Source organism: Streptomyces marianii (assembly GCF_005795905.1).
Taxonomy (GTDB): domain Bacteria; phylum Actinomycetota; class Actinomycetes; order Streptomycetales; family Streptomycetaceae; genus Streptomyces; species Streptomyces marianii.
Window position 1 is genome coordinate 8233700 of the sequence record NZ_VAWE01000001.1, and the last position, 162207, is coordinate 8395906.

The following is a 162207-nucleotide window of genomic DNA, read 5'->3' on the forward strand; positions in this document are numbered from 1 at the left end:
GGGCTGTGGCCCGCCGTGCCGGGAGGCCGATCCCCGGCTGCCGGGGATGCTCGCGGACCTGTGCGAAACGTGGGGCGACGGCCTGGCTCCGCCGGTCATGACGGGCGCGCTGGAGCGAAGCCGACAGGACGACGTGGCCGTCTCCCCGCCCCACCATGGTGAGGACCCGCATGCCGGGCGGGACTCTGCACGGGGTCACTCTCGGTGACCGGCAACGGCCAGGAGTACATGTCCCTGCTTCCGCCCCGTACCGCGTCGACGACGGCTCGGCCCCGTCGGCGGCCGAGCGGGCCGGGGAGACCGCCTGCCGGTGTGGACCACGGTCCGGGGGCGGCAGGACAATGAGTCCAGGCCCGTGGTTCCGAGCGGGCCACAGGCGGACAGGACGGTGTGCCGCATGCGTACACAGGAGACCCGCGTACGTGTCGTCGTCGCCGACGACCACCCGATATACCGCGAGGGCATCATCCGAGCACTCGGCCAGAGCGGACTCATCGAGGTCGTGGCCGAGGCCGGGGACGGTGCGGAGGCCCTGGAACACATCCGCACGCACCGGCCCGACGTCGCGCTCGTGGACTACAAGCTGCCGAAGTTGGACGGCCTCGCCGTCGTCCATGCCGTTGCACGGGACAACCTGCCGGTGCGTGTGATCGTCCTCTCCGCCTACACGGAGGACTCCGTGGTGTTCCGGGCCGTCGAGGAGGGCGCCGCAGGCTATCTCGCCAAGGACGCCACGCGACGCGAGATCGTCGACGCCGTGCTGAAGGTCGCCCGGGGCGGGACGGCGCTTCCGCCGGACCTCACCAGTGGCCTGATGGAGCAGGTCCGGCTCCGGGCCGCCGCCGGCGAGGACCGGGTGCTCCTCAGCGAACGCGAGCAGCAGGTGCTGCGGGCCTTCGCCGAGGGCAAGAGCGTCCCCCAGATCGCCGAGGAACTGTTCCTGGCCCCCAGTACGGTCAAGACCCACACCCAGCGGCTCTACGAGAAGCTGGACGTCGGTGACAGGGCCGCCGCAGTGGCCGAGGCGATGCGCCGTGGCCTCCTGGAATGACCGTGGCCCTCTGGTGGGCCGCGGAGACAGGTTCGTTCCGGCAGGTGCCGCGTCCCGTCGGCTGCACGGGCGCACGGCTTCCACGGCCCGGGCCGTGGAAGCCGCGCAGGATCTCAACGCGGCACGGTTCCAGAGTCTCGTGCGTCTGCTGATCGTGGCTCTGCTGGTCGTGCAACTCGTACTGTTCCCCCCACTCGAGAACGAGGGCGCATGCAGAGCGCTGGTCGCGGGTTACACGCTGTGGGCGGTGTTCCTGACGTGGGCGGCCTGGAGCGGCAGCCGTCCGTTGCCGCAGCCCTGGCGCCTTCTGCCGTTCGACCTGGTCGTCCTCGGCGCGATGCTGGCGATGGCGGGAGGCTTCGCCACCCCACCCGGCATCAGGCCCCTGGTCGACGACGCCTTCTTCCTCATCCCCGTACTCGCCGCCTTTCAGACTTCGCCACGGGTGACGGCCGCGATGACCGGCGCTTCCGGTCTGGCCTACCTGCTCGCCGCGCAAGGGGCCGGGACGGGCGCCGGATGGGGCCGGACCGCCCTGCTCGTCCTGAGTCTGCTGCTGCTCGGAGCCGTCTGCACCGCGCTCACCCGGATCCAGCGGGACCGGGTGAGAAGCGTGGGGGTGCTTCTGGAGAGGAGCCGCGAGCTGCTGGGGCAGGCCATGGACGCCGAGGAACGCGAGCGCCGCAACCTGGCCGAGGCACTGCACGACGAAGCGCTGCAGGACGTGCTCGCCGCACGCCAGGACCTGGACGAAGCACGTGGGCCCGACCACCGGGAAGCGCTGGACCGCGCCGACCGGGCACTCAGGGAGGCGGCGCGCAGGATGCGTTCGGTCGTCGGGGAACTGCACCCGGCAGTCCTCGAGCATCGGGGCCTGGCCGAAGCGGTGCAGAACCTCGCCGAGGAGGCCGCGCAGCGCGGCGGGTTCGACGTCCGGGTCCACCTCACCCCCGTGCCGCCCTCCCCTTACGAGTCCATCGCGTTTGCCGCGGCACGGGAACTCCTCCACAACGTCGTGAAGCACGCGGAGGCAACGGAGGTGGAGGTCCGCCTGGAAGCCCGGGAGGGACTCCTGCGCCTGCGGGTGGCCGACGACGGGCGGGGGCTGCCACCGCGGGCGCCGGACGAGAGCGTGCGCAGCGGCCATATCGGCCTCGCCTCGCTGCGTGTCCGGGTGGAGACGGTGGGGGGACGCTTCCGGCTGGAACCGCGTGATCCGAGCGGTACCGCGGCGACCGTGGAGATTCCGCTCGAGCCGTCCGCCGCTGCCGACATGACTGACCCTGCCGAGGGCGACTGACGGCATTGCCTCCCGGCCGGCCGGGCCGGACGCCACCACGCGCTTCCGCATGGGCCGACCCCGCCGGTGTTCGGGGAGGGCCCGCAGCCTCCCGGCGCCGCCGGACGTGGGACCGCGGGGAACAAGCCTTATGAGGACGGGTCCCGCACGGACGGGTGCGGGGGAGACCGCCGGGTGGGCCACGGCGCCGGGCGCAGCCCCTATGGACGGCAGCACTCCCGTGACGTGGTGGCGCGGATTTCGAACCAGATCCTCTTGCCGTGTTCCTGCGGGTCCGTTCCCCATGCGCTGGCCAGCGCCGCGACGAGAAAGAGGCCACGTCCGCTCTCCGCGTCGAGGGGAGGTGTCCCGGGCTGCACTCGGATGCCCGAGTCCGCGGTGTCCGTGATCTCCACGCGCAGGCCCCCGCCGGTTCGACGCACGCAGACCTCGCACGGCTCGTGCGTGTGCTCGACGGCATTCGCGACGAGCTCACCGGTGAGCAACTCGATCGTGGACAGCGAGCCGTCACCCAGTGACAGGCAGAGCGTATGGGCGAGCTCGCGGACCAGGCGACGGGCCGCCGGGACCGCATCCAGGGCGGGCCGGACATCGAACTCGTGCCGCGGAGGGGAGAGTGTGGTGGAGGACATGATGTGGGCCTTCGAGCGGTCCGGGTGCCTGCGGTGGAGTGCGGTGTCGGCCTCGTCGGGTGTCCGGTGAGGGCACCGCGTTCGTATGCGGACGTCCGGTTCGGGTTTGTGGGGGAGCGGGAACCCGGCCGGGTCCGACCCCGCCTCGCGGGTGGAGGCGGGTCGTGCCCTGAAGGCCGGCTTGTTCGCGCGAACCGCCGTCGCAGTGAGGGTGGTGGCCGCATCTTGCGAGTGGTGGTATCGCTTCCGCAGTGATGACGCTATCGACTGCCGCGGGCTGCCCCTGTCGGCCGATCGACCCCCTCGGCGGCTGATGGACGGTGTCCGTTCATCGAGGTGGCTGGATCCCACCCGTCCGTGGCCGGTCCGGCTCACCACGGGCGTCCAGGACCTTCGTCGCATAGCCCGCCCAGGCGAGGCTTGCGGCGCCGCCTCGGCGCTGAACGGCTCCCGTGCCGGGCCCTGTCGCCTTCGCACCGTGCCCGTCGCGCTGCGGTCGTCACCGCGGCCCGGGGTCTTCGACGGTCGACCGCGACGCCGGCGCCCCGCCGGCGGCCTCGGCCCCTCCCACCGGGCGGCTCCGGGGCCTGTCAGCGGTGGCAGGAGGCTTCGGACGGCCCGCGGACCGCGGTACGGACCACGCCGACCGCCGGGCTGACGGGGACGCACGGGCACGCGTCTCCGCTGGGCACCTCCCAGCAACCACATCCACCGGTCGGCGGACACCGTACTCCACCCGTGCTTGCGTCCCTTGGGGGAGCACACCCTCCTCGTTCGCACGGCAACGTGGACACCAGGGCGGAGGGACGTCCTCCCGCTCACCGCACACACAGAAAGGACGAGCGCATGAACCACGACGAGGTCTTCGCCATGTTCGACGAGCTGGATGCGGCCGTTGCCAAGGCACTCGGTTCCGGCACCTTCGTCGCCTGTTCCGCAGAGTGAGAGCTGACGGTGCTGCGGGACGGGCTGAGGACCGTCCCGCAGCACCGTCGCCATCCAGGCACCCCGAGGAGGGAGACCATGACCGCTGTGCTCGACTTCGCCGCCCCGCCGCACCGCTGGAGTGCGGTGTGGCAAGGCACCCATCGGACCGTCCCGCCGGAGGAGACCTGGCAGCGCCTGCAGCCGTTGCTGGGCACGGTCGGGATCACCAGGGTCGCGGATGTCACGCTCCTGGACGACATCGGCCTCCCGGTCTGGCAGGCGATTCGGCCGAACGCCAAGAGCCTGTCGGTCTCGCAGGGCAAGGGCGTCACGCATGAGCTGGCCCGGGTCTCCGCGGCCATGGAATCCTTCGAGCTGTACTGCGCGGAGGAACCCGCCCTGGAGACCGCCGTGGCCAGCCCGGCCCGGCTGGCCACCGAACTCACCTACGACTGGGCCGAACTGCCGCTGCTCGGAGGGCATGCGCTGCACTCCGGCACGCGGATCCGCTGGTGCCCCGTCGAGGACCTGACGGCGCGCACCGGTACCTGGGCTCCGCTGGAGTCGGTCGTGGTCGACCTCCGCATGCGCGCGTCCTGGGCACCGCCGGCCGTTCGGACCAGCAGTAACGGGCTGGCCGGCGGCAACAACCTCGCCGAGGCGACACTTCACGGGCTGCTGGAGGTCGTGGAGCGGCACTCCCTGGCCGTCACCGCACGTTCCGGTGGCCCCTGGAAGTCAGCCGTACGGGCCGAGCCGGACGGTTCGGGGACGGCGTCCGCGGTGCTGGAACGACTCCTCCAGGCCGGAGCGGTCGTCGAGATCGCCGATGTCACCTGCGATCTGCGGGTGCCCACCTTCGCGGCCCGCGTGTGGTCCCCGTCGGTGCCCTGGTGGTTCTCCGGCTCCGGTACCCACCCCGACGCCGACGTGGCACTGTCCCGGGCTCTCACCGAGGCCGCGCAGTCGCGACTGACCGCGGTGGCGGGGGCCCGGGACGACATCGGCGTGTTCCACTACGACTTCGCCGACACGGCCGGAACCCCGGCTCCGCAGCCGGGGAACGGTGGCGCGGCGACCCCTCGGGTAGCCGAACTGACAGGGGCTCACGGCACGGCGCCGACCGGTCCGCGCGACATCGACGCCGACCTGGAAAACCTCCTGGACGTCGCGGCGCGCCACGGCACCACCGTGCTCCGGGCCGATCTCACCGTACCCGCGTACGGCATCCCCGTGGTCCATGTCGTCGCGCCGGGGCTCACCTTCGACACTGGAGCATGGGCATGACGCACACATCGAGGCTCGTCGTCACCGCCGGGCCGACCATCAGCGCAGACGACGTGCGCCGCGTACTGCCCGAGGCAGAGGTCCGCGGTCCGGTCGCAGCGGACCAGGTGCTGCGGTGGGAGTGGGACGCCGGGGACACCCTGGTCGTGATCGACGGCGTCTTCCTGCAGTCACGCGCGGTCCGTCACAAGGAACTGCTCGCTCTCCTCGACCGGGGAGTGACGGTGTACGGCGCCTCCAGCATGGGAGCGCTACGCGCGGCGGAACTCGAGGCGTTCGGCATGCGGGGCGTGGGGGAGGTGTTCCGCGGCTACCGCGACGGCGTCCTGGTCGGCGACGACGAGGTGGCGCTGACCCATGCCGACGCCGAGTCCGCGTACCGGCCGACGAGCTGGGCCCTGGTGGACCTGCGGGACACGGCCGGCAGAGCGGCCCGGGAGGGAGCCATCGACCAGTTGACCGCCCGCACCATCGTCGAGGCGGCCAAGAGCCTTCCCTTCACCGCTCGCGACGACTTCACCATTCTCGAAGCCGCCCGGCAGCGGGGCTGCCGGGCGGCCGCACTGGATTCCTTCCGTGCGTACTGCCTGGCACAGGGCCCGGGCGTCAAGCATCGCGACGCCCTCAGCGCGCTCGCCGCCGCAACGCCCACGTCCGACACGGGTGCGGCCCACTGCTCCCCGTCACCCGCCGGCCTGCGATACCGGGGAGCCCCGGTACGGCTCGCGACGACCACCCATCTCCGTCGCTGGACCCCGACCTCGACGCCGTCCGCGGCTCCGGAGGGGGAACGCGAGGCCGCAGGGCCGGAACAGGGGCGGCCGCGTGACGACGAGGTCCTGACCCAGCTTGCGCTCGACTGGCCCGAGTACCCCGCCTTCCAGCGCAGCGTGGCGGCCGAGTGCCTGCTGCTACAGACCCTGCCGCAGCCGAACAACGGCGCAGTGGCCGAGCAACGGCGCACGCTGAGCAGCATCGTGGACATCTCCGAGCACGACCCGACCCACCTGGCCTGGGAGCCCCTGGCCCGGGCTCTGGGCCCCCGCCTCCCGGACCTCGGACTGCCGTCGTCCCCGAGCGAGGCCGGAGACGCCCTCACCCTGCTCCGGGACACCGAGCGCGACCAGCCGTGGGACACGGCGGGCCCCCTCCTCGCCGTCCGGCTCTGGCTCGGTGACCCCAGGGTCGACTGGAGAACGCCACTCGTCGAACGGCTGCAGACGTGCCCCGCCTACCACCGGGCGCTCGCGGCACTCGCCGACGCACGAGCCGAAGCCGGACCTCCGGTCAACGATCCCACGGTCCTGCGTGACGTGTGCCGCTCGGTGCTCGTCCGCTGGGGCGTCCAGCAGCCGAGTGACATTCCGGCGGTGCTGCGCGACCACGGCTTCACCGACATCGACGCCATGGTCAGCGCCCTCCGCACACACCCGCGGAGCGCCGCGAAGGCATCCGGAACGAGGAAGGCGGAGGCGACGCAGGCCATCCCGCACGTCGACCACAGGGCCGCCCGAGCCGATTGGGAGCGGAACGGCCGGGTCCTGCTGCCCGCCGTCCTGGACGCCGAGCGGGTGAAGGCCATGGCCACCGAGGCGCACGAGCAGATCGGCGAGGCCAGCCTGTACGAACGGGACGACGTCGTATGCCACCGGGACGGCTCGTTCGCGTCCCCGGCGCACTACAGCCTTCTGCCGGCCGGGCCGCTGCTCCGACAACTCGCCTTCGACGAGGAGTTGCTGACAGCACTGCGGGAGGCGACTGGAACACCCCGGCTGGTACCGCAGGGCGGCTCGGTGGTCGTCTACCACCACGGCGACTTCCAGGGTCTGCACACCGACACGGCCGGGGCGACCGTCACCGTGGGCATCGCCCTGAGCGAACGCCTGCCGCCGATGTGGTGGGCCCCGTCGCTGCGCGGCGCGGCGCCCGACGACCTGGCCAAGGTGGTCGCCGACAAGGGCTTCTGGCCCGAGTGCGCCGGGTTCGAGCGGCTGAGGCACCCGCCCGCCGACGGCAGCGTGTGCGCGTTCGCCGGGAGCACCATCCCACACTGGCGCACCCCCTACTCCGGTGAGGAGGCGGGCCTGCTCGCCACCCTCTCCTACACGGACCCACGAGGCGGCCCACGGTAACGCCGCCGCAGACGGGGCCGGCTCCGCGCACGTCCTGTGGCCGCGCCCGCAGCGCGACGGTTGGTGGTCTCCCTGCTCGGACCGTTGCCGGGTGCGGGCGTGGCGTCAGCGGTGCGCGTCGCGCAACGGGCGGCGGAAACGTCGGAGTCGAACACCTCCCGAGCGCTGAAGTCGTCCGGGTGAGGGCGAGTAGTCCTGCTCCGGCCCCGGTCACGGGAAGGTGACCGGGGCCGGAACCTGAACGGTGGCTTCGGTCGTGGCTCGTGGGCCGTTCAGCTCTGGGGCATTCAGCGGCCGATGCCGTCCAGCTCGGTCAAGTCCTCATGGACGAGGGAGAGCCCTGCGCCGGCGATGTTCTCGCGCAGGTGCGCTGTCGATGACGTGCCGGGGATGAGCAGGATGTTCGGTGATCGCTGCAGCAGCCAGGCCAGTGCGACGGACATCGGTGTCGCCTTCAGTCGAGCGGCGACCGCCGAGAGCGCCGAGGACTGAAGCGGGGTGAAGCCCCCGAGGGGGAAGAAGGGCACGTACGCGACGCCGTCGGCGGCGAGCCGGTCGATGAGCTTGTCGTCGTGGCGGTGGGCGAGGTTGTACATGTTCTGCACGCACACGATCGGCGCGATGCTCTGTGCCTCGGTGACCTGCTCCTCGGTGGCGTTGCTGACCCCGAGATGGCGGATCAGGCCCTGCTGCCGGAGTTCTGCGAGCGTCTCGAACGCCTCGGCGAGCGAGCCGGGCTGGGGGCCTTCGGCGTTGCCGAGTCGGAGGTTGACCAGGTCGAGTACGTCGAGCTGGAGAGACGTGAGGTTGTCGTGGACCTGGCGGCGCAGATCTTCGGGTCGCCGGGTCGTGGGCCAGCCGCCCTGTTCGTCGCGGGTCGCGCCCACCTTGGTCACGATGTGCAGCGACTCGGGATAGGGGTGCAGTGCCTCGCGGATCAACTCGTTGGTGACGCGCGGCCCGTAGGCGTCGCTGGTGTCGATGTGGGTGATGCCGAGGTCGGCCGCTTCACGCAGAACGGCCAGGGCACCCTCGCGGTCGGCGGGCGGCCCCATGACCCACGGGCCGGCCAGTTGCATGGCGCCGTAGCCGAACCGGGTGACGGTGAGGTCACCCAGAGTCCAGGTGCCGCCGGGAGGGGAGAGGGAGGGTGTGCTCATCTTGCTGCCTTTCGTCGTGCACTTGGGGTGGCATCTGCTGCTTCCCTGCATCAGCATTGGAGAGAAACTTCCTGTCGGGAAGTAGGCACTTTGGAGTGCGTAACCACCCATCGGTGAGAGGTGCGATCAGTGACGACGACGAAGGCGGCCCGGAAGAGGGCTCAGGCCAAGGTGGAGTACAACGCCTTCCTGGCAGGGTGCCCCAGTCGGCAGCTGCTCGACCGAATCTCGGACAAGTGGGTCGTCCTGATTCTGTGTGCGCTGGGCAGCGGCGACAGCCCTGACCGGCCCGGTGCAGCACACGCAGACGCTCCGAAGGCGATGCGTTACTCCGAGATCTCCCGGATTCTGGCCGGGGTCAGCCAGAAGATGCTGACCCAGACGCTGCGGTCACTGGAGCGCGATGGTCTCCTCACCCGCACCGCGACGCCAACCGTCCCCGTCACCGTCTCCTACGAGCTGACCGACCTCGGCCTCTCGCTCCACCGCATGACGCGCGGGCTCAGGGACTGGGCGCAGACACACATGGCCGAGGTCCTCGAAAACCGCGACAACCACGACGCTCGCACCTTCTGACGACTCACATCCAACCGTCCAACAAGTCTGCATTCTCGGCGCTGCACTCTCGACTGCGAAGAGCCTCTGTGCAGGACAGCTCTTGGGAAACGCGACGGAGGACGGCAAACAGCGCGTCAGGGACGTGGCCCGTCCCTGACGCGCAATCACCTGCGGCTGCGCGGTGTCTGATGGAGGCGACCTCTTGCCGCCTAATACTGCAACCGCATGTGGCGTGACGGAGTGTCGTGTTGGTCGTTGGGCTGACTGTGTGATGAATCGCTGACGGTCGCGCAGATCGAGGACTGGTCCGACGGGATAGCTGGTCTCCATGCCCGGTTCGCAGGACGTTTTGGCAGGTCGGAGCCGCGTGAGCGGGCGCTGGACTACCTGTCCACCTTGCTCTCGCCGCTGGAGAAGAAGAACGGGTGGACGCTGGCCGAGCAGGCCGGCCAGCGTCGGCCGGACGGTTTCCAGAGACTGCTGAACTTCGCCGACTGGGACGAGCACGCGGTCCGTGACGACATCCGTGACTTCGTCGTCGAGACGATCGGAGCGAAGGATGCGGTCCTGATCGGGGACGACACCGGGTTTTTGAAGAAGGGCGTCAAGTCAGCCGGAGTCCAGCGGCAGTACTCCGGCACGGCCGGACGCACGGAGAACTGCCAGATCGGCACGTTCCTGGCCTATGCCTCCGCCGCGGGCCGGGCCTTGATCGACCGCGAGCTGTACATCCCGGTCTCCTGGACGGACGACCGCGAGCGGTGCCGGGCGGCCGGGATCGGTGACGAGGTCCCGTTCGCCACGAAGATCGAGCACTTCAAGTGGATGCTGCAACGCGCGATCGACGCACGCGTCCCCTTCGCCTGGGTCACCGCAGATGAGGCATACGGCCAGGTCAAGCACCTGCGGGCCTGGCTGGAGGAACGGCACGTCGCCTACGTGCTGGCCACCAAAGTCAATGACACAGTGACCACCGCCGACGGCACCGACGCCGAGGTCCGTGCGCTGATCACCCGCCTGCCCCGGCAGGCATGGAAGCGGATCTCCGCCGGTGCGGGCGCGCACGGCCAGCGATTCCACGACTGGGCCCGGATCGCGATCCGGGCCCAGTGGGTGGACGGTTTCGGGCACTGGGTCCTGGCCCGCCGCAACACCAGCGACCCCACCGAGATCGCCTACTACGTCTGCTACGGGCCCGTCACCTCGCGGCTGAAAGACCTGGTCAGGACCGCCGGAGCGCGATGGCAGGTAGAGGAATGCTTCCAGACCGCCAAGGGAGAATGCGGCCTGGACCACTACCAGGTCCGTCTCTACCGGGCCTGGTACCGGCACATCACCCTCGCGATGGCCGCCCTCGCCTACCTGACCGCCATCCGCGCCACAGAAGCCGCAAAAGGGGCAGCCCAGACGACGAGCGAGACCTCATACCCCTCAGCGTCCCGGAGATCCGCCGGATGATCGGGCACGTCGTCATCACACCCCAACGCCACACCAACGAGCATCGTCTGCGCTGGTCACACTTCCGACGCCGTAGCCAAGCCCGAGCCCGCCGCTGCCACTACCAACGCCGAGGCCACGACCCACACATGCGGTTGCAGTACTAAGGGCTGTCCCGTCATCACCGGTGGATCAGCGCGCGGCGTCGGATGCGGTGCATCGCAAGGCGGAGGGTCGTCCTCGTACTGGGCGCATTCGGGCGATCCGGCAACGCGGCGAGGTGCCGCAGCCGTCGTCGTGCGCCCGCTGGGGATTACGGGACAGCCCTTACCGGTGGCAAAGCAGGCCGAGCCCTTCCCCGGCACCTCCTGACCCCCGCCTCATCTGAGACCGCAAAGGGTCGGGGTGGCCCGCTCATCGGTCTCGGGTGTGCGCGCAATGACGATCATGCGACGCTTCGTCCAGTCGAACGATCCTCCCTGCTCGCCGCGGAAGTCGACGTCGACGAATCCCGCGTCGGCCAGCCACTGGCGGTACTCGCCCGGTACCAGGATGCGCAGGGACCAGCTGAAGTCGCGGACCTCACCGTCCCGGACGACGGTGCGCTGCGCGAGAACCCGTTCGGCGTCGTGCTCGATGGTGAACCGGTCCAGCATCAGATCGCTGCCGACACGCGGCCACACGATGAACTGAGGGCTCTGCGCGTGAGCGCGCGCGTACTGGTACATGGGGTTGAAGGTGTCGATGACGAGCCTGCCTCCCGGCCGGAGCGCGCCGCGCAGGTTGCGAAGCATCGCGCGGCTGTCTTCGTCACTTCCGTATCCGAAGGACGTGAACCACATGACGGCGGCATCGAAGCCCTCGGCACTGCGGAAGGACCTCAGATCCGCCACCTCGGCAGAGACGCTCAGCCCGGCCCGATCGGCATCGGCGAGAGCGGATTCCACCAGTGGCGGCCTGCGGTCGACTCCGTGGACCCGCAGACCGCGCCGGGCGAGCTCGAGGGAGATGCGCCCGTACCCGCAGGGCGCGTCAAGGACGCGCATCCCAGGAGTGAGTTCGGCGACCTCCGCGATGAGTTGCGCTTCGTTCCTGTTGAACGCGTCGTCGTGAGCGACGCGCATGAAGTGCTCGTAGTCGGAGTCGAACGCCATGTCCAGGTCTGCATCACTCATGGCGCAGGCGTCCGGACGGGAGTTGCTCGCCGAGTGCATGCCACTCTCCGCCGTATCCGGGGCACATGCCGCGCCGTCCGTCCGCCGGGCACCCCGAGCCCCTGCAGCTGACGGACTCCGGCCTCCGGGCTTCTCGGCCACGTCGCCGTCACGCTGGACACCGTGCCGATCGGCGACCGCGGCAGAGGAGGGAGCAAGGGTCGAGGAGTGAGGGTTGCCGGCGCGAGTTCGCAGCATCGGTCCGTCCCTTCGTGAGGTCTGGGCGAGGTGCCGGAACCGGATTGCCGTTCGCCTCGTCCCCAGGGCTTTCGGATGGGTGCCACTCCAGGCTCGCGCTTCGCGACCGCTCCACGTACCGTCGATCGGCCACCTCGCCGGTGGAAACGGCCTTCCCCCGGCCGCAGGACACCGGGCGCGCGAGAGCGGGGTACGTCGGCGACGTCGTCGAGCTCGGCCGGGACGACCGGCCGATCGCCGACCACATGCGGGCCGAGTCGGTCATCGATGCCCTCGCGGCGGCCGAACGTTCCCGCGGCTGCCTCGCGGACGTCCGCCGGCCACACCGCCACAACACCCGGCGCCACCCCATCCGACTCGCGCGACGCAGTCCGACCGCACGTGGTCCGAAACAGCACCGGCCACGCTGTCGTCAGCCGCCCGACCCGTGTCCAGGTTCGGGCCAGGACTCGTGATGGGGCCTTCAGGAAAGGATCTTCCCCGCGGCGAACAGCGGGGTGACTCGGCACCCCCGGCGGCGCTTGGCGTCGCGTGCGCTGGGGCCGTAGAGGATCGTTCTGATGCCGAGCGAGGGAGCCAGCGCTGCGGGCCGGTAGAAAAGGTTGGCGAAGTAGCCCAGTCCTTCCTGCCCTGACTGGTAGTCGGCCCCGGTGAGGAACGCCACCCATTCGTCCCCGTCCCGTACGAAGAGGCCGAAGTTGAGAAGACGCCCGTCCTTGGTCGCGGTGAAGATGGTGATGTCGTCGGCTGCCACGAGTTCCCTCAGCTGCTCGAACGTGCTGCGTTCGTGTGCCGGATCGCAGCTGCCTCGGTACTTCTCCACCAACTGGCAGCGCAGGGCGACGAGGTCGGACTCGTCACCGGAGGGGTGCCGGGAGGACAGCGTTATCCCTCGGCTCTCGAGCAGCCGCAGTTCGCGGCGGACCTCGCCGCGCCGTCTCTTCGGGAGGCTTTCAAGGTAGCCGTCGAAGTCCTTCCAGGTGACATCGAGGTCACAGCGCTCGACCAGGGGAACGACGGCGAAGCCGGCTGAACTCAGCTCGGTCATCAGGTGTGATGCCACGGGATGCAGAAACAGCAGCGCTATGGACCGGGCGCCCTCGACCTGCGCCCAGGCGGTGACCTCGGTGAGGAACCGACGCAGGGACGCCGGGTCCTCGCGGCGGTTTCCGACCGGGAAACTCGCGAAGTGCGGATACACCAGGAGCAGACACGGGTAGGCGGAGGCGGCCTGCCTCCGGGTCCAGGCGTAGGGCTGCCCAGCGGCGAGCCCGTCCCGCGTCACCCCTCCGGACAGGACGAGCGGCGGGTTGAACCAGTCCAATCCCGCCGAAGGAGAGGAGACGATCGTGCCGCCGAGTGCTACGGCGCAACGCCCGTCCTCCTCTCTCAGCATGAAGATCTTGTACTCGTCCTGGAATCTTTCGGCCGTCAATCGGATCCAGCGTGAGCGAGCCGCCGCCGGGCCGGTTACGACAGTGTCCCAGTCTGCGGGAATTTCCTTTTCGACTGTGAAGTGAGACATTCGATCAGTTCGCCGCCTTGCTTTGGAGTGCAACTTTTACGATGGTACCCGGGTTGCGCTGTTGCTCCATATCTGTGGCGGTTGATTCTTCATCCCCCGTTCGGTCCATTCGCCGTTCCGGAAATCCGGCGCCCAGGGGAGACGCTTCCGCTTGCTCGACCGACTGCACCGCATGCCGGGAAACCGTCTGCGTGTTCGCCGTCTGCGCGGGCGCAGCGCGATCACCTGCCGGTGGGCCCCGTCGGGCCACGGCGATCCAGGGGCTGATCGGTGGACAGGGCATGGTTCGTCGGACGGTCCGACCGGAGGACCGCGGTGACACGCGGCAATTACTACGGTGGACATCTCGAACCAGGTAGAGAGGTTCAGCGGCGAAAGCCGAGCTTCGGGTACCGGAATCCGTCTCCGGCGGATGAAGACGGAATTGCCGGAGGCCGACCGGCCAGGCTTTCCGCTCGACAGCGGCGACCGTGCCGTGAAACGGGCGCGGTGCAGCCGGCGCGTCCTTTGTTCGGCAGTTTTCCAAAATTCGCCCAGGAGGAATTCGCCATGCCACCTCCGTGCCCAACGGGTCGGCGGAAATCACGGCCCGGTTGCCAGGCTCGCCTCCCTCGTGGAACCCGGAGCCGACGCGCCTTTCCGGACCGGCGCGATCCGGCGCCCGGGCGGGTGGGGCCGCTCGACGAACCCAGGCCATCGCCCACGACGCGAAGGCCATCGCCCACGACGTGACCGATGTGGTGGCGGCCGGCGACAGGACCGGCACCGGGACGTCCACGTCGTGGCCTTCCCGTGATGGAGCCGGAATTGGCGGCGACGAGCACCGTTTCCGGCCGCGCTGACAAGCAACGAGGAACAGGACTGACAGTGATACACACCGACCGACGTGCGAACGGCAACGCCCGCTGCGCCCCCGGCGGGCTCCTCAGGGACCTGCGGCGACTTGACCGATGCTCCCCGCAGGAGTTGTCCCAGGTCACCCGGGACTACACCTTCCGTGCCGGACTGGCCGAGGAGTGCAGGTCGTTGACGGCCCGCGGCTACGAGGACGGGGACCACGAGGCACTGGCCGAGGTGCACGCCGCGCTCGCGTTCATCCGCGACCACGACTTCTCCCCAGTCACCGTGGACGAGGCCGACCTGGAGCGCCAACCCATCCTTCGGGACGTCGCCGCCCTGCTCGAAGGGGCCGTACTCGACCACGAACTGTCCCGGATACCCGAGAGCGCTGTCACCGGCTACCCCGGCTCGGGCCCGGAGTACGTGCGCTGGCTCAAGGCGATGGTCAGCGACCACCCGGCCGGTTGGCACCCGCTGTACCACGAGTACCTCCCCGAGTCGGGCGAGTGGGAGGACCTGCGTCTGCTGCTGGCGCAGGAGACCAGTCTCGACCCGCGATTCGACGACATCCTGGCCCTCATGCAGGTGGGCAGGCAGGGCGGGGAGAAGCTGGAGATCGCCGCCAACTACTGGGACGAGATGGGCAACGGCGACCCGTCCATGGTGCACACCTCCCTGTTCGGCCGGGCCCTGGAGGCCGTCGGGGCCGATGCCGCCTACGTGCGCGAGACCCTGATGCCGGAAGCGGTCGTCGCCGGAAACGTCTCCGCATGCCTGGCGCTCTCCCGCCGGCACTACTACAAGGCCGTCGGCTACTTCGGCGTCACCGAGTACCTCGCCCCGCGGCGCTTCCGGCGCGTCGTCGACACCTGGCGGCGCCACGACCTGGACGAGGTCGGCATCGTCTACCACGACCTCCACATCGGCGTGGACGCAGGCCACGCGGCGGGCTGGTTCAGGAACGTGGTCGGCCCGCTGGTCTCCGGTGACCCGCGGACCGGGCGCGAGATCGCGCTCGGCGCGATGATCCGGCTCAACACCTCGCGGGACTACCTCGACGCGCTCCTGGACCGCATGCGGTCCCGCCCGCGCCGGGAGGCGGCCGCCGTCGCCGCGACCTGAGGAGCGGCGGCGACACTCCGGGACACGGCCACGGCGGACCGCCTCGCCGCCGCCGACTTCACCACGAAGGGACTGCCGAGGCCCTCCGGCTCCACCCCGTACGGGCGAGCGCCGTGGCGGCGGCGACGACCTGCCGCACGTCGCGCCGGAGCGAGCCGGGCGAACGCCGGTGCCCTCGGCGGTGAGGAACGTGCCGCGCTTGTCGGGGGAGAGGCCGCCGTGCCCTCCCACCCGGGCGGCACCGTGGAACCGCAACCAGATTCGGGAAGAGCGCGGTCCGGCCGATCTGCGACCGTACCGGCCGTGCCGCACACCGCGACCACCCGTACCGGGGCGCATCGGGGTACCCGCGCGCGCCCACGGCCGGTCGGCGGACACAATGGCCGGGTGCAATACCGCGTACTCGGCCCGACTCGGGCATTCCACGACGACGGTACGCCCGTCGCGCTCGGCGGCGCCCGGCTGCGGGCCCTGCTGACGGCGCTGGCGCTGCGGACCGGGCGCACGGTCCCGGTGGGCGTCCTGATCGGCGACATCTGGGACGGCGACCCGCCCGCAGACGCGGTCGGCGCGGTGCAGGCGCTGGTCGGACGGCTCCGCAGGGCCCTGGGGCCGGCCGCAGTGGCTACGGCAGACGGCCGCGGGTACCAGCTGCGCGCGCGGCGCGACGAGGTCGATCTGCACAGGTTCGACCGGCTCGCGGGGGAGGGGACGCGGGCCATGGCCGACGGCGACGCCCTCAGCGCGGCGGCGCTCCTCGACGAGGCACTGGCGCTGTGGCGCGGCCCGGTACTGGCGGACCTGCCGGGGCGGCTCGCGGAGGCCGCCCGCTGGGAGACGCGACGGCTCGATGCCCAACGCACCCGGCTGGCCGCAGTGCTCGCGATCGGCGGCAGGGCGGAGGAGGCTCTCGCGGAGCTGGCGGAGTCGTGTGCCGCGCATCCGCTCGACGAGCGCCTCCACGAGCTGCGGATCGCGGCGCTGCGGGACACCGGCCGCACCGCGCAGGCGCTCGCCGCGTACGAGGAGGTCCGCCGTGTACTCGCCGACCGCTTGGGCACCGACCCCGGGCCCGGCCTGCGCGCGCTGCACAAGGAGCTGCTGCGCCCGTACCCGTACGAGACGGGCGGCGCTTCCCCGGCGGCCTCCCCTGCGGCCGATGCCTCGCCCGGCACTCCGCCGCCCGGGAACCTGCGCGCCAGGCTCAACAGCTTCGTGGGGCGCGAGCCCGATCTCCGGGCCATCCGTGAGGATCTGGCCGGGGCCCGGCTCGTCACGCTCGTGGGAGCGGGCGGCTCCGGTAAGACGCGGCTGTCGCAAGAGGCGGCCGAGCGGGCCGCGGCGGACCCCGACCGGCCCTGGCCCGACGGCGTCTGGCTCGCCGAACTCGCACCCGTGGAGGACCCGGAGTCCGTCCCGGAGACGGTGCTCAGCGCCCTCGGAGGACGCGAGACCGTACTGCGGGGTGCAGGCGCGGAGGAGCTCCGGGCAGGCGGCGAGCGGCAGAGCGGCGACGCCTTCGTGAGGCTCGTCGAGTACTGCGCGCGGCGGCGCATGCTGCTGCTTCTGGACAACTGCGAGCACGTCGTGGAGGCTGCGGCCGCACTCGCCGAGCGGCTGCTGGAGCGCTGCCCCGGGCTCACGGTTCTGGCGACCAGCCGGGAACCACTCGGCGTGCCGGGGGAGTTGGTGCGGCCCGTGGGGCCGCTGCCCATCCCGGTGGCACTGCGCCTGCTCGCCGACCGCGGCGCGGCCGCGCGTCCCGACTTCCGCATCGACGCGGACGAGGCGACCGCGTCGGCGTGCGCCGAGATCTGCCGCCGTCTCGACGGGCTTCCGCTCGCCGTCGAACTCGCGGCCGCGCGGCTGCGGATGCTCACCGCGCCCCAGATCGCCGACCGCCTCGACGACCGGTTCCGTCTGCTCAACACCGGCGCGCGGACCGTGCTGCCGCGCCAGCAGACCCTCCGCGCGGTCGTCGACTGGTCCTGGGACCTCCTCGACCTCCCCGAACGCGCCGTCCTGCGCCGCCTCTCGGTCTTCGCCGGCGAGTGCGACCTCACCGCGGCCGAATCGGTCTGCGCCGACCCGGCCGACCGTACCCGCGAACGTCCCGCGGAACCGGATGCCGCCACTCTTCTGGGGGCGCTGGTGGACAAGTCGCTGGTCGTCGCCGTGCCAGGTGCGGACGGCGGGATGCGGTACCGGCTGCTGGAGACCGTCGCCGAGTACGCGGGAGAGCGGCTCGACGAGGCCGCGGAGCGGAAAGCCGCCGAGCGCCGGCATCTGGTGCACTACCGGGAGCTGGCCCGGAACCTCGAGCCCCGGCTGCGCGGGGCCGGGCAGCGTGCCGCGCTCGCCCGGCTGCAGCTGGAACACGAGAACCTGCGGACCGCGCTGCGGCACGCGGTCGCCGCGCGCGACGAGCACGAGGGGCTCAGCCTGGTGCTCTCACTCGCCTGGTACTGGCAGCTGAGAGATCTGCGCGGCGAAGCCCGCCACTGGACGGACGCCGTCTCCGCCCTGGGGCCCGACCCGTTCGCGCATCCCGTCGTCCCCGCCCCGCCGCTGACGGAGCGCTGCACGGACACCCCTCCGCCGCTGCGGGGGGAGTTGCTGACGGAGGCGCGCCGACAGGTCCGGCTGGTGCGGATGGTCAACATGGACCATGCGATCGAGGAGTGGATGACCCCGGAGCGCCGACGCTGGCTGGACCGCGTGACCGAGGCCTACCACCCCGGTCTGCCGCAGGCATGCCGCTTCCCCGCCTCACTGTGGTTCTTCGCCGTCCTCATCGCCGGTGACGGCGAACGCGTGCTGGAGGTCCTCGACACGACCGTCCGCACCGCGGAGGAGGCGGGCTGCGACTGGGAGTTGGCGGCGGCGCTCCAGGTGCGGGCCAACGCGTTGGCCAACCGCACCCTGTGGGCGGGCGACGCACGCCGCGACGCAGACCGCAGTCTGAAGATCTTCGAACGGCTCGGCGACGCCTGGGGTGCGGCCGAGGCGCTGTCCGCGCGCGGCGAGGCCCATGAGCGCAGCGGGGCCTACGAGGAGGCAGCGGAGGACTTCCGCCGGGCAATCGACCGCGCGGCCGTCCTCGGTGCGCAGAGCCAGGTCTCGCTGCTGCGGGCGCGGCTCGCGGCCGTGCTCGACGAGACGGGCCGCGGCGCCGAAGCCGAGAAGATCCTGCGCGAGGTGCTCGCCGCGGGTCCCGAGAGCGGTTACGAGGGTGTGATCGCCGCCCGCCTGATCCTGGCGCTCCGGCTGGCCAGGACCGGTCGCACCGCCGAGGCACGCAGCCATCTCACGGCGCTGCTGGACGACTTCCGCACCGAGACGCTCGCCGTGTTCGAGGGGCTGGCCCACGGTGTCCTGGGCTGTGTGGACGTACTCGACGGCGAGTTCGAGGCCGCTCTGGCCCGCTGCCGTCGCGCGCTGCAGCTCGGCTGCACCCCACTGTCCATGATGGTCAGCCCGCAGCTCTCGGCCTCCCAGCTGCTCACCGCGGCGCGGGCGCTGATCGGGCTCGGCGGCGAGGACCGGGCGCTGCGCGCGGCCCGGCTCGTCGGCGCGCACGAGGGACTGCTGCCGCCCGGCCACTTCCTCAGTTCCTTCGAGCGGGAGAACCGACGGCTGGCGGAGGAGTCCGCACGCGCCGTGCTCGGGGACACGGCGTTCGAGGCGGCGCGCGTCGAGGGCGGCGGTCTGGGTCTCGAGGAGGCCGCCGCCCTGCTCTGAGCCGCGGTGCGATCGGTGCTTCCCACGGAACCGGGCCGCCACGAGCGGAGCCGTGACCACCGTGATGGCGGAGGCCCGGCCCGGCGTCGTCCACATGAGTGGGCCACCGGCCTCCGCAGATCAGGCTCCGGACGGTGTCCGCGACGTCGGACAGCGTGTTGTGCACGGACGGCCTCGACAGCCGGCGGGCCCGACCTGACACGGGGGAACCGGGGTGGTGGGAAGGCCGATGTGGCCGCAGGCTCACATCAGGAGCAGGCCGATCCCGATCAGCAGACCTGTGCAGGCCAGCGCCGTGATCAAGATGGCGGTGCGCCTGCTCGCGCCGCGGAGGCGCAGAGCGAGGGCCAGCGGGCCGATCGGAGCGAGTCTGTTGTTCATGTCCATCTCCTGGATAGGTGGGTGATCTCGGACCGGATGTGCTTCAGGATGCGCCTCGTCGGAGGGCATCCCGCAGTCGCAGCAGCTCGCGGCGGCGCGACCGTGCCCGTACCAGGACGAGTACTGCGGCGGCGGTGAGGACGACCCCGCCCACGGCGGTGGCCAGCACGTCGGCGGCAGTACCGCGGACGGCGGCCAGCACCGTACCGGCGACGGCCGTCACCGCGGTCGCCCCGAGTGCGAGGCGCGCGCCCAGCACCCGGTCCCGGGCGAACAGCGGTCGCCGCCTGCTGAGCACCCATCCGGCGAAGCCGGTCCAGGCCAGCCCGATGACGATTAGCCCGGCGAAGGCCAGCTGAGTGCGGGCGGGAAGCGGATCCGGCTCGGTCGCCCACAGCACGGCGACCAGTGCCGCCCCGCCCCCTCCCGCCAGCCCCACCGCCACGTGGCGCATCCGGGAGCGCAGCGACACCTCCGCGGCCAGTGCGCGCTCCAGCTGCTCGGGTACGTCCCCCTGGGCTGTGGGCTTCTGCTCGCTCATGCCTCGTATCCCCTCTCGGCAAGGATGGTCCGCAGCATGCGCCGTGCGCGGTGCAGTCGGCTCTTGACCGTGCCGGGCGCCACGCCGAGCACCTCCGCGCAGGCGGCCAGCGGCAGATCCTCCAGGTGGAACAGGATCAGCACCTCTCGCTCCGGGGGCGGCAGTTCGGAGAGACCGGCTTCGATCTGCATGGTGGTCAGGACGCCACTGAGCTCGTCCCCTTCGGCGACGACGGCGGCCGCCTCCTCCAGGGGTGTCGCCGGAGCCCTGTACGCCTGGCGCAGGTGGTCGGTGACGGTGCGCCGGGCGATGGTGAACAGCCACGGGGTGAACCGCTCCGGCTGCCGCAGACGCGGCAGGCCGCGCACCACTGCGATCCACACCTCCTGAGCAAGATCGTCCGCGAGGTGGGGCGACCCGGCCATGCCTTGCAGATAGCGACGCAGCGGGGCATGCCAGACGCCCACCAGTTCGCGGAACGCCTCCCGCTCCCCGAGCTGGCAGCGGACCACGAGCAGCCCGTCGCGCACGTCACCGCTCACCGCGCCTCCTCGTCCCACATCATCCGTCACACAGACAGTCGGCATCCCGGCCGGAAAGGTTCACGGAACCTCCGGCCAACCGCCTGCTCGCTGGGCCATCGAAGCGCGGCGTGCTGTTCGTCGAGCCCGAACGCCTGGATGCCCGCGGCCTACACCGATACGCCTCTGGTCCCCCGGCTCACTGACGCCGTACGGACGTCATCGGCGTCGATGCCATCCCGTGAGCTGCTGCGGCCTTGCGGCACGCTGGTGGTGGTGGTGGTCGGTCTGGCCCGCGAGGCGAGCGCGACGGAACCGGGCGGCGTTGATCGCGGCTGTTCCCCGGCTTCGTCGACCGGAGACTGCGGCGGGTCACCTGGTCCGACAAACGACGAACACCGCGCCTACATCGCGGCACCAGACACTCTGAAGGAGTTCCAGGCCACGGCCCTGTCCCGTCGCAGCCCGGCACGATGACATCACCACCCTTCGACGACAGCTTGACGCCACCCCAGCGGCGTCAGTCCGCACACTTCCTCGATAGCGTGGAGTTGAGACCAAGTGATGAGGAGGGCGCGTGCGATTCGCGCTGGACGCACTGCTCGCTGACGTGCCCGCGGAGCAGGTCGATGAAGCTCGTGACTTCTACAAGTCAAGGCCGGCAGGCCGTGGCCCCAGCACACCGGGGGAGCTGAAGGAGGCCCGAGCGAAGAGGTCTGCTCCTCCTGCCGCCGATCCGCCTGCCGTCGAAGAGACGATCGAAGCCGCGGGAGCGCGCGTCCCTGTCAGGATCTTCACTCCCCTCGACGGTCCTCCGCAGGGCGTCTACCTGGACATACACGGCGGCGGCTTCTACATGGACTCCGCAGCGCGAGGAGACAGACGCAACCGCGACCTCGCAGACGCCCTGCACCTCGCCGTTGTCAGCGTCGACTACCGGCTGGCCCCTGAGCACCCCTGGCCGGCGGCACCCGACGACTGTGAAGCAGCGGCGCTCTGGCTCGTCGAAGAAGCCGATACCCGCTTCGGTACGTCCCGGCTTGCGATCGGCGGGAGCTCCGCGGGAGCCACACTCGCCCTGGCGACCCTGCTCAGGCTGAGAGACAAAGGTGCCGTTGGCCGATTCACCAGCGCTGCACTTCAGTTCGGCACCTACGACTTGAGCGCACGAACCCCGGCCGGTCGCCGCATCGCGGAAGAATACTTCATCCAGGCGTACATCGGTCATGTGGAAGACCGCACTGTTCCCGACATCTCTCCCGCCTACGGCGTTCTTGGCGGGCTTCCCCCCACGCTGCTGATCGTCGGAAGCGCAGACGTGTTGCTGGAAGACAACCTGGCGCTGGCAGGTCGGTTGTCAGCGGCCGGCAATGACGTCGAACTCCGGATCTACCCCGAGTCACCCCACGGCTTCACGGGCCACCCCACGGCCATGGCCAGGACGGCCCTCAGCGGCGTCGAGTCCTGGCTGCGCGACCGGATTACCCAATGTAGGAACTGACCGCGATCCTCGAAGGATCCCAGTCCTGGCCAGTGCCGCATCAGGCAGGGTTCGCCCCGTCGCGACGCCCGGAGGAGGCGCCGTACTCGGTAACGTCGCCGTTGGTGCCCTCGATCGGCGTCATGCCACGGGCTGGGTCTCGTACTGGACGACGTCCACGGCCTGCGGGCGGGGCGTCGCCGCGGCCCCCGTCGGTGCTTGCCGCATGGAGTGCGAAAGGGGCGCTTCCCGGTATTCCGACGTCGGTGCTCAGCGACATCGCGGCGGGCAAGGCGTCCAGCGAGAAGACCTGCGTCCGGAACGCCGTCATCGGCTGCCTGGGCGGTGAGATCGGCGGTGTCGTCCGGACGTTCCTGCCGGGCTGGGCCAAGGACAGGCCGTCAACATGACGATCGCCTTCATCATCAAGTACATCCGCCAAGGGCTGTCCCCCAGGGATTGCGGGACAGCGCCCAGGCCGCGACGAATGGGGTGGGCATGGCCTACATCTTCACCTTCGGTTGTTTTCTCCTGCTGGGCGTGGTCAGTCTGCTGGCGGCCGGTGTCGGCTATCGCGGCAGGGTCTGCGACAGGGCAGACGGGTACGAGGTCCCGGCAGTGGTGAAGTCCGATCCGGCCCTGCGGAGAAGGGCTGACGGCTTGGTGGCGTTCTGGTGCACCGGGGCCGCCGCGCTGAGCTTTGCCGCGCTGGTGCCGATCGGCAGCGTCATCCTGAGCGGGGGTGGCAAGTCGGTCTCCACCTGGGGACTCGTGGCCTTCGCGTTCTACGGCCTGGTCGTGGTGAGCGTGGGGGCCTACCCGTTCGAGAGGATCAAGCGCCTCGGCGGTTCCGCCGGGCGCTGAGCAACGGTGTTCCAGGGCCGGCAACGGGCGGTGCCCGAGCGTCCGTCGTCCCGCGGGGCCCGTGCTGTCCGGTTCACCGGCCGCTCCGCTGCCTGTGTCGGGCCCAGGCGATGCCGGCCGGGGAGGGAGGTTCGTGTTGCTCGGTGGTGAGGCCGGAGCGGCGGCACGCGGGCGCTCGATGGTCCGGCGAGCTGTCCTTCGCTGTCCGTCGGCGAGCCGGAGCCGGTCCTGGCGTCGTGCGGTGAGCCGGCGGCCGACGTCCGTGGCGTTGGAGCATGGCTGCCCGGCTCCGGTTCCGTGAGGACGCTGCCGGCCGTTCCGAGGGGCTGAGGCGACGGGCCGTGATGGATCGGCACCGCGACCACACCGGGGAGAGCCGGCTTGAACTTGAGCCGGATCGTCTGCCCCGGTTCAGCCACGACCCGAACCGTACTGTGGCGAGCGTGCCCAGGGCCGAACGACGTACCGGATCCCGTCCGCCGCCGGGCCACCCCACCCGCCCAGGACGATCCACGAACCGGTCGCGGGCGGGCCCCGCAGGCGATACCTGGCACATCACCCGGCTGCCCGGCCCGGCCAAGGGCTTCTGGTTCCACGCCTGGGCGATCATCAACATCCTCAGCCGCTACACCGTCCAGCACACCGTCGTACCCGCCGAAACGGCCGGACGGGCCGAGGAACCGGTCCGTGCAGCCGTTTCACGCAACGGCGTCGTGCCCCGTACCGTCCGTATGCTGGTGCTCCCGCTCCACATAGGGACACCGATCGCCCCCTCATTGTCCAACCGCTGCCCCGGAGCGCCTGGATGGGTGAAGACGCCACAGTCCCTGTCACGATCAGCTCGCTGGTCATTGTGGCCAATGGCTATGTGGACGCCTATCTGTACATGGCCCACGGTGGCGTGTTCGCGGGAGCGCAGACGGGGAATCTGGTCCTGTTCTGCGTCGACCTGGCCCAGCCTCAATACCACGGATCCCTTGCGCACCTGTGGCCCATGATGGCGTTCGTCGCAGGCGTCGTGGTGGCCGAGTCCTTCCGTGGCGCCTCGACAAAGGGCGATCGAGCCACCCGCTCTCCGCTGCTGTACGCCCTCGCCCTCGAAACCGCGGTGCTGGCCGTGATCGGAATGGCGCCCGGGGCCATTCCACAAACCGCGATCACCACATCCGTCGGATTCGTCGTCGCACTCCAGGTCGTCTTCTTCCAGATGGTCAGACCAGCCACCTTCCTCACGGTCGCCATGACCGGGAACCTGACCAGGGTCACCGGCGCGGCGCTGACCGCACGCCGTACCCGGAGCCGGTCCGACCTGCGTCTCGCGGTCTTGTACGCGTCAGTCATCTTGTCTTTCGGCGTGGGTGCCGCGATCGGCGCGCTGATCACCGCCGCCATGGGAACACGGTCGTCGCTGGTGGTCGCGGGGCTCTTTGCGGTGTCCTGGGCGTCGCTCCGCGTGACGGTCCCCGGCAAACCGAGATCCTCGGACGGCACCGGCACATGACGAAGCAAACGAGGGGGCGCTGGACAACTCGCGGTGAGCCCGGGCCCTGCTAACCGGGTCTTCGGAGTTGGGCGCTACGGAGGCGTCCGCGCCCTCGGCGGATGGTGACGCAGGGTGCGCGTGGGTCTTGGCTGTCTGCGTTGAGGAACCCGAAGGCGGCGCGGGCGGCGAGACCTCCCCTCGGCCGGCAGCGGGTTCCACGTCTTCGCGAACCGCTCGTCGGTGAGGTCCTCGCGGTTGCGCAGCAGGCGCCGCCTCGCCCTCCATTCCGGGTCACTGGCGCGTCCACGCGGCCGCGGATCCCGGCGGTGGTGCGGCACCTCACCGTGGAGCGCATCCTGTCGGCGATCCGGACGACGTGGAAGTGGTCGACCACGACGGTGGCGTCGGGCGGGCCGGTGCGGATCGCGGCACGGTGGGTGGCCGAGATGTCGATGGCGTGGTGGATGCTCTTGCGCCGGGTCAGCGGTGTGCCGCCGAGCCGGGCCGTGCCGCCGCCTTGGAGCGCGTGGTCGGTATCGGCCGGGGACACGGCGGTGCAGAGGGAAGGCCCGGTTCGGCAGCCCAGCGGGTCCCCAGGGCCCCGGCAGCGGCCGTGACCGGCCGTGCTCCGGTCCCGACTTCCCGCGCGTCTCGCTTCCGGGAGTGACCTCGGTGGAGAATGAGGGAGTGGCTGGCGAAGACATGTCCGGTCATCGCGACCGGTCGGAGCGTTTGTCGGGCAGCGCCTCCCGTGGGCGGCTGTTCGGCACTCCACGTATGCGCACCGTAGCCAGCCAGGTGTTCGTTCTGCAGGTGGCCGTCGTGGTGCTGCTCGTCGTCGCGGCCGTCGTGGCGTTGTTGCTGCAGTCACGGAGCGATGCGGAAGCGGCGGCACGTGACAGGTCCCTGGCCGTTGCTGAAACGTTTGCGCAGTCGCCCGGCACTCGACAGGCCCTGAAGAGCCCCGATCCGACCGAGTTGCTGCAGCCGCGCGCGGAGGCCGTGCGCAAGGCCACCGGTGTCGACTTCGTCGTCGTGACGAACACGGACGCGATCCGCTACACCCATCCCCTTCCCGACCGCATCGGCAACCGCTTCGTCGGCAACATCCAGCCCGCTCTCGACGGGGCCGTGGTCGTCGAGTGGATCACCGGCACCATCGGGCCCCTGGTGCAGGCGATCGTCCCGGTCGTCGACACCGACGGCACCGTCATCGGTACCGTCACCTCCGGGGTCACCGTCGAGAACGTCAGCGGCACGGCGAACCAGCAGCTGCCCGTGGTGCTCGGCGCGGCCGGATCCGCCCTCATCCTCGCCACCGGCGGCACGGCCCTGATCAGCAGGCGGCTGCGGCGGCAGACGCACGGCCTGGGACCGACCGAGCTGTCCCGGATGTACGACCACCACGACGCCGTTCTGCACGCCGTGCGCGAAGGGGTGATCGTCGTCGACGGCAACCGCCGGCTGGTGCTCGCCAACGACGAGGCGCGCCGGCTGCTCGGCCTGCCCCCGGACGCCGAGGGGCGGCCGGTGTCCGACCTCGGCATCACCCTCAGCATGGACGAACTGCTGGAGTCGGGGCGGACGGCCACCGACGAGGTGCACCTGGCCGGCGACCGGATGCTGGCGGTCAACCAGCGCTCGACGAGCCGGAACGGCGGGACGCCCGGCAGCGTGGCGACGCTTCGCGACACCACCGAGCTGCGGGAAGTCACCGGAAGGGCCGACGTCGCGCACTCGCGTCTCCGGCTCCTCTACGACGCAGGCCTGAGGATCGGCAGCACCCTCGACGTGGTACGGACCGCCGAGGAGCTGACGGACTTCGCGGTCCCGCGGTTCGCCGACTTCGCGACAGTGGACCTGCTGGACCAGGTCCTGCGCGGCGAGGAGCCGGTCAGCGCCGGTGCGGACGGTTATCCGATGCGCCGCATCGCCGTCTCCGGCGTCCGGAGCAATCCCCCGATCTACCCGCTGGACTCCTTGATCGACTTCGTTCCCGCCACTCCCCAGGCCACGGGCTTCCGCAGCGGCCGGGCGATCCTCGAGGCCGACATGACGACCTTCGCGGGCTGGCAGGAGCAGGATCCGGCGCGAGCCCGCAAGATGGTGCACTACGGACTGCATTCCATGATCAGCGTCCCGCTCCAGGCCAGGGGAGAGGTCCTCGGCGTGGCCACGTTCTGGAGGTCCGGGAAGCCCAAGCCGTTCGAGGACGGAGACGTGACCCTCGCCGAGGAGCTCGTCGCCCGCGCCGCACTGGCCATCGACAACGCCAGGCGCTACACGCGCGAGCACACCATGGCCGTCACGCTCCAGCGCAGTCTGCTGCCCAGCGTGCTGCCCGGACACTCGGCCGTCGAGGTCGCCCACCGCTATCTGCCCGCCCACGCGGGCATGGGCGGCGTCGGCGGTGACTGGTTCGACGTCATCCAGCTCTCGGGCGCCCGGGTCGCCATGATCGTCGGCGATGTCGTCGGACACGGTCTGCACGCGGCGGCGACGATGGGCCGGCTGCGCACCGCGGTCCACAACTTCGCCACCCTCGACCTGTCACCGGACGAGCTGCTGTGGCATCTGGACGAGCTGGTCACCCGGATCGACCACGAGGAGTCCGGCAGCAGCGGGCGACCGGCGATCACGGGTGCCACCTGCCTCTACATGATCTACGACCCCATCTCCCGGGGATGTGTGATGGCACGAGCCGGGCACCTCGAGCCCGCCCTCGTCCACCCTGACGGCAGCATCGATTTTCCCGAGCTGCCCGCGGCACCACCGCTCGGGCTCGGAGGGCTGCCCTTCGAGACCGCGGAGCGGCTGCTGCCCGAGGGCAGCCGGCTGGTGCTGTTCACCGACGGCCTCATCGAGAACCGCGAACGGGACATCGACGAGGGGCTGAGGATGCTGCGCGACGCGCTGGCCGCCGCCCCGCCCACCCCGGAGGGGACCTGCGGTGCGGTACTGGACGCGCTGCTTCCCGACCGCCCGAGCGACGACATAGCCCTGCTCGTCGCCCGCACCAGAGTGCTGGACAGGGAACGGGTCGCCGACTGGGACGTACCCGGAGATCCCTCGGCCGTCTCCGAGATGCGGGAGGCCGTGACGGAGAAACTGGGGGCGTGGGGATTGGACGACCTGGTCTTCACCACCGAGCTGATCCTCAGCGAGCTCATCACCAACGCCATCCGCTACACCGCCGGGCCCATCAGAATGCGGCTCGTTCGGGACCGCACGCTGATCTGCGAGGTGGCCGACTCCAGCAGCACCGCACCGCACCTGCGTCACGCGGCGACCATGGACGAGGGCGGCCGCGGGCTGTTCCTGGTGGCCCAGTTCGCGGAGCGCTGGGGAACCCGTTACACCACCGAGGGCAAGGTCATCTGGGCCGAACAACCACTGCCCGGCGAAGCGTGACGGCGGCACGGCACCGAGCCCGATCAGGGCTCCCCAGGGCGACCTCCACACGCGGTACCCGTCCGGGTCCGCCCGCCACCCGACCGGGGCGGGCGTCCGGACAGCCCGGTGCGGCGGACAGCGGGCACCGCGGTGCGCAGTTGCCTCCGCGCGACCGGCGCACGCTGTACGGCGGAAGTCTCCGCCCCAGCGCACCCTCCCGGAGTGACGGCGGGCATCGTGACCCGTTCGGCCAGGTCATGCCGCAGGGCGAGCGTGGTCGTGGTGCGACAGGGCACCAGCCGGGCCGTTCTGCCGACGGGTTGAGACCGCGAACCTCCTTCAACAGCACGGAAGTCCCGTGCGTTGCGGCCGCCCACCCGCATGAGCCGCCCACCCGCATGACCTGAGGCGCCCGATCCGCGCCGCGCGGAAAGTGCCCAACGATCAGCGGTGCCAACGCAACGGACGAGATCCTCAAATTTTCCTCAGATGTGCGATGTGCTGTGCCTCACGTCAGTATCGTGCGGCTACCACCGCGGGGGTGCAGGGACACCGATTCCCTGACCAAGCGAGTGTGCTGCGCACATGAGGCCGCATCAACGAGTCGAAGGGAGCAGCCGGCCGGTGCCGCATGGCCCAGCGGGATCCGAAGAGGGGCGGTGCGGGTACTGCCCCTGCGAGCGCCGTGCCACAGCCGGTACCGGGAGCGCCGATGAGGCGGTCTCGGTTGCCACGTTCCCGTCCAGCAATCGGTCGAAGGGTTTACGCATGCGGTATCGCAAATCAGTTGCTGTGGGAATTCTTTGCATCTTGCCGACTACCTCTTCGTGTGGTTCCGATGACGACACCGGCGGCCGAGCGTCGGGGCTGCCCGCATATCCGGTCACTCCGGAAGTGATGGTTGACTCTCCCGTGTTCAAACGCGCCAAGAGGGAGGGCAAGATCGTTATCGGCTCCAAGGACGACCAGCCATTCCTCGCCTCTGTGGATGCGAACGGAGATCGGTCCGGCTTCGATATCGAGGTGGCCAGGATGGTGGCGGCCGACCTTGGTTTCTCTGCCGACCAGATCGAGTTCAGGACGGTCCGCTCCGACTCCCGCGAAGAGGCCATCGCCCGAGGCGACGTCGACCTCTACGTCGGCACGTACACCATGAACGCAGAACGCATGAAGAAGGTGGACTTCGCGGGTCCGTACCACTTGGCAGGCGCGGATCTGCTGGTCCGGATGACCGAGATGCAGATCGATGGCCCCCAGGCTCTCAAGGGCAAGAAAGTCTGCTCGGTGAGCGGGTCCACTCCCCTGCAGGAGATCAGGAAGCCGAACTATGGTGCCATAGCGGTCGAACTTCAGAGTTACCCCGAGTGTGTGCGTCAACTGCTCGACGAGAAGGTCGATGCGGTCACTACTGACGATGCGATTCTCATGGGTTACGCCGCTCAGCATCTGCTGAAGATACGGGTCGTGGGTGCGCCGTTCACGAAGGAGCCCTACGGGATCGGCATGAAGAAGGGTGACCGGGCCCTGAGAGACGCAGTCAACGATGCACTCGAAGTCCATCGCGACAACGGAGACATCGAGGAGGCCTTTCTCGCGACCCTGGGCCGGTCGGGGTCCTCGTACGGGACCCCTCCGCCGCTTCAGCGCTACCCCTGACCGCGACGAGTCGCACACGACCGTCGATCTGTGGTGACGCCGCGCGGATGACACCACGGACCTGAGCGGCATTTGAGGATCGTCAGCCGATCCATCGGCATCAACCCGGCCGGGCCCAAGAACTACCCTTCGGTAGGTCAGAACGGAACTGTTGGTCAGTCAGTCGAAAGTGTCCGCGATGCGGATGACGTCTTGACGCGGCATGCGAAGTCGGAGTGAATTCGCCCCACTGCATCGCCGAACGACTGACAAATGCCAGGGAGCCGGGATGAGACTTCTACTCGTCGAGGACGACCACCATGTCGCTGCCGCGGTGTCCGCGATCCTCACCCATCACGGATTCGAGGTGGTCCACGCCGGTAGCGGCAAAGCGGCCATGCAGACACTGCTGACGAACGATGTCGCCCCCTTCGACGTCATCCTGCTCGACCTGGGTTTGCCCGACCAGGACGGCTACGAGGTGTGCGGCAGAATCCGAAGATGGACCAGCACTCCGGTGATCATGGTCACGGCACGCTCCGACATCGGGTCCCGGATACACGGCCTCAACCGTGGAGCCGACGACTACGTCGTGAAGCCGTACAACACCAGGGAACTCATCGCACGTATCCACGCCGTCAGTCGGAGGACCGCCCCATCGAGTGACGGTGAGGTGCCGCATGGGAGTGATCTGCGCTTCGGCACCGTACGAATCGAGCTGACATCCCGCCGGGTGAGTGTGGCCGGTACGGCGGTGCATCTGACCCGCAAGGAATTCGACCTCCTGGCGTTGCTGGCACAGCGGCCCGGCGTCGTCTTCCGGAGGGAGCAGATCATCAGCGAGGTGTGGGAGAGCCGTTGGGAGGGCGCGGAGCGCACCCTCGAGGTGCATGTGGCGTCCCTGCGTTCCAAACTGCGGACGTCTACCCTCATCGAGGTGGTCCGCGGGGTCGGATACCGTCTCGCTGCCCCGTCTGCATAGGGCCCCGCACTCTCCAGGTGGATCCATGACGTGCGTGCCGCCGCCCTGTCCTACCGCATGCTTGCGCCAACGGTCTCGCTCGACGTGAGGCCGTCGACGCCGGCCCACCTTCCCGCACCACAACGTCGGAAGCAGAGACCGCGCCGCTGTTCGGCTTCCGCTCGTGGCTGACGACATCCGACCGGATGCCGGCACTCCCGGGGCCGGAGGCCGCAGGGGTGAAGGCCGCAGAGGTGAAGGCGAACTGGAACGGATCACCGCGGGCGGACCGGACGAACTCGAAGAACAGCTGGCCGAGCAGCCGGCGAAGGTGTGCGCCGAGCGGGACGAACTCGCCGTCGCCGAACGTGTCCTCGAGCCGGTGAGCCGGCAGCTCGCCAACGAGCGCGCCTCGGTCGGGCCGTCGCCGGGGCAGTTGGGCGGCCGGGCGGTGATGCTGATCCCGCACCGCGAGCCGGGCGTAGGGGAGACCATGCTTCCGCCGGACGATCAGCGAATCCTCGCTGCCGTGCGGCAGGCTGCTGGACCGGTCATGGCCGGGAGGTCGGCGAGGTGCTGGGGGTGGACACCAGTGTGCGGAGCAGGCTGGAGCCGCTTCGGGGTAAACCGGTCAGGCTGAGCGATCGCGGCCGGCCCGCGGAAGGCGCCCGACGGTCGGTTCACCACCCGTCCGTGAACGGGCCCAGCGCGACCGTAACCGGGTTGCCCCGGCGGCCGTTGCAACGGGCACCCACGACAACACCGCACCGCCGCCCGCCACGGCTACATCCCGACCGTGAGATCGCATGGCGGAGGATCATCCTCGTACCGGACCTGCTCGGATGACTCCGACGTCGCAGCGTGGGGGGCCTCCCGTGCCCGAAGGGCCACGGGGGGAGTGGGTGCCAGGCGCCGCGGGCCGGGACGGACTTCCGCAGCACGCTCTAGCGGGCCGCCGCGGGCGTCTGTGCCGTACGGCGACGCGCACGCACGTCACGGGCCCATACGCAGAGGGCCCCGGCGAGCCAGCACAGCATGACGGCCCGCCCCGAGGGCGCCTCGGTGAACGCGCCGGTGACGGCGCCCACGGCAGGACCGGCGACGAGCGCCGCGGCGGCCAAGCGGTCCCTCCCGCGCCACCACACGAGCAGGAGCCGGACGAACGCGGCCCATTCCGCGTAGGCCTCGATCAGCCGTGCTCGAGCGCTCCAGTCCGGGGCGAACCCCAGCGAAACGGTCACGCACACCAGGGCGACGACGCCCACGACGCGCGTTCGAACTCGGGAATCCGAGAACACGGGGCTCTCCAAGGATGTCGGTGGCGGAGGGGATCCTGCAGTGCGGACCCGTCTCCTCTCGCGCCGTTGCGGTTGCGTGCCAGTCAGGACGCGAGCCTACGCGGCCGAATCTGATCCTTGCCCGGCGCCCCGGCACCGGAGCCATGGAGTGCTCCAAGGGCGTCCGGCGGAGAGTGGCCGACGCGGCAGGTCCGGGTGGCGCAGTGCAGCTCGCGCCGGATGCGGTGCCGCCGCAGCGACAGGAGCATCGCGCGTTTGCGTTGCACGCCACCCCGCCTCTGTGCGGCAGGACCGCGACGGCGGGGTCACGATCCGGTCTCGTCCTTCAGCACCCTCTTGCCGACCCCTTGTGTAATCGATTCCAATCGTCCCTGCGCAGATCATGTAATCGATTCCACGCGTCATTCCACAAGAGAGGTGGACCAGCGATGGCGAGTATCAAGGACGTCGCCGCCGAGGCGGGCGTCTCCGTCGCCACGGTCTCGCGTGTCCTGAACGACCATCCGTCGGTCAGTGCGGAAGCACGTTCGCGCGTGCTGGCCGCCGTCGAGACGCTGGGCTACCGCCCGAACGCCGTCGCCCGTTCCTTGCGTACCGACCAGACCCACACCCTCGGCCTGGTCATCAGTGATGTGCTCAACCCGTACTTCACCGAGCTGGCCCGCTCCGTCGAGGAAGAGGCCCGCGCGCTCGGCTACAGCGTGATCATCGGGAACGCCGACGAGCGGCCCGACCTCCAGGACCACCATGTCCGGAACCTGCTGGACCGCCGTATCGACGGCCTCCTCGTCTCCCCCACCGACGGTGGCTCTCCGCTGATGCTGGACGCCGCTCGCGCGGGGACGCCGATGGTGTTCGTGGACCGGTGGATCCCGGGTGTGGACGTGCCCGTGGTGCGTGCGGACGGCCGGGCGGCCGTACGGGACCTGGTCGCACATCTGCACAGCCTCGGGCACCGGCGCCTCGCGATCATCGCGGGACCCGCCGCGACCACGACCGGACGGGAGCGCGTGGAGGCCTTCAGGGAGGCGCTCTGCGCGTACGGTCTCGACCTACCCGACGCCTACATAGGGCAGGGTGACTTCCAGGCCGAGAGCGGGCGCCGGGTCACCGAGGGCCTCCTCGACCTGCCCGAGCCCCCCGAGGTCGTCTTCGCGGCCGACAACCTGATGGCTCTCGGCGCCCTGGACGCCGTGCGCGCGCGTGGGATGCGTGTTCCCGACGACCTCGCGCTCGCCGCCTTCGACGACATCCGGTGGTTCGTGCACACCGATCCGCCGATCACCGCCATCGCCCAGCCCACCGGCGAACTGGGGCGCGCCGCGGTGCGCGCGCTGGTCGCCCGGATCGAGGGGCGGCCGGGCGAGTCCGTAACCCTCTCCGCCCGTCTCGTCGTGCGCCGTTCGTGCGGCGCGCCCCCTTCAGCCGTACCGCCCCCGTCCCCCGTACGAAGGAGTATGTCGTGAGCGACCCGGACGAGTTGCTGCGTATCGAGGGCATCCGCAAGACCTTTCCCGGCGTGGTCGCGCTCGACGGCGTCGACTTCGATCTGCGCCGGGGTGAGGTGCATGTGCTGCTCGGCGAGAACGGGGCCGGCAAGAGCACGCTCATCAAGATGCTCTCCGGTGCCTACACGCCCGACGCCGGGCGGATCCTGGTGGATGGTGAGGAGGCGCACATCAATGGTGCGCACGACTCCGAGCGGCTCGGGATCGCCACCATCTACCAGGAGTTCAATCTCGTTCCCGATCTGTCCGTCGCCGAGAACATCTATCTCGGGCGGCAGCCCCGGCGGCTCGGGATGGTCGACCGGAAGCGGATGGAGGCCGACGCCGGGGAACTGCTCGCGCGCGTCGGCGTGAACGTGTCCCCACGCGCGCCCGTGCGTGAACTCGGAATCGCCCGGCTTCAGATGGTCGAGATCGCCAAAGCGCTCAGTCTCGACGCGCGCGTGCTCATCATGGACGAGCCGACCGCCGTACTGACCACTGAGGAGGTCGAGAAGCTGTTCGCCATCGTGCGGCAGTTGCGGGCGGACGGTGTCGGGGTCGTGTTCATCACGCATCACCTGGAGGAGATCGCCGCCCTCGGGGATCGCGTGACCGTCATCCGCGACGGGAGGACCGTCGGCCAGGTGCCTGCCTCCACCGGCGAGGACGAACTCGTACGGCTCATGGTGGGGCGGTCGATCGAGCAGCAGTACCCGCGGGAACGCGGTGATGCCGGGGCCGCGCTGCTGACCGTCGAGGGGCTCACGCGGGACGGGGTCTTCCATGACGTGAGCTTCGAGGTGCGGGCCGGTGAGGTGGTGGGGATCGCAGGGCTCGTCGGGGCCGGTCGTACGGAGGTCGTACGGGCCGTCTTCGGAGCCGACCCGTACGACAAGGGGGCCGTGACGGCCGGTGGTGCCGCGGTGAAGCGCCATGACGTCAACGCCGCCATGGCCGCCGGGATCGGACTCGTGCCCGAGGACCGCAAGGGGCAGGGGCTGGTGCTCGACGCCTCCGTCGAGGAGAACCTCGGGCTGGTCACCTTGCGGAAGGCCACCCGCGCGGGGCTCGTGGACCTGAAGGGCCGGCGGGAGACCGCCCAGCGGATCGCGGAGCAGCTCGGAGTGCGGATGGCCGGGCTCGGCCAGCATGTGCGGACCCTGTCCGGTGGCAACCAGCAGAAGGTCGTCATCGGCAAGTGGCTGCTCGCCGACGCCAGGGTGCTGATCCTCGACGAGCCGACGCGCGGGATCGACGTCGGCGCCAAGGTCGAGATCTACCAGCTCATCAACGAACTGACCGCCGCCGGCGCCGCCGTCCTGATGATCTCCAGCGATCTGCCCGAGGTGCTCGGCATGAGCGACCGGGTGCTGGTGATGGCACACGGGCGGATCGCGGGCGAGCTACCCGCCGACGAGGCGACCCAGGACGCAGTGATGGCGCTCGCCGTCAGCAACCCCACAACGGAAGCCGTCAGCAACCCCACTACGGAAACGGAGGCCACCCGTGGCCACTGACACCATCAAGAGCTCCGCGGGCGCGGGCGGCGCCGCCGGCCCCGGAGGGTTGCGTCGGCTGCTGCTCGACAACGGGGCGCTCACCGCGCTCATCGTCCTCGTCGTCGCGCTGTCGGCGCTGTCCGGCGACTTCCTGACCACGGACAACCTGCTCAACATCGGCGTCCAGGCGGCCGTCACCGCGATCCTCGCCTTCGGTGTCACCTTCGTCATCGTCGCGGCGGGAATCGACCTGTCGGTCGGCTCGGTCGCCGCGCTGTCCGCGACCGTCCTCGCCTGGAGCGCGACCAGCGAAGGCGTTCCGGTCGCCCTGGCGGTGATCCTGGCCGTCGCGACCGGCATAGCCTGCGGCCTGGTCAACGGCTTCCTCGTCTCCTACGGCAAACTCCCGCCGTTCATCGCGACACTCGCCATGCTGTCCGTGGCGCGCGGGCTGTCGCTGGTCATCTCGCAGGGCACGCCGATCGCCTTTCCGGAATCGGTCTCGCACCTCGGCGACACACTCGGCGGTTGGCTGCCGGTGCCCGTGCTGGTGATGGTCGTCATGGGTCTGATCACGGCGTTCGTGCTGGGGCGGACGTACATCGGGCGGTCCATGTACGCGATCGGCGGCAACGAGGAGGCGTCCCGGCTGTCCGGGCTGCGGGTGAAGAAGCAGAAGCTCGCCATCTACGCGCTGTCCGGGCTGTTCGCCGCCGCCGCGGGCATCGTGCTCGCCTCCCGGCTGTCCTCCGCGCAGCCGCAGGCCGCCCAGGGCTACGAGCTGGACGCCATCGCGGCCGTCGTCATCGGCGGTGCCTCGCTCGCGGGCGGTACCGGCAAGGCGTCCGGGACACTGATCGGTGCGCTGATCCTGGCGGTGCTGCGCAACGGCCTCAACCTCCTCTCGGTGTCCGCCTTCTGGCAGCAGGTGGTCATCGGTGTGGTCATCGCGCTGGCCGTGCTGCTCGACACCGTGCGGCGCAAGGCGGGGGCGACTCCGGTGGGTGCCGGTGGGGGCGGCAGCAAGGGCAGGCAAGCGGTCACGTACCTCCTGGCCGCCGTGGTCGCGGCGGCGGTAGTGGGGGCGACCTCGCTGCTGCACGGCGGCTCGTCGACGGCGGCGCAGCAGAAGATCGGGCTGTCGCTGTCCACGCTCAACAACCCCTTCTTCGTGCAGATCCGGGCGGGCGCGGAGGAAGAGGCGAAGAAGCTCGGCGTCGACCTCACCGTCACCGACGCGCAGAACGACGCCTCGCAGCAGGCCAACCAGCTGCAGAACTTCACCAGCGAGGGCCTGGCGTCGATCGTCGTCAACCCGGTGGACTCGGACGCGGCCGGCCCGGCGGTACGGGCCGCCAACCGTGCCGGCATTCCCGTCGTCGGCGTCGACCGGGGCGTCACCAAGGCGAAGACGGCCGCGCTGGTCGCCTCAGACAATGTCGAGGGCGGCGAGCTGGGCGCCCGGGCGCTCGCCGAGAAGCTCGGCGGCAAGGGCACGATCGTCATCCTGCAGGGCCAGGCCGGTACCTCCGCCAGCCGGGAGCGCGGCGCGGGCTTCGCCGAGGGGCTGAAGGCGTACCCGGGCATCAAGGTGGTCGCCAAGCAGCCCGCCGACTTCGACCGCACCAAGGGCCTCGACGTGATGTCGAACCTCCTCCAGGCGCACCCCGGCATCGACGGCGTCTTCGCCGAGAACGACGAGATGGCGCTCGGTGCGATCAAGGCACTGGGCTCGAAGGCCGGTACGTCGGTCCAGGTGGTCGGCTTCGACGGTACGCCGGACGGGCTGCGGGCGGTCGGGGACGGGACCCTGTACGCGTCGGTGGCCCAGCAGCCGAGGGAACTCGGCCGGATCGCCGTGGACAACGCCCTGCGGGCCGCCGAGGGCGAGAAGGTGAGTGCGACGGTGAAGGTGCCGGTGAAGGTGGTCACCAAGGAGAACGTGGCCGACTTCGGCGGCTGACGTCCCACGTCCGTCGCCGGCTGACGCTTCGGCTCCAGCCACCTACCAGGTATGGGTATCAGGGGAGACCTTTCATGTACGACTACGACCTCCTGGTCATCGGGTCGGCCAACGCCGACCTGGTGATCGGGGTCGAGCGGCGGCCGGGGCCGGGGGAGACGGTGCTCGGCTCCGACCTGGCCGTCCATCCGGGCGGCAAGGGCGCCAACCAGGCCGTCGCGGCCGCCAGGCTGGGAGCCCGTACGGCTCTGCTGGCCCGGGTCGGTGACGACGCGTACGGCCGGCTGCTGCTCGACGCGCAGCGGGCGGCCGGGGTCGACACGGGGGGCGTGCTGGTCGGCGGCGCTCCGACCGGCGTCGCGCTGATCACCGTGGACCCGGACGGCGACAACAGCATCGTCGTGTCGCCGGGTGCGAACGGGAAGCTCACGCCCGGGGACGTGAGGGCGGCGCGGAATCTCTTCCACGCCTCCCGGGTGGTGTCGGCGCAGTTGGAGATCCCGCTGGAGACGGTGGCGGAAGCGGTGCGGAGCCTTGCGCCGGGCACCCGCTTCGTACTGAATCCGTCGCCGCCGCGCCCCCTGCCGCCGGAGGTGCTGGCGGCGTGCGATCCGCTGATCGTGAACGAGCACGAGGCGAGGGTGATCATCGGTGACGAGCCGGTCGGCGACGAGCCCGCCGACTGGGCGCGGATCCTGCTCGCGCGCGGGCCGCGTTCGGTGGTCGTGACGCTGGGTGCGCGGGGTGCGTTGGTGGCGTCGACGCAGGGGGCGGCCCTGGTTCCCGCGGTGAAGGTGGACCCAGTCGACACCACCGGCGCGGGCGACGCCTTCACGGCGGCGCTGGCCTGGCGGCTGGGGCAGGGCGACGCGCTCGCGGACGCGGCGGCGTACGCGGCGCGGGTCGGGGCGGCGTCGGTGACGAAGGCGGGAGCGCAGGGGTCGTACCCGACGCCGGAAGAGGTCGCCGCGCTGTGAAGAAGGCCGGGATCCTCAACCGTCATCTCGCCGGTGCCCTGGCGGAGCTGGGACACGGGGACGGGGTGCTGGTGTGTGACGCCGGGATGCCGATCCCGGGCGGGCCGCGCGTCGTCGACCTGGCCTTCCGGGCCGGGGTGCCGTCATTCGCCGAGGTGCTGGACGGGCTGCTCGCCGAACTGGTCGTGGAGGGCGCGACCGCGGCGACGGAGATACGGCGGGCCAATCCGGAGGCGGCCGCCTTGCTGGACGGGCGCTTCCCCGAACTCGGCCTCGTACCGCACGAGCGGCTCAAGGGGCTGTCGGGGGGCGCGCGGCTCGTCGTACGCACCGGGGAGGCGTCGCCGTACGCGAACGTGCTACTGCGCTGCGGCGTCTTCTTCTCGTAGTACTCGGTCAGGCCGGTGGCGACCGGCAGGCCACCCCCGCCGCAGAGGGCTTCCGGGCCCTGCCCGTTGAAGAGGTCGGCACCCGCACCTGGCCCGGCCGGACCAGGTGCGGGTGCCGACCTCTTCAACGAGATCTCCTGCCTCTTCAACGGGATCTCCTGCAACCGCCGCCTGCGCAAGCACAAGACCCTCGGCTCTCTCAGCCGGCCGAGACCAGGCAGCGGCATCAGCACGCCCTCGCGGCACAACGATCACATGTCCGAGACCACGGGGAGACTTCACCAGGGGGTTCACCCCGAATCCGGAACCCTGGACCCCGAATCCGGAACCCTGGACCCTGGACCGAAACCGCAGCCGGCTCGTGCTCCACCGCCGCTCGGCCCGCGACCACGAAACTCCGCCGGCCCGCTCCGAAGCCGTGATCCGTCTCCAGGCTCTGCCTTGGCGCGGTCGAGACGCAGGGGCTCGCCTCTCGGCCGTGGCCACCTGAGCTGGGGAGAAGGCGAGCAGTAGGCGCGCGTCCGCCGCGCCGATGCGCACTGCCCGGCTGTCGTTGGCGCACGTCGCCCGGCTCGCCGCGGTGGTGTCGACTTGGCGGCCCGAGGGTCTCCGTGGGAACGGCGGCGGTCCCATCCGGTGGTGGGGCCGCCGCCGTGTGAGGGCCGTCTGGTGGCCCGGTGCATGTGCTAGCCGAGGAGCCAGCCGAGACCGAGGAGTCCGCCGCCCATGCGGTTGCTCATGCTGCCGTCGGCGACGCTGTGGGTGCTGGAGCTCATCGCTCCATCGGGGCCGGCCATGCTGTTGCGCTCGATGTAGTAGGTGCCGCCGTTGGCGGTGGTGCCGCTCATGACGTGGCTGGAGATCGCGCCGTTGGGGCCGGCGGCCGCGGTGTGCTGCCCGTAGCCGTCCGCGCTGGCTGCTCCTACGGAAGCGATCGCGGCGGGTACGAGTACGGCGGTGACGACGGCAGCACGCAGGACCTTACGCATCACAGATGCTCACCTTCTCTGTTGTGTGCGCCCGTTATGGGCTTGACGCATGTCATTCGGATCCCGTAGTGATGCGGATTGCCCCGAAAAGTGCTCTCAGGGAAGTCGTTCGATGCGATCTCGCAGGTGAAGGGCAAGGTGGCTCGAAACGAGGTCCACCCATTCGGTGGAGGCGGAGCTCCCCGACGGCGGGAGTCCGGGAGTTGCCTCCCGATCCCATGAGGACAGCCGCGCCGGGAACCACCGCGACGGTGGAGGGCCGTGTCGCCTGCCGACGTGGCCTGTCACCTGCGCGAGTGGCGCTCTGGTGTCGTTGACCAGGAGCGAGGGCACGGCGTGGTGCTCCAGGTGACCCCGCTTCGTGAGCTGTGGCGCTACCTCGGAGACCTTGCCCCGGCCGTTCTCGACGAGTTCGAGTGCGATGGTATGCAGATCGGAGGTTCTGCGGGCTTTGTGATTCAGGTTCGGACGTCTTCGCGTCGGCTTCGGTCGGTAGCGGTCCTGCGGCCCCTCCCGGCTTGTCGCGCTATAGCGTCGCTGTCCTTATCACTGCTGTGGTGGCTCTTCATTGAGCTGGTGACGCCGGTGGGCGGAGGGAGGTGGCCGTGGCCGTTCCAGTGGACGCTCGCACTCTGGCGGTGGAGCAGATGCGGCTGGGGGATCATGCTTTTGCGCACTACGCGGACGATGAGGCGCGCTGGGGTGTGCTGGGAGTATTCGCGCAGCTCGGATTGGCGCGTGGTGAGAAGGTCGTCGTCCTGGCTGATCCCGCCGTCTCGGACGACGAGGTGTTCCAGCGGTTGTTTCCGCATGCGGGGTCGTCCGAGGCGGCGCGGGAACACGGTCAGCTGGAGTTCACCAGCATGCGCGAGCTGATCCATCCCCAGCGGCACTTCACGGCGGAGCGGCAGATGGGGCGCCTGAGGGAGGAGACCGAACAGGCCCTCGCCGACGGGTATGCCGGGCTGCGGTCGGTCATCGACATGGCCTGGGTTCAGGACCTGGAGATGGACATCGAGGGCGTCATGCACCGCGAACTCCACGCTGAAGCCCTCTTCACAGACCGCCGTTACGCGGAGATCTGCACGTACGACCGCCGTCGCTTCGCTCCCGAGACGGTGGAGGCCATGCGCCTGGGGCACCCCGTCGCCCTGCTGGAGCAGCCGGGGCAGCTGGGAGCTTCCCATTCCGAGCAAGGGCTGCGACTGGTCGGCGAAGCGGACTGGTCAACCCGAGAGCAGTGGAGCGCCGCCTTCCGGGCCGCGCTTGCCGGCTCAGGCTGTGACGAGCCGCTGACGGTCGACCTCACCCCGCTGACCTTCCTGTCGGTGACCTGCGCGGCGGAAGTACTACGGCAGGTCAACCGGTCCGGCTCGCGTGAGCGGTTGGAGGTTCACTGCACCCCGTTCCACGCAGATCTGTTCCGCCGCCTCGGAGCTCGCCAGATCGAAGCTCTGGTCCTGGTCGAGAGCGAGGGAGCCACGCGATGACCGCCCAGACCATCGCGACCCGGGACGAAGGAGAGCTGCTTCTGCAGTCGCGGTTCCACGCCGCCGTCCTGGCGAGGGTACGCATCGAGGTCGACCTCCACGCGTCCATGACCACCCTCACCGAGCAGCGCCGCGCCCACTTCGTTCTCGCTGCGCACGAGGTGATGTGCAACGCCGTACGACACGGGGGAGGCGAGGGAACCCTCAGGCTCTACCGGAGTGCAGACGGTGTGTGCTGCCAGGTGACCGACGAAGGGCCCGGCCTCAGCGAAGACATGATTCCGCGCACGCTGCCTTCTCCGGACGTCTCGAACGGCCGGGGCCTCTGGCTGGTCCGCGAGCTGACCGACCGTTTGGAAATCGCACGGCACGCCGCCGGCACCAGCATCACCTTCGCGATGGGCCTCGACGCCGCCTGAGGGCTGTCCCGCAGTCCCTGGGGGCCGGCGCGCGGCGTCGGATGCGGTGCATCGCAAGGCGGAGAGTCGTCCTCATACTCGGTGTACTCGGATGATTCGACAACGCGGCGAGGCGCCGTAGCGGTGAGGCAGAGAACGCGTCCCGCACGTCTCCGGTGCGCTCCGCGCGACGAAGGCCCGCGCGACGAAGGCCCGCTCGACGTCGGAGCCCTTCTCGGCGTACCAGGTGCCCACCGGCTGTATGTCAGGGTTCCCGTCGGTCGTGGCCGCAGGTCCCGTGACGGTGCGGGGCCGGGGTGTGCCCGCTGCGGCGAACCCGTCCCGGCGACGCGGAGGCGGCACTGCGTGGTCACCCCGGAGGCAGGTCGTCCTGGCGGGTCAGCGCCTTGTCGAGCCGCTCCAGGAGGGCCTCGACGGTGGCATGTTCCTCCGCAGCCCAGGTGCCGACGACGTCGTGCAGTATGCGTCGGCGCGAGACCGTCAGGTGCGTGGCGACCTCACGTCCCTCTCCGGTGAGGACCAGGGTGGGGCCCGAGGCCCTGGCCAGGCCGCGGGCTTCGAGCGCCTCCACGGCGTTGCCGATGATGCTCGCGTCGACGACGCTGTGCTGCTTGAGCCTTCGCAGGTCCAGGGGCGATTCGCGGAGCGCCGTGATGAGCAGCCAGCAGGCCTGGGGCGGCAGCCGGACGTCGGCGGTCTCGGCGATCCGGGAGAAGAGGCTGCGCAGTGCCTGCCGGTTGCCGGCCGCTGAGAGGATGCGCTCCACCTCCTCGATGGATGTGCGGGGGACCGGTGCGGTGCGGAGCGGGTCCGCGGTCTCCGGGGGAGTGGCACCGGGCTGGAGCGGGATCTCCCGCAGGAACCACGACAGTGCGAAGGCGATGAGCGCCAGGCCGACGGATCCCAGGTACGTCTCCCTGATGGACAGCGTGTACGCGTCCAGCAGGGTCGGATCGGCGCGCAGGCCGGCGATGTCGAGGTCGCGTATGGCCTCTTCCTCCGCGAGGTTGTGTCCCAGCCGGACGGCGAACACTGTGCCGACGACGGCGACGCCGAGGGTCCTGCCCAGGGACCGGAAGTAGCCGATGCCGGACACGGACACGCCCAGGTCCTCGTACCCCACCGCGTTCTGCACCGCCAGGGTGAGGATCGGAGCCGTGAGCCCGAAGCCGGCACCGAAGACGAGGAGCGTGCCGACGACCGTCCAACTGCTGCTCCGCGCGTCCAGCAGGTGGGTCAGTACGAGACCGACGGAGGTCAGGCCGGTGCCGGCGATCAGGCACGGCTTGTAGCGTCCGGTCCGGCTGACCAGTTCTCCGCTCGCCAGCGATCCCGCGGTGATCCCGACGACCAGCGACACCATGATCAGGCCCGTGCCGAAGGGACTGGAGCCCATGGCGATCTGGAGGAACAGCGGGAGGTAGACGGACGCCGCGGCCTTTGCGGCACCCATGAGGAACGCGACCGCGGCCAGGAGTGCGAAGACGGTGCTGCCGAACAGCCTGGGAGGCAGCAAGGGATATGGCGCCCTGCGCTCGCGGGCCAGGAACAGCCCACCGAGCATGACGGCGAGCACGATGTACGCGATCACCTGCCAGGCCTTCCAGGACGGACCCCCCAGGGAGACGCTCAGCAGAAGGCAGGTACTGAGGGCGGCGAGGAGCCCAAGGCCGATGTAGTCGAAGCCGCGGCGCGGCACCCCGTGCGGTGCGGGGACGCGCAGGGCAACGCTGCTGCCGATGAACGCGAGGGCGCTGAGGGCGGCGGTGCCGTAGAAGATCCAGCGCCAGGAGGCGTACTGTGCGAGAAGGCCTCCCGCCAGTGGTGCGAGCCCCGTGCCGATGGCGAACATCGCGTTCAGGGCACCCTGTCGGCGCCCCCGGTCCTCCGGCGGCACCAGATCGCTGACCATGGCCAGCGAGAGCACCACCAGTCCGCCGCTGCCGAGGCCCTGGACGACCCGGAAGACGATGAGTTGCGTCATGCTCTGGGCGGCGCCTGCCAGGACGCAGCCCACCAGCAGAATGAGGAGGTCGGCCTGGAGGGCCCGCCGCCTGCCGTACATGTCGCCGAACTTGCCCCAGAGCGGGGCGGAGACCGTGGCGGCCAGCAGGTTGACCCCCACCACCCATACCAGGTCGTGCACGCCTCCGAGGTCGGCCACGAGGTTGGGCAGGGCGACACCGAGAGCCGTCTGGTCGAAGGCGGCCACGAGCATCCCGAGCTGGAGCACCCCCATGGTTGTCCGCAGCGGACGCGGCCGCCGCGTGCGCCGTTTCCCGGATTCGAACACTCCCAATGCCCCACCACATTCGTCACTCTCGAGATGTCGAACCGATTGTGGCGGGCGGACTGCGGGCGATCTGTGACGACACGCTGCTCGACTTGCCCCGGCGGCGGCCCGGGCCGCTGGTCAGAACGGGTGGCTACCGACGCCACGTGGCCGTACCGTACCCATGCGAGAACAGGGTCCAGACCGTGGACGACACGGTGCCCGAGCCCCACCTCACCGATCGCCCAGGACGCCGCACGACCAGCGCCTGCGTGTTCAACCCGAGCCGAGACCACGGCCGGTCGTCGCTGGAGGGGGGACCGCCTTCCCCGGGGCGCCAGCCCGCACGCGTTCAGGACGGTGCGGCACGAAGCCGAGATGGGCGAAGCCCCTCGCCCGCGTTTGGCGCCCGGGTCCAGGACCGGGTGGTGAAGGTGCGGCCTTCCGTGGGTCAGCGTGAACCGGGGCTGCGAGAGCCCGAGTTCGCAGTGCAGGCCCTCCAGCACACGTAGTCTGTCGTCGTCAGCCTGTGCGACCAGCGCGGTGAACACCCCTCCCAGGTGCCGTCGATGGGCCACTGCCGTAGCCGGTTGTGGACGCCTTGCCCGTTGCCGTACTTCTCCGGGAGGTGGATCCACTGCGATCCCGTTTGGAACGTCCAGGCGATCGCGTCGATCACCTCTCGGTGGTCCGCCACCGGCCACCCCGCCGCGGCGTCCGGTCTGGGAGCAACGGCTCGATTCACCCCCATTGCGCGTCAGTCGACGGCACGGACGAAGAACGACCGGCGGGGCTGGTTGGAACGGTGCAGCTGTCAGGCGGTCGGAGTGCGGAGCCGCCGCACGTCCCGCACGAGCGTGTACGAAGCGCTGAGGAAGATCACGGATCCAGCCACGAGCCAGAGGACCGACGCCCCAGAACGGTACTCACGAACGGCAGGAACGAGCAGCATCAGGCTGGCAAGGACGCCGAAGGCCGAGGTCAGAGCGTTGATGCGGTGAGTCACACGAACATCGTCAACGACAACCTCGGCCAGCGGAAGTGATCCAAACGAATCGGCCTAGGCGACGGGAGCGATGGTACCTCCGGTGAATCGTGCCCCGTGGCTGGGGGCGACGCGCCCAGCACACCGCGCCGGCCGGTCCCACAGGTGGAGCAATTGTCAATAGCTGTGGATCGGTTGAGTGCCATCGGCTCAGTCAGGCCGGTTCCTTGGTCGTCCGGCTCTCCGCCAGATCACTGGCATCCCGAGAGCCAGGATGCCCAGGGCTACGGCCACGATGGCCGCTTTGATCGCGCGGTCCATCAATACGTGGTGGAGGATGTCGGACGACTGCGCCGCGAGGCCGGTCATCGCCGGCCGTCCCGTCCCCGAGACCAGGATGCTGTGCTCTTCCCGCCCTCCAGCCGCCGGGCAGCGGCGCGCAGCCCGGCCCTCACCACGGGGCCCGCATACCGGCGCGCCTCGTCGAGCCTGCCCCTGCGTTTGAGGACGAGGGCTGCGGCGAAGACCAGCAGCGCCAGTACCACGACAGCGCCCACTATCAGGCCGAATCTGATGAGCATGAGATTGAGGTACGTCTCCACGAAAGCCTCCGCCCGTTTTTCTATCACGCTTGTGATACATCTGTTGTATCACAAGCGTGATAGGAAGGCGTCATGCCCAAGCACGTGGACCCGGACGTTCGCCGCCGCGTCGTCGTCGACGCGTTGTTCCGAGTCGTCGTCCGCGAAGGTCTGCAACGCACCTCGTTGCGTGCCGTCGCTGCCGAGGCCGAACTCAACATCGGCTCCCTGCGCCACTATTTCGCCAGCCAGCAGGAGCTGATGAACTTCGCGATGCAGTCGATGCTCGACCGGGTAAGCAGTCGACTGCTCGAACGCATCGAGCGGATCGGAGACCCGAGCCGCCACGCCCGACCGGAACAACTCCGGCTCGCAGCCGGACTCCTGGCCGAGCTACTGCCCCTCGACGAACGCCGCCGCGCCGAGGTCACTGTCTTCCTGGACTTCAACGCGGCTGCCCGCACCAACCCGGCCTTCGGCGACCTGTCGCGCCAGTCCGCCGAAGGTACGAGAAAGCTGGTGTGCCGCGTGCTCACCCGGCTCGACGCCTCAGGCGCCCTGCGCCCCGGCCTCGACATCGGCATAGAGACTCAGCGGTTGACAGCGCTCTTGGACGGGCTCAGCAACAGCGCCGTCCTGCACCCTGAGATCTTGAACCCGCGGACATGTGTCGATGTGCTCATCGCGCACCTGGGTGACCTCTCGCTGCCCGTGGAGACTCCGGGCTCGGCGCACTGATCCCGGAGCCATCCGCTTTCCCGTCTGGGGCGGCCTTGTCCAGCGGCCCGCTGCGAACAGGTCGCGTGATGGTCAAGTGAGGTGGCTCAGGCCGCGCTGCGCTCGGGTCGTTCGACGAGGTGGCCGCGTTCGAAGCGGGCTCCGGCGCGGACGAGTGCGACGAGGTGGGGTGCGTTCACTGCCCGCCACCACTGCTGGGCGGACTCGACGAGCTTGAAGACCATCGCCGGGGCAGCAGCCGCGCTGCCGGCGCCCCGGGTGACCTTCGTGCGCAGGCGGACGGTGGCGAAGGTCGACTCGATGGGATTCGTGGTCCGCAGTGGATCCAGTGCTCGGCGGGCAAGTCGTAGAACGCCAGGAGCTCGTCCACGTCATCGCTGATCTTCTTGACGGCCTTGGGGAACTTCGCCCCGTAGATCTTCTCGAACGCCGTGACGGCCGTGAGGGCGTGGTCGCGGTCCTCGGCGTTGTAGATCTCCTGCAGGGCCTTCTTCGCGCCGGGCTGGGCGGACTTGGGCAGGGCGTTGGCAACATTGGCGATCTTGTGAACCCAGCACCTTTGATGCCGGGTTTCGGGGAATATCTCCGCCAGGGCCTTCCAGAAGCCGAGCGCGCCGTCGCCGACCGCGAGGACAGGAGCGCGCATGCCTCGACGTTGGCAGTCGCGCAGCAGGGTCGGCCCAAGGAGTCGGCGGATTCGCGGTTGCCGTCGCTCATGGCGATCAGTTCTTTGGTGCCGTCCGCGCGCACGCCCATCAGCACGAGCACGCATGACTTCGCCTTGTGCAGGCGTATACGCAGGTGGATGCCGTCGGCCCATACGTAGACGTAGTCGCTGCTCGACAGATCGCGCTCGCCGAACGCGGTGTGATCGGCCTGCCACTGATGGGTGAGGCCGGTGACCGTCGCCGCCGACAGGCCGGCCGTCGAGCCGAGGAACTGCTCCAGGGCGGGCACGAAGTCGCCGGAGGACAGACCGTACAGATAGAGCAGGGGCAGCACCTCGCTGATCTTCGGGGACTTGCGGCACCACGGGCGGAAGGATCGCTGAGGAGAACCGCTTGCGCTCGCCGGTGGCCTCATCGATCCGCTTGTCGTTGACCCGCGGGGCCTTCACCTCGACCACCCCGGCCGCGGTGGTGACCTCCCTCGGCTGGTGGTGACCGTTGCGGACCACCAGGCGACGCCCGCGCACGTCACGCTCATCGTCCAACTCGGCTATTTACGCGTCGACTTCAGCCTCCAGGGCAGCCGCCAGCATCCGCCGTGCGCCTTCGCGGACGATGTCGTCGATCAGGGAGCCGCTCTCGGTCGTCCCATCGGCATTCACTACGCTCAGCACGGGCGTGCCTTCCCGACCGACGGTGCAACCTCGGCCTACTCGATGACCAGAAGTCGATCACTCGGGAAGGTACGCCCTTCGCGCTCAACCCGAGGCCGAGCTGATCGCCGCGCTGCCCAAGCAGGCGTGGAAGCGGATCTCCGCCGGAGCCGGCGCCCACGGCCAACGGATCTACCACTGGGCACGCGTCGCCATCCGGCCCGTCTGGGATGGCGGCTTGGGGCACTGGGTTCTCGCCCGCCGAAGTCTGACTTATCCCAGCGAGATCTCCTACCACGTCTGCTACGGCCCCGTCACTTCCTGGCTGAAAGACCTGGTCAAGACCGCCGTGCCCGCTGGCAGTTGGAGGAGTGCTTCCAGACCGCGAAGGGCGAGTGCGGGCTCGACCACTACCAGGTGCGGCTCCACCGGGCCTGGTACCGGCACATCACCCTGGCCATGGCCGCCCTCGCCTACCTCACCGCCATCCGTACCCAAGAAACCGCAAAAGGGGCAGCGGAGAGGACGAAGCAGACCTCATACCTCTCAGCGCCCCCGAGAGCCGCCGGATGATCGGGCACCTCGTCACGACACCCCGCTGCCCTACCAGCGAGCACCGTCTGCACTGGTCACACTTCCGACGCCGCAGCCAAGCCCGCGCCCGCCGCTGCCACTACCAACACCGAGGCCACGACCCCCACATGCGGTTGCAGTATTAGGGGTCGGCCCGGTCCGGTGCGAGCAAGGCCACGGCTCGGGCCGCTACGGTCTCGACGAGGGAGATCCCGGCCGCTCGGCTGGGCTGGTCGTCGCTGAGTACGGCCACGAGGAACCGGTTGCCGTCCTTCTCCACCACACCGATGCTGTTGATCACCCAGAGCCCGGTCTCGCTCCTGGACAGCCAGCCGTTCTTCAGGCGGGCTGAGGCGGTGTCGTCGGCAGCGGCCGATATGCCCCAGTTCTGGTCTGCGGCGATGCCGCCCATGAGCTGCTGCACATAGTCACGGGAGGCCGAGGAGAGCGGTGAGTCGTCGGTGAAGACGGCCCTCAGCAGTCGGAGCTGATCGGCCGCGGTGGTCTGGGTCAGGCCCCACAGTCCGTCGGCACCGGGTGTCGTCTCCGACAGCCCCAGCCGCCGGTTCGCCTGCGCCAGGCCGTCCTCCCCTCCGACGGCGTCCCAGAGGGCCGTTGCCGCCGCGTTGTCGCTCACCTGGATCATCGCCGCGGCCTGCTGGCGCTCCTGGCCGGTGAGCATGCGCTCCCCGTCCTGGGCTGTCAGGAGGAGTGCCGCGAGGATGTCGACCTTGACGATGCTGGCCGTGGCGAATGCGTGGTCGTCGCCGGCCGCGGCACTCCGTCCCGTCGTGAGGTCCATGACTGCCGCGGCGGCGCGGCCCGCGGTGCCGGCAGTCGCTGCGTCCGTCGCCTCCGCCAGGTCGGCTATGAGCTGCTCCTGCGCGGACGGTTCGCCCTTCGCCCCACCGTCCCGGTCCTGGCCGTCGGCTTGCCGCGGGATCGCGGCGGTCGGGACGGTACTGCCCGCCGGGCCGGACCCGGCCTGGTGGGCGACGGCAGCCGCCGCGCTCACGGAGAGCAGTGCCGAGGCCAGTGCGAGGTACGGACGCGACCGGCGAGGGGTTCGATGACGTGCCATGGCAGCGGAGGCTAGGTGTCGTGTCTGGGAGTTCCCTGTGAGTACGCTGCTTCCTCCCCCCGCGCTGCCGACAGCGGCCGTCCTCTGGTGCACGATGGTCGCCGCGGGAGGCGGAGGACAGGGCCCAAGGGGTCCGGAGGCAGGAGGCACAGATGTCCGGTCCCGGGGACGCGGAGCAAGGGCTCGTCCTGGTGGTGGACGACGACGCGGCGATCCGCCGATCGCTGGCCCGCGGGCTGCGGCTGAACGGCTTCTCCGTGGAACTCGTGGAAGACGGCCCGAGGGCCCTGCGCAGGATCGGCGACGGCCCGCTCGATGCGATCGTGCTGGACATATCCATGCCCGGCCTCAGCGGCATCGAGGTGTGCAGCACACTGCGCGCGGAAGGCAACGACGTGCCGGTGCTGATGCTGTCAGCCCTGGACGAGACCGCGGACCGGATCGCGGGGCTCCAGGTCGGTGCCGACGACTACCTCGTCAAGCCCTTCGCACTCCAGGAACTGCTGCTACGGCTGCGGGCCCTGCTGCGCCGGCGGCCACCGGAGAGATCCGGTCGGCTGCGGGCCGGACCCCTGACCATCGACCTCACAGCCCGCGAGGCTCAACTGGACGGCGCCCTGCTGCCGTTGACCCGGCGGGAGTTCGAGTTGCTGAGCACACTTGCCCGCAACGCCGGCCTGGTCCTCACCCGGGACCAGTTGCTGGATCGGGTGTGGGGGTACGACTTCGACGTCCGGACGGGCGTGGTGGACACCTTCGTCAGCTACCTGCGCCGCAAGTTGGAGGCCGACGGCCGGCCCCGGCTCATCCACACCGTCCGGGGAGTCGGTTTCGTCCTGCGCGACGACGGAGGCACCACCCGTGGCGCGGGCCCCGGGGCGGCAGGCCGGTGAGGCTCCCTGCCCGCCTGCGGCCGTCCACGCACATGAAGCTCTCCACACGGATCGCCCTCGCGGTGGGGATCACCGTCCCCCTTCTGGTCCTGGGCGCCGGTTGGCTGCTCGTCCAACTGGTGGCGGCCGATCTGCACACCCAGCAGGACGCACACCTGCGCGAACGGGCCGCCATGGTCGCCAGGAACGCCCGCGGACTGCTCCGAGCGGTGGCGACGGACCGCGCTCCGGCTGTGGAGCGCGCGCGGGAGCGCGGTTTGTACAACTCCGCACTCGATGTGGGCATTCGGCTGCTCGGACCCGACGGGACCGCCTCGGGCGGACCGCAGCCCGACGCGTCCGTACCGCTGCCCGACGACGCTCCCGAGCCGATCACGGTGCGGGACGGGGACACCAGCTGGCGCGCCCTGTCGGTGCGGATCACCGGACGGCGCAACGGCGTGGACGGCACGCTGTGGCTGTTCTCTCCCGATACGACGAGCGACGAACAACTCGGGGTCGTCCGCACCCGTGTCCTCACCGTCGCCGGGGTGACCGCGCCCCTGGCGGGCCTCCTCGCAGGAGCCGTGGCCACCCGGGCCACCCGGCCGCTGCGGCACCTGCAGCAGCGCACCAGCGGGCTCGACCCGCGCTCCACTTCGACCCGCCTGGAGCATGCCCCGACCGGGATCGCCGAGGTGGACGACCTGGCCCGCACCCTCCAGACGGTGTTGGCCCGATACGACGAGCAGGCCGCCCGTACCGCCGAAGGACTCGCCACGGCCCGCTCCTTCTCCGCCGCGGCCTCACACGAACTGCGCACCCCGCTGATGAGCATGCGGACCAATCTGGACATCCTCGCCGACCATCCCGACATAGCCGTGGATGACCGGGCTGAGGTGCTGGACGACCTGCGCAAGGAGCACGAGCGGCTGCTGGGGCTGCTGATGATGCTGCGCGAGTTGGGGCGCGGTGACCTGGTGGAGACGGACACCTTCGGGCCCGTGGACCTGACGGAGATCGCCGAGGCGTCGATTGCGGCCCTGAGGCGCAGGCACCCGGAGACCTCGTTCGCGCTGGACTGCGAGCCCGTGCCGGCCCTCCACGGCTGGGAACCGGGACTGCGCACCATCGTCGACAACCTGCTGGTCAACGCCGTCCTGCACGGCCGCGACGAGGCGCGGCCCGCACAGGTGGCCGTGGCCCTGCGCGCCGGCGCGGAGCGGGACGGACGGTGTGCGGCGGTCCTCACCGTGGACGACCAGGGCCCCGGTATTCCGGATGCCGCACGCGAGAGCGTGTTCGAGCGGTTTCACCGCGGACCCTGCAGTCCGGGTTCCGGACTCGGGCTGACCCTGGTCGCTCAGCAAGTCGCCCTGCACCGGGGGCGGATCCGGGTCCTGGACGGGCCGGACGGCACCGGCACCCGCTTCGAGGTCCGGCTGCCGGTTCGCGACGCCGGATCCGGCGGCGGGCCCGACGGCCAGGGCGGTCCCGGCGATGGCGGTGACGGCGGCGTGGGTGTGGGTCCACCGCCCCCGCGCCGCGACTGGATGATCGAGACCGCCGCGCACCCGAGGTCGCTCGAGCGGCCGGCGGACAGCAGGCGCCCACAAGGTTTCCACAAAGAGCGCTCCTAACGTCCGTTGCCGACGGGAACCCGCCCGTCCGCAACCGTTCGAGGAGGAACTGTCATGTTGACGTTCAAGAAGGCCGCCGTGTCCTTCCTCGCCCTTGGTTCCCTGCTCGTCGGCGCCGGCGCTGCCGTGGCCGACGGCGGCACGCCGTCAGGGCAAGCCGCCCGCTCCGGCGACGGCGCGCAAACCCTGTGCAAGCGCGTCCCCAAGATCGAGAAGCGCATCGAGCGCGCTCTGGAGCGCATCAACGGCGACGCCGACGAGCGCGGTTCACTGGCCCGGCTGGAGCAGCGCGTGGCTGCTGCCGAGGACGCCGGCCACACGGAGGTCCACACCTTCCTCAAGAACCGGCTCACCGCCCGCACGACGCTGAAGACGACTCTTGGGCAGCGTCAGAAGGACGTGGCCGCGGTCAAGACGTGGTGCCAGGCCCAGGGGAACGGGAGCGACGACTGATGCAGCCGCTCCCGCGCCGCCGGACCGCCGCGCTCATGGTGGCGGCTCTGGCCGCCCTGCTCCTCGGAGGTTGCGCCGACGGGAGTGGGGAGACCGCTGGGAATCCGCCGGCCACGGGCAGCACCCGAGCTCCGGGGAACACGTCCACGGCGGTCCCCGAGGAGGACGCCGGGAACGGCGACGCACCGGCCGCCGAGGGCGGTGGTGCAACGCAGAGCGTGGATGCCGAGGAGCTGGCCCGGATGCAACGGCTCCTGGACGGCGCCGAATCCGTCGCGGACGACGCCGACGCGGACAGCACGTCCGACGGCTGAGCACGAGGGGGACCGACCCGCCGGGCCGGGCCTGGCGGGTCGAACGCCGGCCCCGGACACGGGGACATCGGTGGGCGGGCGCCGCGAGGTGAGCGGCGCCCGCTCCAGACCCGCAGGCTGCCCGGAACGGCGCTCGACGGCCTCACCCGCGTCCGGGGCCCGCAGGCAGGGACCCGGCTGACGCCACAGCCGCCGTACCGCACCCACCCACGTCCGGTGCCACTGACAGGCCGGCTTCCGGCTCACCCGCAGACGCCGTGCCACCTGCACAGGCTGATTTCTGTCCGAAGCTCAGCCGCCTGGATCCGTACCGTCTCCCGGCGCTGACGCCCCGCAGGGTCAGCCGGCCCCCATCCGCATGCCTCACACACCACGGGGCGGACGCGCACCCCCGCCCTTGCCGGCCAGTGCTATCACGGCGTCAGCCGAGGAAGCCGGGTTCTGCCCGGTGACCAGCAGACCGTCCTGCACGACACGCTCGATGCGGTCAACGGTCTCGCCGTGCCCTCCTTCAGGGCCAGACACACCGACTCGGACAAGTCCGCCGCGACCGCGGCGCCGAGTTTCACGGCAGGCGGTTGCTCCGGCACTCCTCGATGCCCGGCGCTCTGCGCTACCGCGTGCCACTGGGCCATCCCCCACCCGGCAGCTGAGAGAGTCGTGCTGCCGTGTCCACGGAGAGCACGATCTTGCCGGTGGTGCGGCCTGTCTCGCCCAGGGCGTGCGCCCTCGCCGCCTCGGCGAGGGGGAAGGCGGCTTCGATGTGGGCGCGCAGGGTGCCGGATTCGGCGAGGCCCGCGATGGTGCTCATGCCGGTGTGGTCGGCCTCGACCAGTAGGGTCTCCACACGGATCTTGCGGGCTGCGGCCTTCGCCTCCTCGTCGGCGTCCGTGCCGGGCAGGAGGGAGACGAGAACGCCGCCGGGGCGCAGCACGTCGAGCGAGCGGCTGCGGGTGTCGCCGGAGAGGGGGTCGAGGACCATGTCGACGTCCCGGACGGCGTCGCGGAAATCGGTGGTGCGGTAGTCGATCACTTCGTCCGCGCCGAGCGAGCGTACGAAGGCGTGCTTGGGGGCGCTGGCGGTGCCGATGACGTAGGCGCCGCGGGCCTTGGCGATCTGGACGGCGAGGTGGCCGACGCCCCCGGCGGCCGCGTGGATGAGGACCCGATCTCCGGTGCGGACCCCGGCGGTGTCGACGATCGCCTGGTACGCGGTGAGTGCGGCGAGCGGCAGGGCGGCGGCCTGGACGTGGTCGAGGCCGGCCGGCTTGTGAGCGAAGGCGCGGGCAGGGCCGGTCACGTATTCGGCGTGGGAGCCGACGCCATGCGGGTAGGGCAGCATCCCGAAGACCTCGTCGCCCGGCTTGAACAGGGTCACACCGTAGCCGACGGCCTCCACGACGCCGGAGACGTCCCAGCCGAGGACGAGCGGCAGGCGGTTGAGGAACAGGCCGCCGGAGCGGTGCTTCCAGTCGGTCGGGTTGACGCCGGCCGCGCGCACGGCGACGAGGATCTGGCTCGGGCCGGGTTCGGGGCGCGGCAGCACGACCTCCTGGAGCACGTCGGGGGTGCCGTGGGTGTCCTGGCTGATGGCGCGCATGGTGGGGTGGTTCGTCATGGCTCCAGCGTCGCCGCTCACGCCGGCCCGTACCATGGCATGAATGCCAACTTTCGACGGGATCCTGCCATGGGAAAGCTCCATCGTGTCGTCATCCTCGCCCTGGACGGGGTGTACCCCTTCGAGCTCGGCATCCCCAGCCGCGTCTTCGGCGCGGCCGAGGGCCGGTACGAGGTCCTGACCTGCTCGGTCGACGGCAGGCCGGTGGCCACGAACTCCGACTTCTCCGTCACCGTGGAACACGGCCCGGAGCTACTGGAGTCGGCGGACACGGTGCTGCTGCCACCGTTCGACACCTCTCTGCTCACCCGCGAGCTGTCCCCGGGGGTTGGCCGGGCGCTCACCCACGTGCCGCACGGAACGCGGATCGTGTCCATCTGCACCGCGGCCTTCGTCCTTGCCGCCGCCGGCCTGCTCGACGGCAGGCCCGCCACCACCCACTGGGCACTCGCGGACACATTCCGGTCCTGGTACCCGCAGGTGGCGCTCGACCCGGACGTCCTGTTCATCGACGACCGCGACGTGCTCACCTCGGCCGGTGCCGCATCCGGCGTCGACGTCTGCCTCCACCTCGTACGTCGTGACCACGGTGCCGCCGTCGCCAATCACGTGGCCCGGGCCTGTGTCGTACCCCCGTGGCGGGACGGTGGCCAGGCCCAGTACATCGAGCATCCGGTGCCCGCACCATCTGAGAACGGCACCTCGGCCACCCGCCAGTGGGCGCTGGAGAACCTGCACGAGCCGCTCCCGTTGAGCGAACTCGCCGGTCATGCCCGGATGAGCTTGCGCACCTTCGCCCGCCGGTTCAACGAGGAGGTGGGTATGAGTCCCGGCCGCTGGCTGATCCAACAGCGCGTGACCCAGGCTCGGCACCTGCTGGAGACCACGGACCTGGCGGTGGACGACATCGCCCACCAGGTCGGCTTCGCCACCGGGAACTCCCTCCGAGAGCACCTGCACGCCTCGATCGGCGTCACTCCCGTCGCCTACCGGCGCACCTTCCGAGGTAGTCGACTCTGACGAAACCGATTCTGATCCGAAGGGCTGGTGATTCCGGGGCGTTGAGCTGGGTGTGAGCGATGTGGTTGGGGGTGCGCGGCATCTGCCGCCGTCGGTGCAGGAGGCCCCGTGGCTGTCGGCGCGTCCTCCTTGGCCAGGAGTTACCCCGAGCGTCTTAGAGCACCGGTTCACTTTTGAGCTTTGATTCAGGATTCGGCATGTGGTTCGATATATGATACTAAGTGCCATGGAGTCGATGCCGAACGCGAGGTGGGGAGGCCCGGTGAGTGGAGCGCCGCGTACGAACACGAGGGACATCGCCCGGGCGGCCGTTCGTGCCGAGTTGGCCGAGGTGGCCTTCGGCCTGTTCCGGCGGAAGGGCTTCGACAACGTCACGGTGAACGACCTGGCCGCTGCCGCGGGCGTGTCCCGCAGTACGTTCCTGCGCTACTTCGGCACCAAGGAGGACGCGGTCCTCAGCGCTTTCGACACGCATGGCGAGCGGATCGCGGAGGCCCTGCGGGTCCGCCCGGCAGCCGAGGGCGACTTGAGGGCGCTGAGGGCCGCGATGGATGTCGTCGTCGGGCCCTACCGGCAGGATCCGGAGGGAGCGCTGGCGCTGGCCCGCCTCGTACGGGAGACTCCCGCCCTGTGCGCACGCCAGCTGGAGAGGCAGCGCACCTGGCACCCGCTGCTGGAGCAGGCCCTCGCCGAGCGGGCGGGCCCCTCCGGGGCCTCGGCCCTCGCGCGGTCGGTGAAAGCCGCCGCGGCGCTGGACTGCCTGAACATCGCTGTCGACCACTGGACCGCCTCGGACGGCGTTCTCGACCTCATCGCACTGCTGGACGGAGCCTTCGCGGCCCTCTCACCGTGAACGGCGTCGCTCGGCCCGGACGCGCACGGACGAACGGGGTCCACACGCGAGCCGTCGGCGCACCGGCTTGCTCACTCGTTCGCCCTGCCGGGCCACGCCGCACGTCTGGTCGGTGAGAACCACTCCGCCGTCGACTGCGACAACCCTTTGGGGTCGTCGGTCTAGCGGCCCCGGCCGTCCGCTTCTGAGGCGGGATCCTCCATGGGCGGGCCGAGCAGTTCGGTGATCAGTGGCGATCGGCCCCTAGCGATCGGAGTGGCAGCGCGCCGAAGGCGAGCGTGGGACAACACCGAGGTGCCGACAAGCCTTCCGGCCTGGTGTCCTCGGAACGCCAGGCCGGGCTTGGGCGAGTCGTGCTGGCCTCGGGCCGTGTCTCGTCACCCGGGAGTGGTGGCCGGGAGGCCGGTCAGTTCCGCCGAGCGTTCCCACAGGTGCCGGGCGAGTTCGGTGTCGACGGCCTGTGCGTTGCGGGGCTCCTCGCGTTCGAGGCGGTCGAAGTAGGCGCCGTTGACGGCGGTGGTGTTCGGTGTGCCGGCCAGGTGGAGCAGCGGCTCGGCGCCCTGTTCGGGTGTGGCCATCATGGCTTTGACCAGGCGCGTCCCCATGATCGCGCGCATCATGGCGCTGTCCCGGGCGACGTCGCTGGCGATGGAGCCGGGGTGGAAGGACGAGGCGGTCACACCCGTGCCCTGGGATCGGCGGGCGAGTTCCCGGGTGAAGACGACGGTGGCGAGCTTGGCGGCCGCGTACGCCTCCCGCCAGCGGTAGCGGCTGCGCGTGCGGTCCAGGTCGTCCAGCTCCAGGTGCCCCTTGCGGTACTCGACGCTGGCGGTGTTCACCACTCGGGAGCCGTTCGGTGCCTCCGTGAGGCGGTCCAGCAGCAGGTTCGTCAGCAGGAACGGCGCCAGGTGGTTGACCTGGAACGTCAGCTCGTGGCCGTCGGAGCTCTCCTGGCGGCTCGTGAAGAATCCCCCCGCGTTGTTGGCCAGGACGTCGATCCGGGGGTAGCGGGCCAGGAGTTCCCCGGCCAGGCGGCGCACGTCGTCCAGCCGTCCGTAGTCCACCAGGTGGGCCTCGGCGCCGATCTCCGCCGCGACGGCGCTGGTCTTCTGGTGCGATCGACCGACGACGGCGACCGTCGCCCCGAGTGCGGCGAAGCGCCGTGCCGCCGCGGCGCCGATCCCCGAACTCGCGCCGGTGACCACCACCGTGCGGCCGGTGAAGTCGGTCGTCCTGCTGTCGCTCATCGCGCACTCCTCTGGATCTTCTCCGTGTACTGCACCTCAAGCAGGTGCAACCACGACTTGATATTGAATTCACATCTCATTGGTGAAACTCAGTGTCACTCTAGATATGATGACTCATGGATGCAAGCGACGGTCGGCCGTGAGCCCGCGCGGACTCCCGGACCGGCCGTGTGCCGGACCGGCCCGTGCACACCCCGCATCCGACGACGTATACGCACCATCGACGAAAGGGACGACGGCATGGCGACTCTGGGAACGCTTCTGAAGAACAAGCGCGCAGGTGAAACGCATCTGGCCTGGCACCACCCCAACCTGTCCGGCCCGGACGCACTCGACCTGCGAAGTGCCGACTTCCGGCACGGCGAGCCGATGCCCGCGGTCCACGCCGGCCGGCGCGGGGGAGGGCGGAACCTCTCCCCGGCCCTCACCTGGACCGGCACCCCCCAGGAGTCCGCACAACTGCTCCTGGTCGTCGAGGACGCCGACGCCCCCACCAGCAGGCCGTTCGTCCACTGCCTGGCCCTGATCTCCCCCGAACGGCAGGAACTGCTTCCAGGGGCCCTGGGGGCGGACACCTCAGCCGAGGGCGTCCACGTGCTGCGCTCCGGCATGGGCCGGGGCTACCTGGGGCCGCAGCCACTCAAGGGACACGGCGAACACCGGTACGCCTTCCAGCTCTTCGCACTGCGTACCGCCATCACCTCGGTTCCGCGCCGGCCGAACCTGGAAGCCGCCCGGCTCCGGGACGTACTCGACGCGGTGGGCGGCCCCGCTCTCGCACGCGGCCGCCTCGACGGCATCTACGCCCGCTGACCCCTCCGGAGCGCCACCCGAGAGGGGGCGTGTTCGTCGTGCGGCCGGGACATGGGCCCGGTGCCGGCAGGCAAGGATGTCTACCGGCGGAAGAGGGCGGCCCGTGTCCGGTGTGAGTGGGCGCGGCGTGAGCTGGAGGCCGAGCGCCGGCGGCGCAGGAGCGTACGGGGATCATGGCCCGGCGGCGGGCCCGCGCCGCTGATTGGCAGCGGCATCGTCGGACACGGTGATGGTCCCCACCGGGTGCGGTGTCGGGCCGCCGGCGCGTCGCGCGGGGCAGTGGACTGCAAGGACGGAAAACAGCAGACCCTTGGGTCCTCATCCGGCCATCCGGATGAGGGCTTCGACGGTGCGCTGGTCCTCTACTCCGTAGATCTTGCAGAGGTCGCGAACGTCGCGTGGGCTGATGCGCCGCCGACCGGTCTCCATGCTGGAGATCTTCGGTTGGGAGACCAGCAGTGAGGCCGCTGCCTGGGTTGCTGTCATGCCTTTGGCCTGCCGTAGTGCGCGGAGCGCGGCCCCCAGTTGGAGGCGCTGGTCGGGGGGCCTGGTCGCATGCACCACAGAAGTACCTCCGGCTCTGTCCTGCCCGCTAAACGAACTTCACGAGCAGTTGGTTCTGAGCCAGACAGGGGAAGCGGTACGAGCGGGGATGGCGGCGTCCGTTGCGGACCGTGAGCCGCATGGCGGGGCCTCTGGACCGGCATATAACGGAAGTTTTCGGCCACTTGCCGCCGCAGTCCGTGCCATCGGATTAAAGACCTTCAAGTCGTGACCTGGGGCCTGGGGCGACGGCATGTCTGGGGGCGGTGACGGTCGTGCCGAACGACGGCCGTACCCGGGCGTCCCCTGCGCGGGGCTCACTGGATGCCCGCCTGGCTTCGTCCACGAGATTGGGTTCTGGCTCAGAGGTCGTCTTCATCCGATGTTTCATCCCGGGATGAGTCGATTGGCGGTCATTTCTGGGTCGCGCCAGGAGATGGTGTTCTCGCCGGTGAGGCGGCGGGCCATGAGGTCGGTCATGGCGAGGTGGATCAAGGCTTCGGAGCGGGTGGGCAGGGTCTCGTAATCGCGGGCCAGGCGCCGGTGGAGCGTGAGCCATTCGTAGGTCCGCTCTACTGCCCACCGTTTCGGGATGGGTGTGAATCCCCTGGTCCCGGGGTGCGGGCGGTGATCTCCATGTCGATGCCGAGGGTGGCGGCGTGCTCGACGAGGTGCTGGCGGTAGCCGCCGTCGACCCAGACCTTGCGGATGCCGGAGTGCTGCGCGGCAACCTGGTCCAGGAGCCGGGTTCCGGCGGTGGAGTCCTGCACACTGGCTGCGGTGACCAGCACGGCGAGGAGGAGCCCGAGCGTGTCGGTGACGATGCTCCGCTTCCTGCCGACGATCTTCTTGCCGGCGTCGATGCCCTGCCCGGCGGCGTGAACGCTGGTGGAGGTCTTGACGCTCTGCGCGTCGATCACACAGGCGGCTCGGCGTTCCGCCCTTCCTTCTCCCGTAACAGTTGTCTGAGCAGGCTGTTGAGCTGGGCGAACACGCTCTCATCGGCCCATTTGGCGAAGTAGCCGTAGACCGTGTTCCGGTGCGGGAAGTCGTGCGGGAGGTAGCGCCACTCAACTCCGGTCCGGTCCACATACAAGATCGCGTCCATGATGTCGCGCAGATCATGCTGGGGCGGGCGGCCGAAGTCCAGGGCCCTGCCGCGGCGCTCGAAACGCCAGGCAGAGAGCACCGGCCCGAGCAACTCCCAGCGGGCATCGGACAGATCACTCGGATACGGGGCGTCGTGTCGGCATGCTTCCGGCGTACCGCTCCGGGCCGAGTGCGCCCAGGTGCACGGCAGCGACGACGACAGCACTTGGTCGCGAAAGCCGCCTGTTTTGGAACCGGTAGGTGGGCGCATCTGCCTCTGGCAAGATCAGCTTATGGCTCGACATTCGGTGACCTTGAGCAGAATTGAGCTCGCAGACTGGCGAGCTGTCCACTCCTGGGCTTCCCTCGCCCAGGTCTGCCGCTTCCAGACCTGGGGACCGAATACCGAAGAGCAGACGTGCGCGTTCGTGGCGGCTGCGGTCGAGGCCTGGTCGCACACACCTCAGCAGCGGTTCGCCTATATAGCCCGTTTCGATGGCGACGTCGTCGGCATCGGGGAGCTCCATGTCCGGAGCCGAGGACAACGTCAAGGCGAGATCACCTATGCGGTGCATCCTGGGGTCTGGGGACAGGGCGTCGGAACGGCGATCGGCAAGGAACTACTGGCGCGAGGCTTCGAGGACCTCGAGCTCCACCGCATCTATGCCACCTGTGACCCTCGGAACCTCGGGTCGGCACGGGTACTCAGCAAGCTCGGCATGACACGAGAAGGACGTCATCGTCACACCGCGCTGATCCGGGACGGTTGGCGGGACTCCGAGATGTTCAGCATCCTCGAAGACGAGTGGTGCGCAGTCACCCCGTCTTCTCGACCACCGCACGGATGACTCGTTCAACCTGGTTCACGTTCCCGTCTTCTTCGACCAGCGAAGCCTCAATCGACATCCTGCAGGGCATGCATGACCTGCGCGTTGTCGGGACCTGTCCCCGAGGAGTGGACACCTCTGAGCCCGGTCCCGCCAGGGGCCGGGGAGGAGGGATCTTTTGTGGTGATGGAGGTCTACTCGCCTGAGTTCAAGGCGGACGTTGGTCGTGCTCGAGCGCCACTGCGCCACCAGCTGACGATTCGATGTGTTGCAGTGCCAGCTCGAAGGCGCGCCGAAGCTGATCAAGCGGGATCCGCAGAGGTTCGCTGTCCATGGGCTCATTTTGTCGATCAGGCGCCGCTGGATCGAGCATCGCGCTGGCCAGGACCCGGCCTGGAGAGAGAACGACCACTGGACCGGCATAGTCCGCCACCAACTCGTCAAGGGCGGAGCGTCCCGGACGACCCCGCGCTGATCGAGTACTGGCGGGACCGCCGCCGCAGGAAAGCGCCACCGCCGCAGCAGGACGAGTCTTCTCCTGGCGGTCCGGCAGCAGAGGCTCTGTCCTCTCTGCGAGCAAGCGCTGATCGTCGGAGCCGAGTTCGAACCGGACAGCCCACGCGAGTGGATCAACTGGTTTGCGGCCGGCCCGGTTAATCGGTTGTGGACCTTCGGGATGGAGTGTCTGATCTCGGCTATGACGATTGTGCTGGGTACGCCGACTGTCGACGGGGTACGCGAGGCCATGGCCGCGTTGCGGGAGTGGCAGTACGACGAAGCGCCGATGCAGTTGCATTCCGGGGACATCGGCTGGAACTACCGGTTCGGAACGGCCGAGACGGCCACGGTGGTCCGGACCTGGAGTCGGGACGGGCGGATTCTCGCGGTCGGGATGCTCGACTCGCCGACGCTGGTGCGGATGACGGTCGCTCCGGACGCTTTCCAGGACGAGGACTTGGCGCGGCGGCTCGTCGAGGACTTCTCGCTACCTGAGCGCGGCGTGCTGCCGGAAGGGGCGGTGTCCATCGAGGGGCCGCTGGGCCTGCTGCTCCACGACCTGCTGAGCAAGGAGGGCTGGGGCGTCGACGAGCCGTGGACGCCGCTTTTCCGGGACCTCACCGAGCCGGTGGAGGACCCCGGCGTGCGGATCAAGTCGATCGGCCCGGAGCAGGCGCAGGACTTCGCCGACGTCCTGCGGTCGGCGTTCAACACCTCGCGGCCTACGCGCGAGTACTGGCACGCGATGTCGGCGGGACCGTTCTACGCCGACGCCCGCTGCCTGGGCGCCTATGACGACCAGGGCAGCGTGGCGGCGGTGGTGACGGTGTGGTCGGCCGGCCCGGGGAAGCCGGGGCTGGTCGAGCCGATGGGCGTCCACGAGGACCACCGTGGTCGCGGCTACGGCCGGGCGATCACTGTGGCCGGGGCGGCTGTGCTGCGGAAGATGGGCTCGTCGAGCGTACGTGTGTGCACGCCGAGTTCCAACGTCGGCGGCGTCGCCACGTACAAGGCGGCCGGGTTCGAGGTGCGGCCGGAGGTGCGAGACCGGATCCGGACGGCCTGACGCTGGGGCTGCTCGGTAAGGCGGCAGCCTGGGGCGCAGCTCGTCTGGCAGGTGCGGGTTTCCGGTTTCTCATTCGCCGTCGCGGGTTGCGCTCGTACGCTCCGGCGCATGGCGGACCCCGAGGTGCATGAGCGGATCACCGCGCGCCGCGCGGAGCTGGATGAACTCGAAGAGCAACTGGGCAAGCAGCTGTCCGAGGTGCGGGCCGAGCGGGCCGAGCGGGACGAGCTGGCTGTGGCGGTGGGGGTGTGGCAGCGGATGAGCGAGCAGCTCGCCGATGAGCGGGCAACGGCCGGGTCGCCGGTGGTGCAGGTGGCGGGCCGGGCGGTGTGGCTGGTCCCGGACCGGGCGTCAAGCGGGACGAGCTGGCTGTGGCGGTGGGGGTGTGGCAGCGGATGAGCGAGCAGCTCGCCGATGAGCGGGCAACGGCCGGGTCGCCGGTGGTGCAGGTGGCGGGCCGGGCGGTGTGGCTGGTCCCGGACCGGGCGTCAGGGGTGGACGAGTCCGCGCTGCCGGCGGACTACCAGCGCATCCTGTCCGCCGTGCGGCAGGCCGGCGGGCCGGTCGAATGCCACGCCTGCTCGTGATCGCACTCACCGACGATCGCGGCCGGCTGCTCTGGGTCTCCGCCGCCCGACCCGGACGCACCTCGGAGATCACCGCCTGCCGGCACGACCACCTCACCGCCCACCTGCGCGGGGCCGGCCTCGGCGCCATCGCCGACCTGGGCTGCATCGGCCCGGACGACAACGACGACCCGGACGACGACCCGGCAGTGATCACCGGCTACAAGGCCGCCCGCAACCGACCCCTGACCCCCGGCCAGAAACTGTCGAACACGGTACTGGCCGCCGTCCGTGCCCCGGTCGAGCACGGGTTCGCCCACCTCAAGAACTGGCGCGTCCTCACCAAGCTCCGCACCGACCCGAAGTCGGCGACCGCCCTGTCAGGGCCCTGGTGGTGCTGACCAACCGCGAAATCGCCCGCTGACCGATGATCTTCGCGAGAGGCATCCGCCCACGATCAGCCCGAGAATCCCGAAGACGACTCACGCCAGACCCTGACCTGCGACTTCACGATGCACACTGCTCAGTGATGGCTGCGCGCAACAACTTGGCCATCGATCGGCCGGCCACCCGCAGCGGTTCCGGATCACGGGCAGCCCGGCTGAGCATGAAAGCCCCCTCCAGCATCATGACCATCGAGTAGGCGAGGGACTGCGCCGTCTTCGGTTCGGTCACCCAGCAACCGAACCACCGCGTCGCCGTGCCGACCCACTCCTCGAAAACCTCCGCCGTCGCGACCCGCAACACCTCATTGCTGCTCGCCACTTCCAAGGCCACCGTCCCGATCGGGCACGCGTCGGCATAGCCGGCCGCTGCAAGGTCCTCCGCGGCCGCTTCGAATGCGCGTACGAGGGACTCCACCGGGTCCGGCACGCTGTCCAGCAGAGCCAGGACCATTCGGCCGTACTCGGTTCCGGACCTGCGGATCATGTCCTCGGCCAGTTGCTGCTTGCCACCGGGGAAGAAGTGGTAGATCGAGCCGAACGGTGCGTCCGCCTCTGCCGCGATCCGTTTCAGGCCGGTGGCCGAGTAGCCGTGTCGGCGGAACAGCACCGTGGCGGCACCCTGGATCCTGGCTCGCGTGTCCGACTGCCCCATTGCCTTCCACCCCTTTCCCCTCCAAGATTACAGTAGAACGATCTATCAAGTAGGGGGTTGGGATGCCGAGAATCGAGTTGTCGTCCGGACCGATCGACTACCAGGACACCGGTGGTGAGGGGCCTGTACTGGTGTTCGGCCACGGTCTACCGATGAACGAGACCCAGTGGCGCAAGGTGGTCCCGCTGCTGGGCGGATACCGCTGCGTCCTGCCCACGCTGCCTCTGGGTGGTCACCGTCAGCCGATGAACCGGGATGCCGACCTGTCCCAGCGCGGTGTTGCCCGGCTCCTGGGCGAGTTCATCGAGGGGCTCGGTCTGGGTCAGGTGACCCTCGTACTCAATGACTGGGGCGGGGGCCAGTTCCTGGTGTCGGAAGGGCAGTACCGGCAAATTGCGCGCCTGGTACTGGTGGCCTGTGAGGCCTTCGACAACTTTCCCCCAGGGCCGGCCAAGGCCATGGCGCAGGTGTGCAGGGTTCCCGGCGGCGTCTGGCTCCTGACGCGCCTCATGCGCGTTCCCGCCTTCCGCCACAGCCGGGGCGGATACGGCGGGATGAGCCTGCGTGGGGTCCCCGACGAGATCATGGACGACTGGTTCGCTCCCGCCACCCGCAGCAGGGCCATCCGCCGGGACTTCGCCAAATTCGCCACCGGGGCACCCGGACGGAAGACCTTGCTCGCCTGGAGCGAGCGACTGCGCGACTTCGACCGCCCGGTACTGGTCGTCTGGGCGACCGAGGACCGGTTGATGCCGCGTGAGCACGGCCCCCGGCTGGCCGAGCTGTACCCGCAGGGCCGACTGATCGAGATCGCCGACTCGTCCACCCTCATCCCCGAGGACCAACCCGAACGACTCGTCCAAGTACTCACCGACTTCCTGGTCCAAACCGGAGCAGAGCCAGTCCGACACGACTCCTGAGCGCGGGAGCGGCAGTCGGATCCGACCGCCACCACCGCCCTCCCGCCAGGGTCGAAGCTGCAAGTCGGGCCGGTGCCGCTTGGCGCCCGGGGAAGTGACGCATTGGATCACCCGACAGCGCCGGCTCGTGCACCTGCACCGGGCCGGATGTCTCGTCCCCATCAGCCTCACCAGACCGCCCGTCCCCCATCGCCCCAGAGAGCTCGCGGCTTGCGATCTTCGCTCCTGGTGACAGAGAGGCTGCCGAATGAGCATTTGTGACAAGCCGCGTGCCTCACTGGTGACAATCAGCCTGCTTCCCCCCGGTCCCGTTCACCAGCTCAACCAGCTCTGCTGGTGACAACTACCGCGCTTCGGCTCACTGGGGTCGGGTGGCTGTCCTACTCCGGAGGTGGCGTCACGAGCTTCGTAGCGCGGGGTCGACGTCCGCTGGGTCAGGGCGGCAGGTCGCGGTCGAGCAGGCCGCTCATTTCGATGGCCGCCCGGCTGAGGAACGGCAACACCCCGGCCGTCGTCGTTGCCCCGGACTGCACGATCACGTGGCGGCGATGAAGCGGTTCACGATTTCCGCGAGCTCGGCCCCCCGGTCCTCCTGGAGAAAGTGCCCGCCTCCCTCGACCGTCGCGTGGTCCTGGCCCTGACAGCCGGGGACGAGCTTGAGGAAGACTTGATCAGCGCCGCGGGTGATCGGGTCGTGGTCGCTGAAAGCACACAGGACGGGCTTGTCGAACTCCTGAAGGGCCCGCCACGCGCGGCGATTGGACTCCGAGGCCGGATCATCGGCGGACACCGGCACCAACACGGGGAACTGGCGCACTCCTTCCTTGAACGTCTCGTCGGGAAACGGAGCGTTGTAGGCAGCGATGACCTCAGGAGGAAGATCGGTACGGCACCCGCCGTCCACGATCTCCCCCACCCTCAATTCCGGGGTGTTCTGGCTGAAGTCACGCCATGCGAGGAACGCCTCTCCCGGATCGCGGTCTCCGGTCGGCAGGAAGGTGTTGGCCACGACTAGACGGCTGAAGCGGTCCGGGTGCTCCGCCACCAGGCGCAGGCCGATGAGCCCGCCCCAGTCCTGACACACCAGCGTGATTCGGCGCAGGTCAAGCCGGTCGAGTACGGTCTCGCGCACCCAGTCCACATGACGCTGGTAGGTGTACTCCGAGCGCGGTGTCGGCTTGTCCGACTTGCCGAAGCCGACTAGGTCGGGCGCGATGCACCGGTGACCTGCCCCGGCGAGGACAGGGATCATGTGCCGGTACAGGTACGACCACGACGGCTCGCCGTGCAGCAGCAGCACGGTCTCGCCGGAGGCGCTGGTCCCTTCGTCCACGTAGTGGACCCGCAGCGTGTCACCGCTGCCGTCGCCAGCCGCCACTTCGGTGTAGGAGGGGGCGAAGGGGTAGTCCGGCAGGTCGCTGAATCGATCGTCAGGTGTCCGCAGGATTCGCATGACGCAACTCTATCCTCGCGCTTTCACGAGGCGGCGTCGCCCTTGACGGCCCGAACGAGGCGGACGGCAGCTGCTGCCATGTGCCGCTCGACGTGGCCGCGAACACGATCGCGGCCAGCGCTCCCCGCGGACCTGCGCGGTGGTCCTCGTCCTGCATGGTTCGGCCGGTCCGTGCCCTCGAAGCTGACCTCGGCGTCGGTCTCCTCCAGGCGCTCGGCCATCTGTTCCCAGGGGGGCGAGCGCGGCGACCGGTGCCGAAGATCCTGCTGGTCGTCGCGGTCGGGGCCGTCGCCAACATCTTCGGCAGCAAGAACGCCGGCTGGGCCATCATGGCCGCAGGGTTGATCGGGCCGACAGCGGCTCTGATCTGGCACATGGTCCCCAGGGAGCGGCCCGATTCCTTCATCATCGTCCCGCTCGGGGGCCCTGGTGCTGTTCACGCTCCTGTTCGTCCTCAATGAGGGGTTCCCCGGAACCTGACATGGCACGACAGGACACATGCCGGATGGACTGGGGCAACACACAATGACGACAGGCGAGTTCTCGCCGAGGCACGAGGCCTGCGGCGCTCGTTCGCAAACAGAACCGTCCTTCAGGACGTGTCCCTGACCCTGCGCGCGGGTGAGGTGACCGGCTTCGTCGGCGCGAACGGCGCGGGCAAGACCACGACCATCAGACTGATGCTGCAACTCGCCCGCGGTGAAGGAAGCACGCTCTTCCTCGGATGCCCGTTGCACGCGTGGGGATCGCCGGCGAAGGTCGTCGGGGCCGTCCTCGGTGGCGTCGCCGGCCAACCCCAGGCACCGGGTGCGCTCACATCTGAGGATGGTGGCCGCCGGCTGCGGAGCGCCGGACAGCCGCGTCGACGAACTGCTCGAGAAGGTGGACTCACCGTCGCGGCCGAACTGAGGCTCGCCCAGCTCTCCTTGGGCATGGCACAGCGCGTAGGAATCGCGCAGGCGTTGCTCGGTGGCCCGCGTGTACTCACCTGGACGAGCCGGCGAACGGGCTCGACCCGCACTCCATCCGCTGACTGCGACAGTTCCTGCGGGCTCAGGCGGACGAAGGACGCGCCGTGCTCGTCTCCAGCCACCTCCTGGGAGAGATGAAGCAGCTGGCCGACAGCGTAGTGGTGCTCTCGCGGCCGTGTCGTCGCGGCCTCACCTCTCACGGAGCTGCTGACACGGGCAAGCACCCGAAGCGTCGTCCTCGTACAGACTCCCGATACGGCCGCACTGGCCCGCCTGGTCGAGGACAGCGGAGGCCGACCGGAACCTGCCGGGGGTACGAGCGCACGCATCACGGGGATGGAACGGACCACGGTCGGCTCCCTGGCGGCGAAGGAACATCTGGAGCTGCACCGGCTCTCCGAGGAGACCCCATCACTGGAGGACTTCTACCTGTCCATCGCGGACCGGTCGCCACCGACCTGGTGCGCGGCGCAGCACGCACGACATGGCTGACGGTCAACGGACCACGTATGGCCTACACGGCGAAGTGCGCCGTCGGGTTCGCGGGTCGCTTCGGCGGTCCGGGTGGCGCAGTCAGCCCGTACCGGTCTCCACGGCGTTCGCGGTGGAGTTGAGGCCCTTGTGGATCGCGCGGGCCACCGCTTCGGTGGTGGCGACTCCGGCGGCCATGGTCTTGTTGTCGTGGGTGAGCACGGTGATGGTGTAGTCGTGGCCCCGGCCGGTGAAGGCGCCCAGGCCGTGTACCCGCCAGCCGTGCGTGGCGCGCGACAGCCAGCCGTTCTTGACATGAAACACCGCGGAGCTCGGCGCGCCTGCCGGTGTACCCCAGCGCTGTGAGGCGACGACCTTGTTCATCAGCTTGAGAGCGTAGGCGCGCGCCCTGTCGCTGAGCACGCTGTTCCTGCCCGTGATCAGATCCATCAGCTTCTGCTCGTCACCGGCCGTGATCTGGGTCAGGCCCCAGTGGCCGTTGCTTCCCGGCACCGTCCGGGTCATGTCCGCCGCCGACAGGAAGTTCTTGACCTTCGGCACTCCGAGCTGCCGCCACAGCGCGGTCGTCGCGTCGTTGTCCGACTTCGTGATCATCGCGGTCGCGAGTTCGGTCTCACGCGTGGTGAGGTGGCGGTTTTGCCTGTTCACGTCCCACAGCAGCGTCGCCAGGACGGTGACCTTGACGGTGCTGGCGGAGTCGAACTTCTGTTCCGCCCGCAGCGTGCACACCGTGTTCGTCGTGCGATCGTGCAGTGATACGGCAGTGACGGCCGTCCTGCCTCTGAGTGCGGTCGTGATGTCCCGCTGCAGCTTCGCGGCCAGCCCGGCCTTGTCCGAGCTGCACCTCACCCTCGGTGCCGCCGCGATGGCGTCCGCCGCCCCGGCCCCCACGACCACGGGAACGGCCGTTCCGGCGACGACTGCGGCAGCCAGGACGCGGCGGGATGCTCGTATATGCCCCAAACCGTTCCACGCCTTCCTGATGTCGACCGTTTTGCCTGACCAGTGTTGGCGAAGGGGGCATGAGATGGGATGTGATCTCTGCCACGGAGGAGCTGGGCGGCCAAGGGCACGTCCCTCGTGTCGTGTGCGGCGGACCGCGCTGCGCGGTCCGGTACAGGGCCACGCATTCCCGACTCAGCGGTCGCGGCACAGCCTGGCTGTGACGAAGGACTCATCATGCTCGCGGCCGGGTATGACCGCTCCGGGTCTCCGTGTCGTCGCGGAGTGTCAGCCGCACGACGGGCGAGGCACGAGATACGGAAAGAAAGAGTGCTTGCCGCTGCTCGCCGGAGTCGGCGTCTCCGCGCTGCCCCGCTGTCCGGTCGCCCCGCCCTGGCCGCTGGCTCGCTGGAACCGCCGCATCACGCGCAGGCCCAACCGCTCGACACTCCCTATCTCGTGTCTCGTCGTGCGCTCGGGGCCCTGTCGGCGCCCGTGGCCCTGGTGCGGCGTCAACTGCACCGACAGGCCGACTGCGCCGACGATGATCGAGACGACGCCGATGGTGAGCTCCGGGCACCGGGGGCCCTGTGGCATGGCCCTCTGCACGCGGCGTCGGCCCGGTTCGACAAGGGTTGCGGTGCGGTACCCGGCATGCGGTGCCCGAAGGCCGTTGGGCGACGGGGCGCGGGGCTGCCGGAGGGGGTCGCTCACCGGGTCAGGTGGCGCAGTTCGCTCTCGTACAGCTCGGCCGGGTCCAGGCCCATGCCGGTGAAGTGGCCGGCGAGTTCGAGGGAGAGGACGCCGTGCAGGCGTGTCCAGAAGAGCAGGGCGCGGCGTAGGGCGGCCGGTGCTGCGGGGTGGTCGGCGGCCCACTGGCGGTGTCCGGCGAGGTGGGCTTCCAGGTGTGCGTCGGGGTGGTCGTCGTCCGGGCTTCGCACGGCTGTGCCGGTCGGGTGGGCGGCGTCGAGGAGGGCGTCCATGATCTCTGAGGCGATCGTGGTGACGTCGTCGGGCGCGTGGTAGCCGGGGACCGGTGTGCCGTAGACGAGGAAGTAGCGCTGCGGGTCCTCCAGTGCCCAGGTGCGCAGTGCGCGTCCCAGTGAGGCCAGGTCGGCATCCGTCGCGGCGGCGGCGCGGATGGTGTCGGCGAGGCTGCGGTAGGCGGTGCGGATCAGTTCGGTGATCAGCTCGTCCCGGCTGGCGAAGTAGCGGTAGAGGGCGGGTCCGCTCATGCCCATCTGCTTGGCGATGGCGTTGAGGGACAGCCCCGGTGCCCCGGCGGCAGCGATCTGTTCCCAGGCGCGTTCCTTGATCTCGGCGCGTAGCTGGGCCCGGTAGCGCTCGCGTGGTGTCTCGTTGCCCGCGACGGTCATGTGGACGTCCCTTCCCCTGTTGGGTCACCGGCTGCTGGAGGCCGGACGAGCCGCTCGGCGCGAGCCCTTCGTTAGACCCTATTACGAACGCTCTTGACCGTCACTCCGATCAAGTTATAACCTCTAACTAAAGCGTCACCGGCTAACGGGGCTGGTGGGGGCGAAAGGGGTCGTCATGAACGCCGGAGAAATGATGGAGATCGTGCTGCCGGGCAAGGTCGAGCCGGAGGGGCTTCAGATACGCCAGGGTGCCGTTCCGGCCGCCGGGCCGGGACAGGTCCTCGTCCGCATGGAGGCGACCGGTGTCTCGTTCGCCGAGCAGCAGATGCGCCGCGGCCGCTACTACGACCAGCCACCCTTCCCCTTCGTGCCCGGTTACGACCTGGTCGGCACCGTCGTGGCGACCGGGGGCGGTGTCAGCGCCGACCTCGTCGGCACCCGGGTGGCCGCGCTGCTGAAGGTCGGCGGCTGGGCCAGCCACGTGGTCGTCGACGCCACCGACGTGGTGCCGGTCCCCGACGGGATCGGCGCGGCCGAGGCGGAGACCTTGGTGATCAACGGCGTCACGGCCTGGCAGATGCTGCACCGCAGGGCCCACGTCCATGCCGGGCAAACCGTCCTGGTTCACGGCGCCAACGGGGGAGTCGGGTCGGTCCTGGTCCAACTCGCGCAGGCCACGGGCGCGAAGGTGATCGGCACCGCGTCCGCCCGTCACCACGCCGCCCTGCGCGCTCAGGGGGTGACCCCGATCGACTACCGCACCGAGAACATCCCCGCCCGCGTCCGCGAACTCGCCCCCGGCGGCGTCGACGCCGTCTTCGACCACGTCGGTGGCCGCAGCGTCGTCACCTCCTGGCAACTGCTCGCCCCCGGCGGCACGCTCGTCTCCTACGGCAGCGCCTCCACCCGCGACGACGAGGGCTCCAAGCAGTGGCCCGTGCTCAAGCTGCTCGGCCGGGTATGGCTGTGGAACACCCTGCCCAACCGCCGCCACGCCTACTTCTTCAACGTCTGGGCCGGCCGGGCCCTCAGCCGCAGCCGCTTCCAGGCCAGGCTGCGCGCCGACCTCACCAAGGTCTTCGACGCGCTGCGGCGCGGCGAGATCACCGCCCAGATCGCCGCCGAACTGCCCCTCACCCAGGTCGCCGAGGCGATGCGGCTGGCCGAGTCCGGCACCGTCGCCGGAAAGGTCGTCCTGCACGCCTGACGCCGACCGCGAAAGCGGCACACCCACGCGCCCCCGTCCCCGCACGGTCCCCTCACCCCCGCGCTGTCGGCGCGAAGACTCTCAGGAGACAGCCCCGTGATCAGACTCCGCACCTACATCCGGAGTACCCTCTCCGCCGCCCTCGCCACGGCCGCCCTCGCCACCCCGGCGGTCGCCGCCCCCGCCCAAGGCCAGCCGGCTGCTCCCGCCGGCCGGATCAGCTGGAGCGCCTGTACCGACGAAGAGTTCGCGGGAATGCAGTGCGGCACGCTGCGGGTGCCGGTCGACCACGCCCGCCCCCGCGCCGGCAGCCTCACCCTCGCCCTGGTCCGCCGCCCCGCCGACGACCGGGCCCATCGCCGGGGCACCCTCCTGCTCAACGACGGAGCCGGCGGATCATCGATCGAACAACTCCGCCTGGCCATGCGCATCGGTTTCCCCTCGTTCGCCGGCGCCATGAGCCGCGACTTCGACCTGGTCGCCGTCGACCCGCGCGGAGTGGGCCACAGCACCCCGATCCGCTGCACCACACCTCTCAAGCCGGCCGGCGTCACCCACTTCCCGCAGAACCAGGAGCAGTTCGACACACTCGTCGCCCACAACCGCGCCTTCGCCGCCGACTGCCTGCGCAGCAACGGCCCCCTGGTCGCCCACACCGACCTCGCCGGCACCGCACGGGACTTCGAAGCCGTACGCGTCGGCCTGGGTGAGAAGCAGCTCAACTGGTACGGCATCCACTACAGCACGCTCCTCGGACGCACCTACGCCGACCTGTACCCCGGCCGGCTGCGCACCATGGTCCTCGACACCGCGCTGGACGACACCCTCCCGCCCACCGAACGCATCCGCCGCGAAGCAGCCACGGCCGAAGAAGCCTTCGACCGCTTCACCGCCTGGTGCGCCGCCTCGACGGACTGCGCCCTCAACGGCAAGGACGCCGCGGCCGAGTACGACGCCCTCGTCGCCCGCGCCGACCGCACCCCGATCCCCACCACCGACGGCAGCCGGCCACTGACCGGCGAGGACATCCGCGCCGCCACCCAGGACTACCTGACCCTCTCCGGCGTCACCTGGCCCGCCCTCGCCCAGGCCGTCGTCGAGGCACAGGCCGGGGACGCGACCGACTTCACCTACGAACCCGACGACACCCTCGACCCTGTCCAGGTCCACATCCCCGCCTGCCTGGACACCGCACGCCCGGTGACCACCTTCGATCAGCTCACCCGCCTGCGCAACGACCTGGCACGCATCTCCCCGCACCTCGGCGGCGCTGTACGCTCCTGGACCGCCCTCACCGGCTGCCTCGGCTGGCCCGTCCCTGCCCGCCCCGTCGCGGCCGGCGCCCCAGTGCACGGCGCACCGCCCGCGCTGATCCTGCAGTCGACCCACCAGGCTCTCGCCCCGCACAGCGCAGGCTTCGCCATGGCGGCCCAACTGCCCGGGAGCGTCGTCCTCAGCCGCGAAGGCGACGACTACAGCATGTTCCTGCTCTCCCAGTGCGTGCGCGAAGCCACCAACCGCTACCTGACCACCCGAGCCCTGCCCGCACCCGGCACCACCTGCACCGACTGAAACCTGCATCGCGTCGACACCGTTGCCCGCGTTGCCATCGAGCCGAACCCCCTCGCCGTGGCTGCGGACTGGTGGGGCGGGGCTGGTCCGCTGACCGGTACTCGTCGGGGAGTACCGGTCAGCAGCGTGTCACCGGCCGGGGGTCACTCGGCCGTGGCCAGGAATTCGAGCGGCTGTCGCACCGAGTCCGGACCGCGGACCCGGGTGCCGAAGACAACCAGCTCGCAGGCCCCCTCGGCACGGCAATCAACGGTGCGGCCATCGATGCTGGTGAACGTCACCGACAACGTGACCGTCTCGTCGACATGGCCGCTGTCGCTGGTCGCCGGCGGCCTGCCGCGCGGACGGCAGCCGAGGGTGTCGGTCGCGCCGCTGGCGCACTCCATGACCGCCACGTGGTAGCGCGGTTCATAGCCTTCGCCGGTCGCGTGCACCGACTGGCCGCCCACCAGGCCCTCGTGAGGGTTCACCAGCAGGGTGGGGGGCGCCTCAGGGTCGCCGTCGGGCTGGAAGTGCAACGGGAGGGTGGCCAGCAGGGCCCCGGTGTTGTCCGTGAGGGCCAGGGAACACGGCTGGTCCGGCGCCACGGTGCGGCAGTCGATGCTGCCGGCGCCGGTGCCGAGTTGGGCGTACAGCTTCTTCGGCGCGGGTGCGTAGGTACCGTCCGGGTACACGCGGAACTGACGGCCCGTGGCATCGTCACAGGTCGTCGCGGATGGCGAGGGCCCGCACTGCTTGACCCACACATAGGCCTTCGGCGGCCCGCCTGCGATGGTGAACGTGACGATGTCCCCGTCCAGCAGCGACGTCGCGCGGTTCGCTTCCAGCCGGGCGCCACCGGTGGTCGGTGACGTCTGTACGCGCTTCGCGGAGGCGTAGGCCCGCGCCGGCTGGGTGCTCGGCGGGGACTGCGGCTGCCAGGGGCCCCAGTCCCCGCCGGGTGCCGTCTGGACGATCTCCCAGATGCGGTCCCTGTTCCACTCTCGCGCCGTCACATGGAGGCGCCCGTCCTGAAGCTGTTCCACGGTGCTCGGCCGGCCGAGGCCCACGTTCGGTTCCGGCACCTGGCCCATGGACTGGACGGGCCCCCAGCCGGTACCTGCGTCCTGCTGGTGCCGCAGTTCCATCGCGCGGCCGGACCGCGACCCTGATGCCAGGGCGTCGATGCTGCCGTCCCGCTCCTTGAACAGCACGACTCCGCCTTGATACGGCGCCGGCGACAGCCCGAAGGGGGCGGGCACGCTCCAACCGCCCGTGCTGCCGTCCTCCTGCACGTGGCAGTACGAGCCGTAGCTGGGGAACAGCAGCTCGAGTCCGCCCGCCGAGTTCTCGACGGCAGAGATCGCGTGGCTCTTCGGCCCTACGGTTGCCGCGCCGACCCGCTGCCATGGCCCGAACGGGCCTGCCGGCTCGCCTTGTTCGCGCTGCCAGACAAAGGGCAAGTCCACGGTCGCGGTGGCGTCGTGGAAGAGCTGGAACTGAGCGATTCGGCCGTCTGCACGGTCCACGGACACCAGACTGTCGGAAACCGGCGTGCCCGCCCGGCCCTCGGCGGTGGGGTCGGTGGAGCATGCGGCAGCAGCGGATGCGGCGACCGCGGAGGCCGCCTGTGGTGATGCCGGGGCCGCCAGACCACCGGCGCAGGCGAGCACCAGCACGACCGCGCTGCGTCTCAACGCTCCCATGCGCGAGCCAACCCGTGTTCTTCGTCGTAAACCCATGTACTCCCGTCCTTCTTCGTCGACCTCCTTGGCCACGGACATCCTTGTGGTCTGCTTGGGACACTGCCAGCGGCAGCCGGCGTCACCGGCGCGAACAAGCCGACGTGCGGTATCCCGATCGCAGATCCGGGCGGAGGGCCCCGTCGGCCGGGATGCCGCGACTGCCAAGGCCGTGCCGTGGGATGCCCCGGGTGACGATCCGAGGCGAGTGCGGCCTGCCCCTCGGACGGGACGAAGGCGTGAGGCGCAGGCCTGGTCGGCCCCGGAGTCCTCGTGCCGCATCAGGCGACGTGCGCCGCGTCGCGGCGCCCGGCACGGCGACTCGCGGCGTTGCCGAATCAACCGAGCAGGCCCACTGCGAGGTCGATCCGGCGCCTTGCCATCCTTCCCCTCGGCCCGGGAGGGCCGGGGGAGACCCCGTGCACATTGATCTTCTGCACCAGGGCAACCAGCAGATCCACCAGGGCAACATGTACCTCTCGGATTTCCGGGACACCGCCGAGGACGTACGGATCACGCTGCTCGCGGCGGCGGCCTCCCCGGGCCCGGCCCTCGACAGCGACGCCACCCTGGTCAGCTGCCACTCGGGAGAAGGAGCAGACAGCGCCCACCTACAAGCGCGGCTTGATCAGGCGGTGGCCGCACCCGTTCCCGGAGCCGGGGTCCGACCGAGATCGCGAAACCAGAAACCAGACCGGTGTATTAGCCGGGCTTGGTCCCGGTTGAACTGTTGAACCGAACAGCATGCAGCTCGGAGAGATCAATACTCGCGTGTTTGGCCGGAGGGGGCCTTACCAGCCGTTTCACAGAGAGGCAGGGCGAGTGGCAGGGCTGTCGACGGAGGTGAGGCGAGCGAGAGCCCGCTGTGGCGAATGGCGGAGATCCAGCGGTTCCGGGGAGCGGGTGTGGTTCGTTCGGTTCCGAACTGCCGCGTGCAGACAGCGGCTTCCGTACCTGGGCCACCACCTCTCTACGGGACTCTTCGTCCCGGTCAGCAGCGCCGTTATCGAACACTTCCCGGGATTCCCGACGTCACTGCGGCCAGTCTCGCCGCAGACCATTTGCCAGGGACAAGGACAATGCCGTCGCTCCGCATCCGGAGCTGGGCGAGCTCGCGGCGGTGACCGAATACTGCCCTATGTGGCGGCGTGGCCGAATGTGAAGCCGTTGTGTTGTACGGGAGTTGGCACCGAGACATGATCTGTTCTCGTACAACCTGACTATTCATGCGGGAGTCGAGGTGTGATGTACCAACCCCTCCACAGGGTGGACCGGACAGCCTGCGAGTTGGCTTCCGGTCCCTGTGTCCCCGGAGCCCCAGTGCGGGGGGCCGGTCCCTGGACCGTCGGACACCTTCGCGCAGAGGAAGCCAAGGACGGTCCTTAGCCTGGGCCCAACGCAGGCCATCGCAGTTTCCTCCGCGCTACGGACACCGTGCACGCGCATGTTCACCCTGGTCGGGTGGGCCTGACGGCGTCAGCTTCATGGGCTTCGCCTCGCGCGCCGGAGTCCGCTACTGCAGCCCAGGCCACCCGGTCCGGGACGCTTCGTAGTCTCGGGGGCCCTGATCGGGGTGGCCTCCGGTCGGCTACGGCGACGTGGCCATCTGGCCGGCGACTCACCAGCACCACCGTCTCGCGCACCCTCTACGTCCCCTTCCGCCGGTGCCTTACCGCTTCGGGTGCTGCGACACAGGGGTGCGCTGTCAGGCCCCACACTGCGTTGTCCCTCTCGCATGCCATCGCTTCATGACGTCTCAATGCAAAGGAGTTCGTGATTCTCATGTACAAACGCTCGAGATTTCTGGCCTTCACCACCGTGGGCGTAGTGATGTGCGCCGCTGGTTTCATCCCGTCGGCCAGTCAGGCCGCCAACAGGGTCGAGGGGGAGAAGAGGGAGTCCTTTGCCGAAGAGCACGGCCTGACGGCAGATGATGTCAGGCACATCAACGCACTGAACGAAAGGGCTCTGAGTCTGGGTCAGCCCGACAAGCCCTCAGGGGCGTCGCTGCCGAGTGCCGTCGAATCCCCCAGGGCCTCCGCGGCGGCAAGCGGCAGGGTGACGCCTCCCGCCGAGCCGCTTGACCGCATGCCTGACGCGTACCGGACGTACGGGGGCAGGGCGACTACGGGCGTCAGTAACTACATACGCAAGTGGCAGCAGGTATACAGCCACCGCGATGGCCAGGCACGGCAGATGACCGAAGAGCAGAGAGAACAGCTGTCCTACGGTTGCGTGGGCGTCACCTGGGTCAACTCAGGCCCCTACCCGACGAACAAACTGGCGTTCGCCTCCTTCGATGAGAACAAATACAAGAATGCCCTGGAGAACACCACTCCCCGGCCAGGCGAGACCCAGGCCGAACTTGAAGGGCGCATCGCCAAGGAGAGCTTCGACGAGGGAAAGGGATTCAAGCGGGCTCGTGATGTGGCATCCATCATGAACAAGGCCCTGGAGAACGCACACGACGAGGGGACCTATCTCAGTAACCTCAAGGCAGAACTCACAAGAAACAACGACGCTCTGCGCAACGAAGACGCTCGCTCGAACTTCTACTCGGCTCTAAGGAACACCCCTTCCTTCAAGGACGGAGAGGGGGGCGACTACGACCCGTCCAGGATGAAGGCGGTCATCTACTCCAAGCACTTCTGGAGCGGACAGGATCCGCGGAGCTCCGCCAACAAGAGGAAGTACGGCGACCCGGAGGCTTTCCGCCCCAACCCGAGCACAGGCCTGGTCGACATGTCGAAGGACAGGAACACCTCGCGCAGCCCCGGCAACTCAGGCGAAAGTTATGTCAATTTCGACTACGGATGGTTCGGTGACCAGAAGGAAGAAGACCACGACCAGACTGTGTGGACCCACGCCAACCACTATCACTCACCCAACGGTGGCATGGGCCCGATGAAGGTATACGAGAGCAAGTTCCGGAACTGGTCCGCTGGATACGCAGACTTCGACCGCGGGACCTATATGATTACGTTCATACCGAAAAGTTGGAACACGGCCCCCGCCAAGGTGACGCAAGGCTGGCCGTAACGCCTGCCCCTCACAGGGACACGGCCTGGCGCAGCGGCCCTCGCGTTCAGGGCTTGTTCGCCGCGATGGCCGGCGACGGACGCACCGTCACCCAGCTGCCCGTACCCGCCTCCCCGGTTCTCGGGGGCACCTCAGGTCCGGAGCGGTGGTTACCCATCCGCTATGCCTGATAACCGGGACTTCAAAGTCGAGTGCTGCGGGCCTCGGTGACCTCGCGTGCGACGGCGCGGAAGGTGTCCATCGCGGTCGGCCAGGACAGACGCAGATCCCGGGCGGCCTGGATGACGGTGGAGGCGGCGTCGCGCCGTCCCCGCCCGGCAGCATCGAGCAGTCCCATGGTGATCCGTGCGCCGGCCGGCAGCTGCGGTATCTGCTCGGTGGACGACCCGCGCGGGCAGCCGGCCTCCCGGCACCACCGGCGGCGCTTGTGCCGGCGCAACTCCAACCCGCTCTCGCCGTACGGAAGATCGCGGGGCCGGGTCACCGGCGAGCCCCTCACCCTGGTGGCGAACACCCCGCAGGCCTTGCACGCCCGGGTCCTGTCCTCGGCCGTGGCCAGGTGGACCCGGGCGTGCCCCGTCCGCCAGCCTCTCGACCCGGACGACGGACACCCCGCCGAGGTCGAGCAGATACGTCGTATCGTCGAGCAAGCCCGTGGCTCCTGCGTGATCGTTCTGCTAGAGAACAGAAATGATCACGCAGTCCACGGGCACCTCGCGTCCAAGGCCAAGCAGCCCAATCCAACACGAAGCGTGAACGCCGCGTCAGCAAGCCGAACCAGCGCGCCGCTCAACTTCGAAGGCCCGGATACGTGCAGCCCGGCGCCTGCTCAACACGGTCCGAGGTGCTGCCGTGGAACGGTGTGGGGTCGCGGGGCGGGCGCGGCTGACGGGGTGCGGGCAGTGTGTAGCGCACCCCGTCAGCTGAGGGTTAGTTGTAGCGGTTGGCGAGCTTGGTGGAGGTGTAGACCCAGGCGCCGGGGTTGGATGCCCAGCCGGCTTGGCCGCCGTTGAACATGGCGTCGGGGCGGGCGGTCCAGGTCCACATCTTTACGACGTCGTCGGTCTGGTGGTTCATGATGGCGAGGTCGTCGCGGCCGTCGCCGTTGAAGTCACCGGTTGCCATCTGCAGGCGGGTGACGTCCAGGCCGCCAGCGCTGTTGAGGGTGACCTTGGCGGAGCCGAACTTGCTCTGGCCGTCGACCTTCTGGAACAGCATGGTGCTGGTCTTGTCGCTGCCGTCGTCGTAGGCGTACCAGACCAGGGTGTCGTCGTGGCCGTCGCCGTTGAAGTCACCGGCCTGCGGGAAGGCCTGGTCCCACTTGAGGGTGGTCTCCCACCACGTTGTGGGGTTGGCGAAGGTCCCGTTGGGCTGGGTGGTGAAGACGTAGGTCTTCATCCCGTTGCCGCCCTGGTTGTAGTAGACGCCGAGCTCTTCGCGGCCGTCGCCGTTGAAGTCGCCGGTGACGAACTTCGTGCTGGTGCGCAGCCAGGTGCCGGCGGGTGCGGACCAGGAGGCGACGGGGGTGTTGAAGGTGCCGTCGGTCTTGGTGGTGAAGGTGTGCAGCTTGGTGGTGCCGTCGGCTCCGGCGTACCAGACGGCCATGTCGTCGCGGCCGTCGCCGTTGAAGTCGCCAGCCTGCGGGGTCATGTAGCTGTAGTGGAAGGGGCCGCCCGCGGGGGAGCTCCAGGCCTGGACGGGGGTGGCGAAGCCTCCGTCGGTCTTGCCGAGGGCGACGAAGGCCTTCACGCTGGCGTCGCTGTAGCCGCGCAGCAGCGCCATGTCGCTGCGGCCGTCGCCGTTGAAGTCACCGGAGACGAACTTCATGTACCTGGCGTCCCACTCGCCCACCGGCGCGGCGTAGGACTTGAACGGCGCACCGATCGCGCCGTTGTCGCCCTGGCCGAAGAAGGTGTACGTGGCGTCCGAGCCGGCGGCGAAGTCGTACCAGGCTCCGATGTCGCTGCGGCCGTCACCGTTGATGTCGTTGCGGACGACGGTGTTGCTGGACCACTGGGACTGTTTCTGGGTGTTGTGGACGACGAGGTTGCCGCGGTCGGTGAGCGTGGCCGTACCCCCGGCGGCGATGGTCTTGGACTCCCAGAGGGTGGTGGTGTCCGCGGCGTTGCGGACGACCAGGTTGCCGCTGGCGTCGAATCGCGCGGTGGCGCCGGCGTTGCCGGCGGTGCCGGTGGACCACAAGGTCTTGCCGGCCTTAGGGGGCGTATTGCGTCGTGATCAATGAGCAGTGTGCATCGTGAAACTTGCACGTCAGGTGGGCTGGTGTGCACGGGGTTCGGGGTGCTCGGGCTGGTCGCTGGCGGGTGTCCATGGTGAAGATCGTCTGACCGGTCGGCGGGGAGGGTTCTCTGGCTCTGCTGCGCCTGCGTGAGCGGGCCGCCTACGATCCGCCCCCGTGTCGATACGTCAGGGATCGTGGGGAGGGTGTGGGGATGTCCGATCTGGAGCGGATCACGGCTCGTCGTAGCGAACTGGACGCGCTAGCTGAGGAGTTGGCCAAGCGGCTTCAGGAGGTCGAGGCCGAGCGGGAGGAGCTGGGGATCGCTGAGCGGGTCCTGCGCCGTCTGGCCGAACAGGACCGGGCTGACACGGAGGCCGCAGGGGCGGCTCCGAGGAAAGCGCAGGTGGCCGGGCGTGCGGTGCTGCTGATCCCGCACCGGGGTGAGAGTGGCGACGAGGCCGCGCTGCCCGCCGACTACCACCGGATCCTGGCGATCGTGCGGGCCGACGGCGGCCCAGTGCAGGTCAGGGCGGTGGGTGAGGAACTGGGACTCGAGGTGGGGGTGCGCGGGAAGCTGGAGCCGCTGCGGGCGAAGATGACCAAGCTCGCCGATCGTGGCTGGCTGCACAAGCGGCCTGACGGGAAGTTCACCGCACGTCTTTAGCATCTGCGGACCGGGGCGACGAGAGGGCGTAACCGGCGGGCTCCCGGCGGCAGTTGAATTTGGTGTGAAGAAAAACAACCCTCCCGTCGAGGGCCCTGACGGCCTTGTCTACACCGCCCGCCTGCCGCTGCCGAGTGCCACCTTGAACTGGCTCGCCGACCTGTTACGCGGCCACTTCAAGAAGATCGGCTCCAGGTGGCGGGCCCTGCCCGCGGGGAAGATCGCCGGCATCGTGCTGGCGGTGCTGCGCTGTGACCAGCGGCCCGGCGACCTGGCGGGCGGCAACGGGATACACCGCACCACTGTCACCCGCTGGGTGCGCGAGGTCGTGGGCCTGCTGGCCGCCCGCGCCCCGCGCCTGGACCGCGCCCTGAAGAAGATCGCCCGAAAGGGTGGCGGAGTCGTACTGCTGGACGGCTCGGTGATACGTACCCGGCGGCGTACCGGGGCCGAGAACCGCAAGAACTACTCGGGCAAGAACAAATGCCACGGCCTGCTCGTGACCGCGCTCACCGACGACCGGGGCCGACTGCTGTGGGTCTCCGCGGCCCGGCCCGGGCGGACCTCGGAGATCACCGCCTGCCGCCACGACAAACTCACCGCCCACCTGCGGGCCGCCGGGCTCGGGGCCATCGCCGACCTGGGCTTCGTCGGCCTCGACGACAGCGGCCCGGACGCCGACCCGGCGGTAATCACCGGCTACAAGGCCGCCCGGAACCGGCCGCTGACCCGTGGCCAGAAGCTCTCCAACAAAGCGCTGGCCGCAGTGCGCGCTCCGGTCGAGCACGGCTTCGCGCACCTGAAGAACTGGCGCGTGCTGGGCAAGGTCCGCACGGATCCGAGGTGGGCGACCGCGCTGGTGCGGGCCCTGCTGGTACTGACCCACCAGGAAGTCGCCCGCTGATGACCGATGATCTTGCCGCTGGACTACCGCCCCGGAATCGAGCAGGCGTGGATTTTTGGTCCGCTGGTCCATCCGATGGAACGCCGCAGGTCAGCCATGCGCGCGGAGCGCCACGACAGCTCCTGCAGGCTCGGCAGGGCGTCGCCGCCGACCCCCGCCCCCCGATCGGTGGACGCAAACCTCCCCCCGTCCGTGGACCGGCTGGTGGACCCACCCAGCACGTGAGGCATGTCACAATGGACATCAAATCTCAAGAGGTACCGCGAAACCGCTGACACGCGAAAACTCGCAGGACCTGGTCACAGTACCGACAGAGGCGGCCATGCGGACGGCACGCGCGACTGCCTGCGGGCCCTCGCCCGCGCGGGCGTGCGGCACGAGGCCCTGGCTGGACGCGGGTCCCGACGGCTACGACGGCCGTGACCACATCGGCGTGCTGCGCCGCGCGGGGGCACCCTGGTTCGCGCGCCCCGGCCCGGAGGACCGGGCGCACACTTAGACGTCCCGCTCCGAACGGAGAGGGGTCCCGGTCGGCCGCCGGCGTCGACGGCACCGGGACAGGCATCACATCGGCGCACCTGAGAGAGGAGGACACGATGCAGAAGGACGTCATCAACAATGACCCGCTGGTGGGTGAGGTGGGGAGCCTCTATGGCACGCCCCAGATCACGGTGGGTGAGGCCCGGAGCCTCTATGGCACGCCCCAGATCACGGTGGGTGAGGCCCGGAGCCTCTATGGCACGCCCCAGATCGGGAAGTTCCGCGAGGTCGAGGTTTCCGAAGAGGACTGACCCGGCCCGGCCGGCCCGGCGCACGCCCCGGGCCGGCCGGCACCGACGAAGCCCCGCGTCCGCCCGGCGTGACGACCGACCGCCGGGCGGACCGGCCCGGACCCGCCGCCCCAGCACCCAACGTCCCACCGTTCGAGGACCGTCAAGGAGCCGAAGTGCGCGTACTGCTGGTCAACATGCCCTGGTCCCCCATCGACCTGCCCTCACTCGCCCTCGGCATCCTCAAGCGCAGCATCGACGAGCGGGTCCCGGGAGCCACGGCCGAGGTCCTGCACGCCAACCTGGACTTCACCGACTGGATCACCGCCCGCCGGGAGTTCGCCGCCGACGACTACGGGTACTACTCCCTGTCGTCCTACTTCATGGGATGCGGCGACTGGGTTTTCTCCTCGGCGCTGTACGGCGACCCTTCGTGGCGGGAGGACGAGTTCGCGTCGGTGATGAAGGGCAAGCTGCGCGGGTCGCGGATGCGGATGACCCGGGAGCTGCACCGTGAAGTGCCCGCGTTCGTGGAGGAGATCGCCCGGCGCATCGTCGAGCACGCCCCCGACGTCGTCGGCTTCACCTCCACCTTCCAGCAGAACACCGCGGCCCTCGCGGCCGCCCGCCACGTCAAGCGGCTCGCACCGCACGTCGTCACCGTCATGGGCGGGGCCAACTGCGATGCCGAACAGGGCGCCGCGGTCCACCGGAACTTCCCGTTCGTGGACCACGTCGTGCGCGGCGAGGGCGAGACCGCGTTCCCGGAACTGGTGAGGGCACTGGCCGAGGGGCGTACCGATCTCGGCGGCATCCCGGGCCTGTGCCACCGGGCCGCGGACGGCGGCAGCGTCGTCAACCCGATGGCCACCGCGCCACTGCCGCCCGCCCACATCCTCCCGCCCGACTACAGCGGCTACTTCGAGTGCCTGGCCGCCTCCGTGGCGCGCAACTGGGTGGAGCCGAAACTGGTCGTCGAAGGCGCCCGCGGCTGCTGGTGGGGCGAGAAGCACCACTGCACGTTCTGCGGTCTCAACGGTTCCTTCATGCAGTTCCGCAGCAAGAGCCCGGAGGTCTTCTACGAGGAGATCATGGAACTGGCCCGGCGCCACCGGGTCCTGGACATGTACGTCGTCGACAACATCCTCGACATGGGCTACCTGAGCACCGTACTTCCGCGGATCATCGACAGCGGCTACGACCTGCGGCTGCACATCGAGATCAAGGCCAATATGCGTCGGACCCAGCTGCGCACCCTGTCCGACGCGGGTCTGATCTACGTCCAGCCCGGTATCGAGAGCCTCAACAACCGGGTGCTCGACCTGATGGACAAGGGCGTCAGCGGGTGCCAGAACGTGCGCATGCTCCGCGACGGGGCCGAGACGGGCCTGGCGGTCTCCTGGAACTACCTGCACGGCTTCCCCGGTGAGACCGCGGAGGACTACGAGCCGGTCATCGCGCAGATTCCCGCCCTGGAGCACCTCGACCCGCCGGTCGACCTGTCCGCCCGGATCGCGATCGAGCGGTTCAGCCCGTACTTCAACCGCCCCGAACTCGGCTTCACGGGGCTGCGCCCCGAGGCGCACTACCGCTTCACCTACGACCTGCCCGAGGAGGAGCTGTACGACCTCGCCTACGTCTTCGAGGCCCCGGCGCGCGGCATCGGCGAGCCGACCGTCTCCGCCCTCAACGAGGCGCTGGCCGGCTGGAAGAAGCACCACACCGACGCCAGGCTGACGCACACCGACCTCGGTGACCGGATCGTGCTCGTCAGCCGGCGCCGCGCGTTCCCGTGGCGCGCGTGGGAACTGGCCGATCCGTTCGAGGTCGCGCTGTTCCGGCTGCTGGACCAGCCGCACGCACCGGCCGCGCTCGCCCGCAAGGCGGCGGCCCGTGTCCCGGGCGACCCGCGCGGCCAGGAGGAGGTGGAGCGGATCCTGGACGAGTGGGTCGCCCGGGGCATCGTCTTCACCGACGGCGGCCAGTACGTGCACATCGCCCCGGCCGCGGTGAACGAGGACCTGCTGCGGCTGGACTTCATGCGGCACCTGCACACCGCGGGTGCCGCCGCGCCGAAGCCTGCCGGCGGGGGCGGGTCCGAAGGGGACGCCTGGGCGGGCGGCGGTGACCGCGGCAGTGCGGACGCGCCCCGCGACACCGTCCAGCCACCCGTCTCGGTGTGACCCACAGCCCGGTACCCGCGCTCCCAGGAGGCCCCATGACCAGCGCAGTCCACCCCCCGAGCACCACCGCCGACGACGTCCCGCTGACGGTCACCGCCTGGCGCGACTACGACCCGGACGCCTGTGCCCTGCCCGGTATGGCGCTCGGCAGCCACCGTCTCTCGGGCCCGATGAACGAGGAGACCGACCGACTGTGGGGCCTCGGGGCCCGGCGGGTCGTGGTGCCCCGCACCATCGACCTGACCCCCGCGGCCAACGCCGCGGCCAACGCCGCACGCCGCACGGTGCGGTCGCTGTGCCTGGTCCGGGACCTGACCGCACGCGCCGTGCTCGTCGAATGGCGGCTGCGGGCCGGGCCCGGCGACGAGGAGACGTGGAAGCTGCTCAGCCATCTCCAGCCGCCGCAGCGGCTGGAGGGCCCGGACCGGGCGGAGGAACAGCTGCTCGCCTGGCGGAGCAGCCACTACCTGTGCAAGTGCCTGTGGCGGCAGGGCCCCGGTTTCCTCCAGATCCGCGACCGCCGCTGGGGCGACCTGCGCCGCTTCACCTGCGACGAACAGCACTACCACGACGCCATCGCCCGGCTGGACCACGGCGCCCCGGCGGCCGACGTGCCCCCGGACGCGCTGGCCGACTTCACCGAGGAGCATCTCGTGCTGCGCGTCGGCGAGCTGGCCTGGTGGCTGCCGTACCGGGTGAAACGCTGGATCCAGGAAGCGACGATGGCAATCTGAGCCGATGGGTGACTGCATCCCCTGCGTGATCACCTTCTAGGTGCGGTCGTGTACCTCGGGCAGTGCCAGCGACCGAGGGTTCAGCCGGGTTCGGCAGTGAACCGCACGCGGTACATGTAGGGCCATTGCTTTCCGGTGAGCAGGAAGTGGCCGGGTTCGGGTAGCGCGGCGATGCCGTTCAGGCAAGTAAGGGGACCCCGGACATGGTCGCAGGTCAGGCGGGTGACATCGACGACATCGGTGACCTGGCCGGTGCGTGGGTGGACAGCCGCAATGAAGGGGGTGCGAAAGAGATTGGTCCACAGGCGTCCGCGAGCGTAGGTGAGGTCATTGAGCCTGCCGATTGGATCGCTCCCGCAGGCCGCGGCGGTGGCGCGAAGCGTACGCACCGGGCACAGGGCGTGGGCGTTGCGCACGACCAGTTCATCGGTCCCGTCAGTGGTGACCAGGACTCCTCCCATCCGACAGGCTCCCCAGCCATGCCGGTCCAGCGCAACGGTCTGCTGCAGTGTGCGGGTACGAGGGCACCAGCGTAGCGCCAGATGCTCTTTCCAAGTGAGCTGCCACAGCGAGCAGCCGATACGGCAGATGCCTTCGCCGAACAACTCGTCACCAAGGGCACCGACCCATTGCAGAACAGCGTCGCCCAGCCGATAGCAGCGCAACGTGGATTGCCCGTACAGGCCGGTGCTCTCCCACACCAAATCGCCCTCGACGACCAGGCCTTGCGTAAAACCCTGTCCTGGGTGCGGGTAGCGCTCAATAACCTCGACCCCAAGGGTCGGGACCATCCACCTCGAAACGCGCGGACCCTCCACAGCACCTGGCACCATGGCGTTAGTCGTGGTCCTGGCCGTAACGCCCACGCGGTCGCGACGCAGAAACGGGATCCAACGTACCGCACCTCCATCCAGGGCCAGTGGCCGACACCTAGGATCCATCTTGGGGGGTTCCGGTGAGAATGTCTAATACTGCAACCGCATGTGGGGGTCGTGGCCTCGGCGTTGGTAATGGCAGTGGCGGGCGCGGGATTGGCTGCGGCGTCGGAAGTGTGACCAGTGCAGGTGGTACTCGTTGGTATGGCAGCGGGGCGTGATGGCGACGTGTCCGATCAGTCGGCGGATCTCCGGGACGCTGAGGGGCATGAGGTCTTGCTCGTCGTCCCCTTCGCCCCTTTTATGGCTTCTTGGGTGCGGATGGCGGTGAGGTAGGCGAGGGCGGCCATGGCCAGGGTGATGTGCCGGTACCAGGCCCGGTAGAGACGGGCCTGGTAGTGAGCGGTGTGCATCGTGAAGTTGCAGGTCGCGGGTCTGGTGTGCGTCGGTGTCGGCGTGCTCGTGCTGGTCATGGGCGCATGACTCCCGCGAAGATCATCGGTCAGCGGGCGACTTCACGGTTCGTCAGGACCAGCAGGGCCCGCACCATCGCGGTCGCCCCCTTCGGGTCGGTGCGGACCTTGCCGAGTACGCGCCAGTTCTTCAAGTGGGCGAAGCCGTGTTCGACCGGCGCCCGGACGGCAGCCAGCGCCTTGTTGGACAGTTTCTGTCCTCGGGTAAGGGGCCGGTTGCGGGCGGCCTTGTAGCCGGTGATCACTGCCGGGTCGGCGTCCGGACCGCTGTCGTCGAGGCCGACGAAGCCCAGGTCGGCGATAGCACCGAGGCCGGCCGCGCGGAGATGGGCGGTGAGCCTGTCGTGGCGGCAGGCGGTGATCTCCGATGTGCGTCCCGGGCGGGTGGCGGAGACCCAGATCAGCCGTCCCTTCTCGTCGGTGAGCGCGATCACGAGCAGGCCGTGGCATTTGCTCTTGCCGGAGTAGTTCTTCCGGTTGTCCGCGCCGGTGCGGCGGCGGGTGCGTATCAAGGTGCCGTCCAGCAGTACCACCCCGCCACCCTTCCGGGCGATCTTCTTCAGCGCGCGGTCCAGGCGCGGTGCGCGGGCGGCCAGCAGGCCGATGACTTCCCGCACCCACCGGGTGACGGTGGTGCGGTGCACTCCGTTCCCGCCCGCCAGGTCGCCGGGCCGCTGGTCACAGCGCAGGACCGCCAGCACGATGGTGGCGACCTTTCCTGCGGGCAGGGCCCGCCACCGTGAGCCGATCTTCTTCAGGTGGCCGCGTATCAGGTCGGCGAGGTAGTTCAGAGTGGCACTCGACAGCGGCAGACGGGCGGTGTAGACAAGGCCATCAGGGCCCTCGACGGTGCGGTTGGCTTTCTTCACACCAAACTCAACTGCCGCCGGGGGCCCGCCGGTTACGATCCTCCGGCACCCGCTGACGGCACGGCTACGAGCGTGCGGTGAACTTCCCATCGGGGCGTTTGTGCAGCCAGCCGCGATCGGCCAGCTTGGTCAACTTCGCCCGCAGCGGCTCCAGTTTGCCGCGCACCTCCACCTCAAGCCCTAGCTCCTGGCCCACCGTCCTCACCTGCACCGGGCCGTCGGCCGCCCGCACGATCGCCAGAATCCTGCGATAGTCACCGGGCAGCGCCATCTCGTCCGGGCTGTCTCCACGGTGCGGGATCAGCAGCACCGCACGCCCCGCCACCTGCACCTTCACCGGAGCTTGTGCCACGGCGGCCTCTGCCTCGGCCCGACCCCGCTCGGCCAGTCGGTGCAGGACCCGCTCGGCGATCACCAACTCCTCCCGCTCCGCCTGAACTTCCTGAAGCCGCTTGCCCAGCTCCTCGGCGAGGGCGTCCAGCTCGCTCCGGCGAGCCGTAATCCGCTCCAGCTCATACATCCCCGCACCCTCCGCAACCCGGCGGCGTATCCGCACGGCGACGGATCGTAGACGGAACCCCACGGCAGGCGCAGCAGAATCCGACTCAGCAATCGAACACCGACCAGCAGATGTCGTTGCGCAGCCGCTGGTCATCAAGTACGAGCTCACGGATCGCCTCCGGGAGCTGATCGCGCTGCCACTGGCACTCGAGTCGTCCAGCGGTCTCGCTCTCGCCTTCCGGCGCCGCTGCACGTGCGGCCTTGATGGCGTAGGCGGCCGCGCCGAGCTCGTGCGCGGCGACGTGGGCGACGACACCGGCCTGGCCGGCGGCGTACGCGGCATGTCGTGCTGCCCCACGCAGATCTCTGGCTGCCCCCATCGCATGGCCGCCCGCCGCGCGAGCCTGCATCATCTTGACCTCGCCACGCACCCAGGCCCGGGCATGCTCGATCGCCTGGCGTGGCCGCGGGTCACCGGGCTGGGCCGACTCGAAGAGGCCAAGGACGTGCTCTGCACACGAGGCCGCCCATAGAGCGAGGAGATGGTGATCCGCATCAGTGAGAGTCCCACCACGGCGGATCGTCACGAAGCGAGGATCCCGGACCTTCGGGAGGATCATGACGTGCACTCCCTCCTGCGCACATCGGCGCCACTCGCTGCGGTGCGCCCTGGCGGCCGGTCAGCCGCCTGGCACGGGGAACGATCCAGAGTGCTCGCCAGACCCTACGGCAAGTACAGCAGAACCCGAGAACCACCCCAGCTGACCTGTCAGACGATCTTCGCCGTGGACACCGGCCACTGACCAGCGTGAGCACGCTGAAAACCACGCACACCAGATCCGTGACCTGCCACTTCACGATGCACACTGCTCAATGCTCTTTCTCCAGGTCAGCGGGGTGGTGGCGAGCCAGGCGAGCACATCGGCGACGGTGCGGCCCTCGACCTGGCCGAGCAGGCCGCCGGTGCCGAGCGCGTCGACGAACCCCGTGTGCCACCGATCGCGCGTCAGTATCCACTTGCCTGTGGCGGGGTCCCGTTCCCAGCGCGGCCGTCCGCGCCGGGTCTCGTCGATGCCCAGCACCTTCACCTCGGGCGGCGGGGCCTCGGTGACCTCGTGTGCGACGGCGCGGAAGGCGTCCATCACGGTGGGCCAGGACAGGTGCAGGTCACGGGCGGCCTGGATGACTGTGGAGGCGGCGTCGCGTATCCGCCGTCCGGCAGCACCACGCAGTCGCATGGCGATCCGTGCGCCGGCCGGTAGCTGCGGGATCTGCTCGGTGAAGGACCGGCGGGGGCAGCCGGCCTCCCGGCACCACCAGCGGCGCTTGTGCCGGCGGAACTCCAGCCCGCTCTCGCCGTACGGCAGATCGCGGGGCCGGGTCACCGCCGAGCCTTTCACCCTGGTGGCGAACACCCCGCAGGCCGGGCATGCCCGGGCCCTGTCATCGGCCGTGGCCAGATGGACCCGGCGTGTCCCGTCCGCTAGCCGCTCGACCCGGACGACGGACACCCCGTCGAGGTCGAGCAGCAACGTCGTATCGTTGAGCAAGCCCGTGGCTCCTGCATGATCGTTCTGCGTAGAGAACAGAAATGATCACGCAGGCCACGGGCACCCTGCGTCCAGGGCCAAGCAGCCCGACTCAACACGGATCGTGACGCCGTGTCAGCAAACCGAACAGGCGCAGTTGAGTAGGCCCGGGGCGCGGTTCCGGGATTGCTCCCGGTCCGTTTCCCCGAGCCCCTCGCCGAACCCGCCGTACGGATCTCTCCGTAACGGGCTCTCCACGGTCTCTGCCGTCAGGCGTGGTTGGGGATCCAGGGGTTGGGGATCGTGCTACTGCGGTAGCGATACCGGGTGATGGGGATCGCGGCGATCTTCCGCAGTTCGACCTGTCCGCCGGTGACTGGCTTCCAGCGCCCGGTGGGCGTGGTGAGCCGTCGGCGGACGTCCTTCCATCTCCAGTGGTGCCGCTCCATCAGCATGCGGATGATTCGCCACCAGGCGAAGTTGTCCAGCATACTGAAGGTGCTTTTCGCGACAGCGTGCCTGAAGTAGTTGGCCCAGCCGTGCATGACCTGGTTGATTCTGGTCAGCACGTGTTCCAGATCCTGCTGCGACGTCCTGTGTGTCAGGGCACGGATCTTGGCCTTCAGCGACCGGATGGGCCGGTCGGCGATGAAGGTGTAGACGTGCCACTTGTTCGTTCCCCGCTTGCGGCGCCACTGGATGTGGAACCCCAGGAAGTCGAACCCGTCGCTCATGTGCACCACCTGGGTCTTGGCCTGCGAGAGGCGAAGGCCCATGGGGGCGAGCACAGCGGCGACGTCTTCGCGCAGCGCCAGCACGTCGTTGCGGTCGCCGTGGACGACAACGACGAAGTCATCGCAGTAGCGGACCAGCCGCCACGTCGGTGACCCCTTGCGGCGCCGGTAGGCGCGTCGGCTCTCGGTCGACATGCTCCCGCCGTCCTTCCACGGTCCGTGCAGGTGCTCATCGAGCACCGACATCACCACGTTGAAGATCAGCGGGGAGAGGATGCCGCCTTGCGGCGTGCCGGTGTGGGTGTCCTCGAAGTCGCCGAGTTCGGTGAGGATCCCGGCCTTGAGGAACGCCTTGACCAGCGCCAGCACGCGTTTGTCCTTCACCCGCAGCCGCACCCGGCCCATCAGGGCCGCATGCGAGACGTTGTCGAAGGCCGCCTCGATGTCCGCATCCAGCACCCAGCGGTAGCCGCGGGTGCCGAAGTAGTGGATCTCAGCGATCGCGTCCTGGGCCCGCCGCTTGGGCCGAAACCCATAGGAGACCGGCTCGAAGTCGGCCTCGAAGATGGGTTCCAGCACCAGCTTCAGCGCCGCCTGGACGATCCGGTCAGCCACGGTGGGAATGCCGAGGCTGCGGATCTTTCCCGACCCGCCCGGCTTGGGGATCTTGCGTTCCCGCACCGGCAGCGGCCGGAACGTCCCCTCCTTCAGGGACGTCCGCAGGTCGTCCAGGAACCTCGGGACGCCAACACTGTCCTCGACGTCGGTGACCGTGAGGCCGTCGACGCCGGGAGTGCGCGCCCCCTTGTTTCCCGCGACCCGGTCGAACGCCACCAGCAGCGTCGCCGGGTCGTGCACGAAGTTGAACAGGTCGTCGAACCTGCGGCCGGGATCGGCCGCCGCCCAACGGTGAAGCTTGGCCTGCATCCCCGATACCCGCGACCAGTCCCCCTGCGGGATCTGGTCGGGAGCGCCGCTGTTCAGCGGCGCATCTTCCGGCATTGCAGTCTCCTTCCCTTCTCGCCTGCGTTCCGCGTAATTCGGGGGTTCTGGAGTCCCTACCGGGCTGAAGGTGCAGGTCAGCGGGCTGGAGGCTGGTGACGCGGGCAGATTCGCCTAGAGACGCGATTCTGCGGATTCGCCTGCGCTGACCTCGAGTTGCTCCGTAGGGTCTGGAGTCGTGTATGTGAAGACGACGAAGCGGGAGAACAAGTCCGGCACGGTCCGGTACCTGCACCTGGCCCACAACGAGTGGGATCCGGTAAAGGGCCGGGCGGTCCCGAAGGTGCTGTTCACGTTCGGCCGTGAGGACGACCTCGACCGGGACGCAGTGAGGCGCCTGGTCGCGTCTCTATCGAGGCTGCTGGAGCCGGGTGAGGCACTGGCGTCGACGGCGGCGGGTGACCTGGAGTTCGTCTCGTCGGTCCCGTTCGGCGGCACCTATGTCCTCGATCATCTCTGGCGTCGGCTGAGGATCGACAGGATCGTCGGGCAGGTCGGGCAGCCCAAACGGGGCCGGCGCCGGGACATGTCGATGACCGAGCGGGTGCTGTTCTCCCTGGTCGCGAACCGGGCCCTGGCTCCGTCGTCCAAGCTGGCCGCCGCGGACTGGGTCACGCACGACGTGCATGTCGAGGGCCTGCCGGCCATCGACGACGACGCCTGCTACCGGGCGATGGACTGGCTCCACGAGGTGACCGACGACCTGGAGAAGCGGGTGTTCGACGAGGTCGCGAACCTCCTCAACCTCGAGGTCGACCTGCTGTTCTTCGACACCACCAGCACCTACTTCGAACTGGAGGAGGCCGACGGACCCGTCGCCCGCGACGACAAGGGCCGCCTCCTGACGGACGACCGCCCACCCGCTGAAGAGGACGGCGAGAGCGCGGATCAGGCCGGGTTCCGTGCCTTCGGCAAGTCGAAGGACTCCCGCGACGACCTGCCGCAGATCGTGATCGGGATGGCCGTCACGAGGGACGGGATCCCGGTCCGCGTCTGGTCCTGGCCCGGCAACACCGGTGACAGCAAGCTGATCCGGCAGGTCAAGGACGACATGCGGGACTGGACCCTCAGCAAGATCGTGTGGGTCACCGACCGGGGATTCTCCAGCGAACGCAACCGCCGCTACCTCCGCCAGGGCGACAACGCCTACATCGTCGGCGAGAAACTCCGCTCAGGCAGCCCGGAGGTGAAGGCCGCCCTGTCCCGCCAGGGCCGCTACGGCGAGATCGCCCAGAACATGCGGGTCAAGGAGGTGCGGATCTCCGACACCGAACGGTTCGTGATCTGCCACAACCCCGAAGCCGCCACCCGTGACCAGCACATACGCGAACAACTCGTCTCCCAGCTCACGACCCTGATCGAAGACACCGACAAGCTCAGCGACTTCAAGCGTGGCGAACTCCGCGGCAAGATCGCCGACAAGCCCGGCCTCAACCGCTACCTCCGCACCACCCCGTCCGGCAAGCTCCGCATCGACACCGCGAAGATCAAGACCGAGGAGAACCTCGACGGCAAGTACCTGCTGCGATGCTCCGACCCGGGCCTGTCCGCCGAGGACATCGCACTCGGATACAAGCAGCTCCTCGAAGTCGAGCGGGGCTGGCGGGACATGAAGCAGATCATCGACCTGCGGCCCGTCTATCACCGGCTCGAGGAACGCATACGCGCACACGTCGTCCTCTGCTGGCTCGCCCTCCTGTTGATCCGCATCATCGAGACCAGCGCCGACGCGACCTGGACGACCGTCCGCCGCGAGCTCGACCGGCTCCACCTCGGTACGTTCACCGGCCCTACCGGCCTGTTCCGCCAGGTCACCGCCCTCACCAAGCCCCAGAGGGACCTGCTGGCCAAGCTCAACATCCCCGCACCGAAGCAGATCATCGCGCTCGAACCCGCACCCCGCTGACCAGCACGAACACCAGCGCCTAGAGAAACGCCTCTCAGGCGCCCTCACCCATGTCCGCGCAGGTCAGACCCCAGATTCGTGACTCTAGGACGCTGAATTACGCGGAACGCAGGTCTCGAAACCGCTGCCGCCCTTCCCCATGCGCACGGGCTCTCCCCGGCTCGGAGTACTACGGCGGCTCCGCCCCACCCCACCCGTTCGGCAGTCGGTGTGCCTATCCCGGCCAGCGGGCCGGATGCCCGCCACCGGGAACCAGGACAGGGTGGTTCCCACGTTCCCTGTGTTTCGCTCGGCGGAGGAGGAGCCCGACTTTGTCCCAGCGGCATCGCCACGGGTACGCCGCAGTCCTTCCCCGTGGCCTTCCAGGCAGCAAGCAGAAACCACCCCAGAAGTTCCCCGCCGCTACCGCGACGGGTACGCACCGCGCCCGGCCCAGATCCACCAGGTTCGAGCCGGTCCAAAGGCTGAAGGACGTATCAACGCCGGTTCCTCGCGTACTCCTTTCCGCCACGCTCGCCGGACCCGCACCATCTGGCAGTACTGGCACGTCCCGACTTTGTCAGGGCTGCTCCCGCCCTCCCCGGCACCACCCGGATCAGGCTGCCCCCAGCTTCAACGCCCTGCTGCGACAGGACGAAGGCGAAGGTCTCTCACCTCCACTCGAAACAACAGCGCCTCGTGGCGCACCCGCTCAACTTCGAAGACCCGTCAACGTCGGCTCGATCAAGGCCATCGGGCGTCGGGCAGGTCACTGGGGTACGGCTTGCGCTCGCTCACGACACAGCGTGAGCATGAACATGCCGGAAGATGTCGTTCCGCTGGCCACTGGGAGGTTCTGCAGCATCTCTACGTCAGACGGGTTTCCAGACAAAGAAGCGGATAGACGGACGGGACGGCTCTCGCTCCGCCGGGTGGCATTCTTCCCCTACAGAGTGAACCGCATCAAAACCAGACAGTCACATAAGCCGCATGCTGCCCTTGACCTGGGTAAACGCCCTCTCAGTGCGGCCAGTGATGTTCCATCACCTCGAGCATCGCCTTCGGCTTCTGCCATACGTCCCGCTCTTTGTGCGCCCAGGCGGAAGCCGCACGGCCCAGCGCTCGCGCCTCGTCGCGGTGGGAGGCGACCCACCGGAGGTGCTGTGCCGTTTTCGCCACGTCGGGGACACCGCGGACACCGCAATGGCCCAGATGAGGCTCGTACACGTCCTCCCAGTGGGACGGAGCCACGGCCAGGAGGAGATCACCCGCGTCCGCGCAGACGTCGCCCTGGCCTTCGGACGACAGGGCGATGACGGGCAGGCCGGTCGCCATGCCCTCGACGAGGGGGAGGCCGAACCCTTCGCTGCCCAGGGCGAGGAGGACGTCGGCCTGTTCGTACCAGTGCAGGATGCCGCGGGTCGGTTCGCTCTCGTCGACGATCGTGATGCGCGGATCATGTGCGGTCAGCCCGCCGCGGCCCTCCGCGCCGAACCGCGCCTTGACCACCAGCCGTGCCGTGGGGTTGTCGGCGAAGGCCAGCTGCCACGCCTGAACAGCCTGGTCGACGTGCTTGCGGGGCACCACCGTGCCGACCACCAACGTGGTGACGCCCTCACGCTCTGGGCGTGAGACACAGGGGTACACGTCGGCGTCGACACCGTCGGGGGTGACCTCGATAGGGGCGGTGACCCCACTGTCGCGGAACATGCGGGCGACGAATCGGGTCGGCACCATCACAACGCGCGCCCGGTTGAGCGGTCCGACCCAGCTCGCCGGCAGTCGGCTGGACTCCCACATGGTGTGGATCATGAGGGGGTGTTTGGAGTATCGGTCGAGCTCCGGACGTACCCACGAGTTGAACAGCAGCGGGCCTGCTCCGATGGGGCCGGCTGCCGCCACGATGTCGAGCATCTCGTCAGAAAGGCCGTCCGTCTCCAGTTTGAAGGGGAGCAGGTTCACCTGGACCCCGAGCCTGCTGAGCCCCAGGACGATGTACTCGGACATCCCGGCGTAGCCGTCGTAGGTGTAGAACTCGCCGGCCATGTCCAAGTTCCTGATCATCGCTGGGCCGTCACGAGTTCGGCTTCGCGCACCCAGGCGATGACCTCGTCCAGCATGGCTTCCAACGGTGTCTCGGCAACGAAGCCCAGTGCCTCCTCGGCCTTGCTGGTGTCGGGCTTGCGCACGCGGACATCGTCGGGAAAGGGCTCCTCGTGCCGGAGCCTGAGCGGCACCCCGGGGTTGATCCGGCCCCAGACGAGTCGAGCCAGTTCGGTAATCGTGCAGCCGTACCGACCGGACAGGTTGAAGTCCTCGTTGTAGGCCGCGTCCGACTCCATGGCAAGGACGACGCCGCGAGCCATGTCGCGGGCGTACGTGAAGGTGCGGAACTGGTTCCCGTCTCCCAGGATGCGGAACGGGTTCTCACGGCGCAGCGCCCGCTCGACGAAGTCGGGGATCACATGTCCGCGCACCATGCGCTGCCGGTCGCCGGAGGACGTGCTGGTGTGCGGGGCGTGCCGCTCGCCGGCGCCCACGCAGTTGAACGGCCGGACGATGGTGTACGGCAGGTTGTACTGTGACCAGGCGGCTCTCGCGTAGTACTCGACGCCCAGCTTCTGGAAGCCGTACGCGGTGGACGGCGGAGCGATCTCGCGTTCGTCGCCCTCGCGGAACCCGATGCCGGTGTGGTGTTCGTAGACCATGGAGGAGCTGAGGTAGGTCACCTTGCGTAGCTTCTCGCCTCGCCGCCTGATCCCGACCTCGGCCGCCGCGCCGACCAACTGGTTGTTGGTGGTCAGGATGTCGTACGCGAGGTCCTTCATGTATCGCACGCCGCCGATGAGAGCGGCGTTGGCGATGAAGTGGTCACAGCCCGCCGACAACTCGTACAGGAGATCCTTGTCCGTCGCGTCACCAGCCACATGCGTGTAGCGCGCGTGGTCGGGCAGCGTACGTGCCGGCCGTCCGTACTTGGCGAGGTTGTCGAGGCCGACGACCGTGTACCCGCGTGTCAGCAGCTCTTCGACGACGTACCCGCCCAAGAAGCCGGCTGCCCCCGTCACCAGCACCTTCATGTTGTCCCCCTTCACGTGGGCCGAAATGTGTGAGCCCGCGGCTCCTGCGGAGGCCGATCCGCCTCACGCGGGCCGGACCAACTGGCCTTCGCCGAAGGCCAGATACCGCACCCTTCCGCGCAGCTCCGCTGCCGCCCGGGAGTGCAGGGCCCATGCGTCGTAGACGAGGCCGGGGCTCGCCATCCGCTCGGTGAGCCAATGCAGGGAAAGTTGGGTGTATACCCTGTGGTTGGTGCCGATAATGACCAGATTGGCGCCCTCGACGGCCTCTTTGGCTTCCGCGTATGGCTCGTAGCCGAGAACTCTTTGCCTGTGCTCCGGCACCGACGGGTCGTGCGAGCGGACCGTCAGGTCGGCGTGCCGTGCTCGGAGGTGCGCCACGATCTCGACCGCCGGAGAGGATCGCTCGTCATCGGTCTCGGGGTGCCCCTTGAACGCGACGCCGAGGAGCGCGACGGCCAGCGGGCCGAACCCGGCGGTGCACCTCACGTGCTCCGTCAGCTCGTCGGCGACCTGCTCCGGAGTCCGGCGATGGGCCGTGCGGACGCCGCTGAGCAGCTCGGAGGCCGGTGCCCCGTGATCCAGGAAGGCTTGGGAGAGGATGGCCGTGTCCTTGGGGAGGCAGGATCCGCCGACCGGACCGGCGAAGGGCATGGCCGCCCGCTCGTATCCTGTCGCTGCGGCGTCCCGAACCTCCCGGGCGCTGACCCCCACGCTCTGGCAGAGCCGGGCGAGTTCGTTGGCGAAGGCGAAAAGGGAGTAGCGATAGGCGTTGCAGGCGAGCTTGACGAGTTCCGCCGTCTCCAGGTCGGACACCTCGACGATGCTGGGTGTCAGAACACGGAACAGGGCCGCGGCCCGCTCGACCGCTCGGGGGGAACTTGCGGAGACGATCTGAGGGAGGCTGAGCAGCTCCTGCACGGCTATACCCTGGACGGTCCGCTCCGGGCAGACGGCCAGCTCGACGTCCGCGTGTGTGCGTAGTTCGGCCAGGAGGCGCCGGGACGTCCCGACCGGCACGGTAGAGCGGAGGATCACCAGGTTCCCGTCGACCGCCATATCGGCCACCGACCTTGTCGCACCCTCCACTTGGCGAAGGTCGGGCGTGCCGTCGTCGTCCACGGGGGTGCCCACGCACACGATGTACACTTCCACGTCCCGGCCCGGAGGGACGGTGTCCGTCACCGTGAACAGGCCGCCGTCGATCGCCCCGGCCAGGTCCAGACCTGCCTCCCGTACATGGGGCTCCTTCCGCGCCAACTGCTTGCGCACCGCCTGGTTTCGCTCGACACCGATGACCCGGCGACCCTGCGCGGCGAGAGTGACGGCGAGGGTGAGCCCCACGTAGCCGAGACCGATCACACAGACTGCACTGGTCTCTTCGTGCGCTCTCACCTCGGCTCGCTCCCTTCCGAACGGAGAGGCACCGGTGGTCGCAGCATGCGCTGCGGGCGCATGTGGGTTTCCATGGCGTCGAGCAACGACGGCCCCTTGTTCCACAAGTTGCGGTGTTTGTGCACCCACTCAGAGGCGGCCGCACCCATGGCCGTCGCCTCCTGTCGGTGGTGGGCCACCCAGCGCAGTCGCTGTGCGACCTCCCTGACGTCGGGGACGCCGCGTACTCCGCACCGTCCGTAGCCCGGCTCGTCCGCGACTTCCCACGTTCCGGGGCGCACTGGCAGGAGGAGATCACCCGCGTCCGCGCAGATGTCGCCTTGCCCCTCGGAGGACAGGGCGATGACGGGCAGGCCGGTCGCCATGCCCTCGACGAGGGGAAGGCCGAACCCTTCGCTGCCCAGGGCGAGCAGGACGTCGGCCTGTTCGTACCAGTGCAGGATGCCGCGGATCATCTCCTGATCGTCGACCAGCTTGATCCGAGGGTCGCTGACGGTCAGGCCGTACGCCTGGGCGGTCTGGAAGCGGGACTTGATGACAAGTCGCGCGTCCGGGTCGCCCTCGAAGGCCAGTTGCCAGGCGGCGATCGCCTCGGAGACGTGCTTGCGCGGCAGCACCGTGCCCACGATCAAGGTCGTCACGCCCTCGCGGACCGGGCGGTCGGTCCACGGGTACAGCTCGGGGTCGACACCCTCGGGGATCACTTCGACGGGAACGGTCACACCGCTGGAGCGGCACACGTCGGCGACGAAGCGGGTCGGTACGACGACCGCGCGGGCGCGGTTCAGCTTGCGTGGCCAGTCGGCGGGCAGCTCGCTCGACTCCCACATGGTGTGCACGAAGTGCTCGGTCCCCGCGTACAGCTCGAGCTCAGGCTCCAGAGCAGCGGAGAAGAGAACGGGCCCTTCCTCGTACGGTCTGGAGTTCATGAGCAGGTCGTGCATCTCCGGAGACAGGCCCTCGGGGAATACCTTGATGGGGATGATGTTGACCCGGGCGCCTTCTCGAGCCATTCCTCGGGCGGCGTACTCCGCCAGGCTCCCATAGCCATCCGCTACGAGGAAATGTGCCACCAGGTTTACTGGCACAGGGGCTTTCTCATTCACGATGCGATGGTCCCGCTTTCCGCTTGTGGCTGTCGGACGCACTGCCGCGACCACCCCCTGGGCATAGGAAAGAGCAAGCCCCGGGAGGAGTGCATCTGACCCATGCTCGGCAACATCATGCCTCTGACCAGTAACTTCTTGGCGAAGGTGCAAGGTCGTTCGAGGTGACCCTTCGGGACGCTAAGCAACTAATGCGAATTAGTCAACAGCCCAGTACCTGCCGCTTGCCAGGGGCCTTCTCCCGTTACGCCCACCGTCAGGTCCGATGCTTGACCGTGCGTCAGAAGGTGCTCTAGCGTGACGGTCGTTTCATTCGGAACGGAGTTCGACGCCGCCGGGATGTCTTCTATTTCTCCGTCGTCGACGGCGAGCAAGGAGCCGCTGCGGACATCTGAATGACGTGCGAATCCAGGACTGTCACGGGAGGAACGGTGGAGCGTTGGTGGACGAGCGAATAGCCGTGGTGACGGGGGCCGCCGGCGGAATCGGGTCGGCCACGGCCCGGTACCTGGCGCGTGCGGGCGCTGCGGTCGCCCTCATCGACGTCAAGGCCGAGAGCATCACCGGCCTCGCCGCGGAGATCACCGCCGCGGGAGGCCGTGCGCTGCCCGTCCGGTGCGACGTCACCGACCCGACACAGGTCACGGCGATGGTGCGAACTGTCGCCCGGGAGTTCGGCGCTCCGCACATCCTGGTCAACAACGCGGGCGTCCTCAGGGACGGTGCCCTGCACCTCATGTCCGAGACCGACTGGGACGCGGTCCACTCCGTGAACCTGCGCGGGGCTTTCCTGTGCGCCAGAGCCGTGTACAAGCATATGGCCAGGGCCCGCTGGGGACGCGTGCTCAACCTGTCGAGCGTCTTCGCGCTCGGCTCCGTGGGTCAGGTCAACTACGCGACGGCGCAAGCGGGGTTGGAGGGAATGACCCGTGCGCTGGCCGTGGAACTCGGCCCGTTCGGCATCACGGTCAACGCCGTGGCCCCGGGACTCATCGAGACCCCGCCGGCCGAAGGCGCCGACGGCCTTATGGGAGCAGACGGCGTCCGGTCGGCGTTGGTCGCCGACACGGCACCCCTGCGGCGGACCGGACGCCCGGAGGACGTGGCGGCGACGCTCGCCTTCCTCGCCGGGGACGGTGCTTCGTACATCACGGGTCAGACGATCCACGTCGACGGTGGGCTGCCCCTGGGGCGACTGCCCCTCAACGTGTGCGGGGTGGGAAATTGATGCACCGGCATGTGGAACGGCATGCGGCCGGTCGGCCCGAAGCACCCGCCGTGCACGTCTTCAGCGCGGGCCGATGGGTGGGCACCGACTGGCTACGGCTGCGCGACATGGCGGCAGGGGTGAGCGAACACGCCCGCCGCGCGTATCGGACCGGTGCGCCCGTGCTTCTGGCCCTCGACAACTCCGCCGAGAGCATCGCGGTGTTCCTCGGCCTCACGTCGGCCTCGGTCGATGTCCTGTGCCTGGAGGCGGACCCGTCGCGGGGCGAGATGCAGCAGGCGCTGGCGCGGCGCATCGGCGCCGGGGCCTCCATCGGTCCGGCTGGTGGCGACAGCGTCCTGGCGTACACGGACGTGATGGACACGGCCAAGGGGCCGCTGGAGGCGCCGGACCGGAACCCCGAGATCCTCGGCATGACCTCGGGTTCCACCGGCGAGCCGCGGATCGTGCGTCAGAACCTCGCCAACGTCGAGCGCGGCGGCTGCATCTACCGCGACACGTACGGCTACACGGCGCGCGACAGCCTGCTCGGTCCGATTCCGATCGCTCACTCCTTCGCCATGATGGGTCTGCTCGCCGGCGCCCTGGTGTCCGGCGCCCGCATGTTCACCATGCCCCGCTTCAGTGTCAGCGCGGTGCACACGGCCATCGACGAAGGCGCCACCGTGCTACTGGGCACTCCCATGATCTACCGCATCCTCGGCATGGCGTCGCGACCGATGGGGCACACGTCTTCCCTGCGCGCCCTGCTGTCGTCGGGCGGACCGCTTCCGACGGACACGCGGGCACGGGCGGAGCACGTGTTCGCCCTGCCGGTGCGCGAGATCTACGGAAGTACGGAGGCGGGCGTGATCGCCTGCCAGTACGACCGCGAAGAACCGTGGCCGGCCGGGGGCGCGGGCCGGATCCACCCTTCGACGAGATGGCGGCTGCGGCCCGCGGGGATTGCGGGTGTGCCGGCGGAGGCCGGGTGGCTGCACGTGCGCACAGCCACCCTGTTCGCCGGATACCTCGGCGGTGACGACGGGCTGGACGCGAACGGCCTCTACGACACCGGAGACTTGGTCAGCGTCGACCCCCGCGGCGACCTGACGGTCCTGGCCCGCAAGTCCAGCTTCATCAATGTCGGAGGGCGCAAGGTCGAGCCCGCCCGGGTGAGCGGCGTCCTGGAGGCGTGTACCGCCGTCGCGGAAGCACACGTCTTCGGCCACGAGGAGGACGGTGAGGAGTCGGTGCACGCGGCCGTCGTGCTGCGAGCCCCGCACGCCTCGGTTGCCGATGTGCTGGCCTTCTGCCGCGAGCGGCTTGCCGCCTATGAAGTGCCGCACCACGTCCACGTCCTGTCGGCCCTGCCACGGACCACGTTGGGGAAGGCGGATCTCATCGCGATCAAGCAGGCGTGCGCCCTGTCCTCAGCGGCTGGCGCGGGCGACGGGAGTGGGCGGTGATCCTCCGGTCCTGTCGCGATCAGGTTGCCGGGGGCCGGGACTCGGCAACCACAACGGCCGCGAGATGGCCCGGAGTCGCCTGGTCGAACACGGCGGTCACCAGGGCCGCCCGCAAGCGCTCGGCGGCATCTCCCTCGACCGGGTGCCAGCGGTCGACGAGCCTATTGATCAGATCCACCGCTCGCAGCGAGTCGCCCCCGCTCGCTGCGAAGTCCTCATCGGGCGTCAGCGGCACACGACTGAGAATGTCGCCCATCTCCGCACCGATGACCCGGGATATGCCGTCGACATCGCTGAACGCCTCGTTGGCTGCTCCATTGAACATGGCCGCAATGGTAGACGGATTCCCGGGAAACGAACACCCCGTCCATTGTGCGAAGTCGGGGAGGGGAGCGTCTTGACAGTGCTCCGAGAAATTTGCGGATACTGGCCCGAGAACTCCCTCCCGGCCCGGGAGTTCCTGCAGCGCAGCGGCTTCCCCGAATCGCGTATCAAGCTCTATGAGCGGTACTTCGGATTCTCACGGATCCGAGTCTCCGAGGAAGACGACACGACACGACAACTCTTGGCCGCGGCGCGTGGCCTGGCAGGACTGCGAGGAAACGGGCACCGCGTTCGCTACGTCCTCCAGGGCCGCACGATGCCCGTGGGCGCTCCCTATCCGCACAGCACCGTGCACCAGGTGCGCGACGCCCTCGGACTGCACGGTGCACACGCCTTCTGCGTGACCCAGCACGCCTGCGCATCGGGCTTGCTCGCCGTCGAACTCGCCGGGCGGCTGCTGGCGGCCGACGGCGATCCTCAGGCGCTCGCCCTCGTCCTGACGGGGGAGAAGGTGTTCACTGAAGGTGCCCGTGTGATCCCCGACACCGGGGTGATGGGGGAATCCGCAGCGGCCGTTCTCGTAGGACTGAGCGGTCCGGGCGACCGCCTGCTGGGCTATGCGACGCAGACCTGCGGCGCCTTCGAGGACGGCATGGACATGACCCAGGAGGCGGCCGAAGCGTTCCAGGAGGTATATCCGAAGGTGCTGGCGGACGTCATCAGGTCCGCCCTGGCGGGCGCCGGCCTGGCCATCGGGGACATCGACCTCATCCTGCCGCACAACGTCAATCGGCTGTCCTGGATTCCGGTCCTCAGGGAGCTCGGAATGCGCGGCGCCGACCGCCTCTTCACGGAGAACATCGCGGAAATCGGGCACTGCTTCGGCGCGGACCCCTTCCTCAATCACGTGTCTGCCCGGGAAGCAGGACGATTGATTCCGGGGAGCCGGTACGTGATGACCGCTGTCGGGCTCGGTGCGACGTTCTCCGCCATGGCATTCGAACACGGGAAGTGAGTCAGGAAAGTGAGTGCCGAGAAGATTTCTGTCAGCACGAATGCCGCAGAATGCTGGCCCACCCGGATACGTGACGTGCTCGCCGGATCCGCGGACACGCCCATGGTGCTCCTCGGTAACTTCGGGGTCGAGGACCAATGGGCCGCGGACGAACCGGGGCTGCCTCGGATCGCGGTGAGCGCGACCCGCGAGATCGCCCACCGCATGGACGAGTTCTGTCTGCTGTTGGCAGGAGCCCAGGATCATGTGCTCCTCAAGTCGACGCCCGACGACGGCCACCTGGCGCACCTCGCGGCACTGGGATTCGAGCTGCCGCGCGTACTGACCCCTGCTCTCCAGGACCCGGACCGGACAGTCACCGAGGACGTGCTTGCCGACCCTGCCCTCCTCAAGGAGATCGGATCGCTCCCCGGCAGCCCTTTGCTGTGGCCCCACGGGGTGTCCGAGCGGGAGGAGCTTCTCGCCGAGAGCGCCGGTCTGCCCCTCGCCTGCCCGTCCGCGCGGATCTGCAAAACGGTCAACGGCAAGGCCTACAGCAGAAGGATCGCCGACGAGCTGGGCTTGCGTCAGGCGCAGGGCTGGATATGCCGGACCGTGAGCGAACTGCACAGCGCCGCCGCCGGGGCCGGGCATCTCCTGGACCGCGGAGGCACGGTCGTGATGAAGGACTCCTACGGAGTGTCGGGCAAAGGGCTGCTCGTCCTCTCCGACCGGTCAGCTCTGGAACGTGTCGTACGGAAGATCGCTCGACGGGGGGAGCGGACGGGCGACGACCGCGTGAACATGGTCGTCGAGACGTGGGTGGCCAAGAAGACCGACCTGAACTACCAGTTCACCATCGACAGGGCCGGCAACTGCACGTTCGACTTCGTGCGGGAGGCCGTCACGGAGGGCGGCGTCCACAAGGGCCACCGCATTCCGGCCCGCCTCGACAGCGACCAGGGTGCGGAGCTCGCGGAGGCGTCGCGCAGGATCGGGGCCCGGCTCCACGCCGATGGCTATGTCGGCGCGGTCGGCGTCGACGCCATGGTGGACCCGGACGGCGGGCTGTACCCCATCGTGGAGATCAACGCCCGCAACAACATGTCGACGTATCAGGAACGCGTTCGCGAGCGCCTCATTCCCGGTGGCCGAGTAGCACTCGCCACCCAGTACCCCCTCACTCTCAGCGTCCATCTGCCGTTCGACTGCCTGGCCGACCGGCTCCGGGACACGCTGATGACGCCCGAGTCACCCGAGGGTCTCCTCGTCAGCAACTTCGCCACCGTCAACGCGGCTGAGCACCGGCTCTTGGCCGATGGCCGGGAGGCCTTCGACGGTCGCCTGTACGGAATCGTCGTGGCAGACAGCGACGACCGTCTCACCGCCCTCGACCAGCAGATCGCCGCACACATCACGGCCATAACGGAGGAGAACGGGCATGGTCACTGACACCTCGCGCGCCGCTGAAGCCCATGTCCAGGGCCTTTCCGTGAAGGATCTGGCGGCCGAGTTCGGCACTCCGCTCTACGTCTACGACGCGGAGGCGATAACCCGCCAGTACCAGGAACTGAGAGACCTGCTCCATGCCCGCCTGGAGATCTTCTACTCGTTCAAGGCCAACCCCAACGCCGCGATCTGCGCCCTGCTCGGTTCCCTGGGTGCATGCGCGGAGGTCTCCTCGCTGGCCGAACTGACCACGGCACGACGGGCCGGATTCAGTCCCGACAACATCGTGTTCCCCGGCCCCGGCAAGAGCACCGACGAGCTCATCGCCTGTCTGGACGCGGGGATCGCGGCACTCGTCTGCGAGTCCCTGGACGAGCTGGCCCTCATCGACCGACTCGCCTCCGAACGGGGTGTCACCGCGCGGGTGGCGCTCCGCGTCAACCCGAACTTCTCCGTCAAGGGCGCCAAGCTCGTGATGAGCGGCACCAGCAGGCAGTTCGGCATCGACCAAGAAACACTACTCGCCCAGCGGGACCTGGCAGCGCGCTTCCCCTCGGTGCGCCTGATCGGCGTCCACATCTACATGGGGACGCGGGTCCTGGAAGAGCGTGTCGTTGCCGAGCACACCGGGCGGATCCTGGATGCGGCCGAGCAACTCGCCGCCGCGCTCGACTTCCCTCTTGAACTCGTCGACATCGGGGGCGGTCTGGGCGTGCCGTACTTCGACGGCGAGCGTGCCCTGGATCCAGCGGCTCTCACGGCACTGCTGAACCCGCTTGTCGAGAAGTTCATCGCCGGCCACCCCCGGACGCGGATCATCATGGAACTCGGTCGCTACCTCACGGCGCCCGCGGGTACCTACCTCACCCGAGTGCGCTATCTCAAAGAATCGCGAGGCGAGCGGTTCGCGATCGTCGACGGCGGCACGCACCACCACATGGCGGCGGTCGGCATCGGATCCTTCGTCAAGCGCAACTTCCCGATGCGGCTGCTGAACCGCACGGCTACCGAAGAGGACCAGGCCTGGAACATCGCCGGTCCCCTCTGCACGCCCAACGACACGCTGGGAAGGAAAGTGGCCCTGCCGCCCCTGCGAGTCGGTGACCTCATCGGTGTACTGCAATCCGGCGCCTACGGGCCGAGCGCGTCGCCCGTTCTCTTCCTCAGCCACGGCCACCCCGCCGAGGTCCTCGTCCATGAAGGCCGGGCCCTGTTGGTGCGGGCCCGCGACGGAATCGACGACCTGCTCGGCAAGCAGTACAGCTACGACTTCACCAGCGCCGACGGCCGGGCAAGCGCGGGCTGACGGCACAACCGAGACCGCCTGGACGAAGAAGGAGAGAGAAGACCACGATGCACGCGTCTGCCCAGTCCTCCGCCGGACTGCACCGCATCACCGAGACCACGATTGCCGCGCTCGCCGCGATGCGCGACCGCGACCGCGACTCGATCACCGAGAAGACCCGGCTCTTCGACGACCTCGGGTTCGACTCGACGAGCATCCTCGAACTGCTCATGACACTCGAGGACGAGTTGGACTTCGAGTTCGACCCCGAAACGCTGGAGCCGGACGACTTCGGGACAGTCGGGTCGCTCGCGGCGTATGCGGCGAGGCAGCTCGACGAGACCGAGCGGTGATGCACACATCCGTCCCCCCGCCGGCGGTCGGCGCACCGGCACCACTGCGCCTCGCGCACGCACACGGGCAGGCGTTCACCCCCGGAGAAGCTGCCCGTGTACCGTTCGCAGAAGGAGACCGGGAGTTCTTCTCGGATCTGGTGTCCACCGCCGGCCTCCCGGTGGACGACGACGCCTTCACCCGAGGGCGCACGGCGTACGCGGCGATGGTCTCGGCGATACTGCCCCAGCTCACCCCCCGTGACGACTTCGACCTGGCGCTGCTCGCCCACGCAACGCCGGACGCGACCCCCGGCTGGCCGCTCAGCCGCCTCGAGCGGTCTACCGCCCGGACCGGCCTGGCCTTCGCGATCTCCGATCAGGGGACCACATCCCCCTTCGCCGCACTGCGCATTGCTGTCCGCGGCATCGCCGTGCAGGGCGCCCGCCGCGCCCTGGTCCTGATCACGGAACAGAGCGCTGTCTACCACCGGGGACCGATCCCTGAGGAGTTGCGTGCGCGGCACGACACCGGTGTCGCCCTGGTCCTGGACGCCTCGGGCGAACTCGGCGCGCTGGAATGCGACCAGCACTCAGGGGTCGCACCTGGCGACGTACCGGCCCGGCTCGCCGCGCTGGCCCCACCGGCCGAGGGCAGCACCGGCCGGCCGGTGCTGATCGCCGGAGCCGGGCTGACCCGCCACTGGGCCGGAGTTCCCGAGGGATACACCTTGCACACCGCCCCCGCCGGCATGCCTGCGGCCGGGATCTGGTCGGTGCTCGCAGAACGACTGCCGGACCTTCGCCGGACCGGCCGTCCCGTCGTCCTCGCCGACTACGACGCACGCTTCGGATACCTGGGGTGGTGCCGACTGGACGTAGCGGCGGACGGCGGAGCGGGCCGGAGCGGACCAGGCAGGAATGAGAGCCCATGACGAGCGAGAGCGAGCACCAGCCCACCGGCTCGGGTCACCTTGCTTCCCACCGGAGGATCGACGAGGTGGCGCGGACGTACGGAGCGAGACAGGCCTTCGAGGAGCTGTACCGGGCCTACCCCGAGGGGACCTTGCTGCGGAACCCCGCGGGCCACGCCGTGGTGCCGTCCGGGCGCCTGCCCGGAGCTGACGACCTGCTTCCGGAGCCGCTGCGGGGCTGCGGCCTGGTCATCGTCCGTGACCCGTCGGCCCCGCAGCCGGCCTGGCCGGCCGACACGCTCGTACGGCTGCGACTCGGACTGTCCCGTGCTCTGCTCGACGCTTGCCTCACCTACCTGGGGCAGCGAACCGTCCACGGCGCGCCCCTGCTCCACCAGCAACTGATCGGTGGAGCGCTGGCCGACGCGGTCACCGAGCAGACAGAGATCGAGAGCGTCCTGATGGCACCCTCGAACGGACCCGACGCACTCGGCGACCTGCACCGCCAGATCAGCACCGTCGATCGGGGACTGCTTCGCCTTCTCGGCGCCTTCGGCTTCACCGCCGAGGGGCCCGGCCGAACGGCCCTGCTCTCCGAACTGATCGCCGACGTGTACGGCTGTCACCACCAGGCGGAACAAGAGGGCGTCCAGTGAGCGAACCCGACCGGCACCTCAGCCTGCTCCAGGGGCAGGCCCGTGAGTGGTGGGCCCAGGTGCGCCCCCACGCACTCGACGTGGACCGCGACCCGACACTCCCCACCCGTCTGCTGCACCTCAAGGGGCTCGGACGGCTCGCCACCCTGCAGATACCGCCCGCATACAACCCGGATCCACTCGTCATCGCCGGCCGGCGCTTTCACTTGATGACGGCCGCGGAGCGTGTCGCGTACTACGAGGAGGCCGCGTGGGGCGATCTCGCCACGGCCCTCGCGGCACCTGGCGCACCCATGTCCGGGGTCCTGGTGGACGCCCTGGGGGACCGGGAGCAGAAGGACTGGTTCTACGGACGGCTCCTCACCGAGCCGACGTGGACCTTCTTCGCGCTGACCGAGCCGGAGCACGGTTCCGACGCGGCTGCCATGGCCACTTCACTCACCCGCGCCGACCGGGACGGGCCCTGGTACCTCAACGGGACCAAGAAGTACGTGGGGAACGCGGTACGCGGTCGGCTCGGTGTGGTGTTCGCGCGGACGGGCAAGGGGCCCCTCGGCGTCAACGCGGCACTCGTCGAGGCCGGTCAGCACGGCTTCGAAGCACGCCCGGTTCCCACACTGGGTCTGCGGGGAGCCCAACTCGGCACCCTCACCATGGAGTCGGTGGAGATCGCCCCCGAGCGGGTTCTCGGCAGACACCTTTCGCCCACCCGGCGGGGCATGGCCGGCTGGCTGCGTACCTTCAATCTGCTGCGACCCGTCGTGGCAAGCATGGGCGTCGGCCTGGCCAGGGCGGCACACGAGTACGTGCAGAGCCAACGACGCAGCCTGACCCGCGACGAACAGCATCGACTGGACGCCCTGGCCCGTCGCATCGAGGGGGTACGCCGATTGACCGGACGGGCCGCAGCAGCTGTCGACGCGGACATCACGGCCGGTCAACTGGCATGCATGGCCAAGCTCCGTGCGGCCCGGCTCGCCGAGGACGCGACCGTGGCGGCCCTCGCGTTCTTCGGCCCCGGTGCCCGGCTGGACCACCCATTCCTTGAGAAGCTGGCGCGCGACGCACGCGGCATCGAGTACATGGAGGGCACCGAGAACATCCAGCGCATGAGCGTGTTCAAGGACCTCTCCCGAGGCGGCCATGGCTGACGAACCGACAAGCCCCCTGGCAAGGAACACCGAAGGCCCCCCTATGGACCGGCTCGTGGACACGTCCGCCCCCCGGCCCCCCGCCAAAGCGGAATCGGCCCGGCAGTCGCTGCAGATCGGCCGCCTCGCCGTCCCCATGATCTTGGGGGAGATCGTCGGCTACCTGACCATGCTGACCCTGGTGGCGATGATCGGACACATGGGCGGCAACGCGCTGTACGTGCGCTCACTCTTCCTGCCCCTCGGCATGGTGTTCAGTGCCATCAACGCCGCCCTCGCAGTCAGTACCCAGGTCGCTTGCGCGATGAGCAAGGGCAGGGACGCCCCCGAGGAAGCCTTCCCGCTCACCGTGAGCATGGCGAAGGTTTGGATGGTGGTCGGAACCTCACTGACCCTGCTGCTCTCCCTCGGCGCACCCGCTTTCGCCTCGTTCTTCCACGTGCCGGACTCCGCACAACACGAGTTCATCTGGTTCCTGAGGTGGATGTCCGTGGTCAGCCTGCTGGGCTTCGGACCCGCCCTCTGCGCGTCTGCCCTGCGCGGCTTTGGATTCGCCAGGCAAGGCCTCGTACTCACGCTGGTGAGCTCTGTCGTCGAGATAGCGCTCGTGGCCTGGCTCGGCTTCGGCACCGGCCTCGGAATGAACAGCCTGCCGATCGCCGCCGCCGTCTGCGCCGTGGCCGGCACGGCCGCGGGCCTGTGGCTGCTGCGCCGTGCGGGACTGTGGTGGCGCGGGCAGCGTGCCCCATGGCAGCCCGCGACGCTCGGCCACATCAGGTCCGTCGGCCTGCCTGTGGGCGCCACTCTCGGTATCATCTCCCTCTACAGCCTGGCCCTGGTCTGGGTGCTCGGCCCCTTCGGCGAGGCGACGGTGGCAGGCTTCTCCACCGCCTCTTCGGTGCAGAGCCTGATCATCATGCCCGCGCTCGTGATCGGTTCGGCCACGGCGATCGTCATCAACCAGCAGCGGGGCGCCGGTGACCATGGGAGCGTGGCGCCGACCTACCGCAGCGGTGTCCTGCTGTCCTTCGCCGTCTTCGCAGTCATCGCCCTGGTGACCTTCTTCAGCGGGGACCTGATCGCCCAGATGATGACCGGTGACGACGAAGCGGCCGCGGCGGCCGCCCGGTACCTGGGCATTGTGAGCCTCACCTATGTGGTCGAGGGGCCCGTCCTGGTCGCCCTGACGCTGCTCGAGCACATCGGAGGCGGCGGCCGCGCCGTGGTCCTGAACATCGTCTACTTCGGCGGGAACATCGCGGTCGGCCGCTGGGCGGTCGCCGCGGCCGACAGCCCCGACGGCCTCTACTGGACCGTGGCCGTCTCCAATCTGGTCAGCGCGGTGGCCCTCGTCGCGGCGGCCATCTATGTACGCAAGCTCGTCGCCGAGGCCAAGAGATCCGAGGCGGGGGCATGCTAGAGATCCGAGGCGAACGCATGCCGGAGAATCACGGGCGCACGCCGAGGTCGGACAGGGTCGGCGTTTGGCAGATCGACCTCGACGACGTCATGCAGCGGTCCGCCGCCCCGATCCGCGCGGCCCTCAGCCCCGAGGAGCGGCTCCGCTCCGCCCTCATGCCGGACCCCGTGTTGCGCAGCCGGTTCGAGGCCGCGCGCGGTGCGGCCCGCCACATTCTCGGCCAGTGCCTGGGCAGGCCGCCCGCACGGCTCACCTGGCACACCGGGCGCTGGGGCAAGCCGCGGATCGCAGGTCACGAGGACACCATGCGTTTCAATCTGTCCCACTCCGGCGGGCACGCCCTACTGGCTGTGACCGGACCGCGGGACATCGGGGTGGACCTGGAGCGCTCACAGCCCAGTCGGGACGTCGTCGCGCTGAGCCACCGCTACTTCCCGGCCGAGGAGAGCGCACTGGTGGCGGAGACCGCCGAAGACCGTCGACCCGGCGTGTTCCTGACCTTGTGGACGAGAAAGGAAGCGTGCACGAAGGCAGCGGGGACGAGCATGCTGGGACACGGCCTGCGCCTGGTCGTCACAGCGGCCCCCGTCGCCGAAGGCGCCGTCCTCGCACACGATCCGACGCAGCGGCTGCCCGGCCGGTGGCTGGTCCACGACATCTCCGCACCGGCCGGCCACGGTGCGGCGGTCGCCCTCGAAGGTGACGCGCCCGCGCACCTGACGATCCGACAGTGGGAGCCGCAGTGAACGACACCCGATGGGCCCCCATGCTCTGGGGCCAGGAGCACTACTGGTTCCTGTACTTCGATGTGCCGGCCTACGGAGCCGACCGGGACTGTGTGAAGATCACCCGCACCTGGCGTCTCGACAAGGACCTTGCCGACGACACCGTCCTCGCGGCCCTCAGCGCTCTGGTGCGCCAGTACGAGTCGCTGCGGACCAACTTCCTCCAGGACGAGAGCGGCAGGCCGGTCCAGGCGGTGCGGCCGCCGTGGGAGGTCGCCTTCGAGGCGTACGCCGAGGGCGACGCGTCGGACATTCCCGCGGTCACCGAGCGTCTCGCCGCCCGCGCCTTCGATCCGGCGCAGGACAGGCCCGTCCGGTTCGCCCTGATCAGAGAACCCGGCAAAGGCGCGTGGGTGGTGGTGACGGCCATTCACAGCGCTGTCGACGGACAGAGTTGGACGGTCCTGGAACGCGCCTTCCTCGCCCTGCTGGACGACGAGCGTGACGCCCCGCCGTTCCTTCCCGCACGAGAGCCTCGGGAGCAGGCCGAGTTGGACCACTCAGCCGAGAAGGCCCGCTACCGCGAGCGTGTGCGCGCCTACTGGCGCGACCGCTACCTGACGATCCCGCAGGGCATGTTCCCCGACTACCGACCCGCGCCTGTGGGGCACTTCAACGGCTACACCCCACCGAGTCCCTACGAGCGGGTAGCCTTGAGGTCCCGCGCGCTGTCGTTCGCCGCCGAACGGGTCGCCGCTCAACGCAAAGTGCCTCCGGGCGTCGTGTACCTCGCAGCCTTCGGCGCCGCCCTGTCGTCCCTGTCCGGAAATGAGCGCTGCGTCGTGTCCATGGACACGGCCAACAGGGCCGACCCATTGCTGTCCGCCGCCGTAGGCTGCTTCTTCCAGCCCGCTCTCGTCGTCTTCGACGTCACGGCGAAGGATACGTCGGAGGCGCTGCTGTCCAAGGTCTTCCGCGCTGTCGTGGCGGCCCAGCGGTATGCCCGCTACTCCAGTCTCGAGATGACCGAGGAACGCGCCCGCGCCGGACATGCCCGCGGGATGAACCTGCGGATCGGCGTCACATACAACTACTTTGTCCAGGCGCAACCGGAGCACGACGCCGCACCGTCCGGCCCGCCCGACGGCGCTGGGGCCACCGACGACTTCGTCATCGACAAGGCGCCCATCGACTGGCAGGACAACAGCGCCGACCTGTATCTCGCGGTGGAAACCGGAAAGGACGGGGTGGTCCTGTCAATGCACGGCCACACCTCCGTGACCAACGCGGACCGCATCGCCCGCACCTTGCGCGCCATGGGCGCGCTGATCGTCGGCTGGGCCGACAGCACCCTGCCGCTGGACGCGGCGATGCGCAGCGTGCAGGACCAACTCGGCTTTCCCCGGCGTGAATTCGGCCCGCACTGGGTCCTGGTGGACCACACATGGGTGGACACCGGGGAATGCGCAGCACGCCTTGCCGAACTCGGCGGGGTGACGGCAGCCGGGGTTTTCCCCGACGAGACCCCGGACGGCGGAACCCGACTCGTAGCGTACGCGGTGGGGCCCACCACACCCGACGAACTGCGCGAACACATGGCAGCCGTCCAAGTCGACCAGCCCTCCCTGGTCCTGCCCCATTGGTACGTGGTGTGTGCGGAGGCGCCGGACACGCCGAGCTTCGAGGGCTGGGCCGAAGCCGCGGTGGTGGCCGAGGGCGACGGACTTCCGCACCACCCGGTGCCGCCCCGCACCCCGCAGGAGCGGGCACTGGCCGCCGCCATCCGCGACCACTGCCCCGGTCACCCGTCCGACATGGCGACCCCCTACCTGCCGGCAGGCGGCAGGACGGCGCTCGCGCCCCGAGTGACCGACCATCTCCATGCGGCCGGCTTCACCGGGATCGTCCCGGCCGATCTGCTGGGTCCCCTCCCTCTCAGGGCGGTCGCCGCGAAGCTCACCCCCACCGGCACTGCCAGGAAGCAATGATGGACAGCACTGAAGTGAACACCGTCCAGGACACGCCCGCCGACCCCGGCACCACACCCCCCGGCCTCCCTCTGACCCGAATCTGCCCCTACCACCCTCCCCGGGAATACGAAGACCTGCGTGCGGGCGGTCCGGTGAGAAGGATCCGACTCTACGACGGGCGGGAGATCTGGGCGGTCACCGGCCACGCTGCGACCCGCTCCCTGCTGGCGGACGAAAGGCTCACGGTAGACCGGGACAAGGCCGAATTTCCCAAGCTCGCCCGGCTCCTGGTCCTGGGACGCCCGGACCGCCACCCCGCGATGCGGGCCCTCCTGCGCTCCGACCCGCCACTGCACACCGAGCAGCGGCGTGCCCTGCAGCCCGGCCTCGCCCTCAAACGGATGCAGGGCTGGCGGCCCGCGATCGAGGCGGACGCCCAGGCACGGCTGGACTCACTGACCACTGCGTGGCAGGGCGAGCCCGTCGAGTTGATGAGCACCTACATCCGGCCCCTGGTCACGACGAGCATGCACGAGATGCTCGGCATCCCGGACGAGGACCGCGCGCACTTCCACGATCTGCTGCATCGGAACTTCGACCCGGTGCCCGGCCTCGTGGACTATCTGACATCACTCTGTGCGGCCAAGCAGCGCCTCCTCACCGACGGCGAGGAGGGCAGCGGGCTCCTCGACGACCTGGCCGGGCAGGTGAGAGAGGGAAAGCTGACGGCCGAGCAGTTCGCGCACTACGGCACCGTACTGATCGTCGCCGGTCAAGACGTCACCGTCGCCACCATAGGTGTCGCCGTCCTGACCCTGCTCGAGCACCGGGACGAACTCGCCCGCCTGCGCCGCGACGCGGCACTCTGGCCGAACGCGGTCGAGGAACTGCTGAGATTCCTGTCCCTCACCGGTGGGCTGGTCCGCGTCGCCACCGCGGACATCGAAACGTACGGCGTGGTCATCCGGGCCGGAGACGGCGTAGTCCTCCTCAACCCGGCAGCCAACCGTGATCCGCATGTCTTCACCCGGCCCCACGAACTCGACCTGCGTCGCAACCCGCGCAACCATCTCTCCTTCGGTTTCGGCGCCCACCAGTGCATCGGTCAGAACCTCGCACGCCTCGACATCGAGATTGCGCTGAGAAGGTTGTTCGACAGCCTTCCGACGCTGCGGCTCGCCGTCCCGTTGGACGACGTACCTGTGCGCCAGGGCCTGGTCTTCAGTATCAACGCGTTGCCCGTCCGGTGGTGAGCGCAACCGGGCCGGTCAAGGTGAACCGGGAACGCTGCGTCGGCGCGGGAAACTGCGTGCGCGTCGCGCCGGAGCTCTTCGACCAGGACGACGACGGCGTGGTCCGCCTCGTACCCGGCGAAGACGCGAGGGGCTACGCACCGGAAGCCGTCGAGGCTGCCGACCTCTGTCCCGCGGCAGCCATCGAATATCTGGGGGAGTGATCAAGTGACAGCAGTGACCACGGCCGCAGCTGCGCGGACGGTCTGGGTGGGGGCCGGACCGTTGGACGCCGACGACGTCGTCTCCGTCGCCCGCGAGGGCACCCGCATCGCCCTCGCGCCCGAAGCCGCCAAGGAGATCAGGCGCGGCCGCGAAGTGGTCGAACTTCTCGCCGGCGACTCCTCGCCGCACTACGGTGTCTCGACCGGATTCGGAGCCCTGGCCGGCCGGCGCATCCCGCCCAGCGCCCGCGCACGCCTGCAGCGTAACCTGGTCCGCTCGCATGCTGCGGGAACGGGTCCCGAGGTGGAACGCGAAGTGATCCGTGCCCTGATGCTGCTACGCCTCTCCACCCTGGTCACCGGGCGCACGGGAGTGCGCGTGCGGACTGCCCGTGCCTACGCCGACATGCTCAACGCCGGCATCACCCCCGTCGTCCACGAATACGGGTCACTGGGCTGCTCCGGAGACCTCGCCCCGCTCGCACACTGCGCCCTCGCAGTGATGGGCGAAGGCACGGCCCGCGACGCGAACGGGACCTTGATGCCTGCGGCACAGGCACTGGACGCGGCCGGAATCGCCCCGCTCGACCTCGGGGAGAAGGAAGGCCTCAGCCTGATCAACGGCACCGACGGAATGCTCGGCATGCTGATCCTCGCCCTCAACGACCTACGGCTCCTGCTGCGCACCGCCGACATCGCAGCCGCGATGAGTGTCGAGGCTCTGCTCGGCACGGACGCCGCCTTCGCGGACGATCTGCAGACGTTGCGCCCTCACCCGGGCCAGTCCAGCAGCGCGGGCAACTTGCGTGTCCTGCTGACCGGTTCACAGGTACTTGCAGAACACCAGCGCGCTGACTGCGGTTGCGTGCAGGACGCCTATTCGCTGCGCTGCACCCCTCAGGTGCACGGCGCGGCCCGCGACACACTGGGTCACGCCGAACGCGTAGCCTCCAGGGAACTGGCGAGCGCCGTCGACAACCCTGTGGTGACCGCCGACGGGCGCCTGGCGAGCAACGGCAACTTCCACGGCGCACCCATCTCCTGCGTCCTGGACTTCCTGGCCATCTCCGTCGCCGATGTCGCCTCGATCGCCGAACGCCGTACCGACCGCGTCCTCGACCCGACTCGCAACCACGGGCTGCCGGCCTTCCTGGCGGCCGACCCCGGTGTCGACTCCGGGCACATGATCGCCCAGTACACGCAGGCGGCCGTCGTCTCCGAACTGAAGCGCCTCGCTACCCCGGCATCGGTCGATTCCATCCCGTCCAGCGCGATGCAGGAGGACCACGTCTCCATGGGCTGGTCGGCGGCCCGGAAACTCCGGCGCGCCCTTGACGGCCTCGCCCGGGTGCTGGCGGTGGAGCTGTACACGTCCGCGCGCGCCCTGGACCTGCGCGCTCCCCTCAACCCCGCACCCGCCACCGGGGCGGTGCGTGACGGCCTGCGAAGGACGGTGCCCGGCCCGGGCCCGGACAGATTCCTCGCTCCGGAGATCGAGGCGACCTTGCGGTATGTCGTCTCCGGCCGGGCCATGGCGGAGGCGGAGGCGGAGACAGGACGAACGCTGGCTTGATGTTGCGACGGGGGCGTCCCCGCAGACCCCGGATCGGCGGGACAGCATCCAGCAGCGGCAGGGGGGAGGTCATGACGGTTCGTGCTTCTGTGGCCGAGGTCGTGGCGAGCCGTACGAGGTAGTCGTGCAGAGTCCGCGCACGGTACTCGGCACTCGGTCACAGCAGCGAGAACTCGGAGAGTCCACTCGGCGCTTCCGAACAAGTCGGGCGCCAACCACACCGATGGGAGAACGATCAACGATGTTCATTCTGGTACGAAACAGGGTGCGGACGGCCGCGCTCGCGCTCTCGGCCGTCACGGCCCTCGCCTTCGGCGCGACCGGAGCAGCGGCGGCTCCCGCTCCCGCTCCCGCCAAGCAGGGTCCGACCTCGGTGGCCTACATCGAGGTGAACAGCAACAGCCTGCTCAACGTGGGCAAGTACACGCTCGCCGACGGCGGCGGCAACGCCTTCGACGTCGCCGTGATCTTCGCGGCGAACATCAACTACGACACGAGCACGAAGGCCGCCTATCTGCACTTCAACGAGAACGTGCAGCGCGTCCTCGACAACGCAGCCACGGAGATACGGCCGTTGCAGCAGCAGGGCATCAAGGTCGTGCTCTCGGTGCTGGGTAACCACCAGGGCGCCGGGTTCGCCAACTTCACGTCCCAGCAGGCGGCTTCGGCCTTCGCGAAAGAGATGTCGGACGCCGTGGCCACGTACGGTCTCGACGGCATCGACTTCGACGACGAATACGCCGAGTACGGCAACAACGGCACGGCCCAGCCCAACGACAGCTCGTTCGTGCACCTGGTGACAGCATTGCGGGCGAACATGCCGGACAAGATCATCAGCCTCTACAACATCGGCCCGGCAGCGTCACGTCTGTCCTACGGCGGCGTCGACATCTCCTCCAAGTTCGACTACGCCTGGAACCCGTACTACGGCACCTGGCAGGTCCCCGGCATCGCACTGCCCAAGTCCCGGCTGTCACCGGCGGCGGTTGAGATCGGCCGCACCTCACAGAGCACCGTAGCCAACCTCGCCCGCCGCACCGTCAGCGAGGAATACGGCGTCTATCTGACGTACAACCTCGACGGCACCGATCGAAGCGCCGACGTCTCGGCGTTCACCAGGGAGTTGTACGGCAGTGACGCCGTTTACACTCCGTAGGGCGCCGGCACGCCCCGGCAGGCGCCGCTCCCCTCGGCGAGCCTGCCTCGTCCCATAGCGGCGCGTCCCGTACGGACCGCGCGGGCACAACGATGTCAGGAACGCGGATCGAACGCCCGCCTGCTGCCCCGCGACGGGGCGGCAGGCGGGCCCATCCGGTTGGGTCCGGCCGACGGCGGTCAGGAATGCCAGGGCGAGCATGGCGAGCGTGATGTGCCGGTGCCATGAGGTCCAGTGCCTGACCTGGTAGTGGTCGAGTCCGACCTGGCCCTTGGCGGCCTGGAAGCACTCCTCACCGCTCCAGCGGAGTGGCTCGCTCTTCCCAGCGCGGCGGGCCGGGACCGTCGACATGCCGGAGCAGCCGGAGGACTTGCGCTGTGCGCCTTCCTCAGCCGCGGGCTGCTTGCGGGAGTTGGCGGTCACCGTTTCGGCCGGTGGCGAGTCCGTGCGTAGGCCCGGCACTCGGGCCGTTTCTCGGTTCAGGCCAGACCGAACTTCTCGGCGTGCACCTGCCACTCCGGGACCTGCAGGTCTCGCAGTCCGGCGAGTACGGCCCTGGTCATGACGGGCGGGCCGCAGACGTACACGTCGCGTTCGGCGATGTCGGGGACAAGCCGGTGCAGGTTGCCCGAACCGAGCGGCGAAACACCGTCCTCGCCGGTCCTGCCGGTGAGCAGATGCAACCGTCCGCCCCGGAGCCCGACCAGGTGGCGCACCTCGTTCAGCAGCACGGCGTCGGCCTCGCTGCGCACCCGGTACAGCACGACGACGTCACCGGTCGCCTCCTCCTCCAGCATGGCCCGCACGGGTGTGATCCCCACACCGCCGGCGATCAGCAGTGTGCCGGCCCGGGTCCGGTGCAGCGAGGTGAACGCCCCGTATGGCCCCTCGACGAAGGCGCGGCTACCGACGGGGACGTTCCGCAGGCCGGCGCTGGTGCTGCCCGCCGCCTTCGCCGTGAGGCGCAGCCCTTGTCCGTTGGGCGCCGCCGACAGGGAGAAGGGGTTGGCCACCCACCAGCCGTTGTGCCCGGGGAACCGCCAGATGCAGAACTGACCCGCACGGGCCGGGAGCTTGTCGAGGTGTCGGCCGGTGACGTACACGGAGACCACGTTGTCCGACTCCGGTACCACGGCCGCGACACGGAACCGGTGGTGGATGTTGCGCCACAGCGGCACGGCGACACGGCCGGTCAGCAGGGCACCGAAGGCGAACAGCCACAGCACCCACCAGTAGGCCGTGGCGAACGCGGAGGACGTGAACGTCGTGGTCTCCTGCAACTGGTGGACGAAGGACAGGCCCACGGCCACGTAGAGCAGCAGGTGTAGACCGTGCCAGACCTCGTACCGCAGCCGCCGTCGTACGGGCCGGGTGGAGATCACGGCGATCACGACGATGACGGCCGTGGCGAGCATGCCCAGCAGGGAGGCCGGCACCCCGCTCAGTGCGAGGAACGTCTTCCCCGTGGACGCGCCGTCGAGTTTCGCATAGCCGAGTACCACCAGCGTGGCATGGGTGAGGAGCGTCCACAGCAGCAGGAACCCGACCCAGCGGTGCCACACAGTGAGCCGGTCCATCCCGATGCGGCGGTCCAGCCAGGGCAGCCGGGCCACCAGCAGCAGTTGGAACAGCATCAGCAGCGCCGCGTGCAATCCGAAGAACCTGGCGATCGTGAGCACCTCGTTCTTGCCCGAACCGGCGCTGAGGAACAGCGTCTCGACGATCACCACATTGACGATGGCGAACGCCCGCATCGCCCAGCGCGCCGCGTCCACCGGAAGCACGGTGCCCGTCCGCCCCGTGTTGTTCACCGCCGCCATGGTCGCCTCACATCCCCCCGTGGCCGCGTCACTCGCGGCCCGTATGCACAAACCCGATGAAGATCGAGCAATTCGTCCGGATACGCATCTCGATCGGATAAGCATACGAAGCGCGGGCCCGATCCGTTCACGCCAGAAGCGTCCAATCCGGTTCGAGTTCGGTGCGTCCTGCGGACCAGGGGTGCGCCTCGGTGCTTGTCGCTGAGCGGTGCGGCCGTCCGGGGCCGTGTTGCGCACCCGGCCCGTTCCCGATGGCTTTGCCCCCTTTCCCTCTTACATGCCTGTCGGGGGTTGGGAGGCTGGTCGGGTCGCGTACGGCCGGGTGCAGGCACCACTGGTCAACCGACGTTGCCGGGCGGCTGGTGATCAGCCCGCTGGCGGTACCCGTGGCCGCCGCTGCATTGCCGCCCTGCGTCATAACAGTGGCTCTCTCTGCACCTCACCGATGCCGGAGAGACCGCCAGACTGCGGCTGCGGGAGCTGGCGACCGAGCTGCGCGCTGTGGTCCACAAGGCATCAGCGACGAGGAGTACGTTGCCGCGCTCAAGGGTACTGCGCAAGATGGTGGCCAATGTCGAGGGCGACGGGGACTCCTCGTGATCCGTTCTCATCTCGTGGTCTCAGGCCGGGCCAGGCCTGGAACGGTGGCGTGCGTCTGCACATGGCCTCAGCGCTCTTGAAATCTCAGCAGTCTTCCGTGGATCGTCCGCCAGAATGTGATTCGCGAGTCGCCGCACCTGCTCTTCCACGGACTGGTCGCGGGTAACGAACAACTCGTACCCGTAGGAATCTGCACGCTCGCCCGGTCCCCGGGCCTGGTGGAATTCGACATCAACGCCCTCGGCATTTGCGAGCTCCTCGGGGAGGCCCGGCTCCTCACGTCGTGGCGAGACACTCTGAGCTCCGCGAGCACGCGATCCGCGAGGTCCGCGCCACTGGCCGGCCGATCGCCCACGTCGCGAAGGACCTGGGCATCCACAAGGAGGCCCTGCGTGGCGGGGTTCGCCAGGCCGAGGCCGACCGCGGCGAGCGCGACGACCGGGTGACCACCGCCGAGCAGGACGAGCTCAAACAACTCCGCAAGGAAGTAGCGGAGTTGAGGCGGGTGAACGAGATCCTCAAAGCCGCCAGCGTGTTTTTGCCCAGGAGATCGACCGCCCTGCGGACGAGGCCGGGCAGGTGATGGACCACCTGCGTGAGAGGGGTCTCGGGGTCGGTCCCGTCTGGCGGGTGCTGGAGCTGTCGCCGTCGACGTACTTCGCCCGCAAGTAGCGGCCGCAGTCGGCCCGCCGGCTCCGGGACGAGCAGCTGATGCCGCTGATCGAGCAGGTCCACGCGGAGTCGGGCGTGACCATCCCCTCGTAGCGTGGAGCCCGTGATTGCAGGGGAAGTTGGGGTTCATGGGGTCCAAGAAGAAGCCGCCGTACGACGCTGAGTTCCGTGAGGGTGCGGTGCGCATCGTGGTTGAGACCGGGAGGCCGGCCGGCGAGGTCGCCGAGGAGCTCGGCATCAACCCGGGCACGCTGCACAGCTGGGTGTCGAGGTGGCGGCGCAACGGGACGACGTCCTCGGACCGGCCCGTACAACCGACAGCCGCCAGTGGGGGTGGGGGTCGGGTGCGGGAGGCCGAGCGGGCCGAGCTGGAGCGGCTGCGTCGGGAGATCGGGGAGAAGAGCAAGCGGATCCGGGAGCTGGAGATGGAGCGTGATGTCTTCAAGCGATGTATGGCCCTCTGGGTGAAGTGATCGAGAACGCTCCGGAGGCGGTGGTCGCCTTCATCGGTAGCCAGAGGGTCGGGCATCAGGGCTTGATCAAGTTCCGTGAGTGTCGGGGTTGTTGGTGATGCCCAGGATGGCGAGTGCTCGTTCGGGTTCGTGGCGGATGGCGCGGGTGGTCTTGGCGATGTTGTCGGCTCCGAGGATCTTCAGGGTGCCAATGGCGAGGTTGCGGAAGGTAGCCATGGCGCGGGGCGCGTTGCCGGTGTGGACGGTCGAGGCGTCCTCGGCGAAGGTGACATCTCGGATGTAGTGGGAGGAATTCTCGATTCCCCAGTGCCCGCGGATGGCGGTGGCGAGGCCGGCGGGGCTGGTCTGGTGGATATCCAGGCTGGTGACGGCGTAGACGCTCTCGCGACTCTCGGGCTTGCCGGTGGGCTTGCGGCGGCGGTGGACGCGGATGGCGAGGCGGGCGTGGGGGAAGGCGATCCCGCCGAGGCTGTCGGCGATGGAACAGGTCTTGATCGACCGGGACTCGCGCCGTCCGTGGGCGGTGGCGGAGGCGGTGTGCTGGACGGTGATCGATGTCCAGGGCAGAGCGGCGAGCTGGGCGTACGCGGTGGGCTGGTTGGTCTTGATGACCGCGATGTAGTGTGCCTTCTTCGTCTCGACCAGCCAGGTGATGTTGGCCTTCACCGAGTGCAGGGCGTCGAAGGTGACCACGGCGTCAGCGAGGTGGAGTGGTGCCAGCAGGGGCTTGAAGTGCCGCGTCTCGTTGGTCTTCGCGCCGACCTCGACCTGTGCGAGCGTGGCGACGGGGTGATGCGTGACCGCCGCGAGCAGGTGCCGGCGCGGCGCGGCCAGGTGGGCCGAGCCCTTCAGCGCCTTGCCGTCCACGGCGATGACCCGCCGCGGTCGGGCCGCTGACGCATCCGCGCACGCGGACTTGCGGTGCTGGTCAGCGAGGTAGGCGCCCACGGCCTGGTCCAAAGCATCGCCGTCGACCGCCATGAGGACGCGTCCGATGGTGACCGGCTTGGGGCTGCGCCGCCAGCCGAGCAGGTGACGGCGGATCCTCAGGGTCGCCAGCAGGGTGTTCGTGGCCCGCTCGGCGAACTCGGCGATCTCGTCCAGGCTCTTCGCACCTGACACGGCCGCGCAGGCACACACCAGCAGGATCGACACCAGGGAGTACCAGCGGCCCCGGCGAGAACGCGGATCGGGCACCGATGCGAGGTAGGGGCACAGGTCAGCGATCCGGTCCGCATCCAGCGGACCCAGCTTCTCCAGCACGGCAGGTATAGGGGAAGATGCAACGGCAGGCACGGGACATCCTCATGATCATCTGGCTTAGTCACCACAATGATCACGAACCCTCGTGCCTGCACTGCTATCCGCTCCTACCGGCCCTGATCGTCAACCACCCGCTCATCCGCGGAACTTGACGGAGCCCTGGCCATCCATGGCTTTCTCGACACCATCCGCGAGGGCCACCCCACAACTCCGTTGCTCCTGGTCTCCCCTGTCCTGTGTCCGACCCACGAGAACACGCCCGGACCTCTCGTGCCGGACCTCTCCAGTGGAACCCTGAAGTTCAAGGCCACCGGTGATCCGGCCGAGACCGGGGCCGGACGGCTGACGCTCACGATCGTCCGCGACGTCCTGGCCGACATCGTCAGGCAGCGGTCCGTCGAGGACCCCAACCTCCACTACCTCGACGGACTCGATCTCTACGGCGAGAGCGACCACGACGAGTTCCCCCTGCCGGACGCGATCCACCCCAGCCCCGAAGGGCACCGCCGCATCGGCGAGAACTTCGCCAAGCTCGTCTTCGCAAACAACTGCCCCTTCGCCCTCTGAACGAGCGGCAGCGGCGGCTGGCTTTGGCTACCGAGGCCCGACCGATCGGGCCCGGCGGCGTACGGGCGGTGGCGAGGATCGCGCATGTCAGCGGCACCGCCCGTGCGGCGTGGAGTGTCGGAGCTGGAAGCGGGGGCGGGCCGCTGCCGGAGGGTCGAACGCGTGCACCGCGCGGAGGCCGCAAGCGGGCCGGAGCCAACGATCGGGACCTGCTCAAACCTCTGTAGAGCCTGGTCGAGCCGGACGAACGCGGTGACCCGATGCCGCTGCTGCGTTGGACCACGAAGTCGCTGCGGAACCTGGCCGGGGAGCTGACCCGGCAGGGGCACTCAGCGCGCCCCGGCGGCCCGTATCGGTTCCCGGACCGTGAGGTGAAGGGGTGCGTAGGCGAAGTAGTAGTAGGTCTTCTCATCGGGCTTGCTGATGCTGCGCCGGGCCAGCGCCGACCGCATCCGGTGGGGGAGCTCGCCCTGGTAGTCGAACTCGGCGACGGCCGGCAGCCGCACCGCTGCTCAGTGGTGGACATGGGCCCCTTCGCGCCGCTTCCGGGCTTCGTCTGGGGCTTGCGCGGACAGGCTCTCGTTCCGTGAACAAACCCACCGTGAACTGTGACTTGGGGACAGCTAGTACTACAGCCGGACTTCGCCGCGGCTGTCAGCGAAGACCCGGGCGGCGAGGGGCGGATGCCAGCATCCTGCCAGGTGAGCGCTGTGCGAGAGCCCCGAAAACTTACACTCCATCAGCTCTGTCGTATTCCCAGGACGGTCCTGACCTGCGGAAACATGGAAGTCCGGCTGTGTAGTACTAGGGTGCGTGTCAACACCGTTGCGTTTGGTCTTTGAGTTGTAAGTCAAGCCCTGCTGAACAGCGCGACGGGACCACCTGATAGATCAACGATCGGCGAAGAGAGTCGATCAAGGTCAGGGGTCCCGTTGCAGGAGAAGTCTGTCATCACGTCCACGATCGAGACAGCCCGGGGTGTGTTCGCGCCGGGTCATCTGGGGGAGTTGACCCAGGTCGTGGACTTCGCGCTGGTGGACGCGGTGCTGGAGGAGACCGGCCGGCGCGAGAAGCGCCTGCGGCTGCTGCCTTCTCGGGTGGTGGTGTACTTCGTGCTCGCTCTCGCGCTGTTCGAACACCGCTCGTACCGCACGGTGTGGTCCCAACTGACTGCCGCCCTGACCCCGCTGGCCCTGGTGCGTCCTGCGGTCTCCTCGCTGACGCGGGCCAGGCGCAGGGTGGGGGCCGCACCTCTGCGGCGTCTGTTCGAGACGCTTGCCGGGCCCGTCGCCCGCCCCGGGCAGGAGGGGTCCTTCTACCGGGGCCTGCGCACGGTGGCCGTCGACGGGACCCTGCTGCACACCCCCGACGACGAGACGCTCACCTGGCACTACCCCAAACGGGCCGGGGAGGGTCTGGAGTTCGGCTATCCGCTCCTGCGGCTGCTGACCCTGGTCGAGTGCGGCACCCGCGCGCTCATAGCCGCCGCCTTCGGACCGGAGTCCCAGGGCGAACTCCCCTACGCCAAGCGGCTTCTGACCTCCCTGGACCAGACAATGCTCCTACTCGCCGACACGGCCTTCGACGGCAACGAGTTCCTTGATGCCGTCCATCAGAGCGGGGCCCGGTTCCTGGTGCGCTCCGGGGCCCGCCGCGTCCCCACCCCCGCCGAGCACCTGGGCGACGGCTCCTACATCGCCCGCATCGGCTACGGCGTCCTGCCGGTGCTGCTGCCGGTGCGCATAATCGAGGCGGCCCTCACCGTCACCCTGGCCGATGGCACCGTCCGCACCGAGCAATGGCGGCTGATCACCAACCTGCTGGACCCCGTCCGTTATCCGTCCGCCGAGCTCGTTGAGCTCTATCACCGCAGGTGGCAGGCGGAAACCACGTATTTTTCGATCAAGGCCACGATGCTCGACGGCCGTGTCCTGCGCTCCCGCAGCACCGACGGCCTCGACCAGGAGGTCTACGCCCTGCTCACCGCCTACCAGGCTCTGATCCGCGCCGGCGACGACGCCCTGACCAGGCGGCCGGAAGTACCCAGGGAACGGATCAGTTTCACCGTCCTGCTGGCCGCCGCAACCGACACCGTCACCGCCGGCCATGGAATCTTCCCCGGCACCCCCATCGACCTGGTCGGCACGATCGGCCACGCCGCCCTGAGCGACCTCCTGCCCGCCCACCGACGGCAACGAGTGAAGGCCCGCACCCGCAAGAACCCCACCAGCAAGTACGGACCGAACGCCGGACAGCACCCCCAGAAGGCCCAGAACTACACCGTCCACACCACCGTCGCGTTCTTCGCCCACGGCCTCAACAGCCGCTCACAGCGCTAACGCAACGGTGTTGGGGTGCGTGTCGAGTCGTGATCTAGTGGTGCAGCAGCCAACGCCAGCGAGGTTGTTCGAGCATGACCGACGTCGCGGCCAGCGCTGTCGCGACAACTGCCGCCCACGTGGGCCATGCGAACCACGGTGCCACGGCTGCGGCGGTCACTTCGAGGAGCACGAGCAGGAGCATCGCCGCACCGGGAATCGCCACCGGCGGGTCGAACGGGCGGTCGCCGGGTGTCCCGACGACCGCCGGCAGTCCGATCAGCAGGACCAACGCGGCGATCGCGACTGCCCAGCCGACTTGGTGCAACGCCCACGGGGTGGCCGTCCAGCCGATCAGTTCGGTCAGGAACCGCAGCCCGGAGGCGGCGTTGGTGCGGTTCGGGGAGTCGGCGGCCTGGGTCATGATCCCTCCCCGGCATGGAGCGGCGCGGTGCCGGGCCCGCCGACGGCGGCCTCGGCCTGCATGCCGCTGATGAGCGAGTCGACGACGAACCGGTAGCTGTCGGCGTTGTCGCGCTCCATCCGGAAGGCATCGTCGTTTTCGAGGCCGACGAAGCCGTGGATCACGGTGCGCAGGGCTCGGACCGCGTCGATGGCGCGTTCATCTGTCAGCCCGAAGCCGGCGACCGCGTCGACCAGGATCTGCACCGCTTCGTAGGCCACGGCCTGGTATTCCTCGTCTTCGGGGCGCGGGGCGCGGACGCTGGCGGCGTATCGGCCGGGGTGGTCGAGGGCCCACTTCCGGTACGTCTCGGCGATCGCGCGGACCGCGTCCGGACCGGACCGGCCGACCGCGGCCCGGGTCAGGACGGCGCCGATGTCACGGACGGCTTGGAGGCCGACGCCCCGCTGGAGGGCGTCCAGCGAATCGACGTGCTTGTACAGGGACGGTGTCCGCACGCCGACCCGCTCGGCCAGCAGGCCCATGGTCAGGCCGGGGAAGCCGACCTCGTCGGCGAGTTCCGACGCGGCCGCGATGACCGTGGCCTGGTCGAGTCCGGCCCTAGGCACGGGCCGTCTCCAGGAACGAGCGCACCAGGCCGACCACCGCCGTCGGGAATTGGACCTGCGGGTAGTGGCCCGCCCCCGGGAGCATCTCGAGCCGGCCGACGCCCTCCGGCAGCGCGGCCACGATGGCCTCGCCCTCGGCCTTCGGGTCACCCCAGTCGGGGTCGAGGGTGCCCATGACGACCAGGACCGGGCAGTGCACGTTGCAGAGTTGGGCACCGGCGTCGGCGGCGCTGTTCATCTGCTTCCGCAGGGCCTTCATCCGGCCCGGCTCGTGCAGCATCGCGTCGGTGAGCTCAAGACTCGCGGCCCAGTCCGCCGGGCGCGGCTCCGGGGTCGCGATCTCCAGGTACTTCCGCCATCGCTTGTGGCTGCCGAGCATCGCGACGGCCGAGATCGCCGTCGCGGCCTTGCGGTAGCGGGACACGCCCAGGGCGCTCAGCGAGTACTCCACCTTGCGGGTGAACGGCGCCAGTTCGACGACGGCGCTCACGAGCGCCGGCGCCTTGGCAGCGGCGATCGTCGCGGCACCGCCGGAGATGGAGTGGCCGACCAGCGCCGCGGGACCGCCGAGGTGCTCGATCAGTGCGATCAGGTCGGCGGCGATGTCGGTGCGGGTGTAGGACGGCCACGTCGCGGTCGACTCGCCGCTGCCTCGCAGGTCCACGGCCGCGACCCGATAACCGGCGGCCACCAGCTCCGGGACCATGAACCGATAGGCGTCGCGGCTCTGGCCGATCCCGTGCGCAAGCACGATCAGCGGCCCGGAGCCGGTCACCTCGTAGGCGAGGGTGCCGCCTTCCACGTTCAGTAGCTCAGTCATGACGACTTCCTTAGCTAATTTAGATAGCCCAAAAGCTACGCCGATTAGCCGTGGCGGTCAAGGTCAGTGCGTGAGGATCCATGGCAAGCCCGGTGAGAAGCCGCTGTGCTACCGATGTGATCACCGAGTTTGCCCTGGTCGTGTGTCACGAACGCTGAAGGAGGCGTCGATGTAGGAGCTTCTGGAAGCGGTGCTGTGCAGGAGATGGAGGTAGGTCCTCCGGGGTCGCTCTGCAGGGGGAGGCTCCAAACCACCGCAGGCTGCGTCGGTTAGAAGCCGTTGTCTTTCCGAATGTGATCGCTGCGTTTTCGCTGCTCAGGCATGATGTCGACGGTTCTGCGGCAGGGACGACACGTCGTGTTGTTTCGTCGGGGAGGTATGCAGGTGCCGTCGGTGATGGGGATGTTGGAGGCTCGCGAGTCGGTTGCCCGGGTGCGGGTGGAGGAACTGCGCGTCGAGGCGGACCGGGTTCGGGCCGAGCTGGCTGAGGCGGAAGCCGTGCTGGAACGGCGGGTCGTCGCGCTCGCGGAACTGGCCGAGGCCCTGGCCGCAGGTGCTGTGCCGCAGGAGCCGGTCCGACCGGCACCGGTTCCGGTCGAGGTGAAGGAGCCCGTGGCCGGTTCGGTGGTGCCCGAGTGGCGCGAGGGTGTCACGGCTGGGGTGCTTGCTCCCGAGTACCGCAGGCTGCTGGCCGTGGTGGAGGCCGACAGCGGCGGGGAGGGGCTGCGGGCGAAGGACCTGGCTGCTCGGTTGGGCCTGGAGTTGGTGCCGGCGAAGGTCGAGGGTGTGCGGGTCAAGGCAAAGCGGCTGGTCGCGCGAGGCTGGCTGGCCGAGGGCGGGCCGGGCCTGTTCATCGTCCGAGGCCGGGCGGAGTGAGTGATCAGGGGCGGCGGCGGGCGAGGCGGCGTCCCATGAGCATGGCCATCGACCAGCGCATTACGGCTTCGCTGGTGGCGGGCCGGGTCTCGTAGTCGCGGGCCAGGCGACGGGAGCGCATCAGCCAGCCCAGGGTGCGCTCGACGCACCAGCGTCGGGGCAGTACGACGAAGCCGTGCATGTCGTCGCTTCGCTTGACGATCTCCAGGGTGAGGCGGAGTTTGTTCCTGGCCCAGTCGACGAGGCGGCCTGCGTAGCCGCCATCGGCCCACACGAGCCGGATCTTGCGGTGGCGGGCCAGCAGGCGGGGCAGTATGCCGCAGGCGGCGTCCCGGTCAGTGACATCGGCCGGGGTGACCAGCACCATCAGCAGCAGACCAAGGCAGTCCACGATCACGTGCCGCTTGCGGCCGTTGATGTTCTTGGCCCCGTCGAAGCCCCGTGACGGCGCCGGGACGGACGCGGCTGCCTTGACCGACTGCGAGTCGACGATCGCGGCCGTCGGTTCCGTATCCCGGCCCTCGCTCTCGCGAACCCGGCCGCGCAGTCGGTCGTGGAACTCGGTGATCAGGCGATGGTCGCGCCAGCGGCGGAAGAACGCGTAGACGCGGTCCCAGGCGGGAAAGTCCGCGGGCATCGCCCGCCACTTGATCCCGTTGTCCACGAGATACCGGATCGCGTCGATCATCTGGCGGTGGCAGTAGCCCTCCGGCTGGCCGCCCTTGCCGTTCATCCATGCCGGCACCGGTAGCACGCTGCGGACCACCGTCCACTCCGCGTCGGTCATGTCCGACGGGTAGCGTCGCCCACGCTCGGCACGATCGACCGCGTTGCCGTACACGTGCGCGAGGCAATCACACGGCCGGGAGAGCGAGTTGGACACGGCAGGCAAGGACACGGAAGACTGCGGCACCAGGGCCTCCTGTTGCTCATGGACTTCGACACCCACGAGCTGTGCAGGAGGCCCTGCCTTCATGCCCGGCAAACCGGAAATCACCCGCCCGAGTCGCCGCACTCGAACCCACGCTCACCATGATCGGTACGACAACGACTTCTTAAGTGCCGGTCGTGGTGAGCGCTGCGGGAAAAGGCGCGGCGATGATCGCGTCAGGTGTGGGTCAGGAAGGCGAGCGTGAGCGAACCGCTGATGACGTGTCGTAATAAATTCCAGTGGCGTCGAAACCAGGGCGAGACCAGGGCTCTGGGACAGGTCCGGGGGGAGCCTGCTGACTGCCCGGGTGGCGTCCGGCATGTAGGCGGCGCGAGCCTGACCTGGGCTCTTGCGCGGAACGTGAGAACCTGTCGCCCCGATACTGCTGCCGGTCCGTGGGGCCGGCGGCGAGAGGGAGAGCCCCAAGCGGCCACCACCGCAAGGGGCGGAGTACTGATGCGGGGCACGGGGGCAGACCGTCTCGTAGTAGCGAGGAAGCCCGGTAACGCGGGTGGAGCGAAGGGGACGGATCATCCAGGTCTGCTTGGCGGTCAACCGGAGTTCCCGGGATGAGCCGGATGAGCGGGCCAAAGCCGTTCGAGATCTCGAAGCACGTGATCTGGGAGGCGTATCTCAGGGTCAAGGCGAACCGGGGAGCGGCCGGAGTCGACGGCGAGTCAGTCGAGCAGTTCGAGGCTGACCTGCAAGGCAACCTCTACAAACTGTGGAACCGCATGTCGTCGGGCAGCTACTTCCCGCCGCCGGTGTGGATGGTGGAGATCCCCAAGCCCGGGGGAGCGGGCAAGGTCAGAGTTCTCGGAGTGCCGACGGTGGCGGACAGAATCGCGCAGACGGCGGCGGCCATGGTCCTGGAGCCGGAGGTGGAACCGCTGTTCCATCCCGATTCCTACGGCTATCGGCCCCGCAGAAGCGCGCTGGACGCGGTCGCGGCCTGCCGGGAGCGGTGCTGGAGGACCGACTGGACGGTCGACATCGACATCCAGGGGTTCTTCGACAACCTCGACCATGATCTGGTCCTCAAGGCGGTGGCCCACCATACCGACCAGCGGTGGATCCTGCTGTATGTGGAGCGCTGGCTGAAGGCCCCGCTGCAGCACCGAAGCGGCGAACTGGCCGCGCGAGATCGCGGGAGCCCACAAGGCTCGGCGATCTCACCCTTGCTGGCGAACCTGTTCATGCACTACGCGTTCGATACTTGGATGGACCGGACCTTCCCGGGCGTCCGGTTCGAGCGCTACTGCGACGACATGGTGGTTCACTGCCGTACCGAGGCCGAGGCGACGGTGGCCGTCGACCAGCGGGCCAGGGTGAACGGAGTGGGCGGCAGCGGCAGCAGGGCGGCCGCCTCGAGGGCGCCGAACACGGCCATCGGCGATGCCCCGCCCAGCGGCCGGCACTGCCGTTGCCCGGCGACCTGCTGGCCCAGGTGACGGCCTCGGTCTGCATGTGCTCGATCGAGGTGAACTCCCGCCCGCGCCAGAACGAGTCGCGGACGTAGGGCATGGGCCGCTCCACCCTGGGCTTGTCTTTGGGCTTCGATGCCCTTGCGGGGTCCACCAACGCGCCGTAGTGGGTGGCGAGTTCGGCATACGCCTTGTTGATTTTCGGGTCGTAGAGGTCGGGCTTGTCGACGCCGGTCTTCAGGTTGTCCGGCGCGAGACGGCGTGGGACGCCGTCGAAGTAGCGGAAGGCCGCGACGTGTGCTTCGGTCCATGCGTGCTGGTCCAGGTGCAGGACCGGCCGTACGAACATGTGCCGTGAGCAGGGCAGCACCATCACGAACGCCCAGACGCGGTGTCGTTTGCTGGTGCGGGGGTTGGTCCACTGGCCCAGGAAGCCGTAGTCGATCTGGGCTTCCTCGCCCGGTTCGATCTCGTCGCGCAGGACGGTGACCTGTGAGCGGCTCACCTCGTCGGGCAGCGTGGCGTGCACCAGCGGCGGAACGAGGAGATCGACACCTTCAGTTTGTGCTCGTCCCGCAGCCGCTGGTGGATCGTGGAGACCGTCACCGTTCCCAGCAAGTCCGCTATGCAGTAACGGTGTTGGTCGATGTCGGACCAGGTGACTGCCGCAGCCTCCTGTCGACGAGCCCGGGGGAAACACCCCCCGATCAGCCCGGCCCAGTCGGCCTCGCTCATCGGCGGGCCGCCCGGGATGATCCCGGACGCCTCCGCCGGCGCCAGGTACTTCCTGACCGTCTTGCGGTCCACCCCCAGTGACGCGGCCAGCGCGCTCTTCGAGCGGCCCGCGTACCAGTGGACGTAGATCTCGGTGATGTCGACCACGACGAACGTTCTCCTTGCCATCCGGGCTGCCCATCGGCCTGCCGAACCACGGGGCGAGGAACACGGGCAGCTCCGCGACGACCAGGTCCCTCGGTCCCGGACTCCGCGCTACCCATGGAGAATCAGGAGGAACCGCCACAGAGAATCACACGACGCTCAAACCGCCCCAGATGATGAAAACGGCCATCGATGCCGGATCAGCGAGCGGGTTTCTCCCAGGTCAGCGAGTACCGGCGCAGCACATGCCGGCGGTAGCGCACGCCGGGCAGCAGCCGTCGGGCAGCAGCCCGCACCTGCCCATAGCTCATCTGCGGGTCGGCGACCGGCATGCCCTGCGGACCACGCGCGCGACGCAGCACCTTCGCGATCCGCACGATCGGGGCAGCCGCGATCAACGCCGCCCACTCCGTCACGCTCGCGTCGCGGGCCAGACCGACCACCACCAGCGTGCCGCCGGGCCGCAGCAGCTCACGCATGCGGACGAGGGCCGCCTCGAAGTCCATGTGATGGATCGTGGTCACCGAGCAGACGAAGTCGTAGCCCGCAGCGGGGAGGTCGGCGGTGAGGAAGTCGCCCTCGACGAAGGTGAGCTGCGGGTGGCCAGCAGCGGACTCGCGTGAGCAGGCGATCATGTCCGACGACTTGTCGATCCCGGTGACGCGTGTCGCCCGCTCGGCGAGCTTCCGTGCCAGCAGCCCGTCCCCGCAGCCAACGTCCAGGGCATCGCCGCAACCCTCGGGAACAGCCCGGAGGATGCCCGGGTGCCGGGCAACGTTGGTGTTCCAGTACGGCTCTGCGACGGGCTGGCGCATCGGGTCATCGTAGAGGCCGGTCATGGCCTGCCGAGTGCGCACCGACGGATTCGCCGTCCCCCTGGGGAGGCATGATCGCAGGGATGGGGAATTACATGAAGCTGATCATGCAGATCGTGGGGAATTTCCTGACCGTCGACAGGGGAGGTGAGCGCCTGTATTCGCCACGCGTGGATGTGCTCCATGCCGCGGGCGAGCTTGTCGGCCAGGTCCCGGCCGGACAGGCGGATGTACTGGAGCGTGGAATCGGTGTTGCGGTGGCCAGCGAAGGTAGCGATCGCGTGCAGTTCCCAGCCCATCCGGGCCAGATCGGTCAGACACAGGTGACGGGTGGTGTGGGTCGAGAATCGCGGGACCCCGGCCTCCAGGGCGATCCGGCGGACCACCTTCGACCAGGTCCAGGGTCAGCGGCTGCCCGTGATTGCGCCGGGACTCCGACAGGAACAGCGGCCCCCTGGCCCGGCTGACCGTGACCCGGTGGGCGAGGTAGGCCGACATCAGCACGCCGGTCGACGCCGAATACGGCACCACCCGCTCCAGGCGGTTCTTCGTCGTCTCCGCCCGCACCCTCAGCGTCCGGTGGGCCGGATCGAGGTCGTCGGTCCGCAGCGAGCACAGCTCCTCTCGCCGCAGCGCGGCATCGTAGGCCAGGGCCAGCATCACCCGGTTGCGGACCGGCTCCTCCAGCGCGACCTGCAGGATCCCCAGCCACTGCTGTTCACTGGGGATCCACGGCAGCTTCGTCAGCCGCGGCACCAGCCCGCGCTGGTACCCGCTCCTCTGGCGCCCCGGGGTGTATCGCCCCCGGCCGACCGGGTCCGAGTCGCGTAGGCCTTCCTCCATGAGGAAGTCGTAGAACAGGCGGACCGGCACCAGGCGCAGCTGGATGGTGGCGTTGGCCAGTCCTGCCCCCGAGTCGAACGAGACCACATTGACCCCCGACGGTGCGGCCGTGAGGTCAATTCCCTTACGTAGACGGCTATATGTGCGCGGTTCGCCGTGACCGGGTCGACGGTCTCCCGTTCGCACATCAGCAGGTACTCGGCCAGCCCGCGGGCGTAGGCATCAATCGTGCGGGGCGCACGGCCGAGATCCGTCCAGATCGTCAGCCAGGCCGCCGCCTGCTCGTGCCGGCCGAGCACCGGCCACTTCTCCATCAGCAGCGTCGTACCGCTCAACACATCTCCCGAGTCCGTGGTTGCACCGGAGAGACATGATCACCCCGGGCAGATTCCACGTAACTTGTAAGATGATCAAACGTCAGATGTTCGGACGAGCCAAGCTCCCCCTGCTCCGCAAACGCGTCCTTTTCACAGCGGCAGCAACCAGGTGACCCGGGAGCCAGGTCTGTCAGACCCCTGCGGCATGCTCACCCGCATGAACGAAGACGCCTTCTGGCAGCTCATCGAGGACTGCAGGCCCACAGAACCTGACCCAGACGCCGAGGTCCTTGCAGCCACGCTGACCGAGCGGCTTGCCCACTCCCCGTTGTCGCTGGTCATCGGCTTTGCCGAACAACTGTCATGGGCGCTCTACCGGCTGGACCGCAAGGAATACGGAAACGACCTGTCCGGTGACGCCTTCCTCTACACCCGTGCTGCGGTCGTTGCCGCCGGCCGCACCGCATTCGACGGCGTCCTCCAGGACCCGGCGGCCTTCACTCCTTATGCCATCGACCTCATCTGGGCCGAGCCCCTGCTCTACACACCGTACCGGGCATACGAACGCATCACCGGGGAGGAATGGGGTCGCGGGAGTGTCTAATCAACGGGTCTGGCCCGTAGTCGGTGGTGACGGCCAGTAGCCATCAGCGCAGGAGGATGCGGTGGCGGAGGAGGTCGAATCCGGCGCGGCCGTGCATCTGTCTCATGATCCGTTTCGTTCTGGTGTTGACGCCTTCGGTGCGGCCGTTGTGGTAGGGCAGGGTGAGGCCGGCGTCGATGGCTGAGCGGTCGAGTTCGAGTCCGTTGGCGAAGCTGTGCAGGTGGGGCAGCGCCGCGGCGCGGGTGGCGGTGATCCACCCCGTGAGCTTCACATCGTTGTCCAGGAGCGGCGTGAGCAGGGCCGCGAAGTCGCGTACGAGGTTGGCGAGTTCGGTCATCTCAGGGCAGGCTGCGGTGATCTTCTCCAGCAGGGCGGTCTGTTTCGGGCGCAGGTGGTCTGGGTCGGTGAGGAGGAGCCGCGCGGCGTGGGGTGGGGTGGTGACGGGCCGGTCGCCGTCGGCGCGGCCCTGGTTGAGGTATTTGTGCAGGCCGTTGAGGCTGCCGGTGTATCCGAGTTCCTTGATCTCGTGGAAGAGGTGGAGGACCGGGACGCCCGGCTCCTCGGTGCGGCGTCGGCGCAGGTGCTCGCGGTAGGCGTCAACGAGAGTGGGCCGGTAGGCCGGTGCGATGCGCAGGCCCGTGGGCTCGGGCATGCGGGCGTAGCGCTTGACGGTATTCAGCGCCAGGCCGAGGCGGCGGGAACAGTCCAGCAGCCCGACGCCCTGGCCGAGCAGGGTGTGGATCTTGTTCCAGCGTTCACGGGTGGTCTGCTCGCGTACTCCGCCGGGCAGCGGCGGGTTGAGGGCCGCGGCCCAGCAGTCGGCGTGGGCGCGGATTTCGAGCTGGACCTTGTCGCACAGGTTGCGCCAGATGTGCCAGCGGTCGCTGACCTGCACCGCGTCGGGCAGGGCGCGGCGGATGGCTTCGGCGTAGGTGGCTGAGCCGTCCCGGCAAACCGTCGTGATGCCGGGGTGTTTGCGTAGCCAGGCTTCCAGGGGACCGGCGTCCCGGCCGGGCAGGACCTCGATGCGCCGGCCGGTGATGGCATCGGTGATGATCGTGGCGTATCGGTGACGGCGCCGCAGCGCGAAGTCGTCCACTCCGATCACCGCGGGGACCGGCGCTTCGGGCGTCGGCAGGCGCCACAGCCACCTGAGCATGGTGGTACGGGAGGCCGGCACGGTGAGCCGGCCGGCCAGACGTGCGGCCGCCCGGCCGCATAACTCCCGTGCCACTTCGGCAATCTGCCTGGTCAGCCGCACCGTCCGACGCTGGTGGCGCTCCAGCAGCCCGGGAACCTGCTCACGGAAGGTCTGCCGTGCACAGCCCAGAACCGGACAGACCAGCCGCCGCGCCCGCAAGCGGACGACGACCTGCCGACCGTCGACCGGCACGTCCGCCACCGTCCGGCGGTGATACCCGTGCACCCTCGCAGTCAGCGCCCCGCACGCTGGACACGGCACCGCCGCGTCCAGCGTGCGAGCTGTGACCACGACTGCGTCCCCGCCGTCCGCCACGTCCTCGACGAGCAATGCCGACAATCCCGAAAACACTGTGCTCACAAGCGAGTTGACATCAACACCGTTGCGTTTGGTCTTTGAGTTGTAAGTCAAGCCCTGCTGAACAGCGCGACGGGACCACCTGATAGATCAACGATCGGCGAAGAGAGTCGATCAAGGTCAGGGGTCCCGTTGCAGGAGAAGTCTGTCATCACGTCCACGATCGAGACAGCCCGGGGTGTGTTCGCGCCGGGTCATCTGGGGGAGTTGACCCAGGTCGTGGACTTCGCGCTGGTGGACGCGGTGCTGGAGGAGACCGGCCGGCGCGAGAAGCGCCTGCGGCTGCTGCCTTCTCGGGTGGTGGTGTACTTCGTGCTCGCTCTCGCGCTGTTCGAACACCGCTCGTACCGCACGGTGTGGTCCCAACTGACTGCCGCCCTGACCCCGCTGGCCCTGGTGCGTCCTGCGGTCTCCTCGCTGACGCGGGCCAGGCGCAGGGTGGGGGCCGCACCTCTGCGGCGTCTGTTCGAGACGCTTGCCGGGCCCGTCGCCCGCCCCGGGCAGGAGGGGTCCTTCTACCGGGGCCTGCGCACGGTGGCCGTCGACGGGACCCTGCTGCACACCCCCGACGACGAGACGCTCACCTGGCACTACCCCAAACGGGCCGGGGAGGGTCTGGAGTTCGGCTATCCGCTCCTGCGGCTGCTGACCCTGGTCGAGTGCGGCACCCGCGCGCTCATAGCCGCCGCCTTCGGACCGGAGTCCCAGGGCGAACTCCCCTACGCCAAGCGGCTTCTGACCTCCCTGGACCAGACAATGCTCCTACTCGCCGACACGGCCTTCGACGGCAACGAGTTCCTTGATGCCGTCCATCAGAGCGGGGCCCGGTTCCTGGTGCGCTCCGGGGCCCGCCGCGTCCCCACCCCCGCCGAGCACCTGGGCGACGGCTCCTACATCGCCCGCATCGGCTACGGCGTCCTGCCGGTGCTGCTGCCGGTGCGCATAATCGAGGCGGCCCTCACCGTCACCCTGGCCGATGGCACCGTCCGCACCGAGCAATGGCGGCTGATCACCAACCTGCTGGACCCCGTCCGTTATCCGTCCGCCGAGCTCGTTGAGCTCTATCACCGCAGGTGGCAGGCGGAAACCACGTATTTTTCGATCAAGGCCACGATGCTCGACGGCCGTGTCCTGCGCTCCCGCAGCACCGACGGCCTCGACCAGGAGGTCTACGCCCTGCTCACCGCCTACCAGGCTCTGATCCGCGCCGGCGACGACGCCCTGACCAGGCGGCCGGAAGTACCCAGGGAACGGATCAGTTTCACCGTCCTGCTGGCCGCCGCAACCGACACCGTCACCGCCGGCCATGGAATCTTCCCCGGCACCCCCATCGACCTGGTCGGCACGATCGGCCACGCCGCCCTGAGCGACCTCCTGCCCGCCCACCGACGGCAACGAGTGAAGGCCCGCACCCGCAAGAACCCCACCAGCAAGTACGGACCGAACGCCGGACAGCACCCCCAGAAGGCCCAGAACTACACCGTCCACACCACCGTCGCGTTCTTCGCCCACGGCCTCAACAGCCGCTCACAGCGCTAACGCAACGGTGTTGGAGTTGACATCCACCACAAGATCATGATCGCTGATGGCTACTGGCCGTCACCACCGACTACGGGCCAGACCCGTTAATTTGACACACCCCTCGTACCTGCGACTCTGTTGCTGAATCCTTCAGCCGGCGAGTTGGTGGCTGAGGCGCTGCAGTCGGCTGGTGCGGGGCTTGCGTAGTGGGTTGGTGGTCCACCAGGCGTCGAGGCGGACGATGTTGAGGGCGGTGGCGGAGAAGGCGTGTTGGAGGGTGACTTTCGGTAGCCCGCGGTAGCGGGCCTGGCGGATGCCGGTGACGTCGAGGGCCTGGTTGACGGTGCTCTCGATGCCGGCGCGGAGGGCGTACTTGGCCCTCCAGGACTCGGTGTCCTGTTCGGTTCTGGCTGTGGTGGTGCGTTCGTGGAGTTCACGGGGACGCAGGGTGAGCATGCGGGTACCGCGGACCGAGCTGGTGCAGTTGGTCCGGGAGGGACAGGGACGGCAGTCGGCTCGGGCGAATTCGATCACGATGGCGTCTCGTCGGTGCTGGGTGACCGGGTACCAGCCGGCGCTGGTGGCCCCCTGGGGACAGTGGACCTGGCGGGCCTTCCAGTCGACGCGGAAGGCGCTCTTGGCGAAGCCCTCGGCGGCCTTGGCCTGCGGGGAGTGGTCGGCCAGGAGCGGGGTGACCATGCCGATGCCCCGGCCCGCCGCTTCCACGACCAGGTCGACGGAGGGGTATCCGGAGTCGAGGTAGTGCTCGCCCGGTGCGACCTGCCGCTCGGCCAGGTTCTGCTGGATGGGCGCGGTGGCCTTGACGTCCGGAACGGTCGCCTCGGTGGTGTGGACATCCGTGATCAGCCGTAATGGAAGCCTCACGGCTTCGGCTTCGGCTTCGGCTTCGGCTTCGGCTTCGGCTTCGGCTTCGGCTTCGGCTTCGGCTTCGGCTTCGGGGAGGGTGTCGCAGGTCTCGGTGAGGTGGACCTTGTATCCGAGCCAGAACAGGTCGTCGCCCTTGGCCGACCAGCGGGCGTCGGGGTCGTACGGGGAGGCCAGGCGGATATGGCCGGGCGGGACCCCGCTGTCGTCGGCGTCCCGCTTCTTGATCACCTCCCGTCCCCGGCCATCGGTACGGATGATGTAGGTCTGCACCATGACCTGCCGCAGGAGGGCCACCGCCTCGATCTCGCGGACCCACACCGGCGCGGTATCGGACCAGGCCGCCCGGCACAGGACCAGCGCGTCCTGGCCGAAGACCTGGGCAAGCCGGTCCCGCTTGGTCTTCGAGCCCGGCATCGTCCAGCCATCCACGCGCGGCCCGTAGCGTTCGGCGAACTCGGCGACGTCGATCACGCCGGCCAGCCAGGACGGCGCCGCCACCGCCAGCGCCTCCAGAGCGGCCCGCACACTCTCCCCGGCCAGCTCGGTCCGGTTCAGGTCACGGACCGCGCTGATCACATGGGTGGAGTCCGTGCGCTGCTTGCCACCGGCCTTGATCAGCCCGGCCTCGCGGCAGTGCTCGACGAGCCTGTCGAAGAGTGTCCGCTCCAGGCCGTGCCCGACCAGCCGGGCACGGAACTTCGACAGCGCGGAGAAGTCGAAGCCGGCATCGGAGAGCTCCGCGCCCAGCGCGTACTTCCACGACAGGCGATCCCGCGACGCGTCCGCCGCCTGCCGGTCGGTCAGGTTCTCCGTGAACTGCAGCACCGTCACCAGCGCGAGCAGGGCCGGAGACTGGGCGGGAGCCCCACGATCGGGAAACGCATCGGTGAACAACGCGTCGTCGAAAACCTCGGCAAGGTGGTCACGCACGCGCATGGGCAGGCTCCCACCAGGGAAGGCCGCACGGGCCGTTCTGGCCGTCTGTTCAGGAATGGACGGCAATCCCCCCGGCCGCATGGACACCGCGCCAACCCCCTGCGGCCGGAGCAGACAGAACGACCGCACCAACGATCATGCCGACCTGCCCGTGCCTCTGCAGGCAATTCAGCAACAGAGTCACCTGCGGAGGCAAAGTGCTCCAACGACGGGACGGAAACGAGCGACGAAACTGGCGCAGAGGCTCATGGCTGTCGGATCCCTGACCGCGGCAGCGGTTCTCGGCGGCGCAGGCGGTGCCCAGGCCCAGGGCGACGACGGCCTTCCTTCGTTGCTCGACGCGTCGGCACTCACTCAGACGTGCCCGGCTGGTCAGGTGGGTACCTTCGAGGGACACAGGACGTCGGTTGCAGTCCGAGCGCCCTCCTGAGCACCAAGCCCCCTCGGGAGGCCTCACCGGCTACGAGATCGTGACCGAGTCGGAGGAATGCGGCCCCAGCAGCCTGTGTAGCGTCGTAGCGACCTGCCCGCCGGGCAAGATGGTCACAGGAGGAGGGGTCGGCTTCTCCATCACCTCTACGGACGTTACGGTCCACAGGACCCAGCCCCTCGCCGATGGGACGGGTTGGTTCGGGGCTATCTTCAACCCGTTCACGGACGCTTCGGGTGTAGTCACCACGTACGCGGTTTACGCTGACGTCGGCCGCGGGCACCACGATCCCCACATCTGAGGAGTCGGCCCCCTGCATGCGCCGAGCAGCCGGGGGCCGCCCGTACGGGTCCGGAAACGCAACGCCATCAACGAGTGGCTGTGACCCGCATCCCCCTATAGCGGGAGGACCGTCAGCGGTGGCCCAGCACGTTGACCACCCGGCCGTTGGGGTCACGGACGAAGAACCGCCGCACCCCCCACTCCTCGTCCTGCAGGGGGTGAACGATCTCCGCGCCGCTCTCACGCATGGCCGCGTAGGCCGCGTCCACGTCATCTACTTCGACGCTCATGTCGGGAGTGACTGGTGCGGTTTTGTCACTGGCCATGAGGCTGATCTGCGCCGTCGGGCTGGACGGGGACGCAAGCGTCATGATCCAGCCGTGGTTCATGACCTCCTCGAATCCGAGCAGGCCGTAGAACTCCCGGCTCTCCTGCGCAGCCTCCGACTGGACATTGGGTACGACACGGCGAACGGCCATCGATAACTCCAAGGTGACAACAGACCGGCGTTTGAGGCTCCCCAGAAGTACTACGCCACACCGGCCGACACGCGCACTTTCGATACAGGCCGCAGACCTGGTGACCGCCTGCCACTCGTTCGTCGCCGCCCCCGCCGTTCGTGGCCTGCGCGACCGCGCCCAGTGAAACGAGCACACCGAAGCCCGCACCGCCTTACGCAACGGCCACCGGGCCTGGTCGCGATCCTTGGGGGTGGCAGTGGCGGCCTTCTCGGCCAGCCGGATGCCGAGTTACTCCAGGCGCTCGCGCTGCCTCTGAGCGAGCCGGTGCCAGTCCTGGCGTTGTGTGGCGAGCCAGTGGCCGAGGTCCATGCCGTGCCCTGGTCGCGGGTCGGCGGTCCCCAACCGGTGCCCGGACCGACGCCCCCGATCGGTCCGGGGGCGTCGGCGCGTCAGATCGTTCTCAGCTTTGTGAGTACGGCGGCGCGGTCTGCTCTCACCAGTCGTCGTGTGCGCTGCCCACCCACGCGATCGGCTGGCCCTCGCTGTTGCGGCCCCAGTGCGGTTCCTCCATTGAGGTCTCGTGCCCGTCGGGCAACACGCAGATCCGCCCCCATCGGCCGTGTTTGCCGGGACAGAGCCCGGCGAGCTGGTCCGCTTCGCCATCGCGCACGGCCTGGTCGTAGCGGTCCTGGAACGGCTGGAGACAGGCGCACAGCTCCATGCCGAGCTGCGTTTCCGCCGCCTCCACCCGGGCCCGCGCTTCGGACAGCACGAACGAGGCGACGTCCTCCGCCTCCGTGAAGGCCCTGGTGCGGGCGTGCCGCCGCACGGCTTCCTGCACGCGCCGTTCTTCCTCGGGTGCGGTCATCACGCCGCTCCTTCCGCTGCCGCCCACTCCAGCCCGAGGCCGGCCAGCGCGGCGAGCTTGTCCGCCGTGAGCTTCGCGCGCCTGGTCTTGCTATTGCTCATCAACTGCGCCCGAAGCGTGTCCTTCTCACACGCCACATAGAGTGCCGTGGTCTGGCCGTCTGAGGTACGCCGCGCGCACGCAGGAGGGCATCGAGCGCCGCCGAATCCTGGCGACCCTCGCGCAGGCGCACCACCTGGCCCAGCTCCATCTGTCGTTCCAGCCCGCGCCCGAGCTGGTCATGCTGACCGGTGACCGGTCGATGACGGCCGCGCAGGACGCTGACTACCCCGACCGTGGGCCCGACGACATCGCCCTCGGCGGGCTGCTGCACCTGGCTGCCGCTCTCTCCTACGCCAAGGTCGGGCAGAAGGGCAGCGCCGAAAATGTCCGCTTCATCAGCTGTTGCGGTAGCCCCCGAAGGCTTGGATGCGTGCAGGTCAGGCGTAGCCGCCGTGGATGCTCAAGTTAACCTCAGAATTCTTGATCACCTGTTGCCGTGCTGGTGGTGACGGTGTGAAGGTTCTGTCACGGCCGTGGGAGACCAACTGCGGTCTACGCGGGGGGCGTCGGCGGATTTCTTGCCGTGCATGGAGGAGCTTGGTGCTCCTCGTCCTTGCGTTTCACTGATTGCTTGAATGCATTGGGGGAAGTGGAATGCGTAATACCACTCGCAGAGGATTTGTCGGAATTCTTGCCGCGACGATGGGGGCCATGACCCTGGCAGGGCTGCCGGGTCAGGCCGTGGCGGCGGAGAGTCAGATTCCCTCCACGCCGCAGGCGTACGTCGCGTGGCTCGAGGCCAAGTCGGATCCGGGCGCTGCTGAGACGATCGCACAGTTCAAGGCGCTTCCTGCGGAGAAGCAGCAGAAGTTCATCGGCTATCTGAACGCGCCGGATCACTTCAAGGCGTTCATGGACGCGGTGGAGAGCCCGACCGCCAAGCGAAGTGTGCTTGCCGACGGCGACATCGTCATCGACAAGGAGGAGCAGAGCGGGGAGATGTCCACGCGGGGGACTGCGGGCGACAAGAACGTCTGGCACAGCGTTTCCGACAAGATCTTCGGCATCAAGGTCACGACCGTGAAGCTCGGTGTCAACTACCGCACCACCGCCACCAGGACCACGAAGGTCTACGGAGGCTGGGCGAGCCACACGAACTGGGTGCCGGCTCTGAAGTTCGAGCACCAACCGATCAAGAACTGGATCTCCGCCGACCCGGGCAACAACGCGCACTCGGAGACCGTCTGGAAGGGCGAGTTCGCCGTGTACGGCGTCTGGTCGTGCCGTCACCGCGTCTGGGCCGACCAGGACGGCTTCAAGGGCGGATACCTCAAGCGCGTGTGACCCGCTCCGGCATGACGTGGGGCGTGCCCGCCTGATCACCTGTCAACAGCCCGCCGGCTGATGCCGGCAACTCCGGCGGCCGTGGTCCCTCTGCGTTCTCTCGCACGGCATGAGTGCCGGCGCGGGGACAGCGAGGGCCACGGCCGCCGAAGTGCGCACCGGTGTGTGCGACGCGCCGGCCCCGCGGGGGGCCGGGAGAACGGTGCGGGGTGCTGGCAGGGCTTCCCTCACCCTCGATCACCGTGTATCGTTTCTCGATAACATCGAGAAACGATACACGGGGGTCGTGATGGCTGAGGACCACAAGCTCCTCGAACCCTTCTCCAAAACGGTCTCGGGCCTTCTACGGCTGCTTGTAGGCCTGCTTCTGATCGCCTTCGCCTTCAGCCTGTTCAACCAGGGCGTCCCGTTCTGGAGTGTCGCGGAGAACTGCGTCACCGCCCACTGGATGGGAGGCAGTTCGAGTGCCGCCGACGCCCTCTTCGGCACCCGTCCGGGAGCTCAGGTCACCGCGATCCCGCAATACTGCGCCGAGAACCCCAGCGGCTACCAGCGGTTCCTCGGACTCCTCACCGACGTCCCGTCGCTGATTCTCCTGATCTGCGGGCTCCTGGTACTCAACCGGCTCCTGCGATCGGCCGCGCAAGACGGCGTCTACACCCAGCAGACCGCCGCCAGGCTGCGGCTGCTCGGGTGGCTGCTGCTGGTCGGCAGCCTGGTCGCCGAGCTCGCCCAGGCGGTCGCCCAGGCGGCTCTGCTGGCGACACTCACCAAGGACGTCGCGTTCTCCCCCGACACGGTGGTGAACACCATGACAGCCCCCTACCTGGCGATGCTGACGGGTCTCGGGCTGCTGACCTTCGCGCGCATCATGAACGTCGGCGTAGCCATGCGTGAGGACCTCGAAGGGACAGTCTGATGCCGGCAGAGGCGAACGAGAACCGCGCCATCCATGTGCATCTCGACCGTCTCCTCGCAGAACGAGGCATGACGCTCACGGAACTCGCGGCCGCGGTCGGGGTCACCAACGTCAACCTTTCGATCCTCAAGAACGGCCGCGCAAAAGCGATCCGCTTCACCACCCTGACCAGCATCTGCCACGTGCTGGACTGCCAGCCGGGAGACCTCCTCAGCTACCGCGAAGCCGACGACAGCACCATCGAACCCGCATGAACCAGCACCAAACCACCCGCATACGAAAAGGAAGTCACCGATGATCGCAATGATGGACACCTGGATGAAGATCACCGCGGTGGCCGTCACCGTAGCGGCGATCGCCCTCGCGGTCGCCGCCACCAGGTGGCTCAAGCGACGCTAACGCAGCCCCGGAGCAGAAACGGGGCTGGTGCTTACCTGCGCGCTCCGACTGTTCCAGGCGCCTGCGAGAAGCGGTGCCGGGCGGAACCGGACCGTCGGCACCTGTCCCCGAGCCTGATGCGGGCAGCCCGCCGGCCCGCGCCCCCCGTCGCGGGTCGGCGGTCCCCAGCCGGTGCCCCGGACCGATGCCCCCGATCGGTCCGGGGCACCGCCGTGTCAGATCGCTCCCAGCTCTGTGAGCACGTGGGCGCGGTCGGTGGGGAGTTTCGCGCGGCGGTTGCGTTGGTTGGCGAGCCAGACGCCGAGTTTGACCGCGCGGTCCTGGCCGTCGTGGACGACGTGTTCGACGTGCCCTCGCGAGACGCCCGTCAGGGTGCCTTCGCGGGCGTGGTAGGCGCGGGCTGCGGCGAGGCCGCGTTCCCATGCCGCGGCACGGCCGCCGGCCTTTGGGGCCGCCGCGGCGGGCTCGGGCGCGGTGACTCCCAGTACGGCCAGTCGCTCGCGCTGCGCCGCCGATAGTTCGGCCCATGTCTCGCGCTGCCTGGCCAGCCATCGGCCGACGTCTGCGCCGTGCACGGTCACCCCGGGGGTGATCTCGTCTACCGCCGCGCCGCCGTCCACCACCAAGGCCCGCACTCCGGAGTAGTGGCGTTGCCAGTCGATCGGCCATGCCGGGTTCCAGTCGCGGTCGATCTCGGCGAGCTGCGCGGCCCGCTCGGGCGTGAGGGCTCCGGGTCGGCGGCAGTTGGACAGCCACTGCCCGACAGGCCGCCCCCGTAGCCCCTGACGGCCCCTGAAGCGCCCGTGCGGCCTGGCCGCCGGGCTCGGCGACCACCGGCGCCGCGTGGAGCGGCCAACGTGCCGTAGCGGCCCATGTAGAGCCGTGCTGCGGCAAGGTTGTCCTGCCACTCGGCCTCGGCCGGGTCCCATACCATGCCCAGCCGTTCAAGCCGCGCCGCCCGTGTCGCCGCCCAGTTTTTCTGCGCTGCGGCTGTGCCTGCGGGCTGAGGGTCTTCAGATTTTCTGGGTGATTTTGGCGGTGCCTGGAGCGCTTGGAGTATGGCTCTGAGCGGGGTGGTGGTTGTCTGACCTGCGTGTATGTCGTCTGCGCGGGATGGCCGGGTGTTGTGCAGTTCCAGTGAGCTGCTACTTGGTGGGGCCGGTCAGGGGGTGTCGGGGTTCGTGAGGTCCTCTTTGGTGAGGGGGACGTGGGTGGCTTTGCCGGCTTTGCTGGCGGTGGTGACTCTGTTGCTGAATTGCCTGCAGAGGCACGGGCAGGTCGGCATGATCGTTGGTGCGGTCGTTCTGTCTGCTCCGGCCGCAGGGGGTTGGCGCGGTGTCCATGCGGCCGGGGGGATTGCCGTCCATTCCTGAACAGACGGCCAGAACGGCCCGTGCGGCCTTCCCTGGTGGGAGCCTGCCCATGCGCGTGCGTGACCACCTTGCCGAGGTTTTCGACGACGCGTTGTTCACCGATGCGTTTCCCGATCGTGGGGCTCCCGCCCAGTCTCCGGCCCTGCTCGCGCTGGTGACGGTGCTGCAGTTCACGGAGAACCTGACCGACCGGCAGGCGGCGGACGCGTCGCGGGATCGCCTGTCGTGGAAGTACGCGCTGGGCGCGGAGCTCTCCGATGCCGGCTTCGACTTCTCCGCGCTGTCGAAGTTCCGTGCCCGGCTGGTCGGGCACGGCCTGGAGCGGACACTCTTCGACAGGCTCGTCGAGCACTGCCGCGAGGCCGGGCTGATCAAGGCCGGTGGCAAGCAGCGCACGGACTCCACCCATGTGATCAGCGCGGTCCGTGACCTGAACCGGACCGAGCTGGCCGGGGAGAGTGTGCGGGCCGCTCTGGAGGCGCTGGCGGTGGCGGCGCCGTCCTGGCTGGCCGGCGTGATCGACGTCGCCGAGTTCGCCGAACGCTACGGGCCGCGCGTGGATGGCTGGACGATGCCGGGCTCGAAGACCAAGCGGGACCGGCTTGCCCAGGTCTTCGGCCAGGACGCGCTGGTCCTGTGCCGGGCGGCCTGGTCCGATACCGCGCCGGTGTGGGTCCGCGAGATCGAGGCGGTGGCCCTCCTGCGGCAGGTCATGGTGCAGACCTACATCATCCGTACCGATGGCCGGGGACGGGAGGTGATCAAGAAGCGGGACGCCGACGACAGCGGGGTCCCGCCCGGCCATATCCGCCTGGCCTCCCCGTACGACCCCGACGCCCGCTGGTCGGCCAAGGGCGACGACCTGTTCTGGCTCGGATACAAGGTCCACCTCACCGAGACCTGCGACACCCTCCCCGAAGCCGAAGCCGAAGCCGAAGCCGAAGCCGAAGCCGAAGCCGAAGCCGAAGCCGAAGCCGAAGCCGAAGCCGAAGCCGTGAGGCTTCCATTACGGCTGATCACGGATGTCCACACCACCGAGGCGACCGTTCCGGACGTCAAGGCCACCGCGCCCATCCAGCAGAACCTGGCCGAGCGGCAGGTCGCACCGGGCGAGCACTACCTCGACTCCGGATACCCCTCCGTCGACCTGGTCGTGGAAGCGGCGGGCCGGGGCATCGGCATGGTCACCCCGCTCCTGGCCGACCACTCCCCGCAGGCCAAGGCCGCCGAGGGCTTCGCCAAGAGCGCCTTCCGCGTCGACTGGAAGGCCTGCCAGGTCCACTGTCCCCAGGGGGCCACCAGCGCCGGCTGGTACCCGGTCACCCAGCACCGACGAGACGCCATCGTGATCGAATTCGCCCGAGCCGACTGCCGTCCCTGTCCCTCCCGGACCAACTGCACCAGCTCGGTCCGCGGTACCCGCATGCTCACCCTGCGTCCCCGTGAACTCCACGAACGCACCACCACAGCCAGAACCGAACAGGACACCGAGTCCTGGAGGGCCAAGTACGCCCTCCGCGCCGGCATCGAGAGCACCGTCAACCAGGCCCTCGACGTCACCGGCATCCGCCAGGCCCGCTACCGCGGGCTACCGAAAGTCACCCTCCAACACGCCTTCTCCGCCACCGCCCTCAACATCGTCCGCCTCGACGCCTGGTGGACCACCAACCCACTACGCAAGCCCCGCACCAGCCGACTGCAGCGCCTCAGCCACCAACTCGCCGGCTGAAGGATTCAGCAACAGAGTCGGTGGTGACTCTGCTGCTCAATTCGGCTGAGCAGCAGAGTCATGCCGGGAAGGCCGCGACGGTCACCGCGTTGTCGCAGGTCATGGTCCGCGTGTCGGAGTTGCCCCGGAATTGGGCAGCAGAGTCGGTGGTGGGTGGAAGGACGCGGACGTGGATGAAGTAGACGCCGATATCGGTGAGTTCGGTGTAGGGGAGGCCATGAGCCTGAGGTGCCGTCGGTGCGGATTGGATCCGTTCGGTGGTGAAGACGGCATCCTGTCTGCTTTCGTAGTGTCTTCAACTGCTTCGCGTGTGGAGGCCGTCTTGGGTAGTAGCCGCATATCCCGATCCGCCACCCGGAAGTCCACCCTCCACCGGCTCAGGCCCTCCGAGGGCACCACCCCGGAACTGCGCACGTTCGTCCGCGAGAGATACCTCGACAGTGAGGACTACCAAACTAGAGACTTCACCCGCCAGGGGATGGAGGGCTTGCTGATCACCGGAGGCGTTCCTCGAGAGCGCGCCGACTGGTGCAGCGCGGTGGAATCCATCACCGGACTGGAAGTAAATGAACGCAGCCGCGCCGCGGCGGGACTCATTCTCATGCGCACCGGTCGCGGCACCTACGCGCGACCGGCTCCTTAACGCCACTATTCGTGATGTGCGCCTGCACCGGGCCAAGGCCCGCCTCGCCGCCCGTGGTGCCCGCCGCGCGGCGACCGCCGCCACCTTCCGTGCAGCGCCGTACGAGCTGAGCGTGGTCGAGCCGGCCGGGTTCGCCGCCGCGGCCGACTGCGACGTGATTTTCTCCTGCGTCGACCGCCCCTGGCCCCGCGCCGTCCTCAACCTCCTGGCCTACGCCCACCTCATCCCCGTCGTCGACGGCGGCATCGCCGTCGACGCCCGCGGCGGACGCCTGCGCGGCGCCGAATGGCGCGCCCACATCGCCGCCCCCGGCCGCGCCTGCCTGGAGTGCCTGGGCCAGTACGACCCCGCCCACGTCCAAGCCGAACGCGACGGCTCCCTCGACGACCCCGCCTACATCACCGGCCTGCCCGCCGACCATCCGCTGCGCCGCAAGGAGAACGTCTTCGTCTTCTCCGCCAGCGCCGCGACAGCGCAGCTGAACCAGTTCGTCACCATGACGACGGCGCCGGGCGGGATCGCCGACACCGGCGCCCACCTGTACCACCTGACCACCGCCACCCTCGATGACCGCGAGGACGGCTGCGAGAGGGGCTGCCCCTACGACGGCATGCTGCGGGCACTCGGCGACGACGCCCCTGTCACCGTTACGGGACGGCACCTGGCCGCTGAACTGGCCCGCGCTGCACGTGCCCGTGCGGTACGCCGCTGGCCGCTCCGCGCTCGGCGCGCTGTCGACGACCTCCTGCACCGACTCCGCTGAACCCCCCCCGGCCAGAAGCATTGGGGGGACCACCACGCATATGCGCTTGGCCCGCCCGGCCCACGAGACCAACACTGAAATCCGCAACAACGTGACACCGGCAGCCGGTAGTTCACAGCCAGCGGATACACGCACGACGGGAGTGCCGATGGACGCCGCAGAGCGCCTCGTCCAGAAGATCGAAACGCTGAGCAGGATGCTCACGGATGCCGAGCCCGCGTCGTTGCGTACCGGCTATCTGGCCGATCCCTCGGCCGGGCACCCGGTGCTGCAGGGATCCACCGCGACGGCTCTCGTGCCCCGCTGGAACGAGCACCCCAGCGGCCTGCTGGTGCCCGCCACCGCTGTCCCGCCCGCGCCCATCGACCTGGGCGCGGCGTACCTCACGCCCGATGAGATCTTCGGGTTCGAGCTGCCCGCCGACTACGCCGTGCGCCAGCTGGAGCGACTTCCTCTTGAAGGCGTCATACGGTTCTGCGCCCGGGTGCTCAACGCCCTGGAGCTGCCCGGCGTGTCCGTGCAGGCAGTCGAGGCGCACTTCGCCGGCGAGTGGCTGGATGAGCCGGTCCGCCGCCGTGTCCGGAACCTGCTCCGGGACGAGACCCGCAGGCTGCTCGTGCCCCAGGCCCTCATGCTGCTGGCCCGCAGGGCCATGGAGGTATCCCCGGACACGGTGCCGGACGACCTCCCCGACGGCGACATCGTCGGCGCTCTGTTCAGTCTCACCCAGGTCATGGGACACCATCCCGATCCCGGCCCGAGCGTCATCACGGACCGGCCCGGCACACTGGGCCGCGAACTCATTGCCAACCAGCACTTCCACCGCAGCTGGTCTGTCCGCGGCGTCCTCGCCCGCTACGCACGGCGCTGGCTGCAACTGCCCGCCGAACACCACGGCGAGCCGGGAATGGTCGACCTCAGCCAGACCTACCAGGACTGCACCGGCGCCAGCCTGGAGGACCTGGCGGCCGTCGCCGGCTACCTGTGGCTGCGCACCACGATGGGACGGTTCGTCATCGAGCCGGGCGAACTGGCCGGCCTGACCCTGCCCGCGCAGCGCGTCGAGGCGGTTCTGGCGCTGATCACCAACGATCTGCCCGGCATGCGGGAGGCCGTACGCGGCGAACGCCCCGAACAGCGCACCGAATGGTTTTTCGACCCCTTCCAGCAGTGGCCCGTGATTCGCCTGCCCGAGGACCGGCTGCTGATCCTCGATCCCCGCCACCTGATCAGCCGGGCCTTCGGGTGGCTGCCGATCTTCGACATCGAGTTCCCGCCGCCGGGGCGCACCAAGCCCACCGGGCACCGCAAGATGGCCGCCCGGGCCAAACAGACCCTGCGCCACTGCAGCGAGGTCTACGTTAGCGAGGTCCTGCACACGATCACCCGCGACGAAGGCACCACCCGCCGGGTCTACGACGACGCCGAACTCAAGGCCGCCTACACCGCCCCAGGCCAGCGCATCGCCGACGCCGCGATCGACTATCCCGGCGCCTGGATCGTCATCGAGGTCACTACCACCCAGCTGCGCCGCGAAGCCCGCACCGCCGTCCCCGGTGAATCACAGATCGAGGACATCGACAAGCTCGTCGAGGAACTCGACCAGATCGACGCGACCATCACCGCGCTGCGCGGCGACGAGGCCGCCCTCACCGGTGCACCTGCTGCCGGCGACCGTCGCTTCCTGCCGCTGCTCGTGCTGCCGGAGGGCTTTCCCGTCAACCCCGTCACCCTGACCGTGATCCGTGCACGCGCCCGCAGGAAGGGGCTGTTCACGAAGCCAGACACGGACCCGGTGGAGATCGTCGACATCGAAGAACTGGAGATGATGGAGGCCCTGCAGGAAGCCTCCGGCCCCAGCCTCCTCGACATCCTGCGCAGCAAGCAGTCCGGCAGCTTGCGCAACGCCGCCGTACGCGACCACATCCTGCACGTCATGCGCATACAGCCCGACGCACCAGCCCGGCACGCTGGGCTGCTGGACAGTGCCCTCAAGCCACTCGTCAACGCCCTGCCGCAGCCGCAGCAGAGCTCCTCGACCAGCTGAATTGCGAACCTGGTCTGGACGAGTGCCCAGGCCAGGGGAGAACGCGCGCGATGCGCACTTCCCCCTGTTCGACCGACTGATGGCGTCCCGGCCGCCCGCGTGGCACCGAGCGAGTGCCCGATACGGTGCTTCCCCACTTCCCGCGGGCGCGTGCGACTCATGGTGCGAGAGCGGAAACGCGGACCTCGCGCGACGGGCGAGACCCCTGTGAGCGCCTCCTCAGTCCAGTCGAAGACGTGGAGCAGTAGATGAGCGACGAGAACAAGATGCTGGTCATCCTGGTGGTCGTGCTGGTGTTCGCGATGGTGACCTACCTCGCCTTCATCAACCCGCCGTTGGGGATCGCGCTCGGTATCGGTGTCGCGGTGGCGACGCTGGTGTGGGTGGTGCTGCGGGACAAGTAACACGCCCGAACGGAACAGTGGTCCCGGTCCGATACGGACCGGGACCACTGTTCTGTTCGGGCGTCCACGTGCACCCGATCGAGTGAATCCCGTCCGGCGTCCCCACTTTTGCCTCCGCCCTGCGACTTCGGCTGTGCAGGGCCCACTCACCACGCCCACAGAGAGGCGCAAGGAACCATGACAGCAGGACCCGCAGAGCGCGGATTCGGCGACCAGCCGCCGCCGAACGGCGGCGAGGTACAGCCGACCTTCCGCGCCCAGGCCGAGCCGGAGATGCCGAGCACGGTGCTCCCGCACCAGGTGCCGTACGGCAACGCCAGCACGGCCCTGGCCGCCGGCGCGGCCGCAGTCGACGAGGCCACCTTCGCCGCCCAGCGCCTCCACCAGGAGATCAGCCAGGAACTGCTCGACCATCGGGAATGGCTTCGGGGCGTCATCTACGGGGAGGGCTACCGGGAGCCGGACCTGTCAACGCTCGACTCCGACACCCAGGTCCGCTACTACAGCGCGCGGTCGAAGCCCGGCTTCACCTTCAGGGTCGGCCCCAAGGCGCTGTTCAGGTGGTGTTTCGGGAAGGCACGGCTCGACTTCCACCGCCGGGAGGGCCGTCAGCCCGAACCGGTCGGGGAGCTTCCGGAACCTCGCCCGGCCACCGAGGAATCGGAGGCGGACCGGGTGCTGCAACGGGAGGCGATCAAGGCATTCCTGGAGACGCACCTGCCGGACGAGGAAGAACGAGCGGTCTACCTCCTCGCGCATGGGTGGACCGGGGAGCCCATGACGCAGACGGCCATCGCCGAGAAGCTCGACATAGACCGGAAGACCGTCGCCAAGCGGCTGAAGCGGGCGGAGAAGCACTTGAAGTCGCTCCCCGCGGAGATGCTCGACGCCCTGCGCTAGAGCCCCTCTAGGGATCACGGTGCAAGGCCCTGCCCCGTGATCCCAGGAGGAGGCCCTAGACCTAGATGGGGCTTCCGACGTGGAACGACTAGGAATGGAAAGAGGGAAACAGAGTGGGAAAGAACGCTCACGATGTCCTCGTGCAGATGCTGCGCGAGGACTCCGGCACCCCTGAGGGGCAGCCGCAGCCCACTCCGCAAGAGTGGGAACAGCACATGGCTGGCATTGCGGCCCGTGCGGCGCTTTTGGACGACGAGGAGGAGTTCACCGACTGCGAGGAGGTCGTCGACACCGGACGGCCTGAAGGGCGCGATGAGCTGCTGCGCGGAATCCTGTGGGCGTCCGCCGCAGCTGTTGTCATCCTGACGGGATTGGTGTTCGCCTTCGTCAGCATCGCCACCACGGCGGGGGTGACAACGGGAGCCGTCGTCGGTATCTGCACCCTTCTTCTTGCCTGGTTCAGGCTGAAGGGCGCTTCTGCCCGGCACGGACGAAGCATGCCCGGGGGCCCCGCAGTGGTCTTCGGGCTGCTGCAACGGCACCCGAGGTAGAACGCCTCAGGCCTGACTGATCCTCAGCAGCGGTGCCGGCTCACTCCCGTGGACCGGCACCGCGTCGTGTGACCGGGAGCTGAGAACCTCGGCAGCCGCTGCACTACCCGAGACGGTGAGCGCGCTTCGGGTGTGCGATGTGGCGGTGTGGATGAGCCACCGTGCCGTCGGCCACGCCTGCCCCTGAGGGCGCCTGCCGCCAACGTGACCCGAGGGGGCGTTCTGGCGTGTGAGGGTGGCGGACTTTACCAACCGTCACTGACGTGTGTGGGACGTTCGCGTGGAGTGGTCCGGGGGTGTGGGTGCGATGTGCCGGTTTGGTGTCGGTGGGTGGTGTCAGTGACGGCACGTCAGAACTGGGTGTTTTTGCTGGTGGGGTGTTGAGTAAGGGCGGTGTCACTGCCGTAGAGCGGTATCTGCAGTGGGCGCGGCTGTCATGGGGCGGTACACCCCACTCCGCTCCACTGTCTTGAGAACGGCACTTCTGATCCTCCCGAGGGCTGCGCGGCGGCACGGTGGTCCGTGTCGGTCTTGCGCGGGCGGGAGGGGGCGGGGTGGGAGAGCCGGGCGCGTGGGGTGAGGTCACGGCGGGGTTGAGGGTGTCCAGACCGGTGCTGGTTGCGCGGCTGCTGGAGCTTGAGGCGGCCGGGGCGTTGACCACGGCGCATGTGCGTGCGGGCGCCCAGGTCGGCGGGGTGAATGTGCGTACGGTGTGGCGCTGGCTGGATGCGGCGCGGACGGAGGGCCGTGTCGAGCGCAGGCCGCGGGCCCGGCTGGAGTTGTCCGACCAGGCGTGGGAGGTGCTGGCGCAGGCGGGCGGGAACGTTGCGGCGCTGCACCGGCATCTGAAGGCGACCGGAGGCGAGGTGCCCTCCCTGGCGTCGTTGCACCGGGCGGTGCGCCGGGACCTTCAGGCCGGAAGGGTCCTGCCGGACCGCGCGGTGGCGCGGCGGGAGCGGGAAGAACAGCAGACGAGGCAGGCGTTGGCTGACCTTGCCCTGGCCGGGCCGCGTGCGGGCGGTGTGGCGAAGGTGGCTGCGCGCCGGCCGCCGCATCTCGTACCAGAGGCGACCGGGAGCTTGCCGGTGGAGGAGAACGGTGCGCTGGCAGGTGTGGCGTTGCCGGCGGGCGCGCAGCTGGTGCGGACGTCGTCGGTGCGGGCGGTGACCGAGGCGGTCGGGCAGGCGATGGCGACCCAGGGCGCGGTGTGTGTGTTCGGCGACCCGGGCCGGGGCAAGACCGCCGCCGTGCGGATGGCGCTTGGCGAAGCGCCCCCGGGCTGGAAGGCGACGTGGGTGCCGGTACCGGTGCGCCCGTCGGTGGCCGGCATGAGGCGGGCGGTGTTCGACGCTCTGGCGCTGCCGGGCCGCTTCCCGCACACGTCGGCGCTGGCCGATGCGGCGGTCGCGAGGGCTCTGGCTGAGGCGCGGGTGCTGGTGGTCGATGAGGCGCAGCGTCTTCCTGCGCCGTGTCTGGAGTACTTTCAGAGCCTGTGGGACCACCCCGGCACGCGGATCACGCTGGTGTTGTGCGGGGCGGGCAGCGAGCGGGCGCTGGCCCGGCTTCCGCAGCTGGCGTCGCGGGTGGTCGCGTGGCAGGAGGTTCCGCGCCTGACCGGAGCGGAAGTGACGAGTGTGGTGACCGGCTTCCATCTGTGACTTCTCATCAAGAGTGAGGCCCTGCGGCTCTGTGAGCTGCGGTGCAGATTGATGAGAAGGAATTGCGTCCCTCTGTATGTGCCCTGACCTGCTGTGGTGCAGGTTGATTGAGAAGGGTGCAGATCCAGTGAGAACTCCTGAGGGCCTGGGCGCTGATCGGAGGGCTCGATCTTGTGGCCTGGCCTGGTCGCTGAGTTCGTGGGGACAGGGCGGGTTCGCGCTGTCCCTGTTGGCCCCGTACCGAAGTATCGGCCTCCGTGTGGTGGTTTCATCGCTTTTGAGGTGGAGGCTCTCGAAGAGTCGAGACGATGGGCTGGACGGACAGGACTGCTTTGGGAGGGACTGTGGAGAAGCCCGTCGCTGCCGCCGATCACGTGCACGATCACGCGGGAGACCGTGGTCGACGGTTCGTCGCGCCCTCGGAGCACTACGTGCCGGACTTCGGGACGCGGGCTGCTGTGATGGACCAGTTGTACGACGCGACGCTGGACGGCTGCCAGGAGTGCCGGTCAGTTCTGCTGGATCGCGTGGCGACGGACACTCGAGCGGTCGGCAAGCTGATGGAGTGGGCGTGTGTGATCGCCTTGGAAGTCTACGGCGGGTTCCCCGCGGAACTCCTGGACGGCGACGAGTCGGAGGATGCCGTCGTGCGAACCTCGGCCGCGTTCCGCAGACTTGCAAAGCCGTGGGCCGGCGGCACGCAGACGGGAAGTGCCACGAGCGTGGAATGCACCGTGCAGGAGCGGCGGGATGCGGCTGACACGGCCGTGGCCCTGGTGGCCGCGCTGAGCGCGGATCATCCCCGAAGCCAGGAGCCGCTCGACATCGCCCCCGGCGAAATGCAACTGAGGGCGCAGAGCGGGAACTTCGCCGATCAGGCTGTGATCTTCATGCTGCAGCCCATGACCATGAAAATGGAGACCGCGCAGGGCGAGGTAGAGGTGGCGGACGTCGTGGAGTTCCTCGTGCGCGAGGTCGGAGGGAAGCCTCTGTCGACGAGCACGCTGTTCTCCTCTGAGCGCACGGCCGGCTGGAGTGCACAGCTGCGCCTGCCCGGCGACATGCTGCACGTGTCCTTCCCGGACGGGCTGTGCTTCTACGAAGGGACGATGCCGTCGTCGGCAGCGTGGCGGCGGGCTGTTGTCGCGGCGGGGGACGTTGTGATCATTACTGGGCCGATGGCTGATCCGACGTGTGTGGACGGTGCGATCTGGGCCGGCCGAACGACCTATGTGCGGGTACCGCTGACCATTCACGAGTAGCCGGCTGCCCAACACCTTCACACCGTACGGTCCGTTGTGGCAGTGGGGGCTGTTCTTGAGTGGGCTTGATCAGGGTGTTTGGAAGGGTTGCGGAGATCGTTGCCCGTTGCGGAGTAGGTCGTTACCCGGCGGCAGAGGGTTGGGCGCGGTGGTGGCTGCGGGGGATGACTCAAGCCGTGCGCCGGTCGTCGATTTTGAAGGAGAGCTGTGGCCATGCCGCGGTGAGTCGTGCCAGGTTGTCGGCCGTCAAGTCGTGAGCCGCACGCAGGGGCTCGTCGGGGAGGAAATGGACGGCGGTCCCGGTCGTGCCGTCGTCGGTGATCGGTTCCAGGTCGGTGGTGGGGATGCCGAGTTCGTATCGCTGGGTCCAGGATCCGTTGCGTCGGCGGTTGGTATGGACGAGCCACGTGCTGAGTGCGGCGACGACGGACATGCCCCGGCGGGGGTGGGTGTCGGGCAGGGGTGGTGCGTCGGGGTGGTCGAAGAAGCGGAGGTCCTTCGTCGCCATGACCGGCTTCTTCACGACCTGGCCGTGTTCGTCGAGGCGTGTGTCGGTGCCCCGTCCGTCGTCGGCGATGGTTACGGAGCCGTCGGAGTGGAGCGTGATGCGGCAGTGTCTGCTGTTGTTGCACTCGGCCTCGTCCGCCGCATAGGCGACGACTTCGAGAACCAGGTGCCGGAGGCCGCCGGGGGCGAATACGGCGAGGTTTTGGCGGATGTGTTCAAGGTGGTCGAGGTCGACGGTGCTCGCCCAGTCGTGCGTGGTGTTACGCCAGGAAGCCCTTGGTGTGTCCATCCGAGAAGTATGGAGTCGGTGATCACGGGCGCGGGATGTGCGGGTCCGGCCTGCCCCACTCCATGATCACCTCCTACAGTGTGAGGGGAGTGCCGCCAACTTGGCTCCTTTGTATGCGAGTTGGCGGGCGTCGGCCTTGGGGTGAAGGGGGCGGCTGATGACATCGCTGCTGGAGAGGCTGAGGGCGAGGGCGTCGAAGTCGCGGGCGAGGGTGGAGGACCTGCGCTCGCGGATCGCCGCGCTGGAGAAGGAGGTCGCCGCCGAGGAAGCGAAGCTGTCGCGGTGGTCGGTTGCCGAGGAGGCGGTGACCGAGCTGCTGGCCGAGGACGACACAGATGATGGGGAGCCGGCGGCCGGGCTGCCGCCGGTGGCGGTGGCCGCGGCCAGGAGGCCGCAAGCCGTGGTCTCGGCGCCGGTGACGCGGGGGGACGGCGAGGTGCTGGCCGGGGCGAGTGAGGACGTGGTGCTCGCGCTGGCGTCGGCGGGACGACCGCTGCGGTCGAGGGAAATCTGCGAGGCGGTCGGCGTGGGAACGGAGCACCGGCCGGTGGAGGGGATGCGGGTGAGGCTGAAACGGCTGGTCAAGCAGGGCTGGCTGACCGAGGACCAGGTGGGGCTGTTCGCGATCGCGCCCGGGGTCGGGGATCCGGCGCCGGCGGGCGGGGACGCGTGAGGCGGCGCCGTCGGGATGGCCGTCCCGGCGGCGCCTGGGGTTGCGTGAGCGCCCTGAACCATGAAGAAGAGGCTCGCGCGTCCGACAGGTTAGTGCTGTTGCGCCGTGTTGGGTTCGCCGGGCCGTAACTGGGCTCTGGCCTGCGGGAATTGCAGTCTGTTGGCCGGGCCGGGAGGGCTTTGGCGGCATGTCTGCACCGTTACCGGCGCGCAAGCGGGGGCCACAGCGGGGTGTTCAGGCCCGTCTCCAGGCGGGCGATCGTGGCGACATCGGGCCAGCAGCGGCCCTCGATCACGTCGGCGATGGTCTGCCTGTTGACCCCCAGCAGGTCAGCGGCACCGCGGCGGCTCAGACCGCGTTCGTGCAGAGCGTCGGCGAGGCGGCGGGCGATGGTCTGGACGACTGCTGCGGCGACGTCGTCGACGACCGCGTGGGGCCAGGCTTCCGGGTCGCGGGCGCATTCCCTGGGCGCGCGGGAGCGCGCGCTGCCTCCGACCATGCTTCCACGCTCCTGTCTGTTGACGTCGTACGCGACTTGGGCGGCAGGTTGTCCTGCCACTACTCGTGGTCCATGGCACTGGACCTGGCGACGTCTTCGGTCATCGACGCGTACACCCCGCGGGAGGCTCCTGCCTGCTGGGTTGAGGTGGGGCCGCTGGTGAAGGCGGTGGTCACGGCGACCGTCGAGCGTGTCCCTTACACGGTTGTGGACCTGCTGCACGTTGTCGCCCGGCTGGCGCTCTGGGCGGAGGGGCGGGGGGTTGCCCGTGAGCCGGCCGCCTGGCTGAAGAACGAGACGATCGACGCGTTCGTGCTGACCGGCTGCGCGGGCCTGAAGCCTGGCACCCTGCGCACCTACCGCACCTGGCTGCGGCGCGTGAGAGAGGTACTGGTCTGGGACGATGGCGGGCAGGAGGGGCTGAAGTTGTCCGCTCCGCCGGCGCCCGCGTCGCCCTATGAGGACGAAGAGATCGCCGCCTTGCGGTCCTGGGCCCGGCAGCTTCGCCCCCGGGCGCGGTCGGATGCGCTGGCCCTGATGGCGCTCGCGGACGGGATGGGACTCGCACCGGGGGAAATCGCCCGCCTGCGCGGGACGGACATCCGCCGCACCCGCTCCGGCGCCTGCGTACTCGACGCCGCGGTGCTCGGACGGCTCCTGGTGGCCCACGCCGGCTGGGAAGAGATTCTCGCCGAGCTCACCGGACAGGCCGGGGACGACTTCCTGTTCCGCCCCGGCCACAGGGACCCGCCGCCGGACAACCTGATCGCCTCCTGGACCCACCAGCACCAGCCCGAGACACCCCTGCCGAAGCTGAACGCCCGCCGCCTGCGGGCTTCTTGGATCGTCTCCCTGATGCGCCGCCGCATCGACCCCGGAGTGATCGCGGCCGCGGCCGGGCTCGCCTCGACCGCCTCCCTCGCCCGCTACCAGCACTTCGTGCCCCCGCTCAGCGACCGCGAGACGGCCCGGCTGCTGCGAGGCCAGCAGTGAGGGCCCCGCCACCAGACCATCCGGCCGGCTGCTCCAGCCGTCCACGGCCGGTGACCGACGCCCCGGCCCGCATCCCGGACTCGAAGGTCTTCCAGCTGGCCACGTTGCTGTGACAAATCCGCCAGTGATCACTAGATGGATGATGCGTTGACCTTGGAATATAGTGATCGACCCCGGATTCTCGGCAGTGGCGCAGTGCAGTTCTGAGCTGGGTCTTTCTGACAGCTCTGAGACCTGAAGAGGCTCCGAAGTGCAGGTCTAGTGATCGTCTAGGAATGTAGTGATCGGCACGAGATTTTATACAGCTGCGTGGTGCGGAGAGTCAGGTATGTGCTGGTCAGGGGCGCATTTGGCAAATCGCGTCTGTGGTCGACTACTGAAGAGAAGCACGGCCACAGGCCAGGGGAGTGGGCCGTGTACGCGCTGGACAGGCAGGCCTGCAGAGGCTCCCCGCCTGCCGAACTCGCTGCGCCGAATAGTGGCGCTGCTTTCCTCGCTCTTCCAGAGACCCGCAGCGTCTTGGACAGTGCTCCCACGTGGTAGCTGCTGCCGATGGAGACGTCGTCTGTCAGGCCTGTCTCAAGAAGCCGGGCGACTGCGGTGGTGCCTGCGGCCTGTGCCAACGCATCGATGAGTTCTCCGCCGCCATCCACCAGTGGCTGGTGGTAACCGGCCGCATCGACCCCGCCGCGCACATCACTCACCTGGAAATCCGCACCTGGCGGCCCCGCTAACGCGCTAGCCAGATCCTCGCTCGTGACGGGGCCGGGCCGCTGGGAGTCCAGAACCGTAATGCCCTTGGTTGTCGAGGCTGTCGGGCTCAGAAGGACGCGTGTCTGCCAGGAGTAGGCAATCCTGTCAGGCTCGCCGGTAAGAGGGCCAACCCGTCTTGGGCTGCCAGCAGCCAGCGTACGGAGGCAGTGAACCACTACTTGCGCCCATCGATCTCCTGGCGACGCCTGCTGGAAACGGCCCGTCTGGAGCACGGGCACCCCGGGGCCGTCACGAGTGCCGCCCGGCAGGCGAGTTGATCTGTCCCTGCGCAGGCTGTGAGGATCGTGACGCGCCGGGGCACCTCACGTCCTCTCCGATCTCCTCTCGCTCATCTGCTCGCGCCCTCATGTGTGGCTGCAACGTTCACGGGGTGCTCCACTCGCGCAGTGCCTTGAAAACGGAGTCGCTGTCCAGCTCGTGGCCTCGATCCAGGCTCTTGAGGAGAGCCGTGGAACTCGTCATGCGGTCGGGGTAGTACAGCTCGGGTGCCAGGCACGTGGGGCAGTCGCTCAGGAGGCAGAACGGCGAGAGGGGGAGGGGTTCGTCGTGTGGGGGGATGAGGTACAGCTGGTCGTCTGCCAGAGGGTGTGCCGTGTCGAAGGAGACCGTTGCGAAGTCGGGGTGATCGCCCATCAGGGCCAGGCCTGATACGCGGAACTTCCCGGCGTCGGGCATCCATTGAAGCCGGTCGGTGTGTACCCATCGGGTGTGCGCAAGGAATGCGCATCCCGAAAGGCTGCTGAGCATCAGCGGTTCGATGCGTCCAAGGCTCCTCTCCAGCTCGGCTCGTGTCCGGGGGCCTGCGCCGTGACGGATCTTGTTGCGGAGCTCGACCAATTGGTCAAGGTCGGCGAACAGGCCCTTTTTGCCCTTCTTGCGAGCTGTTGCCTCGACGAGGCCGGCGGCTGGGTCTCCGTGCTGGCGGGCGTCGTCGGCTACTGCCCTGACCACCCCCACCCAGTGGCCGAGAGAGACACCGCCCCGCTCAACGGACTGGCTCCACTGGGCGATGGCCGGCAGATCCTGACGGCCGCGGTCGGTGGCCAGGGCAAGGGCCATGATGCCCAGAGAAAGGATCAAGGACTCGGTGCACTGGATGGCTGCCTCGTGCTTTTCGGCCAGGGACAGGGCGTGGCGGAACTTGCGGACCGCGCGGGCTACGGCGTAGGGGTACGAATCCTGGAACAGCTTGTAGGGCTCGTTGTGTCGGCGCAGGTTCTGCGCGGTCAAGGAGCTGATCGCGGCGGCGTCATCGAGCCGCCCGCGCCGGGCCGAACCGGTTCCGCTTTCGAAAATCTGCATCCGTTTGCGGTGGAGATCGTCCTGGATGCGTGCGGCTTCCCGTTCTCCTTCGTCGAGCATGGCGAGGGCGGCGCGGATTTCCGAGAGGCTGCCGTCACACCGTGGGATCCAGATGTCGGCCATTTCGCGGGCCTTGATGTGCGGGATGACTCCGTACTTCGGCAGCTGCTGCTCGGCCAGAGCGCTGGACAGGTAGGCGATCACGTACTCGTGGGGCAAAGGCTCCTCGGTGAGCCGGATGACGATCAGGCCCTGGCCGGGCTGCACGCCGTCGTAGTGGCTCGGCACGCACGTCCAGTGGCGGGTCCCGGCGAGATCCCGTCCGATGATGTCGCCCTGCCGCAACCGGCGGCGGGGTTCGCGCTGGTCCGCGCGCAGGGGCAGGTCTGCCACGTCCGGTAGCGTGCTGGTCAGCAGGGTGGGTGTCAGAACCCGCCGTTGCCCGTCCGTGTCCGTCGCATCCGGTTCTTCGTCCAGATCGGCTTTGCGTACGGACCCGGGAAAGATTTCAGCGAAGTCCCCCAGACGGATGCCTTCCTGCGCGGCCCGCTGCATCTCATGGATCTGACGGAATCGCTCCAGTGACAGGTTGTAGTCCTCCGCGGCGATGTCCGCGGCTGTCACGCAGAAGCTCTGCTCGGACCGTGCACGCCGGCGCTCGCTGCTGCGCCGCAGCCGCCAACGCCGCATGAGATCCGGGAGGTTGTTGCGCGTGTGATCGACGGCATCCAGAACGCTGTCGGGAGCCAGCCCGAGCTTATCTTGCGCCAGCAGCGGCTCACGCCGGTCGTCCAGGCTGAAGCCGTCCGCCGTGAGATCGTAGAACCACACGCTGTCGTTCTGTCCGGCGTCCTTGGTGAAGAACAGGATCGCCGTCGATACCCCCGCATACGGCTTGAAGGTGCCGCCGGGCAGCTGGACCACAGCCTCCAGCCCGTGCACGTCCACCAGCAGGCGCCGAAGTTCGATGTGTGCAGAAGTCGAGCTGAACAGCAGACCGGCGGGGACGATCACAGCCGCGCGTCCCTTCGGCTTCAACAGCTCCAGAATCATGGCGAGATGAAGAAGCTCGGTCTTCTTCGTACGTACCATTGCGAGCAACTCGGGTGCGACGGCCTCGTAGTCGACGCTGCCCGCGAACGGGGGATGGGCCAGGACGACTGAGTAGCGCTCACGCTCCGTCCCGGTGCCCTCCGCCAGATTGTCCCGGTAGCGCAGATCAGCACCTTCGTAGCCCTGAAGAGCCAGCCGCATGCTGCTCAACCGCAGCATGGTCGTGTCGAAGTCAAACCCGTGGATCCTGCCGCTCACCTCCGCTGCGCTTTGCTGCGCGGTCTCCCGGCGGGACCGGTGGACGAACTGAGCAGCGGCAGCGAGGAGACCGCCCATGCCGCAGGTTGGATCGCACACCTCCTCGTCAGCTCCGGGCTCAGCCATCGCTGCCATCAGAGCCGCCAGATGAGGAGGCGTACGGAAAGCACCATAGGGACCGGCCGTGGCGATCCGGGCGAGCAGGTGCTCATACAGAGCGCCCGCGATGGCATCCCCCGCCGAGAGCGTCTCTTCCAGCAGGCCCACAACCCTGGCGAGGAGACTGGGGGTCGGGATCGTGAAACGAGCATCCTTGACGAGCTGCGAATAGCCCACTCCGGCGAAAGTGCGGCGACGCAGCCAGGGAAACACCTCGTCGGTCATCGACGTGTACATGCGTTGAGGTGTCAGGCGGATCAGTTGGGACCAGCGCAGATGCTGCTCATCCTGAGTGAAGACTGGCTGCTGCTGTGGGGATTCCTGCCGAACAGTCTCCCGCTCCCAGTGTTCCTGGACGGCGTCCAGCTCGCGGAGATAGAGGAGGTGGGATATCTGCTCCACGATCTCCAGCGGACTGGAGATTCCCGCTGCCCAGAAGGCGTCGAAGAGGCGGCTGGTGGTATGCCTGAGACCGTCGTTCATCACGCATCGGAGACTATCCGCGCTGTCCACGGCCCGGTGGCGCATCCCGGCAAACCGGCGGGCGCCTGCGCCACGAACGCCCCGCTCGAGGATGTGCTGACCGTGCATGTCTTGCCCAGGCCCGCAGCGGCGCCAGGACACGAGCGGACCGGATCTCGAGCCTTCGACGAGGCATTGCTGCCCAAGCGCGTGGGGCCCGGCCCGCGGGCCATCGGCGGTGACACGTCATCAGCGGGCCATCAGCGTCCCTACGACCTGGGTTCGACAGAATTCCCATCACCTAGAGTCACAAGATGAGGTCTGACCAGGGAGGATGCACTAGGTCATGGAGAGGGGGCGTGTCTCTAGGCTCTGACATTCTTGCTGGTCAGCGCGGTGATGACCGCCAAGGGCCCCTTGATGCTGGGGCGTTGCAACCACGCTATCCGATCACATAGCGGGTTTCTAGCCCCATCGCGCTGCGCCGAGGCAAGCCCGCAAAAGTGGCGAAAGGTGATGAATCACCCTCGGATCTTGTGGCATTGTCAGAGAATCACGCCTCTCTCGCCAACTCCTTGACCAGCGGGAATGTCAGCGCCTAGAGACACGGGCAATTCGGGCGTGAGGCGATGAAGCTGCAGGTCATGGCCCACTTTGCATCTCTAGGCGAACCGACTTCTGTCGAACGCAGGTACGACGGTTCTGCCTTCAGCGGCCAGTCCAGGGTGGCAAGTCCTGCCGGCCCGGCAATGTGCACATGCTGCGTATCGCCGGCAGTGTGCACGATGTTGGTGACCGGTGCCGCGGTGAGCAGGCTATGAACGAGGCGTCCGGTGAGAGGGTCCCACAGCCGCATGCCGGTGCCGTTGCCGGCTGCCAGCAGCCATGACCCCGAGGGCTGGGGGAGTGCGGTCATCACAGCGGTGTACGGGGTGTCGATACGGCCCATCCGGCTCCACCCCTGCGGATCCCAGAACGCGATCTCATGAGGTGTGGCGATGGCCACCACGACACGATTTTCGGGTAGGGGGACGAGGCACAAGGCGGTGACTGTGTTGCGGTAGGGCAGCGTGCGTTCCTCGACGAGTTCGCCACCGGCCGCATCCCACACCAGCAGCCGGGAGCGCACCGCCCCCGCCACCAGGCAGCGGCCGGCGGGGGACGGCAGCGCCAGCAGCGCGCTGACCGGCCCGGTGCCGGGGAGCGGTCTTACCTCGCCGGTAACGGCATCCACAATGATCGTCCCGCTGCGGTCGGCCACCACGAGAGCGGGTTGCCCATCCGGGAGCTGCCACGGCGCAGCAGCGGGCTTGCTCGAACGAGCCGTTCATCAGTGGCCGGGCGACATCATCTCTGGTGTTCCACAGACGGATGCCCTTGGTGTCGCTACGGCCACGGCTGCTGAGCCGCCCCGGATGGGCAGGGCTTCCAGGAAGGTCACGGGGGAGAACTGCTCGTAGTGGTCGAGACACTGCCCGGTGGCGACGTCCAGGATCTCCACCTGGGAGCCGGTGGGGACGGCCAGCCGTTGCGTACCCGTCGCGGACGGCAGGGCGGCCATCAGGTGCGCTGCCCGCGCGACCCGCTGCGGCTTGGCCGCCTGCCGGGGCCGTGGCGAGGGTGATGGGCGGGAGCCCCGCTGCACCGCAGGGCGGGGACCGTGGAGTTGGATGCCCTCGTCACCGGTGATGGCAACCTTCCATGCCTTGTCCGGGCTGGGAATGCCGGCGAACATCGCTCGCGGCGACGCCGGGTACGTCCCAATATGCTGCGGCTCGGGCCGGGATGTATCCCACACCTCGATGGCGTCGTCCGTCACGATGCCGGCCACACTGGCGCCGCCGGGAGCAGCCAGCGCCACGAGCCGCTGACCCTGAGTGGGCAACCGGCCGACCACCTCGCCCGCCTGGAGGGCATCGGTGGGGAAGAGCTCGCTCTTGCGGGCGGTGATCTGGAAGGGGTTGAACAGCCAGACCGGCTCGTCCGGGCCGCCGCGCAGCACGGCCAGTAGATCGCCTTCCGGCCCTTGCACGGCGGCCCATGGACCGGGCAGTGGAGAACGGCAGGTGCAGGGGCAGGACGTCGCCGGTCAGGGGATTGAACAGCACCCACCCAGCGCGGTGCCGTTTACACAGGTGGTAGCCCCGGCCCCGCCGGTCACGGACCCAGGTCAGCCGCTCCGGCAGGCGAAGATCGTCAGGCAGACGGACCAGCTGGACACGTCCTCTGACGGCTTCCACAGGGCCAGTTCGTCCCGCCCGCTGGCCAACACCATCGTCCACCGGTCGGCGCCATCCTGCGCCACCACCACCGTGCGCACA

At 69.1% G+C, this 162207-nt stretch carries 143 protein-coding genes and 13 pseudogenes; 93 read left to right on the forward strand and 63 right to left on the reverse strand.

Features of this window, described 5'->3' with window-relative positions; genetic code table 11:
• Positions 1-397 precede the first annotated feature (397 nt).
• Both FEF34_RS37060 and FEF34_RS37065 read left to right on the forward strand, forming a co-directional pair.
• Positions 398-1051, forward strand: a complete 654-nt coding sequence (locus FEF34_RS37060) for a response regulator transcription factor (protein ID WP_138057070.1) — start codon at positions 398-400, stop codon at positions 1049-1051.
• A gap of 94 nt (positions 1052-1145) precedes the next feature.
• Entirely contained in the window at positions 1146-2351 is a 1206-nt protein-coding gene (locus FEF34_RS37065) for a sensor histidine kinase (protein ID WP_138057071.1), read from the forward strand.
• A 200-nt stretch (positions 2352-2551) separates the two neighbouring features.
• On the opposite strand, the gene FEF34_RS41670 is transcribed toward FEF34_RS37065, so the two are convergent.
• Positions 2552-2983 carry an ATP-binding protein gene (locus FEF34_RS41670; RefSeq protein ID WP_171053236.1) on the reverse strand — a complete coding sequence of 144 codons (432 nt, stop codon included), beginning with the start codon at positions 2981-2983 and terminating at the stop codon, positions 2552-2554.
• Between the two features lie 1023 nt (positions 2984-4006).
• Here FEF34_RS41670 and FEF34_RS37075 point away from each other — a divergent pair.
• Together FEF34_RS37075 and FEF34_RS37080 are read left to right on the forward strand one after the other, a co-directional pair.
• Positions 4007-5197, forward strand: a complete 1191-nt coding sequence (locus FEF34_RS37075; protein WP_138057073.1) for a YcaO-like family protein — start codon at positions 4007-4009, stop codon at positions 5195-5197.
• The gene (locus FEF34_RS37080) at positions 5194-7329 is read left to right on the forward strand and encodes a TfuA-like protein (RefSeq protein ID WP_171053237.1); all 2136 of its coding nucleotides are present in this window, start codon (positions 5194-5196) and stop codon (positions 7327-7329) included. The genes FEF34_RS37075 and FEF34_RS37080 overlap by 4 nt, the downstream gene beginning before the upstream one ends.
• A gap of 287 nt (positions 7330-7616) precedes the next feature.
• Here the strand turns inward: FEF34_RS37080 and FEF34_RS37085 are convergent, their stop codons facing one another.
• A complete protein-coding gene (locus FEF34_RS37085; protein WP_138057075.1) occupies positions 7617-8489 on the reverse strand; it encodes an aldo/keto reductase family oxidoreductase in 873 nt (290 codons plus the stop codon).
• A 129-nt stretch (positions 8490-8618) separates the two neighbouring features.
• Between FEF34_RS37085 and FEF34_RS37090 the strand changes: the two genes are divergently transcribed.
• Both FEF34_RS37090 and FEF34_RS37095 read left to right on the forward strand, forming a co-directional pair.
• Positions 8619-9065 (forward strand): winged helix-turn-helix transcriptional regulator, encoded by a 447-nt coding sequence (locus FEF34_RS37090; protein ID WP_138057076.1) that lies wholly within the window; start codon positions 8619-8621, stop codon positions 9063-9065.
• Positions 9066-9341: 276 nt separating this feature from the next.
• The gene (locus tag FEF34_RS37095) at positions 9342-10505 is read left to right on the forward strand and encodes an IS701 family transposase (RefSeq protein ID WP_138052574.1); all 1164 of its coding nucleotides are present in this window, start codon (positions 9342-9344) and stop codon (positions 10503-10505) included.
• 359 nt (positions 10506-10864) lie between these two features.
• Here the strand turns inward: FEF34_RS37095 and FEF34_RS37100 are convergent, their stop codons facing one another.
• Entirely contained in the window at positions 10865-11659 is a 795-nt protein-coding gene (locus tag FEF34_RS37100) for an SAM-dependent methyltransferase (RefSeq protein ID WP_171053238.1), read from the reverse strand.
• 700 nt (positions 11660-12359) lie between these two features.
• Positions 12360-13331, reverse strand: coding sequence for a GNAT family N-acetyltransferase (locus tag FEF34_RS37105; RefSeq protein ID WP_171053239.1), 972 nt, complete (start codon positions 13329-13331; stop codon positions 12360-12362).
• Positions 13332-14288: 957 nt separating this feature from the next.
• Here FEF34_RS37105 and FEF34_RS37110 point away from each other — a divergent pair.
• Positions 14289-15383: an iron-containing redox enzyme family protein gene (locus FEF34_RS37110; protein ID WP_171053240.1), complete on the forward strand. Its 1095-nt coding sequence runs from the start codon at positions 14289-14291 to the stop codon at positions 15381-15383.
• 387 nt (positions 15384-15770) lie between these two features.
• A complete protein-coding gene (locus FEF34_RS37115) occupies positions 15771-19124 on the forward strand; it encodes an AfsR/SARP family transcriptional regulator (protein ID WP_138057080.1) in 3354 nt (1117 codons plus the stop codon).
• 243 nt (positions 19125-19367) lie between these two features.
• On the opposite strand, the gene FEF34_RS41675 is transcribed toward FEF34_RS37115, so the two are convergent.
• From FEF34_RS41675 to FEF34_RS37125, 3 genes are read right to left on the reverse strand one after another with little or no spacing between them, the layout of a single operon-like run.
• Entirely contained in the window at positions 19368-19505 is a 138-nt protein-coding gene (locus tag FEF34_RS41675; protein WP_171053241.1) for a hypothetical protein, read from the reverse strand.
• A 43-nt stretch (positions 19506-19548) separates the two neighbouring features.
• Complete coding sequence (locus tag FEF34_RS37120; protein ID WP_138057081.1) at positions 19549-20046, reverse strand: transmembrane transport protein; 498 nt, start codon at positions 20044-20046, stop codon at positions 19549-19551.
• Positions 20043-20588, reverse strand: coding sequence for an RNA polymerase sigma factor (locus tag FEF34_RS37125; protein ID WP_234042908.1), 546 nt, complete (start codon positions 20586-20588; stop codon positions 20043-20045). Before FEF34_RS37125 ends, FEF34_RS37120 begins: the two co-directional genes overlap by 4 nt.
• A gap of 556 nt (positions 20589-21144) precedes the next feature.
• Between FEF34_RS37125 and FEF34_RS37130 the strand changes: the two genes are divergently transcribed.
• From FEF34_RS37130 to FEF34_RS37150, 4 genes are all read left to right on the forward strand, one after another.
• Positions 21145-22068: an alpha/beta hydrolase gene (locus tag FEF34_RS37130; RefSeq protein WP_138057083.1), complete on the forward strand. Its 924-nt coding sequence runs from the start codon at positions 21145-21147 to the stop codon at positions 22066-22068.
• Positions 22069-22313: 245 nt separating this feature from the next.
• Positions 22314-22457, forward strand: a complete 144-nt coding sequence (locus FEF34_RS37140) for a hypothetical protein (RefSeq protein WP_234043303.1) — start codon at positions 22314-22316, stop codon at positions 22455-22457.
• 88 nt (positions 22458-22545) lie between these two features.
• Positions 22546-22911, forward strand: coding sequence for a hypothetical protein (locus FEF34_RS37145; RefSeq protein WP_138057084.1), 366 nt, complete (start codon positions 22546-22548; stop codon positions 22909-22911).
• A gap of 805 nt (positions 22912-23716) precedes the next feature.
• Positions 23717-24412, forward strand: a complete 696-nt coding sequence (locus FEF34_RS37150; protein ID WP_138057085.1) for a YoaK family protein — start codon at positions 23717-23719, stop codon at positions 24410-24412.
• Between the two features lie 49 nt (positions 24413-24461).
• Here FEF34_RS37150 and FEF34_RS44400 read toward each other — a convergent pair whose 3' ends face one another.
• The gene (locus tag FEF34_RS44400; RefSeq protein ID WP_138057961.1) at positions 24462-25289 is read right to left on the reverse strand and encodes a transposase; all 828 of its coding nucleotides are present in this window, start codon (positions 25287-25289) and stop codon (positions 24462-24464) included.
• Between FEF34_RS44400 and FEF34_RS37160 the strand changes: the two genes are divergently transcribed.
• From FEF34_RS37160 to FEF34_RS41685, 4 genes are all read left to right on the forward strand, one after another.
• Positions 25172-27805, forward strand: a complete 2634-nt coding sequence (locus FEF34_RS37160; RefSeq protein ID WP_234042915.1) for a SpoIIE family protein phosphatase — start codon at positions 25172-25174, stop codon at positions 27803-27805. The two genes, FEF34_RS44400 and FEF34_RS37160, sit on opposite strands and share 118 nt — an antisense overlap.
• A gap of 750 nt (positions 27806-28555) precedes the next feature.
• Complete coding sequence (locus FEF34_RS37165; protein WP_138057086.1) at positions 28556-29443, forward strand: glutamate ABC transporter substrate-binding protein; 888 nt, start codon at positions 28556-28558, stop codon at positions 29441-29443.
• Positions 29444-29711: 268 nt separating this feature from the next.
• A complete protein-coding gene (locus tag FEF34_RS37170) occupies positions 29712-30404 on the forward strand; it encodes a response regulator transcription factor (protein WP_138057087.1) in 693 nt (230 codons plus the stop codon).
• A 163-nt stretch (positions 30405-30567) separates the two neighbouring features.
• Positions 30568-31023 (forward strand): hypothetical protein, encoded by a 456-nt coding sequence (locus tag FEF34_RS41685; RefSeq protein WP_234042928.1) that lies wholly within the window; start codon positions 30568-30570, stop codon positions 31021-31023.
• Positions 31024-31327: 304 nt separating this feature from the next.
• On the opposite strand, the gene FEF34_RS37180 is transcribed toward FEF34_RS41685, so the two are convergent.
• Positions 31328-31681, reverse strand: a complete 354-nt coding sequence (locus tag FEF34_RS37180) for a hypothetical protein (RefSeq protein ID WP_138057088.1) — start codon at positions 31679-31681, stop codon at positions 31328-31330.
• Between the two features lie 428 nt (positions 31682-32109).
• Between FEF34_RS37180 and FEF34_RS37185 the strand changes: the two genes are divergently transcribed.
• The 5 genes from FEF34_RS37185 (at position 32110) to rbsD (ending at position 37999) form a co-directional block, all read left to right on the forward strand.
• Complete coding sequence (locus tag FEF34_RS37185; RefSeq protein ID WP_138057089.1) at positions 32110-33147, forward strand: LacI family DNA-binding transcriptional regulator; 1038 nt, start codon at positions 32110-32112, stop codon at positions 33145-33147.
• Positions 33144-34688 carry a sugar ABC transporter ATP-binding protein gene (locus tag FEF34_RS37190; protein WP_138057090.1) on the forward strand — a complete coding sequence of 515 codons (1545 nt, stop codon included), beginning with the start codon at positions 33144-33146 and terminating at the stop codon, positions 34686-34688. The genes FEF34_RS37185 and FEF34_RS37190 overlap by 4 nt, the downstream gene beginning before the upstream one ends.
• A complete protein-coding gene (locus FEF34_RS37195) occupies positions 34678-36633 on the forward strand; it encodes an ABC transporter permease/substrate-binding protein (RefSeq protein ID WP_138057091.1) in 1956 nt (651 codons plus the stop codon). Before FEF34_RS37190 ends, FEF34_RS37195 begins: the two co-directional genes overlap by 11 nt.
• Before the next feature lie 74 nt (positions 36634-36707).
• Positions 36708-37610: a ribokinase gene (locus FEF34_RS37200; protein WP_138057092.1), complete on the forward strand. Its 903-nt coding sequence runs from the start codon at positions 36708-36710 to the stop codon at positions 37608-37610.
• Positions 37607-37999, forward strand: a complete 393-nt coding sequence (gene rbsD / locus FEF34_RS37205; protein ID WP_138057093.1) for a D-ribose pyranase — start codon at positions 37607-37609, stop codon at positions 37997-37999. Before FEF34_RS37200 ends, rbsD begins: the two co-directional genes overlap by 4 nt.
• Positions 38000-38685: 686 nt before the next feature.
• Here rbsD and FEF34_RS37210 read toward each other — a convergent pair.
• On the reverse strand, positions 38686-38991 hold the full coding sequence (locus tag FEF34_RS37210) for a hypothetical protein (protein WP_199800728.1): 306 nt from the start codon (positions 38989-38991) through the stop codon (positions 38686-38688).
• A 602-nt stretch (positions 38992-39593) separates the two neighbouring features.
• Here FEF34_RS37210 and FEF34_RS37215 point away from each other — a divergent pair.
• A complete protein-coding gene (locus tag FEF34_RS37215) occupies positions 39594-40478 on the forward strand; it encodes an MEDS domain-containing protein (RefSeq protein ID WP_138057094.1) in 885 nt (294 codons plus the stop codon).
• A complete protein-coding gene (locus FEF34_RS37220; protein WP_138057095.1) occupies positions 40475-40897 on the forward strand; it encodes an ATP-binding protein in 423 nt (140 codons plus the stop codon). The genes FEF34_RS37215 and FEF34_RS37220 overlap by 4 nt, the downstream gene beginning before the upstream one ends.
• A gap of 349 nt (positions 40898-41246) precedes the next feature.
• Here FEF34_RS37220 and FEF34_RS37225 read toward each other — a convergent pair whose 3' ends face one another.
• The 4 genes from FEF34_RS37225 to FEF34_RS37240 all read right to left on the reverse strand — a co-directional run bounded on the left by FEF34_RS37225 (position 41247) and on the right by FEF34_RS37240 (position 44756).
• Positions 41247-43136 (reverse strand): MFS transporter, encoded by a 1890-nt coding sequence (locus tag FEF34_RS37225; protein WP_138057096.1) that lies wholly within the window; start codon positions 43134-43136, stop codon positions 41247-41249.
• A 484-nt stretch (positions 43137-43620) separates the two neighbouring features.
• Positions 43621-43920 carry a transposase gene (locus FEF34_RS44405; protein ID WP_138057097.1) on the reverse strand — a complete coding sequence of 100 codons (300 nt, stop codon included), beginning with the start codon at positions 43918-43920 and terminating at the stop codon, positions 43621-43623.
• A 63-nt stretch (positions 43921-43983) separates the two neighbouring features.
• Positions 43984-44175 carry a hypothetical protein gene (locus FEF34_RS37235; RefSeq protein WP_138057098.1) on the reverse strand — a complete coding sequence of 64 codons (192 nt, stop codon included), beginning with the start codon at positions 44173-44175 and terminating at the stop codon, positions 43984-43986.
• Between the two features lie 344 nt (positions 44176-44519).
• Positions 44520-44756 (reverse strand): hypothetical protein, encoded by a 237-nt coding sequence (locus tag FEF34_RS37240; RefSeq protein ID WP_138057099.1) that lies wholly within the window; start codon positions 44754-44756, stop codon positions 44520-44522.
• 72 nt (positions 44757-44828) lie between these two features.
• Here FEF34_RS37240 and FEF34_RS37245 point away from each other — a divergent pair, with 72 nt between their 5' ends.
• The gene (locus tag FEF34_RS37245) at positions 44829-45473 is read left to right on the forward strand and encodes a TetR/AcrR family transcriptional regulator (RefSeq protein ID WP_138057100.1); all 645 of its coding nucleotides are present in this window, start codon (positions 44829-44831) and stop codon (positions 45471-45473) included.
• Positions 45474-45559: 86 nt separating this feature from the next.
• Here FEF34_RS37245 and FEF34_RS37250 read toward each other — a convergent pair.
• Positions 45560-46815, reverse strand: a pseudogene (locus FEF34_RS37250) (IS256 family transposase).
• A gap of 97 nt (positions 46816-46912) precedes the next feature.
• Between FEF34_RS37250 and FEF34_RS44525 the strand changes: the two are divergent.
• A pseudogene (locus tag FEF34_RS44525) lies at positions 46913-47367 on the forward strand (IS701 family transposase); the annotation flags it as partial.
• A 142-nt stretch (positions 47368-47509) separates the two neighbouring features.
• Here FEF34_RS44525 and FEF34_RS37260 read toward each other — a convergent pair.
• The gene (locus tag FEF34_RS37260; RefSeq protein WP_138057102.1) at positions 47510-48448 is read right to left on the reverse strand and encodes a serine hydrolase; all 939 of its coding nucleotides are present in this window, start codon (positions 48446-48448) and stop codon (positions 47510-47512) included.
• Positions 48449-48600: 152 nt separating this feature from the next.
• Here FEF34_RS37260 and FEF34_RS37265 point away from each other — a divergent pair, with 152 nt between their 5' ends.
• The 4 genes from FEF34_RS37265 to FEF34_RS37280 are packed head-to-tail and all read left to right on the forward strand — an operon-like array spanning position 48601 to position 51727.
• Positions 48601-49341, forward strand: coding sequence for a response regulator transcription factor (locus FEF34_RS37265; protein WP_138057103.1), 741 nt, complete (start codon positions 48601-48603; stop codon positions 49339-49341).
• Between the two features lie 32 nt (positions 49342-49373).
• The gene (locus FEF34_RS37270; protein ID WP_138057104.1) at positions 49374-50960 is read left to right on the forward strand and encodes a sensor histidine kinase; all 1587 of its coding nucleotides are present in this window, start codon (positions 49374-49376) and stop codon (positions 50958-50960) included.
• Between the two features lie 54 nt (positions 50961-51014).
• Complete coding sequence (locus FEF34_RS37275; RefSeq protein WP_138057105.1) at positions 51015-51413, forward strand: hypothetical protein; 399 nt, start codon at positions 51015-51017, stop codon at positions 51411-51413.
• Positions 51413-51727, forward strand: coding sequence for a hypothetical protein (locus tag FEF34_RS37280; protein WP_138057106.1), 315 nt, complete (start codon positions 51413-51415; stop codon positions 51725-51727). The genes FEF34_RS37275 and FEF34_RS37280 overlap by 1 nt, the downstream gene beginning before the upstream one ends.
• A 613-nt stretch (positions 51728-52340) precedes the next feature.
• Here FEF34_RS37280 and FEF34_RS37290 read toward each other — a convergent pair.
• Positions 52341-53327 (reverse strand): NADP-dependent oxidoreductase, encoded by a 987-nt coding sequence (locus tag FEF34_RS37290; protein ID WP_138057964.1) that lies wholly within the window; start codon positions 53325-53327, stop codon positions 52341-52343.
• An 87-nt stretch (positions 53328-53414) separates the two neighbouring features.
• On the opposite strand from FEF34_RS37290, the gene FEF34_RS37295 reads away from it, so the two are divergent.
• Positions 53415-54365 carry a GlxA family transcriptional regulator gene (locus FEF34_RS37295; protein ID WP_138057107.1) on the forward strand — a complete coding sequence of 317 codons (951 nt, stop codon included), beginning with the start codon at positions 53415-53417 and terminating at the stop codon, positions 54363-54365.
• 262 nt (positions 54366-54627) lie between these two features.
• Entirely contained in the window at positions 54628-55218 is a 591-nt protein-coding gene (locus FEF34_RS37300) for a TetR family transcriptional regulator (RefSeq protein ID WP_234042930.1), read from the forward strand.
• 377 nt (positions 55219-55595) lie between these two features.
• Here FEF34_RS37300 and FEF34_RS37305 read toward each other — a convergent pair whose 3' ends face one another.
• Complete coding sequence (locus tag FEF34_RS37305; protein ID WP_138057108.1) at positions 55596-56465, reverse strand: SDR family NAD(P)-dependent oxidoreductase; 870 nt, start codon at positions 56463-56465, stop codon at positions 55596-55598.
• 240 nt (positions 56466-56705) lie between these two features.
• Here FEF34_RS37305 and FEF34_RS37310 point away from each other — a divergent pair, with 240 nt between their 5' ends.
• On the forward strand, positions 56706-57278 hold the full coding sequence (locus tag FEF34_RS37310; RefSeq protein WP_138057109.1) for a YbhB/YbcL family Raf kinase inhibitor-like protein: 573 nt from the start codon (positions 56706-56708) through the stop codon (positions 57276-57278).
• 318 nt (positions 57279-57596) lie between these two features.
• Here the strand turns inward: FEF34_RS37310 and FEF34_RS37315 are convergent, their stop codons facing one another.
• Together FEF34_RS37315 and FEF34_RS37320 are read right to left on the reverse strand one after the other, a co-directional pair.
• Positions 57597-57842 (reverse strand): helix-turn-helix domain-containing protein, encoded by a 246-nt coding sequence (locus tag FEF34_RS37315; protein ID WP_325063663.1) that lies wholly within the window; start codon positions 57840-57842, stop codon positions 57597-57599.
• A 366-nt stretch (positions 57843-58208) separates the two neighbouring features.
• A pseudogene (locus FEF34_RS37320) lies at positions 58209-59074 on the reverse strand (IS5 family transposase).
• Between the two features lie 144 nt (positions 59075-59218).
• On the opposite strand from FEF34_RS37320, the gene FEF34_RS37325 reads away from it, so the two are divergent.
• From FEF34_RS37325 to FEF34_RS37350, 5 genes and pseudogenes are all read left to right on the forward strand, one after another.
• Positions 59219-59758 carry a GNAT family N-acetyltransferase gene (locus tag FEF34_RS37325; protein WP_234043293.1) on the forward strand — a complete coding sequence of 180 codons (540 nt, stop codon included), beginning with the start codon at positions 59219-59221 and terminating at the stop codon, positions 59756-59758.
• Between the two features lie 676 nt (positions 59759-60434).
• Positions 60435-61301, forward strand: coding sequence for a GNAT family N-acetyltransferase (locus FEF34_RS37335; RefSeq protein WP_138057966.1), 867 nt, complete (start codon positions 60435-60437; stop codon positions 61299-61301).
• A 108-nt stretch (positions 61302-61409) separates the two neighbouring features.
• Complete coding sequence (locus FEF34_RS37340; protein ID WP_138057112.1) at positions 61410-61700, forward strand: hypothetical protein; 291 nt, start codon at positions 61410-61412, stop codon at positions 61698-61700.
• The gene (locus FEF34_RS37345) at positions 61697-61888 is read left to right on the forward strand and encodes a hypothetical protein (RefSeq protein ID WP_171052747.1); all 192 of its coding nucleotides are present in this window, start codon (positions 61697-61699) and stop codon (positions 61886-61888) included. Before FEF34_RS37340 ends, FEF34_RS37345 begins: the two co-directional genes overlap by 4 nt.
• A pseudogene (locus FEF34_RS37350) lies at positions 61879-62291 on the forward strand (transposase family protein); the annotation flags it as partial. The gene FEF34_RS37345 and the pseudogene FEF34_RS37350, both read left to right, overlap by 10 nt.
• 83 nt (positions 62292-62374) lie before the next feature.
• On the opposite strand, the gene FEF34_RS37355 reads toward FEF34_RS37350, so the two are convergent.
• Positions 62375-62965, reverse strand: coding sequence for a TetR/AcrR family transcriptional regulator (locus FEF34_RS37355; protein WP_138057114.1), 591 nt, complete (start codon positions 62963-62965; stop codon positions 62375-62377).
• 62 nt (positions 62966-63027) lie between these two features.
• On the opposite strand from FEF34_RS37355, the gene FEF34_RS37360 reads away from it, so the two are divergent.
• Positions 63028-63885: an alpha/beta fold hydrolase gene (locus FEF34_RS37360; protein WP_138057115.1), complete on the forward strand. Its 858-nt coding sequence runs from the start codon at positions 63028-63030 to the stop codon at positions 63883-63885.
• Positions 63886-64420: 535 nt separating this feature from the next.
• On the opposite strand, the gene FEF34_RS37365 is transcribed toward FEF34_RS37360, so the two are convergent.
• Complete coding sequence (locus FEF34_RS37365; protein ID WP_138057116.1) at positions 64421-65338, reverse strand: haloalkane dehalogenase; 918 nt, start codon at positions 65336-65338, stop codon at positions 64421-64423.
• A 251-nt stretch (positions 65339-65589) separates the two neighbouring features.
• On the opposite strand from FEF34_RS37365, the gene FEF34_RS37370 reads away from it, so the two are divergent.
• The 3 genes from FEF34_RS37370 to FEF34_RS41690 all read left to right on the forward strand — a co-directional run bounded on the left by FEF34_RS37370 (position 65590) and on the right by FEF34_RS41690 (position 66801).
• The gene (locus FEF34_RS37370; protein WP_138057117.1) at positions 65590-65799 is read left to right on the forward strand and encodes a hypothetical protein; all 210 of its coding nucleotides are present in this window, start codon (positions 65590-65592) and stop codon (positions 65797-65799) included.
• A gap of 138 nt (positions 65800-65937) precedes the next feature.
• Positions 65938-66447, forward strand: coding sequence for an ATP-binding cassette domain-containing protein (locus FEF34_RS44415; protein ID WP_171053245.1), 510 nt, complete (start codon positions 65938-65940; stop codon positions 66445-66447).
• Positions 66448-66645: 198 nt separating this feature from the next.
• Complete coding sequence (locus FEF34_RS41690; RefSeq protein WP_171053246.1) at positions 66646-66801, forward strand: hypothetical protein; 156 nt, start codon at positions 66646-66648, stop codon at positions 66799-66801.
• Positions 66802-66882: 81 nt separating this feature from the next.
• Here FEF34_RS41690 and FEF34_RS37380 read toward each other — a convergent pair whose 3' ends face one another.
• Positions 66883-67764, reverse strand: coding sequence for a serine hydrolase (locus FEF34_RS37380; protein WP_138057118.1), 882 nt, complete (start codon positions 67762-67764; stop codon positions 66883-66885).
• Between the two features lie 689 nt (positions 67765-68453).
• Positions 68454-69119: a TetR/AcrR family transcriptional regulator gene (locus tag FEF34_RS37385; protein ID WP_138057119.1), complete on the reverse strand. Its 666-nt coding sequence runs from the start codon at positions 69117-69119 to the stop codon at positions 68454-68456.
• 175 nt (positions 69120-69294) lie between these two features.
• Here FEF34_RS37385 and FEF34_RS37390 point away from each other — a divergent pair, with 175 nt between their 5' ends.
• Both FEF34_RS37390 and FEF34_RS37395 read left to right on the forward strand, forming a co-directional pair.
• The gene (locus tag FEF34_RS37390; protein ID WP_138057120.1) at positions 69295-70326 is read left to right on the forward strand and encodes a medium chain dehydrogenase/reductase family protein; all 1032 of its coding nucleotides are present in this window, start codon (positions 69295-69297) and stop codon (positions 70324-70326) included.
• A 96-nt stretch (positions 70327-70422) separates the two neighbouring features.
• Positions 70423-71898, forward strand: a complete 1476-nt coding sequence (locus tag FEF34_RS37395; protein ID WP_234042946.1) for an alpha/beta fold hydrolase — start codon at positions 70423-70425, stop codon at positions 71896-71898.
• Positions 71899-72041: 143 nt separating this feature from the next.
• Here FEF34_RS37395 and FEF34_RS37400 read toward each other — a convergent pair whose 3' ends face one another.
• Both FEF34_RS37400 and FEF34_RS37405 read right to left on the reverse strand, forming a co-directional pair.
• A complete protein-coding gene (locus FEF34_RS37400) occupies positions 72042-73574 on the reverse strand; it encodes a neocarzinostatin apoprotein domain-containing protein (RefSeq protein WP_171053247.1) in 1533 nt (510 codons plus the stop codon).
• 383 nt (positions 73575-73957) lie between these two features.
• Entirely contained in the window at positions 73958-74203 is a 246-nt protein-coding gene (locus tag FEF34_RS37405) for a hypothetical protein (RefSeq protein ID WP_138057122.1), read from the reverse strand.
• A 1198-nt stretch (positions 74204-75401) separates the two neighbouring features.
• On the opposite strand from FEF34_RS37405, the gene FEF34_RS37410 reads away from it, so the two are divergent.
• Positions 75402-76658 (forward strand): protein-glutamine gamma-glutamyltransferase, encoded by a 1257-nt coding sequence (locus FEF34_RS37410; protein ID WP_138057969.1) that lies wholly within the window; start codon positions 75402-75404, stop codon positions 76656-76658.
• Positions 76659-76839: 181 nt separating this feature from the next.
• Here the strand turns inward: FEF34_RS37410 and FEF34_RS37415 are convergent, their stop codons facing one another.
• On the reverse strand, positions 76840-77142 hold the full coding sequence (locus tag FEF34_RS37415; RefSeq protein WP_138057123.1) for a hypothetical protein: 303 nt from the start codon (positions 77140-77142) through the stop codon (positions 76840-76842).
• A gap of 446 nt (positions 77143-77588) precedes the next feature.
• Positions 77589-78860 carry an FG-GAP-like repeat-containing protein gene (locus FEF34_RS37420; protein ID WP_234042954.1) on the reverse strand — a complete coding sequence of 424 codons (1272 nt, stop codon included), beginning with the start codon at positions 78858-78860 and terminating at the stop codon, positions 77589-77591.
• A 251-nt stretch (positions 78861-79111) separates the two neighbouring features.
• Here FEF34_RS37420 and FEF34_RS41695 point away from each other — a divergent pair, with 251 nt between their 5' ends.
• The 6 genes from FEF34_RS41695 to FEF34_RS37445 all read left to right on the forward strand — a co-directional run bounded on the left by FEF34_RS41695 (position 79112) and on the right by FEF34_RS37445 (position 84155).
• Complete coding sequence (locus FEF34_RS41695; protein WP_171053248.1) at positions 79112-79564, forward strand: hypothetical protein; 453 nt, start codon at positions 79112-79114, stop codon at positions 79562-79564.
• 64 nt (positions 79565-79628) lie between these two features.
• Positions 79629-80468: a transposase family protein gene (locus tag FEF34_RS37430; RefSeq protein ID WP_138057124.1), complete on the forward strand. Its 840-nt coding sequence runs from the start codon at positions 79629-79631 to the stop codon at positions 80466-80468.
• Between the two features lie 322 nt (positions 80469-80790).
• Complete coding sequence (locus tag FEF34_RS41700; protein WP_171052748.1) at positions 80791-80967, forward strand: hypothetical protein; 177 nt, start codon at positions 80791-80793, stop codon at positions 80965-80967.
• A 97-nt stretch (positions 80968-81064) separates the two neighbouring features.
• Complete coding sequence (locus tag FEF34_RS37435; protein ID WP_138057125.1) at positions 81065-81259, forward strand: hypothetical protein; 195 nt, start codon at positions 81065-81067, stop codon at positions 81257-81259.
• Positions 81260-81414: 155 nt separating this feature from the next.
• Positions 81415-83421 carry a RiPP maturation radical SAM C-methyltransferase gene (locus tag FEF34_RS37440; RefSeq protein ID WP_138057126.1) on the forward strand — a complete coding sequence of 669 codons (2007 nt, stop codon included), beginning with the start codon at positions 81415-81417 and terminating at the stop codon, positions 83419-83421.
• A 35-nt stretch (positions 83422-83456) separates the two neighbouring features.
• Positions 83457-84155, forward strand: coding sequence for a DUF5825 family protein (locus tag FEF34_RS37445; protein WP_138057127.1), 699 nt, complete (start codon positions 83457-83459; stop codon positions 84153-84155).
• Between the two features lie 80 nt (positions 84156-84235).
• Here the strand turns inward: FEF34_RS37445 and FEF34_RS37450 are convergent, their stop codons facing one another.
• The 7 genes and pseudogenes from FEF34_RS37450 to ltrA all read right to left on the reverse strand — a co-directional run bounded on the left by FEF34_RS37450 (position 84236) and on the right by ltrA (position 90138).
• Entirely contained in the window at positions 84236-84946 is a 711-nt protein-coding gene (locus tag FEF34_RS37450) for a glutaminyl-peptide cyclotransferase (protein WP_171053249.1), read from the reverse strand.
• Positions 84947-85266: 320 nt separating this feature from the next.
• Positions 85267-85431 (reverse strand): annotated as a pseudogene (locus FEF34_RS37455) (IS701 family transposase); the annotation flags it as partial.
• 101 nt (positions 85432-85532) lie between these two features.
• Positions 85533-86372, reverse strand: a complete 840-nt coding sequence (locus FEF34_RS37460) for a transposase family protein (protein WP_138057130.1) — start codon at positions 86370-86372, stop codon at positions 85533-85535.
• A gap of 64 nt (positions 86373-86436) precedes the next feature.
• Positions 86437-86892 carry a hypothetical protein gene (locus FEF34_RS37465; protein WP_138057131.1) on the reverse strand — a complete coding sequence of 152 codons (456 nt, stop codon included), beginning with the start codon at positions 86890-86892 and terminating at the stop codon, positions 86437-86439.
• A gap of 85 nt (positions 86893-86977) precedes the next feature.
• Positions 86978-87493, reverse strand: a complete 516-nt coding sequence (locus FEF34_RS37470; protein WP_138057132.1) for a putative immunity protein — start codon at positions 87491-87493, stop codon at positions 86978-86980.
• A gap of 234 nt (positions 87494-87727) precedes the next feature.
• Positions 87728-88423 (reverse strand): helix-turn-helix domain-containing protein, encoded by a 696-nt coding sequence (locus FEF34_RS37475; RefSeq protein WP_138057133.1) that lies wholly within the window; start codon positions 88421-88423, stop codon positions 87728-87730.
• Between the two features lie 248 nt (positions 88424-88671).
• Positions 88672-90138 (reverse strand): group II intron reverse transcriptase/maturase, encoded by a 1467-nt coding sequence (gene ltrA, locus FEF34_RS37480; protein WP_138057134.1) that lies wholly within the window; start codon positions 90136-90138, stop codon positions 88672-88674.
• Between the two features lie 178 nt (positions 90139-90316).
• On the opposite strand from ltrA, the gene FEF34_RS37490 reads away from it, so the two are divergent.
• Positions 90317-92044 (forward strand): IS1634 family transposase, encoded by a 1728-nt coding sequence (locus FEF34_RS37490; RefSeq protein WP_138051320.1) that lies wholly within the window; start codon positions 90317-90319, stop codon positions 92042-92044.
• 694 nt (positions 92045-92738) lie between these two features.
• On the opposite strand, the pseudogene FEF34_RS44420 reads toward FEF34_RS37490, so the two are convergent.
• From FEF34_RS44420 to FEF34_RS37510, 5 genes and pseudogenes are all read right to left on the reverse strand, one after another.
• Positions 92739-92821, reverse strand: a pseudogene (locus tag FEF34_RS44420) (IS5/IS1182 family transposase); the annotation flags it as partial.
• Between the two features lie 222 nt (positions 92822-93043).
• Positions 93044-94087: a glycosyltransferase gene (locus FEF34_RS37495; protein WP_138057135.1), complete on the reverse strand. Its 1044-nt coding sequence runs from the start codon at positions 94085-94087 to the stop codon at positions 93044-93046.
• Complete coding sequence (locus FEF34_RS37500) at positions 94084-95103, reverse strand: NAD-dependent epimerase/dehydratase family protein (protein ID WP_138057136.1); 1020 nt, start codon at positions 95101-95103, stop codon at positions 94084-94086. Before FEF34_RS37500 ends, FEF34_RS37495 begins: the two co-directional genes overlap by 4 nt.
• Positions 95104-95166: 63 nt before the next feature.
• On the reverse strand, positions 95167-96498 hold the full coding sequence (locus FEF34_RS37505; protein WP_234042968.1) for a nucleotide sugar dehydrogenase: 1332 nt from the start codon (positions 96496-96498) through the stop codon (positions 95167-95169).
• A complete protein-coding gene (locus tag FEF34_RS37510; protein ID WP_138057137.1) occupies positions 96495-97511 on the reverse strand; it encodes a glycosyltransferase family 4 protein in 1017 nt (338 codons plus the stop codon). Before FEF34_RS37510 ends, FEF34_RS37505 begins: the two co-directional genes overlap by 4 nt.
• Before the next feature lie 535 nt (positions 97512-98046).
• Here FEF34_RS37510 and fabG point away from each other — a divergent pair.
• Both fabG and FEF34_RS37520 read left to right on the forward strand, forming a co-directional pair.
• Positions 98047-98832 (forward strand): 3-oxoacyl-ACP reductase FabG, encoded by a 786-nt coding sequence (gene fabG / locus FEF34_RS37515; protein ID WP_234042970.1) that lies wholly within the window; start codon positions 98047-98049, stop codon positions 98830-98832.
• On the forward strand, positions 98832-100280 hold the full coding sequence (locus tag FEF34_RS37520; RefSeq protein WP_138057139.1) for a class I adenylate-forming enzyme family protein: 1449 nt from the start codon (positions 98832-98834) through the stop codon (positions 100278-100280). The genes fabG and FEF34_RS37520 overlap by 1 nt, the downstream gene beginning before the upstream one ends.
• 19 nt (positions 100281-100299) lie before the next feature.
• Here FEF34_RS37520 and FEF34_RS37525 read toward each other — a convergent pair whose 3' ends face one another.
• The gene (locus FEF34_RS37525) at positions 100300-100605 is read right to left on the reverse strand and encodes an acyl carrier protein (RefSeq protein WP_138057140.1); all 306 of its coding nucleotides are present in this window, start codon (positions 100603-100605) and stop codon (positions 100300-100302) included.
• A 78-nt stretch (positions 100606-100683) separates the two neighbouring features.
• Here FEF34_RS37525 and FEF34_RS37530 point away from each other — a divergent pair, with 78 nt between their 5' ends.
• The 14 genes from FEF34_RS37530 to FEF34_RS37595 all read left to right on the forward strand — a co-directional run bounded on the left by FEF34_RS37530 (position 100684) and on the right by FEF34_RS37595 (position 115685).
• The gene (locus FEF34_RS37530) at positions 100684-101619 is read left to right on the forward strand and encodes a 3-oxoacyl-[acyl-carrier-protein] synthase III C-terminal domain-containing protein (RefSeq protein WP_234043294.1); all 936 of its coding nucleotides are present in this window, start codon (positions 100684-100686) and stop codon (positions 101617-101619) included.
• Between the two features lie 102 nt (positions 101620-101721).
• On the forward strand, positions 101722-103050 hold the full coding sequence (locus tag FEF34_RS37535; protein ID WP_138057972.1) for a preATP grasp domain-containing protein: 1329 nt from the start codon (positions 101722-101724) through the stop codon (positions 103048-103050).
• Positions 103040-104353, forward strand: coding sequence for a diaminopimelate decarboxylase (gene lysA / locus FEF34_RS37540; RefSeq protein ID WP_138057142.1), 1314 nt, complete (start codon positions 103040-103042; stop codon positions 104351-104353). The genes FEF34_RS37535 and lysA overlap by 11 nt, the downstream gene beginning before the upstream one ends.
• A 47-nt stretch (positions 104354-104400) precedes the next feature.
• Positions 104401-104685, forward strand: coding sequence for an acyl carrier protein (locus FEF34_RS37545; protein ID WP_138057143.1), 285 nt, complete (start codon positions 104401-104403; stop codon positions 104683-104685).
• On the forward strand, positions 104685-105599 hold the full coding sequence (locus FEF34_RS37550) for a hypothetical protein (RefSeq protein ID WP_138057144.1): 915 nt from the start codon (positions 104685-104687) through the stop codon (positions 105597-105599). Before FEF34_RS37545 ends, FEF34_RS37550 begins: the two co-directional genes overlap by 1 nt.
• Positions 105596-106234 (forward strand): hypothetical protein, encoded by a 639-nt coding sequence (locus FEF34_RS37555; RefSeq protein WP_138057145.1) that lies wholly within the window; start codon positions 105596-105598, stop codon positions 106232-106234. The genes FEF34_RS37550 and FEF34_RS37555 overlap by 4 nt, the downstream gene beginning before the upstream one ends.
• A complete protein-coding gene (locus tag FEF34_RS37560; RefSeq protein WP_138057146.1) occupies positions 106231-107385 on the forward strand; it encodes an acyl-CoA dehydrogenase family protein in 1155 nt (384 codons plus the stop codon). The genes FEF34_RS37555 and FEF34_RS37560 overlap by 4 nt, the downstream gene beginning before the upstream one ends.
• A 55-nt stretch (positions 107386-107440) precedes the next feature.
• Positions 107441-108805, forward strand: coding sequence for an MATE family efflux transporter (locus FEF34_RS37565; RefSeq protein WP_234042979.1), 1365 nt, complete (start codon positions 107441-107443; stop codon positions 108803-108805).
• Between the two features lie 17 nt (positions 108806-108822).
• Entirely contained in the window at positions 108823-109551 is a 729-nt protein-coding gene (locus FEF34_RS37570; RefSeq protein WP_138057147.1) for a 4'-phosphopantetheinyl transferase family protein, read from the forward strand.
• Positions 109548-111518: a condensation domain-containing protein gene (locus FEF34_RS37575; RefSeq protein WP_234042992.1), complete on the forward strand. Its 1971-nt coding sequence runs from the start codon at positions 109548-109550 to the stop codon at positions 111516-111518. Before FEF34_RS37570 ends, FEF34_RS37575 begins: the two co-directional genes overlap by 4 nt.
• A complete protein-coding gene (locus tag FEF34_RS37580) occupies positions 111518-112753 on the forward strand; it encodes a cytochrome P450 (protein ID WP_171053251.1) in 1236 nt (411 codons plus the stop codon). The genes FEF34_RS37575 and FEF34_RS37580 overlap by 1 nt, the downstream gene beginning before the upstream one ends.
• Positions 112750-112956: a ferredoxin gene (locus tag FEF34_RS37585; RefSeq protein WP_138057148.1), complete on the forward strand. Its 207-nt coding sequence runs from the start codon at positions 112750-112752 to the stop codon at positions 112954-112956. The genes FEF34_RS37580 and FEF34_RS37585 overlap by 4 nt, the downstream gene beginning before the upstream one ends.
• Positions 112957-112960: 4 nt before the next feature.
• The gene (gene hutH, locus FEF34_RS37590; protein WP_407698332.1) at positions 112961-114529 is read left to right on the forward strand and encodes a histidine ammonia-lyase; all 1569 of its coding nucleotides are present in this window, start codon (positions 112961-112963) and stop codon (positions 114527-114529) included.
• A 241-nt stretch (positions 114530-114770) separates the two neighbouring features.
• Positions 114771-115685: an endo-beta-N-acetylglucosaminidase H gene (locus FEF34_RS37595; RefSeq protein ID WP_138057149.1), complete on the forward strand. Its 915-nt coding sequence runs from the start codon at positions 114771-114773 to the stop codon at positions 115683-115685.
• Between the two features lie 135 nt (positions 115686-115820).
• Here the strand turns inward: FEF34_RS37595 and FEF34_RS37600 are convergent.
• Together FEF34_RS37600 and FEF34_RS37605 are read right to left on the reverse strand one after the other, a co-directional pair.
• Positions 115821-115991 (reverse strand): annotated as a pseudogene (locus tag FEF34_RS37600) (IS701 family transposase); the annotation flags it as partial.
• A 173-nt stretch (positions 115992-116164) separates the two neighbouring features.
• Positions 116165-117505 carry a ferredoxin reductase family protein gene (locus tag FEF34_RS37605; protein ID WP_138057150.1) on the reverse strand — a complete coding sequence of 447 codons (1341 nt, stop codon included), beginning with the start codon at positions 117503-117505 and terminating at the stop codon, positions 116165-116167.
• Positions 117506-117937: 432 nt separating this feature from the next.
• Between FEF34_RS37605 and FEF34_RS44425 the strand changes: the two are divergent.
• The 3 genes and pseudogenes from FEF34_RS44425 to FEF34_RS37625 form a co-directional block, all read left to right on the forward strand.
• Positions 117938-118105, forward strand: a pseudogene (locus FEF34_RS44425) (MarR family transcriptional regulator); the annotation flags it as partial.
• 283 nt (positions 118106-118388) lie between these two features.
• Complete coding sequence (locus tag FEF34_RS37620) at positions 118389-118688, forward strand: transposase (RefSeq protein ID WP_171053252.1); 300 nt, start codon at positions 118389-118391, stop codon at positions 118686-118688.
• A gap of 217 nt (positions 118689-118905) precedes the next feature.
• Positions 118906-119250 carry a transposase gene (locus tag FEF34_RS37625; protein ID WP_138057152.1) on the forward strand — a complete coding sequence of 115 codons (345 nt, stop codon included), beginning with the start codon at positions 118906-118908 and terminating at the stop codon, positions 119248-119250.
• 66 nt (positions 119251-119316) lie between these two features.
• Here the strand turns inward: FEF34_RS37625 and FEF34_RS37630 are convergent, their stop codons facing one another.
• On the reverse strand, positions 119317-120513 hold the full coding sequence (locus FEF34_RS37630; RefSeq protein ID WP_138051345.1) for an ISAs1 family transposase: 1197 nt from the start codon (positions 120511-120513) through the stop codon (positions 119317-119319).
• Between the two features lie 162 nt (positions 120514-120675).
• Between FEF34_RS37630 and FEF34_RS37635 the strand changes: the two are divergent.
• Positions 120676-121080, forward strand: a pseudogene (locus tag FEF34_RS37635) (lipase); the annotation flags it as partial.
• Positions 121062-121409, forward strand: a pseudogene (locus FEF34_RS43470) (ISAzo13-like element transposase-related protein); the annotation flags it as partial. The pseudogenes FEF34_RS37635 and FEF34_RS43470, both read left to right, overlap by 19 nt.
• On the opposite strand, the gene FEF34_RS43475 reads toward FEF34_RS43470, so the two are convergent.
• Entirely contained in the window at positions 121410-121586 is a 177-nt protein-coding gene (locus FEF34_RS43475; RefSeq protein WP_234042994.1) for a hypothetical protein, read from the reverse strand.
• A 426-nt stretch (positions 121587-122012) separates the two neighbouring features.
• Between FEF34_RS43475 and FEF34_RS37645 the strand changes: the two genes are divergently transcribed.
• Complete coding sequence (locus FEF34_RS37645; RefSeq protein ID WP_138052000.1) at positions 122013-123419, forward strand: IS4 family transposase; 1407 nt, start codon at positions 122013-122015, stop codon at positions 123417-123419.
• Positions 123420-123453: 34 nt separating this feature from the next.
• Here FEF34_RS37645 and FEF34_RS37650 read toward each other — a convergent pair whose 3' ends face one another.
• From FEF34_RS37650 to FEF34_RS37660, 3 genes are read right to left on the reverse strand one after another with little or no spacing between them, the layout of a single operon-like run.
• Complete coding sequence (locus FEF34_RS37650; RefSeq protein ID WP_138057154.1) at positions 123454-123822, reverse strand: hypothetical protein; 369 nt, start codon at positions 123820-123822, stop codon at positions 123454-123456.
• Entirely contained in the window at positions 123819-124430 is a 612-nt protein-coding gene (locus FEF34_RS37655) for a TetR/AcrR family transcriptional regulator (protein WP_138057155.1), read from the reverse strand. The genes FEF34_RS37650 and FEF34_RS37655 overlap by 4 nt, the downstream gene beginning before the upstream one ends.
• Complete coding sequence (locus FEF34_RS37660) at positions 124423-125250, reverse strand: alpha/beta fold hydrolase (RefSeq protein WP_138057156.1); 828 nt, start codon at positions 125248-125250, stop codon at positions 124423-124425. Before FEF34_RS37660 ends, FEF34_RS37655 begins: the two co-directional genes overlap by 8 nt.
• Before the next feature lie 396 nt (positions 125251-125646).
• Here FEF34_RS37660 and FEF34_RS43830 point away from each other — a divergent pair, with 396 nt between their 5' ends.
• Positions 125647-126126, forward strand: a complete 480-nt coding sequence (locus FEF34_RS43830; RefSeq protein WP_267905282.1) for a hypothetical protein — start codon at positions 125647-125649, stop codon at positions 126124-126126.
• 4 nt (positions 126127-126130) lie between these two features.
• On the opposite strand, the gene FEF34_RS37670 is transcribed toward FEF34_RS43830, so the two are convergent.
• Positions 126131-126913 carry an IS5 family transposase gene (locus FEF34_RS37670; protein WP_138057157.1) on the reverse strand — a complete coding sequence of 261 codons (783 nt, stop codon included), beginning with the start codon at positions 126911-126913 and terminating at the stop codon, positions 126131-126133.
• A 722-nt stretch (positions 126914-127635) separates the two neighbouring features.
• Here FEF34_RS37670 and FEF34_RS37675 point away from each other — a divergent pair.
• Positions 127636-128310 (forward strand): annotated as a pseudogene (locus FEF34_RS37675) (reverse transcriptase domain-containing protein); the annotation flags it as partial.
• 77 nt (positions 128311-128387) lie between these two features.
• Here FEF34_RS37675 and istA read toward each other — a convergent pair.
• The 4 genes and pseudogenes from istA to FEF34_RS44035 all read right to left on the reverse strand — a co-directional run.
• Positions 128388-129363 (reverse strand): annotated as a pseudogene (istA, locus tag FEF34_RS43485) (IS21 family transposase); the annotation flags it as partial.
• Positions 129364-129560: 197 nt separating this feature from the next.
• Positions 129561-130175, reverse strand: a complete 615-nt coding sequence (locus FEF34_RS37685; protein ID WP_138057160.1) for a class I SAM-dependent methyltransferase — start codon at positions 130173-130175, stop codon at positions 129561-129563.
• 20 nt (positions 130176-130195) lie between these two features.
• Positions 130196-130561 carry a site-specific integrase gene (locus FEF34_RS43490; RefSeq protein WP_234043002.1) on the reverse strand — a complete coding sequence of 122 codons (366 nt, stop codon included), beginning with the start codon at positions 130559-130561 and terminating at the stop codon, positions 130196-130198.
• 79 nt (positions 130562-130640) lie between these two features.
• Positions 130641-131018: pseudogene (locus tag FEF34_RS44035) on the reverse strand (site-specific integrase); the annotation flags it as partial.
• Positions 131019-131552: 534 nt separating this feature from the next.
• Here FEF34_RS44035 and FEF34_RS37695 point away from each other — a divergent pair.
• The gene (locus FEF34_RS37695; RefSeq protein WP_138057161.1) at positions 131553-131939 is read left to right on the forward strand and encodes a DUF4240 domain-containing protein; all 387 of its coding nucleotides are present in this window, start codon (positions 131553-131555) and stop codon (positions 131937-131939) included.
• 43 nt (positions 131940-131982) lie between these two features.
• Here FEF34_RS37695 and FEF34_RS37700 read toward each other — a convergent pair whose 3' ends face one another.
• Positions 131983-133551, reverse strand: a complete 1569-nt coding sequence (locus FEF34_RS37700; RefSeq protein WP_456114790.1) for an ISL3 family transposase — start codon at positions 133549-133551, stop codon at positions 131983-131985.
• Positions 133552-133629: 78 nt separating this feature from the next.
• Between FEF34_RS37700 and FEF34_RS37705 the strand changes: the two genes are divergently transcribed.
• On the forward strand, positions 133630-135036 hold the full coding sequence (locus tag FEF34_RS37705) for an IS4 family transposase (protein ID WP_138052000.1): 1407 nt from the start codon (positions 133630-133632) through the stop codon (positions 135034-135036).
• Positions 135037-135168: 132 nt separating this feature from the next.
• On the opposite strand, the gene FEF34_RS37710 is transcribed toward FEF34_RS37705, so the two are convergent.
• The 3 genes from FEF34_RS37710 to FEF34_RS37725 form a co-directional block, all read right to left on the reverse strand.
• The gene (locus FEF34_RS37710; protein ID WP_138057979.1) at positions 135169-136923 is read right to left on the reverse strand and encodes an IS1182 family transposase; all 1755 of its coding nucleotides are present in this window, start codon (positions 136921-136923) and stop codon (positions 135169-135171) included.
• 762 nt (positions 136924-137685) lie between these two features.
• Positions 137686-138033 carry a VOC family protein gene (locus tag FEF34_RS37715; protein WP_138057162.1) on the reverse strand — a complete coding sequence of 116 codons (348 nt, stop codon included), beginning with the start codon at positions 138031-138033 and terminating at the stop codon, positions 137686-137688.
• A gap of 475 nt (positions 138034-138508) precedes the next feature.
• The gene (locus FEF34_RS37725; protein ID WP_138057163.1) at positions 138509-138883 is read right to left on the reverse strand and encodes a hypothetical protein; all 375 of its coding nucleotides are present in this window, start codon (positions 138881-138883) and stop codon (positions 138509-138511) included.
• A 142-nt stretch (positions 138884-139025) separates the two neighbouring features.
• Between FEF34_RS37725 and FEF34_RS37730 the strand changes: the two genes are divergently transcribed.
• The 4 genes from FEF34_RS37730 (at position 139026) to FEF34_RS37745 (ending at position 141442) form a co-directional block, all read left to right on the forward strand.
• A complete protein-coding gene (locus FEF34_RS37730; RefSeq protein ID WP_199800729.1) occupies positions 139026-139394 on the forward strand; it encodes a hypothetical protein in 369 nt (122 codons plus the stop codon).
• A 242-nt stretch (positions 139395-139636) separates the two neighbouring features.
• Complete coding sequence (locus tag FEF34_RS37735; RefSeq protein WP_138057164.1) at positions 139637-140269, forward strand: hypothetical protein; 633 nt, start codon at positions 139637-139639, stop codon at positions 140267-140269.
• Positions 140270-140558: 289 nt separating this feature from the next.
• Complete coding sequence (locus tag FEF34_RS37740; protein ID WP_138057165.1) at positions 140559-141188, forward strand: DUF2975 domain-containing protein; 630 nt, start codon at positions 140559-140561, stop codon at positions 141186-141188.
• Entirely contained in the window at positions 141188-141442 is a 255-nt protein-coding gene (locus FEF34_RS37745) for a helix-turn-helix domain-containing protein (RefSeq protein ID WP_138057166.1), read from the forward strand. The genes FEF34_RS37740 and FEF34_RS37745 overlap by 1 nt, the downstream gene beginning before the upstream one ends.
• A 360-nt stretch (positions 141443-141802) precedes the next feature.
• Here FEF34_RS37745 and FEF34_RS44040 read toward each other — a convergent pair whose 3' ends face one another.
• Positions 141803-142516, reverse strand: a complete 714-nt coding sequence (locus FEF34_RS44040) for a helicase associated domain-containing protein (protein WP_138057167.1) — start codon at positions 142514-142516, stop codon at positions 141803-141805.
• Between the two features lie 493 nt (positions 142517-143009).
• Between FEF34_RS44040 and FEF34_RS43835 the strand changes: the two genes are divergently transcribed.
• The 9 genes from FEF34_RS43835 (at position 143010) to FEF34_RS42195 (ending at position 152917) form a co-directional block, all read left to right on the forward strand.
• Complete coding sequence (locus FEF34_RS43835) at positions 143010-144689, forward strand: IS1182 family transposase (RefSeq protein WP_267905283.1); 1680 nt, start codon at positions 143010-143012, stop codon at positions 144687-144689.
• A 169-nt stretch (positions 144690-144858) separates the two neighbouring features.
• Complete coding sequence (locus FEF34_RS37760) at positions 144859-145332, forward strand: hypothetical protein (protein WP_138057168.1); 474 nt, start codon at positions 144859-144861, stop codon at positions 145330-145332.
• Between the two features lie 16 nt (positions 145333-145348).
• Positions 145349-146095, forward strand: a complete 747-nt coding sequence (locus FEF34_RS37765) for a hypothetical protein (RefSeq protein WP_138057169.1) — start codon at positions 145349-145351, stop codon at positions 146093-146095.
• Between the two features lie 148 nt (positions 146096-146243).
• The gene (locus FEF34_RS37770) at positions 146244-148142 is read left to right on the forward strand and encodes a hypothetical protein (protein WP_138057170.1); all 1899 of its coding nucleotides are present in this window, start codon (positions 146244-146246) and stop codon (positions 148140-148142) included.
• Positions 148143-148390: 248 nt separating this feature from the next.
• On the forward strand, positions 148391-148546 hold the full coding sequence (locus FEF34_RS41715) for a hypothetical protein (RefSeq protein ID WP_171053257.1): 156 nt from the start codon (positions 148391-148393) through the stop codon (positions 148544-148546).
• 177 nt (positions 148547-148723) lie between these two features.
• The gene (locus tag FEF34_RS37775; RefSeq protein WP_138057171.1) at positions 148724-149446 is read left to right on the forward strand and encodes a sigma-70 family RNA polymerase sigma factor; all 723 of its coding nucleotides are present in this window, start codon (positions 148724-148726) and stop codon (positions 149444-149446) included.
• Positions 149447-149586: 140 nt separating this feature from the next.
• Positions 149587-149997, forward strand: coding sequence for a hypothetical protein (locus FEF34_RS37780; protein ID WP_138057172.1), 411 nt, complete (start codon positions 149587-149589; stop codon positions 149995-149997).
• A 611-nt stretch (positions 149998-150608) separates the two neighbouring features.
• Complete coding sequence (locus FEF34_RS37785) at positions 150609-151655, forward strand: AAA family ATPase (protein ID WP_234043024.1); 1047 nt, start codon at positions 150609-150611, stop codon at positions 151653-151655.
• 344 nt (positions 151656-151999) lie between these two features.
• Positions 152000-152917 (forward strand): hypothetical protein, encoded by a 918-nt coding sequence (locus tag FEF34_RS42195; RefSeq protein WP_199800730.1) that lies wholly within the window; start codon positions 152000-152002, stop codon positions 152915-152917.
• A gap of 169 nt (positions 152918-153086) precedes the next feature.
• Here the strand turns inward: FEF34_RS42195 and FEF34_RS37795 are convergent, their stop codons facing one another.
• The gene (locus FEF34_RS37795; protein WP_138057174.1) at positions 153087-153713 is read right to left on the reverse strand and encodes a DNA topoisomerase subunit B; all 627 of its coding nucleotides are present in this window, start codon (positions 153711-153713) and stop codon (positions 153087-153089) included.
• A 157-nt stretch (positions 153714-153870) separates the two neighbouring features.
• Between FEF34_RS37795 and FEF34_RS37800 the strand changes: the two genes are divergently transcribed.
• On the forward strand, positions 153871-154386 hold the full coding sequence (locus tag FEF34_RS37800) for a hypothetical protein (RefSeq protein ID WP_138057175.1): 516 nt from the start codon (positions 153871-153873) through the stop codon (positions 154384-154386).
• 199 nt (positions 154387-154585) lie between these two features.
• Here FEF34_RS37800 and FEF34_RS37805 read toward each other — a convergent pair whose 3' ends face one another.
• A complete protein-coding gene (locus FEF34_RS37805) occupies positions 154586-154885 on the reverse strand; it encodes a helix-turn-helix transcriptional regulator (RefSeq protein WP_138057176.1) in 300 nt (99 codons plus the stop codon).
• A gap of 72 nt (positions 154886-154957) precedes the next feature.
• Here FEF34_RS37805 and FEF34_RS37810 point away from each other — a divergent pair, with 72 nt between their 5' ends.
• On the forward strand, positions 154958-155878 hold the full coding sequence (locus FEF34_RS37810; protein WP_138057177.1) for a hypothetical protein: 921 nt from the start codon (positions 154958-154960) through the stop codon (positions 155876-155878).
• A 536-nt stretch (positions 155879-156414) separates the two neighbouring features.
• On the forward strand, positions 156415-156612 hold the full coding sequence (locus tag FEF34_RS43510; RefSeq protein WP_234042171.1) for a hypothetical protein: 198 nt from the start codon (positions 156415-156417) through the stop codon (positions 156610-156612).
• 403 nt (positions 156613-157015) lie between these two features.
• Here FEF34_RS43510 and FEF34_RS37820 read toward each other — a convergent pair whose 3' ends face one another.
• The 3 genes from FEF34_RS37820 to FEF34_RS37830 all read right to left on the reverse strand — a co-directional run bounded on the left by FEF34_RS37820 (position 157016) and on the right by FEF34_RS37830 (position 161918).
• The gene (locus FEF34_RS37820) at positions 157016-159907 is read right to left on the reverse strand and encodes a class I SAM-dependent DNA methyltransferase (protein ID WP_138057183.1); all 2892 of its coding nucleotides are present in this window, start codon (positions 159905-159907) and stop codon (positions 157016-157018) included.
• Positions 159908-160484: 577 nt separating this feature from the next.
• Entirely contained in the window at positions 160485-161147 is a 663-nt protein-coding gene (locus FEF34_RS37825) for a WD40 repeat domain-containing protein (protein ID WP_138057178.1), read from the reverse strand.
• A 69-nt stretch (positions 161148-161216) separates the two neighbouring features.
• Positions 161217-161918 carry a hypothetical protein gene (locus FEF34_RS37830; protein ID WP_138057179.1) on the reverse strand — a complete coding sequence of 234 codons (702 nt, stop codon included), beginning with the start codon at positions 161916-161918 and terminating at the stop codon, positions 161217-161219.
• Positions 161919-162207 lie beyond the last annotated feature (289 nt).

What these genes read in the sequence shown, in the direction of transcription:
- FEF34_RS37060 (WP_138057070.1), top strand. Translation starts at nt 398, where the DNA reads ATGCGTACACAGGAGACCCGCGTACGTGTCGTCGTCGCCGACGACCAC.
- FEF34_RS41670 (WP_171053236.1), bottom strand. Translation starts at nt 2,983, where the DNA reads ATGTCCTCCACCACACTCTCCCCTCCGCGGCACGAGTTCGATGTCCGG.
- FEF34_RS37075 (WP_138057073.1), top strand. Translation starts at nt 4,007, where the DNA reads ATGACCGCTGTGCTCGACTTCGCCGCCCCGCCGCACCGCTGGAGTGCG.
- FEF34_RS37080 (WP_171053237.1), top strand. Translation starts at nt 5,194, where the DNA reads ATGACGCACACATCGAGGCTCGTCGTCACCGCCGGGCCGACCATCAGC.
- FEF34_RS37085 (WP_138057075.1), bottom strand. Translation starts at nt 8,489, where the DNA reads ATGAGCACACCCTCCCTCTCCCCTCCCGGCGGCACCTGGACTCTGGGT.
- FEF34_RS37100 (WP_171053238.1), bottom strand. Translation starts at nt 11,659, where the DNA reads ATGAGTGATGCAGACCTGGACATGGCGTTCGACTCCGACTACGAGCAC.
- FEF34_RS41675 (WP_171053241.1), bottom strand. Translation starts at nt 19,505, where the DNA reads ATGAACAACAGACTCGCTCCGATCGGCCCGCTGGCCCTCGCTCTGCGC.
- FEF34_RS37120 (WP_138057081.1), bottom strand. Translation starts at nt 20,046, where the DNA reads ATGAGCGAGCAGAAGCCCACAGCCCAGGGGGACGTACCCGAGCAGCTG.
- FEF34_RS37145 (WP_138057084.1), top strand. Translation starts at nt 22,546, where the DNA reads ATGGCCTACATCTTCACCTTCGGTTGTTTTCTCCTGCTGGGCGTGGTC.
- FEF34_RS37150 (WP_138057085.1), top strand. Translation starts at nt 23,717, where the DNA reads ATGGGTGAAGACGCCACAGTCCCTGTCACGATCAGCTCGCTGGTCATT.
- FEF34_RS37160 (WP_234042915.1), top strand. Translation starts at nt 25,172, where the DNA reads ATGCGCACCGTAGCCAGCCAGGTGTTCGTTCTGCAGGTGGCCGTCGTG.
- FEF34_RS37165 (WP_138057086.1), top strand. Translation starts at nt 28,556, where the DNA reads ATGCGGTATCGCAAATCAGTTGCTGTGGGAATTCTTTGCATCTTGCCG.
- FEF34_RS37170 (WP_138057087.1), top strand. Translation starts at nt 29,712, where the DNA reads ATGAGACTTCTACTCGTCGAGGACGACCACCATGTCGCTGCCGCGGTG.
- FEF34_RS37185 (WP_138057089.1), top strand. Translation starts at nt 32,110, where the DNA reads ATGGCGAGTATCAAGGACGTCGCCGCCGAGGCGGGCGTCTCCGTCGCC.
- FEF34_RS37200 (WP_138057092.1), top strand. Translation starts at nt 36,708, where the DNA reads ATGTACGACTACGACCTCCTGGTCATCGGGTCGGCCAACGCCGACCTG.
- FEF34_RS37220 (WP_138057095.1), top strand. Translation starts at nt 40,475, where the DNA reads ATGACCGCCCAGACCATCGCGACCCGGGACGAAGGAGAGCTGCTTCTG.
- FEF34_RS37225 (WP_138057096.1), bottom strand. Translation starts at nt 43,136, where the DNA reads ATGGGGGTGCTCCAGCTCGGGATGCTCGTGGCCGCCTTCGACCAGACG.
- FEF34_RS44405 (WP_138057097.1), bottom strand. Translation starts at nt 43,920, where the DNA reads ATGGGGGTGAATCGAGCCGTTGCTCCCAGACCGGACGCCGCGGCGGGG.
- FEF34_RS37245 (WP_138057100.1), top strand. Translation starts at nt 44,829, where the DNA reads ATGCCCAAGCACGTGGACCCGGACGTTCGCCGCCGCGTCGTCGTCGAC.
- FEF34_RS37260 (WP_138057102.1), bottom strand. Translation starts at nt 48,448, where the DNA reads ATGGCACGTCATCGAACCCCTCGCCGGTCGCGTCCGTACCTCGCACTG.
- FEF34_RS37265 (WP_138057103.1), top strand. Translation starts at nt 48,601, where the DNA reads ATGTCCGGTCCCGGGGACGCGGAGCAAGGGCTCGTCCTGGTGGTGGAC.
- FEF34_RS37270 (WP_138057104.1), top strand. Translation starts at nt 49,374, where the DNA reads ATGAAGCTCTCCACACGGATCGCCCTCGCGGTGGGGATCACCGTCCCC.
- FEF34_RS37275 (WP_138057105.1), top strand. Translation starts at nt 51,015, where the DNA reads ATGTTGACGTTCAAGAAGGCCGCCGTGTCCTTCCTCGCCCTTGGTTCC.
- FEF34_RS37280 (WP_138057106.1), top strand. Translation starts at nt 51,413, where the DNA reads ATGCAGCCGCTCCCGCGCCGCCGGACCGCCGCGCTCATGGTGGCGGCT.
- FEF34_RS37290 (WP_138057964.1), bottom strand. Translation starts at nt 53,327, where the DNA reads ATGCGCGCCATCAGCCAGGACACCCACGGCACCCCCGACGTGCTCCAG.
- FEF34_RS37295 (WP_138057107.1), top strand. Translation starts at nt 53,415, where the DNA reads ATGGGAAAGCTCCATCGTGTCGTCATCCTCGCCCTGGACGGGGTGTAC.
- FEF34_RS37305 (WP_138057108.1), bottom strand. Translation starts at nt 56,465, where the DNA reads ATGAGCGACAGCAGGACGACCGACTTCACCGGCCGCACGGTGGTGGTC.
- FEF34_RS37310 (WP_138057109.1), top strand. Translation starts at nt 56,706, where the DNA reads ATGGCGACTCTGGGAACGCTTCTGAAGAACAAGCGCGCAGGTGAAACG.
- FEF34_RS37335 (WP_138057966.1), top strand. Translation starts at nt 60,435, where the DNA reads ATGACGATTGTGCTGGGTACGCCGACTGTCGACGGGGTACGCGAGGCC.
- FEF34_RS37340 (WP_138057112.1), top strand. Translation starts at nt 61,410, where the DNA reads ATGGCGGACCCCGAGGTGCATGAGCGGATCACCGCGCGCCGCGCGGAG.
- FEF34_RS37345 (WP_171052747.1), top strand. Translation starts at nt 61,697, where the DNA reads ATGAGCGAGCAGCTCGCCGATGAGCGGGCAACGGCCGGGTCGCCGGTG.
- FEF34_RS37355 (WP_138057114.1), bottom strand. Translation starts at nt 62,965, where the DNA reads ATGGGGCAGTCGGACACGCGAGCCAGGATCCAGGGTGCCGCCACGGTG.
- FEF34_RS37360 (WP_138057115.1), top strand. Translation starts at nt 63,028, where the DNA reads ATGCCGAGAATCGAGTTGTCGTCCGGACCGATCGACTACCAGGACACC.
- FEF34_RS37365 (WP_138057116.1), bottom strand. Translation starts at nt 65,338, where the DNA reads ATGCGAATCCTGCGGACACCTGACGATCGATTCAGCGACCTGCCGGAC.
- FEF34_RS41690 (WP_171053246.1), top strand. Translation starts at nt 66,646, where the DNA reads ATGGAACGGACCACGGTCGGCTCCCTGGCGGCGAAGGAACATCTGGAG.
- FEF34_RS37385 (WP_138057119.1), bottom strand. Translation starts at nt 69,119, where the DNA reads ATGACCGTCGCGGGCAACGAGACACCACGCGAGCGCTACCGGGCCCAG.
- FEF34_RS37390 (WP_138057120.1), top strand. Translation starts at nt 69,295, where the DNA reads ATGAACGCCGGAGAAATGATGGAGATCGTGCTGCCGGGCAAGGTCGAG.
- FEF34_RS37410 (WP_138057969.1), top strand. Translation starts at nt 75,402, where the DNA reads ATGTACAAACGCTCGAGATTTCTGGCCTTCACCACCGTGGGCGTAGTG.
- FEF34_RS41695 (WP_171053248.1), top strand. Translation starts at nt 79,112, where the DNA reads ATGTCCGATCTGGAGCGGATCACGGCTCGTCGTAGCGAACTGGACGCG.
- FEF34_RS41700 (WP_171052748.1), top strand. Translation starts at nt 80,791, where the DNA reads ATGCGGACGGCACGCGCGACTGCCTGCGGGCCCTCGCCCGCGCGGGCG.
- FEF34_RS37435 (WP_138057125.1), top strand. Translation starts at nt 81,065, where the DNA reads ATGCAGAAGGACGTCATCAACAATGACCCGCTGGTGGGTGAGGTGGGG.
- FEF34_RS37445 (WP_138057127.1), top strand. Translation starts at nt 83,457, where the DNA reads ATGACCAGCGCAGTCCACCCCCCGAGCACCACCGCCGACGACGTCCCG.
- FEF34_RS37450 (WP_171053249.1), bottom strand. Translation starts at nt 84,946, where the DNA reads ATGGTCCCGACCCTTGGGGTCGAGGTTATTGAGCGCTACCCGCACCCA.
- FEF34_RS37465 (WP_138057131.1), bottom strand. Translation starts at nt 86,892, where the DNA reads ATGTATGAGCTGGAGCGGATTACGGCTCGCCGGAGCGAGCTGGACGCC.
- FEF34_RS37470 (WP_138057132.1), bottom strand. Translation starts at nt 87,493, where the DNA reads ATGATCCTCCCGAAGGTCCGGGATCCTCGCTTCGTGACGATCCGCCGT.
- ltrA (WP_138057134.1), bottom strand. Translation starts at nt 90,138, where the DNA reads ATGCCGGAAGATGCGCCGCTGAACAGCGGCGCTCCCGACCAGATCCCG.
- FEF34_RS37495 (WP_138057135.1), bottom strand. Translation starts at nt 94,087, where the DNA reads ATGATCAGGAACTTGGACATGGCCGGCGAGTTCTACACCTACGACGGC.
- FEF34_RS37500 (WP_138057136.1), bottom strand. Translation starts at nt 95,103, where the DNA reads ATGAAGGTGCTGGTGACGGGGGCAGCCGGCTTCTTGGGCGGGTACGTC.
- FEF34_RS37510 (WP_138057137.1), bottom strand. Translation starts at nt 97,511, where the DNA reads ATGGCTCGAGAAGGCGCCCGGGTCAACATCATCCCCATCAAGGTATTC.
- FEF34_RS37520 (WP_138057139.1), top strand. Translation starts at nt 98,832, where the DNA reads ATGCACCGGCATGTGGAACGGCATGCGGCCGGTCGGCCCGAAGCACCC.
- FEF34_RS37525 (WP_138057140.1), bottom strand. Translation starts at nt 100,605, where the DNA reads ATGTTCAATGGAGCAGCCAACGAGGCGTTCAGCGATGTCGACGGCATA.
- FEF34_RS37535 (WP_138057972.1), top strand. Translation starts at nt 101,722, where the DNA reads ATGGTGCTCCTCGGTAACTTCGGGGTCGAGGACCAATGGGCCGCGGAC.
- lysA (WP_138057142.1), top strand. Translation starts at nt 103,040, where the DNA reads ATGGTCACTGACACCTCGCGCGCCGCTGAAGCCCATGTCCAGGGCCTT.
- FEF34_RS37545 (WP_138057143.1), top strand. Translation starts at nt 104,401, where the DNA reads ATGCACGCGTCTGCCCAGTCCTCCGCCGGACTGCACCGCATCACCGAG.
- FEF34_RS37550 (WP_138057144.1), top strand. Translation starts at nt 104,685, where the DNA reads ATGCACACATCCGTCCCCCCGCCGGCGGTCGGCGCACCGGCACCACTG.
- FEF34_RS37555 (WP_138057145.1), top strand. Translation starts at nt 105,596, where the DNA reads ATGACGAGCGAGAGCGAGCACCAGCCCACCGGCTCGGGTCACCTTGCT.
- FEF34_RS37570 (WP_138057147.1), top strand. Translation starts at nt 108,823, where the DNA reads ATGCCGGAGAATCACGGGCGCACGCCGAGGTCGGACAGGGTCGGCGTT.
- FEF34_RS37580 (WP_171053251.1), top strand. Translation starts at nt 111,518, where the DNA reads ATGGACAGCACTGAAGTGAACACCGTCCAGGACACGCCCGCCGACCCC.
- FEF34_RS37595 (WP_138057149.1), top strand. Translation starts at nt 114,771, where the DNA reads ATGTTCATTCTGGTACGAAACAGGGTGCGGACGGCCGCGCTCGCGCTC.
- FEF34_RS37605 (WP_138057150.1), bottom strand. Translation starts at nt 117,505, where the DNA reads ATGGCGGCGGTGAACAACACGGGGCGGACGGGCACCGTGCTTCCGGTG.
- FEF34_RS37625 (WP_138057152.1), top strand. Translation starts at nt 118,906, where the DNA reads ATGGGGTCCAAGAAGAAGCCGCCGTACGACGCTGAGTTCCGTGAGGGT.
- FEF34_RS37650 (WP_138057154.1), bottom strand. Translation starts at nt 123,822, where the DNA reads ATGACCCAGGCCGCCGACTCCCCGAACCGCACCAACGCCGCCTCCGGG.
- FEF34_RS37660 (WP_138057156.1), bottom strand. Translation starts at nt 125,250, where the DNA reads ATGACTGAGCTACTGAACGTGGAAGGCGGCACCCTCGCCTACGAGGTG.
- FEF34_RS43830 (WP_267905282.1), top strand. Translation starts at nt 125,647, where the DNA reads ATGGGGATGTTGGAGGCTCGCGAGTCGGTTGCCCGGGTGCGGGTGGAG.
- FEF34_RS37670 (WP_138057157.1), bottom strand. Translation starts at nt 126,913, where the DNA reads ATGACCGACGCGGAGTGGACGGTGGTCCGCAGCGTGCTACCGGTGCCG.
- FEF34_RS37685 (WP_138057160.1), bottom strand. Translation starts at nt 130,175, where the DNA reads ATGCGCCAGCCCGTCGCAGAGCCGTACTGGAACACCAACGTTGCCCGG.
- FEF34_RS37695 (WP_138057161.1), top strand. Translation starts at nt 131,553, where the DNA reads ATGAACGAAGACGCCTTCTGGCAGCTCATCGAGGACTGCAGGCCCACA.
- FEF34_RS37710 (WP_138057979.1), bottom strand. Translation starts at nt 136,923, where the DNA reads ATGCGGCCGGGGGGATTGCCGTCCATTCCTGAACAGACGGCCAGAACG.
- FEF34_RS37715 (WP_138057162.1), bottom strand. Translation starts at nt 138,033, where the DNA reads ATGGCCGTTCGCCGTGTCGTACCCAATGTCCAGTCGGAGGCTGCGCAG.
- FEF34_RS37725 (WP_138057163.1), bottom strand. Translation starts at nt 138,883, where the DNA reads ATGACCGCACCCGAGGAAGAACGGCGCGTGCAGGAAGCCGTGCGGCGG.
- FEF34_RS37735 (WP_138057164.1), top strand. Translation starts at nt 139,637, where the DNA reads ATGACCCTGGCAGGGCTGCCGGGTCAGGCCGTGGCGGCGGAGAGTCAG.
- FEF34_RS37740 (WP_138057165.1), top strand. Translation starts at nt 140,559, where the DNA reads ATGGCTGAGGACCACAAGCTCCTCGAACCCTTCTCCAAAACGGTCTCG.
- FEF34_RS37745 (WP_138057166.1), top strand. Translation starts at nt 141,188, where the DNA reads ATGCCGGCAGAGGCGAACGAGAACCGCGCCATCCATGTGCATCTCGAC.
- FEF34_RS44040 (WP_138057167.1), bottom strand. Translation starts at nt 142,516, where the DNA reads ATGGGACCCGGCCGAGGCCGAGTGGCAGGACAACCTTGCCGCAGCACG.
- FEF34_RS43835 (WP_267905283.1), top strand. Translation starts at nt 143,010, where the DNA reads ATGCGCGTGCGTGACCACCTTGCCGAGGTTTTCGACGACGCGTTGTTC.
- FEF34_RS37770 (WP_138057170.1), top strand. Translation starts at nt 146,244, where the DNA reads ATGGACGCCGCAGAGCGCCTCGTCCAGAAGATCGAAACGCTGAGCAGG.
- FEF34_RS41715 (WP_171053257.1), top strand. Translation starts at nt 148,391, where the DNA reads ATGAGCGACGAGAACAAGATGCTGGTCATCCTGGTGGTCGTGCTGGTG.
- FEF34_RS37775 (WP_138057171.1), top strand. Translation starts at nt 148,724, where the DNA reads ATGACAGCAGGACCCGCAGAGCGCGGATTCGGCGACCAGCCGCCGCCG.
- FEF34_RS37795 (WP_138057174.1), bottom strand. Translation starts at nt 153,713, where the DNA reads ATGGACACACCAAGGGCTTCCTGGCGTAACACCACGCACGACTGGGCG.
- FEF34_RS37800 (WP_138057175.1), top strand. Translation starts at nt 153,871, where the DNA reads ATGACATCGCTGCTGGAGAGGCTGAGGGCGAGGGCGTCGAAGTCGCGG.
- FEF34_RS37805 (WP_138057176.1), bottom strand. Translation starts at nt 154,885, where the DNA reads ATGGTCGGAGGCAGCGCGCGCTCCCGCGCGCCCAGGGAATGCGCCCGC.
- FEF34_RS37810 (WP_138057177.1), top strand. Translation starts at nt 154,958, where the DNA reads ATGGCACTGGACCTGGCGACGTCTTCGGTCATCGACGCGTACACCCCG.
- FEF34_RS37820 (WP_138057183.1), bottom strand. Translation starts at nt 159,907, where the DNA reads ATGAACGACGGTCTCAGGCATACCACCAGCCGCCTCTTCGACGCCTTC.